Origin of the sequence: Flavobacterium aquatile LMG 4008 = ATCC 11947 (genome assembly GCF_000757385.1) — a bacterium.
Lineage (GTDB): Bacteria > Bacteroidota > Bacteroidia > Flavobacteriales > Flavobacteriaceae > Flavobacterium > Flavobacterium aquatile.
The window spans coordinates 288,357-519,042 of sequence record NZ_JRHH01000001.1; the positions used below are offsets into that span (position 1 = coordinate 288,357).

Here is a 230,686-nt window from a genome sequence, read left to right on the forward strand (position 1 = left end):
TCTGTAACAATTACTAAAAATTCTATAACTAGTACATTCAGTTTATCTTGTTACTTTGTCATATCAATAATCCCAAAAAACAATTTGATATGAAAACGTTATATGTATTAGTATTGTCACTAGTTATTTTTTCTTGTAAAAACACAAATAGTGACGCCGTAGTAGAGGCAAAACAAACAAGTATTGATTCAATGAAAGTAGTTGCCGAAAAGCAAAGAATCATCGACTCAATGAAAGTAGAAGCTGCCAAAATCGAACAACAAAAAGAAGTAGTAGTAGTTAATCAAACTGCTGCTGGAACAACAACGACAACTACAGCCAAGAAAAAAGGTTGGAGTGGTGCTGCAAAAGGAGCCGTTATTGGCGCCGGAGTTGGTGCTGTAACTGGAGCAATTATCAGCAAGAAAAAAGGTGAAGGTGCCATTATTGGTGGTTTAGCCGGAGCTGGAGTTGGTGCAGGAACTGGTGCAATTATCGACGGTAAAAAGAAATAAAAATAAAAGTTTAAGTTAGTTATTAGTGTGCGTTTAAATTGTAGCAGCAATTTAAACGCACTTTTTTTATTTCATAAATAATAAATAAGTAGATTTGAATTACCAATTTAAATCCCAAATGAAACGATTAAAAAAAATTCTGCTACTTCTTTTATCATTAATTATTCTTATTGCAATTTCAGTTTTTGGATATACAAAGTACAAGAAACCTGTTTACGATGGTGAAGTGGCTTTGCAAAATATCAGTAAGAATACCACTGTTTATTTTGATGATTTTGGTGTGCCTCACATTTATGCCGATTCGCAAAAAGATGCCATGACGGTTTTAGGTTACGTTCACGCGCAAGACCGATTGTGGCAAATGGAACTCATGCGTAGAATTGCTCCAGGAAGATTATCAGAATTATTTGGTTCGAAAGCGTTGCCGAATGATATTTTCTTTGCAGGAGTTGGCATTGATGAGAATTCCGAAAAAGCCATTGCTCAATTAGATAAAAATTCTGAAGCTTATAAATTGGCAATTGCTTATCTCGATGGTGTCAATCAGTTTATTGAAAACGGAAAAACACCTTTAGAATTTGAATTGGTTGGCGTTAAAAAAGAAAAATACACTTTAAAAGATGTTTATAATATCTTCGGATTCATGTCGTTCAGTTTTGCAATGGCACAAAAAAGCGATCCTTTAATGACTGATATTCGTGATAAATTTGGCGCAGAATATCTTAAAGATTTTGGTCTTGATGGTTCTTTGGGAACAACGCAATTAAAAAGTTACAAAGGCAAGTCGAATGATTATGCTCAAATCTCCAAATCGGTAGCAAGTTTGTTAGACAATTCTCCAATTCCGCCTTTTATAGGAAGTAACAGTTGGGTAATTGGCGCACAAAAAACCAAAAACGGAAAAGTTATTTTTGCCAACGATCCACACATTGGATTCTCACAACCATGCACTTGGTATGAAGCCCATATAGTTACACCAGATTATGAAATTTATGGCTACTATTTGGCCGGAACACCATTTCCGCTTTTGGGTCATAACCGCGATTATGCCTATGGATTGACGATGTTTGAAAACGACGATTTAGATTTGTTTCAAGAAGAAAATAATCCGAATGATGAAAATCAATACAAGACAATTGACGGTTTTAAAAATTATACTATTCGAAAGAAAATCATCAAAATAAAAGACAGCACATCGGTAACTTTAAACATAAAAGAATCGGTTCACGGACCAATTATGAATGATTTGTTGACGACTTTAAAAACCAAAAACCCAATTGCCATGTCGTGGATTTACACGCAAGAGAAAAACCAAATTCTTGATGCCGTTTATTCACTTTGTCATGCTAAAGATGTTACTGATTTTTATAATAAAATTGAACTCATTCACGCACCGGGATTGAACGTAATGTATGGCGATGCTAAAGATAATATCGCATGGATAACATCAGGGAAATTATATAAATTAGATAAATCAGTCAATCCAAATTTTATTCTAAATGGTGCCAACGGAATCGATGATAAAAAAGAATTTCTTCCGTATTCTAAAAATCCTTCGGCTGTAAATCCGTCATGGAATTACGTGTATTCTTCCAATAATCAACCTGAAGCAGTTGACGGATATTTGTATCCTGGATATTATTTACCCAAAGACAGAGCCAAAAGAATTGACGGTTTGCTGGCTCCAAAAAATAATTGGACTGCAACCGATGTTCAAAAAATGATTGTCGATAATACTTCGTCAACTTCTGCAACTGTTGTGGCAAGTTTTTTATCTCAAATTGATTCAAATAAAGCAACTTCAAATGAAAAGAAAGGTTATGAGATTTTAGGAAAATGGTCTGGTTCAACTAATGAAAAAGATATTGCTCCAACTATTTACAACAAATTTATCTACCACTATTTAAAGAATACTTTTAAGGATGAATTGGGCGAAGATGATTTTGCTGCGTTACTTTCTACTCATATTTTAAAACAAATAATTGAACCACAAATTGCGAATGAATCGTCGGTTTGGTGGGATGATTTTACTACTAAAAACCGCAAAGAAACTCGAAAAGAAATTTTAAATAAATCCTTCAAAGAAGCCATTGCTTCGCTCGAAAAACAACTAGGAAATGATGTAAATTCTTGGACTTGGAATAAAGTGCATACCTTAGAACATCAGCATCCATTAAGTAAAGTTGCTGCTTTGCGTAGTTATTTTAATGTTGGGCCAATGGAAATTGCAGGTTCTAACGAAGTCATTAATAATTTGGCTTTTACTTTTTCTGACAATCCTGCTTACGAAGTAAAAGCTGGACCATCAACGCGAAGAATTATCGATTTCTCGGATGTAGAAAATAGTGTGAGTATTCTTCCAACAGGGCAATCTGGAGTACCGTCAAGTAAGCATTACAATGATCAAGCGGAAATGTATGCTCAAGGCAAATTCAGAAAAATGAAAATGAACAAAATGGAAATCGAAGCTACATCAACAAAGTTAGTTTTTGTTCCGAAGAAATAAGTAATTCTTCCTTAATCAGATGAATTAAAATGGATAAAAATCAGTAAATTTGCACAATCGCTTTAAACTATTTAAATGCAAACTCCCAAAAAAATAGCCGTTGTAGGTTCTGGATTAGTTGGAACTTTATTGGCAATATATCTTAAAAAATTAGGTCACACAGTTCACGTTTACGATAGAAGTCCTGATATTAGAAAAATTAATTTTTCAGGCCGTTCCATAAATCTTGTATTGTCTGACAGAGGAATAAAAGCACTGAAAGATGTTGGTTTAGAAGACGAAGTCTTGGGTATTGGAATTCCTGTTGAAAAAAGAGCAATTCATACAGGAGTTGGTACTGTTAACGAACAATTTTATGGCAAAGATGGCGAAGTAATTTACTCGTTATCGAGAGGTTTGTTGAATAAAAAAATGGTCGATTTAGCCGAACAAGCTGGTGTTGAATTTTTCTTTGAGCAAAAAGTTTGGGATGTCGATTTAACTACAGCAACAATATCTATTGGTGAAACCGAAAGAGGCGAGTGGACAACTAAAGACTACGATTTGACATTTGGTGCCGATGGTGCTTTTTCAAGAATTAGACACAGAATGCAACGCCAAAGTATGTTTAATTATTCGCAAGAATTTTTAAATATTGGTTACAAAGAATTAAATATTCCTGCCAATCCAGACGGAACGCACAAACTAAATAAAAATGCTTTACACATTTGGCCACGAGGAAATTTCATGCTCATGGCGTTAGCTAATCCAAATGGGAGTTTTACATGCACCTTGTTTATGCCACATGACGGCGAAAATTCTTTTGAAGATTTAAAAACAACAGAACAACTGGTTACTTTTTTCGCGAAACATTTTCCAGATACAAAAGAAGTAATTCCGAATCTTGTGGAAGATTTCTTTAAAAATCCAACAAGTTATTTGGTTACTATGAAATGTTTTCCATGGACATATAGTAATAAAGTAGCGCTTATTGGTGATGCTTGCCATGCAATAGTTCCATTTTATGGTCACGGAATGAATGCAGGATTTGAAGACATTACTGTTTTAAATCAAATGATTGAACAATATGGCGATGATTGGGCGAATTTGCTAAACGATTATGAAAATTCCAGAAAACCAAATACGGATGCCATTGCCGAACTATCGTATCGAAATTTTATGGAAATGAGTTCAAAAACGGCTGATGAAAAATTCCTTTTACAGAAAAAAATAGAAAAATGGTTTTCAGATAAACATCCTGACAAATGGATGCCGCTATACAGTCGTGTAACCTTTAGTTTGCAACCTTATTCAGAAGCATTGGCCATCGGAGATTTTCAAAATAAAATCATGGAAAAAGTTCTAAAAATCCAGGATATTGAAGAAAAATGGAACAGTGAAGAAGTAGAAAACTTGATATTAGAAAATCTAAAATCTGCAATCTAAAATCTGCTATCTAATTTTCCTCTCTGTGTACTTTTGTAAAATCAAATGCTGGTTTGCAAATAGCAATATATTCGCAAGATTCATCAAAGGGATTAGAATATTGAACTCTTGTATTGGCTTCAATTTTAATCGATTGACCTGCTTCTAAAACAATTGTTTCTCCTTCAATAATGAATTGTTTTTTTCCAGATATAATATAGGTGTATTCTTCAAATTCTGGAGTTTGGAACGGTTCGCTCCATTTTGGTGGCGCAATCATGTGAGCAATTGAAATTTCGTTATTATTCGTTGCTACTTTCCCATGATGCTCTTCAATCAATTTCCCATCAGTAGTCGGAACTACGAACGGAGTCTTTTGTATTAAGTATTTGGTAAGTATATAGATAACTACGGTAATTTTATTTTTCATACAAAAATACATTAAAACCTCATTTCGAGGTTTTTTTTTATTTCTTTTTTTAAGTTACAATCTAAAATAGATTTCTATATTTGTTTCTGAAAATATTTAGCGTTAGCTATTATCGTGGTTTCAAAATCTGACAATTTTACTCACACCACACAAGATAATAAGACTATGCTCATGCTATGGCGTGGGTGTAACTTATCTTGGTGTAGGGTTTTGTCAGAACCTTGAAACAGATATGGTTGCAAACCCACGCTTGTCATTTATAAACTTCACTTAGGGTTTGAGTGAAACAAAACTCAACCCATTTATGAAAAACCTCTTAACACTTTTCGCATTCATTTCAATGATCACTTCTTTTGCTCAAAAGAAAGAAAAACAAGAATTAATTTACAAACTCAATTCTTTTAAAAATTCCACAGTATTAAATGCTTCCTATAATGTTTCGAAACAACAAATTTGGGATGCAGTATATGTTATGATGAAGCAAGAATATAAAGAAATAAAGAAACAAGATTTTGAAAAAGGAATTATTGAAGGATATGATCAAGGTGATACTTTTAAAGAAGGTTTTACGACCGAAATAATCGGATCTGGACCTTACAGAGTAGTTTTTACAATGAATCGTCAAATACGATATATAAATAAAGACCGAAGCTACACAGGTTGGTACGATAAGAATGAAATTCCACAAGATTATTTGTTTAAAATTCAAAACAGCATTTATACAACTTTGTATGGTTCGTTTAAATATTCTCCAGAACTTATAAATGAAATTGATGCTTACAACGCAAGTCAAACCAAAGATAAGTACAAACTAGTTTTAGGTAAAGACTATTAAAATGTCTGAAGTTATCGAAGAAGTGAATGAAGTTGAAACAACGGCGTTTGCTAAAGGGTTAAAGCTTGAAAAAGAATTTTGTGAGTTTTTAAAAACTAATTTAGGATGGACTTCTGCACGAATAAGATCGCAAATGTCAGCCAAAAATAACATGAGAGGAACTCAAGTTGATGTGATAGCAGAGCGATCAGATGATAGAGGCAGAAGAATCACTAAAGTTGCATGGTTTTATATTATAATTGCCGTATCACTTATTTTTGTTGGAATTGTAATGGATGATAGTGATTTAAAAACAATTATTTTATACTTGAGTGTAAGTACAAGTTTTTTATCTCTTCTTACAATATTTTTGAGTACTTTATTCAACAAAGAACATGCTTGGGTTGAGTCTAAGAACCGTAAAACAAAAACCGACATACGCCAAATACAACTAACAATTAGTCAGGTAAACGAATACAAGAATAGTGGAAATAAAGAATATAAATTCACCGAAGTTTATTTTGTATCACCATCTGGATTTATAGAGAATGCCTTAAAACTAGCAGAAGATAACAATATAAAATGCTATTGTAAGCAAGACGGTAAGTTTATAGAAGCTAAATTCTGGGATCATTATTGAAATTTCAAATAATTGAAAAACAAGTAATTATACGTGCTTTGGGTCTAATTTTTAGTTTTACATTTGTCTTTAACCTTTAAACCAATTTAATTATGGCAAAAAAGAAAGTATTCTCTCATTATATTTATAGAGATGCAAAAACAGGTAGACTTGTGACTGAAGATTATGCTAAAAAAATCCAGGAACAACAGTTAGAGAATCTGTTTATAAGGAAGAATAAAAAGAAAACCCACTCAAATGAGTGGGTTTATTTATTTATTTTAAAATGCAGCTATTTCATACGTAAACTTATTTCCATTATCAAACGTAAATAAGATTTCATTAAGTGTATCTATAAATTCTGCATCGTGTGGATTAATGGTAGTTGCGGAATCTTCAGGAAAAATAATAAACATATATTCTCTTTCTCCAATTGGCTCAAAGGCTACATTTATTATTTGATTTCCATGTGTAAAATTAAAAAGAGCTCTTCCATAGAGCTCTTCTTGAGTATAATCATATGGCATACTTATGCTACTTTAGTTTTACGTGCAGTTGAAATTCTTGCCATTGCTGCATATACTTTTGCTGCTTCACTTGTAGTAGCATTTTTCCATTTTACATCTTCAAAAGCATTTTTGCTTTTTACTTTACTCATGTCAATTTTTGCGATTTTCATTTTACAATCTTTTAAATTAAACAGTCCTTTGAATAATTATGAAACAAATATATACAAATTACATACCATGTTACAAATTTACTACATCTTCTAACACCTTTTTAACCATTTAAAACAGCATTGTTTTCACTCTTTTTTTTTGTTGTGCACGTGCCATATATTGTACATACTATATTTCCTCTATTTAATAACATTTATAAAAAAATTATCTTTTAGAATAATTTATTTATATTTTTGTAAGAAAATAATACATAAAATTTAAAAACAACGCCTATTTATAGAGACATTTGAAAAAATTGTTAAAGAAAACATATTCTTTTTTAGATTGAAATTAAAGTCCAAGCGCTTTATCAATATTACTTTGAAATGATTTTCTTGTTTTTGAGAATTCAATGTGTTCTTTTATTTCGGAGTAGGAAATATACTTTACCAACTTTTTTTTATTTTCAATTTCAATTGAAAGTAATTTTACAGGAAGATATTTAAAATTGTTGCCATATGCTTTGTTAATATCAGAATGATTGAAATACCAATCTTCACCAATCAAAGCATGATTGATGTTTGGGTTTTCTAAAAGAACGTCTAATGTTATTTCTAAAAACTGCATTTTGTATCTCTGATATTTTTGTAAGTTATGAGAGTAAATAGATTGTCCAAAAATAATGAAAATCTAACAGAAGCTTTAATTTTTCGTGTATTATATCTGTAAACGAATTCGTTTACATAAAATTGCATGTGCTTTCTGGACCACCAATTATAAATACCGTTGTAACTACGTTTCATTATTGACCAAAATCCTTCTATTGTATTGCTGTGTATTTCTGGATTGTCAAAATCAACATATTGCTTTTTAGCATGATCAACAACATGATGGTCATAATCTGAATGCAAATGATTGTAGCCAAGCCATTCGTCAGAAATAAAAACACTTCCTTTTTCAACATTCTTTCGTATGATTGGCTGCAACGTTTTAGCTTGTGTATTTGGAACCACAAAGGCACGCAAATCGCCATTACGTTGTAGTAATCCCAAAACAGGTGTTTTGTCTTTAAAACTTCTACCTTGAGAAAACGGAACTTTTTTATCTTTGTGACGATTTTTGTTCTTGCCACCAAAAAATGATTCATCACTTTCTACAATTCCATCTAGTTTTTCTTCAGATGGGATATTATATAGTCGTCTAATTTTTGCAGCCAAATACCAGGCAGTTGATTGAGTTACGCCTAGTTCCGTTGCAAGTTGAACAGATGAAATTCCCTTTTTATAAGAAGTCATGTGCCATATAGCAATAAACCAATCCCGAATAGAGATTTTAGTTTTCTCGAATATTGTTCCAGTGCGTACCGTAAAATATTTGTTTGTGGTTTTACAAATGTACTTTCCGTTTTTACATTTCCAAACTTCTCCATTTTCCACAAAAGGACTAATTACATTGCCATTCCAACGACGGAATTCAAGATATTCTATGCAAGATTGTTCTGTTGAAAAAGTATCAAGTAATGTACGAAGTGAAGTAATATGCTCTGGAAACATGTCTAATTTAAAATTCTACAGTAAAATTATAAATTTGGAAATTAATAGTATAATTTTGTTAATAAATAATGTTACCGTAGTTATCTATATACTTACCAAGTATTTTTTCATTTTTTTTTGTCATTGCGAGGCACGAAGCAATCTTATAATCAACTTTGCCACATTTTATTAAATTGTCATTATATCTTCAATATCTGCATATAAATCGTTCCATAAAGGATTGAAATTTTTAATTAGATTCAATTTAGTTGCACGTGAACCAGCTTTTGATTGTTTTTCTCTTGCTATTGCATCACCAATCATTTGATATTGCTCATAATAAACCAACTTATTCAAATTGTATCTAGCAGAAAAAGAATTTTCATATCTTTTCTCAATATGTTCCAGTATTCTTTTGGCTAAATTCGATGTTACTCCAATATATAGAGTGTTATTGTATTTATTTGTTACAATGTAAATAAAGCCTGGTTTCATATTTGATTTAGATTATGAGATTGCTTCGTGCCTCGCAATGACTTATCGTTTAAAAATAAAATACACAGCCAAAACCAAAAAGCACATTCCCACCAAATGATTCCATTTTAAAGTTTCATTTTTGAAAAATAACATGGAGAAAATCACAAAAATCACCAGCGTTATTACTTCCTGAATTACCTTTAATTGTAACAGTGTAAATGGTCCGCCGTTGCCATCGTATCCTATTTTATTGGCTGGAACTTGAAAGCAATATTCAAATAATGCCAAACCCCAACTTATTAAAACTATGGTAATCAATCCGGCATTTTCAAACCATTTTAATTCTTTAAATTTTAAATGTCCGTACCAAGCCAATGTCATAAAAACATTGGAAAGCACCAGTAATCCTATTGTAATAAATCCTTTCATTCTGAAGTTTTTTTACTAATCACTAATCACTAATCACTAATCACTAATCACTAATCACTATTTCTTAAATATCTTCATCAAAATCCCGAAAACACCTCTAATAAAAGATGCACTTGTAACCACTTTTGTAACCGATTTTCCTATAACTTCTGCTGTACTTGGTTCGTTGCTTTTCTTTTCTTCGACTTCAACTTCTTCGGCTTGAGAGTTGGCATCTTCTATTTTTTTATTCAAAATTTCATACGCGCTTTCTCGATCAATTTCCTCAGAATATTTTTTCACCAATTTAGATTTGGCATTGATTTCGTCAATTTCATTGCTTTCTAAAACGTCCATTCTACTCATTGGCGCACGCATCATTGTTGCTGCTAATGGTGTTGGAATTCCTTTTTCGTTCAATGCGGTTACAAACGCTTCACCAATTCCAAGCGATGTCAATACTTCATCCGTTTGATAGTAATCAGATGTTGGGTAATTGTCAGCAGTTTGTTTGATTGCTTGTCGATCATTTGCTGTAAAAGCTCTTAAAGCATGTTGAATTTTCAATCCCAATTGCGCCAAAACACCTTTAGGAATATCCATAGGATTTTGAGTTACAAAGTAAACGCCAATTCCTTTCGATCTAATTAATTTGATAATCGTTTCAATTTGATCTAATAAAACTTTGCTAGCTTCATCAAATATTAAATGAGCTTCATCAATAAATAAAACCAATTCTGGTTGATCAACATCACCTTTTTCTGGCATTTGCTGATAAATTTCTGCTAATAAACTCAACATAAAAGTAGAAAACAATTTTGGCTTATCTTGAATATCGGTCAAACGTAAGATGTTTACATAACCTTTTCCGTTTTCGTCAATTCGTAATAAATCATCAATTTCAAATGATTTTTCGCCAAAAAAGAAATCACCACCTTGTTGTTCCAGTTCGATTATTTTTCGCAAAATAGTTCCTGTGGTAGCTGTTGAAATTTTACCATATTCTTGTGATATTTCGTCTTTTCCTTCTTCAGTTATATAATTAAGGACTTTCTTAATGTCTTTTAAATCTAGTAAAGGCATCTTTTTGTCGTCACAATATTTGAAAATTACCGATACAACTCCAGCTTGCGTGTCGTTCAAATCTAATATTCGTGAAAATAAAACGGGTCCAAATTCCGATATTGTCGCTCTCATTCTAACGCCATCTTGAGCAGATAGTGTCATCAACTCAACCGGAAATGATGCTATAGTATAAGGTATATCAATTTTAGTGTGACGTTCTGTTATAAATCCTTGTTCAATTCCGAGTTTTGCAATTCCAGAAAAGTCACCTTTTATATCCATCATTAATACCGGAATTCCAAAAGAAGACAATTGTTCAGACAAAACTTGAATGGTTTTTGTTTTTCCAGTTCCTGTTGCTCCAGCAATTAATCCGTGACGGTTTAAAGTCTTTAACGGGATTTTTACTTTGGTTTCACCTACAGTTTCACCATCTAGAATTGCTGCTCCAAGTACTAAACTTTCACCTTTTGAAGTGTAACCTGTATTGATATGTTGGATAAAATCTTCCTTTTTACTCATTTTGCTCGATATTTATGGTTGAATTTGGACTAAAATCAGTGCAAGATACTATTTTTTTGAAATTCTAAAGTTGCAAATTCTGACATAGTAAAAGTTAATATTTTTGTAAATTTAACAATCTCGAACTTTTTTTTATACTATTTGAGAAAATAAAAGCGTTATAGTTTCCGTATGGTAGTTGATTTAAATGATTAATTTCTAGAACTTTTAAATTTTTAGCATCAAAAGAATTGTTTTGCTAAAATTAATTTTATGAATTTCTTTGTTTTAAGAGAATGTTATAAATAACAAAAAAAGTTTTTTTATTTAAACTAAAAATTTAAATTTGCTCCTATTCAAGTTTATATACAACTAAGAACTTATAAATTATTAAAAACTTAAAATTTTAAAAAATGGCAAACGTTAAAAAAGACAACGGTTCAAACGGAGGAGGAATGATTTCTGGAATTATCATCGTAGCATGTATTTTTGTTGGATGGTTAATTTGGCAATTCGTAATGGGTAATGGTGCTAACTTCGAAGGTGGAGTTAATACAGGTCATCCACTACCAGGAAATTATTTAGCAATGGTATACAAAGGTGGTAAAATTGTACCGGTCTTAATGGGATTATTGTTAATGGTAATCGTTTTTTCAATTGAAAGATATTTTGTTATATCTAAAGCTTCAGGAAAAGGTAACTTAGATACTTTTATGAAAAAAGTACAAGCTAACATTGCAGCTGGAAACATGGAAGAAGCAATCAACGATTGTGACAAACAACAAGGTTCTGTAGCAAATGCTATCAAAGCGGCTTTAGTAAAATACCAAGACGTTAAAAAAGAAGGATTCAATAGCGAAGAAGCTGCAGAAATGATTCACAAAGAAATCGAAGAAGCTACTTCTTTAGAAATGCCAATGTTAGAAAAACACATGACTATTCTTTCTACATTAGTATCTTTAGGTACTCTTGCAGGTTTATTAGGAACGGTAATGGGGATGATTACAGCGTTTGGTGCATTAGCAACTGCTGGAACTCCAGATCAAGCTGCATTAGCAAATGGTATCTCTGAAGCACTTATCAACACTGCAACAGGTATCTCGACATCTGCTTTAGCAATTGTAACTTACAATTTCTTTACTTCTAAAATTGACACTCTTACTTATTCTATTGATGAAGCAGGAACTGCTATCGTTAATACATACAGAAAAGTTAGAGGAGGTTTAAAATAATATTAATTTTATTTTGACGTTTATTATATAAGTGTCAAACTAAATAACAAATAACAGATGGCAAAAATAAAAATGTCTAAAAAGGCAACATCTATTGACATGACAGCAATGTGTGACGTAGCGTTCCTTTTACTTACGTTCTTCATTTTGACTGCTACCGCAAAAGCTCCAGAGCCTTTGCCAGTAGATACGCCAGCTTCAACTGTAGATGTTAAACTTCCTGAAACAGGATTAGTGACTTTAACAGTTGGAAAAAGTGAAGGTAAAGACAAAGTGTTTTTTGGAATGAAGGACAGAGATGTTCGTTTAAAAACACTTGAGTTAATGGGAGCTAAATATGGTGTGACATTTACACCTGCCGAAGCTGCTCAGTTTGAATTAATTGATGAATTTGGTGTGCCAATCGAAGGTTTAAAGCAAGTGATTGCTATGAAAAGTGCCGATAGAAATAAAGCTGGTGTACAACCGGGTGTTCCAATGGATTCTTTAAACAATCAATTAAAAGATTGGATTTATACAGCACGTCAAGCTAATATCGAACTAGGAAAAAATAAAGATCTAGACTTCGCAATTAAAGGTGACGCTAAACAAGAGTATCCTCAAATCAAAAAGATTATGGATATTTTGCAAGACCAAAAAATCAATAGCTTCAACTTAGTTACTGGTTCTAGAGGTAAAGATTATTAATTCAAATAAAATTTAAAAAATGGCTGAATTAAATACCGGCGACGGTGGCGGTAAAAAAGGCGGTGGAAAAGTAAGAAGTAAAAAGCAAAACTCTAAAGTAGATTTAACTGCAATGGTAGATTTGGCATTTTTATTGATTACGTTCTTCATGCTTACCACATCGTTATCAAAACCAAAATCTATGGATTTGGGTATGCCTCCTAAAGATGATTCTACTGAGGTTAATACTGATATCAAAGTTGATCAAAAGAGAACTGTTACGGTAATTCTTGGTGATAATAATCAAATTAAATGGTTTCATGGTTTACTTGAAACTCCTGAGCCAGGTGGTAGTCCAGCGACTATTGGTTACGGAAAAGAAGGTATTCGTAAAGTGTTGTTGCCAAGAGTAACTTCAATAGCAGAATACTGCAAAACCAGACCAGATTACAAAGAAGGTAATGGTATGATTGTAATCATCAAACCAACTAAAAAAGCAACTTACAAAAATTTAGTTGACATTTTAGATGAAATGGCAATTTCAAAAGTACCTACTTACGCAATAGTTAATGATTTAACTGATCCAGAGAAAAAATTGGCAGAAGAACTTAATAAAAGTGCAGAATAGTACTAATATAAAAAAAGACAAAAAATGAAGATAGACCTATTTGAAAATAAATGGCTAGACATCGTTTTTGAAGGACGTAATAAAAGTTATGGTGCTTACGATTTGCGTAAAAAAAACACTTCGACTAATATTCGTGCATTCATTATTGGTGCAGTTATTTTCGCTTTTGCAGTTGCAACGCCAATGTTAATGGAGTTAATTCCAGATTCTAGTGATGAGGATACAACATTAAATGACAAGATTGTAACTGTTAAATTGCCGCCAAAAGAGGAAAAACCAAAAGAAAATATTCCACCACCACCACCACCACCACCAAAAGTGGATCAGGTAAAATTTGTTAAGCCAGTTGTGGCTAAAACAAATGAGGTGACAGAAGAACCACCAAAAGTAGAAGAGATTAAAGATAAAAATCTTGGTAAAGAGGATATCAAAGGTGATCCTAATGCTGATCTTGTTTTAACTCCTCCAGGCGATGGACCAAAACAAGCAGAAGTTACCGAAGATAATACCATTTACAACTCTGCAGGTATTGAAGTAAAACCAGAATTTCCTGGTGGTATTCAAAAGTGGTATTCGTTTCTTAAAAATAACTTCCAAGCTCCAGATGAGCCAGGGTTAAAAGGAAAAGTTATCGTTTCTTTCGTTGTAGAAAAAGATGGTTCATTAACAGATATTAAAGTTTTAAGAGATATCGGTTTTGGAACAGGTAAAGAAGCAGAAAGAGTACTTAAAAAAGGACCAAGATGGACACCAGCTGAACAAAATGGTAAAAAAGTAAGATGTTCTTTCATTCAAACATTCTCTGTTGAAACTCCAGAAGAATAATAATGTTTGAAAATTTTAAAAATAATTTCCAGAAGAAATCGCTTCATGAGCGATTTCTTCTATTTATAGGAATTCTGTTTTTTTTGATTTATTTAACATTTGGTGTAATTATAATTCTTTGGGAACAATTTCCAATACGATTACAACCAATGTACCGAATTGCCTTAGGTGTATTAATGATGGTTTACGGATTTTTTAGATTTTATCGAGCTTTTAATATCAATAACGATGATGAAGAATAAAGTAAAATATATTGCATTGATCCCAGTTATTATCTTAGCTATTGTTTTATCATGTGGTAAAAAAGATAGTAAGGAAGGAAATCCCGATTCAATAATTTCTGGAACTACTTCTATTTTAGTTGATGAATCTTTAATGCCTATTGTTGAAGATCAAGTTTCTGTTTTTCAAAGTCAGTATGATGCCGAAATTAAACTACTTCCTAAATCGGAAAAAGAAGCGGTTATAGATTTTTCTAAAGGAGTTGCTGATATTATTATTTTATCAAGAGATTTGAATAATGACGAAAAAGCTTTTTTTAAAAATAAAAAAATTAAACCTAAAGTAACATCGTTTGCAATTGATGCAGTTGCCTTTGTAAAGAACAATAAATCTAACGATACTTTAATTGAGTTAAAACAAATTATTGATTTTTTGAAAGGATCAAAAAATGATATTAAAGGATTGGTTTTTGATAATCCGAATTCAAGTTCGGTTCGTTATTTATGTGAACTTGCAGGAATTGAGTCATTGCCATCCGAAGGAGTTTTTTCTGTAAAAACAAACAATGAGGTAATTAAATTTGTTTCAGAAAATAACGGATTGATTGGTGTGGTAGGTATGAATTGGTTAACACAACCAAAACCAGAAATGCAAAAATACATCGATGAACTAAAAGTTCTAAGTGTTAAAGGTGTTGATGGTGTGTATGTTTCGCCATCTCAAGACAACATCGCTACTCGAACTTATCCTTTGGCACGTGTTTTGTATATTATCAATTGTCAAGGTTATGATGGTTTAGGAATGGGCTTTGCTTCATTCATCGCCGGTGAAATCGGACAACGAATAATTTTACAATCTGGACTTGCTCCAGTTCGTGAACCAAGCAGAAATATTAAGATTAGAAATCAAATAGAAAATAAAAAGTAAAATAAGATGAGCAAATTTAAAATTTTCAGTATCGCTTTGTTAGCTTCAGCCGTGAGCCAAGCGCAAGATTTAGATCAAGCTACAAAAGCAATTGATGCTGAACAGTATGAAAAGGCAAAATCGATGTTAAAAAGTATTGTCCAAACAAAGAACACAGGTAAAGCTTCGTTTCTTTTAGGAAATATTTATTTAACCCAAAGTGTAGAAGATTCAGCTAAAATCTTTTTTGATAAAGGATTAACAGCAGATGGCGGAAAAATAAACAACATTGGTTTAGGTCAACTTGACTTGAACAAAGGTGATGTTATTTCTGCTAAGGCAAAATTCGATCAAGTTTTAAAAGATCTTAAGAAAAAAGATGTTGAAGAATATGTTTATGTTGCTAAAGCATACATGAACTCAGACAAACCAGATTATAAAAGTGCTATTGCTGTTTTGACGAAAGCGAAAGCTGCAAATCCAACTAATGCTTATGTAAACTTAGCTTTAGGAGATGCTTATTATGGTGATAAGAACCAAAATGAAGCCTATTCAGCTTACAGAAGTGCTTACCAAGCAGATAGTTCTTTAATTAGAGCTAAAATGCAATTGGGTGTATTACTTAAAGGTGCAAAAGCATATACTGAAGCTGTAAAAGCGTTTGATGAAGTAGTTGGTTTAAATGCAAATTATGGTCCTGTTTACAGAGAACTTGCTGAAACTTACTATTTATGGGCTAACAATGTGCCAAAAACGTACACAGAGAATATTCAAAAAGCACTTGGATTTTATGAAAAATACATGTCATTGACAGATTACTCATTGTCTTCTCGTATGCGTCATGCCGACTTTTTAATCTTAGCTAGAGATTATAAAGCTTTAGAAAAAGAAGCTAACGAAATGCAAAAATTAGATAAAGTAAATCCAAGAATTTTACGTTATTTAGGGTATTCAGCTTATGAAAATGGAAATCCAGATGCTGCAATTACTGCTTTAAATGAATTTATCAATAAAGGTTCGAACAAAGTTATTTCTGGAGATTATTTTTATCTAGGATTAGCTACAGTTAAAAAATCGGTTGGTGCCGATATGAAAACAGTAGATCCAACATTATTAGCTTCTGGAATTGCAAACGTGAAAAAAGCTGTAGATGCTGAGCCATCTTTAGCAAATGCTTTAAATGAAATTGGTAAAAAATATTTCACAGATAAATTGTATGATGTTTCTGCAGCAATTTTTGAAATTGCTATTTCTAATCCAAATTCTAAAAACTTCCTTGAAGATAATATCTATTACGGATTAGCAGTTTACACTGTAAACAGAAGTAAAGAGGTAAAAGATAGAGATATGGCTAGCTTGCAAAAAGCAGATTTAGCAATGGATGCGGTAATCGTTGCTTCTCCAACTTATTTAGAATCATATCTTTATAAAGCTAGAATTAATAGCTCTTTAGAAAAAGATGATGTTATGGCAGCTACTTACCAACAATATTTAGATTTTGTATTAGCAAAAGGTGAAGAAGAAGTAACTAAAAATAAAGCTAAAGTTACTGAATCTTACAATAGTATTGCCGCGCATTACGCAAATACTGATAAAGCAAAAGCTAAAGAGTTTTTTAATAAAACGTTAGCATTAGATCCTACAAATTCATACGCTTTAGATTCTTTAAAATTGCTTAAATAATCTATTGATATTCAAATAGAAGCCGACTCGTAACTGAGTCGGTTTTTTTATTTTCTTAAATTTTAAATAAATTATTGTTAAATTTTTGTAAGAAATTATAACATTAAATACTAAAGTTCTTATTTCGCAGTTATTATCAAAAAACTAACCAAAATTTTATGTTAAAATCGATTTACGCCGTTCTTGCATTTTTATTTTTTACTTTTTCATTTAGTCAGAATACAATCACACTTAAAGGAAAAGTTATTGATGAGGCTACCAAATTACCTATCGAATCTGCTACTGTTTATATTTCTTCTGTAAAAGATTCGTCAGTTGTAGATTATACCATTACTGATAAATTCGGTAAATTTAATTTTAAAATTAAGAAAATTGATAAACCAGTTTACCTTAAAATATCTTTTATCTCTTATGAAGATTTTAAAGTAAATTTAAAAGATGTATCTGCCGATCAAGATTTTGATGTAATCGCACTTAAAGAAGCCGCCAAAAATCTAGATGAAGTTGTTATTAAAAGTGAAGCACCACCAATTAGAATTAAGAAAGACACCTTAGAATTCAATGCTTCGTCGTTTAAAGTTCGTCCAGATGCTAATGTAGAATCGTTACTTAAACAATTGCCTGGAGTTGAAATTGATGCCGAAGGAAAAATTACAGTAAACGGAAAAGAAGTAAATCAAATTCTTGTAAACGGAAAACCATTTTTTGATAAAGACGGAAAAATTGCGCTTCAAAATTTACCATCAGATATTATAAATAAAGTTCAAGTTTCTGATACAAAAACTACTAAAGAAGAGAAAACAGGTCAGGCTGCAACTTCCAATAATGCGAGTATTAACTTAACGATTGACGAAAAAAAGAACAAAGGGTTCTTTGGAAAAGTCATGGCTGGAGCCGGAAGTGATAAACGGTATGAAAGTTCTGGATTAGCCAATTATTTTAAAAATAAAACCAAGATTAGTGTACTAGCTTCTTCCAACAATATTAATTCCACAGGTTTTTCTATGGACGAAATATTTGACAATATGGGCGGAGGACGATCGAGTAGTGTTTGGATGAATAGTGATGGTTCTTTTGGAATTAACGGAAGACGTTTTGGTGGTGGTTCTGGAATTACAAGATCTAATATGGTTGGAATTAATTATTCTGATCAATGGGCAAAAGACTTAGAATCTTCTGGAAGTTATTTTTTCTCAAATACAAATTCTGAAAATGTAAACAGAACAAATCAAACCAATTTATTACCTTCTGGAAATTTCTCTACCAATTCTACTTCTAAAACTTTAGATGAACGTTTTGGACATAATGTAAATTTTGAATTAGAATATAAAATTGATTCCTTAACTTCAATTGTTTTCGAACCAAAATTCTCTAAAGCAACTGGAACTTATAAAAGCAATTCATCTCAAATTTCCAGAGATAATGTAGATGCATTATTAAACGAAAGTACTTCTGATAATTCTAGCGAAAGTGATTCAAATAATTTTAGTAACCGACTTACTTTTACAAGATCATTTAAGAAGAAAGGTCGTTTTTTAAGTATTTCTGCATTCAACGAAAATAATAAATCCACGGATGAAAATAAAATACAATCGAATACTATTTTCTACCAAGGAACAGAACCAGATGATAGCAGAAATCAACTTGGAATTACCAATAATATAACGGATAATTTCAATACCGATTTTGAATATTCTGAACCAATTACCGATTCACTTCAAGTTAAAGTTGGAACAAACGTAAGATTGGATAAAACAATTAGAAAATTAAACACTTTTGATTTTGATGGAATTGAAAATGAGTATTCATTAGAAAATGATCTGCTAACCATGAGAACTTCTTCTTCTACCAAAACAGTGACGCCACGTTCTGGTATTGAGTGGAATAAAAGTAAGTTTAGAGTGAGTTTTGACCTTGGAACTAATATTATAAAATTTGACAATAATTCGGATTACCTTGATGTTAAAACTAATCTGTCTAAAGATTATCTTTTGCCTTACATTAGTTCGAGCTTTAATTATCGTTTTACCAAAGCTCAAAGTGTTTGGTTAAGTTATAATTATGATTATGATATGCCGTCTGCAACACAAATTTTACCTATCGAAGATTTATCTAACCCTTTAAATACGATTGTTGGTAATCAAAATTTAGATTTAAATAAATACCACAGTCTTTATTTGAATTTTAGTAACTACGATTATGCAACTCGTTCGGGTTACGGATTTTACTCTGGAGGAAATTTCTACACAAGTCAAGTCGTTTCATCAACTACATTTGATGCCGATAGAAAAAGAACTACAACCTACGAAAATGTTTCAGGAACAAGTAATTATTGGTTCGGATTTTACATGAATAAAACGATTAAGAAAGATTTGCATACCTTTAAATACGGATTGAGACTTAATAATAACGGAAACGAATCCAAAGGTTTTACTGATGGTGAAATGTTTTCGTCAAAAACATTATCAATTTCTCCAAGAGCAAATTTCACTTATGAGTATGGTGAATTGTTTACAATAAATCCAACGTATAGTTACACCTTTAATAAAACAGATTTCACCAATTACGTAGTAAATTCGGCTTCTAATTTTACTCACAAAGTAAATGTTCAAGTAACCAATTATTGGCCAAAAAATTGGATTTTCGGAAATGATTTTGGATATACCTACAATTCTAATATTGCCGAAGGATTTAAAAAAGATTTCTATTTATGGAATACCAGTTTGTCGTATAGTTTTTTCGAAAAGAAATTAATGGCTAAAGTAAAAGTATATGATGTTTTAAATCAGAATTTAAGTTCTACTAGAACAATTACTGCTACTTCTATTAGAGATGAAGAAAACATTGTTCTTAAGCGTTATGTAATGTTTTCTTTAACGTACAAATTAGAAAAGTTTGGTGCTAAAGAAAAGAAACCAAGCAATCGATTTATGTGGTAAAAAGCAAAAACGCCTTTCAGATTTGAAAGGCGTTTTTTTATTTAATTAGTTAGATTCACTTCTGTTATTTGAACTATTTCATTTTTGAGTGCTAAAAACTGAATTACCAACTTCCGCCAGAACCACCGCCAGAAAATCCGCCACCGCCAAATCCACCACCGAATCCGCCGCCGCTGCCAAATCCTCCACCAGAAGAACCTCCAAAACCACCGCCGCTACTTCTTCCCATATTACTTAAAATAATAATGTCAAGAAGGCTTGAGCCGCTTCCGAAATTTCCACCAGAATTTCCGCCTTTGTTTTTCGACGCAATAATGATTACAACAACGATAATAACGATAAAAACCAATATGGGTAAAAATCCACCTTCATCCGATCTCTCAACTCGTTTACCCTTATATTTTCCTTTAAATACATCAAAAATAGCATCTGTACCTTTATCTAAGCCATTGTAATAGCTACCAGCTTTAAATTCTGGTATGATAATATTTCGAGTAATTTCACCACCAATTCCAGCTGTTAGTCTATCTTCTAGTCCATAACCAGCCGAAATCCAAATCTTTCGTTCTTCTTTGGCTAAAAGTATGATTACTCCATTGTCGTTTTTTTCGCTTCCACCAATTCCCCATGTTTGTCCCCATTTTGGCGTAAGTATTCCTATATCTTCACCTTTCAGACTTTCGATTGTAATTACAACAATCTGAGTAGTAGTAGAATCAGAATATTTAATTAATTTGTTTTCTAATTGTGCTTTTTCTGAATCGCTTAAAACTTTTGCATAGTCATAAACCGAAGTTTGAAATTCTGGTTTCGGAGGAATTGTAAATTGTGCAAAACCAAATTGATACATCAAAAAAAGTATCGGAATCAAAAGAAATTTAGCAATTTTAAAAATAAAGTGTATCATCCTTTTGATATTTCATTAGAAAGTTCATCAGTGTCGTCATCCTCGAAAGGAAAATGTTTTTTTAATTGTTCGCCTGCATTATGAATTCCTTCTACCAATGCTTGAACGTTATTTCCTGTCTTAAAATGATTTACCATAATGTCTTTGGTACAATTCCAAAAATCGTCATCCACTTTATCATTTATACCTTGGTCTCCATAAATGGCAAATTGTTTACTTTTTACGGCAACATAAATTATAACGCCATTTCTAAGTTGGGTTGTATCCATTCCCAATTCATGGAAAACTTCCACTGCTCGTTCAATAGGAGCAATGGAGGTTTCTTTTTCTAAGTGCACGCGAATTTCGCCAGAAGTATTTTTTTCTGCCAATCGAATCGCTTCAACGACTTCAGCTTCTTCGGCTTTAGTTAAAAAATCTTCTACTTTAGACATTATTTAGCTTCTTTTTTGTCGAAATTAAATTCTACTTCTGGAGCTTTATCTGCACCTTCAACAGATTTGAAATATGGTTTTTCTTTAAAGCCAAAAATACCTGCAAATAAACTGTTTGGAAAAGTTTTGATATGAGTATTGTATGGTTTAACAGCTTCATTAAATCGTGTTCTTGCTGTAAGAATTTGATTTTCAGTGCTTGCGAGTTCATCTTGTAATTTCAAAAATCCTTGATTAGCTTGCAAACTCGGATAATTTTCAACAGTAACAAGTAAGCGCGATAATGCACTTTGATTTTGACTGAATTTCTCTAATTGTTCAGGCGTTATATTTGTTGGATCTACAACTGTTTTTGTTGCACTTGCTCTAGCTTGGACAACAGCTTCAAGCGTTCCTTTCTCATATTCAGCTGCACCTTGAACTGTTTTTACTAAATTTACAATTAAATCATTTCGTCTTTGGTATGATGTTTCAACATTTCCCCAAGCTTCTTCAATGTTTTGATTTAATGTTACAGCAGTATTGTTAATTCCTTTAAACCATGAGTAACCAATTAAGATTACCACTACTAATATTATCCAAGGCAAAAATTTTCTCATAATTTCTATTTGTTTTTAAGTTTATTATTGATTTATAAATTGTTTTTTATGTTAGTTAATTCGGCTTTTATTCCCTCTAATTTCGAAATAATATCAAATTTATCTAAAGTCTTTTTCTGTCCTTCTTTCAAATGCGTTTTTGCACCTTCCAATGTAAATCCGCGTTCTTTCACCAAATGATAAATCAATTGCAAATTCTTTACATCTTCCTGCGTAAACATTCTATTTCCTTTAGCATTTTTCTTTGGTTTCAAGATGTCAAATTCTTTATCCCAAAAACGAATAAGCGAGGCATTCACTCCAAATGCTTCGGCAACTTCACCCATACTAAAATATAATTTATCTTTTGATAATTCTATGTGCATTTTTTTATTTTTTATTCATTCAAAAATCAAAATTCTTCAATCTTAAATCGTTAATCAAGCGACTGATTCTCTTGATTCGCAATTTTTGAAATCGCAACGTATTCGGCCGCTGAAATATTTCCGTAATAAAAATTAATCGGATTTACGACTTTTCCATCTTTATGAACCTCATAATGTAAATGTGGTGCCTGACTTCTTCCTGTACTTCCAACATAACCAATAATGTCACCACGTTTTACTCGTTGTCCAGGTCGAACTTTGTACTTGCTTAAATGTGCATACAAGGTCAAATATCCAAATCCGTGACTTATTTCAATATGATTTCCATAACCCGATAACGAATTGTCTGCTTTTTTCACAACGCCATCACCAGTTGCATAAATTGGTGTTCCAGTTTTTGCCGTAAAATCCATTCCTTCGTGCATTTTTTTTGCTTTTGTAAAAGGATCGGTTCTGTATCCAAATCCAGAAGCCATGTGCCGTAAATCTTCATTTTTTACTGGTTGAATGGCTGGAACTGCACTCAATAATTTATCTTTCGCTTTAGCTAATTTCAAAATTTCATCCAACGATTTCGATTGAAATGCCAACGCTTTCGAAATTCCATCTACTTTTTTTGATGTGTTTATTACCAAATCAGAATTGTTATATCCTTCTAATTCTTTATAACGTTCAATATCTATTATTCCTCTTCTTTTTTCGTTCGAAATTGGAGCCGAGTTAAAATAAATTCTATATAAGTTGTTGTCTCTTTCTTCCAAATCTGCGGCAACTTGCTCAATATTTTCAATTTTTTTATTCAAAATCGAATATCGAATCTTCATATTATCAATTTCTCGCGCCTGAATTTTGTCTTTTGGTGTTTCAAAATAGGGTGTATTCATCAAAACTACAAAACATAAAAATCCGAACAACGCCGATGCAATAAGGAATAACAAGGCATAACCAACTTTTTTCCTCTTTTGAGGTTTGATTTTATGGTAAGCTAGATTTTCTGTATCGTAATAATACTTAACTTTCTTCGACATTTCTTAAATTATACTATTTTTGTAATCGTTTTAAGAATAACAATGGTTATACGAACAAATTTAAGAAATGTTTCAAACTAAACTATTTTTATTTTTAAATTGTAGTAATTTCATTAACTATAAATACTCACTATGGATATCGTAAAAGTAGAAGCCGTTTTTGATGCTGCCAAATCACAAGTTTGGGAAGCGTTGACAAATACAGAAATTATGAAAGTTTGGTATTTTGATATTTCAAATTTCAAATTAGCTGTTGGAACCGAATTTTCATTTTACGAAGGTGAAAAAAAGGAATATTTACACGAAGGCCAAATCCTAAAAGTTGAACAAAATAAAGTGCTACAACACAGTTGGAAGCATCCACAACAATCCAAAGGAAGTTCTATTGTAACTTGGGAAATTGAAGAAATTGAAGAAAATAAAGTAAAAGTTTCATTGTCACATGAAGGTTTAGAAAGTTTTGCAGATGGCGGACCAAATTTTGCACCAGCAAATTATGAAATGGGTTGGGATGCAATTGTAAAAACCAATTTGAGAAACTATCTTTACGGCATTAAAAAAATAGTTTTCGAACAAGAAATTAAGGCATCTGCAGAAACTGTTTGGAATAAAATGTGGGATAAAAAATCATATACTTATTGGACAACACCTTTTTGTGCAGGAACTTATTTTACTGGTGAAATTGAATTAGGAGGTAGAATTCATTTTATTGCTCCAAGTTTTGACGGAATGTACAGCGATGTTTTTTATCTAATTCCAAATAAATTAATCATTTTTAAACACATTGGAAATTTAAAAGATTTAAAAGAATTACCACTTGATGCAGAAGCAGAACGATGGACAGGAAGTTTTGAAACCTATAAATTAAATGAAGTTGATGGAATTACAACCGTAACAGCCGAAATTGATTGCGTTCCAGAATACATCAATTACATGAATGAAAAATTTCCATTAGCATTGCAAGAATTAAAAAAAATATCAGAATAATAAATTATAATAATGAAATCACAAGACATTCGTAAAGCCTATCTCAATTTTTTTGAAAGCAAAGGACATTTAATCGTTCCATCGGCGCCAATCGTGTTAAAAGATGATCCAACCTTGATGTTCAACAACTCGGGAATGGCGCAATTCAAAGAATACTTTTTAGGAAACGGAACGCCAAAAAGTCCGAGAATTGCCGATACGCAAAAATGTCTTCGTGTTTCAGGAAAGCACAACGATCTTGAAGATGTAGGTTTTGATACATATCATCACACCATGTTCGAAATGCTTGGAAACTGGTCGTTTGGCGATTATTTCAAAAAAGATGCATTAGCTTGGGCTTGGGAATTTTTAACCGAAGTTTTGAAATTAGATAAAGACCGTTTGTATGTTTCTGTTTTTGAAGGAAATCCAGCCGAAAATGTTCCGTTTGACCAAGATGCATTCGATATTTGGAAACAATATGTATCGGAAGATCGAATTATTTTAGGAAATAAAAAAGACAACTTTTGGGAAATGGGTGATCAAGGTCCGTGTGGTCCATGTTCCGAAATTCATATTGATATTCGCTCTGACGAAGAAAGAGCGATAACTTCTGGAAGAGATTTAGTTAATGCTGATCATCCGCAAGTAGTTGAAATTTGGAACAACGTTTTCATGGAATTCAACCGAAAAGCTGATGGTTCGTTAGAAAAATTACCAGCGCAACATGTCGATACCGGAATGGGATTTGAGCGTTTGTGTATGGCAATGCAAAATGTGACTTCCAATTATGACACCGATGTTTTTACGCCGCTAATTGAAAAAGTAGAGCAAATTACAGGATTAAAATATACTTCCAACGAAGTTAAAAATGTAAGTGAAGAACAAAACAAAACCAATATTGCCATTCGTGTAATTGTTGATCACGTTCGTGCTGTGGCATTTGCTATCGCCGATGGACAACTTCCCTCAAATACTGGTGCAGGTTATGTAATTCGTAGAATTTTACGTCGTGCTATTCGTTACGGATTTACATTTTTAAATACCAAAGAACCTTTCATCAATAAATTAGTTGAAGTTTTAGCGAATCAAATGGGCGAATTTTTCCCAGAAATCAAATCGCAACAACAATTGGTTACCAATGTAATTCGTGAAGAAGAAGCGTCATTTTTAAGAACTTTAGATCAAGGTTTACAATTATTAGATAAAGTTGTTGCCGAAACGTCAGTAAATGAAGTTTCAGGTGCAAAAGTTTTTGAATTGTACGATACGTTTGGGTTTCCAAAAGACTTGACTGCTTTAATTCTGAAAGAAAAAGGATATTCGTACAACGAAGAAGAATTTGAATCAGAATTACAAAAACAAAAAGCGCGTTCTCGTGCAGCATCAGAAGTTTCAACCGAAGATTGGTCGGTTTTAATTCCTGGAAATGTGGAAACATTTGTTGGTTATGATCAAACAGAAAACGAAGTAAAAATCACCAGAATCCGTAAAGTAGATTCTAAAAAAGACGGAATTTTATATCAAATTGTTTTAGACAATACACCATTTTATCCTGAAGGTGGAGGACAAGTTGGCGATAAAGGAACATTAGTTTCTGCAAACGAAACCATTGATATTATTGATACTAAAAAAGAAAATAATTTAATATTACATTTTGCAAAACAACTTCCAGAAAATATTGAAGCCGGATTTGTAGCAAAAGTAAACACCGATTTAAGAACATCAACTTCCAAAAATCACTCGGCTACGCATTTGATGCATTTGGCTTTGAGAAACATTCTTGGAACGCATGTGGAGCAAAAAGGTTCGTTGGTAAATCCAAATTACTTGCGTTTTGACTTTTCGCATTTTTCTAAAGTTTCTGATGAAGAATTACGTCAAGTAGAAGCAAGTGTGAACGCTCAAATTGAAGCACAATTGCAATTGGTAGAACATAGAAATATTCCTATTAAAGAAGCATTGGATAAAGGTGCGATGGCTTTGTTTGGAGAAAAATATGGTGATTCGGTTCGAATGATAGAATTTGGCGAAAGCAAAGAACTTTGCGGTGGAATTCACGTGAAAAACACTGCCGAAATCTGGCATTTCAAAATCATTTCTGAAGGAGCAGTTGCCGCAGGAATTCGTCGTATTGAAGCAATTACTGGCGATGCTGTGAAAGATTTCTACAAAAATCAAGAAAGTACTTTAGCGGAAATTAAAGAAACTTTAAAAAATCCACAAGATATTTTAAAATCAGTAGCTTCATTGCAAGACGATAATGCGAAGTTGAAAAAACAAATTGAACAATTATTGAAAGAGAAAATCGACGGATTAAAAAATACTTTAGTTTCTGATTTTCAAGAAATAAACGGAATTAACTTTTTGGCAAAACAAGTTGATTTATCGATGAGCACAACTAAAGATTTAGCGCAAGCTATCGGAACTTCTAAACCAAATTCGTTCGTGTTTTTAGCTTCAGTTGAAGATAATACTCCAAATATTCACTGTTATATTTCGAAAGAATTAGTGGCTGAAAAATCATTAAATGCAGGAAATATAATTAGAGAATTAGGAAAATATATCGACGGAAATGGCGGTGGACAACCATTCTTTGCATCAGGAAAAGGTAAAAATGTAAACGGAGTTAAAGAAGCTTTGGAGAAATCGGTTGATTTTGTAAAATAGTTTTGACTTGCATAAATTAAAAAGCCTTTCATTCAAGTTGAGTGAAAGGCTTTTTGTTTTGTTAGTTTTTTTTCTTTTATTTACAAAAAAAAGATATGAAAAAATATTTACTTATTGGTTTGATTTTTTCAGCAATATTTTTTTTCTCAAGTTGTAGTAGTGATGAAAGTGATGCAGGGAATCTTGTCAAAAAGATTAAGTTTGTTGGTGCAAATTGGAATTTTGATTTTGAGAATCACATAATTGAATTCGAATATGATAATGGAAAAATAATCAGTTATTCTGATGGTACTGGTCATAAAGTTGATTTTTTTTATACAAATAATTTAATTACACATGTTGATAAATATATTAGGATAAACGGAGAATCAGAATTTTATTTTAGTGTAGATTTTTTCTACGATTCTTTAGACAGATTGGAGAAGTTTGAATTTGATTATCCAGGCTCTAGTTCTGAAGTAGATGAGAGTGTAGTATTTACTTATATTGACGACCAAAATGCTAATTTCGTTTTTACTTCTAATTATGAGCAAGATTATATTGGTAGTGTAATGTTTGACGAAAACAACGTTAATAAACTTATAAAAAATAATTATGAGGAGTTTGGATATATAGTTGATAAAGAATATATAATGAATTATGATACAAACAAACACATACTTTCAGAAGTTGTAGGTTTTAATAATTTAAAGTTATATAATATATTTCATAACAATGATTTTTATAATATGGAGGGATTAGGTATTTATGCAGGAGCAAAAAATAATTTAACTTTTTCAACAATTAAAGAATACAATAATGGTAATTTAAGCTTTGAGGCAGACTATAATCAATTATCTTATCAGTATAATAATGGTTTCCCGAAAGAAGTTTCAAAAAATAGTGAATCAAGAATGCTTTTTGAATTTTAAATTATGCCAAGTTCGCTGTAAAAAATGTTAAATATTAACAAATTAATTTATCTTATCTATTTTTGACGATAGCTACAGCATCAATTTCAATTAGCCAATCTCGATTTCCTAATACAGAAACTCCAACTAATGTACTAGCAGGATAGTTGTCTCTTCCTAAAAATTCTTGGCGTATTTTTCTAAAAATTGGTAAATCAATTTCGGGATAAAAATTTACAATGTAAGTATTCATTTTTACAACATCTTGAAAACTTGCATCACATTCTTTTAATAGTCGTTCTAAATTTTTAAACGTCGCAATTGTTTGTAATTCTAAATTACTGCCTTCACCAATTTGTCCAGAAATATGTAATGTTTTAGTTTCTGTAGTTTCAACAACTACAACTTGGGAAAAACCTTCGTTGGTATGAATGTGATTTTTAATCATCATAGTATTTTTTTTAATGCTTAATTTTAAAATTAGTAATGCATTTTGTTAAAAATGAAAATCCCTAATGCCACGAAAGCAATAAAAGCAATTAAAAAAATAGCATGGCTCAAAATAGATAATACAAATGCCTTTGTTTTAGATATTTTATTAAAAAATTGAATGTTAGTCCAAAAAATTAGTATGATATCTGCAAAATATACGATTGCAGTAACTGTTTTTATATGTTCAGAATGATTAAAATAATAATAAACAGGCAATAAAAATATATGAAAGAACAAACGTTGCGATCCTTTGAATGTATTTAGAATAAATAATTCTGTAATATTATAATTTTGTTTTCTAAATGATAAATAAGTTCCAAGTGTGTAAAACGGTATCGTTGCCAATGTAACCCAAGCAAAATGTGTGGCAACCCATTCATTGAATTTTTCAGAATCAATAATTTCGTTCGAAGAGCCAGTACCCATTAAATTGATATGCAACAAGTGATACAATAATCCATACAATGTAGCAAGAACAATAATTAGAGAAATTGGTTTAAAATGCTGTACTCTTTGTCCTTCGATGTATTCTCTAATTGTGTGACCTGGTCTTGTAAATAATTCTTTTGCAGAATAGAAAATTCCCTTGTCAAAATGAAACAATCCATGTTGTATATCGTGCCAAATAAAATGTATATCCAATCGATGCGTTTCGGCAGATTGACTGCAATTGCTACAATAATTACCAGAAAAAGTTTGATGGCAGTTTTTACAAATGGTGTTCATAATCAAAATAGTTGTGTCTGTAAATCTTACTAAATCTAATCAAAGGTACAAATTATGAAGAAATTATTTTATTTTACTTCCTCTCACCAATCTGTTGTCTCCACATAGCATAATACAAACCTTTTTCTTCCAATAATGCTTCGTGTCTGCCTTGTTCAATAATCTTTCCTTGTTCTAAAACGAAAATTTTATCAGCATGCATAACCGTTGATAATCGGTGTGCAATTAAAACTGTTATTCTGTTTTGGTCAGATATATTTCTGATGGTGGCATTAATTTCTTCTTCAGTAATTGAATCTAAAGCCGAAGTTGCTTCATCAAATATCAATAAATTCGGGTTTCTCAATATTGCTCTTGCAATTGATAATCGTTGTTTTTCGCCACCAGAAACTTTAATTCCGCCTTCTCCAATGGTTGAATTTAATCCGTCTTCGGCACGTTCTAATAATCGGTCGCAACTTGCTTTGTGCAACACTTCTAGCAATTCTTCATCGGTTGCTGATGGTTTTACAAACAATAAATTTTCACGAATTGTTCCAGAAAATAATTGGGCATCTTGCGTTACAAATCCGAGTTGTTTTCTCAAATCTAGCAAATCAATTTCTTTAGAATCAATTTCGTTGTATTTTACTTGTCCTTTTTCTGGCGGATACAATCCAACCAAAAGCTTGACCAATGTAGTTTTTCCAGCACCAGATGGACCAACAAACGCTACAGTTTCTCCTTGTTTTATGTCAAAAGTGATGTTTTCAACCGCATTGTGTTTCGCTGATTTATGTTTGAAACTAACATCAGAAAAGTGTAATGCTTTAATTGCGCCAACATTTTTAGCATTTTTCGGACGGTATTCTTTGGGTGCATTCAACAATTCTTTGAAGTTTTCCATAGAAACTTTGGTTTCATTTAAAGCAATAATAAAAGTCCCCAATTCTTGCAACGGACCAAAAATAAAGAAGGTAAAAAACACCATTGTCAATAAGTCTCCAACAATAATCTTTTCTCCAAATAAGAAATAATATAAGGTAAAAACAACACAAGTTCTTAAAAAATGAACTGTCGTTCCTTGAATAAAGCTTAAACTTCTAATGAAACGAATTTTCTGTAATTCGAGTTGTAGAATTTTTAATGTGTTTAAATTCAATCGTTTTTCTTCCTGATACGTTAATCCCAAACTTTTAACCAATTCAATATTTCGTAAACTTTCGGTGGTTGAACCTGCCAAAGCATTGGTTTGAGTAACAATTTTTCTTGAAACTACTTTGATTTTTTTACCTAAATACGAACTTACTAAAGCAATTATTGGAGCCGTAATTAAGAAAATTATCGAAATTCTGTAATCTATTCGAGAAACGTAAACGATGACAAAAATAAATCCGATAACGGTTTGAAATATCAATGAAATCGAAAGCGTAATTAATTTTTCTGAATCAATTCTTACTTTGGTTAATTTACTCAATGTTTCGCCACTTCGTTGATCTTCAAATTGTTCATAAGGTAAATCGAGTGATTTCTTAATTCCGTCAGTGTACATTTCTGCACCTGTTCGCTGAATTACAATATTGGTAAAATAATCCTGAAAGTTTTTGGTAATTCTGGAAATCATCGCTGCGCCAAGTGATAATCCTAGCCAAAATGCAACCGATTTAATGAAGCCCAGTTCGTTGCCTTTGTATTTGCCAATTCCAACACCACAATCCTGCATCAATTTTCCGGTAATAATGGAGTCTGATAAGCTGAAGCAAATGTTAACTGCCGCCATTAATAAAGCGATAAACAGTAGCATTTTATGTTTTTTGAGATAAGAATATAGTAGTTTCATGAAGTTTTTTAAAATTTCATACAAAAGTAGAAAATAAAAGACATCAAGTTGCCGTTTTCGATTGCATTAATTTATAGTTCATACAAGATTTTAAGGTTAACCAATCATTTTGTATTTTTGAAGTTCAAAATTTAAAATATGAATTTTACAACCAAAGTACCAATCGAGAAATATAGAAATCCGATAGATTATAATTCCAAGATTATGTCTGTAGGTTCTTGTTTTGCTGAAAATATAGGTGAGAAATTTGAATATTTTAAGTTTCAGAATTCGGTGAATCCGTTTGGTATAATTTTCAACTCAGTTTCTATTGAAAAATTAGTAAATCGAATTGTAAATCAAATCGAATTTAAAGAAAACGACATTTTTTTTCATAACGATTTATGGCATTGCTACGAAGTTCATTCGGAAATATCAAATGCTAATAAAGAAGATTTTCTTATTATTTTAAACAGAGTTTTATTAGAAAATTTTAATGCTTTTTCAAATGCAACTCACATCATAATAACCTATGGAACGAGTTGGGTTTATCGAAATAAAACTTCTAATGAAGTTGTTGCCAATTGTCATAAAGTTGCCCAAAATCAATTTGATAAAGAAATTTTATCGGCAGAAACTATCGAAAAATCAATTGAAAAAACGATCAATTTAATTCAGAAAATAAATCCAAATTGCAACTTCATTTTCACAATTTCACCAGTTAGACATATTAAAGACGGCTTTGTAGAAAATCAAAGAAGTAAAGCACATTTGATTACGGCTTTACAATCTGCAATTTGTAATCTGCAATCTGCAAACTATTTTCCTTCCTACGAAATCATGATGGATGAACTTCGGGATTATCGATTTTATGCAGATGATATGTTGCATCCAAGCCAGACTGCAATCGATTATATTTGGATGAAATTCTTTGAAAATTATGTTTCTGAAAATGAATTTTCAACTATGAATAAGGTTTGTGAAATTCAAAGAGCTTTAAAACATAGACCATTCAACCCAGAATCTGAAAGTCATTTGAAGTTTTTATCTAATTTAAATTTGAAAATATCTAAAATTCAAGAAGTGCTTCCTTCAATAAAGTTCAGTTAAAATACGTTTTTTTACGTATTGATTGTGTTTAAGTTAAAAATGAAATTTGTCTTAATTAACTTAAAAACAAAAAAACATGAAAAATTTCAACAAATTCTCCGCAATTTTACTTCTTTCTTTTCTTAGTCTATCTTGTAGTAGTGATAGCGATGGCGGTGGCGGATCTGGACCAGCAACTGGCGGGTTTATTAAAGCAAAAGTAGCAGGTGCCAATTTCCAATCAGACGACATGACAACTGTGGGAACTTACAACAGTGGCGCAATGGTTTTACAAGGAACAACATTAGACGGAAAATCGGTTACTATTCAGTTATATGCTTTAGATGGTTCGCTTGAAACAGGAACTTACAACATGAATGCAACTAATGAAAATGATGCTTACACAGGAAGTTTGAATTATGCAACAGTGAATTTAGACACTTTTACTACACAATCTTACAATTCCTTAAATTGTGAAAATGCAACTGGAACTTTGGAAGTTACTTTCATCGATGCTACAAAAATTGAAGGAACTTTTAGTTTTGTAGGCAAAGAAGTGAAAATGGATGAAACTTGCGATGGTGCGACAAAAAATGTTACTAATGGTTCTTTTAGATTAGAATTATAATTAAAAACCTAATTATATGATTTTAAAGACTGTCTTTTTAAAGGCAGTCTTTTTTGCTTTAGCTGAGTTTTATTTTATAAATTTGAAATTGATACAATTTTAAATTTATGACACGAAATACTTCTACCGAAACCGATATTAAAAACGTAATGACACCTTTAGTTCAAGCATTAATTCGATCTGGAAAAATTATCTATTTGATTCTTTTTGCCATTATCGGATTTTTAATCTATCAATTGGTGACAAAAAACGACGGAACGTCATCGGTAGAATATGATACGGCTTTAATTCAGGAACAAATTAAAAATGTAGGGAAATTGGTAGTTACTGAAGGTCATTTTTCAGAAGTGATGACGTATAAAGATCAAAAGAAATATATTGGAGATTTAATTTCGTTTGAAAAAAAGGCGCTAGTAGTTATCAATGCTGATGTTGCTGTGAGTTTTGACTTGAGTAAAATAAAATATGATATTGATGAAAAAGCTAAAACGGTTAAAATTACAAGTATTCCAAAAGAAGAAATAAAAATTAGTCCCGATATTAAATATTATAATGTTGATCAAAGTACGTTTAACGAATTTACTGGAGAGGATTATAACAAAATCAATAAAATAGTGAAGGCGAATTTGGCTAAGAAAATTGAAAAATCTACATTAAAATCAAATGCAAAAAATAGATTGATTAGCGAATTATCAAAAATATTAATTGTGACCAATTCTATGGGTTGGAAGTTGCAATACAACGGTGAAATAGTAAATTCTGATAAGGAATTTGGAACCCAACTCAAGAATTAAATACGCATTTCTACGTATTGTTTTAATCAAGTCATTAAGTCAAATTTGTAATTGATTTAATGACTTTTTTTATGATTTATATATTAGTAATTTTAATTATTTTGATGCTTTTCATCATTATCTATTTGTTTATCAGTAATTCAAGTATAAAGGATGAACACGCTAAAAATATGGAAAAATTGCAACTCATAATTTCTTCCTTACATTCTAAACAACAATCGCTCAACAATCAAGTCGTTATTTCTGATGATTATAAATCCAATTATTCCAAAGACATGAAGGCTTTGGGTGACGAAGTTGTAGAACTACAAAAAGTTTTTATCGATATCATTTCGAATGGAAATTATAACTAACTTTAGACAATGTAAATAAGAATTTTATGATTAAAAAGACATTGTTACTAGTAGTTTTAGTTTTGTTTTCGTGTAAAAATGATGATGCAACAATCGAGCAATCTTCTCAATTTACAAAAAATCAAAAACAAATTATTTCGTGGTTTAATCTTGCACTTGCGCAAAGAAATATAAATCATTTTCTCATAGAAAAATATGCTGATAGTATTACAAAACAGGTTGCAAACGAAAGTCCAAATTTTAAAGCTCTCGGCTTATTATGTTATGGAAATTACTATAACTCTATTAACAACGACAGTTTGTCTTTTAAAAATTATAATGAAGCTTTAAATATAGTTAGACAAACAAAAAATGATAGTTTATTAACTTCAGCCTACTACGGAATAGGGAATTATTACAAACATACTGGTGACTATCCTAAAAGTATGGAGCATTTTTTAACTGCTTTAAAATTGTCAGAAAAACGAAAAGACACCATGGATATGGCGGTAATTTATGCTAATTTAGGACAATTATATCTTCAAAAAGATGATCAAAAACAAGCCAAACACAATTTATATTTAGCTAAAAATCTTTTAGATAAAAAGAAACATAAACCAGCTTACTTAATTACTATTCACACCTTAGCCAATTTAAACGGAATGAATGGAAATTTTACTGAAGCTTTGAAACTCGATGAAGAAGGTTTGAAGATTTCTAATAAACTAAAGTCTAACGATTTAAAAGCAACTTTTTTAGATAACAAAGCCAATTGTTTCATGTTTTCAAATCAATTGGACAGCGCCAAATATTATTTTAATGAATGTTTGAAATTAGATTTAATTGGTAAAAATGAAAAACAAATTTCAGATTCGTATGCCAATTTAGCACAACTAGCCGTTTTTTATAAGAATGATGCTGATGTGAAAAGTTATACCGAAAAGAGTATTGCAATTGCTCAAAATGTAAATTATCATCCCGGAATTGCAAAAAATTACAATTTGCTTATTGATTTTTATAAATCCAAAGGTGATTATAAAAATGCTTACGAATATTCTAATAAATATCAGTCGGTTTATAAAAGTTTGATTAATGATAGAAAAGAAATTGCTGCAGCCGAGTTTAAAACTATTTACGAAACTGATAAAAAAGAAAAAGAACTCCTAATTTCTAAAAATAAAATAGCCGAAAGCGAACTTCAAATAAAAAAGAAAAATACGCAATTTCAAATTTTGGCTTTGGTTTCTCTAGCTTTAATAGTAATTGGATACTTAATTTACCGTCAGCAGAAACTTAAAAACAAACAACAAGAGCAGGAGTTTCAACTTAAATCGGCCATTAAAGAGATTGAAACTCAAAATAAATTACACGAACAAAGACTGTCAATTTCTCGAGATTTACATGATAATATTGGTGCACAACTAACTTTCGTAATTTCGTCTGTAGATAATTTAAAATTCGGAAATCAAATAAGCGATTCTAAAATTGTAAATCAATTAACTAAGATAAGTGATTTTACAAAGTCAACAATAATCGAACTTCGCGATACTATTTGGGCAATGAATAGCAGCGAGTTTTCATTTGAGGATTTGCGTTCTCGAATTTTTAATTTTATCGAAAAAGCCAAAATTGCTCAAGAAAATATTGAATTTCAATTTAAAATAGACGAAACATTATCGGCGTTAAAAATCTCGTCGCTGGTTGGAATTAATGTTTATAGAACCATTCAAGAAGCTATAAACAATGCTATAAAATATTCAGCAGCTGAAAAAATTTCGGTTAATGTTGCTGCAATTCATGATAAAATTGAAATCGAAATTACCGATAACGGAAAAGGTTTTGATATGGAAACGATCGTTTTAGGAAACGGAATTTTAAACATGAAAAAGCGAATTGAAGAAATTAATGGAAGTTTTACGGTACAATCAACATTAAATAAAGGAACAACAATTACAATTTTATTGGGTAAAGATGAAGCATAGAATAACTATATTTTTCTTTCTATTTTTTGCAAATTGTATATTCTCGCAAACCAAGAAATCTATAGATTCTATTAATAATATTGCCTACGAAACCAAGTTGGAAAATTGTGTGGCTTTTTGTAAAGTATATAAAAAAAATGCCTCTGATGCTAAGAAGATAAATTATCCATTGGGTGAAGCCGAAAGTTATAGCAATTTGAGTTTGATGTCGTTTTTCAGTGGAAAATTCGACGATAATTTTAGCTATTCGTTGCAAGCAATTGCTATTTATGAAAAGCTGAATGAGATTGAAAAGTTAGCCAATGAATACGGCGAAATGGGTTTTAGAATGAATAAAAGAAATCCTAAGAAAGCACTGTATTACATGCAAAAGGGAATGAAAATTTCAGAAAAAAATAAGTTTCAAAAGCCACTTTTAGGAATTTACAATAATTATGGAACTTTAAAACAGCAGCAAAACGAATTGGATAGTGCGCTGTATTTCTTCAGAAAATGTTTAAAAATTAAAGAATCAATTAAGGACAGCGTCGGAATTCCTTATAGTTTAAACAATATTGCAGAGATTTTTATCATCAGAAAGCAATTTGCAGAAGCGAAAAAATTATTTGACAAATCATTGAAAATTAGGATTTTAAGAAATGATAAATATGGTATAGCAGACAGTTATGCTTATCTTGGAGATTTAAATCATGCCGAGAAAAAGTATGATGAGGCCATTTTAAATTATGATAAATCGCTGGAATTTAGTTTGAAATACAAATTCAATAATTTGCTTCGACATAATTACAAAATGATTTCTGAATGTTACGAATATTCGAATAATTCTAAAGCTGCATTGGTTGCCTACAAGAAACATGTGTTTTATAAAGACAGTATTTTAAATACCGAAACCAATTCGAAGATTGCAGAACTCGAAGTGAAATTTGAAACTAAAAATAAGGAAAAACAACTTTTAGAAAAAGAAATTGAAGTAAAAAATACTAGAAATAAATTGATTGCGGTTTCATCATTGGCATTGTTTATTGGTTTAATTGGTTACTTAATTTACCGTCAACAGAAGCTTAAAAATATACAGCAAAAGCAAGAATTTCAGTTAAAATCGGCAATTTCTGTTATAGAAACGCAAAATAAATTGCACGAACAAAGGTTGTCAATTTCAAGAGATTTGCATGACAATATTGGTGCACAGCTCACCTTTGTAATTTCATCAATTGATAATTTAAAATTTGGAAATAAAATCAAAGACAGTAAAGTCACCAATCAACTAACAAAAATTAGTGATTTTACAAGAGCAACCATCATTGAACTTCGCGATACCATTTGGGCAATGAATAATAGCGAATTTGTGTTTGAAGATTTGCGTTCAAGAATTTTTAATTTTATCGAAAAAGCTAAATTTGCTAGAGAAGACGTAGCTTTTAAATTTACAATTGATGAAGCATTGCAAGACATTAAATTGTCATCGCTAGTTGGAATTAATATTTACAGAACCATTCAAGAAGCAATAAATAATGCTGTTAAATACTCTGAAGCGAGTGAAATTTCTGTCGATATAACAAACGAAAATGATCAAATTAAAATTGAAATTCAAGACAACGGAAAAGGATTTGATATCAATACAATAGACTTTGGGAATGGTTTATACAACATGAAGAAGCGAGTTGAAGAAGTAGCTGGAGTTTTAAAAATAGAGTCAAATATAAATAGAGGAACTATAATAAATATTCTAATTAATAAAAATCAATAAGATGATAAAAGTAGCCATAGTTGATGACAACACGTTTCTACAAAAAGCAATTCAGGATAAATTGATTTTTTTTAATGAAATTGAAATCAAATTTAAAGCCAATCACGGCCAAGATTTGTTAGATAAATTAGATAAAAATCACAATATCGATTTGATTTTGATGGATATCGAAATGCCAAAAATGAACGGAATTGAAGCTACAGAAATAGTGAAAAGTAAGTATCCTCAAATAAAAATAATTATGCTTACTGTTTTTGATAATGATGAAAATATTTTCAAATCAATTAAAGCTGGCGCAGATGGTTATTTATTAAAAGAAGTGAATCCAGAAGAATTACACAATGCCATTTTAGAAACACTAAAAGGTGGCGCAATTATGACGCCTTCAATAGCTTTAAAGACATTAAAATTATTTAGAAATCCAGAACTATTTGAAGATATTCCAAACCAAGAAGAATATAATTTAACCACACGAGAAATTGAGGTTTTAGAACAATTGAGTAAAGGTTTGAAGTACAATTCTATTGCCGAAAACTTATTTCTTTCTGTCGGCACCATTAGAAAACATGTTGAAAATATTTACAATAAACTGCAAGTTCATAACAAGTTAGAAGCTATTCAGAAAGCAAAATCTAATAAAATAATTTAGACAATTTTTCTGATTATAAAAATGTTAAAATACGCAATTTAGCGTATTTTTTTATGCCAATTAGCGAGATAGATTTGCCTTATAACTTTTTAAAAATCAAGACAATGAAATCAAAAAATTATTTTTCAAAAATTGCTTCGGCATTATTTTTATTATTTGCTATCAACACAAATGCAAATAATGTAGAGATTACAGGAACTTCAGTTTCAGGTTCAGACATTACCTTTAATATTAGTTGGGAAAACTGTTGGAATGCCAATGTCGCACCAAATAATTGGGATGCTGTTTGGGTATTCGTGAAATTTCAAGATTGTAATACACGTTTATGGGCTCACACTAGTTTGAGTACAGTTGCAGGCGATCATTCTGCAGTTTCTCCATTACAAGTAGATCCAGTTGCCGATGGCCGAGGTGTTTTCATTAGAAGAAGTTCATTAGGTGGTGGAAATATTACTGCAACTTCAATCACATTAAAAATGACTGGCCTTGGAGCTGGACCATATAATTTTAAAGTTTTTGGTATCGAAATGGTGAATGTACCTCAAGGAAATTTTGAAATTGGTGATGGTACAAGTACTTCATCATATAACAGTATTTCTATAACTGCAACTTCACAATCTACAGGATTAACTTCTGCTGTAATTGGTGGTGGTTCTGCAGCGGTTCCAGCAACTTTCCCAATGGGATTCAATGCTTTTTATTGTATGAAATATGAAATATCACAACAACAATATGTTGAGTTTTTAAACGCATTAACTTATGATCAACAAAAATCAAGAACGTTTAATGATCCAATTAGTGCAGCGGGAACTTATGCCATGTTTACAGGATTTAATTATCGTAACGGAATTAGAATTTTAACACCAGGAAACAATGCTGCTATCCCAGCTGTTTATGCTTGTGATGCAACTGCTGGTGTAGAAAACAATAGCGATGACGGTCAAGCAATTGCTAATAGCGGAATGAGTTATGCCGATTTATCTGCCTATTTAGATTGGGCTGCTTTACGTCCAATGACAGAAATGGAATTCGAAAAAGTAACTAGAGGAACTTTATCAAGAGTTGGTGGAGAATATGCTTGGGGATCAACAGATATTGTAGCGATAAATAATTATTCTGGAGGTTTAATAAATGATTTTCAAGCAAACGAAACTTATACTCCTGCAACTAATGGAGCTTGCGCGGTTGGTCTTGGAAGTATAAGTGGTATATATGGTCCTTTAAAAGTAGGAGTGTTTGCTACAGGTACTTCTGGTAGAGCTTCTTCGGGTGCAGCTTACTATGGTGCAATGGAAATGAGTGGAAATTTACAAGAAAGATGTGTAACAACAGCAAATGCAACAGGTACAGCTTTCAATGGTACACTTGGCGATGGAACATTAACACCTCTTGGAGATTCTAATCAAGCTACTTGGCCATCACCAGTTACTGCAATTGGAATTGCATTTAAAGGTGGTGATTATGTAAGTCCTGCTACATCAGCAAGAATTTCTCATAGAAATACAACAGTTGATGCTGCAAAATATCCAGTTTATGGCGGTCGTGGTGTAAGATAACATTCTAATTTGATTTGCATTTCAATAGTTTTGATTTGCAATACAATGAATTATAATAATTTAAAAATCAAATTAGATGAAAACAACAAAAATATATTTAGTTGTTTGCTTAACATTTCTTTTGACACAATTCAACGCTTTTTCACAGTACAACGGAGGTGTTTCGGATGGAGCAACTTTAGATGAAATTAGCGTAACCAGTTGTTCAACTCCAGCGCATTTTTATGCCTATTTTGGAGGGAATAACGATGGTGCAAGTGTCGATGAGTTAAGTGCAACAACCTGCGGATTTTCAAACTTCCAATATGCCTATTTTGGTGGAGTTTCAGATGGCGCAGCAACAGAAGAATTAAGTGCCACAACTTGTGGAATTCCGCCATCTTTCTTCGCTTATTTTGGCGGAAATAATGATGGAGCAGGAGTCGAAACCCTAGAAAGCACTGTTTGTGGATTTCCACCACAGTTTTATGCTTATTTTGGTGGAAATGGTGATGGCTTTTCATTGGATGCAACTGCTCCAATATGTCCAACGCAACCACCAGTAGCAAGTTTTACAGCATCAACAACGGCTTTGTGTGTAGGTCAATCTGTAACGTTTACAGATACATCAACCAATATCCCATTTGTATGGAATTGGACAATAACTGGCGCAACACCAAGTACAGCAACTGTTCAAAACCCAACTTTTGTATTTAATACTGCAGGAAATTACACTGTCGTATTTACTGCAACTAATTATAACGGAAGTGACACAGTTACGTTTACCGATTATATAACAGTCACTGCAATTCCAGTTGTAAATTCAACAACTCCAGCAAGTAGATGCGATTCAGGTACGGTAACTTTGCAAGCAACTGCAACTTTGGGAACTTTAAATTGGTATGATGCGCCAACAGGAGGAAATTTAGTTGGAACAGGTACAAGTTTTACAACACCAAGTATTTCTGTAACCACAACCTATTATGTTGAATCGGTTGTAGGTTCATGTACATCAGCTAGAGTTTCGGTTATTGCAACGGTAAATAATACGCCAACGATAACAGCAACAACTCCTGCAGCTCGATGCGGAACTGGAAATATAAATTTATCTGCAACAGCAAGTTCAGGAACAATTCAATGGTATGATTTACCTTCGGGCGGAACATTATTGGCGACTGGTGGAACATTAAATCTATTTGGTTTATCCACAACTACAACTTATTATGTTCAGGTAACCAACGGATTTTGTACTTCGCCAAGAACTCCAGTAATTGCAACAATAAATGCTGTGCCAACAGTTACATCAACAACACCAGCAAGCAGATGCGATGCAGGAAGTGTAACGTTACAAGCAGTTGCATCAAGCGGAACATTGAACTGGTATGATGCACCAACAGCTGGAAATTTAGTTGGAACTGGAATAAGTTTTACAACTCCAAGCATTAGCTCTACAACAGTTTATTATGTTGAGGCAACTTCTGGAATTTGTAATTCAGTGCGAACTGCAGTAACAGCAACAGTGAATGTTACTCCAAGTATAATGTCGACAACTCCAGGAAGTAGATGTGATTCAGGTAGTGTTACTCTTTTTGCTTCCGCAAATGCTGGAACGTTAAATTGGTATGACGCGCCAACTGGTGGAACTTTAGTTGGGACTGGAACAAGTTTTACAACGCCGAGTATTTCTGCAACTACAACGTATTATGTAGAATCAGTTAATGGATCTTGTACTTCTGTGAGAACATCGGTTGTGGCAACGGTAAATGCAAGTCCAACAATAACGTCAACAAGTCCTGCGAGTATTTGTAGTGGCGATTCGTTTAACATAGCAGCTTTAGCTAGTTCAGGAACAATTAACTGGTATAATTTACCAACAGGTGGAACTTTGCTCGCAACAGGAAGTAATTATTCGTTGTCAAGTTTGAGTACTACAACAATTTTCTATGCTCAAGCAATTGATGGAAGTTGTTCGTCTGTAAGAACTCCTGTAGAAGTTACAGTTACAAATAGACCAACAAACACGTCTTCAACGCCAACTTCAAGATGCGGAAATGGTTCAGTTACTTTATCAGCTACATTTTCATCTGGAACTGTAAATTGGTATGATGCACCAGTTGGTGGAAATTTAGTTGGAACTGGTTCTAACTTTATAACGCCAAGTTTATCTGCAACAACATCGTATTTTGCAGAAGCGACTAACGGAGTTTGTACATCACTAGTAAGAACATCGGTTACAGCAACTATTAATGAAATTCCAGTAATAACTTCAACAACGCCAGCAAGTAGATGCGGCGACGGAAGTTTAACATTACAAGCAACAGCAAGTATCGGAACAATTAATTGGTACAACGCTCCAACCGGCGGAACTTTAGTGGCAACTGGCGGAAGTTTCACTACTCCAATTTTAGGAACGACAACAATTTATTATGTTGAGGTTGTAAATGGAGGTTGTAATTCGACTCGAACTGCTGTGAACGCAACAGTATTTGCAGTAGCAACAATCACTTCAACAACGCCAGCGAGTAGATGTGATGCAGGAAATTTAACGTTAAATGCAACTTCAAATGTTGGTACTTTGAATTGGTATAATGTGCCTTCTGGAGGAACTTTGCTTGGAACAGGAACAAGTTTTACAACACCAAGTATTTCGGTTTCTACAACGTATTATGTAGAAGCTACAAATGGATCTTGTACTTCATCTAGAGTTGCAGTTACAGCTTCAATAATCCCAACAGCTGCGCCAACAGGTTTTGCAAATCAGACGTTTTGTGCAGGAGAAACTGTCGGATTAATTTCGGTTACAGGTTCGAATGTTATTTGGTATGATGCAGCGTCGGGCGGAAATGTAATTCCAAACGGAACAGTATTGGTTTCAGGAACGACCTATTATGCTTCTCAAACGGTAACAAGTTGTGAAAGTCCAACAAGATTGGCAGTAACAATGACTTTAGGTGGATGTTTAGGAAATGAAGAATTTGTAGCAAATGTTATCAAATTATATCCAAATCCTGTAATTGATGTCGTAACAATTTCTTCAATAGAAATAATGACAAATCTTGAAGTGATAAACATGCTCGGTCAAATTGTTTTTTCAAAATCGATAAACGAAAACGAAACAACAATCGATATGTCTAGATATTCATCAGGTTCTTACATTGTTAGAGTTTCAGTAGAAGAAAAAACCAAAACATTCAAAGTAATAAAAGAGTAAGTAGTAATTTATAGTTTTTTTCTAAACCATCCGTTTTACAGCGGATGGTTTTTTTGTTTCAACAATTTAAGAATTACAATTTATTCTGTAAACTGCTCCAACCTCCGCCATTCATTGCTTCAATTCCGTTATTTTTTAAAATCGATGTTGCTTGCGCGCTTCTCATTCCGCTGGCACAACACGCAATTACAGGTTTGTTCAATTTTTTAATGCTGTCAATTTGATTTCCAATAGTATTCAACGGAATATTTTTAGACCCTTTAATATGACCACCTTGAAATTCTCCAGGAGTTCTAACATCAATGATAACGGCTCCTTTATCCATGAATTCTTTTACATTTTCTGATTTTCCACTTAATCCCAACATACTTAATAATCCCATGTTTTTTTTATTTTAAATTTCTCTAATTTCTCAAATCTGTGTTCCCTGAAATTAAGAACACCACAAAACTAATCTAATCTCAAACACAATTTAGTAACAAAAGTTACCCAACTAAAAATATTCTATATATTTGACACATATGAAGATTACCGATAGAAAAACCGAAATCATAAATGTAGCTGCCAAACTTTTCAAAGAAAAAGGATACAGCGCTGTAACCATGCGTGACATTGCCCAAGCGATGGATATTAAGGCGGCAAGTCTATATAATCACATCAAATCAAAGCAAGAAATTTTAGTTTTAATCATTATCGAAATAGCCGAAGAATTTACTTCTGTAATCGATGAAATTCTAGCTTCTGATGAAACAACCATCCAAAAAATTGAAAGAGTTATTCAACTTCATATCGATATTACATTAAGGAATTCAGAAGCTTTAGCCTGCCTAAACAACGATTGGATGCACTTAACCGACGATGATTTAATCTATTTCATCAAAATGCGTGAAGACTACGAAGAAAGTTTCAGAAAAATTATTAAATCCGGAATCGCAAACGGCGAAATCAAAAACCTAAATATCGAAGTCATAATTTTCTCAACGCTTTCAACACTAAGAACACTTTATATTTGGTACGGAAAGAAAAAAACAATAAAACCTGAAATCCTAAAAGCAAATATGATTCAAGTCTTACTGAACGGAATTGTATAATTTTTTTAAATTTCTCAAATTTCTCCAATCTGTGTTCCAAAACTAAAACTTAATGAACCTTAATGCCTTAATGGTTTAAAGCAAAAAAAATATAACGTTTTCGTAACATATCAAAATTTTCACTAAATTTGCATAACAAACTAACAAGTGTTAGTTAAAAATTATTCAGTGGTTATGTCAAAATTTCACAGCATAAAAATTGCCGATATTTACAAGGAAACAAAAGATTGTTCCGTACTTTCTTTCGAAATTCCACAAGAATTAAAGCAAGAATTTCAATACAAACAAGGACAACATCTTACCCTAAAATCAATTATCAACGGTCAAGATACACGTCGCTCTTATTCATTATGTTCTTCTCCAAACGAAAATATATGGAAAATAGCTGTTAAAAAAATCAACGGCGGATTGTTTTCAACTTTCGTAAACGACACCTTAAAAAAAGGTGACACCATCGAAGTTATGGCGCCAAATGGTGAATTTAATGTAGCAATCAACTCCGATAAGCCTAAAAATTATATCGTTTTTGCAGCAGGAAGCGGAATCACACCAATTCTTTCCATCATAAAAACGCACTTAATTTCGGAGCCAAACAGCACATTTAAACTGTTTTATCTCAATCGTACCGTAAAATCAATTATCTTTAAAGAAGAAATTGAACAGTTAAAAAATACCTATTTCGACCGATTCGAAATCTTCCATTTCTTAACCAAAGAACACCGAAGCATCGAACTATTAAACGGACGATTTACCAAAGAAAAATTACAAATTCTAACCAAAAACATCATCGACATTCCATCAACAGACGAATGTTTTATTTGCGGTCCAGAACAAATGATATTCTTAATCCGCGACGAATTAGTTGCCGCAGGTTTAGATAAAAACAAAATCCATTACGAGCTGTTTACCTCAGGAATCACTGAGGAAGACAAAGCCCGAATGGCAAAAATTGTAGAGAAAAAAGTAGAAGGAACAGAGGTAACAATTATCGATGGCGGAAAAGAATTCCATTTCGTGATGGACGACGATTTCGACAACATTCTAGACGGTGCATTAGCCGCTGGAGCCGATTTACCATTCGCCTGTAAAGGTGGCGTTTGCAGCACATGCAAATGCAAAGTTGTGTCGGGAACCGTCGAAATGAAAATTAATTACGCACTCGACGAAAACGAAGTTGCAAAAGGATTGGTGCTAAGCTGTCAAGCCGTACCAACCTCAGAAAAAGTAGTAGTCGATTTCGGAGTTTAAAATAATTTGAAGCGAATGGCTTGGGTATTTTTGCAATCCATTTTCCTGCTTTCCTTCCAAAGTCCCGATAAAAATCGTGAGCTTTTCCCTCCAATCAGGGCTAGAAAGCAAACGAATTGAATAAAAATAAAATATAAAACAACAATATCTTAATGAACCTTAATAACTTAATGGTTCAAAAAAGAAAAATAAAAAAATAATCGTTCAAAGTTACTGCAAAGTAAAGTATTACGGCGACTGAACACTGAACACTAATTCAAAAAAATTATGTCAGAACACGAAGTAAAAAACCTAGAAGAAATTTTCGACGCAAGAATTGCTAGAGACGAAAAAATCGAACCAAAAGACTGGATGCCCGAAAAGTACCGTCAAACGCACATTCGTCAAATTTCCCAACACGCACATTCTGAAATTGTCGGAATGTTACCAGAAGGAAATTGGATAACTCGCGCACCTTCTTTAAAAAGAAAAGTAGCACTTTTAGCCAAAATTCAAGACGAAGCCGGACACGGTTTGTACTTATATTCAGCTTGTGAAACTTTAGGAATTTCTCGCGAAGAATTGTATGATCAACTCCATTCTGGCAAAGCAAAATATTCAAGTATCTTCAATTATCCAACATTAACTTGGGCAGATATGGGAGCAATTGGTTGGCTAGTTGACGGCGCAGCAATTATTAATCAAGTGCCATTAACAACCACTTCATTCGGACCTTATGCTCGTGCTATGGTTCGTGTTTGCAAGGAAGAAAGTTTCCACCAACGTCAAGGTTTTCAAATCATGATGACGCTTGCAGAAGGAACTCCAGAACAAAAAGAAATGGCGCAAGATGCTTTAAACAGATGGTGGTTTCCGTCGTTAATGATGTTAGGTCCAACAGATGCGGCATCAGTTCACACAGAACAATCCATGAAATGGAAATTGAAACGCAAAACCAACGACGAATTACGTCAACAATTTGTAGATCAAACCGTTCCGCAAGCACACATGATCGGACTTACAATTCCAGATCCAACACTAAAATTCAATGAAGAAACCAAACATTACGAATTTGGCGAACTAGATTGGGATGAATTTTGGCAAGTAGTAAAAGGCCACGGACCATGCAACAAAGAACGAATTTCTGCCAGAGTAAACGCTTGGAATAACGGAAAATGGGTTCGCGATGCAGCAATGGCATACGCCGAAAAACAAGCAAACAAAGAAGTAAAACAAGCAATATAATTCAGTTGTCAGTTATCTGTTATCAGTTTTAACTGAAAACAGACAACCGGCAACCGATAACTTTCAACACTATGAAAAACTGGCCACTTTGGGAAGTATTTATAAGAAGTAAAAACGGATTAGAACATCGTCACTGCGGAAGTTTACACGCAAGCGATGCAACAATGGCATTAGAAAACGCTCGCGATGTTTATACACGCAGAATGGAAGGCGTAAGTATTTGGGTAGTTCCATCAGCACAAATCACAGCTTCAAATCCAGAGGATAGCGCAGAACTTTTCGATCCAGCAAAGGACAAAGCCTACCGTCATCCAACATTCTATGAATTACCAGACGAATTAAAACACATGTAACAACCTGCAAGGTTTTCAAAACCTTGTAGGTTTTTAATATAATTTGCGAATTTGCGGTAAAATTGTCCTTGCGACTCTGCGTCTTTGCAAGAAATAACAAATTATGAACAACAATTTAATTCAATACATCTACGGAATTGCAGATAATTCTCTAATTCTAGGACAGCGTCTCGGTGAACTTTGCGGTCACGGTCCAAGTCTAGAAACAGATATCGCAATGACGAATATTTCTCTAGATTTATTCGGTCAAGTACGAAGTTATTATCAATATGCAGCCAAATTAATCGGAGGCGATGCTACAGAAGATACGATTGCATTCCTAAGAAAAGAAAGAGAATATAAAAACGTTTTGTTGGTTGAACAACCAAGTCAAGATTTTGCTTATTCTATTGCAAGACAATTTCTATTTGATGTATATCATTTATTAGTGTTAGAAGAATTGCAAAATAGCAAAGACGAAACCTTATCAGCTATTGCCAAAAAAAGTATCAAAGAAGTTTCATATCACACAAGATTTTCTTCCGATTGGATTAGAAGATTAGGCGACGGAACTGAAGAAAGTCATAACCGAATCCAAATCGCAATCAACGATTTATGGATTTTTACAGACGAATTATTTCATCAAACCGATGCAGATAAAGCAATGGTTACTGAAGGAATTGGTGTAGATGTAACGCTTTTAAAAGGAACTTACTTTAAAAAAGTAAACGAAATTTTAGAAGAATCAACGTTAGAAATTCCAACAATTGAATACTTCCAAAAAGGAGGAAAACAAGGAATTCATAGCGAACACATGGGTTATATTCTAACCGAATTACAATTCATGCAACGCACGTATCCAAACATGACTTGGTAAAACATGATTTGTCATTCTGAACTTGTTTCAGAATCTCATAAAAACAACAATGACAGAACAACTAACAAATATCGACCAAAAACTATTCGAAATTCTCGAAACGGTTTCCGATCCAGAAATTCCGGTTTTGTCAATTATGGAAATGGGAGTAGTGCGTTCTGCCAAAATAATAGACAATATTGTCGAGGTTCAAATCACACCAACTTACAGCGGTTGCCCTGCAATGGACGTAATTGCAGACGATATAAAATTAGCATTCAAACAACAAGGTTACGAAGCCAAAGTAGAACTAATCCTTTCGCCAGCATGGACAACCGATTGGATTACTCCAAAAGGTAGAGTTGCATTAGAAAAATACGGAATTGCTTCACCGTTGTCAGAATCAGCAGATAAAGAAGCACTTCTTGGAAATAAAAAAGTTGTTAAATGTCCGCAATGCGGTTCATTCAATACAAAATTAGTAAGTCAATTTGGCTCAACAGCTTGCAAAGCATTTTTTCAATGTGAAGATTGCCTAGAACCTTTCGACTACTTTAAATGTTTAAAATAACCTGCAAGGTTTCCAAAACCTTGTAGGTTTTAAATTAAAATAAGGTATGAGCAATTCAATAGAACTAAAAATTGAAAACAATGTCGCGTGGATATCACTCAACAGACCCGAAGTTTTCAATAGTTTCAATCGGGAAATGGCGTTTCTTCTTCAAGAAACTCTAGATAATTGTGCAAACGATACAAATGTTCGTGCAATAGTAATCACCGGAAACGGAAAAGCATTCTGTGCCGGACAAGACCTAAAAGAAGTAACCGATCCAGAGTTAAATCCCGGTTTTAGAAAAATATTGGAAGAACACTACAATCCAATCATCCAAAAAATCAGAAACATAGAAAAGCCAATTATTGGTGCAGTAAATGGCGTCGCAGCTGGAGCAGGAGCAAACATTGCTTTAGCTTGTGATATTGTTGTAGCAACCGATCACGCAAGTTTCATCCAAGCTTTCAGTAAAATTGGTTTAATTCCAGACAGTGCAGGAACGTTCTTTTTGCCTAGATTAATTGGTTTCCAAAAAGCAACAGCTTTAATGATGTTAGGCGACAAAGTATCTGCAGAAGAAGCATTAACTATGGGAATGATTTATAAAATTTATCCAACATCATTTTTTGAAGAAGAAGTAATGACATTGGCAAAAACCTTAGCTCAAATGCCAACAAAAGCAATTGGTTTGACTAAAAGATTATTAAATCAATCGATGACAAATAATCTAGAACAACAATTAGCTTTAGAAAGTGATTTACAAATCGAAGCAAGTTCATCTAACGATTACAAAGAAGGAGTAACCGCTTTCGTAGAAAAAAGAAAACCAGAATTTAAAGGGAATTGATTAACGATTAACGAATTTTGATTGTTGATTTTTGAATTAAAAGTAAGTGTATGAAACCAATAAATTTAGAAGATAGATTAATTCAGTTTGCAGTTGATGTAATTATAATGTGTAAGAAAATTGATAAATCTTTTGCTTCTGAACATTTAGCAAAACAATTAATTCGTTCTGCAACTTCCTCCGCTTTAAATTATGGAGAAGCCAGAAGTGGAGAATCTACAAATGATTTTCTTCATAAAATGAAAATTTGTTTGAAAGAATTAAGAGAAAGTTTTATCAATATGAAAATCCAAAAAGGAGCTGAGTTAGTAACTGATATTGAGATGTTAAATAAATTGTTAAAAGAAAACGATGAGCTAATTTCAATTTTTGTTGCAAGCGTAAAAACGGCTTCTTCAAAAAAATAGATGTGTATTTTAAAATGGACGAAAAAAATCAAAAATCAGCAATCGTTAATCAGCAATCGTTAATGAAAATCGCAATCATAGGTTCAGGAACAATGGGAAGTGGTATCGCGCAAGTTGCCGCAACAGCAGGTTGTGAAGTAAAAATTTACGACACAAATCTTGATGCGCTTGCCAAAAGCAAATTCAATCTCGAAAATACCTTATCTAAATTAGTAGAAAAAACCAAAATAGACGAGCACGAAAAATTCAGAATCGAAAACAACATTTCCTACGCACATACATTAGGTGAATTATCACATTCCGATTTAGTCATCGAAGCCATAATTGAAAATATGGAAATCAAGCGAAAATTATTTTCTGAACTAGAAAATTACGTCTCGCCCGAAACCATTTTAGCATCCAATACGTCTTCATTATCAATAGCTTCCATTGCTGCTTCTTGCCAAAAACCAGAACGCGTCATTGGAATTCACTTTTTTAATCCAGCACCATTAATGCAATTGGTTGAGGTAATTCCAGCCATACAAACCAGCGAAGAGGTTTTGAAGACAGCAGTCAAAACCATCTCCGATTGGAAAAAAGTAGTAGCCGTAGCCAAAGACACGCCTGGATTTATAGTAAACCGTGTCGCAAGACCTTTTTACAGCGAAAGTTTACGAATTTACGATGAAGGAGTAGCCGATTTTGCAACAATTGATTGGGCTTTAAAAACTATCGGCGAATTCAGAATGGGACCATTCGAATTAATGGACATGATTGGTCACGATGTAAATTATATAGTAACAGAAACCGTATTCACAGCATTCTATTTCGATCCAAAATTCAAACCATCATTCACACAAAAACGACTATTGGAAGCCGGATTTCTAGGAAGAAAATCAGGTAGAGGATTTTATAATTACAATCAAGAATTACCAAAACCAACTGAAGATTTAGTTTTAGCAAAAACCATTTTCGAAAGAGTAATTGTAATGCTTATCAATGAAGCAGCAGACACATTATTCTTAAACATAGCATCAGCCAAAGATATTGACAACGCCATGACCAAAGGAGTAAATTACCCAAAAGGATTACTCGATTGGGCAGACGAACTCGGAATAAATTGGTGTGTAGAAAAACTAGACGAATTATACAACGAATACCACGAAGACCGATACCGTTGCAGTCCAATTTTGCGTAGAATGGCTAAAGAAAATAAAAACTTTTTCTAAATGGAAGGAACAAAAATACCATACAAAATGCTTTCTGATGATGCCTATAGTCAATGGCTTGGTATCGAAATTCTCGAGTGTGAACTTGGTCGTTGCAAAGTCGCCATGACAGTTCGCAAAGAGATGCTCAACAGTATGAAAAAAGCTCATGGAGGAATAACATTTTCATTAGCCGACACAGCATTCGGATTCGCCGCCAACACACACGGTAAATTTGCCGTTTCCATCGAAACCTCAATAAACCACATCGAAGCTGTAAATGAAGGTGATTATTTAACCGCCGAATCCGTCATAGAAAAAGTAAATAACAAACTCGGATTCAATATTATAGAAGTAAAACGAGGCGATGAATTGGTAGCGCTTTTCAAAGGCGTGGTGTATCGCACACAAAAAGATTGGGAAGATTAAAATTATCAGGAGCGAATCGCATGGGCATTTTCAACAATGGCAATTCCTGCTTTCCGTTCCAAGTCCCGAAAAAAATCGGGAGCTTTCCTCTCCAATCAGGGCTAAATAGTAAATGTATTGAGTCGAAAAATAGAATTTAAAAAGAAATATAAATAGAGGTCATTTTCAAGAATTTTAAATCTGAAATCTGAAATCTAAAATCTGCAATCTGAAAATGGAAGCATACATAATAGACGGAGTAAGAACTCCAATCGGAAGTTATCAAGGAACACTAGCATCGGTTCGCCCAGATGATTTAGGAGCATTGGTAATCAAAACCGTTGTAGAAAATAATCCAAACATCCCAAAAGAAGCTTACGACGACGTCATCATGGGATGCGCCAATCAAGCTGGAGAAGACAATCGAAACGTGGCTAGAATGTCACTTTTATTAGCAGGATTGCCATACACGGTTCCTGGTGAAACCGTAAATCGTTTATGCAGTTCAGGATTGTCAGCAATAATTCACGCCAATCGCGCTATAAAAGCAGGTGACGGACACGTTTTTATAGCAGGAGGAATCGAAAACATGACACGCGGACCATTAGTAGTTTCCAAACCATCATCAGCTTATGGAACCGATTCTAAAATGTACGACACCAGTTTTGGTTGGAGATTCATCAACCCAAAACTACACGAAATGTACGGTACAGACGCAATGGGTGAAACTGCAGAAAATCTAGTTGAAAAATATAATATTTCACGTGAAGACCAAGATGCGTTCGCTTTAAATAGCCAACAAAAAGCAACTGCAGCACAAACTTCAGGAAGATTAGCCAAAGAAATTGTAACAGTTGAAATTCCACAACGAAAAGGCGATGCCATCCAATTCTCAAAAGACGAATTTATCAAGCCAAGTACGTCAATGGAAGGTTTGTCAAAATTACGTCCAGCTTTCAAAAAAGACGGAAGTGTAACCGCAGGAAACGCTTCAGGATTAAATGATGGAGCTTGTGCAACAATAATTGCATCAGAAGAAGCTGTTAAAAAATACAACCTAAAACCATTGGCTCGAATAGTTAGTTCATCGGTAGTAGGAGTAGAACCAAGAATCATGGGAATTGGTCCAGTTGAAGCCACCAAAAAAGCATTAGAAAAAGCAGGCTTAACATTAGACCAAATCGATATTATAGAACTAAACGAAGCATTCGCAGCCCAAAGTATAGCGTGCATTCGCGAATTAGGATTAAAAGATAACGATCCAAGAATAAATCCGAATGGTGGCGCAATAGCAATCGGACATCCACTAGGAGTAACCGGAGCAAGAATCGCGTATTCAGCAGCATTAGAGTTACAACTAACAGGAAAAAGATACGCATTAATAACAATGTGCATTGGTGTTGGACAAGGCTATGCTGCAATTATCGAAAGAGTATAAAACTTAGCGAACCTTGCGTAAATCTTTGCGCTCTTCGCGGTTAAAAAATAGAACATGAACAAAACACAACATTACGTACAAGGAAAATGGATATCTGCAACCGGAGAAGGAAAACCTTCTTACGATGCGGTAACCGGAGAATTCATTGCAGAAACTTCAGTTGAAGGATTAGATATTCCAGCCATTTTGCATTATGGAAGAACAAAAGGTGGTGAAAAATTGCGCAAAATGACCTTCCAAGAACGTGGCAATATGATAAAAAGTTTGGCGATGTATTTAACCAAACGCAAAGAAGCATTTTACGAAATCAGTTACCGAACCGGTGCCACTCGAGTCGATTCATGGATTGACATCGAAGGTGGATTCGGTAATCTTTATGCCAATGCATCCTTACGAAAACTATTCCCAAACCAACCGTATCACGTAGAAGGCGATCCAATCGATTTGTCAAAAGGTGGCCGATTTATGGCGCATCATATTTTGGTTCCTAAAAAAGGAGTTGCCATTCACATCAATGCATTCAATTTTCCAATTTGGGGAATGTTAGAAAAATGTGCATGTAATTGGATGGCTGGAATGCCAGCTGTTGTTTTGCCAGCGCCAGTTACAGCCTATTTAACTGAAGCTGTTGTAAGAGAAATTATTGCATCCAATATATTACCAGAAGGCGCATTACAATTGATTTGCGGTACCGCCAAAAATATTTTCGATACTGTTGAAAGCCAAGACGTAATCACATTTACAGGTTCGGCAGCAACAGGAAGATTATTAAAATCACATCCAAGATTAATACAAGAATCAGTTCCGTTTACGATGGAAGCTGATAGTTTGAATGCATCAATTTTAGGAGAAGATGCAGCTCCAGGAACACCAGAATTCGATTTATTCATTAACCAAGCTCGTAGTGAAATAACAGTAAAAGCCGGACAAAAATGTACTGCAATCCGTCGTATGATTGTCCCAGAAAAACTGATGGATGACGTTCAAGCTGCACTTTCAAAATCATTAGACAAAGTTGCTATTGGTGACCCAAGATTGAAAGAAGTTCGAATGGGTGCTTTGGTAAGTAAAGATCAAGTCGATGTCTTAAAAGGAAGAGTTCAAGAATTATCCAAATCTGCCAAAATAGTTTACGGAAATTTAGATAAAACCAACATAATCGGAGCCGATGAAAAAGGTGCTTTCGTGAGTCCAATTTTACTTCGCGAAGACAATCCGTTCGCCAATTTAGCCATTCACGAAACCGAAGCTTTTGGTCCGGTTTCAACAATAATGCCATACAAAAATTTAGATGAAGCCATCGAATTAGCCCAAATGGGTAAAGGTTCGTTGGTGTCATCAATAGTGACAAATTCAGATGAAATTGCTAAAGAATACGTAGTAAACGCAGCATCACATCACGGTAGAATTTTAGTGCTGAATCGTGAAAATGCCAAACAAAGTACAGGTCACGGTTCGCCATTACCTTTGTTAGTTCACGGTGGTCCAGGTCGTGCTGGTGGCGGAGAAGAAATGGGTGGCGTTCGCGGCATCAAACATTACATGCAACGTTGCGCCATTCAAGGTTCGCCAACGACTTTAACTGAAATCACTGGAATTTATCAAGCGAATTCGGCGTATAAAGAAATCTCGCAACATCCGTTTCAATACCATTGGGAAGACATCCAACCCGGAATGTCATTGCGAACGCACAACAGAACAGTTACCGATACCGATATTATTAATTTTGCTAATATCACTTGGGATCATTTTTATGCTCATACTGATATTACTTCGCTTGATGGAAGTATCTTCAAAAAACGAACTGCTCACGGTTACTTCATTTTAGCAGCTGCAGCAGGTTTATTCGTTTATCCAAATAAAGGTCCGGTTGCAGCAAATTATGGTTTAGAAGAATGTCGTTTCTTGCGCCCAATTTATCACAACGACACGGTTTACGTACGTTTAACGTGCAAACAAAAAGTAGACAGAGATGTAGCTTCAGCCGAACATCCAAGCGGAATTGTAAAATGGTTTGTTGAGGTTTTTGACACAGAAAACGAATTAGTGGCAGTGGCAACAATTCTAACAATGGTTCAGAAAAAACAAGAGGTTTTCGTTGAAATGACTGATGAAAAAATAGCCGAATGTCTAAATAAATTAACCGAAAATTTAAAACCAAGTTGGGGAATTTTAACGCCACAACATTTGTTAGAACATTTGGAACAAGGCTATCGAATCATGTCGAGTGAAATTCAGGATTTCGAAATTGCAACTCCCGAAAAGATTTTGGATAAAGTGCATAATTCGTTATACAATTATGACAAGTTTCCAATGGGAACCAAGTTTCCAACGATGAAAAAAGACGAATTGGAAGATTTAATCCATCCCGATTTTGAAACGGCAAAAGCCAAATTTTTTGAAGCAAGAGAGAATTATAAAACCTTTTTCAAAGAAAATCCAGAAGCGGTTTTAAAGAATATGGTTTTCGGAGAAATGAATAAATACGCTTCTTATCTATTAGAAAGAAAGCATTTAAATCATCACTTTGAACAATTTAATATTTTGTAGAATAATAATTAGAAGCTAATCCTGCTATCCGCTATATCTTTTCCTTTTTAAAGAAAAAAGAAAAAGGATGCCGCTACTATCAGGGCTAGGAATATAGAATAAAAAAAAATCCGCGTAAATCAGTTTAATCTGTGTCATCCGCGTCCAAAAAAATAATTATGTCAGAAGCATACGTAAAACAAGAAATACAAAACAACATCGCCACAATCGAGTTTTTTCATCCAGAACAAAACTCCTTGCCAAGCGATGTTTTAGCAAAATTAGCCAACACAATAACTGAAGTTGGAAATAGTAACGAAGTAAAAGTAATCATCCTAAAAAGTGGTGGAGACCGAACCTTCTGTGCTGGAGCAAGTTTTCAAGAACTAATTTCCATAAACGATGCTGCAACCGGAAAAGTATTTTTCTCAGGATTTGCCAACGTAATCAACGCCATGCGAAAATGTCCAAAATTCATAATCGGACGTATTCAAGGAAAAACCGTTGGTGGCGGAGTAGGAATTGCCGCAGCAACCGATTATTGTATGGCGACTAAATTTGCAGCTATAAAATTATCCGAACTAAACGTCGGAATCGGACCATTCGTAGTTTCGCCAGCCATCGAAAGAAAAATGGGAGTTTCAGCCATGTCACAAATTGCCATTGATGCCAACACATTTTATGATGCAAATTGGGCAAAAGAAAAAGGATTGTTTGCTCAAGTATTTGAAAATATAGAAGAGATGGACGAAGCAGTTCAAAAATTCGCCGAACATTTATGCACCTACAATCCAGAAGCAATGCTCGAAATGAAAAAGGTTTTTTGGAGAGGAACTGAAGATTGGGATAATTTATTAGCCGAAAGAGCAGCTATTAGCGGAAGATTAGTGTTGTCTGATTTTACAAAAGAAACGTTGAAGAAGTTTAAATAAGAAGATAGAAGCAAGAAGCAAGAGACAAGAAAAATTTCTTAGAAGGATGTCTTTCATCTTGCAGCGAAGCGGTCTTTCATCTATAATCTAAAAAAATGATATACGAATTCAAAGGGTTCATCCCAGTAATACACGAAAGTAGTTTCATCCATCCGCAAGCTGCGGTTACGGGTAATGTAATTATTGGAAAAAATGTTTACGTTGGTCCAGGCGCAGCGATTCGTGGCGATTGGGGAGAGATTATCATTGAAGACGGTTGTAACGTACAGGAAAATTGCACTATTCATATGTTTCCAGGAAAGTCAATGGTTTTGAAAGCTGGAGCGCACATTGGTCACGGAGCTATTATTCACGGAGCAAATATTGGAAAAAATTGCCTCGTCGGAATGAACGCCGTAATTATGGATGACGTGAACGTTGGTGATGAATGTATTATTGGCGCATTGAGTTTCGTAAAAGCCGGAATGCAAATTCCAAACCGTAAAATGGTAGTGGGAAATCCAGCAACAATAATAAAAGATGTTTCCGATGAGATGATTGATTGGAAAACAAAAGGAACTGCCTTGTATCAACAGTTGCCAAAAGAGTGTTACGAAACCTTAAAAGCTGTTGAGCCATTGCGTGAAATTCCAGTCAATCGACCAACGCAAGAAGCGTTTTATGCTACATTAAATGAATTTAAAAAGAAATAAAAAAATAAAACTTTGAGACTTTGTGTCTTCGTGGCAAAAAAAAAATTAAAATGATAACAGAATTTAAAATGCCCAAAATGGGTGAAAGTATATCCGAAGCAACAATAATCAGTTGGTTGAAAAACGTAGGTGATTTTGTGGAAGCCGAAGAAACTATTTTAGAAGTAGCTACCGATAAAGTAGATAGTGATGTGCCTGCTCTGGTTTCTGGTGTAATCACTGAAATTCGTTTTCAAAAAGATGACGTCGTTGAAGTTGGAACCGTTTTGGCATTGATTGATTCTGATGGAGTTCAAGAAGCAAGAAGTCAGAAGCAAGAAGTTGTAGAAAAAAGTAGTATCACACCGAGCAAAGTTGAGGCGCCACAACCCGAAATCCGAAACTCGCAACTCGCAACTCGCAACTCGGACGCTTTCATTTCGCCATTAATAATTTCAATTGCTCAAAAAGAAAACCTTTCAATCGAAGAATTACAAACCATTCCAGGTTCAGGAACCGATGGACGTTTGCAAAAAAGCGATGTTTTTAATTATTTGAAAAACCGTAAATATCCTATTCAGTCAAAACCGATAACTGATAACCGACAACCGACAACTTCGTCTTATCCTAAACCAAAAATCAATTTTGTAGAAGGAAAAGACAGAATTGTAGAAATGGACAGAATGCGCAAGATGATTGCAGATCACATGGTGTATTCTAAGCAAACGTCGCCACACGTAACTTCCTATATTGAAGTAGATGTTACAAATTTGGTAAATTGGAGAAACGAAAACAAAGATAAATTTCAAGAAAAACACAACGAGAAATTAACGTTTACACCAGTTTTTGTTCAAGCTGTAGCAAAAGCTGTAGCTGATTTTCCTATGATAAATGTATCTGTTGATGAGAAAAATATTATCGTTCACAATGATATTAATATCGGAATGGCAACCGCATTACCATCAGGGAATTTGATAGTTCCTGTAGTAAAAAATGCCAATGAAAAAGATTTAGTCGCTTTAGCAAAAGATGTAAATACTTTGGCGGAAGCTTCACGAAATAACAACTTAAAACCCGAACAAATTCAAGGAAGTACGTTTACAATTTCCAACGTAGGAACTTTTGGAAGTTTGATGGGAACACCAATTATCAACCAACCCGAAGTGGCTATTTTAGCACTCGGAATTATAAAAAAACGTCCCGAAGTTATCACAACTGAAAAAGGAGACGAAATAGCTATCCGAAGTATGATGTATCTTTCTCTTTCTTTCGACCATAGAGTTGTGGACGGATTTCTAGGAGGATCATTCTTACGAAAAGTAGGCGATTATTTAGAACAATTTGACGCAAACACAACGATATAAATTATGACAGAGAGTATGACATCAGAAATAAAAATAACCAAAGTCACACAATCAAGAGTTTCAGAAGTGAATCTTGAAAACATCACAATGGGAACCAATTTTACCGATCACATGTTTATTTGCGATTATGAAAATGGCGAATGGAACAATGCCCGAATTGAACCTTTGGTGTTAATTCCAACGCATCCTGCGGCAATGGCTTTACATTACGGACAAGCTATTTTTGAAGGTATGAAAGCGACTTTAGGGAAAGACGGAACACCATTATTATTTCGTCCTGAAGAAAATGCCAAACGAATGAATTTTAGTGCGGATAGAATGGGAATGCCTTCATTTCCTGAAGATTTATTTGTAGAAGCCTTAAAACAATTCACCGCTTTAGAAAAAAATTGGATTCCAAAATCAACAGGAAGTGCTTTGTATTTGCGTCCGTTTATGTATGCTGATGAAGCTTTCATTGGAATGCGTGCAGCAACTAGTTTCAAATTCATCGTAATGGCGTCGCCAGCCGGACCATTTTTTAGTAGAAAAATCAAATTATTTGCTGAGAAAAAATACGTTCGTGCCGTAAATGGTGGAACTGGAGAAGCCAAAGCAGCCGGAAATTACGCAGCAGCCATTCGTCCAACAGAATATGCAAAAGCTAAAGGTTTTGACCAAGTTTTATGGCTAGATGCTCAAGATTTTGAATACATTCAAGAAGTAGGAACGATGAATATTTTCTTCAAAATTGATGGAAAATTCATTACTCCAAGTTTAACAGGTTCAATTTTATCAGGAATTACTCGAATGAGTGTAATCGATTTATTAAGAAGTAAAGGTTTTGAAGTAACCGAAAGACCAATTACGATTTCAGAAATCATTGAAGCATCCAAAAACGGAACTTTAGAAGAAGCTTTTGGAACAGGAACAGCAGTTGGAATTGCAATGGTAGAAGAAATTGGCAACAACGATTTATCAATTAAATTTCCGGCAGAAAATCCAGTTTCGGTAATGGTTAATGATACTTTGAATGCTATTAAAGTTCAAGATATCAAAGATGAATTTGGTTGGATTGTAGAAGCGAAGTAATTAAATAGCCACAGATTAAATGGATTATAAAGATTTCAAAAATCTGTGAAAATCTGTGAAAATCTGTTTAATCTGTGGCTAAAAAAAGAATAAAATCTCATAATGTTAGATAAAAATATATTAAAAAAAGCATTCACTACAATGGCAACTGCCAAAGCTATGGCCACCTTGTACGAAGATAACTTCAAAATTGTTTCCAAATACGTGCACGCAACTTCTCGCGGACACGAGGCGATTCAAATTGCAATGGCGATGCAACTTTTGCCGCAAGATTATGCGTTTCCGTATTATCGTGATGATGCTATGATGCTGGGAATCGGAATGCAACCTTACGATTTGATGTTGCAGTTGATGGCAAAAAAAGACGATCCGTTTTCGGGCGGACGAACCTATTATTGTCATCCGAGTTTGAAAGATGCTGATAAACCTAAAATTCCGCACCAGTCATCGGCAACAGGAATGCAAGCGATTCCAGCAACTGGAGCAGCAATGGGATTTTGGTATAAAGAAAATATAGGAATTCAAGATACTAATCAAGAAAAACCATTAGTTGTTTGCTCACTTGGTGACGCATCAGTTACCGAAGGAGAAATCGCCGAAGCATTGCAGATGGCAGCTTTAAAACAACTTCCTATTTTGTATTTAGTGCAAGATAACGGTTGGGATATTTCAGCAAATGCTGCTGAAACTCGAGCGCAAAATGCTTTTGAATACGCCAAAGGATTTCACGGAATTGAAGCCATTTCTATTGATGGCGCGAATTTTACTGAAAGCTATTTAGCGGTTCAAAAAGTGGTTAAAACGATTCGTGAAGAACGTCGTCCTTTTTTAGTTCATGCTAAAGTTCCGTTGTTGAATCATCATACTTCAGGTGTTCGAATGGAATGGTATCGTGACGATTTGGAAGAAGCACAATCTCGTGATCCATTTCCTGTTTTGATAAAACAATTATTGGAAGCAGGATTTACAAATGATGAAATTAAAAAAATAGAAAATACGGCTGTTGCCAAAGTTCAAGCGGATTTTGATAGAGCACAATTAGCTGAAGATCCAACTCCAGAAGATTTATTCACACATGATTTTGCTCCAACGCCAATTACTGAAGAAGTTGGAGAACGAAATCCAGAGCGAGAAGATAAAGTCGTTATGGTAGATTGCGCACTTTTTGCTGTGGAAGAATTAATGAAAAAACACCAAGAATGTTTGTTGTACGGGCAAGACGTTGGTGGACGATTGGGTGGCGTTTTCAGAGAAGCAGCGACTTTAGCACAAAAATTTGGAGACGATCGTGTTTTCAATACGCCAATTCAAGAAGCATTTATCGTTGGTTCAACAGTTGGAATGTCAGCTGTTGGATTGAAACCGATTGTTGAGGTTCAGTTTGCCGATTACATTTGGCCAGGATTGAATCAGTTGTTTACCGAAGTCAGCCGTTCGTGTTATTTATCCAACGGAAAATGGCCAGTAAGTATGATTTTGAGAGTTCCAATCGGAGCTTATGGAAGTGGCGGACCATATCATTCGTCATCGGTTGAAAGTGTTTTGACAAATATTCGCGGAATAAAAATTGCGTATCCAAGCAATGGTGCCGACTTAAAAGGATTATTGAAAGCTGCTTATTACGACCCAAATCCGGTTGTGATTTTAGAACATAAAGGTTTGTATTGGAGCAAAGTAAAAGGAACCGATGCCGCAAGAGTAAACGAACCAAGCGAAGATTATATTTTACCTTTCGGAAAAGCGAATATCGTTCAAGAAATTTGGGAACAAGAAACCGACGAAACTATTACGGTAATTACCTACGGAATGGGCGTTCATTGGGCTTTGAATGCTTCGGCACAGATTCTGAAACAAGTTCAGAATGACAAACAGAGAATTGAAATTATCGATTTGCGAACGTTGTATCCATTAGACGAAGAAGCGATTTTCAAATCGGTTAAAAAAGCTAAAAAATGTCTAGTCGTAACCGAAGAGCCAACCAACAATTCCTTCGCAAGAAGTTTAGCTGGATTAATTCAAGAAAATTGTTTCAAATATTTAGATGCGCCAGTTATGGTAATCGGTTCAGAGAATATGCCTGCGATTCCGTTGAATAGCACGTTGGAGTTTACCATGATTCCGAATGTGGATAAAGTGAAAGCTAAAATGGAAGAACTTTTGAATTATTAACCACAGTTTTGTCATTCTGAACTTGTTTCAGAATCTCAGTTACTGCATACTAAATACTAAACACTGCTTACTTTTTTATGGAGCTAATCCAGCTTTCCATTACAAGTTTTTGTAAACAATGCTTTTTTTGTAAGTCATAAAAAAGAGCTTCCTTTGGTCGCTTTTTTATGCCAACAAAAAATAGCATTCTTTCACAAAAAGCTTTTCATTGCAAACGTAGTTCACTGAACTCCTATGAAAATAAAAATTATGTGAAGTAATCTGGGCTAGGGCTTTTGGGTTATAAAGACAAATTGTTTTTCAAATTCAAAATTCTTTAGTTGTAATTTAAACAAATAGTTTCGTAGAAATTCTTCCTTTATTCAATGCAAAACCTATCTAGCCCTGATTGCAGTGGCACGAAGTAGAACGGAAAGCAGGAATAAGGAAACCAAAAGGAACCAAGCCATTCGCTCATAAAAAAAACACTATTTCGAAATTACGAGATAGTGTTTTTTTATGGAGAATCTGATACAAGTTCAGATTGACGATTATTTTTTCGGTGGATATTGTGCCAAAATTTTAGTTACAAATTCGTTGATGAGTTTGTCTTTTTTATCGGCATTTCCGGTGAGAACACCTTCGCCTTGACCTTGCCAAATTAGTTCTTTTTTCTTGGCGTCAATGATGTCAATGGTTAAAGTTCCTTCGGTGTAACGATTTACTGAGGTGTTATTTCCCCACATCCATGGACTCCAGCCAAAACCCCATCCGTAACCCCAACCCATATTGAATTGGTTTACATCAACTTGCTCTCTTTCTTTGGTGAAGAAATTGATTAAAACATCGGGTGTTTCGCTTTTAGAAAAACCTTTTGCTGCCAATTGTTCGTCGATTGCGTAGAGAATTCTTCGTTTATCTAAATCGGAAATCTCAACTTTATCGATGCCGCTTTTGTGATAAGCATAGGTTTTGTAATTTTCAAATGTCGCCTTTTTGTCGTAATCATAATTTACTCTAACCGAACTGCACGAAGCGAAAACGAAGAGTAGAAGTAACGGTAAAAATTTAATTGTTTTCATAGTATTTTATTTTATTTTTCAAGTGTGAGATTTCGGGTTTGAGAAGCTTAACTTGAAACTTTAAACCAGAAACTATAATAATTCTTCGTCCACTATATTAGGGATGGTAATTTTCAATAAAGGTTGCGTCTCCATGGCTCTTTTTATTGCAAAAATTGCGCCTTCGTTTCTTGCCCAACTTCTTCTTGAAATTCCGTTGTTTACATCCCAGAAAAGCATTGATTCTAAACGCTTTGATGCTTCTTTAGTTCCATCAAGAACCATACCAAATCCACCATTAATTACTTCACCCCAACCAACGCCACCACCATTGTGAATGGAAACCCAAGTTGCGCCGCGGAAGCTGTCTCCAATAACGTTTTGGATAGCCATATCGGCTGTAAATCGTGAGCCGTCATAGATGTTTGATGTTTCTCTGTAAGGCGAATCGGTTCCGGAAACGTCGTGATGATCGCGTCCTAAAATGATGTAGCCAATTTCTCCTTTTGCAATGGCTTGATTGAAAGCTTCGGCAATTTTGATTCTTCCTTCGGCATCGGCATAAAGAATTCTTGCTTGCGAGCCAACGACCAATTTATTTTCTTGTGCGCCTTTAATCCATTGGATGTTGTCGGCCATTTGTTGTTGGATTTCTTCTGGAGAATTTTTCATCATTTCTTCCAGAACATCACAGGCAATTTTGTCGGTTTTTGCCAAGTCATTAGGATTTCCTGAGGCGCAAACCCAACGGAATGGTCCAAATCCATAATCGAAGCACATTGGTCCCATAATGTCTTGAACGTAACTGTTGTATTTGAAATCGATGTGGTTTTCTGCAAAAACATCGGCTCCAGCTCGAGAAGCTTCTAATAAAAAGGCATTTCCATAATCGAAGAAATACGTTCCCTTTTCGGTATGTTTGTTGATTGCTGTTGCATGACGACGCAATGTTTTTTGGACTTCTTCTTTGAATTTATCAGGATTGTTTGCCATTAAATCATTGGATTCTTCAAAAGTATATCCAATTGGATAATAACCTCCAGCCCAAGGATTGTGAAGCGAAGTTTGATCGGAACCTAAATCGATATGTAGATTTTCTTGGTCGAAACGTTCCCAAACGTCAACCACATTTCCGAGATAGGCAATGGAAACAATTTCATTATTATCTAATGCTTTTTTTACTCTTGGAACTAACTGCTCAATATTTTCAATCACTTCATTAATCCAACCTTGCGAATGACGAATGTGAGTAATTTTCGGATTTACTTCGGCACAAACGGTAACGCAACCTGCAATGTTTCCTGCTTTTGGTTGTGCACCAGACATTCCGCCTAATCCAGAAGTTACGAATAATCCACCTTTAGGTGATTTTTTTATTTTTCTGAATCCGTTTAAAACGGTTATGGTTGTTCCATGAACAATTCCTTGTGGGCCAATATACATATAACTTCCTGCAGTCATTTGTCCGTATTGGGAAACTCCTAATGCGTTCATTTTTTCCCAATCATCAGGTTTTGAATAATTTGGAATAACCATTCCGTTTGTGACCACAACTCTTGGCGCTTCTTTATGAGAAGGAAATAATCCCATTGGATGACCAGAATACATGGCTAAAGTTTGTTCTTCGGTCATTTCTGCCAAATATTTCATGGTCAGTAAATACTGAGCCCAATTTTGAAAAACTGCTCCATTTCCGCCATAAGTAATTAATTCATGTGGATGTTGTGCTACTGCGTAATCCAAATTATTTTGAATCATTAACATAATGGCTTTTGCTTGTTCGCATTTTCCAGGATATTCTGAAATTGGTCGTGCATACATTTTATAATCAGGACGCAAGCGGTACATATAAATTCTTCCGTAGGTTTCTAATTCGGATTTGAATTCAGGAAGTAATTCGGCATGATGTTTAGGTTCAAAATAGCGTAAAGCATTTTTTAAGGCTAATTTTTTTTCCTCTTCTGAAAGAATTTCTTTTCGTTTTGGTGCGTGATTTATTTCGGTTTCATACGGTTTTGGATTTGGTAAAACCGATGGAATTCCTTGTAGTATTTGTTCTTGAAAAGTCATTTGTTGTTGGTTTTTCTAGTGTTGTTATAGGCTGCGTTAGGGATTGAGCAATTGTTTGAGCTCTTTATTGTGTAGCGTTAGCGGAACAATAAAAGCGAGTGCGAAAGCCCGACCTGTAAGGTAACGCCCAAATTATTTTTTTAAATTTCCTGTTTTTTTATCAAATCCGTAGGGGCAATGTCTGCAACCACTTTTGCAACAGTAACCACGTTTTAAATGGTACTTTTCGGTGAAACATCGGTAGCCTTCGGGTGTGATGTAATAATCTTCTCCTTCTTTTAAATTATTTGGATTTAATTCTTCATTCATAGCTACAAATTTAGCAACTTTGCAGTATATGATTCTAATTGTTTTTAAATATTTTACGCCAAGAGGTTTTCGTGGTTTGACTTTTTATCCGTTTGTTTTTTTAGCAGATAAAGATGATAAGTTGAATGAAGTATTTATTAACCATGAACGAATCCATATTAGACAGCAATTGGAGTTGTTAATTGTGCCATTTTATCTTTGGTATATTACGGAATATTTGTTTCGATTACTTCAATATGGAGATAGAAAAAAGGCTTATTATTCGATTTCATTTGAGAAGGAAGCTTATACAAATGAAAAAGACCTTGCATATTTAAAGTCAAGGTCTTTTTGGAGGTTTTTTAGGTATGTTTAATTTTCTAGTTTGATTACTGCTTGAGCTGGTAAAACTTTTTCAAATTGTGGCTTAGCTATCTTCTTATTTTGTTCTGCAACTTGCAAAGTATTTGATGGATTTACTTTGGTAAAGATTTTTTTTTGTAAATATTGTGGAGTAGTTGTGATGATTTGAGTTACGTCGGGCATTTTTGGTTTGACTCCAATGTATTTATTTTTCAAAACAGATTTTTCGCTTACTTGCGAATAAGATAAGTTACAACTAAAAAGTAAAGAGAATAGTAAGATTTTCATTTGAATTATTTTTATTTTTTCAAAATTGTAACAGTTACTTCTCCTTGAAGAACCGATGTGTTGTCTCCGCCTACAGTAGCGTTATTTCCTACTCCAGTTCCGGCTGCCGCAAGTCCGATTGTATGAGTTCCTGGTGTAAGTTCTATTGATTGGCTAAATGATGCGTAGTCAATTGTACCTCCAGTATTGCCATTGTTTGCTGGCATCACCCTTTGATAACCTCCGTTTGTTAATACAGCGCTATCAACAATTAGAACAATGTCAACCATTGAAAATGCGTTAGCTCCATTACCATTGTTTAAAACTCCAACGTCGCAAGTTATTAATGTTGTAGTGTTGGTAGGTGCGTCAATATTCACTGGGTAACCTGAAAGATAGGTCAATGTTGTATTAGTGTTAATTGCTGTTGCAGCATTAGTAAAGTAGCTTGTTGATGATTGTCCACTGGTAGCTAGTTTTTCCCAAAGACTGCCATTATAAAAATAGTAACCTGGTGTGACTTGATTGACTCCTGCCGCTGATGTATTTGTATTATAAACGATTGTGCCAGTTATTGGGTTTCCACCACCATTGGGATTTATCACATCTGAGCCAGCTGTTGTTGTTGTAAATGAATTGGCTGCTGTTAGTGCTACAATTGGAGGTGCTAATCCAGCTTTATGAGTTGACGGAAGCGGTAATGATGAATTTACATCTAAAGCTCCGTTAGGAGTTGTTGTTCCAATACCTACTTGAGAGTAACTTATATTTATAGAAATTAGAATAAAGCTAAGTAAAATGTAATTATTTTTCATAAAGTAAAATATTAATTTAAAATTAAAGTTAAAATAATATTTATTTAACAAATCACTTCGCCGATTAATTACATTTTTAACCGATTAAATACTCTTTTTTTATTATTTGTATGAGATTTATTTAATAAGAAGGCATAAAAAAAACCTTAACTTATTGAAGGTTAAGGTTTTTTTGAATGTTAAGTTGAGATAATATTAGTATCTTACTACCGAAACTTTAAAAGTGCCTGAATCAGGATCTATATCAGCTGATGTTGGATTTGAAAATTTAATTGTAACAGTATCAACAGCGCTTACCCAAGCCATATAATGAGCATGTCTTTCAGAATTGCTGTTCATTACTGCGTTTGGTAGACCTAAGATTACCGGATCGCCAGGTTGCGCTCCAATAACTGTGATAGTTTGAGTAAGTGGATTTGAATTTTCACTAGCTCTATTGCCAAAATCTATTGTGGCACTGCCTGTTAATATTTTTGCAATAGTATATCTAGTTCCGCCTGAGGTTGCAAAATAGTTTGTACCATCATATTCAACTGCGCCATTTTCAACGGCGGTCAAATTAGTTCCAGCTGTAAATTTTAAAGGAGCTGTATTAATTGTTGCGGTTCCTGCACCTATGGTTAGTTTGGCAGTTGGGTTTGTTGTGCTTATACCTACATTTCCTATTTGATCGATTCTCATTCTCTCCGAAAATAGTTCTGATCCAGCTGGACCAACACTAAATATCATAGGTCTGTCGCCAGATGCCAATTGATATAATCCTTTACCTCCAAAAGTAGAAGTGCCTCCAGTATTTACATGTCCAATATGACCTCGGTAAGCAGTATTTTGTTGAAAGTAAATTCCGCTAAATCCACCTGCAGTTGCATTATCTACCGACATTACTCCATAACCATCTTGATCATGACGCACTGAAAGTTTATTAGATGCTGTTGGAGTTCCAATAGCTACATCGCCATCTGCTTCAACTCTCATTCTTTCAGTATTGTCAGTTTTTACTACCAATGCCTGTGAGTCACTTGTTCCTATGTAGTTAGTTCCTGGTGTTGTACCAGCATTTCCATAAAGTGACCAGTTTGAATTTGTACCACTCGTAAATCTTTCCCAAGCAGTGCCATTGTAATAATAATATCCTGGTGTTACCTGATTTGCTCCAGCGGCAGAAGTATTGGTGTTGTAAACTATGGTTCCTGCTAGAGGATTTCCACCACCATTTGGATTTATAATATCAGAACCTACAGTAGTTGTTGTAAATGAATTAGTAGCTGTTAACGCCACAATTGGAGGTAATAATCCAGCTTTATGGGTAGATGGAAGTGGTAACGATGAATTTACATCAAGTGCGCCACTCGGGGTTGTGGTTCCTATACCAACTTGAGCTTGCATCACACTTGTAAAAAGTGCGATAACATAAATAAATTTTTTCATTCTTGGGGTTTTAGAAAAATTAAAATTCTTATTAATTTTCAAATATATTAATAGGAATTTATCTTACCTTTTTTAATCGATAAGTAACTTATAAAAACGACAAATGGCCTTTTTTCTTTTTTTGAATAATTAATTCTTGTGTTTTTCAGAGATTTATATGTACTTATTGTGAATATTTGCTCTTAAAATCAAACTTTTTTTTATTTTTTTACGTAGAATAAATACACTAGTTTTCATTAATAAATAAAATTAAAAAATGTAATTTTTTAATTTTTTGCTGTAAAATTTTGTAAGAAAAATGAGTTAAATAATCGTTTTAAAGCAAATAAATCCGATGAACTTTATGCTCTTCAAAATAATTTTAAAAAACAAGTTGATATATGACAAATTTTACTATTTTTATCCTTTAAATTCACGATTATGAGAGTAATTTCTACTATTTCTTTATTGGTTTGCTTAGCTTCAAATGCGGTTTTTTCGCAAATGTATGTTGGTGCAAACAGTTATGTATTTAACAGAGGTTCTTTGGTTTACATTAAAGGCGATTTAGAGTTAAATGCTGCAACAAGTACTTTTTATTTAAGAAATGAAGGGCAGTTAGTTCAAGGAACAACAGGTACGTCAACAAATAGAGGTTCAGGAAGTCTTTCTGTGTTTCAAGAGGGAACGAGTAATCAATACCGTTATAACTATTGGTGTTCGCCAGTTGGCGAACCAAGTGCTACTTCTGGAAACAGTATGTTTGGTGTTTCTTTATTACATCAGCCAACGTCTGTAACAGCTTCGACTCCTGCAATTATGGTAAGTACAAGTTATAATGCGCAATCGAATCCGTTACAAATTTCGACTGCTTGGATTTACCGTTTTTTGTCAGCGACAACCTACTCACAATGGCAAGCTTCTGGTTCTAGTACAAACATAGAAGCTGGACAAGGCTTTACTATGAAAGGAACAAATGGTTCTGATTTTACTAATGTTGGTGAAGCGGTTGAAAATAATCCATATACACCAGGAGTTTTTCCAAATCCGCCTGCAGTTGCTAGTGCTCAGCGTTATGACTTTAGAGGAAAACCAAACGATGGTAATATAACAGTAAATTTAGCTGCAAGTTCTTCTACGCTAACTGGAAATCCATATCCTTCTGCATTAGATTTAAATGCTTTTTTATTAGATACAGATAATTTTAATTGTACTGGAGAAGCTTATTTTTGGGATCAAGAAGCTAATCCTTCTTCACATAATATTGTGAGTTATGTAGGTGGTTATGGAACTTATGTTCCAATGGCTCCAACATCATATGGTCTTTACACACCTGCAACTTACCAAACATTTAATTTAGACGGAACTGTTAATAATAATAATGCTGGAGCTGGATTACCTTATGAGAGAAGATTTGCTCCAATTGGACAAGGCTTTTTAGTAACAGGTGTTGCTTCATTAGTTGCGCCAAACACAGTGACTTTAAAAAATTCTCATAGAGCTTGGTATACAGAGTCATTACCATATTCTCAATTTGCAAAATCTGGAAGTCAGGGTTCTACTGGAAGTAAAAACTTAAGCGAAACACCATCAAATGAAATTTCATTTGGATTAATTCGTTTGAAAATAACAATGAATAATCTTTACAGTAGAGAATTGGCGCTTGCTTTGAGTAATAATGCTACTGATGGTGTTGATAGAGGTATGGATGGAAAAAGTCCTGACGTAGCTGGTACAGCAACCGATTCGTATTTCTTTTTAGATAATACTCAATATGTAATTCAAAGTATCCCTTTTGATGTTACCAAAAGAATTAAATTGGGTGTTAAAGTTACAAGTGATAATACTAACTTTAGCTTTTCATTAAAACAAGTTCAAGACTTTGATACAACGCAACCAATTTATATTTATGACGCATTGGATAATTCTTACCATAGCATCAATCAAAATCCATATAATGTTGTATTGCAAACCGGAGAAAACAACAACAGATTTGAGGTTACTTTCCAAAATAATTCTTTAAATGTTGATGAAACAATTATAAACGATTTCCTAATCATTCAAAATAATGATAATCAAACATTGACTGTTAACAACCCAAATGGTTTAGATATTAAATCGGCTGATTTATTTGACATCAGTGGAAAATTAATTTTCAAAAAAGTAGATTTAGGTGTTAAATCTAGTTACGAATTTTCTACTTCAGGTTTAAGCGATGGTGTTTACATTGCAAAAATCATTTCTGTTGACGGAAAAAGCAAAGCACAGAAAGTTATTATTGAAAGACGTAAATAATACAAATAGATATAAATTTAAAGGCGTTTCAATTTCGGAACGCCTTTTTTTATGAAATCATTTCTAGTATAACTAACTTTGTAAAAAAAAGTTTTGAACGTTATTACCCAAGAAATATTTCTTAAAAACACTTCGGTTAAATTATTCATCAGGCGTGAAGATTTAATTCATCCGTTTGTTTCTGGTAATAAATTTAGAAAGCTGAAGTATAATTTGCTTGAAGCAGAAAATCAAAGGAAAACCACTTTACTAACTTTTGGTGGCGCATTCTCCAATCATATTGCTGCTACAGCTTTCGCAGGAAAGCAAAATGGTTTTAAAACAATAGGAATTATCCGAGGAGACGAATTGGCTTCTAAAATCAATGAAAATCCTACTTTAAAATTTGCTCAAGAAAACGGAATGGTATTTGAATTCGTATCAAGAGAAACCTATCGATTGAAAGAATCAGATGATTTTATTGAAAATTTAAAAAACAAATTTGGTGATATTTACGTAATTCCAGAAGGTGGAACAAATGATTTAGCAGTTAAAGGTTGTGAAGAGATTTTAGAAGAAGAGGATTCGTATTTCGATTTTATATGTTCATCAATTGGAACTGGCGGAACCATTTCTGGAGTTATAAATAGCGCTTTACCACATCAAAAAGTTTTGGGTTTTCCATCGTTAAAAGGTGATTTTCTTCAAAAAGATATTCGTAAATTTGCGCAGAAAGAGAATTGGACGTTAATTTCTGACTATCATTTTGGCGGATATGGTAAGGTTTCAACTGAACTTATTGCGTTTATAAATTCCTTTTATCAAGAAAATGACATTCCATTGGATCCAATTTATACTGGAAAAATGGTTTTTGGCGTTATAGATTTAATTAGTCAAGGTTATTTTCCAGAAAATTCTAAAATTTTAATGATTCATACTGGCGGATTACAAGGAATAGAAGGAATGAATTTGAAGTTAAAAAGTAAAAATTTACCATTAATACAAGTATATGTTTAAAAAGATAATCGTTTTTCTAATTGTAAGTTTGTTTGTTGCTTGTGGCACAAATAAACCAGTTGTAAGGACAACAAAACCTACCGCAACAAAACCAGTTGCTAAGAATACAAAAAGGCCCATTTCAAAACCAACTGAAACTAAAAAGACGGAAACTAAGACGGCTTCAAATGATAAAAGTAACGAGCCTAAAACGGAAGTTCTTGAAGCAACTTCAAGAGTTAAAGTAACTACAGAAATCGTTTTGGCATACATTGATCAATACAAGGATGTTGCTAAAAAAAATATGAAAAACCACGGAGTTCCAGCAAGTATTGCATTGGCGCAAGCCATTTTAGAATCGGGTGCAGGAACTGGTGATTTGAGTAGTCAAGCCAACAATCATTTTGGGATAAAATGTCATAAAGATTGGAATGGTGAAAGCGTAAAACACGACGATGATGAAGCGCAAGAATGCTTCAGAAAATATGACAAAGTGTACGATTCTTATGAAGATTATGCGGCATTTTTAAAAGGCAGAAAATGGTATCAACCGTTATTCAAATTAGAAAAAAATGATTACAAAGGTTGGGCGTACGGACTAAAAAAAGCAGGCTATGCAACTGATCCAAATTATCCATCAAAACTTATCGGACTAATTGAAAGGTATCAATTAAATAAATACGATGCCGAAGTTTTAGGTACAGAATATGTTCCTTCTTATAAAAATAAAAATGTTGATGCCGAAGAAAAGTACGTTTCAAAAGAAGGCAAACACGAAGTTATAAAAGGTGATACTTTATATTCTCTATCAAAAAAATACAATATTTCGGTGGACGATTTAAAGAGAAAGAACAACCTTTCTGAGAATGCCATTTCAATCGGACAACTATTAGAAGTAAAATAATTTTATAATAAATTCAATGTTATATCAAAGAAGCAGTCAGTTATTTGCTGATGCAGAAAAAGTAATTCCTGGCGGAGTAAATTCACCAGTTAGAGCGTTTAAAGGTGTTGGTGGAACTCCAATTTTTGTAAAATCAGCAAAAGGTGCTTACCTTTATGATGAAGACGGAAACAAGTTGATAGATTACATCAATTCTTGGGGTCCAATGATTTTAGGTCATGCCCATCAGCCAGTTGTTGATGCAATTACTGAAAGAGCCCAACTTGGAACTTCTTTCGGAATGCCAACAGAATTAGAAACCAAAATTGCCGAGTTAGCTATTTCAATGGTTCCTAATATTGACAAAATTAGATTTGTAAATTCGGGAACAGAAGCTTGTATGAGTGCTATCCGATTGGCAAGAGGTTTTACAAAAAGAGATAAAATAATTAAATTTTCAGGCTGTTATCACGGTCATTCCGATTCTTTTTTAATTGCTGCTGGAAGCGGTTTGAGCACATTTGGTGTGCCAAATTCTCCTGGTGTAACGCAAGGAACTGCAAAAGACACGTTGTTAGCTAATTACAATGATTTAGAAAGTGTAAGCGCTTTATTTGAAGCTAATAAAAATGAAATTGCTGCAATAATTGTAGAACCTGTAGCCGGAAATATGGGTTGCGTTCCGCCATTAAACGGATTTTTAGAAGGTTTAAGACAACTTTGTTCAGATAATAACGCCTTGCTTATTTTTGACGAAGTAATGACTGGATTTCGCCTAGCAAAAGGTGGAGTTCAAGAATTATACAACATCAAAGCCGATATTGTTTGTTTCGGAAAAGTTATTGGTGGTGGTTTGCCTGTTGGAGCTTTCGCAGCTAGAAACGAAATCATGAATTATTTAGCACCAATTGGTCCTGTATATCAAGCTGGAACATTATCTGGAAATCCATTGGCGATGGCTGCAGGATTATCAATGTTACAATCTTTAAATAACGATGCTGAAATTTTTCAAAGACTTGAAGATAAAACAGCTTATTTAGAAGCAGGTATTCGAAGAGTTTTAACCAATAACAATGTCGTTTTTACAGTAAATAGAGTAGGGTCAATGATATCGGTTCATTTTGATGCCGAGCCAGTAATTGACTTTCAAACAGCAAAAAATGGCGATAATGAAAGTTTCAAGAAATTCTTTCATGGTTTATTAAACGAAGGAGTTTACATTGCTCCATCGGCATATGAAACCTGGTTTATAACAGATGCACTTTCCTATGAAGATTTAGATTTTACAATTAACGCAATAAAAAAAGTGACAAAAGATTTCTAAATAAAAAAAGCTCCGATTTAAAATCGGAGCTTTTTTTTAATTCTATATTCTAATTATTTTTTCTCAGGTTGCTTCCCTACTAATTTATTGTATAATTCAGTATTCGCTTCCAACTTTGCCATTTGCTCTGGAGTAAGACTAGCTCTGATTTTCAAATCAATAATTCTAGACATTTCAGTTTTTCTCTCTAAAGAGATATCTTTAACTTCAAATGTTTGATGTTTCATTTCAAATAAACGCTCAAAATCAACTACTTGTGATCCGCTGATTCCTACAACTTGTGCTAATTCTAAACTTTCTTTTTTAGCATTTTCTTGTGCATTTGATTTGTTTTCTTGTGCATTAGCATTGATTGTGAAAGCTAACATCAATGAAAGAGCAAAAAATATTTTTTTCATAATTTATTATGGTTTAAGTGAAATAGAAGTCAAAACTAATTTATTTTTTTGAAAATTCAAAATTTATTTCTGAATATCTTCTTTTTTCATTCCTCTTTTACCTTTTTTCATTCTTTTTGAAAAGCCTTCCTTACGTTCCGATTGGTTAGTGTCCCATTTAGTGTATTGCTCAGCAGTTAAAACTTTTTTCATTTCCGCTTTGTGTGCAATTTGAGCATCCAACATTTCACTTTTCATCTGAAACATTTGGTCCTTAGATGGTTTTTCACCTTTCTCTCTTTTAGCTTGCATTTCAGCACGTTTCGCTTCTCTTTTTGCTACTTGCTTTTCAACGATTTTTTTAATATCAGCAGTTTGCTTGTCATTCAAATCTAGTTCTAACTTCATCTTTTTTGTTTGAAGTTCTACTTGTTGTTCAGTAGTTAATTTTTCTCTTTCGCCTCTTGCTGGTTTTCCTTCTTGTGCAAATGTTGTTAATCCTAAAACTAATGCAATTGCTAAAAATACGTTTTTCATAATTTCTGTTTTTTAATTGTTATGTAGATAAGACGCGCAATAACTTTAAAGGTTTAATCCTTAACAAAACTTTAGTTAAAATTGTGTTTTCCTTTTGTAAATGTAATTTCAGTTGTACCTTTGCGTTGTGAAAAAAATCGTAGTCATAGTAGCACTTGCGCTGTTTTTAAAACCAATACTTCCGGTTTTAGATTACATTATAAATTACGATTACATCGCCAATGTTCTTTGCGAAAATAAAGCCAAACCACAACTTCAGTGTAATGGTAAATGTCACTTAATGAAAGAACTAGCTAAACAATCTGAAAACGAAAAACCGCTTTCTACCGATAAAAAAGACAACTCTAAACATGAAATTGAAGTCTTATTTTATCAAGATATTAATTCCTTAGTTGACACAAAAATTGCAGTTTCTACTTCAAATGAAACTTCAAATAACTACACTAATTTGTACTGTTATTTAAACACTACTACCACTTTTCATCCGCCCACTTTTATTTCTTAATGTCATTGCGAGGTACGAAGCAATCTCAGAATCAAATTGTTTCACCATCGTTTTTTTTCAGTTCAGAAAATGAATTGACAGGATTTCTATATCCAAAATCGTTTGAAAACAATTTTCAAACTAGATTTCTATAAACATTAATTAATAAATTTAAAGATGAAATTTCAATTAAAAAATATACTAGCTGTAGTGGCTATCGCATGCGCATTAACTTCATGTTCGAATGATGATGATACTAAAATCACCGGTGAAGGCAATCTTAAAGTAGAGTTTGACAATATTTTTGGTGGCGCTAATTTAATTTTAGATACCCAAATCAATACTACTTCACAATCCGAAAATTTAAAGATTTCTCAAGTAAAATACATCATCAGCAACATCGTTCTTACCAACGCAGACGGAACAACTTTTACCTATCCAAAAAGCGAAAGCTATTTCATTGTTGACGAAGCTACACTTTCAAGTCAGGTATTAGATTTAGCAAATATTCCTGCAGGAAATTACACTAAAATTAAATTCGGAATTGGTGTAGACCAAGAACAATTCAATCTAGGTGCCACTGGTCAAGGAAATTTTCTAGCCACAGCACAAGACGCCGGAATGATGTGGTCATGGAGTGCCGGTTACAAATTCGTTGCTTTCGAAGGAACATTTACATCGCCAACGGTTGCTGCCGATACTTCGTTTATGGTGCATACTGGACAAACTGGTACTGCCTATAATTACACCGAAGTTACTTTAGATTTACCCGAAAACGCATTGGTTCGAACAAACATCACGCCGCAAGTTCATATCTTGACAGACGTTGCTCATATCATTGACGGTACCAATAAAATAAATCTTTCTAACAATAACATGGGCGGAATGGGAGCCATGATTATGGGTGGAGCCAATTTGCCTTTAATCACTGCAAATCTTTCAAATATGTTTGAAATTGATCACGTTCATAACGACTAATATTAGAAGCTAATCCTGCTGTACATTGCAAGTCCTCATGGCGATGGCAACAATTTTATGCAACTACAAGAGCTTCCGTTGGTCGCTTTGTACTTGCTAAAATTGTAAGCCATCACCATTCCGGGCTTTCCATTGCCATCAGGGCTAAAAACTATCTGCAACTATGAAATATTTAGTGATACTACTCGTTTTTCCTTTCTTGATGAGTTGCTCCAACGACGATGAGCAAGAATATCAAAATATACCAATTGACTTTCAGGTGCCAAGTAATTTTCCGCCATTGGCCTATGATTTAGCCAACAATCCACTAACCGAAAAAGGATTTGAACTCGGTAAAAAGCTTTTTTATGACGGACGATTAGCGTCTGACGGACTTGTTTCCTGCGGTTTTTGCCATATACAAGAAGATGCTTTTACCCATCATGGTCATACTGTAAGTCATGGTGTTAACAACAATGTGGGAAATAGAAACACACCACCAATTCAAAATTTGGCTTTTCAAACCGCTTTTATGTGGGATGGCGCTACAACGCATTTAGATTTACAACCTATAATTCCGTTTTCGAGTCCGCTTGAAATGAACGGTAACTTTTCTGACGCTATTATTATGATGAAAGGCGACGCCAACTATAGAAAACTTTTTAAACAAGCTTTTCCTGATGGCGCTATTAATTCAGAGAATATGCTAAAAGCGCTGGGTCAATTTATGGTTATGGTAACCTCAAGTAATTCTAAATTTGATAAATACAGAAGAAACGAACCAGGCGGAACTTTATCTACAAACGAATTAGAAGGCTATGAAATTTTCAACGACAAATGCGCTTCGTGCCACGCTACCGATATTTTTACAGATAACTCGTATAGGAATAATGGCTTACCTGTAAATCCTGCGGTCAACGACATTGGTAGATACCGCGTTACAGAATTAGAGCAAGATGTATACAAGTTTAAAGTTCCGAGTTTACGAAATATCGAAAAAACGGCACCATACATGCACGACGGACGATTTTTTACACTCGAAGCCGTTTTAAATCACTATTCGTCTGGTGTTGTAAATTCTTCAACTTTAGATGCAAGTTTGAACAACTCTGGTGCTTTAGGAATTCCTTTATCTGCTTCAGAAAAATCAAAATTGATCGCTTTTTTAAAAACATTAACGGATAATGAGTTTTTAACCAATCCAAAATATGCCGAATATTAACATGAAAAAATATCTATTACTTTTTACCATAGCGTTTCAATGGGCAAACGCATCGGTAAAAGATTCTGTTCCTAATTTTAATTTCAAAAACTACTACAATGTATTTGAAAACACCACTTTAGTTGATGATTGCGATGCTTGTGGCTGCTCGGCAAGTGGCGGAAGCATGGGTTTTGCCTCTATGCTAAACTCCAATTTTGTGGGCGTTCGCTACTTCAATCAGGTTTATAGAAGTACTGATGGATTGTACAGCAATTCGCCTTGGAACAAAGAAAATTTCAATACCATTCAGGTTTGGGCACGAATCCCTTTGACTAAGAAAATACAAGTTTCGGCATTGGTTCCGTATCATTTTCACAACCGAGAAACGCCAACAGGTAAGCAAAACATCAGTGGTTTGGGTGATATCACAGTTTTGGCGATGTACCAATTGTATCAAACCCACAAAGACAGTACTGTTTTGGTACATACCTTGCAAGTTGGTGGCGGATTTAAAATTCCGATAGGGAAATTTGACGAAGCCAATAACGGAAGCGTCAACCCAAGTTACCAAGTAGGCACCGGAAGTTTAGATTATCTACTAGCAACAGAATACATCATAAAAAGAAAGAAATTCGGACTAAATTCTATACTCAATTACGTCATTAAAACCGAAAACCAAAAGAACTACCGCTTTGGGAACCAGTTTAATTATGCGTCCACCTTGTTTTATTTACACGAAACGGCTAAGTTTTCTATCGTACCACAAGTAGGTTTTGCAGGTGAAGTGTACGACAGTAATTACCAATACAACCAACGCGTTCGTAAAACCTCTGGCGATATCTTCATGGGCAAAATAGGCTTTGAAATAGGCAAAGACAAATTCTCCTTTGGAGCCAATGCCATGCTACCCATTAACCAAAATCTCTCGGGCGGCAATGTAGATGCCAAGTACCGATGGAGCGTAAATTTTAATTATGCTTTATAAATAAAGAAAGGATTCGATTTTTGGTCGAATCCTTTTTTGTTTTTTTAAGTGCAGTACTTTGTAAGTGGTTGCCTTGGTTACTCAATTTCTTCAAATGGATCATACATTATATAGGTTGGTTTTTTAAAATATGGGTATTTTATGGTTATAAGCTTTTGATTTTCACCTTCATCTTGTAGTAAAGTAAATGTTTTATCTATAAACTTACCATTTAATACGTCTTCAATTTGTGAAACTGTGTAAATCCTGTATTCCGAGTTATACATGTATAACGTCGGAGTATTAATAATAAATATTCCCTCAATTTTATAATCTCTAATGTCTGTATTAGATAATGGATACTTTTTGTTAAAATGATCGTTCAATTTTTCTTTGTTTTCGTCAAACCATTTTACTTTCCGACTAATAGTTTCATTATATGATTTTGTATTTTTTGATCCTTTAGAAAAAACGTTGAAATCATTTTTTTGATTAACCGTATCATATCGACCTATCAGATGTTTGCAGTCAGTGATAAAGACAGTTTTGGTGTTAGGAGAGATGATTATGAAATCTATTTCTCCTAAACCTTGAACATCAATATTAAAAAATGTTTCATCATAATTAATCTTTTTTACATTTCTATCGTAAAGTAATTTATTATTTTTTAAACGTTTTTCAACTTCATCATCTAACCATTTGTCATGTGCATCTTCTTTTCGATGCACGTATTTTTTGAAGCATTTGTTTTCAAGCCATTCTTTTGGAGCTTTTCCCCAAGGTATCGCGTTTGATGAAAGTTGTATGAATGTTTCCGCCCAAGCATTTTTACCGAAAAGAGCATAATCTTCATCGTTAATGTTCCAAATAATTATAGGTTTGTAAATGTATCGATTAAGATTATAAGGCCTACAAGCTAAATCCAATAATGTCATCTTGTTTGTCCTGTCAAGTGTAAGTCCTCTAAAAAATTGCTCTGCAATTTCGATTGGAACTTTACAAAAATGATTAAGATTAATTGGTAGAGTTTTCCAGCCAACGCCAACTATTTGACCTCCTTGAGGTTTTAGTTGCTCATGTATTCTGGCAATTAATCCTCCAACTTCATCATACTTAATGCTGAAACATTCTTCAATTGCCTTTTTTAAATCAGTTAATCCAGCTAAATCATTATCGTCAACAACGGTCTTAGTAAACTGACCATCTAATTCTCGTGTAATGTCGTCGAAAATGAATTCGTAATGGTGCCGACGACTAAAAGTATATTCGTCGTTTTCATCAAACTTAACCTCCGCTACATCCTCAATCATTGACTGCTCTGCATACAAACTAACACATGTCAAAATCATTTCTCCAAGAAATAGAAGTTCATCTATTTTTGGGGTAACTCTTTTTATGTAAACTTCATTTTTTATTTCACCATTCAACATTTTTATATCACATCCGGCTTCAAGTATGAATTTTAAAATTCTCCTATAACCTGCAATATATGCCCAATCAATTTCTCCAGATAATTTTTCGTTATTATATTTATATACAAATTCTGTTATTTCCTCATGAAATGTGAATATGTCTTGGTAAAATCTAACTGAAGTTTCGCTGTGGCAAATTGAATTAAATTCTTTGATATAATAATCGATACTTAAGGTGAGAATTTCGCGTATCTGGGTTTCATCAAATGGACCTTTTCCAAACTTTTCTACGATTAATTTGGATAAGGCTGTTCTAAATTTTTTCTCAACATACTTTTCACCCTTGCAGATAAGATATTGTCCTTTCAGTTTATGTAATTTCATGTGATGGTATTGTAAAGGTTGCCAATAACGTTTCGGCGGCTTGGTGAGGTTGCGAGCTTTAAAAACGATTATTTTCTATCAAATATATATATTCTTCCAAAATGTACTTAAATTTATTACATAATCCGCAATCTTGATAGATGCTTGATACCGGCTGCGCTTCGTATTTATTGTAATATGTTTCTGTTAAAAATTTCTGACCTTACAACCCTTGCTTGTCTGCTATTTGTACCTGTATACATATAACCATAATAAGTAGCAAATTCATTATCTTCACGAGGAGCGTATTTGTTTGCTATTACATTTGTTTCAAGGACCAAAAGCTTTGGTTTGATAATTTCGTAATCTATGTTTTCAAGTTTAGATAGTTCGATTACGAGTGTGAAAAAATTAGATTTTCTATACCAAATTGAATCGGGTTCAAGATTCATTGATTTAATGCCTTTCAAAACTGATACTATTTTATTTAATGCAAGTTCTTTGTTAGGGAAATTGTCATTGTTCAAAGCAATCATTTTTTCTATTTCAGAATCTCTTGTAAAATATCCGCCTATCTCAAGTGTTGACATAATCGAAAGTATAAAATGTAAATCTGACATTCTTGACATTTCTGATTCACTGAAAATAGGTATGTGTTCATTTTCAACAGAATTTAGAATTTCTTTTGCGGTTGATATGAATTCACCATCATAAACTGCATTTTGAATTTCAACTTGTTCAAGGTTGAATTTTGTTTGATTTATTCTCTTAAATATTTCTCGAATCAAGTCTGGTGAAATGTCCTCAAGGTCGCGAATTACTACATTGTAATTTAGGAATTCTTTTTGGCTATCTGTTCCTAAATCTTTGAATTTAGGAACAACTTTTCCGAAAATTTTTGAACCTTCAGGTTCTTCAATATATTGAACTAATGTACTTAATCTTTGTTGACCATCAACAACGACTTCCTGTGTTTCAATTTTCTCAATGTCTATACCAGATTGTGCAGTATATATTTCTGGAAAAGGTAACCCTTTAAGAATTGTATCTATAAATGCTTCTTTATGTCCAGGTGTCCAAACAAATTTTCTTTGAAAGTCAGGCTGTAACACAAGTGTGTTCTCTTTAATTCGCTTATAAAGTTCGCTTATTTTTTTATTACTCGGACTTGATGGAATTTGTCTTGCCATATCAGTTTTTTGTTAATGAGTTATATACGTCTTCTATACTTCTTGTATAATATTTTTCCAAGTATTCGTAGTTTTTAAAAAGTCCTGCTGCGACCTTGTAATTTCCAACTTCAGAACGGTCATATGAAATTGATTCAAAAAAATCAAACCATTCTGATTTAAGTAAATTAACTTGAAATGATGTTGGTAATTTGTCAGGTCGCATCCATCCTTTTACCAAATATCTTAAAAAGTCATTGTAAACTTTCAATTCTTTAAGATCAACAGTTTTGTATTGCCTGTCAAGTTGATATTGATATTCTGTAATCTTGAAATAAAATTCTTCAAATAATTTTTCATTAACTATAACAACATCAATATCAGAATCGTAATCAAATTCAGTCCCTTTGTAATAGCTAAAACCAAGTTTAGCTGAACCTACTATAAAAACCTCATGAAAGCCAACACCAAATTTATTTGCAATTCGATTTCGGAATTCAAAATAATCATCTTCTCTGTCCTTAAAAACAGTAGGTATTCCATGAAATAAAAATTTCTGGATGAACAAAAGTTGTTTTTCTGAGTCATCGGATTCAATTATAAATTCTCTGAAATTTTCTAATGTCATATTAATTTATTTGTTGTTTGTCTTGTTTTAGCCTTGCCGGTAACTTATATATACTCGCAACAAACTCTCGTCTGTAACACCATCTAAATATGTATGGGCAAAAGTTTACTTTAACAAATATATCAAAACCAACCAATATAATTAATTACAAACCAATTATTTCTCAAATACCGTGGTTGACCACGTCCTAGACTCCGTTTACCACGTTACCCAACGTGGTAGATGACGTTGGTAACGTGGTTGACCACGTCCTACAACGTGGTAAATGGGGTTCGTAACGTGGTTGACCACGTCATACAACGTGGTAAATGGGGTTCAGGACGTGGTAGACCACGTCACCCAACGTGGTAAACGCACTTCAGGACGTGGTAGACCACGTTCACCAACGTGGTAAATGGGGTTGTATAACGTGGTTAACCACGTTGCATAACGTGGTAAATGGGGTTATTGACTATTTTAAATAAAAAACCCCGAAAGCAGCACTTTCAGGGTTCCGTTTTTTCTAGAAATACAACTTGCTATTCTGTAGCAGGAGCTTCTGGAGTGGTTTTTGCCTTAGCGGCAGGTGTTGTAGTTGCTCCGCCTGTGAAAAATTGTGCCAATTCGGCAACCTTCGTTTGATAACCAATAGCATTGTTGCTAAGTTTGTACTTAGCAAAATCATAGTCGGTTAATGCCGCCTGATAATTATCCCAGTCATGGAGAATTTTTGCATTTGATAGACCATCAATCAAACTTTGCAATCGTTGAATGGTAGTTTGCAAAAAGGTACGGGTGTCGTGATCGTTTGTAAATTCTACCCAATCTACATCAGGACTACTTAAGGTAGGTTGACTGTCGCGGTAGTCTTTAACCTTGTTAATAATAAGTTTGTTTTGCTCGTTAACGCTTCCATATTGTTGGCGTTCTTCGGGCGATAAATTAGCAAGTTTTGGTGCTAATGCAGTCTCTACTGATGTTACTGCTGTGTTCAATGCAGTTTTTTCTGCTACAGAAAAATGCCTGCTGTCAAAATTGGTAAAGGGCATAAAAAAAATTTTAAATTAATTAATAAAAACACTAATTTATGTAATTAATTAATAGCTAAAACGCTTGTAGTAAACATTCTACAAGCGTGTAGAACTGTATTTAACAAAGAAATCCGTTTGAATTACCAAACGGATTTCTTTTAGGTGGGATTGTTTTTTATGAAACTTGTTATTGTGAGAAATGGGTGTTAGCAGTAGGTTTTATTTTACAATTGAGTAAATTGTGAATATTACTATTAGAAATATGATGACTAAACATCCATTTCGTTTCTTTTTGTCTGATATTTTTATTTTCTCATGATATTCAATTGCTTTTTTCTCTGTCAAGAAATATCCTCTCCATGCATTATCTGGAATTGACATTACAAACTTTTCTTTACAAGTATTACATTGATAATACATTCTATAATCAATTAACCCGATTTCAATCTCGTTTTTTGATTCCAGTATGTTAATTTTTTCTGACTTACATTTTAAGTCTAAAATATCCTCAAAATATTCAAATTCAGTTTGTGAAGGAAAACCATAATACTGTTTGTCGAAACAATTTTTACACATTATTATTTATTGTTTTTCTTTTTAAAAGTGTTTTTTGAGTCTATCTCGTATCGTAAACTTGCGGCTAACTTGTTTGTAAGAGAAACAAACTTTCGCCTATCTCACTATCTAAATAAGTACAGCTGAAAGTTTGCTAAAACAAATATATCAAAACCAACCAGTATAATTAATTACAAACCAATTATTTCTCAAATACTGTGGTTAAATATAGATCACAAAAAAATCCGTTTGAATTACCAAACGGATTTTAACTTATATCGATAAATTAGTTTCTTTAGAGAAGCGTTTTACTTTCCTAAATATTCTACAATTTTAGCATCGCCATTAACCACTACTTTCATCAATCCGTGTTTGCTAATGCCTTTGCTTGCAGCATCCCATTTTTTGCCACTTAAAGCCGATTTCTCTTTTAAATCACCAATCGAAATTCCTTCATTTGCTTTCAAGATTTCGATAATCCATTTTTCATCTTCCGTCAATTCGATTTGCTTTTTCTCTGGACGCATTTGAGGGAAAAACAACACCTCTTGAATAGAAGGATTATTGGTCAAGAACATGATTAATCTATCCATTCCAATTCCCAATCCAGATGTTGGTGGCATTCCGTATTCTAAAGCTCTCAAGAAGTCTTCATCTATAATTCCGTTAGCTTCATCATCACCTTTTTCAGAAAGTGCCATTTGAGCTTCAAATCGTTCGCGTTGATCAATTGGGTCATTCAATTCTGAGTAGGCATTGGCAATTTCTTTACCGCAAACCATCAACTCAAAACGCTCTGTCAATTCAGGATTATCTCTGTGTGATTTACACAACGGCGACATCTCCTTAGGATAATCAGTTATAAACGTTGGCTGAATAAAATTCCCTTCACATTTAGCTCCAAAAATCTCATCAATTAATTTTCCTTTACCCATGGTCGCATCAACTTCAATTCCCATTGATTTTGCTGCTTCAAAAAGTTCTGCTTCCGTTTTACCCGAAATATCAAATCCTGTAAAGTTTTTAATTGCATCGGTCATTGTAACTCTTGCATAAGGCGCTTTAAAACTTACTTTATGTTCGCCAAAAGTCGCGTCTGTAGTACCGTTTACGGCATTGGCACAATGTTCCAATAGGTTTTCGGTAAACTCCATCATCCAGTTGTAGTCTTTGTACGCTACATATATTTCCATTGCGGTAAATTCAGGATTATGCGTTCTGTCCATTCCTTCATTTCTAAAGTTTTTCGAGAATTCATAAACACCGTCAAATCCACCAACAATCAATCGTTTTAAGTACAATTCATTCGCAATTCTCAAATACAAAGGAATATCCAAAGCATTGTGGTGCGAAATAAATGGTCGTGCCGCAGCACCACCAGGAATGGCTTGCAAAATTGGAGTTTCAACCTCCATATATCCAGCGTCGTTAAAGAAATTTCGCATGGCAGAAAAAAGTTTGGTTCTTTTTACAAAAACTTCTTTCACATTTGGGTTAACTACCAAATCCACATAACGCATTCTGTATCGCAATTCGGCGTCATTAAAAGCATCGTGTACTTTTCCTTCTTCATCTACTTTTGGTAGAGGCAAAGGTCGAAGTGTTTTACTTAGAAAAGTAAAATTTTTAACCATTACACATTGAGCACCCACTTTAGTAGTAAAAAGTTCGCCTTCAACTCCAATAAAATCACCTAAATCAGTCAGTTTTTTAAAAACCTGATTGTAAAGCGTTTTATCTTCGCCCTCGCAAATTACATCTCGGTTAAAATACAACTGCATTCTGCCTTCACTGTCTTGCAACTCTGCAAAACATGCTTTTCCTTGGTCGCGAACACTCATCAATCTACCAGCAAGAACCACCTTTTTACCGTCTTCAAAATTTTCCTTCACCTGTTTAGAAGTGTCCTTCACAGGATATAAATCTGCAGGATAAGGGTTAATTCCAAGTTCGCGTAAACCGTTAAGTTTTTCTCGTCTAATGATTTCTTGTTCCGAAAGTTGCATAGTAGTTTTGTATTTAAGCGTGCAAAGATAGGTATTAGTTTAAAAGTTTAAAAGTTTATAGTTTAAAAGTTTGTTGGGTATCAGTCTAACTGCAAACTGCTACTGAATACTGAACACTTTTTTTATAAGGAGCGAATGGCTTGGGCGTTTTTGTAATCCGTTTTCCTGCTGTCCGTTCTATCTTTTTCTTTGAAAATAAAGAAAAAGGATGCCACTACCATCAGGGCTAAAAAGTAATTTATTTTTATATATTTGTAGACTAATCAACCACCCAATTATGAAATATAGTAACTATTTAGTAGTGCTTTTGTTTGCTATAACGTTAACAAGTTGCACCTTCACAGAAAACATTTATTTAAACGAAGACGGAACAGGGAAATTCTCCATCGACATGGACGGTTCGGGATTAATGGCTATGATTCCAGAAGACTCAATCAAAACTCAGAAAGCAGTCGATACTACTTTTTCTTTCAAAGATTTATTTGCTGGAAAAAGCGATAGTATTTCCAAACTTCCAAAAGCAGATCAAGACCGTTTAAAGAAACTAGAAAATTTTTCGGTTAGAACCAAAATGGATCCTACCGATAAACAGTTTATATTTAGCATGTTCACCGATTTTAAAAATGTTGGTGATTTACAAGACGCTTTGGCAACGATGAATCAAGCAAAAGGTTCTTCTAAAGATGCCGATAATCCACTTTTAGCTGCTGGCGGAATAGGAAGTAATAATTCTGATTTGAAATACACTTACGACGGTAAAAAATTCACAAGAAAAGCCACCGTATTAAAAAAGGAAATTCTCGAAGTAGAAAACGATTCGGCAGAAGCCTACAAAATGATATTTGAATCGTCGACTTATGTTATAAAATACCATTTCCCTAAAAGAGTAAAAAAGGTTTCCAATTCAACAGCACTTTTTAGTGAAGACAGAAAATCGGTTACCATTGAATATCCATTTAGTGAATACATGGAAAATCCAGACAAATTAAATTTTGAAGTAGAATTCGAAAAATAATTTACACCTATTAAATATACAGAGCAACATTTAGTAAAATAGATGTTGCTTTTTTTATTTGTAGAAATTCAAAATAGAACATCTGTAGAAAACTTTGTAACTTTGTGCCATGAATAAGAAAATCAAACTTCAAGATTTAGGAAATAAAGATTACAAAGATACTTGGGATTATCAGGAACAATTATTCAAGGAAATTGTAGAGGTGAAAATCCAAAATAGGAGAGAAGAGAAAAATGATGAAACTCCCAATTATTTTCTTTTTGTAGAACATCCGCATGTTTATACTTTGGGTAAAAGTGGTGATATTTCCAATTTGTTGTTATCTGAAAAACAATTAGAAGCAAAAGGAGCAACTTTCTATAAAATAAATCGAGGCGGAGATATTACGTATCACGGACCAGGACAAATTGTAGGTTATCCAATTCTAGATTTAGAAAATTTCTTCACCGATATTCACAAGTATTTGCGATTTCTAGAAGAAGTCATCATTTTAACTTTAGCCGAATACAATATAATAGGTACAAGAAGCGAAGGCGAGACCGGTGTTTGGCTAGGAGTAGGAACGCCATTTGCCAGAAAAATTTGTGCTATGGGAGTTCGAGCAAGTCGTTGGGTTACCATGCACGGATTTGCACTAAACGTTAACGCCGACTTAGGTTATTTTGATAACATCATTCCTTGTGGTATTAAAGGTAAAGCAGTTACTTCACTTCACGCAGAATTAGGTAGAACAATTGATGAATATGAAATTAAAGAAAAAATCTTAAAACATTTTTCACAACAATTTGAAGCTTCATTTATTTAATTTATTATTCTAAAGTTAGTTTTAACTGTTCTGGTAATAATCTAAAACTCATTCGGTGGTATTTGGTCGTGCCATATTTTCTTATTGCTTCGCGATGTTCTTTGGTTGGATAACCTTTATTCTGTTTCCAATTGTACATCGGGAATTCTTCATGAATTTTATTCATATATTCATCTCTATAAGTTTTAGCTAATACAGATGCTGCTGCAATACTCATGTATTTGGAGTCACCTTTAACAATTGTGCTATAGGGAATATCTTCAACAGGCTTAAATCGATTTCCATCCACAATAATATATAATGGTTTAGGATTTAATTTAAGAATACTTTCCTGCATCGCTTTTATTGATGCGTTTAAAATATTGATTTTATCAATAATTAGAGGTTCCAAATGCGTAACTGCAAAAGAAATTGATTTTTCTTCAATAATTGGTTTCAATTTTTCTCTAACTTTTTCGGTCAATTGCTTCGAGTCATTGAGAAGATGTAATTCAAAATCATCAGGCAATATAATGGCTGCAGCTGTAACTGGTCCGGCCAAGCAACCGCGTCCAGCCTCGTCAGTACCACACTCAATAGTTTCGTTGGAAAACTTTAAATTTAACATAAAATTAATTTTGATAAAAATATAAAAATAAACGCAACCTATTGCATAATTCTGCATCTAATGAGTGTATTGTAACCACATCGTTAGTATTACGTAAATAAAATTAACATAAATAAATAAAAATATTCCGAAGTATTATTTGTTTATTTAAGAAATTATTAAGAAGTTTGCGGAATAACTAACTCAAATAAATTTAATATGAGATCGAAGTTCAAATGGATTTTTACGCTATTAGTAGCGTTATCAATGCAGTTTTCGTTTGCACAAGAGAAAACTGTATCAGGTGTGGTGTCAGACGCAAGTGGGACATTGCCAGGTGCTAACGTTGTTGTAAAAGGTACAACAAATGGAGTATCAACAGATGTTGATGGTAAGTATTCTATCAAGACAAAAGTAGGAGAGACTTTAGTGTTCTCTTTCGTAGGATTGGCTGATAAGTCAGTTGTTGTTGGTGCTTCTAACACAATCAATGCAACATTAGCTCCTGATGCTAAATTGTTAGACGAGGTTGTGGTAACAAGTTTAGGTATTACTAAGAAGCCAGGAGCAATTACCTCTTCTAATCAGGTTGTTAAGGCTCAAGAGCTGACCCAAGCAGCTAACCCAAATGCGGTTCAGTCGTTGATTGGTAAAGTTTCTGGGTTGCAGATTAGCACAACTAATAGTGGTGTTAATCCAACTACAAGAATTGTAATTAGAAATAACAAATCTATTACTGGGACTAATACAGCTTTGATTGTTATTGATGGTGTTATTTCTACTGCAACAGCTTTTTCAAGTTTAGATCCAGGAAGTATTGAAAGTGTTAACACTATGAAAGGTGCTCAAGGTTCGGCTCTTTATGGTTCTGATGGTGCGAGTGGTGTTATCATTGTAACAACTAAAAGAGGTTCTGGTAATGAGAAAATGAAAGTATCTGTATCTTCATCAATAGATTTTGAAGATATTGCTTTCTTGCCAACTAGACAAACTAGATATGGTCAAGGTTGGAATGGTCAAAATGTTTCTTATGAAAATGGTGCTTGGGGTGCTGAATTTGATGGTACTATGGTTGCTGTTGGACTTCCTCAAGCTGACGGAAGTTACGTTATGGCTCCTTATTCATCTAGAGGAAGTGATAATATTAAAGACTTTTTCAAAACTGGTGTGTTTTCTCAAAACAGAGTTTCTTTAAGTTCTGGTTCAAATGATGGATACATTTCTCTAACTGCTGAAAAACAAGCTAGAGATTTCGTTGTTGATGGAGATACATATGATAAAAAAAGTTTCTTATTTAAAGCAGGTAAAAAAGTTGGTAAAATTTCATTTGATGGTAACGTAGGTTATACTAATATTGAAACTTCAGCTGCTGGTTCATTATTGTATGATGATTTATTACAAACTGCTACAAATATTCCTATTAAAGAATTTGCTAATTCAGGAAATGCAGGTCATTGGTCGGTATATACTAACAATCCATACTGGGTTTTAGAAAATATTAGAGATGATAATACTACAGATATTTTCAATGGTATTGCTAGGCTTCAATATGACATTAACAAGAACATTAATGTGTCGTACAATGCAAACATTAATATTACCAATAGAAGTGGTCTGTCGTTTACAAATGCTTATAATAATGCTTACCCTGATACTGTTTTGTATGATAACAGTGTTTCGTCTTCATTCTCTACATTTAATAACACTAGAAAAGCTTTGTATGCTGATTTACTTTTCAACTTTAATTATGATTTAACAGATAATCTTAACTTGAAAGCTAACTTAGGTAATAACGTACAAGATGTTATTAATACTCAAGTTGGTGTTGGTGGTAATAATTTAGCTATTGATGGTTTGTATAATATTGGCTTTTTAACTGGTTTACCAACGTTTGGGGGTACTACTTTTAATTTTAATAATAGATTAAGAAAGTATTCTTATTTTGGTCAAGTAGATTTAGCTTACAAAAACTTTTTGTTCTTAAACTTAACAGGAAGAAATGACTGGACTTCAAATTTAAATGAAAATAATAATAATTTCTTCTATCCAAGTGCTGGTTTGTCATTTGTACCAACAGATGCATTTGAGGGTTTAAAAAGTGATACATTTTATTACGCTAAGGCTTATGTAAATTATACTAAAGTTGGTAGAACAAGTGATATTGCTCCATACGATATTAATTCGCTATATGCTTCAACGGCAGGTTATCCTTTTAATGGAGTTGGTTCTTATCTTCAAGTTCAAAGCAATACAGATCCAAATATCAGGCCAGAGTTTTTTACAACTAGAGAAGCGGGTATTAATTTAGGTTTTTTTAAAAATAGATTAACTATAGATGCTGCTGCATATATCACAAGTAATACAGATTTAATTACTAGGATTAGTACTTCTTCTGCTTCTGGAGTTTCGGGTTCTAGAATTAACGTTGGTGAATCTGAAACTAAAGGTTTTGAGATTGATTTAGGATTTACACCAATTGATTACAAAGGGTTTAAATGGACGAACAGATTAGGTTATTCTAGTAGTAAAATGATGGTTATCAAAGTTTCTGATCAAGCTTCTTCAGTTTCAATTGATAAAGGATTTGGAACTGCTGCCGCATATAATGTAGATATTTTTGCTGAAGAAGGCGAGCAATTTCCTTTAATTAAAGGTATCGCTTACCAAAGAGATGATCAAGGTAGAGTTATTGTAGATGCTAGTTCAGGTTTACCATTACTTACAAATGACTTTGTAAAATTAGGGACTGCTAATCCTGATTATGTTTTGAATTATAATACTTCGTTTGAGTACAAAGGAATTCGTTTAGCTGCTGTATTTGACTACAGAAAAGGTGGAGAATTTTATTCAGAAACGATGTACAGATTATCTACTTTTGGATATTTAGTTGAATCAGCTCAAGGAGGAAGAACAGGTTTTGTTTTCCCTAATTCTGCTATTGAAGATCCAGCTAATCCAGGTTCTTACATTGCTAATACCAGTGTTGTTACAGGTGGTACATCTTATTCAAGTTACTTAAATTATAATAATACCAACTTTACTGAAGCTGCAGAGAATTTCATTCTTGATGCGACTGCATTTAAAGTAAGAGAAATTGCTTTAAGCTATTCATTTTCTAAAGAATTGCTTGATAGTACAATGTTAGAATCATTAACCATTGGTGTTAATGCTAGAAATCCGTTCATGGTATTGCCAAAAGAAAATCGTGGTTATGCTGATCCAGAGGCTTCTGTAACATCAGGTAATGGTCAAGGCTTTCAATACAGAGGGCAATACCCAAGTACAAGAAGTGTTGGATTTAGTCTTAATTTAACCTTTTAATAAAATATAAAATGAAAAAAATAAAATACATACTTGTTGTTTTTTTAGCAACATTTTATTCATGTGACAATTATTTAGATATAAATGATAGTCCCAACAATCCTACTTCAAATCTTGTTAATCCAAAATTAGGTTTGTCTGCTGCTATTACTAGACCATATCGTACATTTACGTTAAATTCAAATCAATTAGGTAACATTTGGATGAACAATTGGACAGGTAATGTGAATCAAATTACAGGAGCTTATGCTACTGAATTTTCACTGCAAATTGGAAACAATTTTTACAACCCTATTTGGGATAACTACTTTTTGTTAACAGTTAACTTGCAAAACATAATTAATTACGATTCTGCTGATTATGATAATCATAAAGCAATTGCGAAAATTATGAAGACCTTTTATTTTCAACATTTAGTTGATATTTATGGTGATATTCCTTATTCTGAGGCTCACGTTAAAGGTATCTTAACTCCAGCTTATGATGATGATTTGTCTGTATACAGAAATTTATACACTCAATTAGATGAAGCTATTGCTTTAATTGAAAACTCTTCTGCAAACGCTAACACTATAGCTGTTGGTGCTGAGGATCCAGTTTTTGCTGGTGATATGACAGGTTGGGTTAAATTTGCTAATACTATTAAATTAAGATTATTAATCAGAGAATCTGGTTATGCAGCTACTAATGCTGAGTCTGCTACTTATTTAGCTTCTAAATATGCTGAGTTGGCTTCTGCTACTTTTATTACAGAAGACGTAACGGTTAATCCTGGTTATAGTAATGCAAGTAATGACCAAATCAATCCATTTTATTTTACTTATGGTTTAGATGCTGCAGGTAATCCTGGTACTTCAGCTCAAGTTGTTGTAGCTACTAAGCATGCTATTGACTTTTTAAGTGGTAATTTGCCTAATACAATTCCTGATGTTAGAATTTCTAAAATTTATGCTCCAGTTTCAGGTAGTACTTATGTAGGTAACGTTCAGGGTGTTGAGGCGCCTATTGCTCCACCAGCAATATCTAGATTAGGTAATGGTTTACTTGTTGGTCCAGATCAAGATGGTTATTTAATGACAGCTTCTGAAAGCTATTTCTTGCAGTCTGAGGCAGTTTGGAGAGGTTCTCTAGCTGGTGATGCTAAGGCTTTGTTTGAAAGCGGTATTCAAGCTTCATTTGATTTGTTAGGAGTTCCTGCTAGTGGAGCATCTTACATTGCTAATAGTAATTCTGTAAATGGATTAGGTTGGGATGCAAGTACTAATAAATTACAGGCTATTATGACTCAAAAATGGGTTGCTTTAAATGGTATTAATGGTTTAGAGTCTTTTATTGAATTTACTAGAACTGGTTTCCCAGCAACTGGAGTTTCAACTGTTGCAAATTTCCCAAGCTTACCTAAAAGATTATTATATCCTACATCTGAGTTAACTGGTAATACAGCTAATGTACCAAATGTAACATTAAGTCAAATATTCACTCAAGGTGCATTCTGGGATGTTCCTTAATTAAAAAAAAGAAATTATGAAAAAATTATTTTTATTATTTGTTTTATCGCTTTCTTTTGTCTCTTGTACTGATGACAATACAGAAAATGCTGGTAATTCAACTTATGTAGTTGGTTTTCCAAGAACTTCTCTTAATCAGAGTTATGTAGCTACTGGTGATGTAGTGCCGTTGAATGTTCCAGTTATTTTTATTGGTGGTCAAGAAGGTGCGCCAATAGGTTCTGATGTTACAGTTTCTTATGAAATTGATCCTACATCAACTGCTGTTGCAGGCGATGAGTATGATTTAGTAAATACTACCAACAGTGTAGTTTTACCAAGCGGTATTACGTCTACTTCTATTCCTTTTTTAATTAATACTGGAAATTTAGAAACTGGTGAGGCTAACTCTAAAACTATTGTTGTGAACATTACTACAATTGTTACTGAAGATGAAGTAGTAGTTGCTAGTAATTTCAAGAAAATGACTATTACTTTAACTGGTTTATGTTTCTCAAATTTAGCTGGTGAGTACACAATTACTTACTCTTCTGGTACTGTAGCTGTGTTTACAGTTGAAGAAACTACTTCAGGTAATTATCATTCTAACTCAACTCCTGGTTGGGGTACTGGTGTCTATTCGTTCGATTTTGTTGACGTTTGTGGTGCTTTAAGCCCAACTGGATGGGATTTCCAAGATTCAAACCCTATGAGCGGAACTGGTATTGTTCAACCAAATGGAAATTTAAGATTCGTTCTTACTATTGATGGTGTTGCAGGCTATACAAATAGAACTTGGACATTGATTAAACAATAACAAATATTATATTATGAAAAAAAATAATTATATAAAACTTTTTACTGCTTTTGCTGCATTTTTGTCTTTAACGTCATGTATTAAAGATGATGAAAATTATGCTAGCACTGTTTCAGATAGACCAAATGTCACTATCAGCGCTACTTCTTATTCAGTTACTGAAGGTGGAGATGTGTTAGTTACTATGGTTGCAGATAAACCATACAGAACTTCTCTAGATTTCAATTTAGAGGTTCTTTCAGGTAACACTGCTGTTGCTATTGATGATTTTACAGTTAATGTACCAGAAACTGTTTTTGGTTCAGATCCTTGGAACGGAATTCAAGGTTATCTTGTTCAATTTCCAGCTAATACAACTTCTTACACTTTCTCAATATCTACTATTTTAGATGATTTGCCAGAAGTTACTGAAAATGTAAGTTTTAGATTAACAATGGCTGGTAATCACAATGGTAATTTAGCAGAGTCTTCTCGTTTGTTTGATGTTGCTATTGCTAATGGTGTTCAAGACGAATTACAATTAACTTTTGATTGGGATCAATCATTTGATTTTGGGGGTTCTACTTTTACTTTATGTGATATTGCTTATGACAACGATTTTTACATTTATGATGGTGCATCTTTAAATCCACTTATTACTCAAACAGATGCTGCTGCTGCAACTGGTGATTGTCCAGAAACTTTCACTATGAATTTAGCTGATTATCCTAATGGTAATTATAAAATTTATCAGAATCTTTATGATGATAATGGTTTGTCATCTGCCGGTATAACTCCTGCTTTCAGTATTCCTGTTAAGGTTCATTATCTTAGAGGTGGAAGTGCTTCTTTAGATGGAACATTCACACAAGATCCTGCCTATGCTATAGATTCGAATACTTTGCCAAATCCAACAGCTACTGCACAATTATATTATGTGGTTACAGTAAATGTTAACAATGGTGTATTTACATTATTAAATGATAATACTGCTATTGCTTCTGGAAAACATTCTAAAGTCAATAAGGCGTTCAAAAGCTTAAAAGCAAAAAATAATTTAAATAAGAAAAAAATAAAAGGTTTCAATTCTTAATCTTTTTTTCTTAAGTATTAAAGGGCTACATTATTGTAGCCCTTTTTTTATTGAATTTTTCTGTATACATTTGCCAACATTCAATTATGAAAATGAAGGTTTATTTATTTTTTATTTTTTTTCTGATTTCTTTTTTATCTTTTGCTCAAGAGGTAGATTCTGGTTTAGTGAAGCAAGATTCTACTAAAACAAGTTTAGCAATGCCGCCATTAGTAGCGCCTAAGGCGAAGCAAGAACAATATAAAATTTATAATTTAGAAAGAGATACAACTTATGTAGATACTTCACTAACTATTCAAAGTGAATATAAATATAATTATCTACGAAAAGATATTTTTGGTCTTCAGCAATTTGCTAATGAAGGTCAAACTTACAATAAACTATTTTTTGGATTAAATCAGTACAATCCCTATCCTGATTTTGGTTTCAAATCAAAGCAATTTGGGTATTTGCAACTTGAAGATATTAATTATTACTCTGTAGCAACTCCTTTAACTGAACTTTATTTTAAAACAGTTATGGAACAAGGTCAAAGTGTTGATGCATTAATTACTGCTAATACTTCAGAAAGATTTAATTTCTCAATTGCTTATCGAGGACTTAGGTCATTGGGTAAATACATAAATCAATTATCTAGTATCGGAAATTTTAGGTTTACAACTAGTTATTTTACTTCCAATAAGCGTTACTTAGTCAATGCACATTTCACAGGACAAGATATATTAAATGGTGAGAATGGAGGTATAGTTTCATTAGAAAATTTCGAAAGTGACGACCAGGATTTTAAAAACCGGGCGCGTCTTCAAGTTTTTTTAGCTGATGCAAAATCATTTCTAAAAGGGAAAAGACTATTTATAGATCATAATTTTAGAATAAATCCTAAAGAATCGGAAAACAATTTATACATAAATCATCAGTTTAATTTAGAAAATAAATTTTTTGAATACAATCAAGCAACAATAGCAACAATTATTGATGAAGTCCCAGTTTATCGTTTCGGAAATTCCTATGTCGTTAGTAATATTAATGACCAAACACGCTATCAAAGATTGTACAATAAACTTGGTGTAACCTATGAAAATAAAACACTTGGTCAATTTCAATTTTTTGTTGAAGACTTTAAGTATGTATATAAATACGACAAAATTTTGATTCTTGAAGATGGTATTATTCCAAATCAATTGTCAGAGCGTATAAATGCGCTTGGCGGTCAATATACCTACCAAAAAAACAATTGGAAAGGTAAATTTCTATTAAGTAAAGCAATTTCAGACCAAACATTTTCTACAATTGATGCCAATTTAAATTTTAAACTAAATGATAAAAACAATTTCTCATTCCAATATCAAAACATAAGCCGAATTCCAAATCATAACTTTATACTTCACCAAAGTAGTTATGAAAAATACAATTGGAAGAATAATTTTGATAATGAAAAAATAAATAAATTAGAAGTAATTGCCAACACACAATGGCTAACTGCTTCAGCCGAATTCACAACTCTCAATGATTATCTCTATTTTTCAGACGACGATGCTTCCTATAATGTTCAACTAGTGTCACCAAAACAACATAGTAATTCTATAAGTTACCTATCGTTCAAAGTAAGCAAAGAAATTAAGTATAAAAAAATTGCTCTAGACAATACAATTCTTTACCAAAACGTATCTCAAGAAGATAATATTCTAAACGTGCCACAAATCGTAACAAGAAATACAATTTACTTCACAGATTATTTCTTCAAAAAAGCATTGTATCTTCAAACGGGTGTTACTCTAAACTATTTTTCTAAATATTACATGGATGATTACAGCCCAGTTTTAGGTGAGTTTTTCACTCAAAATAGTGCTGAAAACGGTAATTTCCCAATGTTAGATTTCTTTGTAAATGCAAGAATTCGTCAAACTAGAATTTTTGTAAAAGCAGAACATTTCAACTCTGGTTTTACAGGTAGCAAATTTTACTCAGCACCAAATACACCATACCGCGACTTCATGGTTCGATTCGGTCTAGTTTGGAATTTCTTTCAGTAGAAACGTAATCAATAGTACCTTTTTCTAAACCATTTTCCTGCTTTCCATTCCAAGTTCCGATAAAAATCGGAAGCTTTCCATTACAATCAGGGTTAGGCAGTATTCCATTTTCTCTAAAATCAAGGTGTTGTAAAACCATTTTATTATCAATACCTTTGCAATCGCAATTTATAATTATGAAATCGCTATTAAAAACAAGTTTACGTAAGCAAACATCAACGATTAAAAAAGCAATCTCATCTGTTACCGCTAAAAAATAAAATTTCAGCATATGAATTATTCAGAAAATATATTAGGAACTATTGGCAATACACCATTAGTAAAACTAAACAAAGTTGTCGAAGGAATCGATGCATTAGTCCTTGCAAAAGTAGAAACTTTTAATCCAGGAAATTCTACCAAAGACAGAATGGCACTTAAAATGGTAGAAGATGCAGAAGCCGATGGACGTTTAAAACCAGGTGGAACAATAATAGAAGGAACCTCTGGGAATACCGGAATGGGGTTAGCTCTTGCAGCAATTGTAAAAGGATACAAATGTATTTTTGTAATCACCGACAAACAATCCAAAGAAAAAATGGACATTCTGCGTGCCGTTGGTGCAAAAGTTATAGTTTGTCCAACCGATGTAGAACCAACCGATGAACGTTCGTATTATTCAGTTTCTAAAAGATTAGGAACAGAAATTCCAAATTCTTGGTACGTAAATCAATACGATAATCCATCCAATGCTCAAGCTCATTACGAACAAACGGGACCAGAAATTTGGGAACAAACCGACGGAAAAATTACCCATTTTGTAGTTGGAGTAGGAACAGGCGGAACTATTTCTGGTATCGGAAAATACCTAAAAGAGAAAAATCCAAACATAAAGATTTGGGGAATTGACACGTATGGTTCAGTTTTTAAAAAATACCACGAAACAGGAATTTTTGACGAAAACGAAATTTATTCTTACATCACAGAAGGAATTGGTGAAGATATTCTTCCAAAGAACGTAGATTTCTCTCTAATTGACGGATTCACAAAAGTAACAGATAAAGATGCTGCCGTTTACACACGTAAAATTGCATTAGAAGAAGGAATATTTGTTGGAAATTCTGCTGGTTCTTGCGTTAAAGGTTTACACCAGTTAAAAGAACATTTCACAAAAGATGATGTGGTTGTAGTTTTATTTCATGATTCGGGAAGTCGTTACGTTGGTAAAATGTTCAACGACGATTGGATGCGTGAACGCGGTTTCTTAGACGAAGAAATCACAAAAGCAGAAGATGTAATTAAAGATCACATCGATAAGTCATTGGTTATTGTTCGTACAGAAGAATTGGTTTCACACGCTATCGAAAGAATGCGTAAATATAAAATTTCTCAAATTCCAGTAATTGATATCACAGGATTTGTAGGTTCTGTAGACGAATCCGATTTGTTTCAAAGTTACGTATCGGATAAAGATGTAGCCGAAAAGCCTATTAAAGAAGTTATGGGAAAACCGTATCCAATTGTAAAATTAGGAACACCAATTGAAGAAGTTTCTAAATTATTTACAAAAGACAATCAAGCTGTTCTAGTAGATTTAGGAAACGGAAAGCATCATATCATCACAAAATACGATATCATTGGTTCGATAAAATAATTGAAAACCTACAATGAAAGTTGTAGGTTTTTTTTATTCTCCAATCAAAACTCCAGAAACATTCCACGAACTAAAACTTGTTCCTTCATTTTCTCCCTGAGGAATTTTTACTTGAATGGAATGAGTTCCAGCTTTTAAATCTCCTAATTCGATATAAACTGGATTTGTAACCATTCCGGGACACCAATTCGATCTGCTATAATCTGATGATGATAATCCGTTAGGAAAATTTCCCGAAGCAGGATTATACAATCGGTATGAACCACAATCTTCTCGCCAAGGTGTAAAATGGAATACTTCTTTTTCGTCTAAAAACAATGTGTTTTTCTTTGGTACAAATTCATCTCCATTTTCCCATCCACCATGACCTGTCGTGATGTAACGAAGTTTAGCATTTTTTAAATCTTTCTCCAAAGTAAAATTCACAATCAATCCTTCCTTCGAATTAAATAACGTTCCATATTCTTGTCCAGCCATTTCCATAACATTGGTTGAATTAAATATCGGAATTACATTGGAAGCTTTTGCAACACCATTTTCCTCAGGATGAATCGTAATATTTACCGAAACCTTATGTCCGCCATTGTCATAGTTCCCAATGAAAGTTCCAATGTAAATCTCTTTATTATCAATCGCAGCCGTTAGTTCAGAAATGTCTTGTCGGTAATTTACACGATCTTCCCAAGTTTTGTCTTTTAACTGAATCGTGTTGTACTGCTTAATTCCAAAAGGTGTAAAAAAGCGCATCAGTTCGATTATCGGTGAATACTCATCGGTCGAAATTATTCCTTGATATTGTTTTCCATTTCCGTTTTCATAAACTGGAAGCGATTTTACTCCGTTTTGCAAACCGTCTAAAAAAGACCTTTTTTTATCCATCGGAATCATAAAAACCGAGCCAGTTCTATCATATGCATCACCATTAGATTGCTCGGTTACATCAATAAAAACTTGACTTCCTTTTGCAATAGCAGGAATCTTTACTTTTCGAACAATTACGGTTCCGTTTGCAAATCTTAAAATACTATCATTAGATTTAGAAGCATCAGAAAAATTAATGATTTCATCTTTAAATATTGAAATTGTAGTAAACCTACTTTTCCATAGCAAATCTCTATAAGTCAATAAGTCAAATGAATTAATAAAAGCATCTTTATTTGAAAATTCGGGAACTTTCTTTAATTTTTCAACTTTTGTTGCAGCAATCACAAAGTTTCCATTTCGAACCATTTCAAGAACCAAACCTAAATTTTGTCCGAGTTGTGTTGGAGCACCTTTTATCTTCAAATCATTTGTATACCAAAGTTCAATGGTATTAGAATTAATAATAGTTTTTGCTTTTTTGCAATTGTAACCTAATATTTTTTTAGTTTCATTTAGTAGTTCAAATGATTGTTTTGCTAACGAAATACTGTCTTGTGTAGAAATAGTTTTCTCTGAATTTAATGCTGCAATTTGAATAAACGTATTCGATTTTCTATTCAAATTAAAATATTCCGACGGATAAACGATCTTATTATCATCAATTGATTTAGAAATTACTCTTGTCAAAAAGTCGTTAGAATAAATAATTGTTGGATCTTGATTTTCTATCAATTTGCCGTTGGAACTTTTTAAATAAGTAATTTTATAAGTGCTTTGCCCAATGGATTGCAAGGAAAAAAAGGCAACTAAAATCAGAATATAGTATTTCATTTTAATTTTTTTATAATACAAATATAAAATTTTGAAATCATATTATCATTTTTATTACTTTAGTGTTTTATACTCGATACAGAAAATGTTATGAAAGAAGATTTTATACACTACGTTTGGAACTACAAGAAATTTGATTTCTCAAATCTAAAAACTACTCAAGGTGAAAATTTGGTAATTGTAAATTCAGGCCAATACTTGCAAAAAGCAGGTCCCGACTTTTTCAACGCACAAATAATTTTAGAAAATCAAAAATGGGCTGGAAATGTTGAAATCCATTTAAAATCCTCCGATTGGTATTTGCACCACCACGAAAAAGATGATAACTACAACAACGTAATTCTTCATGTTGTTTGGGATCATGACACGCCAATTTTTAGAAAAGACAATTCAGAAATTCCGGTATTAGAAATAAAAAACTATGTTTCTAAAGAAGAACTCAATAATTACTTATCATTAACTACCCAAAAGTCATGGATTTTTTGCGAAAATCAAGTGGCTAATATTGATGAGTTTGTGTTTTCAAATTGGCAAGAGCGATTGTTCTACGAACGATTAGAACGAAAAATTCAACCTGTAAACCAACTTTTGGAAGAATCAGAAAACGATTGGGAATCACTTTTGTTTTGTATGTTAGCCAAAAATTTTGGATTGAATACTAATGGCGAATCGTTTTTGAAAATGGCAAAGTCCATTACGTTTTCATTAATCAGAAAAGAAGCTCTTGAAGTAATGTATCTTGAAGCATTGTTTTTCGGTCAAGCCGATATGATTCCGATTGATGTGGAGGATAATTATCCAAAGGAACTAAAATCTTGGTACGATTACATAGCTTTAAAATATAAATTATCGAAGCCAGCTATCGAACCAATTCAGTTTTTCAAACATCGACCGGATAATTTTCCAACAATCAGATTGTCACAATTAGCAATGTTGTATCATTTGCATCGCAATTTATTTTCGAAAATTATTGAAGCCAATTCAATTGAAGAAATTTATAAAATTTTCAATCTTTCGGTAAGTGATTATTGGAAAACACATTATAACTTTGATAAAGCTAGTTCGAAAAAAGAAAAATCGCTATCAAAATCATTTATAGATTTAGTGATTATTAATACAATAATTCCAGTTCGATTCGCCTATGCAAGGGCACAAGGAAAAGAAATTTCTGAAACATTAACGGATTTATTGTCAAATATTCCATCAGAGAAAAACTCCATTATTGAAAAGTTTACTACATTTGGTATTAAATCTAAAAATGCTTTTCAATCGCAATCCTTATTAGAATTGAAAAATGAATATTGCAATCATAAAAAATGTTTGCAATGTGCAGTTGGATTAGAACTTTTAAAAAACAAATAATGATAACAAGTATTCGCTACTTTTTTGAAAAACACGGTTTTCACGTTTCTTCTCGCTTGGCCGATAGATTGGGAATGCGAGCAACCAACGTACGTTTGTTTTTTATTTATATATCATTTGTAACCGTAGGTTTAGGTTTCGGATTTTATCTAACATTGGCTTTTTGGATAAAATTAAAAGATTTAGTACGAGCAAAACGAACTTCTGTTTTTGATTTATAGTTTATTATAAATCATTGACTATTAAATTGTTTCACGCCAAATAAAATGCATCATGGAAAATCAAAATTCAATAAAATCATTTTTTAATTTCACTAAAGACCAACGAAAAGGAATACTTTTTTTATTTTTAATCATCATCGCTTTGCAATTAGGCTACTTTTATATCGATTTTAATAAAGATCAAAAAGTATCTAAAAAAGAACAAACTTGGCTGTCACTCCAAAATACAGTTGATTCCTTAAAATTGGAGAAACCTGAAACTGGTTATAAAATCTATCCGTTCAATCCCAATTTCATAACAGATTTTAAAGGATACAAACTCGGAATGACTGTCGAACAAATTGACCGGCTTTTAGCTTTTAGAAAGGAAGGTAAATTTGCCAATTCGCCACAAGAATTTCAAAAAGTTACTGGGATTTCAGACTCACTTCTAGCAACAATGGAACCCTATTTTAAATTTCCAGATTGGGTTAATAAAAAGAATCAAAATTCGTATCAGAATAATTATCCAAAATCCAATTGGAAAGAGTTTCCAAAGAAGGAAGCTATGAAAGTGAAAGATATAAATCTGGCAACCAAAGAAGATTTGATGAAAGTCTTCGGAATAGGTGACGCAATTTCTGATAGAATTTTAATACAAAGAGAAGTCTTCGGAGCATTTCTTTCGATGGATCAAATTTCAGAAATTTGGGGATTATCACCAGAAGTGGTAATCAGTTTAAACCGATATTTCAAAATAGAATTCACTCCAAAAGTCTCTAAAATCAACATCAACACTGCATCAATTAAGGAGTTAGGGCAATTTCCTTATTTTAGATATCCAATTTCCAAAAACATAGTAACCTATAGAAGTATGAATGGAGACATAAAAATTGAGGATTTAACAAAAATTAAAGCTTTTCCTGTTGATAAAATAAAAATAATTGCCTTATATTTGGAATTCTAAAATAAATCAATAAATTTTTAAAAATTGCTACATTAAAATGAATTCATTATACTTTACAGAAGAGCACGAACTATTTAGGAAAAGCTTGCAAGATTTTTTACAAAAAGAAGTTGTTCCTCACATTGAAAAATGGGAAAAAACAGGAACAATTGAACGCTTTATTTGGAAAAAAGTAGGCGAAATGGGTTTCTTCGGAATCAATTATCCCGAAGCTTACGGAGGTTTGAATTTAGATTTATTTTATACCGTAGTTTTTCTTGAAGAATTGCAAAAAATTAAATCTTCTGGTTTTGCAGCAGCAATGTGGGCGCATGCTTACCTTGCAATGACGCACTTAAATGCAGAAGGCGATGAACGAATTAAACAAGATTATCTTGCTCCAAGTATTGCTGGAGATAAAATTGGTGGACTTTGTATCACAGAACCTTTCGGTGGAAGTGATGTTGCCGGAATGAAAACAACTGCCGTTAAAAAAGGCGACAAATACATCATCAATGGCTCAAAAACTTTTATCACTAATGGAGTTTATGCCGATTATTATGTAGTTGCTGCCAAAACAAATTCAGAAGCTGGAAATAAAGGAATAAGTATGTTTTTGATGGATACCAATTTAAAAGGAATCTCAGCAACAAAACTAGATAAATTAGGATGGAGAGCTTCAGACACTGCCGAAATCGCATTCGATAATGTAGAAATTCCTGCAGAAAATCTAATGGGCGAAGAAGGAAAAGGTTTTCCGTACATTATGCAACATTTCGCTCTAGAAAGACTAATCATGGCAATAAACGCTCATGCAAGAGCCGAATATGCAATAGAATACACTATTCAGTACATGTCACAACGCGAAGCTTTTGGTAGAACAATCGATAAATTCCAAGCGTTACGCCACACCATGGTCGATCACGCAACAGAAGTAGAACACTGCAAAGTATTCAACTACGCAGCAGTTGCTAGATTAAATCAAGGAGAATATGTAGTGAAAGAAGCCACGATGGCAAAATTAAAATCTACAAAAGTATCCGACGATACAATATACAGTTGTCTTCAAATGTTAGGCGGTTACGGTTACATGGAAGAATATCCACTAGCACGATTATCAAGAGACAGCCGTTTAGGACCAATTGGTGGCGGAACTTCAGAAATTCTGAAAGAAATTCTATCCAAAATGATAATTGATAATCAAAACTATCAACCAGCAGTTAAATAATTTTTTAAGATTCATGAGAAGCTATTCCAGCTATTTACTGCTATCTTTTTTATAAAATTATGTTTTTCTAATATAAAAAAAGGAGCTTCCGTTGGTCGCTCTTTTTTTATATGAAAAACTATAATTTCATTAAAAAAGGATATCCGTTTCTATCTGGGCTAAAATATTTGTAAAATTTTGTTTTAAAATTAAAAAATAGTATTACTTTTGCAGGCTAAATGAGAGGAGGTGTCTAGATTATGTTAATTATACCAATTAAAGACGGAGAAAATATCGATAGAGCATTAAAGCGCTATAAAAGAAAGTTTGATAAAACAGGAACTGTTCGTCAGTTACGTGCGCGTCAAGCATTCATTAAACCTTCAGTTGTTAAAAGAGCTCAAATTCAAAAAGCAGCGTATATTCAAAACTTAAGAGACTCATTAGAAAGTTAATTAAATTTTAGAATAAAAATATAACCGCTAGTCAATAAAGTTTTATAACTTTGTTACTAGCGGTTTTTTTTATGTCATAATCCCAAATTATTAATGAACAACCTACAAGCATTTCAAGAGTATCTTCAACTCGAAAAAAACTATTCGATGCATACAGTAAATGCTTATGTAAATGACTTGCTTTTTTTTAAAGAATTCCTAAAAACCAATTTCGAACAAGAAACATTAGAAGATGTAAATTACAGCATGATAAGAAGCTGGATTGTTTTTATGGTAGACAAAGAAATGTCTAACAGTTCTGTAAATAGAAAAATTGCATCCTTAAAATCATTTTATAAATTTTTATTAAAGATCAAACAAATAAGCTCAAGTCCTTTATTAAAACATAAATCTTTAAAAACACCAAAAATTCTACAAATTCCTTTTTCAGAAAAAGAATTAGATAATGTATTAAATGAAATTAAATATCCAGATGGTTTTGATGGTGTTCGTGACAAACTCATTATCGATTTATTTTACACAACAGGAATAAGACGATCAGAATTAATTGGACTAAAACTTCAAAATGTAAGTACTTCAAATGCTACAATAAAGGTTTTAGGTAAAAGAAATAAGGAAAGAATATTGCCCATTTTGCCAATAATTTCAAAACAAATAAATCTTTATTTAGTAGAGAGAGCTAGATTAGAACAAGTTAAGGATAATGAATATTTTTTTTTAATGTTAAAAGGCGTTAAATTAAACGATTCGTTTGTTTATCGTCTAATAAATTATTACTTTAGTAATGTCTCCGAGAAGGTAAAAAAGAGTCCGCATATTTTGCGTCACACATTTGCAACTCACATGCTTAACAACGGAGCAGATTTGAATTCAGTAAAAGAATTATTAGGACATTCAAGTTTGGCATCAACACAAATCTATACACATAGTAGTTTGTCTGAATTGAAGAAGGTGTATGGAGAGGCACATCCAAGAAACCAAAAATAATTCTCAAGTATAACCATTAATTAAATAATTATGAAGGTAAATGTAAATGCAGTGAACTTTACAGTTGACAGAAAACTGGTTGATTTCGTTCAGTTAAGAATGGATAAATTAGAGAAATATTATGATAAAATTGTTTCTGCCGACATTTTTTTGAAGGTTGAGAATACAAGTGATAAGGAAAATAAAATCGTAGAGATTAAAATTCATGTTCCGGGTGATGATTTTTTAGTAAAAAAACAATGTAAAACCTTTGAAGAAGCAGTTGAGTTATCAGCAGAATCATTAGAAAGATTGCTTGTAAAAAGAAAAGAAAAAATAAGAACACATATTTAAGAAAATTTTTTACAAAAAATATTTTGATTAAAAAATAAAATGCCTACATTTGCAGTCCGTTAGAAATAGCGGACTTTTTTTATTGATATCGCCAGCGTAGCTCAGTTGGCTAGAGCAGCTGATTTGTAATCAGCAGGTCGTGGGTTCGAGTCCCTCCGCCGGCTCTTTTTATTCCAAATGCGATTTGGAATTTGTTCATAATATTGTTGGAAATAAAAAAAATGGGGAGATACTCAAGCGGCCAACGAGGGCAGACTGTAAATCTGCTGTGAAAACTTCGCAGGTTCGAATCCTGCTCTCCCCACAAATTCAAGAGTTTTTTTCTTTTGAATGAAAGCTCTGCTGCCGGTGTAGCTCAGGGGTAGAGTGCTTCCTTGGTAAGGAAGAGGTCACGGGTTCAATTCCCGTCATTGGCTCAAAATTGTAAAATTTGAACACTAATAAATATATAACTAAGTTTAAAATTAATTAAAATGGCAAAAGAAAATTTTAATCGTAACAAACCACACCTTAATATTGGTACAATTGGGCACGTGGATCACGGAAAAACTACATTAACTGCTGCAATCACTAAAGTATTATCTGATGCAGGTTACTGTCAAGCAAAATCATTTGATCAAATTGATAATGCTCCAGAAGAAAAAGAAAGAGGTATTACTATCAATACATCACACGTTGAGTATGAAACTGCTAATCGTCACTACGCACACGTTGACTGTCCAGGTCACGCGGATTACGTAAAGAACATGGTTACTGGTGCTGCTCAAATGGACGGTGCTATCTTAGTAGTAGCTGCAACTGACGGACCAATGCCGCAAACACGTGAGCACATCCTTTTAGGACGTCAAGTTGGTATTCCAAGAATCGTTGTATTCATGAATAAAGTGGATATGGTTGATGACGCGGAATTATTAGAATTAGTTGAAATGGAAATCAGAGATTTATTATCTTTCTACGAATATGATGGAGATAATGGTCCTGTAATTCAAGGTTCAGCTTTAGGTGGATTAAATAACGATCCAGCTTGGGTACCAAAAATTATTGAATTAATGGCTGCTTGTGATTCTTGGATTGAAGAGCCAATTCGTGATACTGCAAAACCATTCTTAATGCCGGTTGAAGACGTATTTACAATTACAGGTCGTGGAACTGTTGCTACAGGTCGTATCGAAACTGGTGTTGCTAATACTGGAGATCCAGTTGAAATCATTGGTATGGGAGCTGAAAAATTAACTTCTACTATTACTGGAGTTGAAATGTTCCGTAAAATCTTAGATAGAGGTGAAGCTGGAGATAATGTAGGTTTATTGTTAAGAGGTGTTGATAAAGAATCTATCAAAAGAGGAATGGTTATCATTAAGCCAGGTTCAGTAAAACCACACGCTAAATTCAAAGCTGAAGTTTATATCTTGAAAAAAGAAGAAGGTGGTCGTCACACACCATTCCACAATAACTACCGTCCACAGTTCTACGTTCGTACAACTGACGTAACAGGAGTTATTTCTTTACCAGCAGGTGTAGAGATGGTAATGCCAGGTGATAACTTAACTATTGATGTAGCTTTATTAAGCCCAATTGCAATGAACGTAGGTTTACGTTTCGCTATCCGTGAAGGTGGTAGAACAGTTGGTGCTGGTCAAGTAACTGAAATCGTAGAGTAATTTCTAAATAAATAAAATTCCAGTGTCGTTTTTTTAACGACACTGGTTTTTAATAAACGGGCGTAGTTCAAGGGTAGAATAGCGGTCTCCAAAACCGTTGATGGGGGTTCGAATCCCTCCGCCCGTGCAAAAAAAAAATATACTATTATGTCAAAAGTATTTAATTATTTTTCTGAAGCATTTGAAGAATTAAAATCAAATGTAACTTGGCCAGAGTGGGCTGAAGTGCAAAAATATACAATTATTGTAGCTGTTTTTTCAGTAGTTTTTGCTCTCGCTACATGGGGAGTTGATGTGTTTTTTGCTAAAGCAATAGCTGGATTTTTTAACTTGATCAAATAGAAATAATTTTGCTATGGCAGATATTAGTGTGAAAAAATGGTATGTTGTAAGAGCTGTTAGCGGTCAGGAAAATAAAGTGAAAGCTTATATTGAAACTGAAATTAGCAGACTTGGAATGAGTGATTACATATCTCAAGTATTAGTTCCTACTGAAAAAGTAGTTCAGGTGCGTGATGGAAAAAAGATTTCTAAGGATAAAGTTTATTTTCCTGGATATGTAATGATTGAAGCTAATCTTGCTGGCGAAATTCCACACATTATTAAATCGATTACAGGTGTTATTGGTTTCTTAGGAGAAGTAAAAGGTGGAGATCCTGTGCCTTTACGTTTATCTGAAGTAAACAGGATGTTAGGGAAAGTTGATGAATTAGCTGTTAATGTTGATACACAATCTATTCCTTTCAAGATTAATGAAACAATTAAGGTTATTGATGGACCTTTCAATGGATTCAACGGAACTATTGAAAAAATCAATGAAGAAAAGCGTAAACTAGAAGTAATGGTGAAAATTTTCGGAAGAAAGACTCCATTAGAGTTAAGTTTTATGCAAGTTGAAAAAGTATAATTTTTGTTACATACATAATAAATCCACATTTATCGCTTCCAATGATAATGTGTTAAATTTTTAAACAATGGCTAAAGAGATTAGTAAAGTAGTTAAACTACAAGTTAAGGGAGGTGCTGCGAACCCATCGCCACCGGTTGGACCTGCTCTGGGAGCTGCTGGTGTTAATATCATGGAATTCTGTAAGCAATTTAATGCTAGAACCCAAGATCAACCTGGCAAAGTTTTACCGGTACAAATTACCGTGTATAAAGACAAATCGTTTGATTTTGTTGTAAAAACTCCACCTGCTGCAATTCAATTATTGGATGCTGCTAAATTAAAATCTGGTTCTGGCGAGCCTAATAGAAAAAAAGTTGCTAGTGTGACTTGGGATCAAATTAAAGCAATCGCTGATGACAAGATGGTCGATTTAAATGCTTTCACAACTGAAAAAGCTATGAGCATGATTGCTGGAACAGCTAGATCTATGGGTATAACTGTAACTGGAGATTCTCCTCTAAAATAAGGTAAGAAATGGCAAAATTGACAAAAAAACAAAAAGAGGCTGCTTCAAAAATTGAAAAAAACAAACTATATTCTTTAAAAGACGCTTCGTCTTTATTGAAAGTTGTTGCTTCAGCAAAATTTGACGAGTCTGTAGATATTGCTGTTCGTTTAGGAGTAGATCCAAGAAAAGCAAATCAAATGGTAAGAGGTGTTGTAACGCTTCCTCATGGTACTGGTAAAGACACTAAAGTATTAGCTTTAGTAACTCCAGATAAAGAAGCAGAAGCGAAAGCTGCTGGTGCTGACTATGTTGGTTTAGACGATTACCTTCAAAAAATAAAAGATGGTTGGACAGATGTTGACGTAATTGTTACAATGCCAGCTATTATGGGTAAATTAGGCCCATTAGGTCGTGTATTAGGACCTAGAGGTTTAATGCCAAACCCTAAAACAGGAACAGTAACCATGGAAATTGGTAAAGCTGTAGCTGAAATTAAAGCTGGTAAAATCGACTTTAAAGTAGATAAAACAGGTATCGTACATGCAGGTATTGGAAGAATTTCTTTCGAAGCTGATAAACTTGTAGATAACGCTCACGAAATTATTCAAACATTAATCAAAATGAAACCAACAGCAGCTAAAGGTACTTACATCAAGTCTATTCACTTGTCTAGTACTATGAGTCCTGCTATCGCTTTAGATCCTAAAGCTGTATAATTGGTAGTTAACAAATTTTATTATGACTAGAGAAGAAAAATCAATCGCGATAGAAGATTTAACTGCAAAGTTGGCTGAAAGTAATATCATTTATATTGCTGATACATCAGGATTGAATGCAGAAACTACTTCAAATTTAAGAAGAGCTTGTTTTAAAGCGGGAATCAAATTAGAAGTTGTAAAAAATACTTTGCTTGAAAAAGCAATGGAAGCATCTGCAAATGATTATGGTGATTTACCATCAGTATTAAAAGGTAACTCTTCAATCTTTATTGCAGATATTGCAAATGCACCTGCAAAAATCATTAAAGACTTCCGTAAGAAATCAGAAAAACCGGCTTTTAAAGGAGCTTATATCAATGGTGAAATTTACATCGGAGATAATCTTTTAGACAGCTTGGCTTCATTGAAATCGAAAGAAGAAGTTATTGGAGAAATCATTGGATTACTTCAATCTCCTGCTAAACGCATCATCTCAGCTTTATTAAATAACGCTGAACAAAAAGGTGAAGCTGCAGAATAATTAGCGCACAAGTAAACAAAAATAGAATTAAAAACATTTTAAACGATAGAAAAAATGGCAGATTTGAAACAATTCGCAGAACAATTAGTTAACCTTACAGTAAAAGAAGTTAACGATTTAGCTACAATATTAAAAGATGAGTATGGTATCGAACCAGCTGCTGCAGCTGTAGTAGTTGCTGCTGGTGGTGGTGAAGCTGCTGCTGAAGAGCAAACAGAATTCACTGTAGTATTAAAAGATGCTGGTGCTTCTAAATTAGCAGTTGTTAAAGCGGTTAAAGAATTAACTGGTTTAGGATTGAAAGAAGCTAAAGATATGGTAGACGGTGCTCCTGCTAACATTAAAGAAGGAGTTACTAAAGCTGAAGCTGAAGGTTTGAAAAAATCTTTAGAAGAAGCTGGAGCTGTTGTTGAGTTAAAATAACTCTTACATAGTTTTAGAACTAGGTTTAGGTCTTGAGTTTAATCACTCAATGACCTAAACCATTTTTCGTATAATAAAATTATACTCTAAAATTTATCTTAAAGAGTTTAAAATACGAAATCCTTTTAGTCAATACGAAGAAGAAAATTTACAGATACTGGTTTATTTTTAAGATGTATTGATAATAAAAGAAAGTATACATTACAAAAAACAATTACTTTTTTTTAATCAAAATTTTGTCCATTGATGATAACAAATCAGACTGAAAGATTGAATTTTGCCTCAACTAAAAACATTCCTCAATATCCAGATTTTCTAGATGTTCAGGTAAAATCGTTTCAAGATTTCTTCCAATTGGAAACCAAATCTGACGAAAGAGGCAACGAAGGTTTATACAATACCTTCATGGAAAATTTTCCAATCACAGATACAAGAAACCAATTTGTATTAGAATTCCTAGATTACTTTGTTGATCCACCTCGTTACACTATTCAAGAATGTATCGAAAGAGGTTTAACGTATAGTGTACCTCTTAAAGCACGCCTTAAATTATATTGTACTGATCCTGAACATGAGGATTTTGAAACTATAGTTCAAGACGTTTATTTAGGTACGATTCCTTACATGACGCCAAGCGGAACATTTGTTATTAATGGTGCTGAGCGTGTTGTAGTTTCGCAATTACACCGTTCTCCAGGAGTTTTCTTTGGTCAATCATTCCATGCAAATGGTACTAAATTGTATTCTGCCAGAGTTATTCCTTTTAAAGGTTCTTGGATAGAATTTGCTACAGATATCAATAACGTAATGTATGCGTACATTGATAGAAAGAAAAAATTACCTGTAACCACTCTTTTACGTGCTATCGGATTTGAAAGAGATAAAGATATTCTTGAAATTTTTGACCTTGCAGAAGAAATCAAAGTTTCAAAAACAGGTCTTAAAAAATATGTTGGTAGAAAATTAGCAGCGAGAGTATTGAATACTTGGCACGAAGATTTCGTGGATGAGGATACTGGTGAAGTTGTTTCTATCGAACGTAACGAAATTATTTTAGATCGTGACACTATCTTGGATAAAGATAATGTAGAAGAAATTCTTGACGCTGATGTAAAAGTAATTTTATTACACAAGGAAGAAAATAATCAAGTTGATTATGCAATCATCCACAATACATTACAAAAAGATCCAACAAACTCTGAAAAAGAAGCTGTTGAACACATATATAGACAATTACGTAATGCTGAACCGCCTGATGAAGAAACGGCTCGTGGTATTATTGATAAATTGTTCTTCTCTGACCAACGTTACAACTTAGGTGAAGTAGGTCGTTATAGAATGAACAAAAAGTTAAACCTTGATATTCCAATGGAAAAACAAGTTTTAACTAAAGAAGATATCATTACTATCATTAAATATTTGATCGAATTAATAAATGCTAAAGCAGATATTGATGATATTGATCACTTATCAAACCGTCGTGTTAGAACTGTTGGAGAACAACTTTCTCAACAATTTGGTGTAGGTTTAGCTCGTATGGCTAGAACTATTCGTGAGAGAATGAACGTTAGAGATAACGAGGTGTTTACACCAATCGATTTGATTAATGCTAAAACATTATCATCGGTTATCAACTCTTTCTTTGGTACTAACCAGTTATCTCAATTTATGGATCAAACGAATCCACTAGCTGAGATTACGCACAAAAGAAGATTATCAGCACTTGGACCAGGTGGACTTTCAAGAGAAAGAGCCGGTTTTGAGGTTCGTGACGTTCACTATACGCACTATGGAAGACTTTGCCCAATTGAAACTCCTGAAGGACCAAACATTGGATTGATTTCATCTTTAGGTGTTTATGCAAAAGTAAATGGAATGGGATTCATCGAAACTCCTTACCGTAAGGTAACTAATGGAGTGGTTGATTTAGAATCTACTCCAGTTTATTTAAGCGCAGAAGAAGAAGAAGGTAAAATGATTGCTCAAGCAAACATCGAAATGGATGCTAAAGGTACAATCACTGCTGATACAGTTATTGCTCGTGAAGAAGGTGATTTCCCAGTTGTTAAACCAACTGAAATTCATTATACAGACGTTGCTCCAAATCAGATTGCTTCTATTTCGGCTTCATTAATTCCTTTCTTGGAACATGATGATGCGAACCGTGCCTTGATGGGATCAAACATGATGCGTCAAGCCGTTCCATTATTACGTCCAGAAGCTCCAATCGTTGGAACTGGTCTTGAAAGACAAGTTGCTTCAGATTCAAGAGTATTAATTAATGCTGAAGGAAACGGAACTGTTGAATACGTTGATGCTAACATGATTACCATCAAATACGACAGAACTGAAGAAGAAAGAATGGTAAGTTTTGACCCAGATGAAAAAACTTATAAATTAATCAAATTCAGAAAAACGAATCAAAGTACATCTATTAACTTAAAGCCTATCGTAAGAAAAGGTGATAGAGTTCAAACAGGTCAAGTACTTTGTGAAGGTTACGCAACTCAAAACGGAGAATTAGCAATCGGTAGAAACCTTAAAGTAGCATTTATGCCATGGAAAGGTTACAACTTCGAGGATGCAATTGTAATCTCTGAAAAAGTAGTTCGTGACGATATTTTTACATCAATCCATGTAGATGATTATTCATTAGAAGTTAGAGATACAAAATTAGGTAACGAAGAGTTAACTAATGATATTCCTAACGTTTCTGAAGAAGCTACTAAAGATTTGGATGAAAATGGTATGATTAGAATTGGAGCCGAAGTTAAACCTGGCGACATCCTAATCGGAAAAATTACACCAAAAGGAGAATCAGATCCAACTCCAGAAGAGAAACTTTTAAGAGCTATCTTCGGTGATAAAGCTGGTGATGTGAAAGATGCTTCATTAAAAGCTTCTCCTTCATTACACGGTGTAGTTTTAGACAAAAAATTATTCGCAAGAGCGGTAAAAGATAAACGTAAGAGAACGCAAGATAAAGATGCATTAACTACTTTAGAGTTAGAATTTGAAACAAAATTTGTTGAATTAAAAGACAAATTAGTTGAAAAATTATTCCTAATTGTAAACGGAAAAACATCTCAAGGTGTAATGAACGATTTGGGTGAAGAAGTTTTACCAAAAGGTAAAAAATATACTCAAAAAATGCTTTATGCTGTAGAAGATTTCGCTCACTTAACTAAAGGACAATGGGTTGCTGATGATGAAACTAACCGTTTGGTTAACGACTTAATCCACAACTACAAAATCAAATTAAACGATTTACAAGGTGCTTTACGTAGAGAAAAATTCACAATTACTGTAGGAGATGAACTTCCTGCAGGAATCTTGAAATTGGCTAAAGTATATATCGCTAAAAAACGTAAGTTAAAAGTAGGTGATAAAATGGCTGGACGTCACGGTAACAAAGGTATCGTTGCTCGTATCGTTCGTCATGAAGACATGCCGTTCCTTGAAGATGGAACTCCAGTTGATATCGTATTGAATCCACTTGGTGTACCTTCTCGTATGAACATTGGACAAATTTATGAAACTGTACTTGGATGGGCAGGACAAAAATTAGGTCGTAAGTATGCAACTCCAATCTTTGATGGTGCAACTTTAGATCAAATTAATGAACTAACAGACGAAGCAGGAATTCCAAGATTTGGTCATACGTATTTATATGACGGAGGAACAGGAGAACGTTTCCACCAAGCAGCAACAGTTGGAGTTATCTACATGTTGAAACTTGGACACATGGTTGACGATAAGATGCACGCACGTTCAATCGGACCATACTCACTTATTACACAACAACCACTTGGAGGTAAAGCTCAATTTGGAGGTCAGCGTTTTGGAGAGATGGAGGTTTGGGCACTTGAAGCATACGGTGCGTCAAGTACACTACGTGAAATCTTAACAGTAAAATCGGATGACGTAATTGGTAGAGCTAAAACTTACGAAGCAATCGTTAAGGGTGAAACTATGCCAGAACCAGGATTACCAGAATCATTCAATGTATTAATGCATGAATTGAAAGGTCTTGGATTAGACATCAGATTAGAAGAATAAAAAAAGAATGCAGTATTCAGTTTCGAATTTTCGGAACTGAATACTTATTATAACAAGTTTTTAAGGATTTATACCCGTAAACCGTTCCGATTTTTTATTTAAGCCGATAGGTTTTCATAACTAGCACTTCAAAAGTTTTGTTTGAAGTTTAGAGAAGTAATTCGAGGTAGTAACTTAATGGTTTAGTTTTTTTTAGGAAAGCAAAAATCATAAATCTAAGTTCAATTAATAGTAGTAAATCAATAGTAAAAACTATGATGAATAATAGAAACAACAAAGACAACAAGCAAACCACCATTAAAAGATTCAATAAGATAACTATTGGACTTGCTTCTCCAGAATCAATTTTGGCAGAATCAAGAGGTGAGGTTTTAAAACCAGAAACAATCAACTACAGAACGCACAAACCAGAACGTGATGGTTTATTTTGTGAGCGTATTTTTGGTCCAGTTAAAGATTTTGAGTGTGCTTGTGGAAAATATAAAAGAATTCGCTACAAAGGAATCGTATGTGACCGTTGTGGTGTTGAAGTAACTGAGAAAAAAGTACGTCGTGATAGAGTAGGACACATCAACCTTGTTGTGCCAATCGCTCATATCTGGTATTTCCGTTCACTTCCAAACAAAATTGGTTACATTTTAGGTTTGCCATCTAAGAAATTAGACATGATTATCTACTACGAAAGATATGTAGTAATCCAAGCTGGTATCGCTAAAAGTGCCGAAGGTGAATCATTACAAAGACTTGATTTCTTAACAGAAGAAGAATATTTAAATATTTTAGATACACTTCCTGCAGATAATCAATATCTTGATGATTTTGATCCTAATAAATTTGTTGCCAAAATGGGAGCAGAATGTATTATGGATTTATTAGCTAGAACTGATTTAGATGCACTTTCTTATTCATTAAGACACAGCGCAAACAATGAAACTTCTAAACAAAGAAAAACAGAAGCATTAAAAAGATTGCAAGTTGTTGAATCGTTCCGTGACTCTAACTTAAACAGAGAGAACCGTCCAGAGTGGATGATTCTTAAAGTAATACCAGTTATTCCACCAGAATTGCGTCCATTAGTACCACTTGATGGTGGTCGTTTCGCAACTTCAGATTTGAATGACTTGTACCGTAGAGTTATTATTAGAAACAACCGTCTTAAAAGATTAATGGAGATTAAAGCTCCAGAAGTTATCTTAAGAAACGAAAAACGTATGTTACAAGAATCGGTAGATTCATTATTTGATAACACTCGTAAAGCTTCTGCTGTTAAAACTGAATCTAACAGACCATTAAAATCTTTATCTGACTCATTAAAAGGTAAACAAGGTCGTTTCCGTCAAAACTTGTTAGGAAAACGTGTCGATTATTCTGCTCGTTCGGTAATTGTTGTTGGACCAGAAATGAAATTGTTCGAATGTGGTCTTCCTAAAGATATGGCTGCTGAATTATACAAACCATTCGTTATTCGTAAATTAATCGAAAGAGGAATTGTTAAAACAGTTAAATCTGCAAAGAAAATAATTGACAAAAAAGAACCTGTAGTTTGGGATATCTTAGAAAATGTAATTAAAGGTCACCCAGTATTACTGAATCGTGCTCCTACATTACACAGACTTGGTATTCAAGCTTTCCAACCAAAATTAATTGAAGGAAAAGCGATCCAATTACACCCATTAGTATGTACGGCGTTTAACGCGGATTTTGATGGTGACCAGATGGCGGTTCACTTACCACTTGGACCAGAAGCTATTCTTGAAGCACAATTATTAATGTTGGCTTCTCACAATATCTTGAATCCTGCGAATGGTGCTCCAATTACGGTTCCTTCTCAAGACATGGTTCTTGGTCTATACTATATGACTAAGGAAAGATTGTCTACTCCAGAACATCCAATTTTAGGTCAAGATTTGACTTTCTACTCTGCAGAAGAAGTAAATATTGCTTTAAATGAAGGTAGATTAGAATTGAATGCTCGTGTTAGAATTAGAGCTAAAGATTTTAACGAATCTGGAGAACAAGTTTATAAAATTATTCAAACAACTGCCGGTAGAGTATTATTTAATGAAGTAGTACCTGAAGCAGCTGGATATATTAATGAAGTATTGACTAAAAAATCTTTACGTGATATTATTGGAAAAATCTTGTCGGTAACTAACGTTCCTACAACTGCAGCTTTCCTTGATGAAATGAAAGATATGGGTTATAAATTTGCCTTCAAAGGTGGTTTATCATTCTCATTAGGAGATATTAGAATTCCAGAGCAAAAAACTAAATTAATTGCTGATGCTCGTGTTCAAGTTGAAGGTATTTCTGTAAACTACAACATGGGATTAATTACCAATAACGAACGTTACAACCAAGTTATTGATATCTGGACTTCTGCAAATGCGCAATTAACAGAATTAGCAATGAAAAATATCCGTGAAGACCAACAAGGTTTCAACTCGGTATATATGATGCTTGACTCTGGAGCGCGTGGATCTAAAGAACAAATTCGTCAGTTAACTGGTATGCGTGGTTTGATGGCTAAGCCAAAAAAATCTACTGCTGGTGGTGGTGAAATTATTGAAAATCCAATTCTTTCTAACTTTAAAGAAGGTCTTTCTATCCTTGAATACTTTATCTCTACTCACGGTGCACGTAAAGGACTTGCGGATACGGCTCTTAAAACTGCCGATGCTGGTTACCTTACTCGTAGATTACATGACGTTTCTCAAGACGTAATTGTAAACTCTGTAGATTGCGGTACTTTAAGAGGAATTGAAGTTTCTGCTTTAAAGAAAAATGAAGAAATTGTTGAAACATTAGGAGAAAGAATTTTAGGACGTGTTGCATTACAAGATGTAATCAATCCTCTTGATTCTAATATATTAGTTCATGCTGGTGAGCAAATTACTGAAGCTATCGTTAAAGCTATTGAAGAATCTCCAATTGAAAAAGTGGAAGTACGTTCTCCTCTAGTTTGTGAAGCTAAAAAAGGTATTTGTGCTAAATGTTACGGAAGAAACTTAGCAACTGGAAAAATGACTCAAAAAGGTGAAGCTGTTGGTGTTATCGCTGCACAGTCAATTGGTGAGCCAGGAACACAGTTAACACTTCGTACATTCCACGTTGGTGGAGTTGCTGGTGGAGTTTCTGAAGAATCTAGTGTTATTGCAAGATTTGGTGGAAAACTAGAAATTGAAGATTTAAAAACTGTTGTTGGTGAAGATGCTGATGGAAACAAAGTAGATATCGTAGTTTCTCGTTCAACTGAATTGAAATTAATCGATGTTAAAACTGGAATTCTATTAAGTACGCATTACATCCCTTACGGTTCTGTTATCAGCGTAAAAGATGGTGACGTTGTTGAAAAAGGAGCTGCAATTTGTAAATGGGATCCATATAATGGTGTAATTGTTTCAGAATTTACTGGAAAAATTGCTTACGAAGATTTAGAACAAGGACAATCGTTCCAAGTTGAAATCGATGAGCAAACAGGTTTCCAAGAAAAAGTAATTTCTGAAGGAAGAAATAAAAAATTAATTCCAACATTATTAGTTTACGGTAAAGATGGAGAACTTATTCGTTCTTACAACTTACCAGTTGGAGCTCACCTTATGGTAGAAGATGGAGAGAAAATTAAAGCAGGTAAAATCCTTGTAAAAATTCCTCGTCGTTCTTCAAAAGCTGGTGATATTACTGGAGGTTTACCAAGAATTACCGAGTTGTTAGAAGCTCGTAATCCTTCTAATCCTGCTGTAGTTTCAGAAATTGATGGAGTTGTTTCTTTCGGGAAAATTAAAAGAGGTAATCGTGAAATCATCATCGAATCTAAATTTGGTGAGATTAAGAAATATCTAGTAAAATTATCTAGTCAAATTCTTGTTCAAGAGAATGACTTCGTAAAAGCTGGAGTTCCTTTATCTGATGGTGCAATTACTCCAGACGATATTTTAAGAATTCAAGGACCATCTGCTGTTCAGCAGTATTTGGTTAACGAAATTCAAGAAGTTTACCGTCTTCAAGGTGTAAAAATTAATGATAAACACTTTGAGGTTGTAATTCGTCAAATGATGCGTAAAGTAAGAGTTGAAGATCCAGGAGATACTTTATTCTTAGAAGAGCAATTAATTCACACAAGTGATTTTATTCGTGAAAACGATAAATTATACGGAATGAAAGTGGTTGAAGATGCAGGTGATTCAGACAATCTTAAACCAGGTCAAATTATTTCTCCAAGAGATTTGAGAGATGAAAATTCATTGTTGAAACGTAATGATAAAAACTTAGTTGTAGCTCGTGAAGTTATCACTGCTACTGCAACTCCAGTATTACAAGGTATTACTAGAGCTTCGCTTCAAACTAAGTCATTCATTTCTGCAGCATCGTTCCAAGAAACAACTAAAGTATTAAATGAAGCTGCGGTTGCAGGTAAAATAGATACTTTAGAAGGTCTTAAAGAAAATGTTATTGTTGGACATAGAATTCCTGCTGGTACAGGTATGAGAGATTACGATCATACTATTGTAGGTTCTAAAGATGATTATAACGAAATGATGGCTAATAAAGAAGAATATATCTACTAAGAAATGAGCGATAATAATCAACAACAACCAGGACAAATCAACATTGAGCTTGATGAAAAAACTGCGGAAGGAATTTATTCTAACTTAGCAATTATCAATCATTCTCCATCAGAATTTGTTTTAGATTTTGTGACCATCATGCCTGGTGTTCCTAAATCGAAAGTGAAATCGAGAATTATTTTAACTCCACAACATGCTAAAAGATTACTTAAAGCTATTGGAGAAAATATCCACCGATTTGAATCTGCTCATGGTGAAATTAAAGATACAGAACAGCCACATGTTCCTTTAAATTTTGGTCCAACTGGTCAAGCTTAAATTTTATAAGTTTATACAGATAAAAAAAACTCCTCAAGAAATTGAGGAGTTTTTTATTTTGATACATTTTAGGTAAAAGTGCTTCTTAAAAAATAATAGAGAAAAATTCACGCGTATTTAATCGTTAAAATCCGTCGTTCATCGAAAAACTTTAAAGTTTACAATTTAATAAAGATTGTGTGTTGATTATTAGTGGCTTTACCCTTAATTTTGCTATTAATTGTTGTTTTGTACTAAATTTTAATTAACTAATTATCTCATATGTAGTGCAAAAAGCAAAATATAAAATAGAAATAAATTTAATGTATATGAAAAGATCTTTACGCTTACACAATTATTTAAAAACGTTTTTGTTCCTAGCAATTTTTTGTTTTAATGCTCAGATGAGTTTTGGGCAAGTTAATATAACGCCTATTCGTACAGATGTGGCTGGTTTTTCTGCTTGGACTGATAATGCAGTTGCGGGTTCAACTTACGTTCAATTGTTAACGGCTTCATCCTCAACTATTAGTCCAGCCATGAATTTTGATGGTTTTACTAACGAAACATTAAATTTTAAAGCTAGAACTTTTGGAGGTTCAACAGCAGCTGAAATTATTTTGACGGTATCAATATCAACAGATAACGGTGATAGTTGGACTGTTCTCGGAACAAGAACACCTAGTAATTCAACTTTAAATGATCAAACACCTTTTATTTTAAGCTCCTATAATGGAACTCAAGTTAAAATTAGATTTACTGTTGGTGGAACTTCAAATACAGTAGGAGTTGGAATTGATGATATATCAATTACGGGAAATGTAATTTCTTCGGGTCCAGAAATAAATTTAAAGTACAATACAACTTCTATCTTAGATGGAGCAACTCCAGCATCTATTCCTAACGGCACTGATTATGGGACAGTTGCTACAAATACTGACGTTACAAGAACTTTTACAATTGAAAACACTGGCTCAACTGATTTAGTTCTAACAGCACCATACGTTCAAAAATCATTGTCAACTTCAGTATTTACAATTACACAACCTTCACTAACTACAATACCTACAGGACAATCAACAACTTTTTCTGTTACTTTTAATAGTGCTGTTGCAGGTACTTTTGATGAAGTTATTGAAGTTTTAAGTAATGATAGTGATGAAGCTGTTTATAATTTTGCAATTAAAGCAATTTCTGAGATTCCTGTATCAAATATAATTGTTAAAGGAAATAATATAGTAATAACTGTAGGAGATACTACGCCGTCAGCTCTAGATAATACTGATTTTGGAAGTGCTGCGACTAATTCAAATATAGTTAAAACATTTACAATTGAAAATTCAGGAACTGGAGATTTGATTGTTGATGATATTTTAATGTCCAATGCTCCAACTTCAAGTTATGTTATTGGCGGTATTTCATTTCCATCGACCATAGTATCTAATTCATCAACAACATTCACCGTAACCTTCAATAGTGCATTAGCAGGAACTTTTAATGATTCTGTTTTAATTTCTAATAATGATCCAACAGATTCAACATTTGATTTTGCTGTAACGGCCAAAGCTGCAGTTCTTAATTTTAGCGTTGGTGATATTAGTATTACTGCATTAGCTAATGATGCACCAGATGGTATTTCTTTTGTAAACTGGGTGCCAATTCCTGTTGATGCAGAGTTGTCATTAACTGATAATGCTTGGAATGGCACTTCATTGTTGTTAAACGAAGAGACAATGGTTTGGAAAAATAATACTGGAAATGTAATTCCAGTTGGAACTGTTATTTATATAAATACAGTAACTCCATCTACAGATTTAGGTTCTGTTACAGGTGTATTAAGTGGATTATCAACTTCAAGTGAAAATGTTTTTATTTATGAAGGTTCTGCGGCAAGTCCATTTTTCATCTACGGATTATCAAACTTAAATTGGATAAACTCCGGAACAGTAACAACAAATAATTCCTATTTGCCAACAGCACTAAACGTTGTTAATGGAAATATTGTTACTGGTGATTTTGATAATGTTGAGTACAGCGGTGCTTTGGCGCCAAAGGATGAAAAATCATCATTCTCTGCTTACAAACTTTTAGTAAATAATCCTGCAAATTGGACAAAGAATAATACTCCTTTTGCATTAAACAGTGTTGACTTCGAGTTAGCTGCTGTTTGGGAAACTTCTGCTTGGACTGATGGATTAACACCAACTTCATTATTGAAAACAGTTATAAACGATGTTTACACAACATCAGCAAATAGTGCATTTTCTTCCAAAAAATTGACGGTAACTACAAATGGTAATTTAACAATTAATTCTGGTACAAATATTACAGTTCAAGACGAAGTAATCAATAATGGAACGTTAACGGTTGAAAGTAATGCAAATTTAGTTCAAGTGAATAATGTTGCAAACACTGGAAACATAGCTGTAAAACGCGATACAAATCCATTAATGCGTTTTGATTATGTGATGTGGTCAACACCAGTTGATGGAACGCAAAAACTTTTAGATTTTTCACCATTAACATCTGTTTCACCTACTATCAGATTTTACAATTATGATAGTGCAAATAATGTATACACTTCAGTTTCTTCTCCATCTACAACAGAATTTGTAAATGCTACAGGATATTTAATTCGTTTACCATTTAATCATCCAACCGCACCAGTTGCTTGGACTGGAACTTTCTCAGGTGTGCCAAATAATGGTCCAATCAGTTTAAGTTCATTAACAAGCGGATTATTTTATGCAACCGGAAATCCATATCCATCAACTATTGATGCTGATGATTTTATATTGACAAATGGTTTAACAGATGCTTTGTATTTTTGGAGAAAAACAAATGGAGCATCAGGTTCTGCTTATGCAACTTATACTTTAGCTGGAGGAACTGCTCCATCTCCAGGAACTTTGGCGTCACCGTCAAGTGCAATACCAAACGGAACTATTCAAGTGGGACAAGGCTTTATAGCTAAAGCAACTTCTACTTCGTTAGCATTCGATAATACTATGCGTAGTACTCCAAATAATGACAATCAAACTTTCAAAAGTGCTTCTTCTGAATTACCTACAACTGTTGAAAGAAATAGATTTTGGTTAAATTTATCTGATGCTACCCAGACAATTGGACAAACAATGGTTTCTTATATGACAGGTGCAACTAATGGTTTAGATGCTCAAATTGATGGTAAATATATTAACGATAGCGCTACTGCTTTAACATCATTAATTGAAGGTCAAGAATATGCAATTCAAGGAAAGACTTTACCTTTTACTGCAACTGACGTTGTACCATTAGGATTCAAAACAGAAACTGCTGGAGATTATTCAATTTCAATCTTTGATAAAGACGGTTTGTTTGCAAATAATGGACAGATTATTTACTTAAGAGATAACCTTACAAATAGCATTCAAAACTTAAATTCTGGTGCATACAACTTTACATCACAAGTCGGAGTTTTCAATGGAAGATTTGATGTGATTTATCAAAATGCATTAAGCACAGATGTTGTAGATTTCACATCAAATAATGTTTCTATCTACAATCAAAATAATGTATTAAATATTAATTCTGGAAATAACACAATGAGTACTGTAAAAGTATATGATGTTTTGGGTAGACTTTTAGCTCAAAGTAACAAAATTAACGCTTCACAAACTCAAATTAATATACCAGCAACTAATCAAGCTTTAATAGTGCAAATAACTTCATCTGAAGGAATTGTAGTAGTTAAGAAAGTTGCAAACTAATAGGAATTAATTTTTCAAATTAATAAAGCCATTCTTTTTAGGATGGCTTTTTTCTTTTTAATAGGTTTCGTAAAACAAACCTAATAAATCAAATCAGTTAATAATTGCACTTTGGCATTGTTTTTATTTTATGTAAACTTTATTGCTACGTACAATCAAAGAACTCAACTTAACATTAGATAAACAGTAGATTTAGAAGATTAATGGTAACTTAAAGTTGGTTTAACGATTATTAGGGTGTTTTGTCGAAAATATTTTACACGCTGTTATTTTGGGTGTAGTTTTGACCCAGAAATAACAACAAAAATAAAATGATCACTCAAAACAATACTTCTATCAAATTCACAACCGAAAGCAGAAACAGACTTTTGTTTTTTGTTTTTTTGTTTTTATTGTCAAGTATTGGAATGTTTGGTCAATCAAATGTTGATTCTTTAGAAATTAAAACAACTACAGAAATAATTGTTTCAAAAGAAAATAAAATTACTTCTGTAGAATCTCAAATTGAATTTGTAAGCTGGTTTATGGGAACTAAACAATCTCAAATGATTGATTCAAAATCAAATCAGAATTCATCTAAAGTGGTAACGAAAAAACAAATCTTATTCCTAGGAATCACACCAAATAAAGTTTTATACAGAACTTTTATGAAAAAAGTTAGCAGTCAGAATAGTGCAATTGTATAGATTAGTTAATATATAATTCGGTTAGTTTAAAAATAAAAAATCCTCTCAATTTGAGAGGATTTTTTTATGTGTAAAGTATAAATTATGCCTTTCTACTTCTTTTTTGCATTGTATAAACTGCAAATAATACACCTATTATTAGAAGGTAAATTAGTTTAGAATCTACTGAAGCTGGTTGTGGGTCTGAAGTGTCTTCTAATGGAATTTCTCCTCCACCAGTATCAGTTTCATCATTTGGACCTTGAGCAAAAACAATAAAATCCGATAAAAGGAAAAATCCTAACAAGTATAATTTAAATATCTTTTTCATAAATGAGGTTTAATTAAAGTTCAAATGTAAAATATTTTTTTTACATAAATGTTTTTAAATTGTTATTATTTATGATAATGTGTATTAATTTATCGTTTATTGACATGTTTTTTTTAATTAAACTCAGAAGTAAAGAATAATTTCACGCTTGGATATTTACTTTGTGTCATTTGAATTGTAAAATCGGAATCGGCTAAAAATACCAATTGTCCGTATTTATCATGAGCTAAAAATTTCTGTTTTACTCTTTTAAACTCTTTAAATTCCTCACTTTTTGCATCATCTGGTTTAACCCAACACGCCTTGTGTACTGGGAAATTTTCATAGGTACATTTTGCGCCATATTCGTGCTCCAATCGATATTGAATAACTTCATATTGTAATGCGCCAACTGTTCCAATAACTTTTCTATTATTCATTTCAAGTGTAAAAAGCTGCGCTACGCCTTCATCCATTAATTGATCGACACCTTTTTCAAGTTGTTTTGCTTTCATTGGATCGGCATTATTGATGTATCTAAAATGCTCTGGTGAGAAACTCGGAATTCCTTTAAAATTCATGTTTTCTCCTTCAGTTAATGTATCTCCAATTTTAAAATTTCCAGTATCATGAAGTCCTACAATATCACCTGGATATGAAATATCAACAATTTCTTTCTTTTCTGCAAAAAATGCATTCGGACTAGAAAATTTCAAACTTTTTCCTAATCTAACGTGTAAGTAGGGTTTATTACGTTCAAATGTTCCTGAAACAATTTTAATAAAAGCCAATCTATCACGGTGCTTTGGATCCATATTAGCATGAATTTTAAACACAAATCCAGATAATTTTTCCTCTTCAGGTTTTACTAATCGTGTATCGGAGTCTTTTGGTCGCGGCGTTGGAGCAATTTCAACAAAGCAGTCAAGTAATTCTCTAACACCAAAATTATTCAATGCCGAACCAAAGAAAACTGGTTGTAAGTCACCATTTAAGTATTGTTCTCTATCAAATTTTGGATAAACTTCGTCAATTAATTCTAATTCTTCTCTTAGTTTAGTTGCAGGCTTTTCTTTGATTAATTTCTCCAATTCGGGACTATTAATATCAGAAATTGCTATAGTATCTTCGATGTTTTTTCGGCTATCACCACTAAAAAGATTGATGTTTTGTTCCCAAATGTTATAAATTCCTTGAAAATCATAACCCATTCCAATAGGAAAACTTAGCGGGGTAACATGTAAACCCAATTTTTTCTCTACTTCATCCATTAAATCAAAGGCATCTTTCCCTTCACGATCTAATTTATTAATGAAAACAATTATCGGAATTTTTCGCATTCTACAAACGGCGACCAATTTCTCCGTTTGTTCCTCAACACCTTTTGCAACGTCAATAACCACAATTACACTGTCAACAGCTGTTAATGTTCTAAAAGTGTCTTCGGCAAAATCCTTGTGACCAGGCGTATCTAAAATATTGATTTTTTTGTCCTTATAAATAAACGCAAGAACAGATGTAGCAACCGAAATTCCTCTTTGGCGTTCAATTTCCATAAAGTCACTCGTTGCACCTTTCTTAATTTTATTATTTTTAACTGCACCAGCTTCTTGAATCGCTCCTCCAAAAAGAAGTAATTTTTCTGTTAAAGTGGTCTTTCCAGCATCTGGATGCGAAATGATTCCAAATGTTCTTCGTCGTTGTATTTCTTTTAAAAAACTCATATCTTAATTAATGGACTGCAAAAATACTATTAATTAGCAAAATAACTAATTCAAATAAGCATTCTCTGTAAAGTAAGGCGTTTTATTTGTTAATAAATTTTTGTTAATAGTACATCCTAAACTTGTTTAATAACAACGAATTGTTACTTTTGTTGATTGTAATTACCGAAGATTTTTAATATAATTATAACAGATGAAAAAAGTGTTTTTAGGATTATTGCTAGCATTAAATTTTGTGTCTTATGCGCAAAATAATCCAAAAGAAGTTTTATTTACAATTGATGATAAACCGTATTATACCGACGAGTTTGAAAGAGTTTACAAGAAAAACTTAGATTTGGTTAAGGATGAATCACAAAAAGATTTAAATCAATACTTAGAATTATTTGTAGGTTATAAATTGAAAGTTAACAAAGCCAATAAAATTGGTCTTCAAAATAACGTTCAATACCAAAACGAATTAAGAAGCTACAGAAATCAACTGTCTAAAAATTACACTTCCGATTCTAAAGTTACTTCTGCATTAATTAAAGAAGGTCATGATAGGTTGCAAAAAGAAATTAGAGCTTCTCATATATTGATTATGGTGGATGAAAATGCATCGCCAGAAGATACTTTAATAGCCTACAAACAAGCTCAAGAAATTAGAAATAAAGCTATTGCTGGTCAAGACTTTGGAAAATTAGCTCAAGAATTTTCTCAAGATCCATCAGCTAAAGAAAATCTTGGTGATTTAGGATATTTTTCTAGTTTTAGAATGGTTTATGCTTTTGAAACAGCAGCTTACAATACCCCAAAAGGTCAAATTTCAAAGCCTATCAGAACTCGTTTTGGATACCACATTATTAAAGTTAATGACGTAAGATCGAATAGAGGTGAAGTTGCCGTGGCACACATAATGCTTATGAATAATAAAGAAGGTGCAACGCCACAAAGCATTAAAAGCAATATTAATGATATTTATAAAAAGCTTCAGCAAGGCGAAAGTTTTGAAGAATTAGCAAAACAATTTTCAGAAGATAAATCATCATCTACAAAAGGTGGAGTTTTAAACAAATTTGGATCAGGACAATTGAGTTCACAAGAATTTGAAGATGTTGCCTTTTCTCTAACAAAAGAGAATCCAATTTCGCAACCATTTCAATCGCAGTTTGGATGGCATATTGTTAAGTTAATTGATAAATTTCCTATAAAAGGATTAGAAGATTCGAAAGCCGAATTAGAAAATAAAATCGCAAAAGACGATCGTTCTAGATTGATTACGAATTCATTAACCGAAAAATTAAGAAAAAAATACAAAGTTAAACGTGACGATAAAGTATATGCTTCTGTTTCCAAATTAGTTACAAATGATTTCTACGAAGGGAAATGGGAAACACCAGAAAACACTAAAGATTATAGTACTTCTACATTATTTACTTTAGATAAAAAACCAGTTACTGCAGATCAATTTTTAGTTTTTATCAAATCGCAACAAAAATCTGGAATTGCTACAAAACCAGTTTCTAAATTAGTTGATGTTTTGTATGCCAAATATGTTGATGAACAATTGAATACCTATTATAATAGTAATCTAGAAGATGAGTTTCCAGAATTTGGAGCTGTTGTTGAAGAATATAGAGACGGTTTGCTTTTATTCGATTTAATGGAAAAAGAAATCTGGGAACGTTCTAAAACAGATACATTAGGTTTAAAAGCATTTTATGAAACTCAAAAAGATAAACATAAATGGAAAACTAGACTTGATGTAACTACAGCATCATCAACTAAACAAGATGTTATTAAAAAAGCACTTGCCATGATGAAAAAAGGAAATACAGCAGATGCAATTAAAGGAAAACTAAATACAAAAGACGTTGTAAACGTCATGATTAGTGATGCTTTATTAGAATATGATGCACCAACATTACCAAAAGGAACTAAAGCAGAAGTTGGTTTTTCTGAAATTATAAAACAAGGTGATTATTATTTTGTGACCAATGTTAAAAAAGTACTTCCAGAAGCTAACAAATCATTTGAAGAAGCTAAAGGTAAAATAGTTAACGAATACCAACAATATTTAGAACAAAATTGGGTTAATGAATTGAGAAAAGAATTTCAAGTGAAAATTAACAAAGATGTTTTCGAAAAAGTAAAAAATAAATTAGCAAACTAAACATAGAATTACAAATTATATCAATAAAACAATGAAAATCATCAAATTAAAATATATTTTAACGCTATTATCATTTCTAACTGCTGGATTTTATGCCAATGCACAAGAGATAATTGTAGATTCGGTTAAAGTAAAAGAGAAAGTAGTTCAGTCGGGAAATAGACAAAAAATTGACGGTATTATTGCTACTGTTGGGGATTATATTGTTTTAGATTCAGATATTGATAAGGCATTTCTTGAAATTTCAAGTCAAGGTAACTCTGTAAAAGATATCACAAGATGTCAAATACTTGGTAAACTGCTTGAAGATAAATTATATGCACATCAAGCTATTCAAGATTCCATTGTTGTAAAAGATGAGGAAATTAGAGATAAAATGAGCCAACAATTGGAATACATGGTAGAACAATTGGGTTCAATGGAAAAAGTAGTTAAATATTTTAAAAAGAACAGTGAAGAAGATTTTAGAACAGAATTATTCGACATTTTAAAGCAACAAAGATTAGCTGATGAAATGAGAAGAAAAATTATTGACGAAATTCAAATTAGCCCAGAAGAAACAAGAGTTTTCTATAAATCTATTCCAGAAATGGAACGACCAGTTTTTGGTGCTGAACTTGAAATTGCTCAAATTGTGATTGTTCCAAAAGTCTCTGAAACAGAAAAGCAACGAGTAATTAACAAGCTCAAGGAAATTAAGAAAGAAGTTGAAGATGGAGCAAGTTTTAAAACTAGAGCTGTCATTTACACAGATGATAGAGCTTCAGCGCCAAAAGGTGGAGCTTATACAATTAATAAGAAAACAGGTTTCGTAAAAGAATTTAAAGACGTTGCTTTCTCTATGCAAGAAGGAGAAATCTCTGAGCCATTTGAAACTGAATTTGGTTATCATATCATTTATTTAGAGAAAATTAAAGGTCAAGATTTAGAGTTGAGACATATTTTAATGATGCCAAAAGTATCTGAAGAAGATTTGAGTGAAGCTAGAGGAAAAGCACTTTTACTTAAGAAAAGAATTGAAGATAAAGAAATTACTTTCGCAGATGCAGCACGACAATTTTCTGAAGAAAAAGAAACTAGAGCTAACGGTGGAACATTAATAAATCCAAAAACTCAAGACACTCATTTTGAGTTGACTAAAATGGATCCCGAATTATATGGTCACGTTTCAAATCTAAAAGACAATGAAATCTCTGAGCCAATTCTTGAGGAAGATCCGCGTACGGGTAAAAAAATCAAACTTATCATGGTAACGAATAGAATTAACGAACACGTTGCCGATTATAGTAAAGATTACACTAAAATTAAAGATTTAGCGCTTAAAGAAAAACAAATCAAAGCCATCACAAAATGGACTAATGAGAAAATTAAAGAATCTTACATTAGCATTGGTGACGATTACAAAGGTTGTGAATTTACTAGTGATTGGTTAAAAAAACAATAGTAGAATTATCTCTAAAATTTAATATCTAATATCTAAAATTAAATGTCAGACGTAACAGCGATACAGAATTTAGTTCAAAAAAGAATCGAACTTAAAAAAGAAATTTCAAAGATAATTGTAGGTCAAGATGTAGTTATTGATCAAATTTTATTAAGTATTTTTTCTGGTGGACACGCACTTTTAGTTGGTGTTCCTGGTTTGGCAAAAACATTAATGGTAAATACTATTGCGCAAGCTTTAGGATTAGATTTTAAACGAATTCAGTTCACACCCGATTTGATGCCTTCGGATATTTTAGGAAGTGAAATTTTAAACGAAAACCGAGAATTCAAATTTATAAAAGGACCAATATTTTCAAATATTATCCTTGCCGATGAGATTAACAGAACGCCACCAAAAACGCAAGCTGCATTACTTGAAGCCATGCAAGAACGAGCTGTTACAATTGCTGGTCAAAATTATAAATTAGACTTACCTTACTTTGTTTTAGCAACGCAAAACCCAATTGAGCAAGAAGGAACATATCCGTTGCCAGAAGCACAATTAGACCGTTTTATGTTTGCTATAAAACTAGATTATCCTTCATTTTCTGAAGAAGTTGACGTTGTAAAAAATACAACTTCTGATGCAAAACCAACAATAAATCCACTTTTTACAGCGCAAGAAATTATCGATTTTCAACACTTACTTCGTCGTATTCCTGTTGCCGATAATGTTATTGAATATGCAGTGACTCTAGTTAGTAAAACTCGACCAAACAATCCGCTTTCTAATGAGTACGTAAAAAACTATTTAGATTGGGGTGCAGGTCCAAGAGCTTCACAAAATTTAATTTTGGCAGCCAAAGCTAACGCCGCATTCAACGGGAAATTCTCACCAGATATAGAAGATGTAAAAGCTGTTGCAACCGGAATTCTATGTCACAGAATCATTAAAAATTACAAAGCCGACGCTGAAGGAATTACAGAAGAAATGATTATTGATAAATTATTGTAAAAGATAATTTCAAATATATTTGAAACCTAACTTGTGTTGAACTTGTTAGGTTTTTTTGTTTAAAATTGAATTGATATACTAAAAAAATAATTTATTCGTTAACTAATAAAACAAACTAATCATGAAAAAATACTTACTATTACTTCCAGAATTTTTTATCATTGCATTATCAATTTATTGGTTTTTAGAAAATTATATGAGCTCTGGGCATATCAATTATTTTGCAATAGCTGTTTTTGTAATTGTAGCTCTTCAAATTTTTCTGAAAAATAAAATAGTTGGAATTATGCTGGGTTCCATACTTTTCTTTTTCGGATTATATATGGTTTTGGCCGTTCTATCTGAGTTTACAAAATTTACAACAATTGATTATTCTACTATAAAATTAATATCAGTAGGCTTTTTAATCTGTTTTGTACTAATTTCTTCTTCTATCGGAATGTTTTATAAATCAGTCTCAAAAGCATTTTAGATTTTAATCCTAAATTGTTTTAGTAATTATTGTCCTTATTTTTAACTTGAATGGTCTATTTTACCCTAATTTAGAAACGTTCTTTGGTGCGATTTAGTTTGCTATATTTCGAATATGACAAAAAAAAGTTTTTTAATTAACAATTAATCAAAATTTTCACTAAAATTTGATTTTTATTTAATAATAAGTAGTCATATTAGTGATTTGGCAATAATAATCTTTTGAAACATAGGTTTTATTAAATATTTTTTAATTATCATTAATTTGATTAAATTTGCACTGCAAACAAATAAACCTATTTTATTATGGCTTTTGATATTGAAATGATTAAAAAAGTTTACGGAACAATGGCAGAACGTGTTGATAAAGCTCGTGAGTTGGTTGGTCGTCCGTTAACACTTTCAGAAAAGATTTTATATTCTCACCTATGGGAAGGAGCGCCTTCTCAATCTTTTTCAAGAGGAAAAGATTACGTAGATTTTGCTCCAGATAGAGTTGCTTGCCAAGATGCAACAGCTCAAATGGCATTATTGCAATTTATGCACGCTGGAAAAAAGACAGTAGCTGTTCCAACAACAGTTCACTGCGATCACTTAATTCAGGCTAAAGTAGGAGCAACTACCGATTTAGCTGTAGCAAATTCACAATCAAAAGAAGTTTTTGATTTCCTTTCGTCTGTTTCTAATAAATACGGAATTGGTTTCTGGAAACCAGGTTCGGGAATTATCCACCAAATTGTTTTAGAAAATTATGCATTTCCTGGTGGAATGATGATTGGTACCGATTCTCATACAGTAAATGCTGGTGGTTTAGGTATGCTAGCAATTGGTGTTGGTGGTGCTGATGCTGTTGATGTTATGTCTGGAATGTCTTGGGAATTGAAATTTCCAAAACTTATCGGAGTAAAATTAACTGGTAAATTAAACGGTTGGTCTGCTCCAAAAGACGTAATTCTTAAAGTTGCTGATATTCTTACTGTAAAAGGTGGAACTGGTGCAATTGTAGAATATTTTGGTGAAGGCGCAATAAATATGTCTTGTACAGGTAAAGGAACAATTTGTAACATGGGTGCCGAAATTGGTGCTACAACTTCTACTTTTGGATACGATGACTCAATGAGAAGATATTTAGCTGCAACTGATCGTCAAGATATTGTTGATGCTGCCGATAAAGTTGCAAAATACTTAACAGGTGATGATGAAGTTTATGCTAATCCTGAGCAATATTTTGACCAAGTTATCGAAATTAATTTATCTGAATTAGAACCACACATCAACGGACCTTTTACTCCAGATAGAGGAACGCCAGTTTCTAAAATGAAAGAAGAAGCCGCTAGAAATGGTTGGCCTTTAAAAGTAGAATGGGGTTTAATTGGTTCTTGTACCAACTCATCTTACGAAGATATGGCTCGTGCTGCATCAATTGTAGAACAAGCGGTTGCTCACGGAATTACTCCAAAAGCAGAATTCGGAATCAATCCAGGTTCTGAACAAATTCGTTACACTATTGAAAGAGACGGAATTATAGCAACTTTCGAAAAAATGGGAACTAAAGTATTTACAAATGCTTGCGGACCATGTATCGGACAATGGGATAGAGCTGGAGCTGATAAAGAAGAAAAGAACACAATCGTTCATTCGTTTAACAGAAATTTCTCTAAACGTGCTGATGGAAATCCAAATACTCATGCCTTTGTAACTTCTCCAGAAATGGTAGCGGCTTTAGCAATTTCGGGTGATTTATCGTTCAATCCTATTACAGATACTTTATTGAATGATAATGGTGAAGCTGTAAAATTAAATCCGCCTTCAGGTGATGAACTTCCAAAAAGAGGTTTTGATGTAGAAGATGCAGGTTTTCAAGCTCCAGCAGAAGATGGAAGTGGAGTTCAAATTTTAGTGAGCGAAACTTCAGATCGTTTACAACTTTTAGCGCCATTTGATGCTTGGGATGGGCAAAATATTACAGGTGCGAAATTATTAATTAAAGCGTTTGGAAAATGTACAACTGACCATATTTCTATGGCTGGACCATGGTTGCGTTTCCGCGGACATTTAGATAATATTTCAAATAATATGTTAATTGGAGCCGTAAATGCTTTTAATCAAGAAGCCAATAAAGTTAAAAATCAATTAACTGGAGAATACGCTGCTGTTCCTGCAGTAGCAAGAGCTTATAAAGCTGCTGGAGTTCCTTCAATAGTTGTTGGTGATCAAAATTATGGTGAAGGTTCTTCAAGAGAACACGCCGCAATGGAGCCACGTTTCTTAGGTGTAAAAGCGGTTTTGGTAAAATCATTTGCTCGTATTCACGAAACGAATTTGAAAAAACAAGGTATGTTAGCTTTAACTTTTGCTAACGAAGCAGATTATGACAAAATCAAAGAAGACGATACTATCAATTTCTTAGATTTAAAAGAATTTGCTCCAGGAAAACCGTTATCATTAGAGTTTGTTCACGCTGATGGTTCAAAAGATATTATTTTAGCAAATCATACTTACAACGAAAGCCAAATTGGTTGGTTTGTTGCTGGTTCTGCTTTGAACTTAATTGCTGCTAATGCATAATATTAATTAGTAAATTGTTTTATAAAGAAAACGCTTCAATTTTTTGGAGCGTTTTTTTTATTTCAAATTTATTCAAGCTTTTTTTTATCTTTATCAAAAACTAAACCTAACCAAAATAACCAAGAATGGAAGAAAATAATCAAGAAGAATTTAAAAAAGAACTCGGACTCCTAGACGGAACAATGCTTGTCGTTGGATCGATGATTGGTTCAGGAATATTCATTGTTAGTGCTGATATTGTTCGACAAGTTGGAAGCGCAGGTTGGCTAACTATAATTTGGGTTTTAACTGGATTGATTACTGTTATTGCTGCGGTAAGTTATGGCGAATTAAGTGCCATGTTTCCAAAAGCTGGCGGTCAATATGTTTATCTAAAAGAGTCGTATAATAAATTAATAGCATTTCTTTATGGTTGGAGTTTTTTTGCGGTAATTCAAACCGGAACTATTGCTGCGGTTGGAGTTGCTTTTTCAAAATTTGCAGCCTATTTATTTCCGCCATTAAGTGATGAAAATATTTTATATACTATTGGTTCATTCAATCTTAACGCTGCACAAATTATTTCTATTATTACAATTATTTTTCTAACTTATCTTAATAGTCGTGGTGTAAAAGACAGTAAAATGCTTCAAACCGTACTAACAATTATAAAAATTTTATCGCTAGCCGGATTGATTATTTTCGGATTTTTATTGGCTGCAAAGTCAGAAATTTGGAATGCCAATTGGACTAATGCTTTTGAATTACAATCCTATAACAAAGATTCTAGTTCTTGGTTACCAATTTCAGGTTCTGCAATAATTGCTGCTATTTCTGCGGCTATGGTTGGTTCTGTTTTTTCTAGCGATGCATGGAATGGCGTAACTTTTATTGCTGGCGAAATTAAAAATCCAAAACGTAATGTTGGTTTAAGTTTGTTTCTAGGAACTTTTATTGTGAGTGTTATTTACATTTTAGCAAATATGATGTATTTGGCAGTTGTTCCGTTACAAGATATTGCTTTTGCAAAATCAGATAGAGTAGCGGTTGTAGCTTCTCAAAATATATTTGGCGACAGCGGAACAATTATTATTGCTGTGATGATTATGATTTCGACTTTTGCCTGCAATAACGGATTAATTATGGCCGGAGCGCGAGTTTATTATACTATGGCTAAAGACGGATTATTCTTTAAAAAAGCAGCGACATTAAATTATGCAAGTGTTCCATCTTGGGCTTTATGGGCACAATGTTTTTGGGCATCTGCTTTATGTTTAACCGGGAAATACGGTGATTTATTGGATTTTGTTGTAATCATTGTCTTGATTTTTTACATCTTAACCATCTACGGAATTTTCATACTTCGTAAAAAAAGACCAGATGCCGAACGTCCGTACAAAGCATTTGGATATCCATTTCTTCCTGCGTTGTATATTATAATTGCAACAGCATTAAGCATCGGATTAATAATTACAAAATTCTCAACATGCGGTTGGGGTGTTTTAATAATGCTTACTGGAATTCCGATTTATTATTTGATGGGTTCTAAAGAATAAAAAAATGCTCCAACTAATAATTGGAGCATTTTTTTTTAAGTTTTTTTGTAAACCTCGGTTAGACCATTCTTCCATTTTATGGTTTCGTAATAAAAGTTTATAGAAGTTAATTTACCTTTTTTAGTGATGAAACATTTTCCAGTTACACACGCATCATTTGCTGTTATGTTAATTGTATCACCAGTTTTTATTGTGTTGTTTTTAAAGTAATCGTATACTTTTTGAGCAACTTCATCTTTTATAACCTTTTTAGAATTGTAAGTGCTAACGATTACGGTTTCAGATTTGTGCTTTATAATAAGTTCCATTCCGTTATAACCGTATTTATAGGTGCTCACTTGTGGCTCTTGTTGTGAAAATAGAAGTTGCGTCGCTAATAGCAACATTAATAAAGAGATACGCATTTGTAGGTGTAGTTTGGGATACTAATTTAAAACGCTAAAAATAGTAAAATATTGGAAACAGATGCCAAATTGTTAATAAAAAGTAATAGCTTTAGTTAAATTTATAGTGAAAAACATGATATGGGCTAATTTGTTATTGACATAATTGATTTTAATATTATTGTAATTACTTTTTATTGATTAATCTGCAAAAAAAAATCTGATTCAAATTAATGAATCAGATTTATTAGATTTTTTTTAAATTAAAAACTACCTTACTTGATGAATCGTAAAATAGCAATCTTCTTTACTGCCTAGAATATTCAAACTGCCCAAAGTACTTATAACATTAAAAGTTATAGCATCTCCCGGTGCTAAACTTATAAGTGTTCGAGAAGACCGCACTGGTGGCGTTGCATTGATTGATAATATTCCGATGTTAGCAAAGGAATCTCTTGTTATTACTGTTCCGTTTTTTACAATGGCAACGCCAAAATCTAATGCCACTCCAATTGCAGAAGTAGATTTAATATGAATATCTATCGAATAAATTCCGCCTTGAGTAGCTGTGAACGTTGAGTTGCTTGTGTTAAATTCGTTATTTGAATCAAATTCGATGTAATCAAATGGAATTTTCTTTGCTCCAGATGAAAGCGTTAAACTAACGTCACTTGAACTTGTAAATGATCCTTTTATACACGTTTTAAAATAGCTTTGGATGACTTTTTGCGAAGATATTCGCATTACGTTACCTAGATTGTTAGTGACTAAGATAGAATCTTTAGCTGCAGTTTCGTTACTAGTTGCGGTACTGCTTCGAACTCTTAAATTGCCGTTTATGTCTAAACTAGCTGTTGGAGCTGTTGTTTCAATTCCAACTTGACTGAAAATTGGAGTTAAGTAAAAAATGAAATAGAGTAGGTAAATTTTTTTCATTATTGTGGGTTTAAGTTTGACTACCTAAATTTAAATAAATTTGAATAATTACTCTATAAAACGTAACAATAAATTGACGAAATGCGAATATTTATATTATAAATAATAAAAATCTTACAATTTATATTCGCGTAATTTGTATTAAATACAATGAAATTAATGGACGTTTTTTAATTTCTAACAGTCTTAAATATTCCTAGATTTTGACAAAAAAAATCCGCTTATCTAAGACAAACGGATTTAATTTTCAGAATTAATAATCTACTAATAATAAGTATAACGTCTTACTTTAGCAATATATTTTGCCAGTCTAATAACTTGATGACTGTAACCATATTCGTTATCATACCAAATATATAAAACGATATTTTTTCCATCTCCCGAAACTATAGTAGCATTGCTATCATAAATTGATGGCGCCGATGTTCCTACAATATCAGATGAAACCAATTCGTTGTTTAATGAATATTTAATTTGCTCAACAAGTTCTCCTTCAAGAGCATATTTTCTCATGATGTTGTTAATTTCTTCTACTGAAGTTTCTTTACCAACTTCTAGATTCAAAACTACAAGTGAACCATTCGGTACAGGAACACGAATAGCATTTGAAGTTAGTTTTCCTGCTAAACTTGGTAGCGCTTTTGCAACAGCACTTCCAGCTCCAGTTTCTGTAATTACCATATTCAATGCCGCAGCACGTCCACGACGGTATTTTTTGTGCATATTATCAACCAAATTCTGGTCGTTAGTATAAGCATGAATCGTTTCAAGATGACCTTTTACAACGCCAAGTGTGTCTTCAACAGCTTTTAATATTGGAGTAATTGCATTAGTCGTACAAGAAGCTGCCGAAAAAATAGCAACTGTATCAGGATTAAATTCTTCGTGATTTACACCATAAACAATGTTTGGAACACCTTTTCCTGGCGCAGTCAACAATACTTTTGTTGCTCCTTTAGAAGTTAAATGACGCTTCAATGCTTCTTCACTTGTAAATGCTCCAGTGTTATCAATTACTAAAGCGTCTTCAATTCCATATAAAGTATAATCAATTTCTTCTGGAGAATTTGCTGTAATAATGTGAACTGTTGTTCCGTTAATTATCAAAGCATTATTTTCTGGATCGGCAGTTACAGAACCTTCAAAATCTCCGTGAACTGAATCATATCGTAATAATGAAGCTCTTTTTTCTAACGATTCTGCATCATTTTTATCACGAGTAACAATCGCTCTTAAGCGAAGTTGTTGTCCTTTTCCAATTTTACTCATCATCTCACGAGCTAACAATCGACCAATTCTACCAAATCCGTAAAGAACTACATCTTTAGGTTTGATGTCTTTCGATGATTTTGCATTTTTCAATTTATCAATTACAAAAGCTCTTGCATCGTGATATTTATTGTCTTCAAGATGGTATTCGTAAGTTAGTTTTCCAATATCAATTCGTGAAGGTGGTAAATCTAAATTTTGAATAGCACGAGCAATTTCAACCGAATCAAATACATTAATTGGTTTTTGAACAAATTCACCTGCATATTCATGAAGGTTGATAATGTCGCTAACATTTCTGTCAATTAATTGATTTCTAAAAAGTACTAATTCAATTGATTTGTCAAACCATAAGTCGCTGATGATTTTGATAAATTCAACTCCAGCTTTTCTTCTGTCTGCTTGAAATGCTAGCTCTTTTTCGTATAATGCGTTGTTGTTCATAAGGAAAAGAAATTTTTTGTTGTGTGTTGTTTTACTCCAAATTAATTTCAGAGTTTTTAATTTTCGGTGCAAAAATAGAATTTTAAAACCTTCTACGAAAACGATTTCGCTACTTTTTTTAAAATAAAAAAATCCAATCGATTAAGATTGGATTTTTAACTAATTGAATTATTGATTTTTATATAATGATTCGCATCACTTGACCATTTTTCGTCATTAATTTAACACTTGTACCTTGGTTTTCATCAGCATTATTAGTTGCTCTAGAAACTGTTTCAACATCTGTAGCTTTTACACCATTTATGTCTAAAATAATACTTCCTTGTAATTCCTCTTTATATGGTTCTAATCGTTCGTTATTTACTTCTTTAATTTTCACACCATAATCAATTCTGAAGTTTTTCTTATCGGCAGCCGAAAGATTTTCCAATTCCAATCCTTTAAATTCAGTAAGAATGATGTCATTTTTTACCAATGTAACCGGCACCGTTTTTATATTTCCATCTCTTACATAAGTAACATTAATCTTATCATTTGGACGTTTAGTGTTAATGTAACCAGACAATTCTGCAAAAGTTCCAATTTTTTGATTGTCTAATTTCTTAATAATATCACCTTCTTTTAACCCGGCTTTTTCAGCACCCGAATTTTTGTTTACCTTATTAATGTAAAAACCTTCAGTATCTTTCACTCCAAATTCTTTAGACATGGTTCCAGTTAATGCATTTCCTTCAACACCCAAAATGCCTCTTTGAACATTACCAAATTCCATAATGTCTTCAATAATTTTACGAGTAATGTTAGAAGGAACAGCAAACGAATATCCAGCGTAACTTCCTGTTGGAGAAGAAATCATCGTGTTAATTCCAATCAATTCACCACGAGTATTTACCAAAGCACCACCAGAATTTCCTGGATTTACAGCAGCATCAGTTTGAATAAACGATTGAATTCCTCTTGTGTCTAAGTTTCTAGCTTTCGCAGATACAATTCCGGCAGTAACTGTAGAAGTTAAATTGTAAGGATTTCCAACAGCCAAAACCCATTCACCCACTTTCACCTGATCTGAATCAGCAAAAGTAGAATAAGGCAATTTTCCATCGGCATCAATTTTTAACAAAGCAATATCCATTTTAGAATCGGTTCCAATCAATTTTGCCTTATAAACTTTATTATTATTTAAAGTAACTTCCAATTCAGTTGCATCTTTAATCACGTGATTATTGGTAACAATATAGCCATCTTCCGAAATAATAACTCCAGAACCAGTACCAATTTGCTCTTGTTGCTGTCCGCCGCGAGAACCATAAAAATATTCCATAATTGGATTATAAACCGTTCGCACCGATACATTTTTTACGTGAACTACAGCATGAACAGCGTTTTCGGCAGCAGCTGTAAAATCAACATTTTCTGCGCCCATACCAACCGTCCTAAAGTTAGAACTTTGGGCTTGCGTGACAATAGAATTGCCATTATTATCCTTTTCAATAAACAATTTATACGCGCCAAGTGTTGTGGCACCGCTCAATAAAGACACTAAAAATAAACTTGATAATCGTTTCATAATCTTACTTGTTTAAATCATTTAACATCAAAATTACAGTTTTATTATTTTCATAAAATCAGTTTAACGCTCGTTTAACACACTTTAACTTCCCATTAATATTTGTAACTTTGTAATGCTTTAAATTTACAAAAGCGAATGGTTTGCGCTTTTCTACATTCCATTTTCCTGCTTTTCGCGTTACATGGTAACTGCTTCAATCAGGGCTAAATAGTAATCCATAGCATTAAATCAGAATTTCAATAAGCTTATAAGAAACTCAAAAATGAAATTTTACAAATATCAAGGAACAGGAAATGACTTTGTGATGATCGACAATCGTCTAGAAAATTTCCCCAAAAATAATACCAAACTAATAGAAAGTCTTTGCGACAGACGGTTTGGCATTGGTGCCGACGGACTAATTTTATTAGAAAATGACAATTCGACAGATTTTAAAATGGTATACTACAATTCAGACGGAAACGAAAGTTCCATGTGCGGAAACGGCGGTCGTTGTCTTGTAGCTTTTGCCAAAAGTTTAAATGTTATTAATAACGAAGCAACTTTCATAGCAACAGATGGTTTGCACAACGCAACAATCGATGAAAACGGAATAGTTTCATTACAAATGAAAGACGTAAACGAAGTAAAAATTGAATCCGAATATGTTTTCCTAAACACAGGTTCGCCTCATCATGTAACTTTAGTAAACGATTTAGAAAATTATAGTGTAAAAGAAAACGGCGCAACAATTAGATATTCTGATTTGTACGGAAAAGTAGGAAGCAATATAAATTTTGTCAATCAAATTTCAGATAATCATTTTGCTTTACGCACCTACGAACGCGGCGTAGAAGACGAAACATTATCTTGCGGAACTGGAGCAACAGCAACAGCAATCGCCATGAATGCCATCGGAAAAACCAATTCAAATGCTATTGAAATAAACGTAGAAGGCGGAAAACTAAAAGTAACTTTTGAGAAATCAGACAAAGGTTTTGAAAAAGTATTTTTAATCGGTCCAGCAACTTTTGTATTTGAAGGAGAAATAGAGATATAATTTAAAATGAACGATTTTTGAAATTGATTTTTGAAATTGAAGTTGATTTTTGAATTTGAATAAATATGATTACACTCAAAGGAACAAACATCCATTTACGCGCACTCGAACCCGAAGATTTAGAGTTTGTCTATAACCTAGAAAACGACGAATCCATTTGGCATGTGAGCAATACGCAAACGCCTTACAGTAAATTTTTAATTCGGCAATATCTAGAAAATGCACATCAAGATATTTTTGAAGCCAAACAATTACGCTTGGCAATTTGTAAAAACGACACATCAGAAGCAATTGGATTAATTGATTTATTCGATTTTGACCCTGTAAACAGTCGCGCCGGAATTGGAATTTTAATCCAAAACGAAACCAATCGTGGCAACGGAATAGGGAAGGAAGCTTTGAGTTTATTAATTAATTATAGTTTTACACAACTGCAGTTACATCAACTTTATGCAAATATTGGAGTCGATAATGAACCAAGTTTAAACCTTTTTGCTACATTTGGCTTTCAAAAAATTGGCATCAAAAAAGACTGGATTTTTCACAATAATTCCTATCATGACGAGGCTATTTATCAGTTAATCAATCATCAACAATTAAAATAATTTGCTTTGAACAAGAAATTAAAAACCATTTTAGGAATTGGAGCGTTACTATTCTTAGTAGTAGCATCTGTAGTTTATGTAAAATTTTTCTCATCGAATACTAAATTTTCTAAAGAAGAATTATTTGTAGAAATTCCTACAGGTTCTAATTATGAAGACGTAAAAAAAATAATTTCACCTTACGTAAATGGATTAAGCGGATTTGAATTAATGGCAAACCTTCGCTCGTATGATGAAAATGTAAAACCAGGACGATTTTTGCTTAAAAAAGGAATGGGAAATTTTGCCATTGTTGCTTCGTTAAGAAGAAATGTTCCAGTAAAATTGGCTTTCAATAATCAAGAACGTTTAGAAAATCTGTGTGTTAGAATCAGTTCTCAGATAGAACCAGATACAACTAAATTGTTAGCGACTTTTAGAGATCCAAAATTTTTAGAAGAAAATCAATTTACTAAAGATAACGTGATTGCAATGTTTATTCCAAATTCGTATGAATTTTATTGGAACACTTCTGCCGAAAAATTTCGAGATAAGATGCTTAAAGAATACAAGAAATTTTGGACATTAGAACGACTAACTAAAGCTAAAAGATTAGGATTAACTCCAGTTCAAGTAATAACCTTGGCATCAATTGTTCATAAAGAAACCGTTAAAAAAAGCGAACGTCCAGTAGTAGCAAAAGTATATCTTAATCGATTAGAGCAAGGAATGTTATTGCAAGCCGATCCAACAGTAATTTACGCCGTAAAATCTAGAGATAATGATTTTGAACAAGTTATAAAAAGAGTTCTTTATGCCGATTTAACTATTTCATCTCCATATAACACCTACGTGAATTTAGGATTGCCACCAGGACCAATCGCAATGCCAGATATTGATGCTATAGAAGCCGTTTTAAGTCCAGATGATAATGATTATATTTATTTCTGTGCCAGTGTAGAGAAGTTTGGATACCACGAATTTGCGTCAACTTACGCACAACATCAAGTGAATGCTAGAAAATATGCTGAATGGTTAAATAGCACAGGAACAAATAGATAGATTTGAAAATAACAAAAATCATACTTTTTCTTTTGCTAGTGAGTTCCAACTTTGGTTTCTCACAATCGTCTATTGATTCTTTTTTAAAACCATCGGATTCGTTGAATAAACAACGAAGAAATGGCTTGATAATTTCAGAAGCTGTTTTGGCAACTGGAGCTTTGGTCGCTTTAAATCAGCTTTGGTATGCCGATTATCCAAAATCTGATTTTCATTTTATAAATGATAACGATCAGTGGTTGCAAATGGATAAAGTTGGACACGTTTATTCTTCCTATCATTTAGGAAGTTTTGGAGCACAAGCTTTAAAATGGAGTGGTTGCGATAGAAAAAGTCAGCTTATTTATGGTTCCACTTTAGGATTTGTTTTTCTTTCAACTGTTGAGGTTTTTGACGGTTATTCTTCTGAATGGGGATTTTCCTTAGGAGATTTGGCTGCAAATGCTGGAGGAACTGCTTTACATGTTTCACAAGAATTGGCTTGGAAAGAGCAGCGAATTGTTCCGAAGTTTTCATTTCATACTACTCAATATGCTTCGGCTCGACCAGAAGTTCTTGGAAGTTCAGTCTCTGAACAATTATTTAAAGATTATAATGGTCAAACCTATTGGCTTTCGGCTAATATTCATTCCTTTTTCAAAAACTCCAAAATCCCGAAGTGGTTGAACATTGCTGTTGGTTATGGAGGTGAAGGAATGGTAACTGGAAGTGACGATTTAGTGAACCCAATATTCTTCCCTGAACAGCAAAGAACGCGTCAATTTTACCTGAGTTTTGATGCCGATTTGACAAAAATTAAGACAAAATCACACTTTTTAAAAACTATTTTCTCTGTTTTTAATACGATTAAAATTCCTGCTCCAACGTTTGAAATCAGGTCTTTAGGAGATGCTAAATTTCACTTTTTGTACTTTTAGAAAACTTTAACTAGTTGATAATCAATTTTATTTAGAATTAAGTTGTATATTTGCACTGTCAATATCAAGATGGTGACAGCGCTTGGAAATTACAATTTATGATAAAAAGATGGGCATATTACACAGGAATCATTCTGATAGTTGGTTTAATTAGTACAGGATTCAAACCAATAAATTCTCAAAATCAACAATGGTTTTATGTGGATGCAAACGAAGAATTGTTATATCAATTCCCATCCGAAAAACCTTCTGACTACGTCAATCTCTCATTACCTTTTACCGGAAAATTTTTCATTGGATTCAAAGAAGCTTTGGCTTTTAAAGAATCACAAGGAAAATACCATAAAGTAAATTCGTTAGGATATTTAGGAAAATACCAATTTGGTAAAACTACACTTGAATCCATCGGAATTAAGGATAGCGCGACTTTTTTAAACAATCCTAAGATGCAAGAAAAAGCATTTGTGGCATTATTGAAAAAGAATAAATGGGAACTTCGCGAAGAGATTAAAATTTATAGAGGAAAGGTAATCGATGGCGTGCGTATAACAGAATCGGGAATTCTAGCGGCAGCGCATTTAGGTGGTGCTGGTTCAGTTAGAAAGTTCTTAGAATCTAACGGAAAACGAAAAGTAAAAGACAACTACGGAACATCAATTAAGAGTTATATGAAGCAATTTGGCGGATATGAAACTCATAATATTGTTGCCGATAGCAATCCTAAAGTTAGATAAGAAGATTATAGTTAAAAAATGAAAAACATCAGTTAACGCTGATGTTTTTTTGTTTAATAAGTTTTATGAATAATAAAAATCGTTGGTCGATTGTGTAAATCTATTTTCGCTTTTTTCCATTCGGATACTTTCATGGTTTTTATGTATTCTGTTGGAAGCGTGATGTCTGCGGCGATACATAAATGAGTATTTGGTTGCAGCGTTTGAAGTAAATCTTCTAGCAATTTATTATTTCTATAAGGTGTTTCAATAAACAATTGCGATTGATTTTTATCAAAAGATAATTTTTCAAAACCTTTTAATGCCGATTTTTTATTGTCTTTGTCAATAGGCAAGTAGCCGTTAAAAGCAAAACTCTGTCCGTTCATTCCGCTTCCCATCATTGCTAACAAAATGGAAGATGGTCCAACAAGTGGTATCACTTGAATTCCTTTTTCGTGAGCTATTTTTACAATTGCTGCTCCAGGATCGGCAACGCCAGGACAACCAGCTTCGCTCATTAATCCAATATTAATTCCGTTTAAGCAAGGTTGAATCATTTTATTATGATCGGCAACTTCGGTATGTTTGTTTAAAGTGCTTAATTGTAAATCGGCTTGCACTTTTTCGGGATAAATGCTTTTGATGAATTTTCTTGCAGTTTTTTCATTCTCAACAATATAACAATCAATGAGTTCGATAGTACGTTTAACCGTTTGTGGCAATACATCCATTGGATTGCTTTCTCCTAAAGTGGTTGGGATGAGGTATAATTTACCAATTAGATTTACTGGTTTCATCAAGAATGTTTTTCAATTAATTTTTTTGCCAATAAATCGGTAGCTTCATCGAGCATTTCATACACCATATCAAATCCGTTTTGTAAACCATAATACGGATCGGGAACATCAACATTATCTCCAGGAAAAAGTTCGTCAAGAATGCGACTTACTTTCTTTTTATGTTCCTCTGTTTTTGCTAAAAAAAGCACATCATCAAAATTGGAACCATCCATTACATAAATATAATCAAATTCTTCAAAATGTTGTGGAGTGAAATGTTTTCCTTTTTGAAAAGAAATATCAAGCCCGTTTTTTTTAGCAGTTGCGATAGAACGAGAATCGGGTTGTTTTCCAACATGCCAATTTCCTGTACCAGCAGAATCTACAAGGAATTTATCTTTGGGTAATTTAGATGCTAAGATTCCTTCTGCCAATGGTGATCGGCAAATGTTACCTAAGCAAACCATTAAAATTTTAACGGACATACTTTATTGCTTTAAAATGCAAATGTAAAGATTACCACTAATTATAATGATAATTTTTTGTGAATATCTTCAACAAATTTTTTGAACTGCTTGTCGGTAGCGACTAAGTTATCAACAGTTTTACAAGCGTGCAAAACTGTAGCGTGATCTCTATCTCCAATTTGTGAACCAATATTTGCTAACGAAGCTTTTGTAAATTTCTTTGCAAAGAACATTGCCAGTTGTCTTGCTTGCACAACATGACGTTTTCTAGTTTTTGATTGTAAAGTATCTAAATCTAATTGGAAATAATCTGAAACTACTTTTTGGATGTAATCTATTGATATTTCACGTTTTACATTCTTAACAAATTTCTCTACGATGCTTTTTGCTAATTCTAATGTTACTTCTTTTTTATTGAAAGAAGATTGAGCAATCAACGAAATAATTGCACCTTCCAATTCACGAACGTTAGATTTTATATTTTGAGCAACATATTCTATGATTTCGTTTGGCATTTCAACACCATCACGATATAAAATATTATTCAAGATCGAAACTCTTGTTTCATAATCGGGTTGATGTAATTCGGCAGATAAACCCCATTTGAAACGTGATAATAAACGTTGTTCAATGTCTTGCATGTCAACCGGAGCTTTGTCTGAAGTAAGAATTACTTGCTTTCCGTTTTGGTGTAAGTAATTGAAAATGTGGAAAAATACATCTTGAGTTCCTGTTTTTCCTGATAAAAATTGAACGTCGTCAATGATTAACACATCTATCAATTGATAGAAATGGATAAAATCATTACGATTATTTTTCTTAACAGAATCTATATATTGTTGTGTGAATACTTCGGCAGAAATATACAACACGGTTTTTTCAGGATATTTATCTTTGATTTCAACACCAATAGCGTGTGCTAAATGGGTTTTCCCTAATCCAACACCACCAAAAATTAATAAAGGGTTGAATGAAGTTCCACCTGGTTTGTTGGCAACAGCCATACCTGCAGAACGCGCTAATCTATTTGAATCACCTTCAAGGAAATTGTCGAAACTATAATTTGGATTTAATTGCGACTCGATTTTTAAATTTCTAATTCCTGGAATTACAAACGGATTTTTAAGTTCAGGATTTAAATTTTTAAATGGAGCATCAACGTCTTGGGATTTTATTGGACCTCGATGTGCTGATGGCAATTGTTCCGTAAACGGTTGTTTATTGCCATAAGTATTTTCCATTTTAATTTTATAGAGTAACTTTGCGTTTTTTCCAAGTTCTTTGGTAAGGGCAACTTTTAGTAATTTTACATAGTGTTCCTCTAGCCATTCGTAAAAGAATTTACTAGGAACTTGAATGTATAATGCGTTATCAGTTAGTTCTACTGACTTAATAGGTTCAAACCAAGTTTTGTATGCTTGCTCTTGAATATTGTCTTTTATAAAAGACAGACAGTTTTCCCATACTGATTGCGCAGTTTTGTTCATATATTCTTAAAAATTATTAATTTACTTAAAGGTTTTCCTACAGAAGAAAAGGGGTTTTCTAGTGTTATTTTTGGGTTAACAAATATGTGAACAAATTTCTTTAAAAAAAAATAAAATGGTATTGATTTTTTGAAAATTTTGTTGTAATGAGTGAAAATTAAATAGAATAAAAATAAATAAAATAGATGAAAGGACACGAAGTTGAAGTAAGAGTAAGATATGGTGAAACCGACCAAATGGGTGTTGTTTATCATGGTAGTTATGTGCCATATTTTGAGATTGGTAGAGTGGAATGGCTAAGAAACAAAGGCGTTTCGTACAAATCACTTGAAGAAAGCGGTATTGCATTGCCTATTGTGTCAATGCATTTAAATTATAAAAAATCAGCGCGTTATGATGACTTACTTACCATAAATACTAAATTAAAAAAGTATAGCGGCGTAAAGATAGAATTTGATTGCGAAATTCGTAACGAAAACCAAGAGTTATTAACAACTGCTCATTTTATTTTGGTTTTTTTGGATATAAAAAATGGAAAACCTATTCTTCCTCCGCAATTTATTTTAGATATTTTGGAAACCGAAATTTAATCTTTCAATTTGATATCAATTTCAAATAAATTAGTAAAAATGTCGAAAATTATTTCGGCATTTTTTTTTCGCGTAGCAATTTCTATTTCGCACGTTTCTTTCATGTTTTGAGAAATGATATGGAGGTTCTTTTCCTTGATTACACGCATTACTTTATTCATATTTTTATAATCGAAGGATACTATATAATGTATGTCTATAGTTTTTTCAATTATTTCTGATACTTCTAATGCCATTTGTGCTGAAGTTTTATAAGCCGATATTAATCCGCCAACGCCAAGTTTTACACCTCCAAAAAATCGAACTACTACAACTAAAACATTGGTTAGGCCAAACGATTGTATTTGTCCGTAAATTGGCGCGCCGGCAGAATTACTTGGTTCGCCATCATCATTTGCTCTAAACTGAATTTTATCGGTGCCAATCTGAAAAGCATAACAAAAATGTACTGCGCCGTGGTGTTGTTTTCTTAAAATATCTAAATGATTTTTTATTTCTTCTTCGGTAGTTACTGGAAATGCGTAGCCAAAAAACTTGCTGTTTTTTTCTTTAAATAAAATTTCTTCCGATGGAAATGAAAGCGTTTTGTAGGTATCTGTTGAATTCAAAACTATAGTGGCAAATGTTTTTGATCAAATAAATCTACTACATCTTCTTTGCCAACTTCTAAATTCCAAACATGAAGTCCGATGCTTGCTGCGGCGTCAGTATTTGTTTTTTTATCGTCTACAAATAAAGTACGTTTTGGAGATAAATCGTGTTTGTTGACAATGTAACTGTAAATTGCAGCATCTGGTTTTCGCATTCCCATTTCGTATGAATAATATACTTTTTCAAAACATTGGTAAAAATCGCTGAAAAAGGAAACACCTACATTATTTTCAAATCTGTTAATGTGAATTTCATCAGTATTAGTAAGTAAAAAAAGACGGTATTTATGTGAAAGTAGTTGTAAAAATTCCAATCGATACAAAGGAAATTCACCAATAATAGTGTTCCAAGCATCACGAATATCATTTAAACTCGCATTCGGAATAAATTTATGAAACGACTCAATGAATTGAATTTCGGATACTTTTCCTTTTTCAAATAAATCATTCATTGCGATAAGTTCTTCGTTAGGTTCGTTTAATCCTAATTTCTTGAACGCTTCAATTTGAGCTTCTTTTTCTAAATTGATAAAAATATCACCAAAATCAAAAATTATAGTATCAATCATGATTGAAAATTTTTATTAGTTCGTCGTCGTGAATGGCTTGTTTTTCAAAATTTTTGTATGCAATAACTGGTGATTTCACTCCTTCATCTAAAGATTTCTGTCCTTTAAAAATTCGAGCTTCATCCCAAATATTGGCATCAATAAATGTTTGTATCGTTTGTCTTCCGCCTTCAATAATTACAGATTGAATATTGTGTTTGAATAAAATATCGCACATCGAAAAAACAAGACGAATATCAAAGATACAATTTTCGTAGATTAGATTTTCAGTTGATTGTAAATTTTCTTTTTCTGTGATTACAATTGTTTTCGTCTTTTTATCTTTTACATTATAATGATCAGAAATTTTTCCGCTTCGGTCTAAAATAATTCTCGTTGGGTTGTTTCCACTCCAATTTCTTGTATCTAATTTTGGATTATCGTCTATTACTGTTTGTGTTCCAACCAAAATGCCTTGCTCTTCACCTCGCCATTTATGAACTAATTGTCTTGAAAATGTGTTGGTTATCCATACTGGTTCTTGTTTTTCTTTAGAAATTGGAGCAATAAATCCATCACTGCTTTCCGCCCATTTTAAGATTATATAGGGACGTTTTTTAGTGTGAAAAGTAAAAAAACGTTTATTTAAATTATTACATTCGTCTTCTAAAATTCCGACAGTTACATTTTTTCCTACTTCGATTAATTTTTTAATTCCGTTTCCCGATACTTTTGCAAACGGATCAATAGTTCCAATTACCACATTCGGAATTTTATTTGCAATTATCAAATCACAACAAGGCGGCGTTTTTCCAAAATGACTGCAAGGTTCTAAACTCACATAAATTGTAGATTTTGAAAGTAGTGATTTGTCTTTAACCGAATTTATAGCATTAACTTCTGCATGTGCTTCACCCGATTTCCTATGCCAACCTTCACCAATAATTTCGTCATTATACACAATCACGCTGCCAACCAACGGATTTGGATAGGTTGTACCCAAACCATTTTTGGCCAATTCGATGCAACGCATTATGTATTTTTCTTCCGTCAATTTCATTTTTTGCCTAAGGTCGTCAGGAACGCCATTAAAATTACTTTTTTATTTTTGTTTGTAGTTAGCGTTTGATGTATCTTCACATCACAAAAATAAGTTTTTTTGAGTTTAGAAGTTTATAAATTTAGAAGTTTAGTTTACATGTTAATTAGAGAAATTCAACAGTCAGATAATAAACAAATTGCCAATGTAATTCGTGAGGTTTTTATATCAGATAATTATCCTAAAACTGGAACTGCGTTTGCCGATGTTCAATTGGATTTTATGTTTGAAGCTTATGATAAACCAAAATCAGTTTATTTTGTAGTTGAAGATGATGGAAAAATAATCGGTGGAGCAGGAGTAAGTCAGTTAGAAAATTCTACAGAAAATATTTGTGAATTGCAGAAAATGTATTTTCTAGAAGAAGCACGTGGTAAAGGAATTGGTCATCAAATGATTTTGAAATGTCTAGAAAAAGCCACAGAATTTGGTTATGAAAAATGTTACTTAGAAACGCTTCCCGAAATGCTAAATGCTCAAAAGTTGTATAAAAAAGTTGGATTTGAATACCTTTGCGAACCTTTGGGCGGAACGGGTCATACAAGTTGCCCTGTTTGGATGATTAAAAGTTTATAATAGTTTAATGTTGTTTAAAAAATAGTTTAATGTTGTTTAAAGAATACAAATCTGAATTTTTAAAAGAACTTTCTTCGTTATATGATGAGAAAGAAATTGAGAGTTTTTTCTACATTATTTTAGAACAATTCCACAATAAAAAACGAATTGATTTGGCACTAAATCCAGAAATGGAAATGGATGCTTTGCAGTTACTTCGATGGGAAACTGTTTTATCTGAATTGAAAAAGGAAAAACCGATACAGTATATATTAGGAGAAACAGAATTTTATGGATTACGATTTCTAGTAAACGAAAACACTCTAATTCCAAGGCCAGAGACGGAAGAATTAGTAGAATGGATAATAGAAAGTACGAATTACGAATTACAAATTACGAATTTGAAAATTGTGGATATTGGTACTGGTTCAGGTTGTATTGCAATTTCATTAGCAAAAAATTTTTTAAATGCTGAAGTTTCTGCTGTAGATGTTTCAGAAAAAGCTTTGGCTACGGCAAATAAAAACGCTGATATTAATGAAGTTGAAGTAAATTTTATTCTGAAAAACATTCTTGAAACAGAAGATTTAGAGAATCAATTCGATGTTATAGTTTCCAATCCGCCATATGTTAGAAATCTTGAAAAAGCCGAAATCAAACCCAATGTTTTAGAATTTGAACCTCATCTAGCATTGTTTGTAGATGATAATGACGCTTTACTTTTTTATAGAAAAATTGCCCAATTGGCTCTGAAAAATCTATCAGAAAACGGAAAATTGTACTTTGAAATCAATCAATATTTAGGTAAAGAAACAGTCGATTTGTTAGAGAATTTAGGTTTTAAAAATATTGAATTAAAGAAAGATATTTACGGTAATGATCGAATGATAAAGTGTAATAAATAGTGCTTTTTTCATTTCAATAAAAAACATTACTCATAACGCAATGCCTCAATAGGATCAAGTTTAGAAGCTTTCAATGCCGGATAAGAACCAGACACTACAGCAACAATAAACGTTGTAATAACCGCTGCCATCATTGCGCTCCACGGAATTACAAAATCGAATTCTAATCCTAATGCAATGAAATATCCGGTTAGAGTTCCGAGAATGATTCCCAAAATTCCACCAAATTGACCAATAATTAAGGTTTCCACAAAAAATTGCCAAGCAATAGTTGATTTTTTTGCTCCAAGCGATTTTCTCACACCAATTTCACGAGTTCTCTCAGTCACAGAAACAATCATTATGTTCATTAATGCAATCGATGAACCAAGGATTGTTATAATTCCAATTACCCAAGCAGAAATACTTAAAACTCCAGTCATTTCGGCAATTCGTTGTACTAAATCGTCACTACGTGAAATTCCGAAGTTATTTTCTTCTACAGGATTTAATTTTCTAATTTGTCGCATGGTTAACGTTGCATGATCGACTGCTTTTTCTAGCATTTCTTTATCATCAACCATTGTGCTTACGGTATAATTGATATTTGGTGCAGAAAAAATAGATCGAGCCACTTGTATCGGAATCAAAATTCGTAAATCTTCGTTGTTCCCAAAAGTAGAACCTTGTTCTTTTAAAACTCCAATTACTTTGAATTTGGCTCCACGAACCGTCAAAATTTTATCTATCGGATTTATATCTTTCAATAATCCTCTGTTTACAAAATCGCTTCCAACTAAACACACATAAGCGTTGTTGGTAATATCAAAAGTGTTGAAATTTCGTCCATCAGTTATTTCGATTCCCGAATTGGTAGTGAAAAATTCATCAACACCGACAATGGTGATTTCGGGATCGCTTTTTTCGTTTTCAAATTTTACTTCGGCAGTTGATGTCGCCACAAATGACAACGATGTATGCGTTAACGGATAATCGTATTTGTCTTTATACGCTTTAGCTTCTGGATAAGAAATGATAGGATTTATCTTTTCGGCTTCGCCACTTCCTTGATTTCGGGTTGTGAATTCGTATTGATTTATATTAAAAGTATTCGAACCCATTGAAGCAAAATTCGAGTTCAATGTATTTTCTAATGCAGAAACCACAGTTAGAATCCCGACCAAAGCCCAAATTCCAATGGCTATAATAAACACTGTGAGCACAGTACGAAGCAATTGAGTTCGAATTGAACTAAAAGCTATCTTGACATTTTCTTTGAATAAACTTACCATAGTGCTAATTTGACACTAAAATACACTTTTTGTTACAAGTTTTTGAAAAAAAGTTTGAAGTTGGGAGAGGGAAGTTGGAAGTTTAAAATTCGGAAGATTAAAAATTTGTGTTTTGAAATCAAATCTATTAGAAAATGATTAAAAATGTTTTAGAAATTATGATATTTGCAATTGGTTTGCGAGTAGTAAAGAAATAGTAGTATTTAGTCGCTATTTCTTCCATCTTCAAACTTCCATCTTCAAACTTAAAAAAAAAATGGCATCTAAACCAAGTATTCCAAAAGGCACAAGAGATTTTTCACCGATTGAGGTTTCTAAACGTAATTATATTATTTCGATAATGCGCAAACATTTTGAAAAATATGGTTTTCAACCAATTGAAACGCCAAGTTTTGAAAACTCAGATACTTTGATGGGTAAATATGGTGAAGAAGGCGATCGACTTATTTTTAAGATATTGGACAGTGGAGAGTATTTTGAGAAGGCAACAGGCGATAAATATTTAGGTGAAAAGAATTTTAATTATTTGAACTTGTTTACATATTCAGCATTAGAAGACTTATTCAAAAGAGTTTCTGATAGCGAAGAAGATTTAGATTTAGAGAAATTAATCTTGGAAGATTTAATTGAATCTAAAAATAGATTCTTTACCTACTTAAAAAATGATTCTTTAGTAAATTATGTCAAACAATTTATTATTGTAAATAAAAATTATTTTCATAATTCAATTAAGATTGTAAAAGAAAATACTTTATTAAAAAATGCTACGTTTAAATTTAATTTTGATACATTTTACGTTGGGAATTTTTTAAAGAGCGAAATTTATGCAGATTTTTTAAATGGACTAAAAGAAAATGGTTTTAATCTTTATGAAGATTTAACATCTAAAAATTTAATTTCAAAAATCTCCGAAAAAGCATTGCGTTATGATTTAACTGTTCCGTTTGCGAGGTATGTTGTGCAACACCAAAATGAGATAGAGTTTCCTTTTAAAAGGTATCAAATTCAACCGGTTTGGCGTGCCGATAGACCACAAAAAGGACGTTTTAGAGAATTTTATCAATGTGATGCTGATGTGGTTGGTTCAACTTCATTATGGCAAGAAGTTGAGTTGGTGCAATTGTACGATTCGGTTTTTGCAGAATTAGGTTTGGAAGGTGTAACTATCAAAATTAATAATCGAAAAATATTATCTGGAATTGCTGAGGTTATTGGTGCTTCAGATAAATTAATTGATTTTACCGTTGCGTTGGACAAACTTGATAAAATAGGTGAGGACGGAGTAAAAAAGGAAATGATTGAAAAAGGAATTTCGGAAGTTGCTCTTGAAAAAGTGCAGCCCTTATTTAATTTTACTGGTTCAATTTCTGAGAAAATTGATAAACTTTCGGTTTTACTTGAAGCATCAGAAGAAGGAAAAAAAGGAATTGAAGAGTTGCGATTTATTTGTGATACGGTTTCAAAATTAGGTTTGCTTAAAGCAAATTTAGATTTGGATGTAACTTTAGCTCGCGGATTGAATTATTACACAGGAGCAATATTTGAAGTTTCGGCTCCTAAAACAGTTGCTATGGGAAGTATTGGTGGCGGCGGAAGATATGATGATTTGACTGGAATTTTCGGATTGAAAAATATGTCTGGTGTTGGAATTTCGTTTGGATTGGATCGTATTTATTTGGTGCTTGAAGAGTTGAATTTGTTTCCAGAAACGGTTACTACATCGACTAAAGTGATGTTTTTAAATTTTGGCGAAAGCCAGGCATTTGAAGCGATGAAAGTTATAACCGAATTGCGTTCTAAAAATATTAAATCGGAGTTATATCCAGATAATTCAAAAATTGATAAACAATTTAAACATGCAGAAAGAAGAAACATTCCGTATGTTGTAAAAGAGATTGTTGACGGTAAATTCACTTTAAAAAATATTTTATCAGGTAATCAAACAGCGGTTAGTTTAGAAGAATTAATTTTAGAATTACAATAAAAACCATACTTATGTAAACTTGAAAAGCCACGCAATTAGCGTGGCTTTTCGGTGTCAAATCAATTATTTAAACCCTATTTAATAATGATTTTTCTGCTTGTATCACCTTTGTCTGTAATTACTTTTACAATGTAAGTTCCAGTACTTAATTTAGAAATAGGCAATTGAATGTCTTGTTGATTTTGGTTTTCAACATCCCAAGTTCCAACTGATTGTCCTAATAAATTAAACAGTGCTACTGATTCGACAGTGGTATCAACCACATAATTTTTAATATTTAAAATGCTATTTGTATTAGTATATGCAACTAGAATTCCGTTCGATAAATCAAAGCTTTCGTTACCAAGAGCTGTGCTGTTATTTAGGAATCTTAATGAAAAGCGATCATTAATTGTTCCTTGTGGCACATTAATAACTGCAGGTACATTTCTAACATTGTGATAAATACCAGTTAGGTTATCATGAATAAATGCTTGAAAGTTGTTATCAAAGTTTAGAACTTCATCAATTTGAAATGTTACGTTACCTGCAACATTATTTTTGATTCCGATAGGGTAGATGGCATTTGCATCAAAATATCCTACACCTTGAATGTTTAGGTTTACGCCATTGCTAATGAAGTATAAATCGTTAGCTTGACTATCAATATTTACAGCATCATAACCAAAATCGATACCATCTGTTGCATTAGATTCCATGAAACCTAAAAGCGCTTGTTTATAAAAATTATCAGTAGATTGATATCCTAAACGTATTTTTTTGAATGTATCTTCATCAACTTCGTCTTCTAAATTATTATTAAAATGGTCTACTGCAGAAGTTGCGTTTGTATTATTTTTAAATAAATAATTTGATAATCCATTATCTTCTTTAATAAATAAGCGTTGTCCGTTGTTGAAAGTTATCGTACCTCCGGCTGCAGAACCAGTTATAAAAAATCCTTGTCCAACAGGAATGTATCTGTTTGGAATTTTAACACTACTTCCTAATCCTGTAATTCCTGCAGGAGCAACTGGCGGCACACCACCTGTTAAATTTCTTGCTGAGTAACCACCTTGATAACCTGCAGTAACGTGCGTTGTGTTATTTGGAGCGTGTTCCCAGAAATAAATAGATCCAGTTGTAGACGCTGCGTTATCAGTTATAAACTGAGTCGCATCAATTGCAGAAGCATATGGATTTCCGCTTAGATTTAAATTATTTGCTGCGATTGCGCTTGTAATTGTTCCGTTGTTTGGTTTACCTACAAAAGTATAGTTTTGAGTTAGACCTATTGCTCCACTACCTTTTAAAGTGTAGCCTTGGCCAGCATTTAACATCCCAGTTGTACCAACAGAAGTCCAGTTTGCGTACAATGGTGTAAGATTTTGGAATTTAAAAATCCAATAGCTACTCAATGTAATTGGGTTTGTTGGGCTACCACTTAAACCACTTGTCCATGTAATGTTTTGAGGCGTTGTTGTTGTACCATCTTTCATTACACCAGAAACAGAGTAAGGATTATTATTTGTTGTATTGTTTATTGTTCCCACTGGTGATGACCAGTAGTTATAATTAAATACATTTTTAGTTCCTTGTTGATCTCTTTCGATAAAACCAGCGCTTGTAGGATCTAAGTCACTGTTTGTAACTTGAATTAATTGTGATTTATCAACCAAATCAATTTTTCCGTCTAATTTTAGGTAATGAGTAATTTCAATTTTGCTATCATTTGTAGCAGTTAACGTATTAACATCAACAAAAAGTCCTAAAAGATCTTTGTTACCATTTGAAGTTACATTGTGATCCGTTCTTACAATATTCCAGGCAATTGGTGTTGTAGCATCAATTATTGATAAACTGTAAGCTATATCTTGAATGGCACCATTTCTCCATGTTGAGGTTGTAGCCCAACTACCATTAGTAGTACTTTCGTAAGGCATTGGAGCCGTTTGCGGATTGATAGATATTTTATCTGGAATTACTAAACTACCTCTATTTACATTTATAGAGTCGTCATCTAAGTGTGTTCCAATGTATGAATTCATAGAATAATAAGCGTATAAATTATTCCAAAGCAATCCTGAAATATCGTTTTTAGTAACCGTTGATGGAATTACTGTTCCAGTTGTACCTGTTCCGTTTTGTAAAATTTCTTGGTTAAGTATAAAGCGCATTTCTGTCACAGTTAACACTCTGCTCCACATTCTTAGTTCGTCAATATCACCTCTAAATAAATTGTTTATAGTAGTTTTATTGATGTATTGTCCACCAATGCTAAACATTCCTGTAGAAGTTCCTGGTGCACCAGTCATTGCAACTGTTTTTTCTAGAACTCCGTCAATATATATCGATAATGTATTTGCAGTGTAAGTGAAAGCAATATTATGCCAGATACCGTTTGGTAGCGCTGTTGTTGTAATTGCTGTTCTTAAAGTCCCACCACCATTATACCATTCAAATCTAACTCTATTATCATTTTGTAAAACTATTTGGTAACCGTTTGTTGGACCACCTTTTTTAGATAAGATTGTTCTCTCGTTTCCTAAAGTGTTAGCACCATTAGGTCTTACCCAAGTCATAACGGTGAAATTAGCAGGTAATTCATTTACATTGTCAATTCTAACAAAGTCATCGATACCATCAAGAGTGATGTGTAACGGATTTACAGCTCTATGAGCAACACCGAAAGTGATGTATTTAGTTCCGTCAAAGTCGTAGGTACAAGTTTCGTTTGAACCAATTGTTGACATAAAAACAGTTTCTAAACCAGTTGTGAAAGCCGCATTAGTTGCCACAACCATTACATAAGCATCAGTTGGTCCAAGAGCAGGTAATCCGCTCAAGAAAGAAGCTGTTGGAATGTTTACTCTTACAGTTCCTACATCACCACCAGTTTCTACTAATTTCCATTTTCTATTTACTACTTCAGTAATTGTAGTGATTGTTGTAGGCCCAAGGTCAATATTTAAATTTACTCCAGAGTCTACCATTGTTCCACCATTTGCACCCCAAACTAAATAACTTTTATCAGTTGTAAATGTGCTAGTGTTGGCTGTATTAGTTGGTAAAATATCAGTTAAACCAATGGTCATTACTTCTGTTGGATTGATGCTTTTTGATTGTTTTTGATTTAATCTGGAAATATCATCTCTACCTATACCTGCAATATCAAAATTATAACCGGCATTTGCAGTAATGTCCCAAATTGTATTTCCATCAGAATTAGTGTAGTTCAACGAAGTTCCGTTAACACCTAGAGTAATTCCATATTTTACAGCTAAATAACTTTGAATATTACTTTTTTGTATGTCTGAAGCTCTACTACTTAATGTGATTATTTCGGCAACTCGACCTTCTAAACTTCCGTCCCATCCTTCACTTCGACCAATCCAATATTGACTATTGCTTACATTTTGAAATAAACCAGGATCGGTTGTATGATTGATAACATTATTTGCATTAAAGGTTAATTCTGTTCCAGATATTGTAGCATTATTTCTTGCATTTAAGATACCAGCTGTTGAATAGGAAGATGTTGTACTTCTATCGGCAACTCCGTATCCTAATCCTACACCAGATGATGTGCCTACGCAATATGTAAAAACTTCATTTGTCATTCTACTAGTATATGCAGCATATCCCATTCCTGTAGCATCAGTTTCTTGAACTGCAGGTTGTCTATCTCCACAAAATATATCATTACTTGCTAATGCAGAAGTTATGGTTACATCTGGAATCATTACAACAAACATATCTTGTGAATAAAAACCAGTTGGCCCTTTTAAATACTGTCTTGTTGGATCATTGTCAGTATAAACTTGAGGAGCGGTAGTATAGTTATTATTAAAATCTACAACAGAATTAAAGTTTATATTAAAAGCAGGATTATTTCTGTAGGTTGGAGCACCAACTGCCGCTGGTTTAGTAGCATTAGAACCACGAGCTTGAGTATTCCAAGTAGTTACTGGAGTATTATCAGCTACACTTGTTGTTCCGTTTAATAAATCTGATCGTAACCATAATTGTAGATTACCAGTTATTCCTCCTGGACCATAAGTTAGCGGTGTATATCCTACACCTTGAATTGAAAAATTGTATGGATTTTCGTCAGAATCATTAGTTACAATTGATATTGCCGCTGTTCTAGCTCCTAATGCTCCCGGCGTGAAAGTTACTGTAAATGTTGTTGAACTGCCAGGAGTTACTGTTGCGCTTGGCGCTGTTGTAACTGTAAAATCTCCTGCATTTGTTCCAGAAAAAGTTATTGCTCCAATAGTTAAATTGGCTAATCCTGTGTTTTCTATTGTGAATGTTTTTGATAGTCCTACACCAACACTAGATCCGTCAAAGTCAGTATTGTCTGCTACAGATGGAGTAGTGTCGCCATCGGCTATTGAAATTCCGCTTCCTAAAATATTAGCCTCACAAGCTATTCCTGTGCCTTGTATATTGAAGTTATATGGGTTTTCGTCTGGGTCATTATTTGCAATTCTTATTTCTGTAGTTCTTAATCCACCAGCTGTTGGGGTAAATGTTACTGTAAAAGTTGTAGAGCTGTTTGTTGCAACTGTAGCACTTGGTGCTGTAGTAACAGCAAAGTCTCCAGAATTTCCACCCACAAAAGTAATTGCTCCTATACTTAATGGTGCAGATGAGCTAGTATTTTGAATTGTATAAGTGCGTGTTACACCAACTGCAATATTAGATGAACCAAAATCTGTAAAATCGGCTGTCGTTGGAGTTGTATCTTCATCAGTTATAGAAACTGCATTACCTAAAACATTCATTTCAGGAACCACATAGGTTAAAATAACTTGACCTCTAAAGCCGTCGCCACCACTTCTGTTGCTTGTGCCACTATTTCCATTTCTACCGCCGCTACCGCCACCACCTAAGTCAGTAGCATCATCACCATTTCCATTAGTAGTTCTTCCATTTGCACCATTTCCACCATTTGATGCGCCACCATTTCCTGGATTATTTATGTTTGCATTTCCGCCATTTCCTGCTTCACCGGCGCCACCGCCACCACCACCGCTGTTTCCTGTAGAAACACCTGCAACTGAATTACCAGTTCCTCCAGTTCCTCCATTAAAAGTTCCAGTTCCTCCAGTTCCTCCAGTTCCATTTATGGCAAGTAAAGTTGTACCTCTACCACCACCTGAACCACCATTGGCAACGACTGGTGTTCCTGATGCAAAAGTAGAGTTTCCTCCATTTCCTCCATTAGCATTACTAACGCCAATACCACCAGCACCAACTGTAACATTAATTGATGCTCCCGGAGTAACAGCAACATTAGTCACCAATCTGTAAGCACCACCGCCACCGCCACCGCCAGTATTTCTTGCATTGTTAGAACATCCACCGCCAGCACCACCGCCACCCCAAGCTTGTACTTGAACTGAAGTTACACCAATTGGAACAACAAATGTGCCATCTGAAGTGAAAGTTTGCGTTGTAGTTTGTGCGTTTAATGCTACGCAAGAAAGCATGACTAATAGAAAGGATAAAAATCGTTTCGTTAAAGTAATTTTTTTCATAACTCTTGGGGTTTAGTTATTCGTATTTTTTTTTATTAGATGAGAAAATCATCGTAATTAATTTGACACTACAAATATATAATGAAAATCAAATAAATCGACAAAGTGTATAAAATAATCGATGAAATGCATATTTTACACAATTTAATAAGTATAAATCTTACAAATTAAAAATTGACACCCTTAGAAATGATAAGATTTTCATTAAACTTAATTTGTTTAACTAATCCAAATGTTGTTTATGATTGGTTACTAGTAGAATTTATTAAAACAAAAAAGCCATTCATGAGAATGGCTTTCGTATCTAATTTTTTGTATTTTTTAGTTAATAACTTTTTTGACAACTTTAAGTCCTTCAAGCGAAGTTATTTCTACAATTAGCACTTGATTGGTTGGAGGAACATTTATTTGAGTTTCAGAAGAATCAATATTCTTTTTTTCAACTAATAGTCTGCCTCTTATATCAAATACTTTAACGTTATCCATAGAAGTAGTACCAGAATTGATATTTAAAACGTGATTTTCATTGTATAACGATACATTATTTGCAGTAAATTCTACAAAATCATTGCTTAAAGCTGTTTGATAAACAATTTCAAATCTGTTTGCGAATGTTCCAGCATCTGATGTGAAAGTGTATGCTCCAGTACTTAAATCGTGATAAGTATTTAATAAATTATCTTTGACATAAATAGCTTGTGAACCAGCAGAGAATATTCCTTCGGCATGATCAATTACTATTGAATAAGTCCCAGAGGTTGTAACTTTATATTTCATTGGTACAACATCTGATGCATTAAATGGTGCAACTCTTCCTTGAATTACTAAGTCTTGCCCATCAACTGTTGAGGTAAACGCAATTGCTCCATCATTGAAATAGACACTGTCATAATCGTCAATACCTTGTGTGGCATTAGTATGATAACCTATGACTGCTTGAGAAAACGCTGTTGTTGCTCCAGTCATGTTTAACCAAAAATTATTATTTTCAGAATTGGTTGTGTTTGAAGTTGCATTAGAATTTCTAAAAGTTTGATTGGCATTATTAGCAATTCTTTGATTATTTGCAAAAACTACTTGAGTCGCGCCAGGTTTTGCCTGTGCTAAAAATCCTTGTCCTATTTGAATGACACCATTTGGATTTTCTGTGAATGCTTCTCCGTTATCTGCATATATGCCAGAAACAATGTTATAAGAACAATATGATGGACTCAAAGAGTTATTTGTTTTTCTCCAAAAATATATTGAAGGTTCAATGTTGGCCGAATTTGCACTAGCAAATGCTGGAATACTTAGTGTTGAAGGATATGGGTTTCCAATTAAATTATATCGTTTTGTTGGATCGGAAACATTATTTCCTAATGCTACTGTTTTAGTTCCATTATTGGCTTGACCTGTAAATGTTCCAGTCCATGTAGTAGGAGCTGTTGGATGGTCGAATGGTAATCGGATTAAATATCCTTTTCCAGAATCAAAAGTAGCAGTGTTAATTGCTGGGCTACCAACACTAGTATATAAATTTGTACTTGTATTAAAAGTATAAAAACGAACTGTCGGACTAATAGATGTTAAAGGTGAATAGTTTAACAATCCCTGATTTAATACAGGAGAAGACCAAGCTATGTAATCAAATCGCATTAAAGGATTTGAATTACGTTTTATAATTACATTTCCTGAATTTACTGCATCTGTAGTTTGAATCAAATTTACATTATTATTGAATGTCAAGGAAGCGCCAGATTGAACAGTAATTCTTCCCTCAACTGTAGAATTTCCACTTGTGAATACTACATTTGCAGGTGAGTTTACATTTAAAATACATGCCGATATTGCTGGTCCTGAATAACTTCCAGTAAAAGTTACAATTTTGTCTGCTGCAGGTAATCCATTAGACCAAACCGAACCATTGTAATTCGTTGTTGATGTACAGCTACCACTTATTACAAATGATTGGGCTGCAGATGTTGCTGAATTACAAGTGTTAAAAACAGTCACATTAAAAGTGCCTGACAGCGAAACATCACTTGCAGTTATTGCAGCGGTTAACTGAGTAGAACTTACAAATGTTGTTGTTCTATTGCTTCCATTCCATCTTATGATTGATTCACCATTAACAAAATTTGTACCGTTAACCGTTAATGTTAATGCACCCAATCCTGGTTCTCTTGTATCAGGAGAGATAGTTGTTATAGCAGGATTTGGTTTTACTGTAACGATCACTTCTTCTCTATTACTTTTTACAGGTTCCAATTTCCAATTAAAGAATTGAAAGAAAGTACCTGATCCGCTATTACTTGTAATTGAAATGTTGCCACTTGTTATAGGATAAGTAATTCCAGTAGTTGCACAAACTAGCCTTCCAGTTCCAGATAATTGTCTTGAAACTAGTCTTAAATTATTTTGAGCAGGTAAAAAGAAGTCTAATGCTATGTCTTTAACACCTGCAGTTGTCATTCTAACAACTTTAGATTCTAACATTACGCCCGAACTATTTTGTAATTCAACTAACAAATCACCAGCTATAGTATTGTTTATTCTAACTGATTTTAATTTTGTAGGAGTTGTACAATTAAATATTAAATATCTATTTGCTAGACCCGAATTAAGTGTATTTGTTCCTGTTACTGTTGTTGGACCAACATCAGTAAGGGCTACCTCTCTTTCAACCCAATAAGAAGTAGTGGTAGCTAAAGCAGGAGTTGTATAACTTGCCGTTGAAGCTAAAACGCTTGTAGATGTTGCACTATCATACCAACGAATTGTTCCTGTTCCTGTCGCACTTAGCGCTGCAGTTTGACCTTCACAAATTGTAGTATCACTTGCAGTTGGTAATGATGTTACAGGTACCATTGTAACATTTAAAGTTGTAGTGTTGAAATTCGTTAAAGTCACAGAAATTGTTTGTGATACATAACCTGGAGCTTCAAAAATAACATTGTAAGTACCAGCAATTTGTACTTTGTGATAGTCTCCTTTTGTTGGCGAAGTTTCAACCCATGATCCAAAATTATCTACAGTACCACCAACATATACTTTTGCATGTATTGGATTTCCATTTGCATCGGACACCACACCATGTAGTCCGTAACTTGCTTGTTTGACAAAATTTAATAAAGCTTGTCTATTTCTGTCCCAAAAGAAAGGTAAATTGGCAGCAGCTGGTGTTTTTAAATCTGAAATTTCTATGGTTACTTCTTTATTATGATCAAAGTAATTACTCGCATCTTGTCTTCCACCGTAAACAGAATACCAAGCGGCTCCATTTGTAGTTCCAGGAAATTGGCCCGAGTTATATACTGCATCCATGTAATTTAAATTTCCATCAGCTGTTTGGCAAAGTTGCGCATATTCTGTTGAAATAAATTTAAAATAATTATCATGCGGATGATAGCTAAATGCTCCTGTTCCTGGTGTATTTGAGGTGTCTAATGGAAAGTTTACCACTTCAGTTCCTCCATGATAATTAGCCGCTAAAACAAAATTTCTAGTTGCTTGAAAATTCATGAATGCAATGGTTTCTGGTTGATACGCGAAACCATCATCGTGTAAACCTCCAATGGCGTCTGGGTAATTTCTGTTTAAATCAACGCCATTTGCATTGGCTCTAGTTGCAGCGTAACCAGATGCATTATAAGTGTCATTTATTGCTGCTTTGTATGAACCATCTGGATTTGCCAATGGATTTATAAATAATTCAGTTCCATTTAGTAAATTGGTTACTTCAGATAATGAACCGTAATTTGTAAGTAAATAATCTATAAAATGTAGCATAGTTGGATAACCTGTAATTTCATCTCCATGCATTGATGAAGTATAGAAAAATTCTGGTTCAGTTTCATCTGACGTTGGATTGTCAGAAATTTTTAGTACATATAAAGTACGTCCATTTACTGTAGTTCCAATATTTTGTAATGTACATAAACTTGGGTAAGTTGTTGCCCAATATTGCATTTTAGCAACATATTCAGAGTATTTAGGATAAGCATCCCAAGTTGTATCCCAAGCATTTGTGGCCAATCCAGTTCCGGTATCAGCAACTCTAGCTGTAAATTCTTGAGGAATTTCATTGTCTTCCTTTGTTACTTCATATTGAATTCCTAAAGAGATAAATCTTTGTAGTTGTTCTTTAGTGTTAGCATAAGCTTCACCTTCAAGTTCAATTTCATCAATGTGTTTATGGCCAATTGATAAAATTTTATTAATCTTTTCAAGTTGCAATACACTTGTGGCTTTAAATCGAAGTACAACTTCGCCTTTTTCTTTTAAATAGTAATTTGCTTTTTCGAAAGAATTATTTTTTTGGGCAAATGAATTGCCTAAGCAAAAAAGAACCAATAGCAATTGGTAAGTAATTTTTTTCATCATTTTAGGGTTTTTGAATGACAAACCTAATTAATTGTTCAATTCTGACAAAATTTTTTATCGACAAAATGCAATTTATTACGTTAAAATGCATTTTTATTTTATTTTTGTAAAATAAGTATTACAAAATTGAAAAAACAATTATTTTTATTTACTAAACCTATTATCAATTGAGAATGATATTTAAAATATTTTTTTTGGATTCTAATATACGGAATAAAAGTGTTAAGCAAAAAAAAAATCCCAAAGAATTAACTTTGGGATTTTCGTAGCGAGAGAGAGATTTGAACTCTCGACCTCAGGGTTATGAATTCGATTATTTATCGAAATTTCACCTTTTTAAGACGTTATATTTTCAAAATCGTGTACTGTTTCGTGTACTGTTAATTAAACGCAATTTAGCAATTTTATAATATGATTTAATATAAAAAAAAACATTTTTAAAAAATGTGTATAACTAACTTTTACACATTACCGCATAAGCTACATCAAACGTTTCTTTTCTAATTTTATAAGCTAAAAAAGATGTTACTAAAAAATAACAACTTTTACATCATTAGCTTTTAAAATAATTATTTCAAATAGCCTAAATATTTTAGACTTTAATATGTTTTTTTTAATGTTTTATCATTAACAAAAGTTTAACCAAATAAATAACGGAACGAACGTTCCGTTATTATATCTTTGCAGTGTAAAATTTAACAAAAACAATAATGAAAAAATTAATTAAAAAAATCGCATTGCTTTCAATAGCAATTTTATTAGGAGTTACATCTGAAGCTCAGGGTCAAAATGTAAAAGCTGCTAATCCTCCAATAAACTTTAAACACGCAACTGCAAATGTAAATGGTGTAAACATTCATTACGTAATAGGAGGAAAAGGAGAACCATTAGTATTGGTTCATGGTTTTGGCCAAAACTGGTACATGTGGAACAGATTATTACCTGAATTATCTAAACATTTTACTGTAATCGCTCCAGATTTAAGAGGAGTTGGAGAATCGGATAAACCAGCTACTGGATATGACAAAAAAACTATGGCTATTGATATCCATGAGTTAGTAAAAAAATTAGGATACAATAAAATCAACCTTGCCGGACATGATATTGGGTTAATGGTTGCTTATGCTTATGCTGCACAATTTCCATCTGAAGTTAAAAAACTGGCTTTAATGGATGCTTTGCTTCCAGGAATTGAGCCAGTTTGGTCTCAAGTTTCGGCTTCAGCGTGGTGGTTTGGATTTTTTGGATGGTCAGCTTCTGGAGATATCGTTGCTGGTAAAGAAAAAGAATTTTTGACCAACTTCTGGCCTCAAGTTGCTTTCGCAAAAGATTCATTCACAAAAGAAGAAACAGCTGAATTTATTCGTGCATATGCCGTTAAAGGAGCAACAACAGGAAGTTTTCATTGGTTTGGTGCATTCAAACAAGATGGAATTGACAATGTTGAATTTATGAAAACAAAACTTAATATGCCAATTTTAACTATGGGAGGTCAGTATTTTGCTGCAGCATTTTTAAAAGAGCATACTAAGTTAGTTGCTAATAATGTTTACGAAACAAACATTCCTAATTCTGGTCACTGGGTGGTTCAAGAGAATACTACTGCAGTTCAACAAGGATTGTTAGATTTCTTCACAGATAAAAAATAATTAAATAAAAATAATAATAAGTAATAATTTAAAATTTAAATAAGATGTCAAAATTAACAAACAAAGTAGCCCTAGTAACTGGGGGAAATAGTGGAATTGGGTATGCAGCTGCTGCAGATTTAGTAGCACAAGGTGCAAAAGTAATTGTCACTGGTAGAAATAAAGAAGCATTAGTAAAAGCTGAAAATGAATTAAATGTAACTGGAATTGTTGCTGATCAAGCTGATTTAAAATCAATAGATAATTTAGTAAGTGAAGTAGCTGGCAAATTTGGTAAAATCGATATTATCTTCCTTAATGCAGGTATTGCATCTTTTGCTCCACTAGAACTTGCTTCAGAAGATCATTATGATAGCATCATGGATGTAAATGTAAAAGGGGTATATTTTACAGTTCAAAAATTACTTCCAATTTTAAATGATGGTGGTTCAATCATTTTTAACACTTCTATTAATGCAAATATCGGAATGCCAAATTCTAGTGTTTATGCTGCTAGTAAAGGTGCTGTATTATCTTTTAATAGAGTATTTGCTACTGAACTTGCTCCAAGAAAAATTAGAGTTAATGCAATTTCTCCTGGTCCAGTTGAAACACCACTTTATGGTAAATTAGGATTGAGTCAAGAAGAAGTTGAAGGATTTGGTTCAGTTTTAGGAGATAAAATTTTATTGAAACGTTTTGGACAAGCGTCTGAAATTGCAAAAACTATTACTTTTTTAGCATCTGATGACTCTTCATTCATTACTGGAACTGAAATTGTTGTTGATGGTGGACTTACGGTGAACGCCGTTGTTTAACTTTAGAGTAAAGTACGAAAAAAAGTACTGAATTAAGTATCTTTGCAAATAATGATATAAATGATGTTATATGGCAAGATTAAGAGTATTCAATGAAGATGACGCACTTGATAAAGCAATAGAAATTTTCTGGAATAAAGGATATAATGGTACTTCAGCACAAGATTTAGTAACATATTTAGGTTTAAGCAGATCTAGTCTTTATGATACATTTGGAGATAAACATTCCTTATTTATTAAAGCATTAAAACGATATCAAAAAAAATCATTTGACGATGTAAGCAAGGTCTTGCAAAATTCTAATAATATCAAAGAAACAATTAAAGAAATTTTTGCACAAGCGATAATTGAAAGTTTTGAAGATAAAATCACAAAAGGATGCTTTATGGTCAATAGCACCGTTGAGTTGGCGCTTCATGATGATGAAATTGCAAATGTAGTTAATGAAAATAGACAAATGATGGAAGAGGTTTTTCTTCTAGCTGTTAAAAGAGGGCAGGAATTAAATCAAATTTCATCATCAACTGATCCAAGATTATTATCCCGTTTTCTGTTTAATAATTATTCTGGGATACGAGTTTTGGCTCGATCAGTTGGAACTCCACAACAGGTTTTTGAAGATGTGCTGAAGGTTTTGTTATCTGTGTTATAATATTCTAAATACTAAAATAGTAAACCGCTCATTTTTATGGGTGGTTTTTATTATGTATTAAGTTTAGGAAAAAAATGTCAAATAAAATTGTTTAAATCATTTTGAAAACAATTAAGATTAGAATTTATTTCTTGAAATGTTTTGCTCTATAGATTCCACAGAAATAGAGTTCTCAAAAATAAAATACCGACAAAAAAGAACGAAATATCGTTGGCTTCAAAAAATAAATTTTCATTATTATTTTACTGTAATTTATCAATAACTTTGTATTAAGTATTTTAACTATTATAATTGATAGATGAAACCTTCTGCCTGTAAAAACTACGTTATCGTTATCCTGCTAGGGGTTAATTCATTTAGTATAAATGCCCAAATACCTTTGTATACTGAGGCAGAGGTAAGAAAAGACGAAAGTTCTCTAAGAGAATTACAAGGAGTTGATAAAATAAAGACTTTATTGAAAGTAAGTGATTGGTATGAAATCTCTTATCATAACCCTTTAACATTGGAAAAAGCATTACAATATGCTCAAGAAGCTCTTCGGATAAGCAAAGCCCTTCATTCTAATATTTATTCGGGTAAATGTTATCTACAAATTTCTATGGTGGAAGAGTTGAGAAATAACAATCCAATGATAGAAGTCAACGCCAGAAAAGCAATAGAAGAATTAAGTAAAACAAACCAAACAAATGATTTAGCAGAAGCCTGGGTAATGGTTTGGTCAGCAAAAATGCGCACTCATGCACCATTTGCAGAGCGATTTGAGCCAATTTTTAAAGCCGCATCTCTATTTGAAAAATCTGGAAATACTAAAAGAGCTGGTGACTGCTATGGTGAAATCAGTGAACTGTATTTTTCAATCTCAAATTTTAATTCTTCTCTAAACTTTCTAAAAAAAGCAATTTTTTTTTATAGAGCAGCAAATCTCAAAGAAGAGGAAATTTATCCAATCTCATCTAGGCTGAATATTATTTATGAAGCAGAAAAAAGGAGCAAGGCCATTATCGAACTTAAAAATAAAACCCTTACTGATCAAAGCAAACTTAAAAATGAGGTGTTTTTACGTAAATCGATCTTGACTTTTATGTTGCTATTACTTATAATTATTGTTCTACTTTACAAAAGTTATAGGTTCAAGAACATAACAAATAAGATACTCGAAACGCAGCAAGAGGATATCAATCAAAAAAATGAGACACTCCAAAATATGTTAATTGAAAAAGAATGGCTTTTGCGTGAAATTCATCACAGAGTAAAAAATAATCTGCACATGATAGTGGGGCTACTAGCTAGCCAGTTAGAATTTTTAAAAAATGAAGAGGCAATTCAGGCAATTAGTGTCGGTCAGAATAGAATTCATGCTATGTCATTAATTCATCAGAAATTATATCAATCAGAGAATTTATCTATAATTGATATGCCATCGTATATATTTGAATTAGCAGAATATTTAAAGGATTCATTCGAAATCAGAAATAGAATCCGATTTATAATGGATATAGACAGTTTTGCGCTGCCTTTATCACACTCAATTCCTATTGGATTGATTTTCAACGAAGCGGTTACGAATGCTATCAAATATGCGTTTCCAAATAATAAAAACGGAATAATTAATATATCACTTAAAACAAGTGATAAACAAAACTTTTTTTTAATTATTCATGATAATGGTGTAGGATTTTCTGCTGATTTTGATCCTTGTGACAATCCCTCATTAGGTATGAAACTATTATATGGACTTTCTGACGATATTAATGGAAAGTTTCAAATCTCTAATGAAAATGGTGCCAAAATTACTTTGGAATTTACTTTTAAGGAAAATAACCTTCATTAATTTTAATGCTACATAATGATAAAACCACTAAAAATACTAATTGTTGAAGATCAGTTTGTTGAGGCAAATCATTTACGGTTGATGCTGAAAAAAGCAGGGCATTCTGTTACTGGAATGGCGCGATCAGTAACCGATGCAAAATATTATATTGCAAAGCAAAAACCAGAATTGGTTCTCCTTGATATTTTTCTTTCGGGTAAAGAAACCGGAATTGATCTTGCCGAAATACTCAAAGAAGATAATATCCCTTTTATTTATCTTTCTGCTAATTCTAACGAAGAAGTTCTCAGTAAAGCTAAATTGACACATCCTCACGGCTTTTTGGTGAAACCTTTTAGAGAAAAAGATTTATTAATAACAATTGAAATTGCCCAATATCATCAGGAACATGGAATAGAATCGTCTATTAGAAAAGAGCTTTTATTTCAGAAACAATTAAAAACAATAGTAAAAGAAAGCGGTAGCTGGGATAGTAGGGTTTTTAATATTATTACCTCCTTACAATCTCTTATTTCTTATGATCTTGTAATGGCAGTTTTTTATATAGAAAATAAATTATCCAGCAGAGTTATAGGATATACAAGAACGGGTTTACACGAATACCAAAGAATAGGAATTGAGGAATTGCAGATTATAACAGGGTTAAAAGAATCTGAAATAAATGATTTACGAAACAAAAGTAAAGTTGAAAACGAAATGGCTTTCTATAATGATCAGGATTTTATAAAAATATGCGATAAAACTCCTATCAAAAAATTGATTGCCAATTCAATGAATATGAAGTCAAATCTCATGCTTCCTATTCCCTTATCACTGCATGAAAACGGAGGACTCTATTTATCTTTTTACAGTAGACAATCTAATAATTACAACAAAAATCATTTAACGCTTTGCGAAAGACTTCAGGAACCTTTAATTTATGCGATTGAAAATTTAATCAGTCATGATAAAAAATTAAAGCTAAAAAATATTTCTTCCGTAAACCATACTGCGGATAAAAGTGTAAAAGTTTCAGGCTTTGAATCAATCGTAGGTAAAAGTCCAATACTACTGAGGTTATTTGATAATATCATGCAAGTTGCTCCTGCTGATACCACTGTTTTAATTACAGGAGAAAGCGGTACAGGAAAAGAAAGTATTGCTCATAGTATCCAGCAACTTTCAAATAGAAAAAATCAGCCGTTTGTAAAAATTAATTGTTCGGCTTTACCTCCAAGCCTTATTGAATCTGAGTTATTTGGTCACGAAAAAGGATCCTTTACTGGAGCGTCAGAAAAACGAATTGGAAAATTTGAACAAGCAGATAACGGAACTTTATTTCTCGATGAAATTGGTGATATGCCATTAGAAATGCAGGCAAAACTGTTACGGGCGATTCAGGAAAAAGAAATTGAACGTGTGGGAGGAAATCTTTCGATAAAAGTAAATGTTCGAATTATAGCAGCTACCAATAAAAATCTTGAAAAAGAAGTTGCCGATGGGCGATTCAGACTTGATTTATATTATAGATTAAATGTATTTCCTATTCAATTGCCACCATTGAGAGAGCGTAAAGAAGATATTGGACTTCTAGCCAGACATTTTATTGCTGTTTATAGTTCTAAAACTGGGAAAAATGTGAGGGAAATATCGGAAAGCGCTTTAAAAAGTCTACTATCGTATCAATGGCCCGGTAATATCCGTGAGCTTGAGAATCTTATTGAAAGAAGTATTCTTTTGGCAAAGGCTGATATTATTGAGCATATTCCCCTACCTGCTTTTGAAGAAACTAAAATAAACAATATGTCAAATGAATGGTATTTTAAAACTATTCAGGAAAACGAAAGAGAACATATCATCAATGTTTTAGCAAAATGCAACGGAAGAATCAGAGGAAGCGGCGGAGCATCAGAGATATTGGGACTTCCTCCAACTACATTAGCTTCAAGAATGCAAAAATTAGGTATTAAGAGAAGTCACTTTTAATTATGAATTGTAAATTTTGAATCGTTATTAGCGATACGAAGTATGCTTTATATTTCCTAAATTAATTTCTAAATATCATATTTTACTTTTCCTATCTCACGTTTCTCATTTTACATTTCACAATTATTAGAACGATATAAAGTTGTTTTATTTTCGTTGTACGACGAAATATAGTAGGTCAATAATCAAGCATTAAGTTTAAGAAACTGTAAAACAGTTATTTATAAAAATGGTTCGATTTTAGTTTACACTTTGGCATAACATTAAAATATATATTATGCTAACTGAAAATCCTACAACAATACTTTTTATTACAGGTGCATTTGTAAGCAATAAATGCTGGGATCAATGGATAGTCTTTTTCGAAAATAAAGGCTTCAAAACTTTGGCTCCTGCATGGCCGTATAAAGATGCTCCGGCAGCCGTTTTACGTGATCGTCATCCAGATCCGCAAATTGCTAGTCTTAGGTTAACTCAACTTACCGACTACTTTAATGACGTTTCCAAAAAGCTTCCTCAAAAACCTATAATAATTGGTCATTCTATTGGCGGGCTTATAGCCCAAATACTTTTACAGCGTAATTTGGCATCGGCCGCAATTGCGATACATTCGGTTCCTCCGCAGGGAATTATGACTTTTAAATTTTCTTTTTTAAAAGCTGGCTGGGGACCTCTTGGTTTTTTTACTTCTTCAAAAAAAACTTTTTTAATGAATTTCAGTCAATGGCAGTATGCGTTTACTAACGGAATGCCCGAAGAATGGCAGGACAAATCGTATTGTGACTCTGTTGTTCCAGAATCTAAATTAATTGTTCGTGATACAATCACATCAGCTGCAAAAGTAGATTTTCGAGCTCCGCATAGGCCATTGTTATTAATTGCAGGATCAACTGATAACACTATTCCAGAATCGTTGAATTACTCTAATTACAAAAAATATACAGACAAAAATTCTATTACCAATTTCAAGGTTTTTCCTGAAAGAAATCATTTTGTTTTAAATCAGCCTGGCTGGCAGGAAATTGCAGTTTTTATAGAGGACTGGATAGGAAAGCTGCCCGCATAAAATTATAAAAACCAATTTTTAGTAACCAATTAAAATTTTAATTATGAAAACAAATTTAGTAAACACAGCATTTTTAAACTTCAAAAATGGAGCAGCTCAGCTTTTTACCTTTGGACTATTACTATTGACTTTAATTTCTTGTAATAAAAAAACAGAAGAAGCGTCTGTGACAGAAACAACATCTGAAGCAAAAATCGAAACCAATGAAGTGGAACCAGCAAATCCACCATCGAATTTTAAACATGCAACTGCATTTGTAAATGGCGTAAACATTCATTACGTTATCGGCGGTAAAGGAGAACCGCTTGTGCTAGTCCATGGATTTGGTCAAAACTGGTACATGTGGAACCGTCTGCTTCCAGAACTTTCCAAACATTTTACTGTGATCGCGCCAGATCTTAGAGGAGTTGGTGAATCAGATAAACCTGAAACAGGTTATGATAAAAAAACAATGGCCACAGATATTCATGAACTGGTAAAAAAATTAGGATACAACGATATCAACCTTGCTGGACATGACATCGGATTGATGGTTGCTTATGCGTATGCTGCTCAATATCCAACTGAAGTCAAAAAATTAGCTTTAATGGATGCTCTTCTTCCCGGAATTGAGCCTGTATGGTCTAATGTTTCTGCCTCCGCATGGTGGTTTGGCTTCTTCGCATGGCCAGCTTCCGGAGATATTGTTAAAGGAAAAGAAAAAGAGTTCTTAGTTAATTTCTGGCCAATGGTAGGACATGCTAAAGATCCTTTTAATGCCGATGAAACTGCAGAATTTGTAAGAGCTTATGCTGTTAAAGATGGTGCTAAATCAAGCTTTAAATGGTTTGGAGCTTTTCCACAAGATGGAAAAGACAATCTGGTTTTAGCAAAAACAAAACTTAAGATGCCTTTGTTGGCAATGGGTGGAGAATATTTTGCTGCTGCATTCTTAAAAGACCATTCTAAATTGGTTGCCGAAAATGTAACCGAATCAAAAATTGCGGGATCAGGACACTGGCTTGTTCAAGAAAATACCGCTCAGGTACAAAAAGATTTGCTGGCATTTTTCCTTTCAAAATAAATTATTAGTAAAAAAAAACAGACCAATTAAATTTGAAAAAATGAAACAACTATTTGTAACTCTATTATTTTTCTTTGGGCTGTTTGCACAGTCTCAGGAAAAAGCAGATCTGATTATTTACAACGGAAAAATTGCAACCATGCAAAAACCTGGAGAATTTGTTCAGGCGCTGGCGGCAAAAGATGGAATTATCCTAGCTACAGGAACATCAAAAAACATTTTAGAAAGTTATAAAACTACTGCAACTAAAATTATTGATGCAAAAGGGAAAACAGTTATTCCAGGTCTAAATGACAGTCATATTCATGTAATTAGGGAAGGGTTAAATTATAATGCAGAATTACGGTGGGACGGTGTAAAAACCTTGAAAAGAGCCATGGAAATGTTAAAAGAACAAGCAGCCAGGACACCACCGGGAGTTTGGATTAAAGTAATTGGAGGGTGGAATGAATTTGGTTTTGAAGAAAAAAGACAACCGACTATTGATGAAATAAACGCCGCAGTTCCGGACAAACCTGTTTTTATAACTTATTTATACGGAAAAGCTTTTTTGAACAAAAAAGGAATTGAAGTTTTAGGTTACACCAAAGACACACATTATGAAGGGAGTGTTTTGGAACAAGATAAAAACGGTAATCTAACAGGATTAATGTTTGCGAAAGAAACTCCAAAAGCAATTTACACAACTTTAGGATTAACCACAAAATTAACTCCCGAAGAGAGAATTAATAGTTCGCTTCAGTTTAATCGTGAACTCAATCGCTTTGGTTTAACATCTGTAATCGATGCAGCGGGAGGTTCTCAAAACTTTCCATCAGATTATGCCACATCAATGGATTTAGCCAAACAAGGAAAACTGAATCTGAGAATCTCGTACTATTTGTTTGCACAGCAAAAAGGAAGGGAACTTCAGGATTATGAAAAATGGGTTGCCGAAACAGTTATTAATAAAAACGATAATCTTTTGACAGCGAACGGATATACTGAAGAAGGTGCTGGGGAAAACATAGTGGCCTCTGCGGCAGATTTTGAAAATTTTCTGGAACCAAGAATTGTGTTGTCAGATGAAATGGAAAAAGACTTGGAACCCATTATTCGCTTGCTTGTTAAAAACAGATGGCCGTTTCGATTGCATGCTACTTATGGAGAATCAATTGACAGAATGCTGAATGTTTTTGAGAAAGTAAACAAAGAAATTCCTTTTAATGGACTTCGATGGCTTTTTGATCATGCCGAAACCATTACGCCTCAGGAATTAGAACGCGTAAAAGCGTTGAATGGCGGAATAGCGGTACAATTCAGGATGTACTTTCAAGGAGAATTATATGAAAAAATGTATGGCGCTCCAAAAACACAATTGCCTCCGATTAAAAAGATGCTGGAAATGGGAATCCCTGTCGGAATGGGAACTGATGCTACCCGTATTTCAACTTACAATCCTTGGATGGCGTTGCATTGGCTCATTACAGGAAAAACTTTAGGAGGAATGCAGTTCTGGCCAAAAGATCAGGTTTTGGACAAGTTTACGGCATTAAAATTATACACTTCAGGAAGTGCTTGGTTTTCTGGCGAAGAAGCTGAAAAAGGAAAATTAATAAAAGGAATGTATGCCGATTTCTCTATTTTATCAGAAGATTATTTTACAGTACCAGCCGATAAAGTACGCAATATCGAATCGGATTTGACAATTGTAAACGGAAAAGTTGTTTATGGAGCTAGAGATTTTAAATCATTGGATCCTGCAATCGCTCCGGTAATTCCGGAATGGTCACCAGTAAAATATTTTGGCGGCTACAGTCCAAAACTTTAAAATAAATAAACGATAAACTATAAAATTTAGATTATGAAAAGTCAAAAAATAATTTCAGCATTTGCAGTACTCACATTTTGTATGGTGTTTAATACGGGAGCATACGCACAGTTTCCCATGCCCGACCACGTGCCAATTTGGGATGCTAACAAAGTGACTTTACAATTGCATAAAATTTCGGATAATGTATATGCTGTTTCTCCAAGTACAACTGAAACCGAAACCACAAAAGGAATTCCTCAAGCCACCTCTGCAGGTTTTATTGTGGGCGATAAAGGGGTTTTACTAATTGAAACGATGCTGAGCAAAGGCCTCTACGATCAGCTTTATAAATTGATACGATCCGTAACACCAAAACCTATAATTTATGCCATCAATACGAGCGATCACGGCGATCATTGTTTTGGAAACTATTTGCTTCCAAAAGAAACAATTGTTATTCAGAACGAATTCTGTAAAGACAATCTTTCTAAAAATTACGAGAATATTAAACAGTTTATGATTAAGCTTTTTGGTAAAGGAAGAGGGATCGAAGAAAGTATTTATCGTCCTGCCGACATCACTATTACTATAGATCAAACGCTAAAAATTGATATGGGAAAAGAAAATATTGTTGAAGTAATAAATGTAGGAACGGCACAATCTCCAGCAGATCTTTTTGTCTATCTAAAATCGGCTTCGGGAAATGTATTGTGGGCGGGAAATCCTTTTATTGCAGAAAGCCCAACGATTCCATGGTTGTTTGACGGGTATTTTTTAGAACCAGTTCAAAATTTGAACAAAATTTATAATATGATTTCAGATCAAGATATTGTCGTTCCTGGTCATGGACGCATTACCAATAAAGCAGGAATAAAATATACGATCGATTATGTAACAGCTTTGCAAATCAATGTTGAAAAAGCAGTAAAAGAAGGACTCACTTTAGACGAAACTAAAGCCACTGTAAAGATGAAGGAATTTAACAAGGGTTACGAACTTTTCGATTGGCTGCATTTTAATTTCAATGTTCCGAATGCCTACAAGGATATCAAACAAAACAGAGCTAAATAAAAGGTAAATCAACTAGTAATGCTTAAAAATTGATTTATGAAAAACAAGATACTATTACTCGTTTTGATGTTTTCAATATCAGGATTTGCACAACGCTATCCAGTTTTTAAATCGATTCGATTTGATGAAAATTATAGTGTTTTAGAGAATGATACCGTGAGCAAGGATTGGTACAAAACAATGAAATTTCTACCCATTTCTTCTTCGAAAAAGACCTATATCAGTTTTGGTGGGGATATAAGGTTTCAATACTTCTATGCTAAAAATGAAAATTGGGGAGATGGCCTGCAAGATAATGATGGTTATGTTTTAGGAAGATATTTATTTCATGCCGATTTCCATTCTGGAAAGCACTTCCGAACTTTTGTACAATTGCAAAGCAGTATGGCTGACGGAAGAATTGATCCGAATCCTGTGGAGCAAAATCCACTTGAAATACATCAAGCATTCGCTGATTTCAAGATAATAGATGAGGAAAGTAAAAGACTTATTTTAAGAGTAGGAAGACAGGAACTTACTTACGGGTCACAACGTTTGGTTTCAGTTAGGGAAGGTCCTAATAACCGACAATCTTTTGATGGAGTAAAAGCAATTGTAGCTAAAGATAGTTTTACAACCGAATTATTTTATAGTCATTATGTTGTGGCTCGCAATGGAACTTTTGACGACGAATCAAATAATGAAAGACAATTTTGGGGAAGTTATTTTGTATTTAATAAAATACCGATAATTAAAAATATAGATGTCTATTATTTGGGTTATGAAACAGCCGAAGCTGCATTTAATGATGCAACAGGAAAAGAAAATCGACAATCTGTAGGAACAAGAATATGGGGAAAATCAAAGAATTGGCGTTACGATGGAGAAGCTGTTTACCAGTTTGGTAATATATCCGGAAAACAGATAAATGCTTGGACAGCTTCATTGAATACTGGCTATCGTTTTACAAACATGAAATTTCATCCTGAGATAGGGCTGAAAGGTGAACTCATCAGTGGTGATCGTCAACTAAACGATAACCAGCTGGAAACCTTTAATCCTTTTTTTCCTCGAGGTGCTTATTTTGGTTTGGCAGCTGTAGTCGGACCTTCTAACCTTATTGATTTTCATCCTTCGCTTAGTTTTGAACTTTCAGAAAAAGTTGACTGGGTAATTGATTATGATATGTTTTGGAGATACAGCAGTAGCGACGGAATATATGCGCCAAATGTTTCACTAGTTTATCCAAGCAATACAACAGAAAGCAAAAAAATAGGAAACCAGTTAGGTAGTGAAATAGTGTGGCAACCCAACCAATATCTTTATTTCAGGGTTGAAGCTACTTGGTTTGAAGCTGGCGATTATCTCAAAGCGTCGGGAACAGGCAAGGATATTTTTTTTACAGGAGTTACCGTCCAGCTTCATTTTTAAGATAGATTGCAAATGATAACAAAAATAATATTAATCTAAAAAAGTAAACATTATGAAAAATTACAAATTATTACTGGTAATACTACTAATCACGTCTGCAGTAGTCGCACAAAAGCCATCACCATCACTTTTAAATCCGACAAATCACTCACTTTTATTAATTGATTATGAAGGCCAAATGGGTTTTGCAACAGCAAGTATACCAATTGATCAGCTGCGAACTAATGTTGCTATTATTTCAGGAGCTTCTAAAATCTTCAAAATACCAACAGTTGTAACAACTGTAGCAGAAAAATCATTTAGTGGCCCTGTATTTCCCGAGGTAACTCAGTTTTATCCCGACATTTCAACGTATGTTGACAGGACTACAATGAACACATGGGAAGACATGAATGCTTACAAAGCTATTACGGGAAAAGGAAAGAAACGTATTGTAATGGCAGGTTTATGGACTAGCGTTTGCATAGTTGGCCCTGTACTTTCAGCTCTTTCTGAAGGTTATGAAGTTTATATCATTACCGACGCTTGTGGTGATGTATCTAAAGAAGCCCATGAAATGGCCGTGCAAAGAATGATTCAAGCTGGAGCAAAGCCAATGACATCAATGCAATATATACTTGAACTGCAACGCGATTGGGCACGTCAAGAAACCTATAAAGCCGTCAATGATTTAATGCAGCAATATGGTGGTGCATATGGTATAGGTATTCAGTATGCTAGACAAATGTTAAAACATTAAAGATGAATAAAATCACTCTCTTGTTTGCTCTCTTATATCTTAGTAGCTTTGCGAATGCGCAATCTAAGGAGGTAATGGATGATGAGGACTTACGAACTAAAAGAGTAGTAGAAACTTTTTTGGAGCAATTAGGTAATAAGGATCCTGAAAAAATAGCTTCTTGTTTTGCGGAAAACATTGATTGGTACATTTTTGAATCTCCCAAATTTCCATGGACAGGAAGGCGTACTAAGCGTTCGGATGTCGCAGTGGTTTTCAAAACCTTATTCTCTTATTTCGTTGAGAACAAAGATAAATTCCTACTGGATAGTTTTATTATTGATGGAAATGAAGCCGCAATTTTTGCTCAATTGGGTAGGCGGTTTAAAAATAGTGATAAAGATTTTTTAATGTACATTGCCATTCATTTTAAAGTTGAAAACGGAAAGATATCAAAATTTTACCTTTATGAGCAGACGCCAATACTTGAAAAGGCGTATGAATAAAAAAGAAAGTTTAATTAATAAAGAAATATAAGATTTCAGCAACATTATAGGAACTAGATCCAGATCATTTCTCTATTTTTCAAAAAGCTATAGTTGTTATTTTTCTATAATATGCATAAAGTAATATTGATAATGAATCATATAATTTCAATTTGATGATAATAGATTTATGAAATCAACTAATTCATTTGCATTTGGTTAATGTATCAAAGTTAGTGATGGACAATATTACATCATTTTACTATTTGAAAAATAATAAATAAATTAAATTTAAAAGTAAAAGGCAAGCTGTGTAGTTTGTCTTTTTTACATTTGATAATGTCTTAAAACGAACAAAATTTTAGAAATCATGCGTTAGTGTAAAAAAGTTAATGATATACAAATCTCTTATTTATCATAGAATTCTCTAATTTAAACAATATGAAACTTATAACATAGAAAGAAAAAATCTATTCTTACGGACACATCTTAATCGATTAAACCCAAAAAACAATTGCTTTACTCGTAACTTTTCAATTTTAAATTGCATTATAAGAATTTACTTTTGGGGATGATTATTTAAAGACTTTTTTATTCTGAAAGTAAAACTAAAATAGATTTTTAAAACCATTGCATTTAGGTATTGCAATGGTTTTTAGTAATATACTTGCAAGTAATTATTTCTGAGATTCACAGTAATTAAAAAATGATATTTGTGAACGAGAAAATAGTTGTGAATACTTGAATTGTTAATTATTAAACTCACTTTTTTGCCTTAAAAACTGTTACAAGTAAATATTGCAAAGCTTATTCTTTTGTTAATGAAGATTGTTTTGATTTTCTCTTTTTTGATCCTCAATTTGTTTTTTAAATTTTAAAACTTTACTTGCTACTAAATTTGTTAAGTTTTCAATTTTATCTATATCATAATTTTCAAGTCGATCTGATTTAGATATTGTTATAGCAAATGGTAAAATAAATGAATCAAAATAAATATTAATATTTTTAAAAAAATATTTTTTATCTTCTACGAAAAGTATCTGTCTATCAACATTTTCTAATAATTCATTGATTGTTAATAGGATAAATTCAAAATTTAACAACATTCCGTATAAATCATAAATTTCATCACGGAAATTATATCTATTTAATCTTTTAGTAAATTCATTTAAGGCATTAATGCCTTTATAATTAACAGGATCACGATAAGTTCTTTCTCCGCTAAAGTCGTAAATTGTTTTAGAGTCTATTATGAACTCTAAATTATTAACCGCATTTTTAATTTCATTGAAGTGATTAACTTGCATTTGAAAATTATTTTCTCGTTCATACCTAATTCTTTCTGTGCTTAAAGTATCTAACTGAATTTTATTTGCTGAGACTTGCGCCTTAAACGAAATATAAACTAAATAGGCCCCAATTAAATTTATTAAAGGTGCGGTTATTCCTCCAATTGTATCTCCAATGGGACCAGTTTTTGTTAAATCAAAATCTGAGAATATTGCTGGTCTTGTAAATAAATATACAGAAGTAAATAGTAGAACAATTCCCAATAATAAATAAATAATTTCGTTTTTTCTCATCGAATATATTTTAAGACAAAAATTACTCAAGAAGCAAGGTTAGTCCTGCCTCTTGAGTATATTAAAAATTATTTTCTTGGTGCTCCTTTAGGCTTTAAAGATGGAGTGTTGCCCGGAGTGTCTTTATTGTCATGTTGACGTCTATCCGGTTTCCCTGTTGATTCAGCAATTCTTTTTGGTCCTGGTTTTAAATTTGACATAGTTATAAGTATTAAGGGTTATTATTTAATATTTTATTTAGCAAATAGCAACATCTAAGTTTGTAAGTTCTGCTAATTTTGCTGCAATTCCAGCCATTGAATCATCAGCAGTATTTAGTCCGCTTCGTGATCCAAGTAATGGACTAACATCACGTAATTCGTCATAAGTTGTATTGTGAACTATTGGCACTAACATATCACGGTGTAAAAGAGCAGAAAGTTCTTTATCTGCAATACCCTCACTTGCCAAACGTTTTAATAATGCTGGGGTTACTAATACAATTCCTACTCTTGATTTGGCAAGTCCTTTGTCAATTTCGCGGAGCAATGAAGTTCCTAACAAAACATCTTTTTCGCTAAACCAAACCGATACGCCGTTTTTTTCCAGTAAATCATGTAGTTCTTTGGCTGATTCTTTTCTATCGTCCCAAGCGTGACATAAAAATACATCACGTAAATCTGGAGTTGTTGAACGCTTTTCTACATTTTCACGGACTGGAGTTAATGTTTGTATTTCTGCAGGTGTATAATAAATTACTGAATTTTGTCTTGACCATCTAGGTTTTGATGTTCTACTCGATCCACCGCTACTTCTGCTTGTCGAACTACCACTAGAATATGTTGGAGTGTATCGTGGTTCACTATAATATGATCTGTAATTTCTACTACTACATGCAGGACAAGCTGCTTCTGCTGCTGAAGTTCTGTGCCCGTTAATCGGTGCTGTACATCTGGCCATATTTATTTTGTTTAGATATTAAAATGTTCAATAACAAATTTAATCCATATGGGATGCACTATTTTAATTAATCTATGAATGACAATTAAACTCGATTAAGTACTTTTTGAAAATATTAACCATGCCAAAGTATATAAAAGTTTGTATCACAATAACTTTATAGAGATTTATGTATAATTATATTTTTGGGATTTTATACATTTTAAGAATTTATTAAACTCACTTTTTTACCTTAAAAACTGTTGCAAGTAAATATTGCAAGGCTTCATCTTTTGTTATTGAAGATTGTTTTGATTTTTTCTTTTTTGGAAATTGCTTTGTTTTTTTGCCTAACATAATATACAGCCTTTCAAGTTCCTTTTCAGGAAGATGCATTGCAATTGTATAAATGTTTTCTGCAATCATAATTGTAAATCCTTTGAGTATTAAAAAAGGATTCACAAATATTAATTTTTCTATACTTTATTTGTGAAGATTTGTTAGCTTGTGTGAACTTCGGTGAACATTTGTAAACATTTGTGAACTTTCGTGAACATTCGTGAACTTCGGTGAACATTGTACTCCCGTCACAGCTGTAAAATACTATCGTAGCACATTTTTTCAGCTTTTTCATTTAAAATGAGTAATTAATATATGTATATTGCAATATATGTTTTGAAAAAATAGTATTCAATTCATTTTTAAACTCATTTCTATTTTTTCATTTTAGAAGTATATTTCACTTTTAACCTAATTGCAATTATCGTTTCAAAATTGATTGCAATTTAAATATTGCTTGCATGAAAAATTGCAATACCTCTTAAAAGTGTTATTTTATATTAAAGTATAAGCTTAAAATGAAGATTAGTTGTGCAATAAAAAACAAATAATAATTGCAAGCTAATTGCAATCAAATTATTTTTTCGCTTTAAAAACGCTTGCAAGTAAATAATCCAAAGCATCTTTTTTTGATAGAGGAGATTTTTTAGTTTTTATATTATTTAATTCCGTTGAGTTTTCTTTGTTGGTCTCAGGAATATTGTTTTCTAAAGAATTTTCATCAAGATCATAATTGTAAATAAAGTCAATTGTTTTTTGCAATTCATTTAAGTGATTAATAAACAATTCATTTTGAATCACAAATAATGTTCTTTTAGGTTGTAAATCTTGTGGACAATTACTTTCAAAATTATCTACTAAAAAACCACTTGCATTGATATATCCATTTAACTTATTCAAATAATTATGATACAAATAATCAAAACTTTCATCCGATAAAGTTTTACTTAACTCAATAAGTTTAAAGTTGTTTTTTTGAAGTTCTATGTTTTTTGCATAAAATGGTTTTAATTCTTCAAAATTTGGAGAAACTATCAAATTTATATCTGAATCGAATAATAGCAATTTGTCTTTATGACTTAAATTTGTTTCAATGTAATGCAATGCTTTTATTTCACTTGCAATCTCCTCTAACAAACCATTTTCTGATAAAACAGTTGGTATGTATGCAATAAAATTCTTTACTAATTCTAATTGCAATTCGAGATATAAATTGTGAATGTCTTGCATGATTAAAAGATTCGATTTTATATAGCTTATTTAATTTAAAATAATGTATTTGACTTTATCTGTATCTTTTACAGAAATTTTATAATCACCATCATTAAATATATAGATGTGAATTCATTTCAACAAATCAGAATAATCCTCAGGCAACTCTGCATCAATATCTCTCAAATATTTATCCAATGCGGTCATGGTTGAATGACCAGTGATTAACATTAAAGTACTTTTGGTTTCAAATTGCGAATGATTTTTACGTAATTCTCTATAAAGTTTAGTGATGAAAGTGTGTCTAAAACTATACATTCCGTAATCAATCCCTAACTTGAAAGGTTCTTTTACAACTTCTTTAAAACGCTTACTAAAATTATCTCTTCGGTTATTTTCTGCTGCTTCCCATTCGTTACCTAAACCAATAGGAGTGAAGAGATAATTTTCAGGATTTAACTGAGATAAATCAGGTAAATCATCGATCAATATTTGAGGTATAATTTTAATTTTTACCTTCTTATTTTTCGTTTTTAAATAAAGTTTTTTGTCAACAATATCAATATCTTTTACTTTAAGCCTACAAACTTCAACTGGTCTAAGATAATTGTAACATACAAATTTTATAAATAGTAAAAGTAACGGATCATTTATTTCTAAATAGTCATAAATGTCTTTTTGCATTTCGGGTGTATAAGTTTTATTTCGCTCTGGATTGGATTTTAAAACATTAATTTTCTTAATGATGTTTTCAGAAATGATTTCGTTGTCCTCCAATACTTGAAATAATGAACTTAGGTCTGTTCGTGAGTTATTTCTATTTCTTGCACTAGTATCATTCAAAATCTCATTTAAATAGTCATTAACAACTTTCTTTGTGATAAAAGTTATAGGTTGGTTTTCATCTAATGATTTTTTAAACTTTCTAATTCGTAGTTCAAAGTTCTTATAAGAAGTATCACTAATTGAATTCTTCTTAATTTTTAAAGCAAAATCAAATGCTTCTTTTATTGTCATGGAAGTGTTTTCAACTTCAATTTGTTGAGGTAAGACTGTATTATTAGCAGTATCTAAAATTACTTTTTTATCTTCTGATGGATTCTCATTTAATAATGCAAGGTCATTGTCGGTGTATGGATTAAAACCTTTTTCAAGTAAAAATTCTAATGCGTCTCTCAATGTTTTAAGATAATTCCATCTTTCGGATTTAGTTTTTAATCGATTTGCTCCACCTTTAATATTTGGCATGCGTTTTAAATTGCAAGTTTCTGAATCTCTAAAACTATAATAGATAAACCAATTTTTTGTAAGAGCATTCTTTTTCTCTGCCTCACTTAGTTTACTCCATTGCGAAATATCTACTCCTCCAGTAGAAATTTTTGGCGTTGAAAAATTCTTCTTTTTTAACAAGTTTTTGAAGGCATTAAATTGCAAATCGTGTACTGTAGCGTGTACTTTTTGTAAATGTATAAAAATTTTAGACATAAAAAAACGGTTTAGCGTACACTAAACCGTTTAAATTCTGATATTTGTCATTGTAGCGAGAGAGAGATTTGAACTCTCGACCTCAGGGTTATGAATCCTTATTTTTTGGTTTTATGTGGTTCAATATGTATTAAAAAACCTTATTTTACTGGGTTTGTTAAAAACACTAATTCATAAAAAACCATAAAAAAACATCATTTGTTTTAGCATTGTTTTAGCAAAATTTCGTATCTTTGATATGTAATAAAAACAAATACTATGGCTTCAATTAAAGTCGTGCTCTATCCAAGAGCCAAGAAAGACGGGACTTTCCCGCTTGCGTTACGCATTACCAAAGATAGAAAATCCTCTTATATTTTTACGGATTATTCTATCAAAAAAGAAGACTGGATTGAGGATGAACAGCGTGTAAAAACATCACATCCAAATTCCAAAAGGCTTAATAATTACATTCTCGCCAAGAAAGCCGAGGCAAGCGATACCTCTCTTGAGGTGGAGACTCATAAAAAAGAGGTTTCTACACGGGCGATAAAACAAAAGTTAAAGCCTAAGGGTGGTTCGACATTCTTTGCACAGGCACATATTTATTTAAAGAATTTGGAGAAAACGGGAAACTATAATTGTTTCATCGCTGAAAAATCCCGTGTCAAAATATTTCAGTTATTTGTTAGTGGTCGAGATATTACGAAAGCGGACAAACCAACGGGTAAAAAAGATGTCGCGGAAACGGGTCTCAGCGATATTGCTTTTTCTGATATTACCATGGGGCTTTTAGCAAGGTTTAAAGTAGAATTAGCTTCCAAGCGCAAAAGTAGTGACCGCACCATAGCAAACTACTTGGTTATGATACGCTCTGTTTTCAGCCAAGCCATCAGGGACGGTGTGACGGAAGAAAAGCATTACCCATTTGGCAAAGGTAAAACCTCTATCGAGTTTCCGGATAGTACAAAGGTCGGCATCAGTAACGAAGATGTTATAAAACTTGAAACGGTGGACTTGCCTATATTCAGCCATGACCATGCAAGGAATATATGGCTTGTCTCCTATTACTTTGCAGGGATGCGCGTTTCGGATGTCTTGCGTTTGCGTTGGTCGGATTTCAAGGAAATGCGATTACATTACACAATGGGTAAAAACAACAAAGCAGGGTCTTTAAAAACGCCTGAGAAAGCTTTTGCGATTTTAAATAAATACTTAAGCGATAAAGAGAATAAAAACGACCTTATTTTTCCGGACCTAAAAATCCTGCCTGACTTGAATGACGAATTTGAGGTTAAAAGGAAGATTGCACAGGCTGTAAATCGTTATAATAAGATATTGAACAAATTTGTGCTTCCTGCCGCTGAAATTGAAAGCAAGGTAACGATGCATATTTCAAGACATACTTTTGCGACTTTGGCAGGCGACAAAATTCCGATTCAGATGTTACAGAAGCTATACAGACATAGCGATATCAAGACGACTATCGGATATCAGGCTAACTTTATATATAAAGATGCGGACGAGGCTTTGGATGCTGTATTGGGATAGATTCTAAAATGTTAAATTTTCTTATATTTGTAACTTAAATCAGCTATTATTAATTGTCTTTTAGCAATATAGTATTTGATCTTTGTTAATTTTTGACGGTTAATATATATGATACATAAAATTGAAAAACTAATTTCCATTGGCAAATTCCGCAATTATCAAGCAGCCGGACAAGTCAATTTTCTAAAATTAAATTTAATATATGGCGATAACGGAAGTGGTAAAACAACTTTAACTTCTATCTTACGTTCATTAAATACAAATAATCCGCAAATTGTTAGAAGTAGAATTTCTACAAATAATACTGCCGTACAATCCGCTCAGGTTATACAATTGGGAACCCCTCAAGTTTTCCACACTTTTGGTACTGCTGGTTGGACGCGACCTTTGCCAGAGATAGAAATTTTTGACATACACTTTATCAACGACAATATTTATTCCGGTTTCGATTTCGGTGATGATCATAAAAAGCAACTTCATCAATTTGTAGTTGGGGCACAGGGTGTAGCTATTCAACAGCAAATTGAAACTAATAAGACCAGCAAGACCGCACTTCGGGCTTCATCCGCATCATTAGAGCAGCAGATTTTAGCGCAAGTTGGAAATGGACTCACTTCTGCATCTCTAAACAGTTTTCTTAACCTTCAATTAGCAAGCGCAGCTGGAATTGCTCCTTTGATTGTAACAGCAACGGGGACACTTGCGAGCGCGACAGCAAATACGGCAATTCAAGCGTTACCAAATTTGACATTACTTTCAACAATTAACACAAATATAAATTTTGAATCTTTGAAAGTAGATTTACTGGCAACAACTGACACAATTCAAGACCAAACATTGCAGGAATTGTTTAGTACACATTGCCAAGACCTTTCTGAAAATGGTATTCATAGCCCCGAAACATGGCTTAAACAGGGTTTTGAATATTTAGGTAACAAGCAAGGAAAAGAGACAGAGGGTGATGTATTAGGATGTCCTTTTTGCCGTCAAGAACTGGGTAATAATCTTGATATCATCAGAGCTTATGCATCTTTGTTTAATGAAAATTTCAATGCGCTTACTCAAAGAATACAAAATCATCTTTCTGATGTGGAAGCTTTCAATTTGGATGTAACACTACAGTCTCTAGCCAATGTAAATCAAACCAATTCAAATTCGGTTGCTTCATGGTCAACTCATTTGCCGGGAACAGTGACAGCACCTACCTATAACGCTCCAAATGAGACAGCTTTGCGTGCAGAATACGCCAGAGTTTTAGCGGTTATACGTCAGAAAACACAAAACCCTTCAAACGCCATTGTTGTCGATGATGTTGAAAATTTCGAGAGTTCAATACAAAGTATTAATACCAATATGACCGTTTATAATCAGTCGGTGACCAACTACAATGCAGGAATTACAACTTTTAAAGGAGGAATTCAAACAGTTGAGCAGGCACAGGCAGAAGTTGATAGGCTTAAAAGAATTCAAAAAAGGTTTGAGCCTGCAATTGATACTCTTTGCACTCAATTAACAACTGAACGGCAAACACTGCGTGCCCTTGAAACTGCCTATACTACTCTTTCAGCACAGCAAGAAGCAGCGGCAACAGCTTTCTTTACGAGTTACAGTGGAAGGATTAATCATTACTTAGGCGCAGTTTTTAAGACAGCTTTTCAAATAGAGGATGTAATACATATCGCTCCACGAGGCGGGGCAACGCAAAGCAAAATAGGCTACAAGTTAACAATGGACGGTAAAGATATATCGTTTGTTGAGGGTCAGCCATTTAGTGCTAGAGAATGTTTAAGTGAAGGTGATAAAAGTACAATTGCTCTTGCTTTCTTTCTTTCCAAGCTAGATGTTGACCCACAGCGTATAGATAAGATTTTGGTTTTTGATGATCCGCTTTCAAGTCTTGATACTAACCGTCGTACAAACACTATTGGAATAATTAGGGCATTAGTGCCATTAATGAAACAAGTAATTGTACTTAGTCATAATGAGTATTTTTTACATGAAATTGGTAAAGATTTTGGCGGTGCTCAAAAAAGAACTTTGCGGGTAAAGGAAAATTTTGCTGCAAAGGCATCAATTTTAGAAGTATGCGATTTGGATGAATTGGTTAAAAACGAATATTTCAGGAATATTGAGACTTTGGAAGCTTTTAGAATATCTCCTAATCATGCAGATAAAGATATAGTATTAGGATTGTTGAGAAATGTACTTGAGGCGCATTTGCGCTTTAAATTTTATATGGATGTTAGAGGAATGACGACTCTACAAACATTTGGTAACTTGATTACTTTCTTGGAAGCTTCTCCTGTTGTGTTTAAGGATAATGTTAACAGAGTTACAATCATTGCACAGCTTCGTTTGATTAATAGTGTTTCATGGAAGCCTCACCATGGCACACCTTCACCTGATTTTGCAACGTTAACTGTGAACCCTGCAACTTTAACGGCACCAGAGCTTGACGGTCTAATTCAGGATACCTTACGCCTAATTAATGACCAACTATAAAAAACATTGAAAATTACACGAAAAAATTAATTTGGGATTCAGTAATGAGTCCCTTTTTTATTACAATCTATTTTTTTTTCATCGCAAATTTTTCTAAAGCTAAATTCTCCACAGGCTAATTTTACCGTTGTAATACTTCCTTTTTACACTTAATCGGATTTCCGTTTCCTTCATAGATAAATTAATCTTCGCATTTCCTTTCTCACTAATTTTAATCTTACAAAACACTTAAATATTAAAGCTATGTAATTTTCAGTTGTGAGTTCATTATTGGACTTCGTCATCTAGGTAAACCTTTTTGGGATTCAGGTGTTATAAAATCCTTTCACTGAATATTAAGTAATATATTGCCTATGCAAATAATCTGTCTCGAAGATGAGGCTTTTTATGCCCTCTTAAATGAGGTCACTACATATCTTGATAAGAAAAACAAACATGAGGACAAATGGGTTTCGCAAAAAGAAGCCATGCGTCTCTTGAATGTTAAGTCTAAAACCACACTCCAAAATTTGCGTGACGAAGGGAAAATTAGATTTTCCCAACCGCAAAAGAAGGTCATTCTCTACGACCGTGCTTCAATCGAAGCCTACTTAGACAAATACGCTCACAATACTTTTAATCTCAAATAACTAGATGGATAAAATCAATCTTGATTATCCGCTTATTAATTTAAGCGGACAGGAACAACCTATGCGTTGTTGGACGATTAGAAATGCGGTCGAAGGTGTTCAAATCTTCGGGGGTATCGGCTCAGGCAAGACTTCTGGCTCAGGTCGGATGATTGCTCTTCAATACCTATCAGCAGGGTTTGGCGGTCTTGTATTGACCGTTAAACCCGATGAAAAAGCCCTTTGGCAAGAATACTGTAAACTCACAGGCAGAACGGACGATTTGATTATCGTTGAACCTGGACAGGGGCATTATTTCGACTTTCTCGATTATGAGAGTAAAGGCGAAGGAATGACCGAAAACATTGTCCAAGTTCTTAAAACGGTTATTCGTGCGTCACAAGAAAAGTCAGGCGGTGGAGCTGACGACCCATTTTGGGAATCGGCTCTCGATATGCTTATTTTTAATGTGATTGACCTTTGCAAACTTGCCTATGGGAAAGTTTCCGTACAAAGAATGTTTGATATCGTGCAGGCAATTCCAAAAGCTGAAAGTTTTACGAGCAATGATAAAAGAAACCTTGCTTTTACAGATGCTTTTGAACTTGCGCAACAAAATGTCAAAAATCAAATAGAAGTTTGGGAACAATTAAATGAGGATGTTATAGAGCGACTATGTCAAGCAGACTATCAGGAAGCTCTTTTTAATGCCTTGTCTGACGCACGAACATTAAAAGCCATTGACCAGTTTTTTCTCGAAAGCTTTATGAACTTAAGCGAGAAAACACGATCGATTATTGACTTCTCTTTTTCAGGCTTTTTGTTTCGTCTATTACGTGACCCGATTTATTCCTTGTTTTGCCGTCATGCTTCGACTTTTACGCCTGATGATTGTATGCAAGGTAAAATCATCCTGCTCAATTTGCCTGTCAAGCTTTACCACAAAGTCGGTATCGATAGCCAAATCATGTTTAAATACATTTGGCAGAGAGCGATGGAAAAGCGGGATGTTTCAAAGAACGGTCTGCCTGTTTTCCTATGGGCGGACGAGGCGCAAAACTTCCTGCACGAGCATGACCCTGACTATCAGGCAACCGCAAGAAGTAGCCGCATTGCAACGGTATATATTTCGCAAAATCTCCCTAATTACCTTGCCAATATGGGCGGTGCAAAATCCGCTTATAAGGTCAAAAGTTTTCTCGGTACGCTCGGCACTAAAATTTTCCACGCCAATGCCGATGTCGAAACCAACCGCTATGCGTCTGAACTGATCGGTGACGGGTATTTTGAGGAAACGTCACGAACGGCAACCGCCGCCGGACAGTTCTCGGCATCCAGAACCAAGTCGCTCAAAATTGACCGTATCGTCAGACCGGAAGATTTTGTCAGGCTGACAACAGGCGGGGACTTAAATAATGCCAAGGTCGAGGGTTATTTACACCTTCAGGGAAACCCGATTAAAGACGATTGCAGTCATATCAAAATCACTTTCGACCAAAATTTCATGTCAAATATTAATAACAATTAAATTACTTATAAAATGGAAAATCAAAATAAAATAAAAAATCTTTATTACCGAGACACTTTCGGTCGTGGCAATGCCATTAAATTATTATTTCTTTCTTTTTGCTCTATGTTCGTGTCATACCCGCGTATGCTGATTGAGGTTTTTACTCGTAAGGACTTTGGAGAAAGATATTTCAGCCTTTCAACGGCTATTATCTTAACGCTTATCTTGGCGGCTTTGCCTATGGGTATTTCGCAAGTATCGGAAAGTTGGAACGGTTCGGAATTGGCGACCGAAAGCTATTCTTATGACGAAACTTTCGGAAATGTTATCGAACAAACGCAGAATATAGAACCCGAAACCAAAGGCGGTATCATGCCCGATTACATCACTTGGTATCTTTATTTGGTTGCCTTTTTGGGTTTCTGTATCAAGCATTACAGAGATAATCTACGCGCTCCTTCTGTGTTTGATTTTGGAAGGTTTAGTCTTTCAAGCGGTATTATTCATCCCATTATTCGCAATCTTAAAATTGGTGGATTTTCGCCGAATGTTCGATTTATCGAATGTTATCTTGAGCCTGCAATTTTCTTTGCCGCGGGTGTTTTGTTAGCCCTTATTGGCCAGACTTTAGGATGGCTATTGATTGTATGTAGCTTCTTTTATTCCATGAGTTACATTTCCGCTTATATCGGCGGTGATAACTTTATCTTGGATAAAATAGACGAAATCATCTGTAATGAAGAACTGGAAAATGCCTTTGTTAATGATGTCAATGCAGACGAAACGAAAGGTTTTCAATTCCGAGGAAGCAAGCCAAATGGTGCTGAGATGCGCCGTAAAATCATGCCCTTTATGACCGAAGAAATCGTCACAGAAGCGTCAAGTCCAATTGCTCCAACCGCTCCAAAAAACACCTCAGGAGGAACGGCTGTAACAGATATTTTAGGTCAAAAATAAAAGCCTAAGCAGTGTTTAGGGGAGATGTCTGATGGGTTTTCTTTAATGTACTGCTATGCCGCTCTTCGCACAGCCAAGCTGTGTTAGGGGCGGCTTTTTTTTAACCACAATTTAGGCATCGTTATTTGTCTTATACGGATGCCGAAATAAATCTTATTTCCGTAAAATGATTATACACTTTTTCTATGATTAGAATGATTCAAAGCCAGTCTGCTGGACACGCCAAGGCATATTTTTCTGATGCCTTAATGAAGTCCGACTATTACGTCAGTGACCAAGAGCTTCAAGGCTTTTGGCAAGGACGCTTGTCCGAACGCTTGGACTTGTTCGACAAGGATATGAAAGACACGTTTTTCGCTTTGTGTGAAAACGTGAACCCGAGAAATGGTGAGTCTTTGACACCCCGAACGAAAGAGCATCGGAAGGTCGGCTATGACATTAACTTTCATTGCCCGAAATCCGTCTCAGTTCTCCATGTCTTGGCAGGAGACGACCATATTCTGAAAGCCTTTCAGGAGAGCGTCACGGAGACCATGCAATGCATCGAGGCTGACGGGAAGACACGGGTAAGGCTTGACGGACAACAAAGCGAGCGAGGCACGAGCGAGCTTGCTTGGGCGCATTTTACCCACCAGACGGCAAGACCCGTCGAGGGTCGTGTGCCTGACCCGCATTTGCACAGCCATTGCTTTGTCTTTAATGCGACTTGGGACGATACCGAAAACCGCATCAAGGCGGGTGAGTTTAAGGATATCAAGCGGGACATGCCTTATTATCAGGCAAGGTTTCACAAAACCTTATCCGACAAACTGACCGAGCTTGGCTATGGCATCCGAAAGACGGACAAGTCTTTCGAGATTGATGGCGTACCACAAAAGGTCTTGGACTTGTTTTCCAAGCGTACCGATGAAATCGGGCGTATCGCCAAGGAAAAGGGCGTGACGGATGCCAAGGAATTGGCAGAACTCGGCGCACGTACTCGCGCCAAAAAGCAAAAAGGTCATAGTATGGACGAGCTTAAAACCGAGTGGCGCTCCCAGATTGCCGAACTCGGTAAAACCGAGGAAGACGCTAAAATCGTGCGCCATGCGCCCGACCGTCAAAAACGGGAGCTGACCGCCGAGCAATGCATAGACCATGCGATTGAGCATTGTTTTGAGCGCGCGTCGGTCAGCCATGACCGACGCGTTTTAGAAGCGGCGTACCGCCACGCGGTCGGTACATCGGGCGCAAGTGTTGAGGCTATCTCCGAGCAATTCAAACAAGACCAACGCTTAATACATATTACCGAGAAATTCCGCCCGATGTGTACGACCAAGGAAGTGCTGACCGAAGAAAAGCACATGGTCGATTTGGCACGCCAAGGCAAGGGCAAGCTTGTTCCTACTTACGAGAAAGCCCCTGACCTAAATCTTGAGGGTCAGCAACGGGAAGCGGTCGAACACGTTTTGACGACCTCAAACCGTGTTTCCATCGTCCGAGGGGCGGCAGGCACGGGTAAAACCACGCTGATGAAAGAAGCAGTTGCTAAGATGGAACAGGCGGGTAAAACCGTGATGGTGGTTGCGCCTACGGCGCAAGCTTCCCGTGGCGTGTTGAAAGAGGAAGGTTTCGACAATGCCGAAACCGTCGCCAAATTACTGACCGATGTCAAAATGCAGGAAAAGGTCAAAAATCAGGTTCTTTGGGTTGATGAAGCGGGATTGCTTGGTACAAAAGACATGACCGACTTGCTCGAAGTTGCCAACAAGCAAAATGCACAGCTTATTTTAGGCGGCGATACAAGACAGCACGCAAGCGTTGTGCGTGGCGATGCTTTACGCATACTGAACACCGTTGCCGGCATTAAGACGGCTGAGGTCAGTAAAATATACCGCCAAAAAAATGAGGATTATAAGGCGACGGTCGAAGACCTTTCCAAAGGAAAGGTCAAAGAAGCATTTGATAAATTGGATGATATGGGGGCAATTATCGCCGTTGACCCAATGAAGCCAAACGAGCAAATGGTAAGGGACTATATGGATGCCTTGAAAAAAGGAAAATCCGCGATTGTAATTTCACCGACCCACGCCCAGGGCGAGGAAGCCACAAAAGAAATTCGCCAAAAAATGAAAGAGGCGGGTTTGATGGGTAAAAAGGAAATTACCGCCACACGGTATAAAAGCATCAACCTAACCGAAGCCGAGAAAGCCGATACACGAAATTACGAAAGCGGCCAGATTGTGAAATTCAATCAGAATGTAACAGGCTTCAATCGTGGCAGTATTTGGACGGTTGAAAAAACCGACCAACAAATCAAGCTAGTGAATGACAAAAGCGAAAGCAAAGCCTTGCCGATGTCAAGTAGCCATCGATACAGCCTTTACCAAGAAAAAGAGATACAACTCGCCAAAGGCGACAAAGTGCTGATTACTGATAACAGCTTTGATGCAAACGGCAAGCGGTTGAATAATGGGACGATGCTCGAAGTGACCAAAGTTTCTGCAAGCGGAAAGATTGAACTCAAAAACGAGGTCAGTAAATCAAGTTATGAACTCGATAAGAGTTTTGGACACCTTAATCATGCTCACGTTATTACGTCCTATGCTTCGCAAGGAAAAACGGTTGACGAGGTTTTCATTTATCAGCCTGCGGGGACGTTTCCGGCAACGGATGCGAAACAGTTTTATGTTTCTGTATCGAGGGGGCGCGATAACGCTCGGATTTATACGGATGATAAAGAGAGCCTACTCGAACACGCTGCCGAACTCGGCGAACGCCAGTCGGCAATTGAACTGGTTAGCAAAGGCAAAAGTCATCGAGATTTTGTGACCGACCTACAAAGACAAGACAAAGAACAGGAGACAAACCATAACCCAATCAAAGATTATGAACCTGACAGGTAATTTTGATAAACTGAACAGAGGCAAGGACGGTCAGAATACTGATGCGTCAAATCCTAAAGATACTCAAGAAATTGAAAACTATTCTACGACTGGACACGTCCGCAATCTTTGCTTTTTGCAAGCGGATGGGAAGCGGTTATTTTTGAATTACGCTTATTTGGTATCTGGAGAATATTCGCCTGAGGCAAATACGATTAAGCTTGTCTATACAACACATGAAATTACGCTCAAGGGGCGTAACCTTGAGGGCTTATTTGAAACCCTTATGGCGCATGTGCCAAGGCAGATTGTGGCGGTTGACAAACGATATGAGGGAACAAAAGAGGAAAGCGAAATTGTCGTGTATGACGTTATTGTTAAAGATTTAAGTTTGTAAATATGTTAAAATTATGTAAATTAGCTGCTTACAACTTTTATCATGGATGAAAAAAAGAAAGCAGAAGCATCGCTAGAGCTTGGTTTCGATGTAGATGCACCTTTACAAGAACTTATAGATAATAAGAATATTTTGCTGTACCATAATGCTATCGGATTTAGTCCAAAGCTATATGGTACAGCAAAAGCTGTACTTGTTTCAGCTATGCTGGCCGATCAACTTTTTAAACAAGCCGATATTATCGCTCAGGAGCCGAAAATGGATAGCCAATTAAAAGAGAATGTTCAAAATTACGTCAATTGTTTTCGAAGTGCCGCTTGTTCCGTCATGCAAACGAATGCTGGGCAAACTTTCGATATTGTTCCATTCGATGATGGCGTTTTGCTTCGCATATTGCAAAAACCAGGTTTAACAAATTCTGATAATTTCCTTCCAAAGGTTTCAAGTTTAAAAGATGCTTTTGATAGTGTCGCCAAAAATATTATAGAGATATTACCTGCTAATAAAATATCTGAGACAAGCATTACTAAGACTGGAATTTATTTGTCGGACTATATTTATATTGTTAAGGGTATTGACGATGAATTTTGGAAAGAGGAATCGGCAATCAATGAAGTAAATAGCATCAATTCTCATGCTCTTAAAATTCTAAAAAAGTAGGCGTATGGCTGATGTTGAAGTATTTGTAATTCAGGAAGCGATTGAAAAGCAGGCGAAAAAGGATGTAACGGTCGCTGGCATTTTATCTTACGGTCATGCAAAGGGTGTTTACGCGGCACGGCAAGCGGATGCAAAAAAATCTGCAATCTCAAAAAATGAACTACGAAAAAAGGTAATAATATTTAGTGTAACTATTATCCTATTATGTTTTGGTATCTATTTTCTCCAGCCATATAAAACCGGATTATTTCTTGCAAGTATGTTTACAATAGCGTTGTCCGTTTTTGCAGCATTTGAATTATACGATACTGTAAAAAAAGCAGGAGCGATTACAGTTGTTATCATCACCACATTTTTTGTTCTCTTAGCGAGTGGAAAATACACTTTGGACGAAATCGCTGAATTTGGACGTAAGGCTGCTGATGAAAAAGTTTTGGGTACTGGAAAAAATAAAAGCAAGAATGAGCCAAAAATTGACAGTACAGGCACAGTGAATAAGCCCTGAATTAACTTAAAGGTTCAATTTCTTCAATCTTGTTCTGAATACCCTGCTCTTTGTATTGGGAAGCGATATTAAGCTGCACAATTTCGCGCTTGTTCTTATAAACAATTAATGTGAGAAACGCTAAAGTTGTCTGTACCTTTAATTCATCTTCTAAATCTTCCTTCGTATATTTTTCCCTGATAGATGTATTTTCCGCTAGGCTTAGGTCGAGAATAGCGGAGTAAAGTTTAAGGTTATTATCAATAAGCTCAAATTTTTCATCAGCGACGACTTTTGCATCTAATTCTCGGTGGATAATAAAAGGTAAATCGCTTTTCTTTAAAACAAAGAGACAATCCTGTATCCTGTATTCACTTCCTTTAATTTCAATTATCTGTGATTTGTACTTTTCTAAGGTCGCTTTGGTATCGTAGCTCAAATTCACAGCAACAATTACAACATCTTTTTTATTGCCTATTAATTTTTGAATCCCGTCGTTAATATTTTCTTGGTTTAACAAATATCGTCTTGATTTTGCGACAAGGAATGAATTTGGTATATATTTTCTAATACTATGTGATGCTATGGATTCGGCAAGAATTGTGTCGAAGTTTAAATGATGAACACCAGTATCTTCGATGAAAGAGTTTTTCCCTGTTAAAATCGTCTGTCCTGTAACGGTTAATTTCAAATCATTTTCTTGCTCTGTGTATTCTCCAAGATTTTTAATGCTCTCATATTTTGAGAACGCTTCTTTAATTATTGCAATTGATGAATCTTTAAACTTCTGCAATTTTTCTGCTGAAAGGGCAGCATTTAATTTTTGCGTCCCACTCTTCTCTATCAATCTTGCTTTAAGATCTTCAATGTATTTTGAGAAATCAGCTTGATGCTCTTCCACAACTTTTTCAAATCCCAATATCTTTAATAGTTTTTCATTTTCCAATATTCTCTTTAAGCAACTTTCGAAAAATGGAACTGCTTGAAGCCAATCGCGAAGTTCAGCTATCGAGTCTGGAAGGTTCGGCTGTGCTGTAAAATTTTGATATGTGTAATGTTGATTTAGGGAATAAAGCCTAACAAATAGCAACGTCATATAGCTACACATCCAAAAATTAACTTGTCTTCGCGTTCCTAGATTATCGAGTTCAGGAAATGAGTATCTGCGGTCTAGAGGTTCACGGCGGCTTTTAAATTCGTTTGAGAATGATTCAAACCATGCAAAGATTTGCGTCATGCTTTCAGGTAGTAAAGCGTATCTAGGGGGTTGAGATTGTGTATAAGTAAAAATATATTTTAATGTTGAGTATTGTTCGCGGTACAAAAGCAATCCACCTAAGGCAAAATGAAATTCGAAATATCTCTTCTTTTCTCTCTGTCGCTTATCAATTGCGACCTGATTAATAATTTCGAACTTATCATTGTGTTCTGCCATTATATACGGCATTTGCATATCGGTGTACTGATGTGCAGTTGACCAATACATTCTAATAAATTTCTCCTTGTCACTAATTGCATACATTATACGCCATAACCACTCATAAGTCTCCTCGGAGATTTCTATTTCTTCAAAATCTTCCCCAAGCAACCAAGTAGCACTTACAGCTCTATGCTCTAAAGCAAGTAAGTTTTTATTATCAGTATCAACAAGTTTATAACAAAGTCGATAAACTATTTCATAAAGATCATATGGGTAAACTAGAGGTTTGGTTCTGTCGTGTTTTTGTCTGATATTGGAAAAAGCTAAATAGTAAAATTCTAATAACGTTTCTTGTAAATGCTCGTCCTGTTGATTAATGGCATAAATAGCAAATTCATTGATAGTCTTTAAATTATAATCATCCTGAGTTGCCTCGCTCGCATGGTAACGTGTCGTTAGATATTGCAACAATGATGTTGCCTTACCATTATATTTTACCACGATGTCCAGCCACTGAAAAAAACATACAGTCAATACAATTGTGATCAGTAAAACGATTAGGTTCGCCGAATTATTGATAAAGCCATTATCCCAGCCGAACCAAGGTTCTGCATCAAATATCAAAAGTAAAAATGATATTATCGTACAATAGAGAATTAATTTAAAAATTGAAATTTCGCCACTGTATTTTCGCCACTTGTACTTAATGGGTCTTTGAGGGAATTCCGAATTAAAAATATTTGACAAGTAATTTGATGAAAATTTTTCGCCTATACCTGAAATTTTATCAATGATGATAGGATATGCGATGCCTAAAATGGCGATATCTATCGCCACGCAAATTTCAACAATATTACTAAATGCCATGTCTATGTTTTTTTAGATTTTAATTCGTTTAACTTATTCTCGGCAAGTGTCGCCAAATATGGAGCACTATACAGAAATTCTAATAAAGCAGTCGTTAATGCTGTAATAATTGGAATTTCTTTTGGACTTAATTCACCAGCCGCTGCGTGTGCGCCCACATTACCAAAGTTTCTAAGACCACTGGCAACTTTCACAAGCTTTTGAGGGATCTCACCTTTGTCTGCTAGCTCTTTCAGCATTTTTGCAAGCATGTCTGGCTTTGCGCCATGTTCGATGCAAACAGTTTCTAGTAAACGGCGCACCGCAGTTGCGTATGCATTAACATTCAAAGCTTTAATCTTTTCAGCATCTTTATAAATAGCTAGAATATTTTCCGGTAATCCTAAGGGATAAATTTTTTCAGTTGGAAAAAGGAATTCATATTTAATATCCTCAGATTCCATATCCTCGTGCCAAAAATAAGTAACAATAGTAGCTTTTTTACAGGCAGGGCATGTTAGAACATCGTAAGAAGTTCCCATATTTGGACTATATCCAGTTTGAGAATCTCCATATGCTTCGTTTATCTCAGCTGATGCAGTAATCTCCATTTTAGAAATATTGCCGCAATGTCTGCACGTAATTATTTTTGAATCTGCCATATCCTTATGCTTCGCCAGCTAATTTTTTTAGACGAGCATTGTCATTCTCTAAAACAAGAATATATTTCTTCAAATATTCATCCACGTAATTGTGATTCTCAATCTTAGAATTTGACCCTTGTATCACATCGTTATGCTCGATATTAAAAACTTGTGAAGCATCAAAATTTAAAATTTGCGACATTTCAACTTCAAGTATTTCTGCAATTTGTTGAATGCGAGAAATGGTCAAGTCCGTTTTATTACGCTCAATATTGCCGTATGCGCTGACGCTTAAATTCAAGTAATCTGCCATCTGCTCACGGGTAAATCCCTTTAGCTCTCTGAACTTTTTAACATTGTCCCCAATATTTAACTGCTTAGTCTCCATGTATTTTAACTGTATTTGAGTTAGTCAAAGTAACAAAAAAATACTTAAACTAACAAATTGATAGTTGAAAATTCTTCATTTCGTAGAAAATTTCCTCAATTTGTGTTGACGCATTCGCTGTCATTCAACGGTAAATTCTAAACACAGAATATTATGAGGTTATTTTTAACTGCCGTGTTATTCGCGGTTTCGGGCAATTTATTTGCTCAATGTTTTCAAAAAGTTTCCACAGGGGAGCTACATTTTATTGCCATTAGTCAAAATGGTAGCCTTTGGGCGTGGGGCGAGAATGGCTCAAGACAACTGGGTGACGGTACAATAATCGACAGACCGCAACCCGTCTTAATCAGTTCCGCAAACTGGGCTTCTGTTTCGGCAGGATTGACACATACTGTTGCTATTAGAGCAGATGGCACACTTTGGGCTTGGGGAAGTGATAGTAATGAGCAACTAGGTAATGGCTCAGGCGGTAACTCAGCCACTCCCCTACAAATCGGGACAGATACCAACTGGAAAGAGGTTGTCGCCGGAGAGCGTGGCACGGTCGCCATCAAGACAAACGGCACGTTATGGGCTTGGGGAAGCAATAACAACGGCTATCTCGGTAACGGGCAGACCAACAGCTTTGAGAGTAGCGTACCCATACAAATTGGTACGGCAACAAACTGGAACCATATTGCGGGTAACGACGGCAGAAGCTGTCTCGCGATTAAACTTGACGGTACATTATGGGCTTGGGGTCTAAATCAAAACGGTCAGCTAGGGAACGGAACGACGACGGATAGCTACACGCCTATTCAAATAGGTACTGGTACAAACTGGAAATGGATTGATTGCGGCTCTCGCCTTTCTTTTGCTATGAAAACCGACAATACACTTTGGGCGTGGGGTTTTTGTAATTCAGGGTTTTCATTAAATAGCAATGTTCCCCTGCAAATTGGGATAGATAGCAATTGGAAGACGGCTTCTGTGAAAAAATATGAAGGTACGCAATATGTCTTAATGACCAAAACCAACGGCACTTTATGGGGCTGGGGTAACGATGATTTTCAGCAATTAGGAAATGGCACGGCGGGAGATTATTCAAGCCCTGCACAAATCGGAACGGCAACAAATTGGGTTGACGCATTTGCGGGTTATCAGCAGTCAAGTGGCGTAAAATCGGACGGTACATTTTGGACATGGGGTACAACAAATTTGGTCGGCGATGGCTCAACGCCTGTTTCAACTCCAACAGCATATAGCTGTACTGCGTTAGGAATTGCCGAAAATGTTAAAAATTCTTTTGTGGTTTATCCAAATCCTGCTACCGACCGCATTTATATTTCCGAAGCGGAAATACTGTCGGCTGTTATCTACGACATAAACGGGCGCAAATTTGCCTTGCCGTTTGATAGACAAACAAAGTCTTTCGATGTGTCGGGATTATCGGCAGGCGTTTTCATTGTTTCAATGGAAACTGAAAGCGGAAAACAAAACATACGTTTCATTAAAAAGTAATATATGCAGAAATTCACAATAGGAAATCAAGTTATAGAATATGAGATTTACAGAGGCATTGTCCTCGATAATCAAGCTGGTCTTGAAACTTCTGTTAGAAGTCATAAAGATTCACACGGATATGTAACAGGCATATCAACACACTCTACCCATCATCAGAAAGTTTACATACAAGGCGCAGACGAAAAGCCGATTGCCATTGATTTAAGAAATTGGGATTTACCTGCGCTGACAGGGCATGAACTTATTTTTATTTGGGCGCAAAGCCCTCATAAACAAAATTATGCACTTGCGTATAACAAGACAATGGATGTTTTACGTGAAGTGAATGAGCCTGAGGGATATTTCAGCCGTCCTGCGGGAAGTGCAGGGTGTTTAGTTGTTGTTCTTGGTTTTATAGGTGCGCTTACTTTGTCTTACTTTTGTTATGATGCAACGAAAAGCGAGTCTGCTGGTTGGGTTGGGTTCTTAATTGGAATCGGTGTCTTGGGATTACTGTTGTTTAATGTATTTTCAAGGCTAAATACGGCGACGCGAAACGGTAAAAAATTCAAAGAAAAAATCATTCAAATTTTTAATGAGAATAGAGGTTAATACCGATTATAAAAAAAAATTAAAAACACGTATTTTTACTTACTTCCAAATCGTTTTCTTTTTGTTGTTTTGTAAAAGTGTTAAATCCACAAATAAAAGGATAAAAATAATTCTCGTTATGAGAATTATTTTTATTTCTTTGTAATACTAATCTCTTGTTATGGTGTTGTTTAAGGATTGGATGGTAAGGGGCGTTTCGGCGTGCATCTTGGTGGTGTCGCTTTATAGTCCTGCGCTCTATTCTCAAGTACCAAACCCACAAGCTCCATCGATTAACCCATTTCCTAATTATGCCAATAATGGTGTTGTCAATCAAAGCAATAACAGAAATCAAATACCCGTTACGCCGTCTTCATTCAATCCAGACCTAAATCGTCAACAACAACAGAATAGAAATATTATGTTGGAAGTCGAGCAAAACCAAAAGCTACAAGAAACTGCAATGAAAGAAGCAAGGACAGATATTGAGGAGCTAAGAGGTGCGGTACGTTATACGTTGCAGACTTATTCCAAATTTGAAGGGACACAATTTTATTATGAAGCCTTTAAAAAAATAATCCTGCTCGATACAACTTTTTCGCTTAAAGAAAATAACTTCCTTGTCGAAAACGCTTATTTCGGGAATACACTTGATAAAGCTGAATTTGATAAAATCATTACGCAAAGCGGGGATTTTATCCATGCGAAAATGAAAGAGCAAGGCTATGACCAAAATAGCAATGCCGCCAAAAATTTTATGCTGTTTCAATTCTTCTCGGAAACCCTACAGCTTAAATCCACCAATCAAAAGCATCTGCCTTTTAAGTATGATTTTGACGACTATAGAGGCATTAAAAATTATGCCAAAATGTTTGTCTCCAAACTGCTTGCCACCAAGACAGGACAATGTCATTCGATGCCGCTACTCTATTTGATTTTAGCGGATGAAATCAAAGCGGAAGCTTATTTGGCACTGTCGCCAAATCATTCATATATCCGTTTTCCAGACGATAAAGGCAAATGGTACAATATCGAACTCACGAACGGGATGCTATCGACGGACTCGTACATCTCTCAATCGGGATATATTAAATCGGAAGCATTGCAGAATAAAATCTATATGGAGAACCTGACCAAAAAAGAAATGCTCTCTGGGCTTTTGACAGATTTGGCAGATGGGTATATTCATAAATTCGGATATGACGAATTTGTCAAAACGGTAATCGACAAGGCTCTTGAACTATCGCCGAACAGTGTTCGTGCAAATATGATTAAAGCCAATCTTGATAGTGCGCGGATGGACTTTGTTTTGCGACAAATTGGAAACAGACCTCTCGAAAAATATCCACAGGCGATAGACATGATAGAAAAGGTTAAAAGCCAATATAGTTTTATAGATCAATTGGGATATGAAGATATGCCAGAAGAGGCTTATCAAGAATGGTTGCAATCGATGAACAAGGAAAATCAAAAGCAGAAAAACGAGGAATTAACAAAACAGCTTAAAAAAGCATTATCTAATAAAAAATCTACAATTAAAGGGTGATAAAAAATTATATTTTAGGAGTTCTATTATTTACCGTTTCATTATCGGTAAAGGCGCAAAATCAGGAAGCACTTTTTGAGAAAAGTTTGCTGACCTTAAATGATATGCTCGTCAATGAAAGTCATTACAGTTTTAAGAAAGCTGTTTTTTCTGTAGAGAATGCTTATTTGAATGGGAAGCTTGATTCATTAGCAGTTAATGGTCAGATTAAGGTTTTAAAAGAATTATGTAGTTTATTAATAAATGGGCGGTTTTTGGCGTATGTGGAGAGTGATAAACCTGATGTAAATAAATGGGCTTCTGTTTATCAAGTCATGTGCGATAGCATTCCTATCATCATTAAAGACCAAGAATATAGATATATTCCCTTTCGATATGATTTTGACGATGTTTTCGGCAATCAAGAACTATCGAATATGTTTATTTCAAAGCTTCTGACGACAAGAAAAGGGAATTGTCATTCATTACCTTATTTATACAAAATTCTTTGTGAGGAACTGGGGACAACTGCAAATTTGGCACTTGCGCCTAACCATATTTATATCAAGCACCAAAACAAGAAAAACGGTTGGTACAATACGGAACTCACAAGCGGAATATTCCCGAATGATGCTTGGTTGATGGCTTCTGGATTTATTCATGTGGATGCCATTAAGAACGGTGTTTATATGAAAGCTTTGAATAATAAAGAAAGCATTGCGCTCGTCATGATGGATTTGGCGGATGCTTATCAAAAGACGTTTCCAAATAATGACGGCTCTTTCCTTTTGAATTGCTCTCAAACTGCTTTGAGCGTATTCCCAAATCTAACTTCTGCATTAATTATGAGAGCGGAAATCCATAAAAAGCAGATTGAAAAAGAGACTAATATTGATAAGGCAAAGCAAGATTTTAAAAAGCTTGAGGTAGAATACTCTCATATCCATAAATTAGGATATCGCTATATGCCCGAAGAAATGTATTTAAATTGGCTCGTTTCTTTAAAAACAGAAAGAGAAAAATACGAAAACAAAAAATTGACTAACTTTAACAAAAAATAATTTATGAGAAGATTTTATTTTTTAGCATTCTGCCTTTTATCATTTGTGGGTCTGTCGGCACAGGAAAAATTATCTAAAGAAGAAAAAGAGCGTAGGGAGAAAAATATTCAGGCTGGAAATCCGTTTAAACAATTTGGCTATAAAGGCAAAGTCGCAACATTGAGCAAAGGGAAATACCTTGAGGTTCACGATTTAGACAGTATTGTTACGATAGGGTCAGTTAGATTTCACGTTGATAGAAAAGAAATCGTTGGCTCAGTTGAGCCTGATGTATTGAGTGATGAATACTCCAGACCTATCGGAGATATAGCAAGTCGTTGGCTTTCACCTGACCCAAAAAGCGAAGAGTTTGCAGATTGGTCACCTTACAATATGTGTTTTGATAACCCAATGAAATTTGTTGATCCAGACGGACAAGCTCCGGTGGATTGGTTTAAAAATCAGCAAGGTCGAGTAGTTTGGTTTGATAATACTTCAAAAGGATTTACAGATACAAATGGAGGTAAATGGACAAATGTAGGAGCAAATCTAAATCAGGTAAAAACAAGCCTAAATGTTCCTACAGGTAGCCAAAATACTAGTTGGACAACGGTGAGCGGTACAGCTTTTGACGGTGAAAATGGTGCAGGAAAGGCAGGTTTTGCTCTTGCTCCTGTTATATTCAATAATAATGCACAAGTAACTTATGATTTTTCTCTAAAAAATACTGATTCAGGAGGTGGATTGATAAGTGGAAAAACCGAAATTAGCGGAATAAATGTGGACGCTAGAGTTAGCACTTCGACATTTGCTCCAGGAACACAGATAGAGGGTGTAAGCGGTTTTTTTGGAATAAAAGAGTGGACACCATCAGGATTTAACTTTACGTCAAAAAGTTCTCCTTTTCAGGATTTTAAAGGACAAATGTTAAGTAATGCTCCATTTCATGCTACGAGTGACGCCACCATGAATGTAAGCTTATCTACCTACAAGAATTTAACAAATACTTCATCAGGGGTGTCAACGGGATTGAACTTATCATTTAAAACTTATGCTAATACTGTGAATCAACAAACTGGTGACGAAGAACAATTTAAAACTGGAAACTAATGATAACAAAATTTACGCTTATATTCATGTCTTTGCTTTTTCTGAATTGTAATGACAAAAAAAGTATCAATCCTATTCCTAATAATGTTGTAAGGTCTGCAACGGAAAATCCAGACTGTAAGAAGTTCTTTAAGAAGTATAATGAGAAATATGTGCAAGAAGAAAGCGATAGTGCACTAGTATATTTAGATAAAGCTATAGACTGTGATCCTGAAAATAATAACTATAAATTCACGAAAGCTAAGTTTCTCACTGAAATTAAAAGATTTGATGATGCTATCAAAACAATAAATGTTTTGGTTTCAGCCTCTGATGATCCTGCATTTAAGCTTTTTAAAGGGATTGTCATGTTAAAGATGAAGGACAATGATTCAGATAAATTTCTTGATAGTGTTTATAAAGATTTCTATAAAATAAAAGATCCAACATCAGGTAATGAATTTTATAGAGTTTCCTTGGATAATTACTTTAAGGGAAAAGAGTTTTCATTAAATGAAATTGCTGAACTGAAGGTAAAATACAAAGATAAAGGTTATGAAACTCAAAATTTTACCGCCATTGAAGAACTGATTAAAAAAGAAAATAGAGAAACTGTTTTGTTCAAGTTGTTTAATATAAACTAATTCAAGTTGTTTTCTTTTGGGGCACATACCAATGCCACTTAATATAGAACAAAAAAATGATAAAAGTAATAATTATATTAAGTTTTGTTGTTGCGGCTTGCTCTCCTACTAAAGTGAAAGAAGTTAAACAAGAACCATTATCAGAAGTAACTAAAATAGATTTTTTAGATGATGGTAATACAATTGTATACATTAAAACAGATTCCCTTGCGGGTATTATTACCAATATTTTAATCAAAAAGTAAGAGGATGCGATCCAGAATAAAATTTCACAAACATAGATTTATAATTTTCACGTTACTATTTTTTACAGTCTACCTGATTGTAACTTTTATTCCTGATTACACTATAGGTCGAAAGTTAAAAGCGGTTTTTATTTATGGCTTTTTATTTTTAAGCTTTGTAGCTTCATTAATAGGCATTAATAATATGCTACATAACAGAAGGATAAATTATTTAAATTTCTTTCTTTTATGTTTTCCGTTTATATATTTAACGATAATGCTGATATTTAGTAAGTAATGTGAAGTTACTAAGTTTTCTATTTATTGTAATTTCCTCGATTGCTGTTCCTGCTCAAAAAATTATTGACGGTGTAAGAGCTATAATCAATAGCAGTGGAAACATAAGTAATTTTTTTTTGTTTATGAAACTAAGGCTTTGAAAGGATTATTTATTAATAAACCATAGATTTATAAAATATGAATTTCAAAATATTTTTTTTAATCCTATCGACACAGTTTCTTTTTGCTCAGGAAAAGCCAATTGTTTTTGAAAATAACGCAAAAGCATATTCTAATAAAAATTTTGATGAGTTCTCAAACGAACGTTCATTTTGTGATTTAACTATTTCTCAGGATTCAACTTTCAGTTTTTACAGCCGACCGCATTTAAGTTGTTATACTTGGAATGAAATCAAAGGGAAGTGGAAAAAGGAAAAGAATATTTATACTTTTTTAAGCGAATATCAAGTAACTGAAAATGATACAAGATTAACTTTTGCTAAAGACTCGACCAAAAAGTATTTATTAAAATTCGCAACTGACAAAAAATCTACATTAAAAAACAGAAGTATTAAAATTGTATATATGTATGATTTTTATGCTGAAATTAAAATAGATGATATTGAAAAAATAATGAGCTTCAATCAAGACAACTCAATTGAAATCCCATTTGATGAAATTCCAAACCATGAAAAACTTGCGTCATTTCGTATAGAATATTTCTTGAGTGCAAGTGAAAAACGATATCAATATATTACGGAGAGCAAAATGGTAAATGTGAAAGAGAGAGATATTCCTAACATTGTTGAAATTGAATTTGTTGAACAACCAAAAAAAGAAATGGTTTATAGAACCACAATTGGAAAATTAGAGGGCGACAAACTCGAAATCGTTTCATCTGTTAAAACTAAGCCCAGCTTGCCTGAATATTTAACAGAGATTGGTTTTGAAAAATACTATGAGTTGAGGAAGTAAAACCGAGTTAATAATCCAAATACCACCCAATAACCTTAATTTTGAGTTAGGTTATTATAAGCCGCCCCTATCGGGGCGGCTTATTTTTTTGATTAATACTCACTAGGTAGCAGAATGACGTTATTTACAAAAAAGATGCGGATTTCTTGAAGTGGGAAATCTGTATATTCTATCTTTTTACTAAAAACGATGTTGTTGTTACCATCATCGCAAGTCAGAGCTGCGGTGCTTTTTTCTAGGTCAACACGTAACGTCCAAGTCTGAAATTCTTCTTTCTTGATATTTGGCTTAATTTGATTAAAAGCGATTTCGTCGATAAGCCAGTATGCGCCTGCTTTTTCGGCAAGGTATTGAATACCATCGGTATAAAGTACGGTTCTTGCAATCGGGTGGCGATACCAGTTTTCTGTGCCTGTAAATTGTGCGAGGTCTGTTTTTGTGATTGTGTCTTTCATAATTTAACTCCTTTTGTTTAATGCCTCCACCGTGGAGGACGGGGCAAAAAAGTAGAAAAGCCATAGGACAAAAGTCACCACCAACACGGGAGCGTAGCGAATGGAGCGGGCAGCGTGATTGACTGCCGGACGGCTTTTATCAACTTGCGCCAGTACTCCCATCGAGTGAGTGATTAAAAGTAGATATGAAAGTTAACCACTTTTGATACAGACACGGTCTAAATAATCAGCCCAATCCTGCATCATTCTGACACGTTGCTTAATGAATTTAGAGCGATCATATGCTGCGCCAAGCGGTCCAGAAGGCTTATGCGCTAATTGAGCTTCGATTACATCAGGTTCATACTCTAGTTCCTCTCGAATTGTAGTGCGGGCTAAAGCACGAAAGCCGTGTGGAGTCATACGGTTTCTAAAACCTAAATTGTGAAGGGCTACGCGTACAGTGTTGTCACTCATATGCTTTCGTGGCTGGAAAAATCCTGGAAAAATATATGGTGTATTGTAGTGTCCCGTTTCTTGTTGCTGTTCCTTTAAAATGGAAACTGCTTGGGTTGATAAGGGGACAATATGGTCTTTTCTTGATTTCATCCGTACGGCAGGGATTCGCCATTCATTTCTCTCAAAGTTTATTTCACTCCAGACAGCTTCACGCAGTTCATTCGGTCGCACAAAGGTCAGTAAGGAAAGCCGTATGGCTCTAATTGTTCGAGGATATAATTTTGTATCATCCGCAATAGCTTTCAGCAGTTCAGGCAATTCGTGCGGCTCGATTGCATCAAAATGCTTAGTTTTCCTTGTTTTAAATGCCCCGTACAAATGAGGTGCTGGATTATGCTTGCATTTCCCTGTCTGAATCCCATAGCGAAAAATTTGACCACAGATTTGGCGAACACGTCCAACTGTGTACAAGGCATCACGTTGTTCGATTTTTTTCAAAGCAAGTAGCAAGTCTGGTGCTTCTAAAGTGGAGATTGGTCTATTACCAAAGTGCGGAAAAATATTATTCTCCAAACGAATTAATACATTTTCAGCATGTTTTTTGCTCCACTCGTGAGCATGCAACTCATACCACTCTAAAGCCACTGCTTTAAAAGTAGAAACCGCTTCTAAAACCGCCTTGCGTTTTGCCTCTTGCCTAGAGGCTAGAGGGTCAACGTTTTGCTCCAATTGTTCTTTAGCTTCAAAGGCTTTTTTTCGTGCTTCAGACAAGGAAATTAGCGGATAACTGCCGAGCGCAAGAAGCTTTTCCTTATTATTGTACCTATATCTTAATCTCCAAAGTTTTCCGCCTTTGGGGGTGATGTGTAGGTACAAACCGCCACCGTCAAATAATTTATAAGGCTTGGTTTCTGGCGTGGATTTTTTGCAGACAAAATCAGACAGTTTCATGGCTCATTCTCCCATTTTAAAGTACCCCGATTTGTACCCCCGTTTTTCGTTGGGGTCGGTAAATCAAGGCACATTATTATTGAAACACGAAACGGTGAAGTCATTGAAAGTAAATGACTTTATATACAACGCTTAATGTGGGTAAATGAGTGGGTGGTGCCCGGAGTCACTGCTAAATTCAGAAAGTAACTACTTTGAAAAGTTTAGTTACTTCTGAACTGTTTTTTCGAGATACCCCAGTAAGTACCCTGATTTTCTCATTTACTTGAAAATACTTTAGTGAATATCAGTATATGTCGTCAATCTTTTTTCGGGATGGTACATAGAAAAAAACGTCCTGCATATATAAAGAAGAAGTCTTTTTTCTTTATAGTTTTTTTATAGCAGTATTAATGCGAAATTTTATTAAACAACTAGAAGTAGAATTGAAATAAAATTCTCTAAATTTATGTTGGGTCATTAATCGATATTGATTGTTTCATATAAAGCAAAAAAGGTCATTGGCATTTCAAATATCGCGTTATATTAAGGTTACGGTTGCTGCTTGGGGAGTGACAACTACTAATAGTGGTTAATTTAACAGGGGTTAAAAATGCCAATCAAAGATAAGAACCTTAACGAAGATCCTTTGCTCGATCGCAAACAGGCTGCAAACTATATCAGCTTTAAAGCGGGTACTTTGGCAGTTTGGGATTGCAATAAGCGACATGACTTAAAGCCCATCAAGATAGGGCGAGCAGTCCGCTACCGCAAATCGGTGCTTGATGCTTTCCTTTTAGAGCAGATGACTCCTTAAACGGGTTTCTGCTTTATAAAATCTTCCTAAATCAACGAACAAAAATGAGGTGTCTCTATGAACATAGAACAAGCCAACGCTCTTTCTTTGCCCGAAATCCTGCAAAAAATCGGTTGTGTACCAGTTAAGGACAAAGGCAATGACCTTTGGTATCTCTCGCCATTCCGAGAAGAGAAAACCGCCAGTTTCCACATCAATACAATCAAAAACGTTTGGTACGACTTCGGCTCTGACCGAGGCGGGGACGTTATTAACTTCGCTCAATCTTATTTGCAAAGCCAAAGCGAAGACTACACGCCTGCCGATGCCTTGCGTTGGGTCAATAATATGATGCTTTCCCCTGTGTCGATTTTATACGTACCAAGAGATAAGCCAAAAGAAACAAAAGCAACCCTGACTTTAAGCACGGTTTTCGAGTTGGAGCATAACGGACTGATTAACTACCTTGAATCAAGACGTATCTCTTTGGCTCTTGCCAAGAAGTACCTAAAAGAAGTTGTCGTCAATAACAACAACACGGGCAAAAAGTTTCATGCTATCGGCTGGCAGACGGTAAGTGAGGGCTACGAAGTCCGAAACAAAGTCTTTAAGGGCTGCATCGGGTCGAAAAGTATTTCTTTTATCAGAGGTAAGCAAATACCGGCCGTTGAAATCCATGTCTTTGAAGGCATCATGGATTTTCTTTCTGCCGTGTCTGAACAAAAGGGACAGCAATTTGTCGGCGATGCTATCATTCTTAATTCTGTGAGCTGCCTGCCTCAAGCATTCCCGTATATCAAAAACTATCATTACCGAAGCCTTTATACATGGCTCGACAATGATACGGCAGGATTATTGGCAACGCAGGCTTTGAAAGAGCTTGCTGAAAAGGAAGGTATTCTGACTTTTCAAGCCATGAATAAAAGCTACTCACCACATAAAGACGTTAACGCTTGGCACATGGATAAACCAAAAGTGTAAGAAAAAACACTAAAAATAATCTCTTTAACATTGAAAGGAAAATGAATGTCTCATTTAAGAGCGGATTTTTTACGTGTTGCGGAAGTTGAACTGGTTTATAAAAGCCAAGTCAAGCCATCCGAGAGAATGAAAATAACGACTTCCAATGATGCCTTTAAACTTCTTTACGATACGTGGGACGATGGTAAGCTAGAATTGCAAGAACAGTTCAGAGTTTTGCTTCTTGACCGCAAAAATAGTTGTTTGGGTGTCTCGACAATTGCAACAGGTGGTATTTCTGAATGCATGGTTGATGCAAAAATTCTGTTTGCAACGGCACTAAAAGCAAGAGCAAGCGGAATTATTTTGTCGCATAATCACCCATCAGGAAACAAGCAATTTAGCGATAGTGACCTGAAACTGACTAAAAAGTTTGTTGAAGCGGCAAAATTATTTGATATTTCTATTCTTGACCATATCGTCGTTACGCAAGACGGATATGCGTCAATGGCTGACGAGGGAAGACTTAAGAACCTCGATTGCCCTTTCTAAAAAAAATGATTATGTCCTTCTAAAAAGAAAGACCCACAAGCAATTCGCTTGTGGGTCTAAATAATTCAAAGCTTACTGTTAAACAATTTAATCTTAATAAAAAGGATTATTAAGACATTTTTTTTTAATAACTTTTAAAATCTCTCTACTTTATTAAGTCCTCTTAAAAATATTTCATTTTTCGATTGATTTGAAAAAATCTCTTTCAATTTAATCCAATATTCTTCACTTACAGAATTCGCAATTTGGTCACAGACTAGATAGGCTAGCTCTTCCTCAAAATTGAGCCATTTTTCACTCATTATTATCTCTGTCCGAGGTGAGTTCATATCTAAGTCACGTACACCGCAAATATCAATTACTAAAATGAGAGGAAAGGGCCATGATAGTTTTACCTGATTGTGCTTCATTGCGTACGAAGGGGGGAAAAGGGATGCAGGTACTTCTATTCCATGAAGAGAAAGACGAGAACGAGATCTTGTATATTCACTTGAAGAACTATCTTGGCTTATTTCTCCATTGTCATTAATACTAATTGAAGTTCCAGATTCCTTAATTGCATTTTCTTCTATTTTAATGCTTTTTTGAAGATTATAGGTTTCGCCCTCTATTTCGATTTGTTTTAAGTTTAGGTCAATTTGTTCTACAGGTAGTCCATGGCTTTCCAATACTGCTGCAATGACTGACCCAATTATTCCTATAGATTTATTTTCAAGTGAAATTTCAAAAGTTCTGATATTATCATGTGCATTCCAAGAATAGTCTTTAAGTGATATTGCAGTAATGTCTTTGAAACTGTTTTCGTCTCTTATGCTTGAGTTTGTCGAAGTCTCTATGTGAATCTTAAAGGGAGGGTTAGGAATTACACTTTCTACTGACTTTATAAAACCTGTTTCGGAAAGATTCTCCCATGGATTTCTGTTTTTTCGTAATATTAATTTTGTTGTTGTTCCAGGAGTCTCACGGTTTCCTTTTTGTATCCAAAAGATACTTTCTTGTCCTTCGACCGTGATATTTATCGCGTCACTTGAAGTATGTGGTGCATAAACTCTTTTTGTATCGACAATCAATGTATCTGCAACCATAAAACAAGAAAGAATGCCAATACCAAAGCGAGAAGTAGGTGTGAAATCAGCGTTAGATTCAGATTTTAAATTGTAAAAGTCAGTTGATTTATAGAAGGATGAGCCAACTTTTGAATAATAGTTGTCAATTATATATTGATCCATTCCAGTGCCATTATCTGACACTTCTAAAATTGTATTCTCGCCTTCAACGTAATATTTTACAGTAATCTCTGGGACATATAAATTATTCCACTTTCTTTCCTGTGCTTCTCTTAAGAGGCATGCGTCAATTGAATTTTGTAGAAGCTCTCTTAAGGCAACTTGTGGGTTGCCGTAAAGTTTTGTACCCATTAGAAGGTCTATAACTTGCCTTTTACTAAGGTTAAATTGTGTATCGCGATAAATATATAATGGTTCATTTTTAATGTTCTTTTTTGTCTGGATTTTGTCGCGGTCAACTTTGAAGGGGAATTTTAGAGAGATATTTCTCCCTTTAGTTATATTAAAATCATTTAAATTTGTAATAATATTATTACAAATAGTTAATTCATGATCGATAAAATTACAAAATTCATGAATGGAAGCTTCTATAGCTGGATGAGTGCATCTTGCACTAAACTGTATAAGTTCGGGATTAATCTCCCAAGCTTCTACTGCACGGTGCTTATTCCATTCAAGAAGACTAACAGGGTGGCGAACGTATAAATGTGAGTAAAGAATAGACGGTGTTCTTTTTGAGTCAAAATCCAAAATATCAGCTAATCGAAGGATTACTCCTACCAAAGGTAAACAAGCTACAGTGTCTACTGCACAAAGGTAGTTTTTATCAAAGTCAATCAATTTCAAAGCGTCTTCATTGTGGCTTAGGCAAAGTTGGGCAAGTTCCACAGTTAAATCACAATCACGAAAAATTATCTTTCCGTTCCAGTCTTTCTCAATGATATTGCGTGCTCGTTCTGCGTGAGTTTGTCTTATATAATCACTGATGAGGTAACCTTTGATTGTGTCTGCCTGTGTCGTTTTTCCTTGCGAGATAAGTTTGGAAATAATATCGTTTTGGTCTGGACGGGAAGCATAAAATCTTCTGAAATCCTCGTATGCAGACTCCTCAAAATTATTAATAAGCTGAGGTTCAGTATCCCAAACTTTTTTCCATGCAATTACTTCGGCTTCGTCAGGACACATTCCAATGTCGTGGAAGAATGCGGTAAGAATTAAAAGCATAAGTTCAGGAGCAGAAAGATTCTTTATTACAGCAGAACCGAGTAATCTTTCCATGATGTTGAGCACACGAAATAAGTGGTCACCATCATGGAGGGTATACTCTCCCATATGTTTTAAAATTGTTTTTGTTCTTTGGAATGAATAAGAAACAGCAGAGTCTACAAGAGCCTGAACTTCTTTGTCCTTTGGATTAGTCTTCTCTAATAATGTAATATACAACAAGCTTTTTTCTAAGCGCGGAAGATATTCGTCTTTGTAATCATCAGCCATTTTGTTCAACCTTTAAAAAATGAAGAGCAAATATAAGTATACTTCAATACATAAAGTAATGGTATTTCTATATTTATTGGGAAAAAATCTATGTAATTAGTAAGAAAAGTATTTTAAAAATAATATCAAATACTTAACAAATGTTTTAGTATTGTTTTAGCAAGAAATTAAAAAGGGCTGTAGAAAATTCTACAGCCCTTTATTTTTAAGTAGCGAGAGGGAGATTTGAACTCCCGACCTCAGGGTTATGAATCCTGCGCTCTAACCAACTGAGCTACCTCGCCATTTAGTTGGGCGTCCTTGAACGCGGGTGCAAATATAAGACTAATATCAAACCTTGCAAATATAAATTTGAAAAAAAATATTTTTTTTATTTACTGCTTTTTTAAATAAAAATTATATATTTCGCAAAAATTAGATTATGACTTCAAAAATCCGTTACGAAATTGAATTTCCTATAAATTCATCACCTCAATTATTGTATCAATACATTTCAACACCTTCTGGTTTACAAGAATGGTTTGCTGATACTGTGAACTCTCGTGGTGAGTTTTTTACTTTCGAATGGAATGATGGAGAAGAAAATGCACGTCTTGCATCCAAAAAGAGTGGAGAGAAAGTTAAGTTTAAATGGATTGACGACAATAAAAAAGATACCGAGTATTATTTTGAACTTCGAATTCTTGAAGATGAAATAACTAAAGATGTTTCCTTAATGGTGGTCGATTTTGCCGAAGAAGACGAAATTGACGAATCAAAACAATTATGGGAAAATCAAGTATCCGATTTAAAACACGTGATTGGTTCTGTATAAATTCCATTTATTAAAGTTATATTTGTCCCGCTAAAAATCGGGACTTTTTTATGATTAATTACAACGGAGAAATCCTTCCTTCAGACAATAATTTATCCAATTCAAACCGTGCGTTTCTTTATGGAGATGGTGTTTTTGAAACTTTGAAAATTGTAAACAACAAAATTCTTTATCTAGAAGATCACTATTTTCGACTAATGGCTTCTATGCGAATCGTCAGAATGAAAATTCCTAACAATTTCACTCTGGAATATTTGGAAACTCAAATTCTTAATTTGGCGAAAGCTCAAAATTGTGAAAATTCTGCGAGAGTTCGATTTACTGTTTTTAGAAATGATGGCGGATTTTATTTGCCAAATAACAACTCGGTTTCTTTTCAAATTCAGGTTTTTCATTTAGAAAATAAGTTGTATTCTTTTTCGGATGCAAATTATGAAGTTGATTTGTACAAAGATTTTTTTATTTCTAAACAATTACTTTCAACTATCAAAACTACCAATAAAATGATCAATATTACTGGTAGTATCTTTGCAGAGGAAAACGATTTGCAAAATTGTATTCTTTTAAATAACGATAAAAATGTAGTCGAAGCATTAAACGGAAATCTTTTTATGATGATGGGAACCAAACTAATAACACCACCAATTAGCGAAGGTTCCTTAAACGGAATTATGAGAAAGCAAGTACTTCAAATAGCAAAAAAAATAGAAGCGATAGAAGTAATTGAAGATGTAATCTCGCCATTTGATTTGCAAAAAGCAAATGAATTATTTATTACAAATGTAATTTCAGGTATTCAACCAATAACAAAATACAGGAAGAAAGATTATAAAAGTGATTTATCTAAGGAAATTCTTACAAGTTTAAATTCTTTAATTTAAAATTGGATTTTCAGGAGCATTAGACCAAATTATGTATTCGCCACCTAGTTCCATAATTTTTTCTTTCCAGAATTGATTGGATGATTTACTTAAAATAGCAGACTGATGGTTGTTAGAAGTTATAATCCACGAATTTGCTTGAAGTTCAGTCTCCAATTGATTAGCATCCCAGCCAGTATAACCAAGAAAGAAACGAATATTTTCTTTACTGATTTTTCCTTCATTTATTAAACTCTTAGTAAGTTCAAAATCGCCACCCCAAAAAATACCATTTGAGATTTCTATGCTATCGGTAATAAGTTCTGGAATTGTGTGAATAAAATATAAATTATCTTGTTCTACTGGACCGCCATTGTAGATTTTAAATGAGGCTTCAATCTCTGGAAGTAAGTCATTTATGGTGTAATCTAGTGGTTTGTTTAAAATGAATCCTACTGATCCTTCATCAGTATGATCTGCCAATAATATAACTGATCTATTGAATGATAAGTCTCCTATTATAGAAGGTTCGGCTATAAGCAGTTGTCCTTTTTGTAGTTTTTCTGATATCATTTTTCTGACAATTTTAATAAATGTACAAATAAAAGTTAGATAAAAAAACTTTATTGCAAAAAAAAACCATCGGACTTAACAGATGGTTTTCTATATCAAAAATGAAACTAGATTTAGTTTACAGAACCTTCTAAGTCTGCTCCAGCTTTAAATTTTACTACATTTTTAGCAGCGATTTTGATAGTTTTTCCAGTTTGTGGATTTCTTCCGTCTCTTGCAGCTCTGTTAGATACTGACCATGATCCGAAACCTACTAATGAAACTCTTCCACCTTTTTTCAAAGTAGAACCTACGTTTCCTAAAAATGATTCTAAAGCTAATTTTGCAGCTGCTTTTGTGATTCCTGCGTCAGCAGCAATAGCATCGATTAATTCTGATTTGTTCATAATAATAGTTATTAATTGTTGGTTAAACATTGTTGTTAATATAACAAATTTAAAAGAAAATACAGACTACACAAGCGCTTGAAGCGTTTTTTAATCAATTTGTTGATAACTCACGCCTTTTGTTAATAAAAGTATGCGTTTAATCGGTAATACTTGGTTAAATCAATGAATACAGAGGTTTACAATGCTTTTGCATCAGCAGAAAAAGTCATTCCGTTCAATAATTCCGATGTTGTCATTCTCTTTTTCCCTGGAAACTGAATACTCTTTAATTCTAAAAATGAATCTTCTAATGCAATTTTCATCTCTTTTTTAGTTGTAATGATGCTTCCAACTTTATAATCATGTGATTCTAAAACTAAATTTGCCTCATAAACTTTTATATTCCATTCGTTTTCGCCATCTTTAATAATACACCAAGCATTTGGATATGGTGATAATCCTCTAATTAAGTTATAAATTTCAGTTGCCGATTTACTAAAATCAACCTTACAATTTTCCTTGTTTAATTTATAAGCTGTTTTTATTTCTGATGAATCAGTTTGAATCGTGGTTGTAACTTCTCCTTTTTCAATCAACGATAAAGTTTCAACTACGGCCTCGCATCCTAAATGCATTAATCTATCGTGCAATTCGCCAGCATTTTCTGTTGCAGAAATAGGAGTTTCTTTACTCAATATCATCGCGCCAGTATCAATTTTATCATCAATAAAGAATGTAGTAACACCAGTTTTGGTCTCTCCATTTATGATTGCCCAGTTTATTGGCGCAGCGCCACGGTAATTAGGTAGGAGTGAAGCATGAAGATTAAAAGTTCCCAATTGTGGCATTTTCCAAACTACTTCGGGTAACATTCTAAAAGCAACAACAACTTGTAAATTCGCATTCAAACTTTTTAATTCTGATATGAAGCTTTCGTCTTTTAAATTCGTTGGTTGCAGCAAATTTAAATTATGTTCTAATGCATATTCTTTTACAGCCGAATATTTTATTTTTTGTCCACGACCTGCAGGTTTGTCGGCAGCAGTGATAACACCTACAACTTCGTAGTTCTGTTTTAAAATGGTATCCAATATGCCTACAGCAAATTCTGGTGTTCCCATAAAAACGATTCTTAATTTTTCCATTGATGCCAAATTATTTCAGTGTTTTTATTGAATAGGTATTGTTTGTTTGTACGATTATCGAATCGTTTTCTAATAAATTTTGAAGTGCAAAGATAACGTCGTCTTTGGGATATTTTGTCAACTTTTGAATTTCTCTAGAATCCATTTCTTGAATTTTTAATAATCCGATGATTTTTTCTTGAACGATTGTCGTATCAATTTTTAATTTTCTTTTCGAAATACAATAAGAGCACACACCACATTCTTTAGAAATTGTCTCTCCAAAATAACTTAAAAGCAATTTATTCTTGCATATTTTATCTTCTTTTATATAATGAAGCACCGATTTTAATTGCTCGGTTTTGAGTTTGTTTTGTGCCTCAAGGTATTTTGCAACTCTATTTATAGTTCGTTCATCTTCTCGAACTTCGTTAAAAGTAATAGTTGCATCGTTATTTTTTGCGTGTAATTCTATAACTTGTTTCTCATGAAGTTTATGAAGAATTGCCAATACTTTATTTTCCTCTGAATTGGATTTTTTTGCAATCAACGAAATGTTGATAACCGATTGCGATTCGTAAACGCCAGGATTGGTCCGTAAAATGGTTAAAACAACTTCTTCATCTTGCGGATTCAAACTCATATACCGAATTACTTCTTTAGACGGAATGATAAATTGTAACGAAATTTTTTCTGTAAATTCTTGTGATAAACTAATGATTCCTTGTCGATCAAGAAATTGCAAAGCATTGTAAACTTTTAAAACAGAAAATCCATATTTGGTGCAAAACTGATTGATGTTGAAACTAAATTTTTCGTCAATTCCTTCACCATAAGCGATTTGAAAATAGTTGCACAGTTTTTTGAAAACTAAATTTAAGAATTCTTTATCCGATAAAACACTTAAAAACTGACTTTCAACATGAATTACATCGGATGGATTTGTGAGTAAAACTGCAAATGCTTTTTCTCCATTTCTGCCAGCACGACCAGCTTCTTGATAATAATTTTCTAGGTTGGGAGGAATGTGTAAATGAATCACCGTTTTTACATTGGCTTTGTCAATTCCCATTCCGAAAGCGTTTGTGGCGACCATTGTTTGCACTTTTTCATCCATCCAAAGTTTCATATGGTTGTCTTTTTCTTTAGATGATAATCCGCCGTGGTAATAAGTTGCCGAAAATCCGAGTGATTCTAATTGTTTAACCGTTTCCGAACATGCTTTTCTATTCGTGACATATATAATTGATGGTTGTGGATTTTTTTTCAAAATCTGCTCCATCAACCGTAATTTGTCTTCTACATTAAAAACCATATAAGCCAAATTTTCTCTTTCAAATGATTTGGTGAATAGTGAAGGATTTTTAAGCTGAAGTTGCTCAATAATATCGTCTTGCACTCTTTTAGTAGCTGATGCTGTCAATGCCAAAAAAGGCACTTTAGGAAAATATTCTTTAAGTTTGGATATCTTTAAATAGGCTGGTCTAAAATCGTGTCCCCATTGCGAAATACAATGCGCTTCGTCAACAGCAATTAAATTTATAGGAAGATTTTTTATTCGTTCTAAAATCCAATCGTTTTGAAGTCGTTCTGGAGAAAGATACAAGAATTTAAAATTTCCAAATTGGCAATTGTCCAACAAGTCGATCATTTCATCTGATGAAATTCCGCCAGTTAATGCGATGGCTTTGATACCTTTATCTTGCAAATTTTTAACTTGGTCTTTCATCAAGGCAACGAGTGGTGAAATAACCAAACAGATGCCTTCCATCATCATCGCTGGAACTTGAAAAGTAATTGATTTTCCGCCGCCAGTTGGCATTAAACCAAAAGTATCTTTGCCTTCTAAAACGGATGCAATTATTTCTTCTTGCGGAGTTCTAAACGCATCGTGTTTCCAATATTTTTGAAGGATTTCTAATGGTTTAGACATTGTATTCAATTACGAAATTAGGAATTACAAATTAGGAATATTTTGTAAAAGTACTAAAAACAAGAAATATAATTGATTTTATAGACTTTTTGAGTAAAGTGACTTTGCTTTTGCCAAATCAATTGGAATTTCTAAAAAGTAATTGAGTTGCCATTTCTGAGTTTGTTGTGCTTGTTTATTCAATGTTTTGTCCCAAGAAGGATAAACTCTAAAGCCTAATTTTCCTTTTTTAGACTGATTTTGAAGGTATCCTTTTTGTTCTAAAATTGATTTTGAAAATACAAATTGTCCAGAGTTTTTTGGTGTATTTGTATTGATAATGACAAAATCAAAATCGTCTGATGTGGAGAAAGGTTGAATTGGTTTTTCTTCAATTCGTTTCCATAAGGTTACAAATTGACCAATTTTAGTTGGAGTAATTTTGGCTTCACGAAAAATTATTTTCAAGTTATTGAGCTCAAATTGAGCGGCAAAATAATCGTGACTCTCGTTTTCGATAAGTAAATTTGAGATTTTTAAATCTAGTTTTTCAAAAACCAGTTTTGAAGTTTCTTCTAGTTTTTGACGTGTCATTAGAAACTTAGTTTAAGGTTTCTAAAATGTAGTCAATGCGCTCGTCAACGGTTCCTTTTGGTACTTCAATTAAGTTGTAGCCATATTTTTCGTAGGTTTCTACAAGATGACCGTAAATTAATTTGGCTTGTTCAAAGTTTTCATAACGCGCGTCATCACTTTCGTAAATTTCTTCCCAAGGCGGAAGAATGAAAATTTTAGTATAGATGTGATCACGACAAGCTTGGTCAAAAAAGGCCGGATAACTATCGCCAATGTAGTGCATGTAGGCTAAAACATCAGGAATGCCACGATCTATGAAGACAATGTTTGTTGGTTCTTGGATTGCGTTGGCGTATTGTTTCTTTCTTCCTTCTAGTAGTAATTCGCTAAAAAGAAGTGGTTTTTCTAGAAATAATTGTTCTATGCCTTGCATTTTGGCTTCCATGGTTACTTCGCGCGAAATCTCTGGATAACAGCAATATCCTTTGGAAATTAATCCATCAATGATTGTTGTTTTTCCAGTTCCTGGTCCGCCGATGATAACTACAATTTCTTTTTCCAAAATTTTTCGAATAAAGGCGCAAATTTATTGAAACTAATTTGATAATTGAACGTGTTTTGGAATTTTATTTTCTACTCGATGCAATTACTAACTAGCCCTGATGGGAATGGCATCCCGAAGCTTCGGGATATAATGGACAGCAGGAAAATGGAATCCAAAAAATGCCCAAGCGATTCGCTCCTAAAAAAAACTAAAAACTAAACAAATTGTAATTTCAAAAATGTATATTTGCGTTTATTTTAACTTGAAGAATGGATAAAAAGACCGAAGAATTTTACATTCGGCTAAAAGAGGAATTGAGCAATACATCCGCTTGGCCGACAGAATACCTATATAAATTTATTGTTCCTACCGAAGCTAAAAAAATCGAAGAAGTTGAAAATGCTTTTGATAATATGGGCGCGGTTATAAAAACTACAAAATCTAAAACTGGAAAATACACGAGTGTTTCTATAAATGTAAACATGAATTCGCCAGAAGATGTAGTTGCCAAATACATTGAAGTTTCTACAATTGAAGGAATAATTTCGTTTTAATATGGTACCAAAATATATAAAAGAGAATGCCAACGATGTTGTATTTAACTTAGAATACAATGCCGAACGTCCGCATTTAATTATTCCAGAGTATGGTCGTCATTTGCAAAAACTGATTGATCAGGCTACGGTTATTGAAAACGATGAAGAACGAAATAAAGCCGCTCGCTACATCATTCAGGTGATGGGAAGTTTGAATCCGCACTTGCGTGATGTTTTGGATTTTCAGCACAAATTGTGGGATCAGCTTTTTATTATGTCTGATTTCAAATTGGTTGTTGATTCACCTTATCCAATTCCAACTCGTGAGGTAATTAATTTAAAGCCAGAGCGTTTAGCTTATCCGCAAAAGAATCCAAAGTATCGTTTTTATGGTAATAATATCAAATACATGATAGAAGTTGCCGATAAATGGGAAGAAGGCGAGATGAAAAGTGCGTTGATAAAAGTGATTGCCAACCACATGAAAAAATCTTATTTGAGTTGGAATAAAGATACTGTTACAGATGCAGTAATCTTTGAACATTTATACGAACTTTCGGATGGGAAATTCAATTTGACTCAAAGTCAAGAAGAGCTTTTAACGACAAATGATTTAATTAGAACTAATAAAAAAGTATCGAATAAATCATTAATGCCACAGCAAAAAAACTTAAAAATTCAAGGTTTTAAAAAGCCAATTCCAGGTAAAAAACCTTTTGTAAAAAATAACAATAACAATAATCCGAAAATTTAATTTGTATATTTTTATAATGTAAATTGTAAATCGATATTACATTATGCACTATACAATTTTTACATTATACAGAAAAAAATATGGGAGTTTTTAAAATTGAAGGAGGCATTAGACTAAAAGGTGATGTTACACCACAAGGAGCTAAAAATGAGGCATTGCAAGTATTATGTCCTGCTTTGTTAACATCAGAAAAAGTTAGAATTACCAATATTCCTGATATTATTGATGTCAATAAATTAATTACACTTCTAGGAAATTTAGGAGTTAAAATTGAAAAAAATGGTCCAGGCGATTATACTTTTCAAGCTGATGAAGTAAATGTTGATTACTTAAAAACAGAAGCGTTCAAGAAAGAAGGCGGAAGTTTAAGAGGTTCTATTATGATTGTTGGTCCGCTTTTGGCACGTTTTGGTTGTGGTTATATTCCAAAACCTGGTGGTGATAAAATCGGAAGAAGAAGATTAGATACGCACTTTGAAGGTTTTATAAATCTTGGAGCAAAATTCCGTTATGAAAGAGAAGACCATTTTTATGGTGTTGAGGTTGATGGAAAATTAAAAGGCGCATACATGTTGCTTGACGAAGCGTCAGTAACTGGAACTGCAAATATTGTTATGGCTGCCGTTTTAGCCGAAGGAACAACTACAATTTACAACGCAGCTTGTGAGCCTTACTTGCAACAATTGTGTAAAATGTTGAATTCTATGGGAGCTAAAATTAGCGGAGTAGGTTCTAATTTATTGACAATTGAAGGAGTTGATTCTCTTGGAGGATGCGAACACAGAATTCTTCCAGATATGATTGAAATTGGTTCTTGGATTGGTCTTGCGGCGATGACAAGAAGTGAAATCACAATTAAAAATGTGTCTTGGGATAACTTAGGTGTGATTCCAAGTGTGTTTAGAAAATTAGGAATCACTTTAGAAAGACGTGGTGACGACATTTATATTCCAACACATGAAAACTATGAAGTAAAAACCGATATTGATGGTTCAATTCTAACTATTGCCGATGCGCCATGGCCAGGATTTACGCCTGATTTATTGAGTATTGTTTTGGTAGTTGCAACGCAAGCCAATGGTGACGTATTGATTCACCAAAAAATGTTTGAAAGCCGTTTGTTCTTCGTGGATAAATTGATTGATATGGGAGCAAAAATTATGTTATGTGATCCACACAGAGCTGTGGTTATGGGACATAATTTCCAATCGCAATTGAAAGCAACAGTGATGAGTTCGCCAGATATTAGAGCCGGAATTTCATTATTAATTGCTGCGCTTTCTGCTAAAGGAACTTCGACGATTCAAAATATCGAGCAAATTGATAGAGGTTACGAAAGAATTGATGAACGATTGAGAGCTCTTGGTGCAAACATTGTAAGAGAATAATTTCATGAGGTTTTTATCTTTATGCCTTTTATTAGTTCTATTTTCCTGTAAAACAAATTTTCGAAGAGTTCCTGTAAATTCTGTTTCGATTACGGAACGACAAAGAGTTTATGATTTTGGAAAACGAATTGTGGAAACATGTAAGACTAGAAAATTCATTCAGTTAAGTAAAAAAGAAGTAACTGAGAGTTTGTCAACACTTTCTTTAGAAGAAATGCAACACGCATGTGATGTACTTGATAAAAGAAATGGAAAATTTATCGATATGAAACTTATCGAAATCATTGACGATAGTTTCGGTTCTAACACAAAAATATATAGGTATAAAGCTAATTTTGAAAGAAATGAATTCCTAAACGAAGTTAGAATTTGGGTAAAACCAGACGGAAAATTTGCAGGAATTATTTGGAAAGAATGGAAAGACGAGTATATACCTTATAAATAATCTAATCCCAATCTGCTGCTGTAGATTGGGATTTTTTAATTAAAACTATGGAAACCTACATAATTATTATTCTTTGCATTGCGTCTTTCTTCGCTGGTTTTGTTGATGCTATTGTTGGCGGTGGCGGATTGATTCAAACTCCGGTAGCACTGATTTTATTACCTAACGCTGCGGTTTCATCTATTATTGGTACGTTGAAAATCCCAGCATTTAGTGGAACTTCGTTTGCAGCTCGACAGTATTTGAAAAAAGTAGATATGAACTGGAAGTTACTTTCTATAATGGCTGTAATCTCTTTTTGCTCTGCTTTTATGGGCTCGCAACTTTTAACGTCGGTGAGTAATGATTTTATGAAACCTTTGCTATTAATTATACTCGTTTTAATTGCAATTTATACGTTTACCAAAAAAGATTTCGGGCAAAGTAAAGACAAAAATCATACTCCAAAAAGGCAACTTTTGTATGCCATAATTATTAGTATTTTAATTGGTTTTTACGACGGATTTATCGGTCCGGGAACAGGAAGTTTTTTAGTTTTAGGATTTGTAGCCATTCTTGGTTTCGATTTTCTTCATGCTTCCGCAAATGCTAAAATGGTGAATCTTGCGACAAATTTTGGTTCGATTTGCTTATTCGTTTTAAAAGGTAAAATCATTTGGGCAATTGCAATTCCGATGGCGGTTTGTAATGCGCTTGGTGGATTTATCGGAGCAAAATTGGCTATTAAAAAAGGAAATGGATTTATTAGAATCTTCTTTTTAATTGTAGTGGTCGGAACATTAATCCGTTTTGGATATGATGTTTTCTTTAAGTAAAAAATCCAATCTCATCTTTACTTTTAGACAAAATTGGATTTTGTTGTGATGGTTATTTTAACCAACCTTTAGAGATACATTTTTTAGAATACCATATTAAAAACAATGCAATTACAGGAATCAATAGTGTCATTGTTAGTTCAACACCATTAAATTCTGAAACTTTAAATCTCATAAAAGCATCAATATTTTGAAATACAATTCCAATAAATGAAGTTGTAAATAAAAATTTTGCGATTTTCTTTCTTAAAAGTAATGCTACACAGCCCAGTGCACCAGCAAAAACTGCAATAGCAAAAGCGGCTGTTGACCAAACTGGAGTGGCATCAATTAAAGCTAATTTTTCAGCCGATAATCCTGCTCTTACACTTTCAGATTTGTAAGCCATTAGAATGTATTGATTTACACCCATTAAATTCCAAAGTAAAGCAATGATTGCAATTGCCCAAAACGAACCGCTTGGTTTTGAATTTGTTGTATTCATTTGTTTAGTTTTATTGGTTAGATAAAGCTAAGGTATGATTTTTTTTTATTTGAATTCTGTATAAACTTCCTTGCCATCAACAGAAATTTGAGTAATGTGTTTGCAAGTTGTGCCAAATGGTGCTAATGGTGTCCATCCTTTGGCATAATTCAAAGTGACTTTTTTCCCAATAAATTCGGTTTTAGATTTTTCCAATTGAAATCCGTTTTCTAGTGCTCGATTGATGTAATAAGTAGTTTTATCATTTTCTAATTCAAAAACTAAATCTTTAATACCAGCTTCGGATAGTGATTTTACAGTTCCTGAAATTACTATACTATTTTCTTTAGAAGTATTTATCGGAATTAACGCTAATGCAAAAAAGGCAAAAACTATGATTAGTAGAATGTAAATAATTTTTTTCATTGGATTGATTTTGATTAAATTACAACGAAAAATTACAGAGTTTAGTATTTGAAATAAGTAAAAAAATCCAAACTCCATAACTAACAATTATTGGAATTTGGATTTTATTATTTGTAATTTTAAAACTTTTAATTAGCGCCACCAAGTATTTTTATTCCGAAAACGATAGCATCTCCTTGAAATCCATTTTGGTAAGAACGAACATAATCCAATCTAAAAATTCGAAGTTTTCCAAACCCTAAGTTGTCCAAACCAGCAGTAAACTCTTGATACGGAATTCTATCTGGAACCGCCATATTGTGAAATCCTAAAACCAATTGCGATTTTAAATATTTCAACAATGGTAATTTATTCATGATAAAACCTTTGTCGTTATGCTCGGCATGAAATTCAATATAACTGTCGTTCGTGCTTGAAGAATAATACGGTAAATTATTAAATACATTGGTGTAACTTCCACCGTTGTTGATGTGCGTTTGGTTTCCGTTGAAATGTTTGTAATCTATAAATGAGATGTTTTCGGCGTTAAAAAACTTTCCAGCTTTTAAATTCAAATCTAAATCGCCTTTATTTCCAATTGATAAACCGTAAGTTACTCGAGCTGAAACTAAATCATATTCGTATTTTTTGTCTGTTGCAGCCAATCCTTTTTCGTAACCAATGTTTAATGTTGGGTATTTTTCATTGCCAATGTTGTATTTTCCATCAGGACGTGTCCAATATTGTTGTCCAAATTTAATTCTCGCATTGACATTTGCTTTAACTAAATTGTGTTTTTCAATCGCTGGAGTTACATAATCATTAGGTAACAAAGGATTGTTTGAAGTGTAAACTTTATCATTTTTGATTAAAACATAATCAGTATTGTTCCAAAGTGGTTTTCTTTCAGAATATTCTAAGTTGAAATTTAGGTTCAATCCGTTGATTATTTCTCTTCCAAAATTGGCAGAAATAAAATTCTTTTCATACACTTTCATGAAGTTATTTTTAAAAATAAGTGTGCTTATTGAATTTCCTAGATTTGTAATTGGATTGCCTCCGTTGAATTGAGAAACGCTGCTTCCTCCATTTACATATAATTGACTGTTGTTGGTATTATTAAATTTTCTATAAAAATCCCCAGTTACACGAAGTTTTTCTTCTGCGAAACCGTAGTCAAATCGGGAACCAATTCTTGTGTAAGTTCGTTTGTCTTCATCTCTTTTTACAAACGATAATCCTACTTGTGTTTTCCAACCTTGAACCGTATTGAAAGAAGTTGAAAGTAACGGACCATCATAATTTATGGACCATTTTTTGAACGAATTTCTGTAACTATAACCCATTAAAATATCAGAAAAACCAAATTTATTTCGTTTTCCATCGATAGAATCTAAATATACTTGCGATTTTTTCTTGGTTTGCAAGGCATCTTTCTTGGCATAATCGGTAGTTTCTTCGTTTGTTAAAGGCACAGGACGAATGGTTTCCCAGAATGAATCTTCTTTTTTATTGGCGTTTTCTTCAAATTTTAAAACTTCTGCAGTAAATGTTTTCTTTTCGAATTGCTCTTTAAATTCAAAATTAGAATAGACATAAGTGAAGTTTCCTGAGATATTAATACCTAACATTCCGGCTTCAAAATCTATAGTTTGTGTGTTTTTTGCCCAAATTTTATTTTTATTGTTGAAACTATAACTTTGCTTTAAAGTCAATTTGTTCAGTGCAGGATTTTGCATTTGACTTCCTTTAATAGATAAATCAACGGCATAAATAGCATAAGTATCATCAACAATATAAATATATCCTTCCATTGCTGGTTCTGAATCGCGCTTTGGTGTAACTTTAATTTTGTTGATTACTTTGTTGTTTTCATCGGCAAACGAGCCATCAAATTTGTATTTGTAATAGTTAAATGCGCCATCAGCAATTGGTGAAATTACTTTTACATCAAAGTCTAAGTAGTTTTCATAAAAGTCAAAATTGGCTTGAGCAGCGTTGTTAAAACTAAATCCGTTATCATTTCCACTAACTTTTGAAGCTACAATTACTTCTTTTAACTTGTCTGGTTTTTGAAAGGTTATTTTCGATACAGTTTCTGATAAATACAAAATTCCGCTTCGAGTAGAATCGATTATTTCATCAAAAAAATCTAATTTCTGACCCATAATTGTCTTCGGAAGATTTTTTACTCTAAAGATACCTCTTGAGTAAAAATCGGCATTATATTTAGCAGTTTTTGAAGAGTTTTCTTTACGATTTGCAATTGCATTTCTTATGATTTCGTTTGCTGGATTAGCCTTTGGATCAATCACAACATCATTCAATTGGATGTCTTCCTCTGTAAGTTGAACATCAACTATTTGTGGAAATTTCTCGGCATTTACAATTTTCTTTTCGGTTTTATAGCCTAAATATTGGTACAGAATTATGTGTTTTCCGGTTGTTTTTACATTCAATTCATACTTTCCTTGCTCGTTGGAAGTTGTACTTGTGTAAGTGTCTTGAAGATAGATGTTAACAAAAGCCATCGGATTTCCTTTAGAATCGGTGATGGTTCCTTTTATTTGTGCAAAAGATGAAATAGCAATAAAAAGAAATAGTAACGTAAAGTTTTTTTTCATTGGATTAATTTACTTGGTTGGTTTTTATAGTATCGTATTAAATTTATAGACGATTATTATTGCTAAATGGTTGCACTGCTTTTGAATTTATTTTTTAAATAAAAGTTTTACAAAACCGATTGCAAAGCCAATTCATAACTTTTCATTCCAAAACCAATAATTACTCCTTTTGCATTTGGAGAAATATACGATTGATGTCTGAAAGATTCTCTAGAAAATGTATTGGAAATATGAACTTCAATAACTGGTGTTGAAATTGCTTTAACAGCATCGCCAATTCCTATAGAAGTATGAGTATAAGCTGCTGCATTTAAAATTATGGCGTCAAAGGAAAAACCAACTTCTTGAATTTTAGAAATCAATTCACCTTCAATATTACTTTGAAAATAATGTAAATCTACAGATGGATAGTTGGATTGTAATTGTTTAAAATAATCTTCAAATGTTTCACTTCCGTAAATTTCTGGTTCTCGTTTTCCTAGAAGATTTAAGTTAGGACCATTGATAATTAGTACTTTCATATGCCTTAGATTTGTGTAAAAATAAAGAAACCGCTCTAATAAAGAAGCGGTTTTGCAAAAGATTATGATTTTTTTCGTTAAAACATAAATCCAACTGAAGCTTGAATAACACTATTTTTTACATCGGCATCACGTTTTGCTTCTGTAAGTCCAAGTCCATATCTTCCTTGCACGAAAAAGTGTTTGCCAAATTTATAGCTCAAACCACCGACAACAGCAAAGTCAAATGTATTAGAATCATTAGAATCAACTTCATTTCGTTCGCTTAATAAAAAGGAAGCTTGCGGGCCAACTTCAAGACTTAAATCATCGGTAAGATAAAATTTTGCTAAAACTGGAATCGATATGTATCCCAATTCGTTTTTAAATTGTTCGCCTAAATTATCAATTTCTGCTCCTTGAGTAGAATAATAAAGTTCTGGTTGCAAAGCGAAGTTTTCAAAAATTTTGATTTCAGAAACTAATCCAGCGTGGAAATTAGTTATGGCATCAGTATTAGCATCAGAACCCGTATAGTTGGCATAATTGATTCCGGCTTTTAAACCAAACTTTAGCATTTGAGCTTGCATGGAACTAATTGAGCCTAAAAGAATAACAAATAAAATTACTTTTTTCATAAAATTTCAGTTTTTGATTAAGATTGTAAAATTACATTATACATTTAGTTATTAACGAAATTGCTTTTTTATTATTGTGTTAAGTACTTGTGAATAATGCGATGTTAATAACTATGTTGATAACTCAAAAGCACTAACTTTAACACAAAAAGTAATACGTTTAAATTTGTTCTATTAATTTTAAACAAAGTAAAACATGAAAAAAGTTATTTTAACAGTTGCTGCAGTATTCGCTTTCGGATTTGCAAACGCTCAAGAAGTTAAGTTTGGTGTGAAAGCAGGTTACGCTAACACAAATTTTGGAGGAGATGCTGAAACAGATGCAGCTTCAAACTTCTACATTGGAGGTTTAGCTGATATTTCTATTTCAGAAAAATTCCACGTACAACCTGAGTTGTTATACTCAATGGAAGGTGCAGATAACGAAGAAACTGGGTTAGATTTTATTAGAATACCTGTTATGGCTAAATATTATGTAGCTGATGGTTTCAACATTCAAGCAGGTCCACAATTTGGATTTGTTGCTGGTGGAGAAGATGTAAAAGACAGTTTAAAATCTTTTGACTATGGTTTAGGATTTGGTGCTGCTTATGAATTAACTTCAGGTTTGTTTTTTGATGCTAGATATAATTTAGGTTTAGCAGATTTAAATGATACAGAATTTGATGGTAAAATTACTACTAATTCATTTAATGTAGGTTTGGGTTATAGATTCTAATAAACTGAAACTCTTATACATTTAAAACCACGCAATTTGCGTGGTTTTTTATTTATAAATAGGAATTATCTCATATTTTTATATATTTGCCCAAATTTTAAAATTTAAACAAAATGAAAAAATTAGTTTTGTCAGTAATGGCAGTATTTACTTTTGTATTATCAAATGCACAAACAATAAGTCAATCTAAATCTAGTAAAGTGCAATTTGGTATTAAAGGTGGTTTAAATATTGCTAATCTAAACTTTTCTGGTACAGAAGCACCAAGCACAAAAGCAGTTCCAAATTTAAATATTGGTGCCTTTTTAGAAATTGGAATTAACGATAAATGGGCGTTTCAACCAGAGTTGATTTATTCAATGCAAGGAGCAAAATTTCAATTAATTTTCATTGAAGGTTCAACAGTTTATGATACAAGAAATACTTTTAAATTACACTATTTAAATATTCCTTTAATGATGAAGTATTCTGAAAATAAAATTTTTTTTGAGGCAGGTCCGCAAATTGGATTTTTAACTTCTGCTAAACTAAAAACCGAAGTAAAAGGTTTTGGATCAGATGAACAAGACGCAAGCGAGATATTTAAAAAAATTGATTTAGGTTTAGGATTTGGTTTGGGTTATAATTTTACAAAACAGCTTAGTGCAAATTTTAGATATAATATTGGATTAACTAATATTGCCGAAAGTGAATCGGATGATGAGAAAGTTAAAAATAGTGTTTTTGCACTTTCATTGGCTTATAAATTCAAAAACTAATCATTATTTCACAATAAACCTCTCTAGCTTGAGAGGTTTTTTTATGCCTACTAATCACTACTTTTGTCTTCATGAACTGGAACTCTTACATTAAAAGTTATCAATCCTATATGAGAATTGAAAGAGGATTATCAAAGAACACCATTGATAATTATACTTTCGATATTGAGCGATTGTGCCTTTATTTGCAAGAAAACAATTTAGATTATTCTCCTTTAAAAATATCCGAAGAAATAATTCAGCAGTTTATTTATTCGGTTTCCAAAGAGGTGAATGCACGTTCTCAAGCGCGTATTATTTCGGGATTAAAAAGTTTTTTTTCTTATCTTATTTTTGAAGATTACCGAACAGATTCTCCGATGGAATTAATTGAAGCACCGCGTTTAGGGAGAAAATTACCAGATACATTATCTGTTGATGACATCGATAATTTAATCGCAGCAATAGACTTGTCGAAACCCGAAGGTGAACGAAATAGAGCGATGCTCGAAACGTTATACGGATGTGGATTGCGTGTATCTGAACTTATAAATCTTAAAATTTCTGATTTGTTTTTTGAGGAAGGTTTTATTAAAATTACTGGTAAAGGAAATAAACAACGATTTGTACCAATAAGTGAGATTACTCAAAAATATATTTTATTGTATAGGAATGCAATTCGAAATCACCTCTCAATTGTAAAAGGGCATGAAGATACTTTGTTTCTAAACCGAAGAGGAAGGCAACTTACAAGAGCTATGATTTTTACAATTATTAAAGATTTGGCTGTTAAAATTAGTTTGAATAAAGCTATTAGTCCGCATACTTTTCGTCATTCTTTTGCTACACATTTATTAGAGAATGGTGCCGATTTACGTGCTATACAATTAATGTTAGGACATGAATCAATTACTACAACTGAGATTTATATACACCTTGATAGAAAACACCTTAGTCAAATAATGAATAACTTTCATCCTAGAAAATAATAAGACCTTAATGTTAAAGTTTTCATATGTAGAATTCATTCTACAGATTTATTTTTCAATCAGTTAAAATTATTGTTTTATTTGTAATAATTAAATTAACTTAATAGGTATGAGTTCTGAAATTGATTATTTTTCAATAAATGAAAATGATGATTATGTTGTAAACGAAATTAGAAGTCAATTTGCAATTCAAGCATCAGAAATTGGTGTTTGGGATTGGAATTTGATAACTAATGAAGTGTTTTATTCACCTGAATCGTTAAAGATATTAGAAATTGATGTGAATGAATCTTCATTTTTTGTAAGGCCAGAAAGTTGGGATGAATTGGTTCATCCAGAGGACAAAGAACTTTACTTCAAAAACATTCAATTGCATTTAGAAGGCAAATCAGATCATTATGAAACTTGTCATAGGGTTTTATGCAAAGGTAAGTACAAGTGGATTCTAGATAGAGGTAAGGTAGTAGCAAGAGACGAAAAAGAAAATCCTATAAGAATTGTTGGTACGCACACTGATATTACAGATCAAAAAGAAAAGGAGCAAATACTTTTAGAAACTTTTAAATTAGTTAATGATC

General features: G+C 33.5%; 208 protein-coding genes and 5 tRNA genes (1 of these 213 running past the window's edge). 141 read left to right on the top strand and 72 right to left on the bottom strand.

The window, feature by feature from the left end; all coding sequences use genetic code 11:
* Positions 1-89 precede the first annotated feature (89 nt).
* The 3 genes from LG45_RS01250 to LG45_RS01260 all read left to right on the top strand — a co-directional run bounded on the left by LG45_RS01250 (position 90) and on the right by LG45_RS01260 (position 4,425).
* Positions 90-494: a glycine zipper family protein gene (locus LG45_RS01250; protein WP_035123637.1), complete on the top strand. Its 405-nt coding sequence runs from the start codon at positions 90-92 to the stop codon at positions 492-494.
* 118 nt (positions 495-612) lie between these two features.
* Positions 613-3,000 carry a penicillin acylase family protein gene (locus tag LG45_RS01255; RefSeq protein ID WP_035123639.1) on the top strand — a complete coding sequence of 796 codons (2,388 nt, stop codon included), beginning with the start codon at positions 613-615 and terminating at the stop codon, positions 2,998-3,000.
* 75 nt (positions 3,001-3,075) lie between these two features.
* Positions 3,076-4,425 (top strand): FAD-dependent oxidoreductase, encoded by a 1,350-nt coding sequence (locus tag LG45_RS01260; protein ID WP_035123641.1) that lies wholly within the window; start codon positions 3,076-3,078, stop codon positions 4,423-4,425.
* A 10-nt stretch (positions 4,426-4,435) separates the two neighbouring features.
* Here LG45_RS01260 and LG45_RS01265 read toward each other — a convergent pair whose 3' ends face one another.
* Entirely contained in the window at positions 4,436-4,834 is a 399-nt protein-coding gene (locus LG45_RS01265; RefSeq protein ID WP_035123643.1) for a cupin domain-containing protein, read from the bottom strand.
* 304 nt (positions 4,835-5,138) lie between these two features.
* On the opposite strand from LG45_RS01265, the gene LG45_RS01270 reads away from it, so the two are divergent.
* Positions 5,139-5,669: a hypothetical protein gene (locus LG45_RS01270; RefSeq protein WP_035123645.1), complete on the top strand. Its 531-nt coding sequence runs from the start codon at positions 5,139-5,141 to the stop codon at positions 5,667-5,669.
* Between the two features lies 1 nt (position 5,670).
* Entirely contained in the window at positions 5,671-6,288 is a 618-nt protein-coding gene (locus tag LG45_RS01275; RefSeq protein WP_035123647.1) for a hypothetical protein, read from the top strand.
* A gap of 260 nt (positions 6,289-6,548) precedes the next feature.
* Here the strand turns inward: LG45_RS01275 and LG45_RS01280 are convergent, their stop codons facing one another.
* The 7 genes from LG45_RS01280 to LG45_RS01305 all read right to left on the bottom strand — a co-directional run bounded on the left by LG45_RS01280 (position 6,549) and on the right by LG45_RS01305 (position 10,930).
* Complete coding sequence (locus tag LG45_RS01280; protein WP_035123649.1) at positions 6,549-6,794, bottom strand: hypothetical protein; 246 nt, start codon at positions 6,792-6,794, stop codon at positions 6,549-6,551.
* Between the two features lie 2 nt (positions 6,795-6,796).
* Positions 6,797-6,946 (bottom strand): hypothetical protein, encoded by a 150-nt coding sequence (locus tag LG45_RS16420; protein ID WP_165570783.1) that lies wholly within the window; start codon positions 6,944-6,946, stop codon positions 6,797-6,799.
* Between the two features lie 331 nt (positions 6,947-7,277).
* A complete protein-coding gene (locus LG45_RS01285; RefSeq protein WP_035123651.1) occupies positions 7,278-7,553 on the bottom strand; it encodes a hypothetical protein in 276 nt (91 codons plus the stop codon).
* Positions 7,541-8,479: an IS1595 family transposase gene (locus tag LG45_RS01290; RefSeq protein WP_035123653.1), complete on the bottom strand. Its 939-nt coding sequence runs from the start codon at positions 8,477-8,479 to the stop codon at positions 7,541-7,543. The genes LG45_RS01285 and LG45_RS01290 overlap by 13 nt, the downstream gene beginning before the upstream one ends.
* 168 nt (positions 8,480-8,647) lie before the next feature.
* The gene (locus LG45_RS01295) at positions 8,648-8,953 is read right to left on the bottom strand and encodes a GIY-YIG nuclease family protein (RefSeq protein ID WP_035123655.1); all 306 of its coding nucleotides are present in this window, start codon (positions 8,951-8,953) and stop codon (positions 8,648-8,650) included.
* Positions 8,954-8,995: 42 nt separating this feature from the next.
* Positions 8,996-9,364, bottom strand: a complete 369-nt coding sequence (locus LG45_RS01300; RefSeq protein WP_035123657.1) for a DMT family protein — start codon at positions 9,362-9,364, stop codon at positions 8,996-8,998.
* A 57-nt stretch (positions 9,365-9,421) separates the two neighbouring features.
* On the bottom strand, positions 9,422-10,930 hold the full coding sequence (locus LG45_RS01305) for a helicase HerA-like domain-containing protein (protein ID WP_035123659.1): 1,509 nt from the start codon (positions 10,928-10,930) through the stop codon (positions 9,422-9,424).
* 392 nt (positions 10,931-11,322) lie between these two features.
* On the opposite strand from LG45_RS01305, the gene LG45_RS01310 reads away from it, so the two are divergent.
* From LG45_RS01310 to LG45_RS01345, 8 genes are all read left to right on the top strand, one after another.
* The gene (locus LG45_RS01310) at positions 11,323-12,141 is read left to right on the top strand and encodes a MotA/TolQ/ExbB proton channel family protein (RefSeq protein WP_035123661.1); all 819 of its coding nucleotides are present in this window, start codon (positions 11,323-11,325) and stop codon (positions 12,139-12,141) included.
* 57 nt (positions 12,142-12,198) lie between these two features.
* Positions 12,199-12,828: an ExbD/TolR family protein gene (locus LG45_RS01315; RefSeq protein WP_035123663.1), complete on the top strand. Its 630-nt coding sequence runs from the start codon at positions 12,199-12,201 to the stop codon at positions 12,826-12,828.
* A 19-nt stretch (positions 12,829-12,847) separates the two neighbouring features.
* The gene (locus tag LG45_RS01320) at positions 12,848-13,435 is read left to right on the top strand and encodes an ExbD/TolR family protein (RefSeq protein WP_035123665.1); all 588 of its coding nucleotides are present in this window, start codon (positions 12,848-12,850) and stop codon (positions 13,433-13,435) included.
* A 24-nt stretch (positions 13,436-13,459) separates the two neighbouring features.
* Positions 13,460-14,260 (top strand): energy transducer TonB, encoded by an 801-nt coding sequence (locus LG45_RS01325; RefSeq protein WP_035123667.1) that lies wholly within the window; start codon positions 13,460-13,462, stop codon positions 14,258-14,260.
* Between the two features lie 2 nt (positions 14,261-14,262).
* Positions 14,263-14,502 (top strand): hypothetical protein, encoded by a 240-nt coding sequence (locus tag LG45_RS01330; RefSeq protein WP_035123668.1) that lies wholly within the window; start codon positions 14,263-14,265, stop codon positions 14,500-14,502.
* On the top strand, positions 14,489-15,409 hold the full coding sequence (locus tag LG45_RS01335; RefSeq protein WP_240471793.1) for a PstS family phosphate ABC transporter substrate-binding protein: 921 nt from the start codon (positions 14,489-14,491) through the stop codon (positions 15,407-15,409). Before LG45_RS01330 ends, LG45_RS01335 begins: the two co-directional genes overlap by 14 nt.
* Before the next feature lie 6 nt (positions 15,410-15,415).
* Positions 15,416-17,071: a tetratricopeptide repeat protein gene (locus LG45_RS01340; RefSeq protein ID WP_035123672.1), complete on the top strand. Its 1,656-nt coding sequence runs from the start codon at positions 15,416-15,418 to the stop codon at positions 17,069-17,071.
* 158 nt (positions 17,072-17,229) lie between these two features.
* Positions 17,230-20,010, top strand: a complete 2,781-nt coding sequence (locus LG45_RS01345) for an outer membrane beta-barrel protein (protein WP_035123673.1) — start codon at positions 17,230-17,232, stop codon at positions 20,008-20,010.
* A 103-nt stretch (positions 20,011-20,113) separates the two neighbouring features.
* Here LG45_RS01345 and LG45_RS01350 read toward each other — a convergent pair whose 3' ends face one another.
* From LG45_RS01350 to LG45_RS01370, 5 genes are read right to left on the bottom strand one after another with little or no spacing between them, the layout of a single operon-like run.
* The gene (locus LG45_RS01350; RefSeq protein WP_035123676.1) at positions 20,114-20,917 is read right to left on the bottom strand and encodes a TPM domain-containing protein; all 804 of its coding nucleotides are present in this window, start codon (positions 20,915-20,917) and stop codon (positions 20,114-20,116) included.
* Positions 20,914-21,351: a TPM domain-containing protein gene (locus tag LG45_RS01355; RefSeq protein WP_035123678.1), complete on the bottom strand. Its 438-nt coding sequence runs from the start codon at positions 21,349-21,351 to the stop codon at positions 20,914-20,916. Before LG45_RS01355 ends, LG45_RS01350 begins: the two co-directional genes overlap by 4 nt.
* Complete coding sequence (locus LG45_RS01360; RefSeq protein ID WP_035123680.1) at positions 21,351-21,950, bottom strand: LemA family protein; 600 nt, start codon at positions 21,948-21,950, stop codon at positions 21,351-21,353. Before LG45_RS01360 ends, LG45_RS01355 begins: the two co-directional genes overlap by 1 nt.
* 32 nt (positions 21,951-21,982) lie before the next feature.
* Entirely contained in the window at positions 21,983-22,315 is a 333-nt protein-coding gene (locus LG45_RS01365) for a MerR family transcriptional regulator (RefSeq protein WP_035123682.1), read from the bottom strand.
* A 50-nt stretch (positions 22,316-22,365) separates the two neighbouring features.
* Positions 22,366-23,343, bottom strand: a complete 978-nt coding sequence (locus LG45_RS01370) for a M23 family metallopeptidase (RefSeq protein ID WP_035123684.1) — start codon at positions 23,341-23,343, stop codon at positions 22,366-22,368.
* A 132-nt stretch (positions 23,344-23,475) separates the two neighbouring features.
* Here LG45_RS01370 and LG45_RS15955 point away from each other — a divergent pair, with 132 nt between their 5' ends.
* The 3 genes from LG45_RS15955 (at position 23,476) to LG45_RS01390 (ending at position 27,890) form a co-directional block, all read left to right on the top strand.
* Entirely contained in the window at positions 23,476-24,330 is an 855-nt protein-coding gene (locus LG45_RS15955; protein ID WP_052087435.1) for an SRPBCC family protein, read from the top strand.
* A gap of 12 nt (positions 24,331-24,342) precedes the next feature.
* A complete protein-coding gene (alaS, locus tag LG45_RS01385; protein WP_035123686.1) occupies positions 24,343-26,979 on the top strand; it encodes an alanine--tRNA ligase in 2,637 nt (878 codons plus the stop codon).
* Positions 26,980-27,074: 95 nt separating this feature from the next.
* Positions 27,075-27,890 carry a hypothetical protein gene (locus LG45_RS01390; RefSeq protein WP_035123688.1) on the top strand — a complete coding sequence of 272 codons (816 nt, stop codon included), beginning with the start codon at positions 27,075-27,077 and terminating at the stop codon, positions 27,888-27,890.
* A 52-nt stretch (positions 27,891-27,942) separates the two neighbouring features.
* Here the strand turns inward: LG45_RS01390 and LG45_RS01395 are convergent, their stop codons facing one another.
* The 3 genes from LG45_RS01395 to LG45_RS01405 all read right to left on the bottom strand — a co-directional run bounded on the left by LG45_RS01395 (position 27,943) and on the right by LG45_RS01405 (position 30,906).
* Entirely contained in the window at positions 27,943-28,320 is a 378-nt protein-coding gene (locus tag LG45_RS01395; protein WP_035123690.1) for a RidA family protein, read from the bottom strand.
* Positions 28,321-28,349: 29 nt separating this feature from the next.
* Positions 28,350-29,087 carry a DUF3667 domain-containing protein gene (locus LG45_RS15960; RefSeq protein WP_052087436.1) on the bottom strand — a complete coding sequence of 246 codons (738 nt, stop codon included), beginning with the start codon at positions 29,085-29,087 and terminating at the stop codon, positions 28,350-28,352.
* 73 nt (positions 29,088-29,160) lie between these two features.
* Positions 29,161-30,906 (bottom strand): ABC transporter ATP-binding protein, encoded by a 1,746-nt coding sequence (locus LG45_RS01405; protein WP_035123692.1) that lies wholly within the window; start codon positions 30,904-30,906, stop codon positions 29,161-29,163.
* A 138-nt stretch (positions 30,907-31,044) separates the two neighbouring features.
* On the opposite strand from LG45_RS01405, the gene LG45_RS01410 reads away from it, so the two are divergent.
* From LG45_RS01410 to LG45_RS01450, 9 genes are all read left to right on the top strand, one after another.
* Positions 31,045-31,995 carry a GSCFA domain-containing protein gene (locus LG45_RS01410; RefSeq protein ID WP_035123694.1) on the top strand — a complete coding sequence of 317 codons (951 nt, stop codon included), beginning with the start codon at positions 31,045-31,047 and terminating at the stop codon, positions 31,993-31,995.
* A gap of 76 nt (positions 31,996-32,071) precedes the next feature.
* On the top strand, positions 32,072-32,602 hold the full coding sequence (locus LG45_RS01415; RefSeq protein ID WP_035123696.1) for a hypothetical protein: 531 nt from the start codon (positions 32,072-32,074) through the stop codon (positions 32,600-32,602).
* Positions 32,603-32,751: 149 nt separating this feature from the next.
* Positions 32,752-33,396 (top strand): DUF4230 domain-containing protein, encoded by a 645-nt coding sequence (locus LG45_RS01420; RefSeq protein WP_035124252.1) that lies wholly within the window; start codon positions 32,752-32,754, stop codon positions 33,394-33,396.
* Positions 33,397-33,467: 71 nt separating this feature from the next.
* Positions 33,468-33,749, top strand: coding sequence for a hypothetical protein (locus LG45_RS01425; RefSeq protein WP_035123698.1), 282 nt, complete (start codon positions 33,468-33,470; stop codon positions 33,747-33,749).
* A 26-nt stretch (positions 33,750-33,775) separates the two neighbouring features.
* Positions 33,776-35,710, top strand: a complete 1,935-nt coding sequence (locus LG45_RS01430) for a tetratricopeptide repeat protein (RefSeq protein ID WP_035123699.1) — start codon at positions 33,776-33,778, stop codon at positions 35,708-35,710.
* Complete coding sequence (locus tag LG45_RS01435) at positions 35,700-37,457, top strand: tetratricopeptide repeat-containing sensor histidine kinase (RefSeq protein WP_052087437.1); 1,758 nt, start codon at positions 35,700-35,702, stop codon at positions 37,455-37,457. Before LG45_RS01430 ends, LG45_RS01435 begins: the two co-directional genes overlap by 11 nt.
* Position 37,458: 1 nt before the next feature.
* On the top strand, positions 37,459-38,106 hold the full coding sequence (locus LG45_RS01440; RefSeq protein WP_035123701.1) for a response regulator transcription factor: 648 nt from the start codon (positions 37,459-37,461) through the stop codon (positions 38,104-38,106).
* 104 nt (positions 38,107-38,210) lie between these two features.
* The gene (locus LG45_RS01445) at positions 38,211-39,662 is read left to right on the top strand and encodes an SUMF1/EgtB/PvdO family nonheme iron enzyme (protein WP_052087438.1); all 1,452 of its coding nucleotides are present in this window, start codon (positions 38,211-38,213) and stop codon (positions 39,660-39,662) included.
* A gap of 76 nt (positions 39,663-39,738) precedes the next feature.
* The gene (locus tag LG45_RS01450; protein WP_035123703.1) at positions 39,739-42,852 is read left to right on the top strand and encodes an Ig-like domain-containing protein; all 3,114 of its coding nucleotides are present in this window, start codon (positions 39,739-39,741) and stop codon (positions 42,850-42,852) included.
* Between the two features lie 73 nt (positions 42,853-42,925).
* Here the strand turns inward: LG45_RS01450 and LG45_RS01455 are convergent, their stop codons facing one another.
* On the bottom strand, positions 42,926-43,234 hold the full coding sequence (locus LG45_RS01455) for a rhodanese-like domain-containing protein (RefSeq protein WP_035123705.1): 309 nt from the start codon (positions 43,232-43,234) through the stop codon (positions 42,926-42,928).
* Between the two features lie 139 nt (positions 43,235-43,373).
* Here LG45_RS01455 and LG45_RS01460 point away from each other — a divergent pair, with 139 nt between their 5' ends.
* The 17 genes from LG45_RS01460 to LG45_RS01540 all read left to right on the top strand — a co-directional run bounded on the left by LG45_RS01460 (position 43,374) and on the right by LG45_RS01540 (position 61,182).
* Entirely contained in the window at positions 43,374-43,943 is a 570-nt protein-coding gene (locus LG45_RS01460) for a TetR/AcrR family transcriptional regulator (RefSeq protein WP_035123707.1), read from the top strand.
* A gap of 174 nt (positions 43,944-44,117) precedes the next feature.
* A complete protein-coding gene (gene paaE / locus LG45_RS01465) occupies positions 44,118-45,191 on the top strand; it encodes a 1,2-phenylacetyl-CoA epoxidase subunit PaaE (RefSeq protein ID WP_035124255.1) in 1,074 nt (357 codons plus the stop codon).
* A gap of 267 nt (positions 45,192-45,458) precedes the next feature.
* Positions 45,459-46,415 (top strand): 1,2-phenylacetyl-CoA epoxidase subunit PaaA, encoded by a 957-nt coding sequence (gene paaA / locus LG45_RS01470; protein WP_035123709.1) that lies wholly within the window; start codon positions 45,459-45,461, stop codon positions 46,413-46,415.
* A gap of 71 nt (positions 46,416-46,486) precedes the next feature.
* Positions 46,487-46,768, top strand: a complete 282-nt coding sequence (gene paaB, locus LG45_RS01475) for a 1,2-phenylacetyl-CoA epoxidase subunit PaaB (protein ID WP_035123712.1) — start codon at positions 46,487-46,489, stop codon at positions 46,766-46,768.
* Positions 46,769-46,871: 103 nt separating this feature from the next.
* The gene (gene paaC, locus LG45_RS01480; RefSeq protein WP_174799549.1) at positions 46,872-47,624 is read left to right on the top strand and encodes a 1,2-phenylacetyl-CoA epoxidase subunit PaaC; all 753 of its coding nucleotides are present in this window, start codon (positions 46,872-46,874) and stop codon (positions 47,622-47,624) included.
* A gap of 49 nt (positions 47,625-47,673) precedes the next feature.
* Complete coding sequence (gene paaD / locus LG45_RS01485; protein ID WP_035123716.1) at positions 47,674-48,174, top strand: 1,2-phenylacetyl-CoA epoxidase subunit PaaD; 501 nt, start codon at positions 47,674-47,676, stop codon at positions 48,172-48,174.
* 46 nt (positions 48,175-48,220) lie between these two features.
* Positions 48,221-49,003 carry an enoyl-CoA hydratase-related protein gene (locus tag LG45_RS01490; protein ID WP_035123718.1) on the top strand — a complete coding sequence of 261 codons (783 nt, stop codon included), beginning with the start codon at positions 48,221-48,223 and terminating at the stop codon, positions 49,001-49,003.
* A gap of 50 nt (positions 49,004-49,053) precedes the next feature.
* Positions 49,054-49,410 carry a four helix bundle protein gene (locus LG45_RS01495; protein ID WP_035123720.1) on the top strand — a complete coding sequence of 119 codons (357 nt, stop codon included), beginning with the start codon at positions 49,054-49,056 and terminating at the stop codon, positions 49,408-49,410.
* Positions 49,411-49,472: 62 nt separating this feature from the next.
* Positions 49,473-50,621 (top strand): 3-hydroxyacyl-CoA dehydrogenase NAD-binding domain-containing protein, encoded by a 1,149-nt coding sequence (locus LG45_RS01500; RefSeq protein ID WP_035124256.1) that lies wholly within the window; start codon positions 49,473-49,475, stop codon positions 50,619-50,621.
* Positions 50,622-51,029: a PaaI family thioesterase gene (locus tag LG45_RS01505; RefSeq protein ID WP_035123722.1), complete on the top strand. Its 408-nt coding sequence runs from the start codon at positions 50,622-50,624 to the stop codon at positions 51,027-51,029.
* 214 nt (positions 51,030-51,243) lie between these two features.
* On the top strand, positions 51,244-52,446 hold the full coding sequence (pcaF, locus tag LG45_RS01510) for a 3-oxoadipyl-CoA thiolase (protein WP_035123725.1): 1,203 nt from the start codon (positions 51,244-51,246) through the stop codon (positions 52,444-52,446).
* A 54-nt stretch (positions 52,447-52,500) separates the two neighbouring features.
* Positions 52,501-54,996 carry a phenylacetic acid degradation bifunctional protein PaaZ gene (gene paaZ / locus LG45_RS01515; protein WP_035123727.1) on the top strand — a complete coding sequence of 832 codons (2,496 nt, stop codon included), beginning with the start codon at positions 52,501-52,503 and terminating at the stop codon, positions 54,994-54,996.
* A gap of 158 nt (positions 54,997-55,154) precedes the next feature.
* A complete protein-coding gene (locus tag LG45_RS01520; protein ID WP_035123729.1) occupies positions 55,155-55,907 on the top strand; it encodes an enoyl-CoA hydratase/isomerase family protein in 753 nt (250 codons plus the stop codon).
* Between the two features lie 95 nt (positions 55,908-56,002).
* Complete coding sequence (locus tag LG45_RS01525) at positions 56,003-56,599, top strand: acyltransferase (protein WP_035123736.1); 597 nt, start codon at positions 56,003-56,005, stop codon at positions 56,597-56,599.
* A gap of 50 nt (positions 56,600-56,649) precedes the next feature.
* The gene (locus tag LG45_RS01530) at positions 56,650-57,942 is read left to right on the top strand and encodes a dihydrolipoamide acetyltransferase family protein (RefSeq protein ID WP_035123738.1); all 1,293 of its coding nucleotides are present in this window, start codon (positions 56,650-56,652) and stop codon (positions 57,940-57,942) included.
* A gap of 15 nt (positions 57,943-57,957) precedes the next feature.
* The gene (locus LG45_RS01535; protein ID WP_035123741.1) at positions 57,958-59,013 is read left to right on the top strand and encodes a branched-chain amino acid aminotransferase; all 1,056 of its coding nucleotides are present in this window, start codon (positions 57,958-57,960) and stop codon (positions 59,011-59,013) included.
* 102 nt (positions 59,014-59,115) lie between these two features.
* The gene (locus LG45_RS01540; RefSeq protein ID WP_174799547.1) at positions 59,116-61,182 is read left to right on the top strand and encodes an alpha-ketoacid dehydrogenase subunit alpha/beta; all 2,067 of its coding nucleotides are present in this window, start codon (positions 59,116-59,118) and stop codon (positions 61,180-61,182) included.
* A gap of 530 nt (positions 61,183-61,712) precedes the next feature.
* Here the strand turns inward: LG45_RS01540 and LG45_RS01545 are convergent.
* The 3 genes from LG45_RS01545 to LG45_RS16425 all read right to left on the bottom strand — a co-directional run bounded on the left by LG45_RS01545 (position 61,713) and on the right by LG45_RS16425 (position 64,601).
* Entirely contained in the window at positions 61,713-62,243 is a 531-nt protein-coding gene (locus LG45_RS01545; protein ID WP_035123749.1) for a DUF4136 domain-containing protein, read from the bottom strand.
* 72 nt (positions 62,244-62,315) lie between these two features.
* Positions 62,316-64,292, bottom strand: a complete 1,977-nt coding sequence (locus tag LG45_RS01550) for a urocanate hydratase (protein ID WP_035123750.1) — start codon at positions 64,290-64,292, stop codon at positions 62,316-62,318.
* A 132-nt stretch (positions 64,293-64,424) separates the two neighbouring features.
* Positions 64,425-64,601 carry a C1orf53 family protein gene (locus tag LG45_RS16425; RefSeq protein WP_165570784.1) on the bottom strand — a complete coding sequence of 59 codons (177 nt, stop codon included), beginning with the start codon at positions 64,599-64,601 and terminating at the stop codon, positions 64,425-64,427.
* Positions 64,602-64,629: 28 nt separating this feature from the next.
* On the opposite strand from LG45_RS16425, the gene LG45_RS01555 reads away from it, so the two are divergent.
* Entirely contained in the window at positions 64,630-64,956 is a 327-nt protein-coding gene (locus LG45_RS01555) for a hypothetical protein (RefSeq protein ID WP_035123752.1), read from the top strand.
* Here the strand turns inward: LG45_RS01555 and LG45_RS01560 are convergent.
* The 3 genes from LG45_RS01560 to LG45_RS01570 form a co-directional block, all read right to left on the bottom strand.
* Positions 64,953-65,231, bottom strand: coding sequence for a hypothetical protein (locus LG45_RS01560; protein ID WP_035123754.1), 279 nt, complete (start codon positions 65,229-65,231; stop codon positions 64,953-64,955). The two genes, LG45_RS01555 and LG45_RS01560, sit on opposite strands and share 4 nt — an antisense overlap.
* Positions 65,232-65,242: 11 nt before the next feature.
* Entirely contained in the window at positions 65,243-66,025 is a 783-nt protein-coding gene (locus LG45_RS01565) for a hypothetical protein (protein ID WP_035123756.1), read from the bottom strand.
* 195 nt (positions 66,026-66,220) lie between these two features.
* Positions 66,221-67,453 (bottom strand): hypothetical protein, encoded by a 1,233-nt coding sequence (locus LG45_RS01570; protein WP_035123758.1) that lies wholly within the window; start codon positions 67,451-67,453, stop codon positions 66,221-66,223.
* Between the two features lie 420 nt (positions 67,454-67,873).
* Between LG45_RS01570 and LG45_RS01575 the strand changes: the two genes are divergently transcribed.
* The 4 genes from LG45_RS01575 to hemL all read left to right on the top strand — a co-directional run bounded on the left by LG45_RS01575 (position 67,874) and on the right by hemL (position 72,909).
* Positions 67,874-69,727: a T9SS type A sorting domain-containing protein gene (locus LG45_RS01575; RefSeq protein ID WP_035123759.1), complete on the top strand. Its 1,854-nt coding sequence runs from the start codon at positions 67,874-67,876 to the stop codon at positions 69,725-69,727.
* Between the two features lie 102 nt (positions 69,728-69,829).
* The gene (locus tag LG45_RS01580; RefSeq protein ID WP_174799554.1) at positions 69,830-70,723 is read left to right on the top strand and encodes a 1-aminocyclopropane-1-carboxylate deaminase/D-cysteine desulfhydrase; all 894 of its coding nucleotides are present in this window, start codon (positions 69,830-69,832) and stop codon (positions 70,721-70,723) included.
* Complete coding sequence (locus LG45_RS01585) at positions 70,716-71,606, top strand: glucosaminidase domain-containing protein (protein ID WP_035123765.1); 891 nt, start codon at positions 70,716-70,718, stop codon at positions 71,604-71,606. The genes LG45_RS01580 and LG45_RS01585 overlap by 8 nt, the downstream gene beginning before the upstream one ends.
* Before the next feature lie 16 nt (positions 71,607-71,622).
* Positions 71,623-72,909 carry a glutamate-1-semialdehyde 2,1-aminomutase gene (gene hemL / locus LG45_RS01590; protein ID WP_035123767.1) on the top strand — a complete coding sequence of 429 codons (1,287 nt, stop codon included), beginning with the start codon at positions 71,623-71,625 and terminating at the stop codon, positions 72,907-72,909.
* 53 nt (positions 72,910-72,962) lie between these two features.
* On the opposite strand, the gene LG45_RS01595 is transcribed toward hemL, so the two are convergent.
* Both LG45_RS01595 and LG45_RS01600 read right to left on the bottom strand, forming a co-directional pair.
* Positions 72,963-73,307 (bottom strand): hypothetical protein, encoded by a 345-nt coding sequence (locus LG45_RS01595; RefSeq protein WP_035123769.1) that lies wholly within the window; start codon positions 73,305-73,307, stop codon positions 72,963-72,965.
* A 63-nt stretch (positions 73,308-73,370) separates the two neighbouring features.
* Entirely contained in the window at positions 73,371-73,823 is a 453-nt protein-coding gene (locus LG45_RS01600) for a hypothetical protein (protein ID WP_035123771.1), read from the bottom strand.
* Between the two features lie 127 nt (positions 73,824-73,950).
* Here LG45_RS01600 and LG45_RS01605 point away from each other — a divergent pair, with 127 nt between their 5' ends.
* The 4 genes from LG45_RS01605 to LG45_RS01620 all read left to right on the top strand — a co-directional run bounded on the left by LG45_RS01605 (position 73,951) and on the right by LG45_RS01620 (position 77,453).
* Positions 73,951-74,328, top strand: a complete 378-nt coding sequence (locus LG45_RS01605; protein WP_240471794.1) for a hypothetical protein — start codon at positions 73,951-73,953, stop codon at positions 74,326-74,328.
* 156 nt (positions 74,329-74,484) lie between these two features.
* Positions 74,485-75,285: an MbnP family protein gene (locus tag LG45_RS01610; protein WP_035123773.1), complete on the top strand. Its 801-nt coding sequence runs from the start codon at positions 74,485-74,487 to the stop codon at positions 75,283-75,285.
* Between the two features lie 163 nt (positions 75,286-75,448).
* Positions 75,449-76,486 carry a cytochrome-c peroxidase gene (locus tag LG45_RS01615; protein ID WP_035123775.1) on the top strand — a complete coding sequence of 346 codons (1,038 nt, stop codon included), beginning with the start codon at positions 75,449-75,451 and terminating at the stop codon, positions 76,484-76,486.
* A gap of 1 nt (position 76,487) precedes the next feature.
* Positions 76,488-77,453, top strand: coding sequence for a transporter (locus LG45_RS01620; RefSeq protein WP_035124258.1), 966 nt, complete (start codon positions 76,488-76,490; stop codon positions 77,451-77,453).
* A 77-nt stretch (positions 77,454-77,530) separates the two neighbouring features.
* On the opposite strand, the gene LG45_RS01625 is transcribed toward LG45_RS01620, so the two are convergent.
* From LG45_RS01625 to lysS, 6 genes are all read right to left on the bottom strand, one after another.
* On the bottom strand, positions 77,531-79,228 hold the full coding sequence (locus LG45_RS01625; protein ID WP_035123777.1) for a hypothetical protein: 1,698 nt from the start codon (positions 79,226-79,228) through the stop codon (positions 77,531-77,533).
* A 167-nt stretch (positions 79,229-79,395) separates the two neighbouring features.
* Complete coding sequence (locus tag LG45_RS01630) at positions 79,396-80,397, bottom strand: DUF262 domain-containing protein (protein ID WP_035123780.1); 1,002 nt, start codon at positions 80,395-80,397, stop codon at positions 79,396-79,398.
* A gap of 1 nt (position 80,398) precedes the next feature.
* Positions 80,399-81,004, bottom strand: a complete 606-nt coding sequence (locus LG45_RS01635) for a hypothetical protein (RefSeq protein WP_035123782.1) — start codon at positions 81,002-81,004, stop codon at positions 80,399-80,401.
* Between the two features lie 518 nt (positions 81,005-81,522).
* Entirely contained in the window at positions 81,523-82,032 is a 510-nt protein-coding gene (locus LG45_RS01640) for a hypothetical protein (RefSeq protein WP_052087439.1), read from the bottom strand.
* Positions 82,033-82,233: 201 nt separating this feature from the next.
* On the bottom strand, positions 82,234-82,590 hold the full coding sequence (locus LG45_RS01645; protein WP_035123784.1) for a hypothetical protein: 357 nt from the start codon (positions 82,588-82,590) through the stop codon (positions 82,234-82,236).
* Between the two features lie 287 nt (positions 82,591-82,877).
* Complete coding sequence (lysS, locus tag LG45_RS01650; RefSeq protein ID WP_035123785.1) at positions 82,878-84,575, bottom strand: lysine--tRNA ligase; 1,698 nt, start codon at positions 84,573-84,575, stop codon at positions 82,878-82,880.
* A 277-nt stretch (positions 84,576-84,852) separates the two neighbouring features.
* Between lysS and LG45_RS01655 the strand changes: the two genes are divergently transcribed.
* Entirely contained in the window at positions 84,853-85,590 is a 738-nt protein-coding gene (locus LG45_RS01655; RefSeq protein WP_052087440.1) for a hypothetical protein, read from the top strand.
* Between the two features lie 109 nt (positions 85,591-85,699).
* Positions 85,700-86,395 (top strand): lipoyl(octanoyl) transferase LipB, encoded by a 696-nt coding sequence (gene lipB, locus LG45_RS01660; RefSeq protein ID WP_035123786.1) that lies wholly within the window; start codon positions 85,700-85,702, stop codon positions 86,393-86,395.
* Positions 86,396-86,399: 4 nt separating this feature from the next.
* On the opposite strand, the gene LG45_RS01665 is transcribed toward lipB, so the two are convergent.
* Positions 86,400-87,002: a ribonuclease HII gene (locus LG45_RS01665; protein ID WP_035123787.1), complete on the bottom strand. Its 603-nt coding sequence runs from the start codon at positions 87,000-87,002 to the stop codon at positions 86,400-86,402.
* 198 nt (positions 87,003-87,200) lie between these two features.
* Here LG45_RS01665 and LG45_RS01670 point away from each other — a divergent pair, with 198 nt between their 5' ends.
* From LG45_RS01670 to LG45_RS01690, 5 genes are all read left to right on the top strand, one after another.
* On the top strand, positions 87,201-90,302 hold the full coding sequence (locus LG45_RS01670; protein ID WP_052087441.1) for a SusC/RagA family TonB-linked outer membrane protein: 3,102 nt from the start codon (positions 87,201-87,203) through the stop codon (positions 90,300-90,302).
* Positions 90,303-90,313: 11 nt separating this feature from the next.
* Complete coding sequence (locus tag LG45_RS01675) at positions 90,314-91,810, top strand: SusD/RagB family nutrient-binding outer membrane lipoprotein (RefSeq protein WP_035123789.1); 1,497 nt, start codon at positions 90,314-90,316, stop codon at positions 91,808-91,810.
* 16 nt (positions 91,811-91,826) lie between these two features.
* The gene (locus LG45_RS01680) at positions 91,827-92,606 is read left to right on the top strand and encodes a hypothetical protein (protein WP_035123791.1); all 780 of its coding nucleotides are present in this window, start codon (positions 91,827-91,829) and stop codon (positions 92,604-92,606) included.
* A gap of 13 nt (positions 92,607-92,619) precedes the next feature.
* Complete coding sequence (locus LG45_RS01685) at positions 92,620-93,678, top strand: hypothetical protein (protein WP_035123793.1); 1,059 nt, start codon at positions 92,620-92,622, stop codon at positions 93,676-93,678.
* Positions 93,679-93,764: 86 nt separating this feature from the next.
* Positions 93,765-95,711, top strand: coding sequence for a putative porin (locus LG45_RS01690; RefSeq protein WP_307725771.1), 1,947 nt, complete (start codon positions 93,765-93,767; stop codon positions 95,709-95,711).
* Here LG45_RS01690 and LG45_RS01695 read toward each other — a convergent pair.
* On the bottom strand, positions 95,671-95,982 hold the full coding sequence (locus LG45_RS01695; RefSeq protein ID WP_035123796.1) for a hypothetical protein: 312 nt from the start codon (positions 95,980-95,982) through the stop codon (positions 95,671-95,673). The two genes, LG45_RS01690 and LG45_RS01695, sit on opposite strands and share 41 nt — an antisense overlap.
* Here LG45_RS01695 and LG45_RS01700 point away from each other — a divergent pair, their 5' ends adjacent.
* Complete coding sequence (locus LG45_RS01700) at positions 95,983-97,344, top strand: pyridoxal-phosphate dependent enzyme (protein WP_035123799.1); 1,362 nt, start codon at positions 95,983-95,985, stop codon at positions 97,342-97,344.
* A gap of 33 nt (positions 97,345-97,377) precedes the next feature.
* Here LG45_RS01700 and LG45_RS01705 read toward each other — a convergent pair whose 3' ends face one another.
* On the bottom strand, positions 97,378-99,039 hold the full coding sequence (locus LG45_RS01705) for a GLPGLI family protein (protein ID WP_035123800.1): 1,662 nt from the start codon (positions 99,037-99,039) through the stop codon (positions 97,378-97,380).
* A 90-nt stretch (positions 99,040-99,129) separates the two neighbouring features.
* Here LG45_RS01705 and LG45_RS01710 point away from each other — a divergent pair, with 90 nt between their 5' ends.
* From LG45_RS01710 to LG45_RS01820, 23 genes are all read left to right on the top strand, one after another.
* Positions 99,130-100,401, top strand: coding sequence for a DUF2851 family protein (locus tag LG45_RS01710; protein ID WP_035123801.1), 1,272 nt, complete (start codon positions 99,130-99,132; stop codon positions 100,399-100,401).
* A complete protein-coding gene (locus LG45_RS01715) occupies positions 100,401-100,622 on the top strand; it encodes a PspC family transcriptional regulator (protein ID WP_035124263.1) in 222 nt (73 codons plus the stop codon). Before LG45_RS01710 ends, LG45_RS01715 begins: the two co-directional genes overlap by 1 nt.
* 52 nt (positions 100,623-100,674) lie before the next feature.
* Positions 100,675-101,568: a ComEA family DNA-binding protein gene (locus LG45_RS01720; protein WP_035123802.1), complete on the top strand. Its 894-nt coding sequence runs from the start codon at positions 100,675-100,677 to the stop codon at positions 101,566-101,568.
* 37 nt (positions 101,569-101,605) lie between these two features.
* Positions 101,606-102,775 (top strand): acyl-CoA dehydrogenase family protein, encoded by a 1,170-nt coding sequence (locus tag LG45_RS01725; RefSeq protein WP_035123804.1) that lies wholly within the window; start codon positions 101,606-101,608, stop codon positions 102,773-102,775.
* A 239-nt stretch (positions 102,776-103,014) separates the two neighbouring features.
* A complete protein-coding gene (gene rpsU, locus LG45_RS01730) occupies positions 103,015-103,209 on the top strand; it encodes a 30S ribosomal protein S21 (RefSeq protein ID WP_035123806.1) in 195 nt (64 codons plus the stop codon).
* A 93-nt stretch (positions 103,210-103,302) separates the two neighbouring features.
* Positions 103,303-104,196, top strand: coding sequence for a tyrosine-type recombinase/integrase (locus LG45_RS01735; protein WP_035123808.1), 894 nt, complete (start codon positions 103,303-103,305; stop codon positions 104,194-104,196).
* A gap of 30 nt (positions 104,197-104,226) precedes the next feature.
* On the top strand, positions 104,227-104,529 hold the full coding sequence (hpf, locus tag LG45_RS01740) for a ribosome hibernation-promoting factor, HPF/YfiA family (protein ID WP_035123811.1): 303 nt from the start codon (positions 104,227-104,229) through the stop codon (positions 104,527-104,529).
* 90 nt (positions 104,530-104,619) lie between these two features.
* Positions 104,620-104,693: transfer RNA gene (locus LG45_RS01745), tRNA-Thr, on the top strand.
* A 59-nt stretch (positions 104,694-104,752) separates the two neighbouring features.
* Positions 104,753-104,833, top strand: a tRNA-Tyr gene (locus LG45_RS01750).
* A gap of 40 nt (positions 104,834-104,873) precedes the next feature.
* Positions 104,874-104,945 (top strand) — tRNA-Thr (locus LG45_RS01755).
* Positions 104,946-105,002: 57 nt separating this feature from the next.
* The gene (gene tuf / locus LG45_RS01760; RefSeq protein ID WP_035123812.1) at positions 105,003-106,190 is read left to right on the top strand and encodes an elongation factor Tu; all 1,188 of its coding nucleotides are present in this window, start codon (positions 105,003-105,005) and stop codon (positions 106,188-106,190) included.
* Between the two features lie 56 nt (positions 106,191-106,246).
* Positions 106,247-106,317, top strand: a tRNA-Trp gene (locus LG45_RS01765).
* Positions 106,318-106,337: 20 nt separating this feature from the next.
* Positions 106,338-106,532, top strand: coding sequence for a preprotein translocase subunit SecE (secE, locus tag LG45_RS01770; protein WP_035124264.1), 195 nt, complete (start codon positions 106,338-106,340; stop codon positions 106,530-106,532).
* Between the two features lie 13 nt (positions 106,533-106,545).
* The gene (gene nusG / locus LG45_RS01775; protein WP_035123818.1) at positions 106,546-107,097 is read left to right on the top strand and encodes a transcription termination/antitermination protein NusG; all 552 of its coding nucleotides are present in this window, start codon (positions 106,546-106,548) and stop codon (positions 107,095-107,097) included.
* Positions 107,098-107,164: 67 nt separating this feature from the next.
* On the top strand, positions 107,165-107,605 hold the full coding sequence (gene rplK / locus LG45_RS01780) for a 50S ribosomal protein L11 (RefSeq protein WP_035123821.1): 441 nt from the start codon (positions 107,165-107,167) through the stop codon (positions 107,603-107,605).
* Between the two features lie 8 nt (positions 107,606-107,613).
* Positions 107,614-108,303, top strand: coding sequence for a 50S ribosomal protein L1 (gene rplA / locus LG45_RS01785; protein ID WP_035123822.1), 690 nt, complete (start codon positions 107,614-107,616; stop codon positions 108,301-108,303).
* Between the two features lie 22 nt (positions 108,304-108,325).
* The gene (rplJ, locus tag LG45_RS01790; protein WP_035123824.1) at positions 108,326-108,826 is read left to right on the top strand and encodes a 50S ribosomal protein L10; all 501 of its coding nucleotides are present in this window, start codon (positions 108,326-108,328) and stop codon (positions 108,824-108,826) included.
* A gap of 54 nt (positions 108,827-108,880) precedes the next feature.
* A complete protein-coding gene (rplL, locus tag LG45_RS01795; RefSeq protein WP_035123826.1) occupies positions 108,881-109,249 on the top strand; it encodes a 50S ribosomal protein L7/L12 in 369 nt (122 codons plus the stop codon).
* A 246-nt stretch (positions 109,250-109,495) separates the two neighbouring features.
* Positions 109,496-113,308: a DNA-directed RNA polymerase subunit beta gene (gene rpoB, locus LG45_RS01800; protein WP_035123828.1), complete on the top strand. Its 3,813-nt coding sequence runs from the start codon at positions 109,496-109,498 to the stop codon at positions 113,306-113,308.
* 254 nt (positions 113,309-113,562) lie between these two features.
* Positions 113,563-117,876, top strand: a complete 4,314-nt coding sequence (gene rpoC, locus LG45_RS01805) for a DNA-directed RNA polymerase subunit beta' (protein ID WP_035123830.1) — start codon at positions 113,563-113,565, stop codon at positions 117,874-117,876.
* 3 nt (positions 117,877-117,879) lie between these two features.
* A complete protein-coding gene (locus LG45_RS01810; protein WP_035123832.1) occupies positions 117,880-118,194 on the top strand; it encodes a DUF3467 domain-containing protein in 315 nt (104 codons plus the stop codon).
* 308 nt (positions 118,195-118,502) lie between these two features.
* Positions 118,503-121,922 carry a choice-of-anchor D domain-containing protein gene (locus LG45_RS01815; protein WP_165570785.1) on the top strand — a complete coding sequence of 1,140 codons (3,420 nt, stop codon included), beginning with the start codon at positions 118,503-118,505 and terminating at the stop codon, positions 121,920-121,922.
* A 311-nt stretch (positions 121,923-122,233) separates the two neighbouring features.
* A complete protein-coding gene (locus LG45_RS01820) occupies positions 122,234-122,608 on the top strand; it encodes a hypothetical protein (protein ID WP_035123842.1) in 375 nt (124 codons plus the stop codon).
* 82 nt (positions 122,609-122,690) lie between these two features.
* Here LG45_RS01820 and LG45_RS01825 read toward each other — a convergent pair whose 3' ends face one another.
* On the bottom strand, positions 122,691-122,918 hold the full coding sequence (locus tag LG45_RS01825) for a hypothetical protein (RefSeq protein ID WP_035123844.1): 228 nt from the start codon (positions 122,916-122,918) through the stop codon (positions 122,691-122,693).
* Between the two features lie 113 nt (positions 122,919-123,031).
* Positions 123,032-124,621, bottom strand: a complete 1,590-nt coding sequence (locus LG45_RS01830; RefSeq protein WP_035123845.1) for a peptide chain release factor 3 — start codon at positions 124,619-124,621, stop codon at positions 123,032-123,034.
* 193 nt (positions 124,622-124,814) lie between these two features.
* On the opposite strand from LG45_RS01830, the gene LG45_RS01835 reads away from it, so the two are divergent.
* From LG45_RS01835 to LG45_RS01860, 6 genes are all read left to right on the top strand, one after another.
* A complete protein-coding gene (locus LG45_RS01835; RefSeq protein ID WP_035123846.1) occupies positions 124,815-126,776 on the top strand; it encodes a peptidylprolyl isomerase in 1,962 nt (653 codons plus the stop codon).
* A 31-nt stretch (positions 126,777-126,807) separates the two neighbouring features.
* Positions 126,808-128,220, top strand: a complete 1,413-nt coding sequence (locus LG45_RS01840; protein WP_035123847.1) for a peptidylprolyl isomerase — start codon at positions 126,808-126,810, stop codon at positions 128,218-128,220.
* Between the two features lie 42 nt (positions 128,221-128,262).
* The gene (locus LG45_RS01845) at positions 128,263-129,216 is read left to right on the top strand and encodes an AAA family ATPase (protein ID WP_035123849.1); all 954 of its coding nucleotides are present in this window, start codon (positions 128,263-128,265) and stop codon (positions 129,214-129,216) included.
* Between the two features lie 121 nt (positions 129,217-129,337).
* Positions 129,338-129,688, top strand: a complete 351-nt coding sequence (locus LG45_RS01850) for a hypothetical protein (protein ID WP_035123852.1) — start codon at positions 129,338-129,340, stop codon at positions 129,686-129,688.
* Positions 129,689-129,993: 305 nt separating this feature from the next.
* Positions 129,994-132,255 (top strand): aconitate hydratase, encoded by a 2,262-nt coding sequence (locus LG45_RS01855; protein WP_035123854.1) that lies wholly within the window; start codon positions 129,994-129,996, stop codon positions 132,253-132,255.
* 125 nt (positions 132,256-132,380) lie between these two features.
* Complete coding sequence (locus LG45_RS01860; RefSeq protein ID WP_035123857.1) at positions 132,381-133,790, top strand: APC family permease; 1,410 nt, start codon at positions 132,381-132,383, stop codon at positions 133,788-133,790.
* 35 nt (positions 133,791-133,825) lie between these two features.
* Here the strand turns inward: LG45_RS01860 and LG45_RS01865 are convergent, their stop codons facing one another.
* The 4 genes from LG45_RS01865 to LG45_RS01880 all read right to left on the bottom strand — a co-directional run bounded on the left by LG45_RS01865 (position 133,826) and on the right by LG45_RS01880 (position 138,389).
* On the bottom strand, positions 133,826-134,194 hold the full coding sequence (locus LG45_RS01865) for a hypothetical protein (protein WP_035123859.1): 369 nt from the start codon (positions 134,192-134,194) through the stop codon (positions 133,826-133,828).
* A 249-nt stretch (positions 134,195-134,443) separates the two neighbouring features.
* Complete coding sequence (locus LG45_RS01870) at positions 134,444-135,109, bottom strand: hypothetical protein (RefSeq protein ID WP_035123861.1); 666 nt, start codon at positions 135,107-135,109, stop codon at positions 134,444-134,446.
* Positions 135,110-135,373: 264 nt separating this feature from the next.
* Positions 135,374-136,822, bottom strand: coding sequence for a glyceraldehyde-3-phosphate dehydrogenase (locus LG45_RS01875; RefSeq protein ID WP_035123863.1), 1,449 nt, complete (start codon positions 136,820-136,822; stop codon positions 135,374-135,376).
* Between the two features lie 178 nt (positions 136,823-137,000).
* The gene (locus LG45_RS01880; RefSeq protein WP_035123865.1) at positions 137,001-138,389 is read right to left on the bottom strand and encodes a trypsin-like peptidase domain-containing protein; all 1,389 of its coding nucleotides are present in this window, start codon (positions 138,387-138,389) and stop codon (positions 137,001-137,003) included.
* 265 nt (positions 138,390-138,654) lie between these two features.
* Between LG45_RS01880 and dapF the strand changes: the two genes are divergently transcribed.
* From dapF to LG45_RS01905, 5 genes are all read left to right on the top strand, one after another.
* Positions 138,655-139,431, top strand: coding sequence for a diaminopimelate epimerase (gene dapF / locus LG45_RS01885; RefSeq protein ID WP_035123867.1), 777 nt, complete (start codon positions 138,655-138,657; stop codon positions 139,429-139,431).
* A 65-nt stretch (positions 139,432-139,496) separates the two neighbouring features.
* The gene (locus tag LG45_RS01890) at positions 139,497-140,036 is read left to right on the top strand and encodes a GNAT family N-acetyltransferase (RefSeq protein ID WP_035123869.1); all 540 of its coding nucleotides are present in this window, start codon (positions 139,497-139,499) and stop codon (positions 140,034-140,036) included.
* A 6-nt stretch (positions 140,037-140,042) separates the two neighbouring features.
* Positions 140,043-141,077 carry an endolytic transglycosylase MltG gene (gene mltG / locus LG45_RS01895; RefSeq protein WP_035123871.1) on the top strand — a complete coding sequence of 345 codons (1,035 nt, stop codon included), beginning with the start codon at positions 140,043-140,045 and terminating at the stop codon, positions 141,075-141,077.
* Positions 141,074-141,994: a DUF2279 domain-containing protein gene (locus LG45_RS01900; RefSeq protein WP_035123873.1), complete on the top strand. Its 921-nt coding sequence runs from the start codon at positions 141,074-141,076 to the stop codon at positions 141,992-141,994. Before mltG ends, LG45_RS01900 begins: the two co-directional genes overlap by 4 nt.
* A 98-nt stretch (positions 141,995-142,092) precedes the next feature.
* Complete coding sequence (locus LG45_RS01905) at positions 142,093-142,728, top strand: hypothetical protein (protein WP_035124265.1); 636 nt, start codon at positions 142,093-142,095, stop codon at positions 142,726-142,728.
* Between the two features lie 53 nt (positions 142,729-142,781).
* Here the strand turns inward: LG45_RS01905 and LG45_RS01910 are convergent, their stop codons facing one another.
* The 3 genes from LG45_RS01910 to dnaA are packed head-to-tail and all read right to left on the bottom strand — an operon-like array spanning position 142,782 to position 145,443.
* Positions 142,782-143,507, bottom strand: a complete 726-nt coding sequence (locus LG45_RS01910; RefSeq protein ID WP_035123874.1) for an SAM-dependent methyltransferase — start codon at positions 143,505-143,507, stop codon at positions 142,782-142,784.
* Positions 143,507-143,974, bottom strand: coding sequence for a low molecular weight protein-tyrosine-phosphatase (locus tag LG45_RS01915; protein WP_035123875.1), 468 nt, complete (start codon positions 143,972-143,974; stop codon positions 143,507-143,509). Before LG45_RS01915 ends, LG45_RS01910 begins: the two co-directional genes overlap by 1 nt.
* Positions 143,975-144,015: 41 nt before the next feature.
* Positions 144,016-145,443, bottom strand: coding sequence for a chromosomal replication initiator protein DnaA (gene dnaA / locus LG45_RS01920; RefSeq protein WP_035123876.1), 1,428 nt, complete (start codon positions 145,441-145,443; stop codon positions 144,016-144,018).
* A gap of 185 nt (positions 145,444-145,628) precedes the next feature.
* Here dnaA and LG45_RS01925 point away from each other — a divergent pair, with 185 nt between their 5' ends.
* Positions 145,629-146,033, top strand: coding sequence for an acyl-CoA thioesterase (locus LG45_RS01925; protein WP_035123878.1), 405 nt, complete (start codon positions 145,629-145,631; stop codon positions 146,031-146,033).
* On the opposite strand, the gene LG45_RS01930 is transcribed toward LG45_RS01925, so the two are convergent.
* The 3 genes from LG45_RS01930 to ribD are packed head-to-tail and all read right to left on the bottom strand — an operon-like array spanning position 146,030 to position 148,291.
* Positions 146,030-146,641 carry an IMPACT family protein gene (locus LG45_RS01930; RefSeq protein ID WP_035123880.1) on the bottom strand — a complete coding sequence of 204 codons (612 nt, stop codon included), beginning with the start codon at positions 146,639-146,641 and terminating at the stop codon, positions 146,030-146,032. The genes LG45_RS01925 and LG45_RS01930 overlap by 4 nt on opposite strands.
* A gap of 2 nt (positions 146,642-146,643) precedes the next feature.
* Positions 146,644-147,252, bottom strand: coding sequence for an HAD family hydrolase (locus LG45_RS01935; protein ID WP_035123882.1), 609 nt, complete (start codon positions 147,250-147,252; stop codon positions 146,644-146,646).
* On the bottom strand, positions 147,245-148,291 hold the full coding sequence (gene ribD, locus LG45_RS01940) for a bifunctional diaminohydroxyphosphoribosylaminopyrimidine deaminase/5-amino-6-(5-phosphoribosylamino)uracil reductase RibD (protein ID WP_035123883.1): 1,047 nt from the start codon (positions 148,289-148,291) through the stop codon (positions 147,245-147,247). Before ribD ends, LG45_RS01935 begins: the two co-directional genes overlap by 8 nt.
* Positions 148,292-148,429: 138 nt before the next feature.
* Here ribD and LG45_RS01945 point away from each other — a divergent pair, with 138 nt between their 5' ends.
* Both LG45_RS01945 and prmC read left to right on the top strand, forming a co-directional pair.
* On the top strand, positions 148,430-148,906 hold the full coding sequence (locus LG45_RS01945) for a GNAT family N-acetyltransferase (RefSeq protein WP_035123884.1): 477 nt from the start codon (positions 148,430-148,432) through the stop codon (positions 148,904-148,906).
* A gap of 29 nt (positions 148,907-148,935) precedes the next feature.
* Complete coding sequence (gene prmC / locus LG45_RS01950) at positions 148,936-149,790, top strand: peptide chain release factor N(5)-glutamine methyltransferase (RefSeq protein WP_035123885.1); 855 nt, start codon at positions 148,936-148,938, stop codon at positions 149,788-149,790.
* Between the two features lie 26 nt (positions 149,791-149,816).
* Here prmC and LG45_RS01955 read toward each other — a convergent pair whose 3' ends face one another.
* Positions 149,817-151,061 carry an ABC transporter permease gene (locus LG45_RS01955; RefSeq protein WP_035123886.1) on the bottom strand — a complete coding sequence of 415 codons (1,245 nt, stop codon included), beginning with the start codon at positions 151,059-151,061 and terminating at the stop codon, positions 149,817-149,819.
* 256 nt (positions 151,062-151,317) lie between these two features.
* Here LG45_RS01955 and hisS point away from each other — a divergent pair, with 256 nt between their 5' ends.
* Positions 151,318-153,045 carry a histidine--tRNA ligase gene (gene hisS / locus LG45_RS01960; RefSeq protein ID WP_035123888.1) on the top strand — a complete coding sequence of 576 codons (1,728 nt, stop codon included), beginning with the start codon at positions 151,318-151,320 and terminating at the stop codon, positions 153,043-153,045.
* A 74-nt stretch (positions 153,046-153,119) separates the two neighbouring features.
* On the opposite strand, the gene LG45_RS01965 is transcribed toward hisS, so the two are convergent.
* Both LG45_RS01965 and LG45_RS15965 read right to left on the bottom strand, forming a co-directional pair.
* Complete coding sequence (locus LG45_RS01965; protein ID WP_131494629.1) at positions 153,120-158,570, bottom strand: DUF8202 domain-containing protein; 5,451 nt, start codon at positions 158,568-158,570, stop codon at positions 153,120-153,122.
* Positions 158,571-158,891: 321 nt separating this feature from the next.
* Positions 158,892-162,935, bottom strand: a complete 4,044-nt coding sequence (locus tag LG45_RS15965) for a M14 family zinc carboxypeptidase (RefSeq protein WP_052087444.1) — start codon at positions 162,933-162,935, stop codon at positions 158,892-158,894.
* Between the two features lie 710 nt (positions 162,936-163,645).
* Here LG45_RS15965 and LG45_RS01980 point away from each other — a divergent pair.
* The 13 genes from LG45_RS01980 to LG45_RS16715 all read left to right on the top strand — a co-directional run bounded on the left by LG45_RS01980 (position 163,646) and on the right by LG45_RS16715 (position 178,012).
* Positions 163,646-164,584 (top strand): alpha/beta fold hydrolase, encoded by a 939-nt coding sequence (locus LG45_RS01980; RefSeq protein WP_035123890.1) that lies wholly within the window; start codon positions 163,646-163,648, stop codon positions 164,582-164,584.
* Between the two features lie 44 nt (positions 164,585-164,628).
* Positions 164,629-165,381, top strand: coding sequence for a glucose 1-dehydrogenase (locus LG45_RS01985; RefSeq protein WP_035123891.1), 753 nt, complete (start codon positions 164,629-164,631; stop codon positions 165,379-165,381).
* Positions 165,382-165,451: 70 nt separating this feature from the next.
* Positions 165,452-166,033 (top strand): TetR/AcrR family transcriptional regulator, encoded by a 582-nt coding sequence (locus LG45_RS01990; RefSeq protein ID WP_035123893.1) that lies wholly within the window; start codon positions 165,452-165,454, stop codon positions 166,031-166,033.
* A 298-nt stretch (positions 166,034-166,331) separates the two neighbouring features.
* Positions 166,332-167,867 (top strand): sensor histidine kinase, encoded by a 1,536-nt coding sequence (locus LG45_RS15970; protein WP_052087445.1) that lies wholly within the window; start codon positions 166,332-166,334, stop codon positions 167,865-167,867.
* A 15-nt stretch (positions 167,868-167,882) separates the two neighbouring features.
* Positions 167,883-169,832 carry a sigma 54-interacting response regulator gene (locus LG45_RS02000; RefSeq protein ID WP_035123895.1) on the top strand — a complete coding sequence of 650 codons (1,950 nt, stop codon included), beginning with the start codon at positions 167,883-167,885 and terminating at the stop codon, positions 169,830-169,832.
* Between the two features lie 277 nt (positions 169,833-170,109).
* Positions 170,110-170,898 (top strand): alpha/beta hydrolase, encoded by a 789-nt coding sequence (locus LG45_RS02005; RefSeq protein WP_035123897.1) that lies wholly within the window; start codon positions 170,110-170,112, stop codon positions 170,896-170,898.
* 43 nt (positions 170,899-170,941) lie between these two features.
* Positions 170,942-171,961: an alpha/beta fold hydrolase gene (locus LG45_RS02010; protein WP_081932014.1), complete on the top strand. Its 1,020-nt coding sequence runs from the start codon at positions 170,942-170,944 to the stop codon at positions 171,959-171,961.
* Positions 171,962-172,001: 40 nt separating this feature from the next.
* A complete protein-coding gene (locus LG45_RS02015) occupies positions 172,002-173,771 on the top strand; it encodes an amidohydrolase (RefSeq protein WP_035123899.1) in 1,770 nt (589 codons plus the stop codon).
* Positions 173,772-173,804: 33 nt separating this feature from the next.
* Positions 173,805-174,824 carry an MBL fold metallo-hydrolase gene (locus tag LG45_RS02020; protein ID WP_035123900.1) on the top strand — a complete coding sequence of 340 codons (1,020 nt, stop codon included), beginning with the start codon at positions 173,805-173,807 and terminating at the stop codon, positions 174,822-174,824.
* A gap of 36 nt (positions 174,825-174,860) precedes the next feature.
* Entirely contained in the window at positions 174,861-176,234 is a 1,374-nt protein-coding gene (locus LG45_RS02025; protein ID WP_035123903.1) for an alginate export family protein, read from the top strand.
* A gap of 52 nt (positions 176,235-176,286) precedes the next feature.
* Positions 176,287-176,973: a hydrolase gene (locus LG45_RS02030; protein WP_035123905.1), complete on the top strand. Its 687-nt coding sequence runs from the start codon at positions 176,287-176,289 to the stop codon at positions 176,971-176,973.
* Positions 176,974-176,975: 2 nt separating this feature from the next.
* Complete coding sequence (locus LG45_RS02035; RefSeq protein ID WP_081932015.1) at positions 176,976-177,458, top strand: nuclear transport factor 2 family protein; 483 nt, start codon at positions 176,976-176,978, stop codon at positions 177,456-177,458.
* A gap of 434 nt (positions 177,459-177,892) precedes the next feature.
* Positions 177,893-178,012 carry a hypothetical protein gene (locus tag LG45_RS16715; RefSeq protein WP_081932024.1) on the top strand — a complete coding sequence of 40 codons (120 nt, stop codon included), beginning with the start codon at positions 177,893-177,895 and terminating at the stop codon, positions 178,010-178,012.
* Positions 178,013-178,255: 243 nt separating this feature from the next.
* On the opposite strand, the gene LG45_RS02040 is transcribed toward LG45_RS16715, so the two are convergent.
* The 5 genes from LG45_RS02040 to LG45_RS02060 all read right to left on the bottom strand — a co-directional run bounded on the left by LG45_RS02040 (position 178,256) and on the right by LG45_RS02060 (position 182,974).
* Entirely contained in the window at positions 178,256-179,020 is a 765-nt protein-coding gene (locus tag LG45_RS02040; RefSeq protein WP_035123909.1) for a hypothetical protein, read from the bottom strand.
* Between the two features lie 237 nt (positions 179,021-179,257).
* Positions 179,258-179,959: a toll/interleukin-1 receptor domain-containing protein gene (locus tag LG45_RS02045; RefSeq protein ID WP_035123911.1), complete on the bottom strand. Its 702-nt coding sequence runs from the start codon at positions 179,957-179,959 to the stop codon at positions 179,258-179,260.
* Between the two features lie 219 nt (positions 179,960-180,178).
* The gene (locus LG45_RS02050) at positions 180,179-180,364 is read right to left on the bottom strand and encodes a hypothetical protein (RefSeq protein ID WP_035123913.1); all 186 of its coding nucleotides are present in this window, start codon (positions 180,362-180,364) and stop codon (positions 180,179-180,181) included.
* Between the two features lie 489 nt (positions 180,365-180,853).
* Positions 180,854-181,507, bottom strand: coding sequence for a hypothetical protein (locus LG45_RS02055; RefSeq protein ID WP_035123915.1), 654 nt, complete (start codon positions 181,505-181,507; stop codon positions 180,854-180,856).
* Between the two features lie 114 nt (positions 181,508-181,621).
* Positions 181,622-182,974: a tyrosine-type recombinase/integrase gene (locus LG45_RS02060; RefSeq protein WP_035123918.1), complete on the bottom strand. Its 1,353-nt coding sequence runs from the start codon at positions 182,972-182,974 to the stop codon at positions 181,622-181,624.
* A gap of 258 nt (positions 182,975-183,232) precedes the next feature.
* On the opposite strand from LG45_RS02060, the gene LG45_RS02065 reads away from it, so the two are divergent.
* The 9 genes from LG45_RS02065 to LG45_RS02105 all read left to right on the top strand — a co-directional run bounded on the left by LG45_RS02065 (position 183,233) and on the right by LG45_RS02105 (position 194,507).
* Positions 183,233-184,504 carry a site-specific integrase gene (locus LG45_RS02065; RefSeq protein ID WP_035123919.1) on the top strand — a complete coding sequence of 424 codons (1,272 nt, stop codon included), beginning with the start codon at positions 183,233-183,235 and terminating at the stop codon, positions 184,502-184,504.
* A gap of 108 nt (positions 184,505-184,612) precedes the next feature.
* Positions 184,613-187,006 (top strand): AAA family ATPase, encoded by a 2,394-nt coding sequence (locus tag LG45_RS02070; protein ID WP_035123923.1) that lies wholly within the window; start codon positions 184,613-184,615, stop codon positions 187,004-187,006.
* A 353-nt stretch (positions 187,007-187,359) separates the two neighbouring features.
* Positions 187,360-187,635: a helix-turn-helix domain-containing protein gene (locus LG45_RS02075; protein ID WP_035123925.1), complete on the top strand. Its 276-nt coding sequence runs from the start codon at positions 187,360-187,362 to the stop codon at positions 187,633-187,635.
* Positions 187,636-187,639: 4 nt separating this feature from the next.
* A complete protein-coding gene (locus LG45_RS02080) occupies positions 187,640-189,142 on the top strand; it encodes a type IV secretory system conjugative DNA transfer family protein (RefSeq protein ID WP_035123927.1) in 1,503 nt (500 codons plus the stop codon).
* Positions 189,143-189,154: 12 nt separating this feature from the next.
* Positions 189,155-190,081 (top strand): hypothetical protein, encoded by a 927-nt coding sequence (locus LG45_RS02085; protein WP_131494630.1) that lies wholly within the window; start codon positions 189,155-189,157, stop codon positions 190,079-190,081.
* 185 nt (positions 190,082-190,266) lie between these two features.
* On the top strand, positions 190,267-192,966 hold the full coding sequence (mobF, locus tag LG45_RS02090) for a MobF family relaxase (protein ID WP_205620513.1): 2,700 nt from the start codon (positions 190,267-190,269) through the stop codon (positions 192,964-192,966).
* Positions 192,950-193,342, top strand: coding sequence for a hypothetical protein (locus LG45_RS02095; RefSeq protein WP_035123930.1), 393 nt, complete (start codon positions 192,950-192,952; stop codon positions 193,340-193,342). Before mobF ends, LG45_RS02095 begins: the two co-directional genes overlap by 17 nt.
* Positions 193,343-193,384: 42 nt before the next feature.
* Positions 193,385-194,002 (top strand): hypothetical protein, encoded by a 618-nt coding sequence (locus tag LG45_RS02100; protein ID WP_035123933.1) that lies wholly within the window; start codon positions 193,385-193,387, stop codon positions 194,000-194,002.
* 4 nt (positions 194,003-194,006) lie between these two features.
* Positions 194,007-194,507, top strand: a complete 501-nt coding sequence (locus LG45_RS02105) for a hypothetical protein (protein WP_035123936.1) — start codon at positions 194,007-194,009, stop codon at positions 194,505-194,507.
* A gap of 1 nt (position 194,508) precedes the next feature.
* Here LG45_RS02105 and LG45_RS02110 read toward each other — a convergent pair whose 3' ends face one another.
* From LG45_RS02110 to LG45_RS15975, 3 genes are read right to left on the bottom strand one after another with little or no spacing between them, the layout of a single operon-like run.
* On the bottom strand, positions 194,509-196,773 hold the full coding sequence (locus LG45_RS02110; RefSeq protein WP_035123938.1) for a hypothetical protein: 2,265 nt from the start codon (positions 196,771-196,773) through the stop codon (positions 194,509-194,511).
* A 2-nt stretch (positions 196,774-196,775) separates the two neighbouring features.
* A complete protein-coding gene (locus LG45_RS02115) occupies positions 196,776-197,414 on the bottom strand; it encodes a DUF4145 domain-containing protein (protein ID WP_052087448.1) in 639 nt (212 codons plus the stop codon).
* Positions 197,415-197,418: 4 nt separating this feature from the next.
* Positions 197,419-197,784, bottom strand: a complete 366-nt coding sequence (locus LG45_RS15975) for a helix-turn-helix domain-containing protein (RefSeq protein WP_052087449.1) — start codon at positions 197,782-197,784, stop codon at positions 197,419-197,421.
* Positions 197,785-197,937: 153 nt separating this feature from the next.
* Here LG45_RS15975 and LG45_RS02125 point away from each other — a divergent pair, with 153 nt between their 5' ends.
* The 8 genes from LG45_RS02125 (at position 197,938) to LG45_RS02160 (ending at position 205,633) form a co-directional block, all read left to right on the top strand.
* Complete coding sequence (locus tag LG45_RS02125) at positions 197,938-199,284, top strand: RCC1 domain-containing protein (RefSeq protein ID WP_052087450.1); 1,347 nt, start codon at positions 197,938-197,940, stop codon at positions 199,282-199,284.
* A 3-nt stretch (positions 199,285-199,287) separates the two neighbouring features.
* A complete protein-coding gene (locus LG45_RS02130) occupies positions 199,288-199,878 on the top strand; it encodes a hypothetical protein (RefSeq protein ID WP_035123940.1) in 591 nt (196 codons plus the stop codon).
* 160 nt (positions 199,879-200,038) lie between these two features.
* Complete coding sequence (locus tag LG45_RS02135) at positions 200,039-201,403, top strand: hypothetical protein (protein WP_035123942.1); 1,365 nt, start codon at positions 200,039-200,041, stop codon at positions 201,401-201,403.
* Positions 201,400-202,443 carry a hypothetical protein gene (locus LG45_RS02140; RefSeq protein ID WP_240471795.1) on the top strand — a complete coding sequence of 348 codons (1,044 nt, stop codon included), beginning with the start codon at positions 201,400-201,402 and terminating at the stop codon, positions 202,441-202,443. Before LG45_RS02135 ends, LG45_RS02140 begins: the two co-directional genes overlap by 4 nt.
* A gap of 3 nt (positions 202,444-202,446) precedes the next feature.
* Positions 202,447-203,532, top strand: a complete 1,086-nt coding sequence (locus tag LG45_RS15980; protein ID WP_131494631.1) for an RHS repeat-associated core domain-containing protein — start codon at positions 202,447-202,449, stop codon at positions 203,530-203,532.
* Complete coding sequence (locus LG45_RS02150; protein WP_035123944.1) at positions 203,532-204,155, top strand: tetratricopeptide repeat protein; 624 nt, start codon at positions 203,532-203,534, stop codon at positions 204,153-204,155. The genes LG45_RS15980 and LG45_RS02150 overlap by 1 nt, the downstream gene beginning before the upstream one ends.
* A gap of 56 nt (positions 204,156-204,211) precedes the next feature.
* Positions 204,212-204,400, top strand: a complete 189-nt coding sequence (locus tag LG45_RS02155; RefSeq protein ID WP_035123946.1) for a hypothetical protein — start codon at positions 204,212-204,214, stop codon at positions 204,398-204,400.
* Between the two features lie 456 nt (positions 204,401-204,856).
* On the top strand, positions 204,857-205,633 hold the full coding sequence (locus LG45_RS02160) for a hypothetical protein (protein ID WP_035123948.1): 777 nt from the start codon (positions 204,857-204,859) through the stop codon (positions 205,631-205,633).
* A 92-nt stretch (positions 205,634-205,725) separates the two neighbouring features.
* Here LG45_RS02160 and LG45_RS02165 read toward each other — a convergent pair whose 3' ends face one another.
* Positions 205,726-206,088 (bottom strand): DUF6876 family protein, encoded by a 363-nt coding sequence (locus tag LG45_RS02165; RefSeq protein WP_035123950.1) that lies wholly within the window; start codon positions 206,086-206,088, stop codon positions 205,726-205,728.
* Positions 206,089-206,280: 192 nt separating this feature from the next.
* The gene (locus LG45_RS02170) at positions 206,281-207,477 is read right to left on the bottom strand and encodes a tyrosine-type recombinase/integrase (protein WP_035123952.1); all 1,197 of its coding nucleotides are present in this window, start codon (positions 207,475-207,477) and stop codon (positions 206,281-206,283) included.
* A gap of 592 nt (positions 207,478-208,069) precedes the next feature.
* Between LG45_RS02170 and LG45_RS02175 the strand changes: the two genes are divergently transcribed.
* From LG45_RS02175 to LG45_RS02185, 3 genes are read left to right on the top strand one after another with little or no spacing between them, the layout of a single operon-like run.
* The gene (locus tag LG45_RS02175; protein ID WP_035123954.1) at positions 208,070-208,273 is read left to right on the top strand and encodes a helix-turn-helix transcriptional regulator; all 204 of its coding nucleotides are present in this window, start codon (positions 208,070-208,072) and stop codon (positions 208,271-208,273) included.
* 57 nt (positions 208,274-208,330) lie between these two features.
* Complete coding sequence (locus tag LG45_RS02180; protein ID WP_035123956.1) at positions 208,331-209,233, top strand: toprim domain-containing protein; 903 nt, start codon at positions 208,331-208,333, stop codon at positions 209,231-209,233.
* 45 nt (positions 209,234-209,278) lie between these two features.
* On the top strand, positions 209,279-209,764 hold the full coding sequence (locus tag LG45_RS02185) for a JAB domain-containing protein (RefSeq protein ID WP_035123958.1): 486 nt from the start codon (positions 209,279-209,281) through the stop codon (positions 209,762-209,764).
* A gap of 134 nt (positions 209,765-209,898) precedes the next feature.
* Here LG45_RS02185 and LG45_RS02190 read toward each other — a convergent pair whose 3' ends face one another.
* Entirely contained in the window at positions 209,899-212,325 is a 2,427-nt protein-coding gene (locus LG45_RS02190; RefSeq protein ID WP_052087453.1) for an HD domain-containing protein, read from the bottom strand.
* A gap of 210 nt (positions 212,326-212,535) precedes the next feature.
* Positions 212,536-212,609: transfer RNA gene (locus LG45_RS02195), tRNA-Met, on the bottom strand.
* A 137-nt stretch (positions 212,610-212,746) separates the two neighbouring features.
* Here LG45_RS02195 and LG45_RS02200 point away from each other — a divergent pair.
* Both LG45_RS02200 and LG45_RS02205 read left to right on the top strand, forming a co-directional pair.
* A complete protein-coding gene (locus LG45_RS02200) occupies positions 212,747-213,139 on the top strand; it encodes an START-like domain-containing protein (RefSeq protein ID WP_035123960.1) in 393 nt (130 codons plus the stop codon).
* 50 nt (positions 213,140-213,189) lie between these two features.
* Entirely contained in the window at positions 213,190-214,020 is an 831-nt protein-coding gene (locus tag LG45_RS02205) for an aminotransferase class IV (protein WP_035123962.1), read from the top strand.
* Here LG45_RS02205 and LG45_RS02210 read toward each other — a convergent pair.
* From LG45_RS02210 to LG45_RS02235, 6 genes are all read right to left on the bottom strand, one after another.
* Positions 214,012-214,572 carry a YqgE/AlgH family protein gene (locus LG45_RS02210; protein WP_035123964.1) on the bottom strand — a complete coding sequence of 187 codons (561 nt, stop codon included), beginning with the start codon at positions 214,570-214,572 and terminating at the stop codon, positions 214,012-214,014. The genes LG45_RS02205 and LG45_RS02210 overlap by 9 nt on opposite strands.
* Positions 214,573-214,685: 113 nt before the next feature.
* Entirely contained in the window at positions 214,686-214,958 is a 273-nt protein-coding gene (locus tag LG45_RS02215) for an HU family DNA-binding protein (RefSeq protein ID WP_035124278.1), read from the bottom strand.
* A gap of 179 nt (positions 214,959-215,137) precedes the next feature.
* Positions 215,138-216,085: a methionyl-tRNA formyltransferase gene (fmt, locus tag LG45_RS02220; RefSeq protein WP_035123966.1), complete on the bottom strand. Its 948-nt coding sequence runs from the start codon at positions 216,083-216,085 to the stop codon at positions 215,138-215,140.
* Between the two features lie 10 nt (positions 216,086-216,095).
* Positions 216,096-217,997, bottom strand: a complete 1,902-nt coding sequence (locus tag LG45_RS02225) for a RecQ family ATP-dependent DNA helicase (RefSeq protein WP_035123968.1) — start codon at positions 217,995-217,997, stop codon at positions 216,096-216,098.
* Positions 217,998-218,075: 78 nt separating this feature from the next.
* A complete protein-coding gene (locus LG45_RS02230; RefSeq protein WP_035123970.1) occupies positions 218,076-218,570 on the bottom strand; it encodes a MepB family protein in 495 nt (164 codons plus the stop codon).
* 7 nt (positions 218,571-218,577) lie between these two features.
* Entirely contained in the window at positions 218,578-219,114 is a 537-nt protein-coding gene (locus tag LG45_RS02235) for an AAA family ATPase (protein ID WP_035123972.1), read from the bottom strand.
* A 251-nt stretch (positions 219,115-219,365) separates the two neighbouring features.
* On the opposite strand from LG45_RS02235, the gene LG45_RS02240 reads away from it, so the two are divergent.
* The 5 genes from LG45_RS02240 to LG45_RS02260 all read left to right on the top strand — a co-directional run bounded on the left by LG45_RS02240 (position 219,366) and on the right by LG45_RS02260 (position 223,034).
* Positions 219,366-219,650, top strand: a complete 285-nt coding sequence (locus LG45_RS02240; protein WP_035123973.1) for a DUF493 family protein — start codon at positions 219,366-219,368, stop codon at positions 219,648-219,650.
* Position 219,651: 1 nt separating this feature from the next.
* A complete protein-coding gene (locus LG45_RS02245; protein WP_035123975.1) occupies positions 219,652-220,386 on the top strand; it encodes a DUF4290 domain-containing protein in 735 nt (244 codons plus the stop codon).
* Between the two features lie 80 nt (positions 220,387-220,466).
* Positions 220,467-221,774 carry a UDP-N-acetylglucosamine 1-carboxyvinyltransferase gene (gene murA / locus LG45_RS02250; protein WP_035123977.1) on the top strand — a complete coding sequence of 436 codons (1,308 nt, stop codon included), beginning with the start codon at positions 220,467-220,469 and terminating at the stop codon, positions 221,772-221,774.
* 4 nt (positions 221,775-221,778) lie between these two features.
* Positions 221,779-222,219, top strand: coding sequence for a hypothetical protein (locus LG45_RS02255; RefSeq protein WP_035123979.1), 441 nt, complete (start codon positions 221,779-221,781; stop codon positions 222,217-222,219).
* Between the two features lie 47 nt (positions 222,220-222,266).
* Complete coding sequence (locus LG45_RS02260; protein WP_035123981.1) at positions 222,267-223,034, top strand: sulfite exporter TauE/SafE family protein; 768 nt, start codon at positions 222,267-222,269, stop codon at positions 223,032-223,034.
* A 52-nt stretch (positions 223,035-223,086) separates the two neighbouring features.
* Here LG45_RS02260 and LG45_RS02265 read toward each other — a convergent pair whose 3' ends face one another.
* From LG45_RS02265 to LG45_RS02285, 5 genes are all read right to left on the bottom strand, one after another.
* A complete protein-coding gene (locus LG45_RS02265; protein ID WP_035123983.1) occupies positions 223,087-223,518 on the bottom strand; it encodes a hypothetical protein in 432 nt (143 codons plus the stop codon).
* 45 nt (positions 223,519-223,563) lie between these two features.
* The gene (locus LG45_RS02270) at positions 223,564-223,923 is read right to left on the bottom strand and encodes a hypothetical protein (protein ID WP_131494632.1); all 360 of its coding nucleotides are present in this window, start codon (positions 223,921-223,923) and stop codon (positions 223,564-223,566) included.
* Positions 223,924-224,051: 128 nt separating this feature from the next.
* Positions 224,052-226,526 (bottom strand): DUF5686 and carboxypeptidase regulatory-like domain-containing protein, encoded by a 2,475-nt coding sequence (locus LG45_RS02275; protein WP_035123987.1) that lies wholly within the window; start codon positions 226,524-226,526, stop codon positions 224,052-224,054.
* A 107-nt stretch (positions 226,527-226,633) separates the two neighbouring features.
* Positions 226,634-227,047 (bottom strand): type II 3-dehydroquinate dehydratase, encoded by a 414-nt coding sequence (gene aroQ, locus LG45_RS02280; protein ID WP_035123989.1) that lies wholly within the window; start codon positions 227,045-227,047, stop codon positions 226,634-226,636.
* A 77-nt stretch (positions 227,048-227,124) separates the two neighbouring features.
* Positions 227,125-227,664, bottom strand: coding sequence for a porin family protein (locus LG45_RS02285; RefSeq protein WP_035123991.1), 540 nt, complete (start codon positions 227,662-227,664; stop codon positions 227,125-227,127).
* Positions 227,665-227,860: 196 nt separating this feature from the next.
* Between LG45_RS02285 and LG45_RS02290 the strand changes: the two genes are divergently transcribed.
* The 4 genes from LG45_RS02290 to LG45_RS02305 all read left to right on the top strand — a co-directional run.
* Positions 227,861-228,382, top strand: coding sequence for a porin family protein (locus tag LG45_RS02290; RefSeq protein ID WP_035123993.1), 522 nt, complete (start codon positions 227,861-227,863; stop codon positions 228,380-228,382).
* 113 nt (positions 228,383-228,495) lie between these two features.
* The gene (locus LG45_RS02295; RefSeq protein WP_035123995.1) at positions 228,496-229,140 is read left to right on the top strand and encodes a porin family protein; all 645 of its coding nucleotides are present in this window, start codon (positions 228,496-228,498) and stop codon (positions 229,138-229,140) included.
* A gap of 71 nt (positions 229,141-229,211) precedes the next feature.
* Positions 229,212-230,108, top strand: a complete 897-nt coding sequence (gene xerD / locus LG45_RS02300; protein ID WP_035123997.1) for a site-specific tyrosine recombinase XerD — start codon at positions 229,212-229,214, stop codon at positions 230,106-230,108.
* 109 nt (positions 230,109-230,217) lie between these two features.
* On the top strand, positions 230,218-230,686 hold the 5' end (the start) of the coding sequence (locus tag LG45_RS02305; protein WP_052087454.1) for a sensor histidine kinase. Its footprint extends 659 nt past the window's final position; 469 of the gene's 1,128 nt are visible here — the first part of the coding sequence; it begins with the start codon at positions 230,218-230,220; the stop codon falls past the right edge of the window.

Coding starts and splice junctions, on each gene's coding strand:
- LG45_RS01965 (WP_131494629.1), bottom strand. CDS start 158,570: ATGAAAAAAATTACTTTAACGAAACGATTTTTATCCTTTCTATTAGTC.
- paaB (WP_035123712.1), top strand. CDS start 46,487: ATGAAAAACTGGCCACTTTGGGAAGTATTTATAAGAAGTAAAAACGGA.
- LG45_RS01450 (WP_035123703.1), top strand. CDS start 39,739: ATGAAAACAACAAAAATATATTTAGTTGTTTGCTTAACATTTCTTTTG.
- LG45_RS01365 (WP_035123682.1), bottom strand. CDS start 22,315: ATGCACATAGAATTATCAAAAGATAAATTATATTTTAGTATGGGTGAA.
- LG45_RS01990 (WP_035123893.1), top strand. CDS start 165,452: ATGGCAAGATTAAGAGTATTCAATGAAGATGACGCACTTGATAAAGCA.
- LG45_RS01905 (WP_035124265.1), top strand. CDS start 142,093: ATGATAAAAAGATGGGCATATTACACAGGAATCATTCTGATAGTTGGT.
- rpoB (WP_035123828.1), top strand. CDS start 109,496: ATGATAACAAATCAGACTGAAAGATTGAATTTTGCCTCAACTAAAAAC.
- LG45_RS01440 (WP_035123701.1), top strand. CDS start 37,459: ATGATAAAAGTAGCCATAGTTGATGACAACACGTTTCTACAAAAAGCA.
- LG45_RS01625 (WP_035123777.1), bottom strand. CDS start 79,228: ATGAAATTACATAAACTGAAAGGACAATATCTTATCTGCAAGGGTGAA.
- LG45_RS01435 (WP_052087437.1), top strand. CDS start 35,700: ATGAAGCATAGAATAACTATATTTTTCTTTCTATTTTTTGCAAATTGT.
- LG45_RS02125 (WP_052087450.1), top strand. CDS start 197,938: ATGAGGTTATTTTTAACTGCCGTGTTATTCGCGGTTTCGGGCAATTTA.
- LG45_RS02165 (WP_035123950.1), bottom strand. CDS start 206,088: ATGAAAGACACAATCACAAAAACAGACCTCGCACAATTTACAGGCACA.
- LG45_RS01910 (WP_035123874.1), bottom strand. CDS start 143,507: ATGAAACCAGTAAATCTAATTGGTAAATTATACCTCATCCCAACCACT.
- LG45_RS01285 (WP_035123651.1), bottom strand. CDS start 7,553: ATGCAGTTTTTAGAAATAACATTAGACGTTCTTTTAGAAAACCCAAAC.
- LG45_RS01700 (WP_035123799.1), top strand. CDS start 95,983: ATGAATTATTCAGAAAATATATTAGGAACTATTGGCAATACACCATTA.
- LG45_RS01350 (WP_035123676.1), bottom strand. CDS start 20,917: ATGATACACTTTATTTTTAAAATTGCTAAATTTCTTTTGATTCCGATA.
- LG45_RS02285 (WP_035123991.1), bottom strand. CDS start 227,664: ATGAAAAAAGTAATTTTATTTGTTATTCTTTTAGGCTCAATTAGTTCC.
- LG45_RS02150 (WP_035123944.1), top strand. CDS start 203,532: ATGATAACAAAATTTACGCTTATATTCATGTCTTTGCTTTTTCTGAAT.
- LG45_RS01270 (WP_035123645.1), top strand. CDS start 5,139: ATGAAAAACCTCTTAACACTTTTCGCATTCATTTCAATGATCACTTCT.
- LG45_RS01325 (WP_035123667.1), top strand. CDS start 13,460: ATGAAGATAGACCTATTTGAAAATAAATGGCTAGACATCGTTTTTGAA.
- LG45_RS01600 (WP_035123771.1), bottom strand. CDS start 73,823: ATGAAAAACGTATTTTTAGCAATTGCATTAGTTTTAGGATTAACAACA.
- LG45_RS15965 (WP_052087444.1), bottom strand. CDS start 162,935: ATGATGAAAAAAATTACTTACCAATTGCTATTGGTTCTTTTTTGCTTA.
- LG45_RS01290 (WP_035123653.1), bottom strand. CDS start 8,479: ATGTTTCCAGAGCATATTACTTCACTTCGTACATTACTTGATACTTTT.
- LG45_RS01720 (WP_035123802.1), top strand. CDS start 100,675: ATGGAAAATCAAAATTCAATAAAATCATTTTTTAATTTCACTAAAGAC.
- LG45_RS01395 (WP_035123690.1), bottom strand. CDS start 28,320: ATGATGATTAAAAATCACATTCATACCAACGAAGGTTTTTCCCAAGTT.
- LG45_RS01710 (WP_035123801.1), top strand. CDS start 99,130: ATGAAAGAAGATTTTATACACTACGTTTGGAACTACAAGAAATTTGAT.
- LG45_RS16420 (WP_165570783.1), bottom strand. CDS start 6,946: ATGAAAATCGCAAAAATTGACATGAGTAAAGTAAAAAGCAAAAATGCT.
- LG45_RS02005 (WP_035123897.1), top strand. CDS start 170,110: ATGCTAACTGAAAATCCTACAACAATACTTTTTATTACAGGTGCATTT.
- LG45_RS01845 (WP_035123849.1), top strand. CDS start 128,263: ATGTCAGACGTAACAGCGATACAGAATTTAGTTCAAAAAAGAATCGAA.
- LG45_RS01725 (WP_035123804.1), top strand. CDS start 101,606: ATGAATTCATTATACTTTACAGAAGAGCACGAACTATTTAGGAAAAGC.
- LG45_RS01825 (WP_035123844.1), bottom strand. CDS start 122,918: ATGAAAAAGATATTTAAATTATACTTGTTAGGATTTTTCCTTTTATCG.
- LG45_RS02295 (WP_035123995.1), top strand. CDS start 228,496: ATGAAAAAATTAGTTTTGTCAGTAATGGCAGTATTTACTTTTGTATTA.
- LG45_RS01820 (WP_035123842.1), top strand. CDS start 122,234: ATGATCACTCAAAACAATACTTCTATCAAATTCACAACCGAAAGCAGA.
- LG45_RS15975 (WP_052087449.1), bottom strand. CDS start 197,784: ATGGAGACTAAGCAGTTAAATATTGGGGACAATGTTAAAAAGTTCAGA.
- LG45_RS01645 (WP_035123784.1), bottom strand. CDS start 82,590: ATGTGTAAAAATTGTTTCGACAAACAGTATTATGGTTTTCCTTCACAA.
- LG45_RS01915 (WP_035123875.1), bottom strand. CDS start 143,974: ATGTCCGTTAAAATTTTAATGGTTTGCTTAGGTAACATTTGCCGATCA.
- LG45_RS02030 (WP_035123905.1), top strand. CDS start 176,287: ATGAAAAATTACAAATTATTACTGGTAATACTACTAATCACGTCTGCA.
- LG45_RS02205 (WP_035123962.1), top strand. CDS start 213,190: ATGATTAATTACAACGGAGAAATCCTTCCTTCAGACAATAATTTATCC.
- LG45_RS02100 (WP_035123933.1), top strand. CDS start 193,385: ATGGATGAAAAAAAGAAAGCAGAAGCATCGCTAGAGCTTGGTTTCGAT.
- LG45_RS02015 (WP_035123899.1), top strand. CDS start 172,002: ATGAAACAACTATTTGTAACTCTATTATTTTTCTTTGGGCTGTTTGCA.
- LG45_RS01340 (WP_035123672.1), top strand. CDS start 15,416: ATGAGCAAATTTAAAATTTTCAGTATCGCTTTGTTAGCTTCAGCCGTG.
- paaD (WP_035123716.1), top strand. CDS start 47,674: ATGACAGAACAACTAACAAATATCGACCAAAAACTATTCGAAATTCTC.
- LG45_RS01565 (WP_035123756.1), bottom strand. CDS start 66,025: ATGAAAAATAATTACATTTTACTTAGCTTTATTCTAATTTCTATAAAT.
- LG45_RS01815 (WP_165570785.1), top strand. CDS start 118,503: ATGAAAAGATCTTTACGCTTACACAATTATTTAAAAACGTTTTTGTTC.
- LG45_RS01675 (WP_035123789.1), top strand. CDS start 90,314: ATGAAAAAAATAAAATACATACTTGTTGTTTTTTTAGCAACATTTTAT.
- LG45_RS01505 (WP_035123722.1), top strand. CDS start 50,622: ATGGAAGGAACAAAAATACCATACAAAATGCTTTCTGATGATGCCTAT.
- LG45_RS01980 (WP_035123890.1), top strand. CDS start 163,646: ATGAAAAAATTAATTAAAAAAATCGCATTGCTTTCAATAGCAATTTTA.
- LG45_RS02020 (WP_035123900.1), top strand. CDS start 173,805: ATGAAAAGTCAAAAAATAATTTCAGCATTTGCAGTACTCACATTTTGT.
- LG45_RS01585 (WP_035123765.1), top strand. CDS start 70,716: ATGTTTAAAAAGATAATCGTTTTTCTAATTGTAAGTTTGTTTGTTGCT.
- LG45_RS01415 (WP_035123696.1), top strand. CDS start 32,072: ATGAAAAATTTCAACAAATTCTCCGCAATTTTACTTCTTTCTTTTCTT.
- LG45_RS01280 (WP_035123649.1), bottom strand. CDS start 6,794: ATGCCATATGATTATACTCAAGAAGAGCTCTATGGAAGAGCTCTTTTT.
- LG45_RS01530 (WP_035123738.1), top strand. CDS start 56,650: ATGATAACAGAATTTAAAATGCCCAAAATGGGTGAAAGTATATCCGAA.
- LG45_RS01540 (WP_174799547.1), top strand. CDS start 59,116: ATGTTAGATAAAAATATATTAAAAAAAGCATTCACTACAATGGCAACT.
- LG45_RS01525 (WP_035123736.1), top strand. CDS start 56,003: ATGATATACGAATTCAAAGGGTTCATCCCAGTAATACACGAAAGTAGT.
- LG45_RS02255 (WP_035123979.1), top strand. CDS start 221,779: ATGAGGTTTTTATCTTTATGCCTTTTATTAGTTCTATTTTCCTGTAAA.
- LG45_RS02270 (WP_131494632.1), bottom strand. CDS start 223,923: ATGAAAAAAATTATTTACATTCTACTAATCATAGTTTTTGCCTTTTTT.
- nusG (WP_035123818.1), top strand. CDS start 106,546: ATGGCAGATATTAGTGTGAAAAAATGGTATGTTGTAAGAGCTGTTAGC.
- LG45_RS02230 (WP_035123970.1), bottom strand. CDS start 218,570: ATGACACGTCAAAAACTAGAAGAAACTTCAAAACTGGTTTTTGAAAAA.
- LG45_RS02085 (WP_131494630.1), top strand. CDS start 189,155: ATGGAAAATCAAAATAAAATAAAAAATCTTTATTACCGAGACACTTTC.
- LG45_RS01570 (WP_035123758.1), bottom strand. CDS start 67,453: ATGAAAAAATTTATTTATGTTATCGCACTTTTTACAAGTGTGATGCAA.
- LG45_RS15960 (WP_052087436.1), bottom strand. CDS start 29,087: ATGAACACCATTTGTAAAAACTGCCATCAAACTTTTTCTGGTAATTAT.
- LG45_RS02210 (WP_035123964.1), bottom strand. CDS start 214,572: ATGATATCAGAAAAACTACAAAAAGGACAACTGCTTATAGCCGAACCT.
- LG45_RS02170 (WP_035123952.1), bottom strand. CDS start 207,477: ATGAAACTGTCTGATTTTGTCTGCAAAAAATCCACGCCAGAAACCAAG.
- LG45_RS01520 (WP_035123729.1), top strand. CDS start 55,155: ATGTCAGAAGCATACGTAAAACAAGAAATACAAAACAACATCGCCACA.
- LG45_RS01705 (WP_035123800.1), bottom strand. CDS start 99,039: ATGAAATACTATATTCTGATTTTAGTTGCCTTTTTTTCCTTGCAATCC.
- LG45_RS01855 (WP_035123854.1), top strand. CDS start 129,994: ATGGCTTTTGATATTGAAATGATTAAAAAAGTTTACGGAACAATGGCA.
- xerD (WP_035123997.1), top strand. CDS start 229,212: ATGAACTGGAACTCTTACATTAAAAGTTATCAATCCTATATGAGAATT.
- LG45_RS01405 (WP_035123692.1), bottom strand. CDS start 30,906: ATGAAACTACTATATTCTTATCTCAAAAAACATAAAATGCTACTGTTT.
- LG45_RS02040 (WP_035123909.1), bottom strand. CDS start 179,020: ATGAGAAAAAACGAAATTATTTATTTATTATTGGGAATTGTTCTACTA.
- LG45_RS01370 (WP_035123684.1), bottom strand. CDS start 23,343: ATGTCGAAGAAAGTTAAGTATTATTACGATACAGAAAATCTAGCTTAC.
- rplA (WP_035123822.1), top strand. CDS start 107,614: ATGGCAAAATTGACAAAAAAACAAAAAGAGGCTGCTTCAAAAATTGAA.
- LG45_RS01680 (WP_035123791.1), top strand. CDS start 91,827: ATGAAAAAATTATTTTTATTATTTGTTTTATCGCTTTCTTTTGTCTCT.
- LG45_RS02010 (WP_081932014.1), top strand. CDS start 170,942: ATGAAAACAAATTTAGTAAACACAGCATTTTTAAACTTCAAAAATGGA.
- LG45_RS02105 (WP_035123936.1), top strand. CDS start 194,007: ATGGCTGATGTTGAAGTATTTGTAATTCAGGAAGCGATTGAAAAGCAG.
- LG45_RS02240 (WP_035123973.1), top strand. CDS start 219,366: ATGGATAAAAAGACCGAAGAATTTTACATTCGGCTAAAAGAGGAATTG.
- LG45_RS02175 (WP_035123954.1), top strand. CDS start 208,070: ATGCCAATCAAAGATAAGAACCTTAACGAAGATCCTTTGCTCGATCGC.
- LG45_RS01860 (WP_035123857.1), top strand. CDS start 132,381: ATGGAAGAAAATAATCAAGAAGAATTTAAAAAAGAACTCGGACTCCTA.
- LG45_RS01295 (WP_035123655.1), bottom strand. CDS start 8,953: ATGAAACCAGGCTTTATTTACATTGTAACAAATAAATACAATAACACT.
- prmC (WP_035123885.1), top strand. CDS start 148,936: ATGTTGTTTAAAGAATACAAATCTGAATTTTTAAAAGAACTTTCTTCG.
- LG45_RS02130 (WP_035123940.1), top strand. CDS start 199,288: ATGCAGAAATTCACAATAGGAAATCAAGTTATAGAATATGAGATTTAC.
- LG45_RS02095 (WP_035123930.1), top strand. CDS start 192,950: ATGAACCTGACAGGTAATTTTGATAAACTGAACAGAGGCAAGGACGGT.
- LG45_RS01500 (WP_035124256.1), top strand. CDS start 49,473: ATGAAAATCGCAATCATAGGTTCAGGAACAATGGGAAGTGGTATCGCG.
- LG45_RS01495 (WP_035123720.1), top strand. CDS start 49,054: ATGAAACCAATAAATTTAGAAGATAGATTAATTCAGTTTGCAGTTGAT.
- LG45_RS01685 (WP_035123793.1), top strand. CDS start 92,620: ATGAAAAAAAATAATTATATAAAACTTTTTACTGCTTTTGCTGCATTT.
- LG45_RS01875 (WP_035123863.1), bottom strand. CDS start 136,822: ATGAACAACAACGCATTATACGAAAAAGAGCTAGCATTTCAAGCAGAC.
- lipB (WP_035123786.1), top strand. CDS start 85,700: ATGAATAAGAAAATCAAACTTCAAGATTTAGGAAATAAAGATTACAAA.
- LG45_RS01850 (WP_035123852.1), top strand. CDS start 129,338: ATGAAAAAATACTTACTATTACTTCCAGAATTTTTTATCATTGCATTA.
- LG45_RS02275 (WP_035123987.1), bottom strand. CDS start 226,526: ATGAAAAAAAACTTTACGTTACTATTTCTTTTTATTGCTATTTCATCT.
- LG45_RS01615 (WP_035123775.1), top strand. CDS start 75,449: ATGAAATATTTAGTGATACTACTCGTTTTTCCTTTCTTGATGAGTTGC.
- LG45_RS01490 (WP_035123718.1), top strand. CDS start 48,221: ATGAGCAATTCAATAGAACTAAAAATTGAAAACAATGTCGCGTGGATA.
- LG45_RS01880 (WP_035123865.1), bottom strand. CDS start 138,389: ATGAAACGATTATCAAGTTTATTTTTAGTGTCTTTATTGAGCGGTGCC.
- LG45_RS01810 (WP_035123832.1), top strand. CDS start 117,880: ATGAGCGATAATAATCAACAACAACCAGGACAAATCAACATTGAGCTT.
- LG45_RS01870 (WP_035123861.1), bottom strand. CDS start 135,109: ATGAAAAAAATTTACCTACTCTATTTCATTTTTTACTTAACTCCAATT.
- dnaA (WP_035123876.1), bottom strand. CDS start 145,443: ATGAACAAAACTGCGCAATCAGTATGGGAAAACTGTCTGTCTTTTATA.
- LG45_RS01345 (WP_035123673.1), top strand. CDS start 17,230: ATGTTAAAATCGATTTACGCCGTTCTTGCATTTTTATTTTTTACTTTT.
- paaC (WP_174799549.1), top strand. CDS start 46,872: ATGAACAACAATTTAATTCAATACATCTACGGAATTGCAGATAATTCT.
- LG45_RS01985 (WP_035123891.1), top strand. CDS start 164,629: ATGTCAAAATTAACAAACAAAGTAGCCCTAGTAACTGGGGGAAATAGT.
- hpf (WP_035123811.1), top strand. CDS start 104,227: ATGAAGGTAAATGTAAATGCAGTGAACTTTACAGTTGACAGAAAACTG.
- LG45_RS01835 (WP_035123846.1), top strand. CDS start 124,815: ATGAAAAAAGTGTTTTTAGGATTATTGCTAGCATTAAATTTTGTGTCT.
- LG45_RS01430 (WP_035123699.1), top strand. CDS start 33,776: ATGATTAAAAAGACATTGTTACTAGTAGTTTTAGTTTTGTTTTCGTGT.
- LG45_RS01620 (WP_035124258.1), top strand. CDS start 76,488: ATGAAAAAATATCTATTACTTTTTACCATAGCGTTTCAATGGGCAAAC.
- LG45_RS01560 (WP_035123754.1), bottom strand. CDS start 65,231: ATGAAAATCTTACTATTCTCTTTACTTTTTAGTTGTAACTTATCTTAT.
- LG45_RS02110 (WP_035123938.1), bottom strand. CDS start 196,773: ATGGCATTTAGTAATATTGTTGAAATTTGCGTGGCGATAGATATCGCC.
- LG45_RS15970 (WP_052087445.1), top strand. CDS start 166,332: ATGAAACCTTCTGCCTGTAAAAACTACGTTATCGTTATCCTGCTAGGG.
- LG45_RS02185 (WP_035123958.1), top strand. CDS start 209,279: ATGTCTCATTTAAGAGCGGATTTTTTACGTGTTGCGGAAGTTGAACTG.
- LG45_RS01575 (WP_035123759.1), top strand. CDS start 67,874: ATGAGAGTAATTTCTACTATTTCTTTATTGGTTTGCTTAGCTTCAAAT.
- alaS (WP_035123686.1), top strand. CDS start 24,343: ATGAAATCACAAGACATTCGTAAAGCCTATCTCAATTTTTTTGAAAGC.
- LG45_RS02290 (WP_035123993.1), top strand. CDS start 227,861: ATGAAAAAAGTTATTTTAACAGTTGCTGCAGTATTCGCTTTCGGATTT.
- LG45_RS02200 (WP_035123960.1), top strand. CDS start 212,747: ATGACTTCAAAAATCCGTTACGAAATTGAATTTCCTATAAATTCATCA.
- LG45_RS02080 (WP_035123927.1), top strand. CDS start 187,640: ATGGATAAAATCAATCTTGATTATCCGCTTATTAATTTAAGCGGACAG.
- LG45_RS01300 (WP_035123657.1), bottom strand. CDS start 9,364: ATGAAAGGATTTATTACAATAGGATTACTGGTGCTTTCCAATGTTTTT.
- LG45_RS01665 (WP_035123787.1), bottom strand. CDS start 87,002: ATGTTAAATTTAAAGTTTTCCAACGAAACTATTGAGTGTGGTACTGAC.
- LG45_RS01610 (WP_035123773.1), top strand. CDS start 74,485: ATGAAATTTCAATTAAAAAATATACTAGCTGTAGTGGCTATCGCATGC.
- LG45_RS02260 (WP_035123981.1), top strand. CDS start 222,267: ATGGAAACCTACATAATTATTATTCTTTGCATTGCGTCTTTCTTCGCT.
- LG45_RS02035 (WP_081932015.1), top strand. CDS start 176,976: ATGAATAAAATCACTCTCTTGTTTGCTCTCTTATATCTTAGTAGCTTT.
- LG45_RS02065 (WP_035123919.1), top strand. CDS start 183,233: ATGGCTTCAATTAAAGTCGTGCTCTATCCAAGAGCCAAGAAAGACGGG.
- paaZ (WP_035123727.1), top strand. CDS start 52,501: ATGAACAAAACACAACATTACGTACAAGGAAAATGGATATCTGCAACC.
- LG45_RS01545 (WP_035123749.1), bottom strand. CDS start 62,243: ATGAAAACAATTAAATTTTTACCGTTACTTCTACTCTTCGTTTTCGCT.
- LG45_RS01695 (WP_035123796.1), bottom strand. CDS start 95,982: ATGCTGAAATTTTATTTTTTAGCGGTAACAGATGAGATTGCTTTTTTA.
- paaE (WP_035124255.1), top strand. CDS start 44,118: ATGTCAAAATTTCACAGCATAAAAATTGCCGATATTTACAAGGAAACA.
- murA (WP_035123977.1), top strand. CDS start 220,467: ATGGGAGTTTTTAAAATTGAAGGAGGCATTAGACTAAAAGGTGATGTT.
- LG45_RS01535 (WP_035123741.1), top strand. CDS start 57,958: ATGACATCAGAAATAAAAATAACCAAAGTCACACAATCAAGAGTTTCA.
- LG45_RS01275 (WP_035123647.1), top strand. CDS start 5,671: ATGTCTGAAGTTATCGAAGAAGTGAATGAAGTTGAAACAACGGCGTTT.
- LG45_RS01735 (WP_035123808.1), top strand. CDS start 103,303: ATGAACAACCTACAAGCATTTCAAGAGTATCTTCAACTCGAAAAAAAC.
- LG45_RS01715 (WP_035124263.1), top strand. CDS start 100,401: ATGATAACAAGTATTCGCTACTTTTTTGAAAAACACGGTTTTCACGTT.
- LG45_RS01330 (WP_035123668.1), top strand. CDS start 14,263: ATGTTTGAAAATTTTAAAAATAATTTCCAGAAGAAATCGCTTCATGAG.
- pcaF (WP_035123725.1), top strand. CDS start 51,244: ATGGAAGCATACATAATAGACGGAGTAAGAACTCCAATCGGAAGTTAT.
- LG45_RS02000 (WP_035123895.1), top strand. CDS start 167,883: ATGATAAAACCACTAAAAATACTAATTGTTGAAGATCAGTTTGTTGAG.
- paaA (WP_035123709.1), top strand. CDS start 45,459: ATGTCAGAACACGAAGTAAAAAACCTAGAAGAAATTTTCGACGCAAGA.
- LG45_RS01890 (WP_035123869.1), top strand. CDS start 139,497: ATGATTACACTCAAAGGAACAAACATCCATTTACGCGCACTCGAACCC.
- dapF (WP_035123867.1), top strand. CDS start 138,655: ATGAAATTTTACAAATATCAAGGAACAGGAAATGACTTTGTGATGATC.
- LG45_RS02245 (WP_035123975.1), top strand. CDS start 219,652: ATGGTACCAAAATATATAAAAGAGAATGCCAACGATGTTGTATTTAAC.
- LG45_RS01630 (WP_035123780.1), bottom strand. CDS start 80,397: ATGGCAAGACAAATTCCATCAAGTCCGAGTAATAAAAAAATAAGCGAA.
- LG45_RS01840 (WP_035123847.1), top strand. CDS start 126,808: ATGAAAATCATCAAATTAAAATATATTTTAACGCTATTATCATTTCTA.
- LG45_RS02135 (WP_035123942.1), top strand. CDS start 200,039: ATGGTGTTGTTTAAGGATTGGATGGTAAGGGGCGTTTCGGCGTGCATC.
- LG45_RS01390 (WP_035123688.1), top strand. CDS start 27,075: ATGAAAAAATATTTACTTATTGGTTTGATTTTTTCAGCAATATTTTTT.
- LG45_RS01250 (WP_035123637.1), top strand. CDS start 90: ATGAAAACGTTATATGTATTAGTATTGTCACTAGTTATTTTTTCTTGT.
- LG45_RS01425 (WP_035123698.1), top strand. CDS start 33,468: ATGATTTATATATTAGTAATTTTAATTATTTTGATGCTTTTCATCATT.
- LG45_RS01935 (WP_035123882.1), bottom strand. CDS start 147,252: ATGATTGATACTATAATTTTTGATTTTGGTGATATTTTTATCAATTTA.
- LG45_RS01670 (WP_052087441.1), top strand. CDS start 87,201: ATGAGATCGAAGTTCAAATGGATTTTTACGCTATTAGTAGCGTTATCA.
- tuf (WP_035123812.1), top strand. CDS start 105,003: ATGGCAAAAGAAAATTTTAATCGTAACAAACCACACCTTAATATTGGT.
- LG45_RS02115 (WP_052087448.1), bottom strand. CDS start 197,414: ATGGCAGATTCAAAAATAATTACGTGCAGACATTGCGGCAATATTTCT.
- LG45_RS01655 (WP_052087440.1), top strand. CDS start 84,853: ATGAAATATAGTAACTATTTAGTAGTGCTTTTGTTTGCTATAACGTTA.
- LG45_RS01955 (WP_035123886.1), bottom strand. CDS start 151,061: ATGGTAAGTTTATTCAAAGAAAATGTCAAGATAGCTTTTAGTTCAATT.
- mobF (WP_205620513.1), top strand. CDS start 190,267: ATGATTAGAATGATTCAAAGCCAGTCTGCTGGACACGCCAAGGCATAT.
- LG45_RS02265 (WP_035123983.1), bottom strand. CDS start 223,518: ATGAATACAACAAATTCAAAACCAAGCGGTTCGTTTTGGGCAATTGCA.
- LG45_RS01455 (WP_035123705.1), bottom strand. CDS start 43,234: ATGGGATTATTAAGTATGTTGGGATTAAGTGGAAAATCAGAAAATGTA.
- LG45_RS01640 (WP_052087439.1), bottom strand. CDS start 82,032: ATGCCCTTTACCAATTTTGACAGCAGGCATTTTTCTGTAGCAGAAAAA.
- LG45_RS01420 (WP_035124252.1), top strand. CDS start 32,752: ATGACACCTTTAGTTCAAGCATTAATTCGATCTGGAAAAATTATCTAT.
- aroQ (WP_035123989.1), bottom strand. CDS start 227,047: ATGAAAGTACTAATTATCAATGGTCCTAACTTAAATCTTCTAGGAAAA.
- LG45_RS01335 (WP_240471793.1), top strand. CDS start 14,489: ATGATGAAGAATAAAGTAAAATATATTGCATTGATCCCAGTTATTATC.
- LG45_RS02215 (WP_035124278.1), bottom strand. CDS start 214,958: ATGAACAAATCAGAATTAATCGATGCTATTGCTGCTGACGCAGGAATC.
- LG45_RS01925 (WP_035123878.1), top strand. CDS start 145,629: ATGAAAGGACACGAAGTTGAAGTAAGAGTAAGATATGGTGAAACCGAC.
- LG45_RS01550 (WP_035123750.1), bottom strand. CDS start 64,292: ATGACTTTTCAAGAACAAATACTACAAGGAATTCCATCGGTTTTACCA.
- rpsU (WP_035123806.1), top strand. CDS start 103,015: ATGTTAATTATACCAATTAAAGACGGAGAAAATATCGATAGAGCATTA.
- LG45_RS01265 (WP_035123643.1), bottom strand. CDS start 4,834: ATGAAAAATAAAATTACCGTAGTTATCTATATACTTACCAAATACTTA.
- lysS (WP_035123785.1), bottom strand. CDS start 84,575: ATGCAACTTTCGGAACAAGAAATCATTAGACGAGAAAAACTTAACGGT.
- LG45_RS01310 (WP_035123661.1), top strand. CDS start 11,323: ATGGCAAACGTTAAAAAAGACAACGGTTCAAACGGAGGAGGAATGATT.
- LG45_RS01945 (WP_035123884.1), top strand. CDS start 148,430: ATGTTAATTAGAGAAATTCAACAGTCAGATAATAAACAAATTGCCAAT.
- rpoC (WP_035123830.1), top strand. CDS start 113,563: ATGATGAATAATAGAAACAACAAAGACAACAAGCAAACCACCATTAAA.
- LG45_RS01410 (WP_035123694.1), top strand. CDS start 31,045: ATGAATTTTACAACCAAAGTACCAATCGAGAAATATAGAAATCCGATA.
- LG45_RS02190 (WP_052087453.1), bottom strand. CDS start 212,325: ATGGCTGATGATTACAAAGACGAATATCTTCCGCGCTTAGAAAAAAGC.
- LG45_RS02225 (WP_035123968.1), bottom strand. CDS start 217,997: ATGTCTAAACCATTAGAAATCCTTCAAAAATATTGGAAACACGATGCG.
- LG45_RS01595 (WP_035123769.1), bottom strand. CDS start 73,307: ATGAAAAAAATATTTTTTGCTCTTTCATTGATGTTAGCTTTCACAATC.
- LG45_RS01460 (WP_035123707.1), top strand. CDS start 43,374: ATGAAGATTACCGATAGAAAAACCGAAATCATAAATGTAGCTGCCAAA.
- LG45_RS01315 (WP_035123663.1), top strand. CDS start 12,199: ATGGCAAAAATAAAAATGTCTAAAAAGGCAACATCTATTGACATGACA.
- LG45_RS01260 (WP_035123641.1), top strand. CDS start 3,076: ATGCAAACTCCCAAAAAAATAGCCGTTGTAGGTTCTGGATTAGTTGGA.
- rplL (WP_035123826.1), top strand. CDS start 108,881: ATGGCAGATTTGAAACAATTCGCAGAACAATTAGTTAACCTTACAGTA.
- hemL (WP_035123767.1), top strand. CDS start 71,623: ATGTTATATCAAAGAAGCAGTCAGTTATTTGCTGATGCAGAAAAAGTA.
- LG45_RS15955 (WP_052087435.1), top strand. CDS start 23,476: ATGGATATCGTAAAAGTAGAAGCCGTTTTTGATGCTGCCAAATCACAA.
- LG45_RS01635 (WP_035123782.1), bottom strand. CDS start 81,004: ATGACATTAGAAAATTTCAGAGAATTTATAATTGAATCCGATGACTCA.
- LG45_RS02055 (WP_035123915.1), bottom strand. CDS start 181,507: ATGCAAGACATTCACAATTTATATCTCGAATTGCAATTAGAATTAGTA.
- LG45_RS01555 (WP_035123752.1), top strand. CDS start 64,630: ATGATTCTAATTGTTTTTAAATATTTTACGCCAAGAGGTTTTCGTGGT.
- hisS (WP_035123888.1), top strand. CDS start 151,318: ATGGCATCTAAACCAAGTATTCCAAAAGGCACAAGAGATTTTTCACCG.
- fmt (WP_035123966.1), bottom strand. CDS start 216,085: ATGGAAAAATTAAGAATCGTTTTTATGGGAACACCAGAATTTGCTGTA.
- LG45_RS01320 (WP_035123665.1), top strand. CDS start 12,848: ATGGCTGAATTAAATACCGGCGACGGTGGCGGTAAAAAAGGCGGTGGA.
- LG45_RS02160 (WP_035123948.1), top strand. CDS start 204,857: ATGAATTTCAAAATATTTTTTTTAATCCTATCGACACAGTTTCTTTTT.
- LG45_RS01360 (WP_035123680.1), bottom strand. CDS start 21,950: ATGAGAAAATTTTTGCCTTGGATAATATTAGTAGTGGTAATCTTAATT.
- LG45_RS02060 (WP_035123918.1), bottom strand. CDS start 182,974: ATGTCTAAAATTTTTATACATTTACAAAAAGTACACGCTACAGTACAC.
- LG45_RS01830 (WP_035123845.1), bottom strand. CDS start 124,621: ATGAGTTTTTTAAAAGAAATACAACGACGAAGAACATTTGGAATCATT.
- LG45_RS15980 (WP_131494631.1), top strand. CDS start 202,447: ATGAGAAGATTTTATTTTTTAGCATTCTGCCTTTTATCATTTGTGGGT.
- LG45_RS02155 (WP_035123946.1), top strand. CDS start 204,212: ATGATAAAAGTAATAATTATATTAAGTTTTGTTGTTGCGGCTTGCTCT.
- LG45_RS02070 (WP_035123923.1), top strand. CDS start 184,613: ATGATACATAAAATTGAAAAACTAATTTCCATTGGCAAATTCCGCAAT.
- LG45_RS02180 (WP_035123956.1), top strand. CDS start 208,331: ATGAACATAGAACAAGCCAACGCTCTTTCTTTGCCCGAAATCCTGCAA.
- LG45_RS01690 (WP_307725771.1), top strand. CDS start 93,765: ATGAAAATGAAGGTTTATTTATTTTTTATTTTTTTTCTGATTTCTTTT.
- LG45_RS01445 (WP_052087438.1), top strand. CDS start 38,211: ATGAAATCAAAAAATTATTTTTCAAAAATTGCTTCGGCATTATTTTTA.
- LG45_RS02050 (WP_035123913.1), bottom strand. CDS start 180,364: ATGATTGCAGAAAACATTTATACAATTGCAATGCATCTTCCTGAAAAG.
- LG45_RS01255 (WP_035123639.1), top strand. CDS start 613: ATGAAACGATTAAAAAAAATTCTGCTACTTCTTTTATCATTAATTATT.
- LG45_RS02075 (WP_035123925.1), top strand. CDS start 187,360: ATGCAAATAATCTGTCTCGAAGATGAGGCTTTTTATGCCCTCTTAAAT.
- LG45_RS16425 (WP_165570784.1), bottom strand. CDS start 64,601: ATGAATGAAGAATTAAATCCAAATAATTTAAAAGAAGGAGAAGATTAT.
- LG45_RS02025 (WP_035123903.1), top strand. CDS start 174,861: ATGAAAAACAAGATACTATTACTCGTTTTGATGTTTTCAATATCAGGA.
- ribD (WP_035123883.1), bottom strand. CDS start 148,291: ATGAAATTGACGGAAGAAAAATACATAATGCGTTGCATCGAATTGGCC.
- LG45_RS01355 (WP_035123678.1), bottom strand. CDS start 21,351: ATGTCTAAAGTAGAAGATTTTTTAACTAAAGCCGAAGAAGCTGAAGTC.
- rplK (WP_035123821.1), top strand. CDS start 107,165: ATGGCTAAAGAGATTAGTAAAGTAGTTAAACTACAAGTTAAGGGAGGT.
- LG45_RS01305 (WP_035123659.1), bottom strand. CDS start 10,930: ATGAGTAAAAAGGAAGATTTTATCCAACATATCAATACAGGTTACACT.
- LG45_RS02045 (WP_035123911.1), bottom strand. CDS start 179,959: ATGGCCAGATGTACAGCACCGATTAACGGGCACAGAACTTCAGCAGCA.
- rplJ (WP_035123824.1), top strand. CDS start 108,326: ATGACTAGAGAAGAAAAATCAATCGCGATAGAAGATTTAACTGCAAAG.
- LG45_RS01865 (WP_035123859.1), bottom strand. CDS start 134,194: ATGCGTATCTCTTTATTAATGTTGCTATTAGCGACGCAACTTCTATTT.
- secE (WP_035124264.1), top strand. CDS start 106,338: ATGTCAAAAGTATTTAATTATTTTTCTGAAGCATTTGAAGAATTAAAA.